This is a genomic window from Arthrobacter gyeryongensis, from assembly GCF_039543785.1.
Classification (GTDB): Bacteria; Actinomycetota; Actinomycetes; order Actinomycetales; family Micrococcaceae; genus Arthrobacter; species Arthrobacter gyeryongensis.
The window spans coordinates 1-218,980 of the sequence record NZ_BAABKK010000001.1 but is presented as its reverse complement, the minus strand read 5'-3'; the positions used below and the strand labels follow the sequence as shown (position 1 = coordinate 218,980).

Below are 218,980 nucleotides of genomic sequence, written 5' to 3'. Positions count from 1 at the left end.
GGCGTCCCGCCCGGACCCGGTATATGTGAGCCCGCGTCCAAGGAAAACCCTTAACAAGTGAGCGGGGGTTTGGGTTATCAAACCCCCGCTCACCTATCACCCGGAATCCCCCAACCCCCGCTCACGTATGGGCGGGAATCCCCCAAACGCCGGCTCACGTATGAGCCGGGTATCCCCAAACCCCCGCTCACCTATGGGCCGGAAATCCCAAACCCCCGCTCACCCTGGAGCCGGGCCGCGGCCCCCTGCCCCACCTGCCGTCGGAAGAAGTGAGCGGGCGTCCGGCCGGGACCCCCTATATGTGAGCCGGCGTCCCGCCAGGACCCCCCCCTATATGTGAGCGAGCGTTGTTTGAGGATTCGGATCCTGGACTCGGATCCGCAAGCCAGCCGAACGTGCTCAGTCATGCTTGGGTTGTGATGATTCCCACGGGAAGCCTGAATAGGCGGCCCTCGAATGCGTTCGTGGATGGCTGTTCACCTAGAATTACATAAGAGATACGAGCCGGATCCCGGCGGCGTGAGAACAAAATACGGATAAGAGCGGCTGCGCATGCGCCAGTGGTCAGCTCACAACAGGAGGAATCCATCATGGCTGAGCACAACGGCGGCAACCGCGGCAACTTCGGCGGTGGCCGTGGCGATCGCGGCCCGTTCCGCGCCAACAACAATTCCGGGGGCGACCCGCGAGGATTCCGTTCCAGGGACAACCGTGACGGCGCTCCCGGCGGTGACCGAGACCGTAAGCCGGCGGGCGATGGTGAGCGCCGTAGCTTTGGTGATCGTGCTCGTCGTGATGGGGATGCGCGCCCGAGCTTTGGTGACCGAGACCGTAAGCCGGCGGGCGATGGTGAGCGCCGTAGCTTTGGTGATCGTGCTCGTCGTGATGGGGATGCGCGCCCGAGCTTTGGTGACCGTGATCGTAAGCCGTTTGGTGATCGTCCGAGCCGCGACGGTGACCGTGATCGTAAGCCGTTTGGCGACCGTGCTCGTCGTGATGGGGATGCGCGCCCGAGCTTTGGTGACCGTGATCGTAAGCCGTTTGGTGATCGTCCGAGCCGCGACGGTGACCGTGATCGTAAGCCGTTTGGTGATCGTCCGAGCCGCGACGGGGATGCGCGCCCGAGCTTCGGCGACCGCGACCGCAAACCCTTCGGTGATCGTCCTCGTCGTGATGGGGATGCGCGCCCGAGCTTCGGCGACCGCGACCGCAAACCCTTCGGTGATCGTCCTCGTCGTGATGGGGATGCGCGCCCGAGCTTTGGTGACCGTGACCGCAAACCTTTCGGCGACCGTGACCGTAAGCCGTTTGGCGACCGTCCTCGTCGTGATGGGGATGCGCGCCCGAGCTTCGGCGACCGCGACCGCAAACCCTTCGGTGACCGCGACCGCAAGCCGTTCGGCGACCGTCCGCGCCGCGAAGGCGACGGAGAGCGCCGTAGCTTTGGCGACCGCCCCGAGCGCGGTCCCCGCAAGTTCGATGGCCCACGTAGCGAGGGACGCAGCTTCGGCGGCGGCTCCTGGGAAGAACGTCCCGCGCGGGTTCCGAACGCGGCGGATCTGCGCAGCGCCAACCGCCCGGACCGCGAACGTTCCCCCGAGATCGACGACGACGTCACGGGCCAGGAGCTCGACCGTGTCACGAAGCACCAGATCAAGACCCTAGAAGGCATGAACGCCGATTGGGTCGCCAAGCACCTGGTCATGGCAGGCCGCCTTATCGATATCGACCCTGAGCTGTCCTTCCAGCACGCCTTGGCCGCTAGCCGCCGTGGTGGCAGGTTGGCCGCTGTCCGTGAAGCCGTGGGCCTGACCGCCTACGCTGCCGGCCACTATGGCGAGGCGCTTCGAGAATTCCGCACGTACCGCCGGATCAGCGGCTCCAACGTCCATTTGCCGCTCATGGCTGACTGCGAACGCGGCCTGGGGAGACCGGACCGTGCGCTGGACGTCGTCCGTTCACCCGAAGCACAGGACCTCGACGCCCCCGGCAAGGTCGAGCTAGCCATTGTGGCTTCCGGTGCCCGGAGCGACCTTGGCCAGTTGGATGCCGCGGTGGCCGAGCTGGAGATCATCCAGCTCGACATCAACCGTGCCTTCTCCTACAGCCCGCGCCTGTTCCGTGCCTACGCAGACGCCCTGACGGCAGTGGGCCGCACGGAAGAAGCCGGCAAGTGGCAGCGCCAGGCAGTCGTGGCTGAAAATGCCCTCGGCGTTGGAGACTTCGAGGACCCGGACATCATCGACCTCGGCGAGGACGATGAAAGCGAAGCTCGCAAGCCTCGTTTCAGGAACATCGAAGAGAGCACGGCGCGAGCCGAAGAAAGCAAGTCCGAGGCGGCGCCCGCACACGCGGAGACGGTCATCGGCTCTGAATCCACCGAACAGGACGACGTGGAACTCGACGACGTCGAGTCTGACTACTTTGAGTCCGACGACGCCGAGTCGGACCGCGATTCCGTCGAGGACACCGAGGACACCGAGGACACCGAGGAAGACGACGAAGACGAGGAAGACGAGGAAGAGGCTTCCGAAGGCGGCGAAGAGACCAAGAATGACTGAGGCCTCGCTGGTTTCGCGTTTCGACGCTGTCCTGTCCGATCTGGACGGAGTCGTGTACGCGGGTCCGCACGCCATTCCGGGCGCTGTGGAGTCCTTGCAGCGGCTTGAATCAGTCGGGGTGCGCCTGGGCTATGTAACCAACAACGCCTCGCGTACTCCGGCGCAGGTCGCCGCGCACCTTCGTGAACTTGGCGCGCCTGCTGAGGATAACCAAGTGGTCAGTTCCTCGCAGGCCGCCGGGGATCTTTTGGCCGGACTCCTGGCTCCGGGTTCGCGGGTAATGATTACCGGCAGTCCGGCGCTGGCCCACGAAATCGAACTCGTGGGCCTCACGCCTGTCCACAGCGCCAAAGAGAACCCTGTGGCTGTGGTCCAGGGCTTCAACCCGGAAATCGCGTGGAAGGATCTGGCCGAGGCGTCTTATGTTGTCGCCGCAGGCGCCCTCTGGGTGGCTACCAACACGGACATGTCCATTCCCCAGGCCCGCGGGATTGCTCCCGGAAACGGCACCCTCGTGGCCGCCGTCGCGTCGGCCACCGGCAAACAGCCGCGGGTAGCCGGCAAGCCGGAGGCCCCACTCTTCCACTCGGCGGCACGGAGGCTCAAGTCGGAGCGTCCGATCGTCGTCGGAGACCGGCTGGACACCGACATCCTTGGCGGCAACCGTGCGGGCTTCGCGACGGCGGCAGTCCTCACCGGCGTCGATACGCCCGAGTCCATCCTGGCTGCACGCAGCTCGGAACGCCCCGGCTACTTGCTTGCTGATCTCACGGAACTCTACGAGCCGTACCCCGAGATCATCGAGGAGAACAGCACGTTCCGCTGCGGAAAGGCAACCGCCGAAGTCCAGGATGGCCTGATCAAGGTCTCCGGGTCCGAGAAGGATCTGGACGCCTGGCGCGCTGCATGCGCAGCCTGGTGGGCGGCCACCCCCGACGCTGCAGAGGCTACATCGCCGCGCCTCGAATGGGCGGAAAACTAGACTGGTCCAATGAGCGAGTTGAACGATCACCCGGAGAGCGCCGCCGAAATGAGTGCCATCGATGTGGACGGCCTCGAACCGCAACGCGTCGAACCGCACGATGCCCCATGGCCGGACGACCCTACCGCGACAGGTGACGGCGCTGTGGATTCCGCCTTGGAGCGGCTGGCGGGCATCTCCACTGTGCCGGTGGCCGAGCACAGCGGCGTCTACGCCGAGATCCATGACTCCTTGATGGCGTCCCTCGACGACGAAGAACGCTGAGCATGGCCAGACTCGACCAGGAACTCGTCAGCCGTGGATTGGCGAGATCGCGGACCCATGCCGCGAAACTCATTGCGGACGGAAAAGTCAGTTCCGAAGGCAGCGTTCTCGCCAAGGCAGCGCAACAGGTCTCCGAAGAGACGGAAATCGATGTTCAAGCCCACGCCGAGGACGTCTACGTCAGCCGCGCCGGACACAAACTCGCCGGGGCACTGGCGGCCTTCCCTTCCGTTCTTGTGAAAGGGAAGCGGTGCCTCGACGCCGGGGCCTCCACCGGTGGCTTCACTGACGTGCTGCTCCGGCAAGGTGCCGCGCACGTCGTGGCGGTCGACGTCGGGCATGACCAGTTGGTGCCGTCCCTGCGGAATGATCCCCGCGTCGCAGTCCATGAGGGCGTCAACGTCCGCTACATGACGCCCGAGCAGATCGGCGGCCCGGCCGCGCTCACCGTGGCAGACCTGTCCTTCATTTCCCTCACCCTGGTTCTGCATCCGCTCGCGGCATGCACCGAACCCGGGGGAGACCTCGTGCTCATGGTGAAGCCGCAATTCGAGGTCGGCAAGGAACGGCTGAGCCGCACCGGCGTGGTCACCTCCGATCATGAACGACGGCGCGCGGTGGCCCAAGTTGCCCAAGCGGCCATGGATGCAGGGCTTGAACTTTGTGGCCTGGCACCGAGTCCCTTGCCGGGCCAGGACGGAAATGTGGAGTACTTCCTGTGGATAAAACGCAGGATGCAGCCGGACTTGCCTAAGATCAAAGAGCGGGACGAGGAAGTTGCTGCACTGATGGAACGACTCTGGCCCACCCACTAGAAAGCAGAACACCATGAGCAGGCGCGTTTTGGTCCTTGCCCACACCGGGCGTGAGGACTCCCTTCGCGCGGCCTGGGATGCCTGCGGGCAACTCCACTACTCAGGCCTGATCCCTGTGATGCAGAAGTCGGAACTGGACGACATCGAACGGTTCTACGGCGTAGTGGATAAGCCAATCGAGATACTCCACGAGGATGTCCGGTTGGAGGATGTCGAACTTGTCATGGTTCTTGGCGGTGACGGCACCATCCTGCGCGCTGCCGAGCTGGTCCGCAACGTCGATGTACCCCTGTTGGGCGTCAACCTCGGGCATGTCGGGTTCCTCGCCGAAAGCGAGCGGGCCGATCTTGCCCAGACCGTCGAATGGATTGCCAGCCGCGAATACACGGTGGAAGAGCGCATGACCATCGATGTCCAGGTGTGGGTCCGGGGCCAGAAGATCTGGCATACCTGGGCCCTCAACGAGGCCGCGATTGAAAAGGCCGACCGGGAGCGCATGATCGAAGTGGTGACCGAAGTGGATGAACGTCCGCTGACGTCTTTCGGCTGCGATGGAGTGGTGCTCGCGACTCCTACGGGTTCCACGGCCTACGCCTTCTCATCCGGCGGGCCCGTGGTGTGGCCTGAGGTTGAAGCCCTGGTGATTGTCCCCATCAGCGCCCACGCCCTCTTCGCCAAACCCCTCGTGGTTTCGCCGCGGTCCAGGCTGGCTGTGGAGATCCTCAGCCGGACTGACGCCCAAGGCGTGCTTTGGTGCGATGGCCGCCGTTCCGTGGACCTCCCGCCCGGCGCGCGGATCGAAGTAACAAGGTCCACCCGGCCTGTGCGGCTTGCCCGCACCCACCAGACCCCGTTTTCAGCGCGGCTCGTGCGGAAGTTTGAGCTCCCCATCCACGGCTGGCGGGGGCCGGCACCCCGTTCGGCTGACATCCACACCGGTCCTACCCCCGTGATCAGGACCTTCAAGCCCAGCCCTTTGCCGGCGCCCCAGGACGTGCGGACAGGCAGAGCGGCCGACCCCACAAAGGAGATGTAAACCATGATCGAGGAACTCCGGATCCGTGATCTCGGCGTCATCACCGACGCCACGTTGCCGTTGGGGCGCGGCCTGAGCGTCGTTACCGGCGAAACCGGTGCCGGTAAGACCATGGTGGTCACCGCCGTGGGCCTCCTCCTGGGAGCGCGGTCGGACGCAGGCGCGGTACGTTCCGGTGCCAAGTCGGCCTCTGCAGAGGCCCGGCTCTTGCTTGATCCGGCGCACGCCGCCGTGGAACGGGCCGTGGAGGCCGGCGGCGACGCGGAAGAGTACGACGGCGGCACCCAGCTCTTGCTGGCCCGCACCGTGGGCGCAGACGGCCGTAGCCGTGCTTTCGTGGGCGGGCGGTCGGCGCCTGTGGGCGTACTGGCGGAACTTGGCGAGAGCCTGGTGGTGGTGCACGGCCAGTCGGACCAGATACGTCTCAAGGGTGCCGTGGCGCAGCGGCACGCACTGGACCGCTTCGCCGGGGCCGAGCTCGCAGCGACGCTCGCCGAATACCAGGAGCTCTACAGCCACTGGAAGTCAAGTCAGGCGGAGCTCGACACCCTCCGCGGCGAGGCCCGGGAAAGGCTGCGTGAGGCGGAATCGCTCGAGGTCGCACTCAACGAAATCGACGACGTCGATCCCCAGCCCGGCGAGGACGAATCCCTCAAGGCCGAGGCAGTGAAGCTGGCGAACGTGGAAGAGCTCCGCATCGCCGCCGCGGCAGCGCATGAAGCCCTGATCTCGGAGGAATTCGGTGAAACAGCTGATGCCACGACGCTGATTGACTCGGCCAAACGGGCATTGGACCAGGTTTCCGAACATGACGAAGCGTTGGCGGGAGCCGCCGCACGCCTCGCCGAGATCGGCTTCCTCATCAATGACATAGCCGGGGAGCTGTCCAGCTACCAAGCGTCCCTGGACTCCGAGGGGCCCGAACGGCTTTCGGAGATCGAGGAGCGGCGCGCAGCACTGGCCAAACTCATCCGGAAGTACGCTCCGAGCATCGACGAGGTCTTGGAATGGGCGGCAGCGTCGAGGACCCGGCTTGACGAACTGCAGGACGACTCGAGCCGGATCGAAGCCCTTGATGCCGAGGTAACCGCCGCGGAGTCAACGCTGCGAAAGCAAGCCGCGCGCATCTCGAAGTCGAGATCAAAGGCGGCCAAGGAGCTCTCCGCGCGCGTAAGTGCGGAGCTCGCGGCGCTTGCGATGGCCGACGCAACCCTGGTGATCGAGGTGGACAGCCAAGGGCAGTTGGGGCCGCACGGCGTCGACGACATCTCCTTCCTCCTGCAACCGCACGCTGGCGCCCCTGCCCGTCCTCTCGGCAAGGGCGCGTCCGGTGGTGAATTGTCCCGCGTCATGCTTGCCATCGAAGTGGTCCTCGCCGCTGTGGACCCAGTGCCGACCTTTGTCTTTGACGAGGTAGATGCCGGAGTGGGCGGGCGTGCCGCCGTCGAGATCGGACGCCGGCTTGCGATGCTGGCCCGCCACGTCCAGGTGCTGGTGGTGACCCACCTGCCGCAGGTGGCTGCGTTCGCCGACCAACACATCCGCGTTACCAAGACCTCCGTCAGGGGAAGCGACGGTAAGACCGCCACGGGCTTCACCTCCAGCGACGTCCAGCTCCTCGATGACGAGGAACGCGTGAAGGAGCTTGCAAGGATGCTGGCAGGCCAGGAAGACTCCGAGTCTGCGCGTGCGCATGCCCAGGAATTGTTGGACGACGCGAAGCTTCTGCCCCAGAAGGCGTAGCCACCCGGGCGCGGTCTGGGACATCGGTCACATGAGCGCCTTCGCCGGTCGGGGAGGCTCCTTCTGCGGTACCTGAGGCCAAGTAGCGGATTCCCGGGCGGCTGAGCTGTTTTGCCGGTCCGGGTGGACATTACTCTTGATCCTTGCCCCATGGCAGGGGACTATTGAGCATTTGGGAAAACGGCTAGCGGATCCTTTGGAGGCGCAATTGATGATAGGCTCGAATTCCGTGGTGCAGCGATCAAATTCCCGTGTAAATTCCCGGTTCCCGGGCTCGTCCAAGACGACCAAACACATCTTTGTCACTGGCGGTGTGGCGTCCTCGCTCGGTAAGGGACTGACGGCTTCGAGCCTCGGCCACCTGCTGCGGGCACGCGGTTTGTCTGTAACTATGCAGAAGCTCGATCCCTATCTCAACGTGGATCCGGGCACGATGAACCCCTTCCAGCACGGCGAAGTCTTCGTCACTGACGACGGCGCCGAAACCGACCTCGACATCGGACACTACGAGCGCTTCCTCGATGAGAACCTTGAGGGTTCGGCCAACGTCACAACGGGCCAGATCTACTCGACAGTCATCGCCAAGGAACGGCGTGGTGAGTACCTCGGCGACACCGTCCAGGTCATCCCGCACATCACGGATGAGATCAAGCGCCGCATGCGCCTCCCCGCTGAGGGCAAGAACGCTCCTGATGTCATCATCACCGAAATCGGCGGCACCGTTGGCGACATCGAGTCGCAGCCTTTCCTCGAGTCCGCACGCCAGGTCCGCCAGGACATCGGCCGGAACAACGTCTTTTTCCTCCACGTCTCCTTGGTGCCGTACATCGGCCCCTCGCAGGAACTGAAGACCAAACCAACACAGCACTCTGTTGCCGCGCTGCGCTCCCTCGGCATCCAGCCGGAAGCGATTGTGATCCGCTCGGACCGCGAAGTGCCTGACGCTATGCGCGAAAAGATCGGCCGCATGTGCGACGTCGACATTGACGCAGTGGTCAACGCAGCCGATGCTCCCAGCATCTACGACATCCCCAAGACGCTGCACTCCCAGGGCCTTGACTCCTACGTCGTCCGAGCCCTGGATCTCCCGTTCAAGGACGTCGACTGGACCAGTTGGGACAAGCTCCTCGAAGCTGTCCACAACCCCAAGCACCACGTAGAAGTTGCCTTGGTGGGCAAGTACATCGACCTCCCGGACGCTTACTTGTCCGTGACAGAGGCCTTGCGTGCCGGTGGTTTTGCGAACGAAACCAAGGTCAAGATCCGCTGGGTCCCGTCCGACGAGTGTGAAACCCTGGAAGGCGCCACCAAGTCCTTGGCCGGCGTCGACGCCATTTGTGTTCCCGGTGGCTTCGGTATCCGTGGCCTGGAGGGCAAGCTCGGCGCACTCAAGTTCGCCCGCGAGACGAAGCTTCCGGTGCTGGGCCTTTGCCTCGGTCTTCAGTGCATGGTCATTGAGTACGCCCGCAACGTGGTCGGCCTCGAGGGTGCGTCCTCCAGCGAGTTCGAACCCGACTCCAAGTACCCGGTCATCGCCACGATGGAAGAGCAGCTCGACATCGTGGACGGCAAGGGCGACCTTGGCGGCACGATGCGCCTGGGCCTTTACGAAGCCAAGTTGGATGAAGGCTCCGTGGTTGCAGAAACCTATGGCGCAACAACCGTCAGCGAGCGTCACCGGCACCGCTACGAGGTCAACAACAAGTACCGCGAGCAGATCGCCTCCGAGGGACTCGTGTTCTCCGGAACGTCTCCCGATGGCAAGCTGGTTGAGTTCGTGGAACTGCCGCGCGACGTACACCCGTACTACGTGGCAACACAAGCCCACCCCGAGCTCAGCTCCCGCCCGACGCGCCCGCACCCGCTGTTTGCCGGCCTCGTGAAGGCTGCGCTGGAGCGTCAGTCAGGCATGGATTCGCTAGCAAAGTCAGCCCGCAAGGTCGCTGCGAAGTAATCGCTCACACGAAATGAAGGACGGCGCGATGCCCGGTATTTCTGAAACCCCCAGCACTTTTCGGAAGGTTTCGGACATGCCGAGCCCGCGCCGTCTTTTGTCGTCCAGCAAGGTCTATGAAGGCCGTATTTGGGACGTCGTCAGTGACGCCTTCGAGCTCGGCGAAGACACCGGCACTTTGGTCCGCGACTACATCGACCACCCCGGGGCTGTAGCGGTACTGCCGATGAATGTCGACGGCGAAATCCTGTTGCTCAAGCAATATCGCCACCCCGTGGGCATGGAGCTGTGGGAGATTCCTGCCGGGCTTCTTGATGTGGCCGGCGAAGACTTCGTAGCCGGCGCAGCCCGGGAGCTCGCAGAAGAGGCAGATCTCACCGCAGCCACGTGGAATGTCCTGGCCGACTTCTTCAATTCTCCGGGATCCTCGAGCGAGGCGATCCGAATCTATCTGGCGCGGGGACTGGGAGACGTGCCCGAGGCCGAACGCCACGTCCGCACGGAGGAGGAATCCGAAATCGAGCTGGTGTGGGTGCCTCTCGATGAAGCTGTTTTGGCAGTGCTGGAAGGCCGCCTGCACAACCCGTCCGCCGTCGTCGGGATCCTCGCCGCCGCAGCTGCCCGCGCTGACGGCTTCAGGAACCTGCGGCCGGCCAATGCCCCCTGGCCCGCCCACCCGAGCCAGCGCTGACCGTGCCCCAGCTCGCGGAGACCAGGGTCCAGACCGCCATTGACCGGGCCGTCACGGACTACCTGCAGCACCTCGGCGTGGAACGCGGCCTCGCAAGCAACACCTTGTCCGCCTACCGCAGGGATCTGTCCCGCTATTCGAACTTCCTGGCAGGGTCCGGTGTCGACAAGCCGGGAAATATCTCCCGCCACAATGTCACCGCCTTTGTCCAGGCTCTGGCGGACGGCTCAGACGGCGGCGCCGCACTCGGCGTCCGTTCGGCGGCACGCACCGTGGTTGCCGTCCGGGGGCTCCACAGGTTTTGGGCCCTGGAGGGGACGACGACGGCGGACCCCGCGAGCGATGTCCACCCGCCAATGCCCGGCAAGCGTCTGCCGAAGGCCATTAGCGTCGGCGAAGTGACCCGCATACTTGAGGCTGCCGGTGCCGATACCGCCACCGGGTTGAGGGACCGCGCGCTCTTGGAGTTCCTCTACTCCACAGGTGCCCGCATCAGCGAAGCGGTGGGCCTTGACGTCGACGATGTCTCCCTCGAGGCGGAGGCCGATGGGCCCGCGATCGTCCGGCTCTTCGGAAAGGGATCCAAGGAGCGCTTGGTGCCGCTAGGGTCCTACGGTGCCCGCGCCGTCGGATCCTATGTGGTCCGCGGAAGGCCTGCGTTGGCCGCCAAAGGAAAAGGCACCCCGGCGCTGTTCCTGAATGCCCGCGGCGGGCGGATCAGCAGGCAAAGCGCCTGGACCATTCTCAAGACTGCGGCCGAGAAGGCCAACATCACCAAGGATGTCTCCCCGCACACCCTGAGGCATTCTTTCGCCACTCATCTGCTTGAGGGCGGCGCCGATGTCCGGGTGGTGCAGGAACTCCTGGGCCATGCCTCGGTGACCACCACACAGGTGTATACCTTGGTCACTGCCGACACCTTGCGCGAGGTGTATGCGGCTGCGCATCCGCGGGCACTCGGCTGACCGGTCCTTAGTGCAGCACGTTGAAGGTCAGCTCTACCGCGTTCAAGAACAGCGCCAGAATGGACATCCCGAGGCCGGCCACGAGCAGAAGGCCCGGGTGCGCCACGCCCACAACCACCCGCCTCAGATCAGGCCGGGAGCGCAGGAATTTCTTTGGCACCCGTGAGCTGGCGGGACTTTGGCTCCAGCCACGCAAACGTCGCAGGAACCAGGCGCAGCGGACGATGAAAGCCATCCACAGGACCGAAATGACAAGCGGGACTGCTGCCACGAGCAAGTTGAAGCCGAGGGCCGTCACTTCGCGTTCGGAATTTCCCACTGCGGCCTGGACAGTCGTGGAGATCGAGGCGCCCATGACCAAGGAGACGCCCCACACGAGGAATGCAGTGGATCAACACCGCCCAGAAACCGGTCCATGCCCACCCGGCGTAGAGCGGATGCCGGACCAGCCAGCCAGGCAGCCAGGCCTCGGAAGCGTCCGCTGCCTGGGCACTCGCCTCGCTCCCCAGGGCATCTGAAGGGCTTGCCGTCGTGGGACCTTCACCCCCATCCACGCTCATGGGCCAACTGTAGCAAGGACACACTTGCGAAGCCCCGCAGAGTTAGGCTTGGTCAATGACCGCAGCCCACGTCACCCTGTGCTTCCTGCTCCGCGACGGCGACGCCGGCCAAGAGGTGCTCCTGGGCCGGAAGAAGACCGGCTTCGGCACAGGGAAGATTGTGGGCGTCGGCGGACATGTGGAGTCCGGAGAGACAGCGGCCGAAGCCGTATGCCGGGAAGTTCAGGAGGAAATCTTCGTCCATGTGGAAGAATCGGACCTCATTCCCGCCGGGACAGTGGATTTCGTCTTCCCCGCCAAGGCTGAGTGGAACATGTTCACCACGGTGTATCTGACCGGGAGATGGACAGGCGAGCCAGCCGAGAGTGACGAAATAGCGCCGCAGTGGTACCGGGTCGAGGGGCTTCCTGTCGAACAGATGTGGGCCGACGCCGAACACTGGCTGCCCGCCATGATTTCCGGTCAACGCATCGCAGTTGAAGTTGTGCTCGCTGATGACAACGAAAGTGTTGCCGAAGTTCACACTGGCGAGTGGCTGGATTCGGGAGCAGCGCGCTAACGTCCGGCGGCAACGAGAACGACGCTGGGCCGGTCCCCAGAATGGACCCATTCTGGTGACCGGCCCGGCGTCGTACTTGGTGAAATTACGGCAGGTGCCGTTCATCCACGCCGTTGTATTCGCTGAGCGGACGGATCAGGGAGTTCGATCCGAGCTGTTCCATGATGTGTGCGGTCCAGCCTGTGATGCGGCTGGCGACGAAGAGCGGGGTGAAGGTGGGGGTGTCGAAGCCCATGAGGTGGTACGTGGGTCCGGCGGGGTAGTCGAGGTTGGGCTTGATGGCCTTGGCCTCGTCCATGGCCTGTTCGAGGCCGTTGTACAGGCCCAGGATCTCGGGCCGGCCGTAGTGGGCGATCATCTTGTCCAGTGCGGCCTTCATGGTGGGCACGCGGGAGTCGCCGTGCTTGTAGACGCGGTGCCCGAATCCCATGACCTTCTTCTTCTGCGCCAGGGCGTGCTCCATCCAGGTCTTCGCCCGGCCGGCTGCCTCATCGAGGGATTCCTCGGTGCGGATGCCGATTTCCTCGAAGGTGTGCATGACGGCCTCGTTGGCGCCACCGTGCAGGGGACCTTTGAGGGCGCCGATCGCGGCGGTGACCGCGGAGTGCAGGTCCGAGAGGGTGGAGGTGACAACGCGTGCCGTGAACGTGGAGGCGTTGAAGGAGTGCTCGGCGTAGAGGATCATCGAGACGTTGAAGGCCTTCACGACTTCTTCCACCGGGTCCTCGCCGAAGGTCATCCACAGGAAATTCGCGGAATATCCGAGGTCGTCCCGCGGTGCCACGGGTTCGATGGCCTGGCCCTCCGCGCGCCGCCGGCGCTGGTCGTAGGCGACCACTGCCGGCATGGCGGCGAACAGGTCAATTGCCTTGGTCATGTTGGCTTCGGGCGTGGATACCTCGGCCAGCGGGTGCCGTGCTCCCAGCACTGAAGCGGCCGTTCGGCAGACATCCATGGGGTGGGCAGTCGTCGGCAGAGTATCGATGACCTGCTTAACTACAGGGTCAAGGGCGCGGCCCGCGCGCTCGCGGGCTGTGAACTCTGCAAGCTCCTCCGACGTGGGCAGTTCACCGTTCCACAGCAGGTAGGCGACTTCCTCGAAGCTGCACTTGGCGGCGAGTTCCTGCACGGGGTAGCCGCGGTACAGCAGCGAGTTGGTGTCAGGGTTGACCTTGGAGATCGCGGTGTAGTCAACCACGACGCCGGCCAGGCCCTTCTTGATCTCAACAGCTACCATGCTGTCCTCCTTCGTTCATCGGCAAGCCCTCCGGACTAGCCGGAGCGCCTGCATCCCTTGGTTGATCCAGTTACCGGCTGAGCCCAGGAACCTGGAAGTTGAAGACGCCCGTGTCGAATTGGTTGTAGGCCTCGTAGTCCACGAGGTCATAGAGGCGGGCACGGGTGAGCATGTTCTCCACCTGCGCCTCCTGCGTTCCTGTGGCCTTGATCGTTTCCAGCGTACGCTCTGCAGCCCCCATGGCAATGCGGAGCAGGGTGACGGGGTAGATCACCATGTTCACGCCGGCGCCCTGGAGTTGTTCGGCGGTGAAGAGCTCGCTTTTGCCGAACTCGGTCATGTTGGCCAGGATCGGCACGTCCACTGCGTCGCGGATGGCTTGGAACTCGGACAGATCCTTCATGGCTTCGGGGAAGATCGCGTCGGCGCCGGCGTCGACGAGTGCTTTGGCGCGTTCCTGGGCGGCCTGGATGCCGTCGACGGCGCGGATGTCGGTCCGGGCCATGATGAGGAAGTTCGCATCGCGGCGGGCGTCGGCCGCGGCGCGGATGCGTTTGGCGGCGGTGTCGGTGTCGACCACGTTCTTGCCGTCCAGGTGCCCGCAGCGTTTGGGGTTGAACTGGTCCTCGATGTGGCAACCGGCGAGCCCGGCGTTTTCGAGTTCCTGGATGGTGCGGGCCACGTTCATCGGTTCGCCGAATCCGGTGTCGGCGTCCACGAGGCACGGGAGTTCGGTCATGCGGGCGATCTGCCCGGCCCGGGTGGCGACCTCGGTGAGGGTGGTGAGTCCGATGTCGGGCAGGCCGAGGTCGTTGGCGAGGACGGCACCGGAGATGTAGACGCCGGGGAAGCCCTTCTCCTCGATCAGGCGTGCCGAGAGCGGGTTGAACGCGCCGGGGAACTGGGCGATGGTGCCCGAGTTCAGGAGTTCCCGGAGCTTGAGGCGCTTCTGTTCCGGGGTGGTGGTGGAGTAGAGCATCTAGAAGAGTCCCTTCGGTGCGGCGGCGAGGTCGATGACGCCGGGTGCGGCGGTGATGTTCAGCTGGTCCAGTTCGCCCGGGCCCAGGTCCGGGAGGGCCTCGGCGGCGGCGAGGAACCGTCCGATCTCGGCCTCTTCCACCAGCCCGGCCGCGAGGGTGCGGAACTTGTTCACGTACTGTTCCCGGGCGAAGGGCCGGGCGCCGAGGGGGTGGGCGTCGGCCACGGCGATCGACTCGGTGATGACGGTGCCGTCGGTGAGGGTGATGACGACGGTGCCGCCGAAGGCCTTTTCCGTGATGTCCAGGGAGTGGTAGCGGCGGGTCCATTCGGGGTCTTCGACGGTGGTGACCTTGTGCCAGAGTTCCACGGTGTCGGGGCGGCCGGCGCGTTCGGGGCTGTAGGAGTCGACGTGGTGCCAGGAGCCGTCCTGCAGGGCGACGGTGAAGATGTAGGGGATGGAGTGGTCCAGGGTTTCCCGGGACGCGGTGGGTGAGTATTTCTGGGGGTCGTTGGCGCCGGAGCCGATCACGTAGTGGGTGTGGTGGCTGGTCTTGATCAGGACGGAGGCCACGTTGGCCGGGTCCGCGGCCTCTGGGTGTTCCTTGTTCAGTTTGCGGGCGAGGTCGATCCAGGCCTGGGCCTGGTATTCGGCGGAGTGTTCTTTGGTGTAAGTGTCCAGGATGGCGCGTTTGGGCTCCCCGGCCTCCGGGAGCGGGACCTCGTAGGAGGCGTCCGGGCCGTCGAGCATCCAGGCGATGACGCCGTCTTCGCCTTCGTAGATCGGCACGGGGGAGGTCTGGCCGCGCATGGACCGGTCCACGGCCTCGACCGCCATTTTCCCGGCGAATGCGGGGGCGTGGGCCTTCCAGGTGGAGATTTCGCCCTTGCGGGACTGCCGGGTGGCGGTGGTGGTGTGCAGGGCCTGGCCGACGGACTGGAAGATCGTCTCGACGTCCAGGCCCAGCAGGGTGCCGATGCCGGCGGCGGCGGAGGGGCCCAGGTGGGCGACGTGGTCGATCTTGTGCTTGTGCAGGCAGATGGCCTTGACCAGGTTCACCTGGATTTCGTAGCCGGTGGCGATGCCGCGGATCAGGTCCCGCCCGCTGGCCCCGGTGTGCTGGGCCACGGCGAGGATCGGCGGGATGTTATCGCCCGGGTGGGAGTAGTCAGCGGCCAGGAACGTGTCGTGGTAGTCGAGTTCGCGCACGGCGACGCCGTTGGCCCAGGCCGCCCACTCGGTCGAGACCCGGTCCGTGATCCCGAACACCGAGGAGCCCTTGCCGTTGGTGGTGGGCGCGTGGGTCAGGGCCTGCGCCCGGGCGGCGATGATCGGGGCCCGGTTCAGGGAGGCAACGGCGACGGAGGCGTTGTCGATGATCCGGTTGATGACCATCTCGGTGACCTCGGGGGTCACCTCGACGGGGTCCGCGGCGACCGTGGCGATCTTGTGCGCCAGCTGCTGCTCGCGGGGAAGGTTTTCTTCGCTCTTGTAGACGCGGACGTGGTTGTTCTTCACCATGGTGTTCCTTCTAGTGAGGGGTGTGGGTGGCTTTGACGTGGGAAAGACTGCGGTGCAGATGGACGGTGGTGGCGGCTTCGGCGAGCCGGGGGTTGCCTGCCGCGATGGCTTCGGCGATCGCGGCGTGCTCGGCCGCGGCCGCTTGGAGGCGTCCGGTGTCATCGGCCGCGAGGCGGCGGACCCGCACGAGGTGCACGCGCAGGGCCCGCATGGCCTGGGCGAGGTAGGAATTGGAGATGGCCGCATCGATCGCCTCGTCCAGCCGTCCCACCAGGGCGTAATAGTCGTGCCGGGAAGGGTCGCTGTCGTTGAGCATCTCCGGTGCCCGGAGCAGCTCGGCGTGGAGTTGCTCGAACACCGGGCGTTCACCGCGCACGGCGGCGAGGGCGGCGGCTTTGCCTTCCAGGGTTTCGCGCAGCTCGAACAGCTCGTCGATGTCCTCCAGCGAGATATCGGTAACGACGACGCCGCGGCCCCCTGCCGCCCTCGTCAGCCCTTCCGCGCTGAGCCGGCCCAGCGCCTCCCGGACCGGCGTGCGGGACACCCCCAGGCGTTCGGACTGCTCCACTTCCGCGAGGACCGTGCCCGGTGCCAGGCGCCACTCAATGATGTCTTCACGCAGGGCCGCATAGGCTCTCTCGCTGGCACGCACGGACCCTCCTTCACTGGGCGGACATCCCCAGTGTATACACAAATGGCGCCAAAGCCTAGCTTTTCTCCGAGAATACCCGGCCGATGATCGACCAATGTATACATCCAGGATGAATTGTGGGCTAACTCCGGTTCCAGCGGTATTCGTTCTCCGGCCGTCCTGGGGTACCGTATCGCGCATTCCGTGTGACCATTCCGGCATCGGCCAAGTACTCGAGATAGCGGCGCACGGTGACCCGGGACATCCCCAGGGCGACAGTTGCCTCGCTTGCGGACACGGCCCGGCCAAGGCTGGCCAGAAGGTCTTTGACGGACTCCAGGCTATGGGCCGAAAGGCCTTTGGGCAGTGGGACTTCGGTGGGCGCGCGGAGACTGGCAAACGCCTGGTCAACATCGCTTTGCGAGGCTCCACTCGCCCGAGCGCCCGACGCCGGTGCGGCGAGTTGCTCGCGGAAGGTGCGGTAGCTGGCGAGTTTGTCTGCGAACGTTGCGAACGTGAAGGGCTTGATGAGGTACTGCACCACTCCGATCGACACCGCGCTACGGACAATGTTCACTTCCCTGACGGCGGTGATGGCGATGATGTCCGCAAGGAGTCCCGAAGCGCGCATTCGGCGGGCAACATCCAGTCCGTGAAGATCCGGCAAGTTCATGTCCAGCAGGACGAGGTCCACCGGCTGTCCCGCAACCGCGAATTCGTTGAGGAGCCGCAGGGCCGACTGTCCGTCCGGGGCCGTTCCCGCAACTGTGAAGCCGTCGATTCGGCCGACGTAGACGCCATGGGCATCGGCGGCGATGGGTTCGTCCTCGACAACGAGGACGCGGATTTCGGTCATTCGGCTCCTTTCCTGGAGTCCGGCGCGGGGAGCACCACGCGAAAGAACGCACCACCCAAGGCGCTCGTGGATTCGCTGATGGACAGCGTACCGCCAAGCCGCTGAACTGCTTGCCGGACCAAGGCCAAGCCCACGCCGCGGGAAGGAGCTCCGGGTTGACCCGCCTGGCCGATGCCGGCGGCTTTGGTGCTGAATCCGTATTGCCAGACGTCGTCCACGATGCCGGGATCGATGCCGTGGCCGGAATCGGCCACCGTGAATGTGGTTCCTCCAGGTCCGGATTCGATGTCCAGTTCAACTTTGCGCGGCGGGGGAGCGGCAGTGGCGGCGTCGAGTGCGTTGTCCAGCAGGTTTCCCAAAATGGTCACGAGGTCCTGGACGGCGAGGCCCTGTAGGCCGTCCCCGCCGGTCACCGTGACAGTCAGCTCCGCTCCGCGTTCGTGCGCCTCGGCGGACTTCCCCATGATGAGCGCACTCAGGACAGGCTCGTCCACCGAGGCCACGAGGTGGTCGGTCAGCTGCTGACTCAGTTCAAGGTCCTTGGTGGCAAAGTCCAAGGCGTCGGTGGTCCGCCCGAGCTCCATGAGGGACACGATGGTGTGCAGCCGGTTGGCGTGTTCGTGGGTCTGGGCCCGCAAGGCGTCGGACAGGGTCTTCATTGTTTCGAGTTCACTGCCGAGGGACTCGATTTCCGTCCTGTCCCGGAGCGTGGCAACGGTCCCGAACACGGCAGGTCGCGGCCGACCCCTCATTCCGGGCGGTCCCACGGCGGGCGCCTGGTTCACCACCAGGATCCGGGACCCCGTGAGGTGGATTTCGTCGTGTGCCGTCCGGCCGGACGCGAAGAGCCCGTGGAGGCTGGGCTCCAGGGGCAGATCCGCAAGGCGAGGTGCGGCTCCCGCGGCGGGATCGACGTCGGACCTTTCCAGTCCCAGCAAATCCGCGGCCTGGTCGTTGTACATGACCACACGGCCGCCCGTGTCGATCAGGACGACGCCTTCGCGGACCGAATGCAGGACCGACTCGTAATACGCGAACAATTGCGCCAATTGCTCCGGTCCCCAGCCCCGGGTGACCGAACGCAGGTACCGGCCCAGCAGCCAGGAGGCCAGTGAGCCTCCAGCGAGCATGGCCAAGGAGAAGGCGATGATCGTGGTGAGCCGGGCTGACACCGCGACGTCCACCGTCCGCACCGTGACACCCGCCGCTACGAGTGCCCGGACTTTCCCGGAGGAATCCTCCACGGGAACGATGGTGCGGACGGAAGGGCCGAGCGTACCGGCGGTGACCTCAGTGAAGGTCTGCCCGTGCAGGGCAGGATCGATGGTGCCGATATAGGGTTTGCCGATTTCGTCGGGGTTCGCATGGGTCCAGCGCGTCCGGTCCGGAGCCATGATGGTGATGAAGTCGGTATGGGCGTTCGCCATGACCACCTGGGCGTATGGCTGCAGGGCGGCGGACGGATTCGGTGTGCCGGCGGCCTGAAGGACGAGGGGATTGGCTGCGATCGCCGCGGCTACGGCCTGCATGCGCTGGCCGGCGTCGTTGTAGGCCCGGTCCCTGGCATCCACGAAGGCCACCGTTCCGACGATCGCGGTGAGCGCCAAGATGAACAGCAGATTTGCCACAAAGAGTCTCCGGGCAATGCTCCAGCGTCGGATTACGTGCTCCTTTCTGCGGGCCATCCTGTGACCAATATGAACGCAACAGTGATACATGTCACGCCGCGCCTAATGATGGGTATCACAGCAGAGCGACGCAGGGACATTTTGCAGGGACCACGGCGCTTTCCAGAGTATCTATAAGGAGCAAAGCCATGACCTCTCAAAGAGGAGAGATTGCACCCGCCAAGGCCGGGCGCAAGGGGCTGGACAAGTCGCATTACCTCTACATCGCCGTGATCGCCGCAGTAGTACTGGGCGCCGTCGTCGGCTTGCTGTTCCCCGAAGTGGGTAAATCCCTCAAGCCTTTGGGTGACGGCTTCATCAAGCTCATCAAGATGATGATCGCCCCCGTCATTTTCTGCACCATCGTCCTGGGCATCGGATCGATCGCCAAGGCTGCCACCGTTGGCAAAGTCGGCGGGCTCGCACTCATCTACTTCCTGGTGATGTCAACGTTCGCTCTCGCCATCGGTTTGGTAGTCGGCAACATCATCCACCCAGGCGAGGGCCTGAAGCTGATCCCGTACAACCCGAACGCGCCTGCTTCCGCGAACAGTACCGCTGACTTCCTGCTGGGCATTATCCCGGGAGACATTCCCGTGCTGCCCACGCTCTTGGTAGCCATCTTGGTGGGTTTTGCGCTGCAGCGCATGGGCTCGCAGGGCCAGCCGGTGCTCAAGGCCATCCAGCACGGACAGGCGCTCGTCTTCCGCATCCTCATCATGATCATGTGGCTGGCCCCGGTCGGTGCTTTCGGCGCCATCGCCGCAGTGGTCGGTGCCACCGGTGTGAAGGCCATCTTCGGCATGCTCACACTGATGGTTGCGTTCTACATCACCTGCGCGCTGTTCATCGTCGTGGTGCTCGGAACCTTGCTGCGGGTGGTTGCGGGTGTCAGCATCTTCCAGCTGATGAAGTACCTGGCCCGCGAGTACCTGCTCATCTTCTCCACCTCATCGTCCGAAGCGGCGCTGCCGAGGCTCATCGCCAAGATGGAGCACCTCGGCGTTTCCAAGCCGGTTGTCGGCGTCACGGTGCCTACTGGCTACTCCTTCAACTTGGATGGAACTGCCATCTACCTGACCATGGCCTCGCTGTTCGTCGCCAACGCCATGGGTATCCCGCTGGACCTGGGTGCCCAGGTATCGCTGCTCGTGTTCATGATCATTGCGTCGAAGGGAGCGGCAGGCGTTTCCGGTGCCGGCCTGGCCACCCTCGCTGCTGGCCTGCAGGCACACCGGCCCGAACTGCTGGGCGGAGTCGGCATGATCGTCGGCATCGACCGTTTCATGTCGGAAGCCCGCGCCCTGACCAACTTCACTGGCAACGCCGTCGCCACGGTGTTGATCGGTACCTGGGTCAAGGAAATCGACCGCAACCAGGTCACCAACGTCCTCTCCGGTGCAACGCCGTTCGACGAGCTGACCATGATCAGCCACCACGCTGAAGCCGAAGTGAAAGAGGCCGTGGCCGCTTAGTGCGGCACGCTGTTTCGAAGCATCCACGCAGGCAAGGCAGGAACCCGTCAGGGGGACCTGCCTTGCTTGCTTTTATTTGGCACCGTGGACCAACCTTCTACCTCAGCTAGAAGGTAAAGGCTCAAACTGCGGGCAATGTCAAGTTCCGCAGAATGCCGTGTCGGGCGCTGTAGCCTAGGTGGGGAGCAGTGCTGGTGCTGGAGACAGCCGCAGGAAATGACCGTCGTGGAGAGAGTGGATAGATACGTGAGCAGCGAACGGGGAACGACTACGCTGGAGGGCACGGATTTCGATCTGGAAGACGCCGTCATGGGGCCTACGGGCCGCCCGCACCGCGACTTCCCCGAGCCCGCGCCACTGGCCTCCCATGGCCCGGCCCGCGTCATCGCCATGGTGAACCAGAAGGGCGGCGTGGGCAAGACCACGTCAACCATCAACCTCGCCGCTGCGCTCGCAGAATACGGCCGGCGCGTCCTCCTTGTTGACTTCGATCCCCAAGGGGCTCTTTCCGCGGGGCTGGGAACGAACCCGCACGAGCTCGACCTCACCGTCTACAACGTCTTGATGGACCGCAAAGTGGACATCCGCGACGCCATCCAAAAGACCGGCGTCGAAGGCATCGACCTCCTGCCGGCGAACATCGACCTCTCCGCCGCGGAGGTCCAGCTGGTAAACGAAGTAGCCCGCGAGCAAGTGCTGGACCGCGCGCTCAAGAGCGTCGAGGACGACTACGACGTTGTTCTCATCGACTGCCAGCCGTCCCTTGGGCTGCTGACGGTCAATGCCTTGACGGCTGCGCACGGCGTCATCATCCCGCTGATCTGCGAATTCTTCGCCCTCCGCGCGGTGGCACTGCTCGTCGAAACGATCGAAAAGGTGCAGGACCGGTTGAACCCGCGCCTGCAGGTGGATGGCGTGCTCGCCACGATGTACGACGCCCGCACCCTGCACAGCCGCGAAGTCATTTCGAGGCTCGTGGAGGCGTTCGGGGACAAAGTCTTCGAGACCGTCATCAAGCGTTCCATCAAGTTCGCCGACGCCACGGTTGCCGCGGAGCCCATCACCAGCTACGCCGGAAACCACATCGGTGCCGACGCCTACCGCCGCCTGGCCAAGGAACTGATTTCGCGCGGCGGCGCACCCTAGCCCGCGTGGCAGAACCGCTCACCCCGGAAGCCCCGCCTTCGGGATGGAAGGCCGGCTTTGAGGTCCGGCTGGCGAACTTTACCGGTCCCTTCGATCTCCTGCTCGGCCTGATCTCCAAACACAAGCTGGACATCACCGAAGTTGCGCTGGCCACCGTCACGGATGAGTTCATCAAGTACATCCGGCGCCTGCAGGAGCTGGGCGAGGACTGGGCTCTGGACGAAGCCAGCGAATTCCTGGTCATCGCCGCAACCCTCCTGGACCTCAAGGCCGCAAGGCTCCTGCCGGCCGGCGAAGTCGAAGATGCCGAGGACATTGCCTTGTTGGAGGCCCGGGATCTCCTCTTCGCCCGCCTGCTGCAGTACAAGGCTTTCAAGCAAGTGGCCGCGATCATGTCCGGCACCCTGGAGTCCGAAGCGCGGCGCTTTCCACGGCAAGTCGCGTTGGAAGGGCATTTCGCGGCGATGCTCCCCGAACTGATTTGGCGCCACACTCCGGAGCAATTCGCCGCGCTTGCGGCCAAGACCCTGGCGCCGAAGGACGACACGCCCGAGGAAGTCGGGCTCGACCACCTTCACGGATCACCCGTCAGCGTCAAGGAACAAGCAGAGATCATCGGGTACCGCTTGCAGCGCGGCCAGCCGCAATCCTTCAGGGCCCTTATTGCCGACGCCGAGTCCACGCTTGTTGTGGTGGCCCGGTTCCTGGCGCTACTCGAGTTGTTCCGCGACCGGGTGGTGGCGTTTGAGCAGCCGGGTCCGCTCGCCGAACTGACCGTCCGCTGGACAGGGCGCCCCGAAGGCTGGAGCAGCGACAGCTTGAGCGATGAGTACGAGCAGATCGACAAGGGAGAGGAACCGCTGTGAGCGAGCAGGAAACGGACGGGGACGGCCTCGCCGAGCTTGAAGCCCTACCTGGTGGCGCCCGCGCGGCCCTCGAAGCTGTGCTAATGGTGATTGACCAACCGGCCACCGCGGAAGAGCTCGCTGCCGGGCTCAACGTGACGGTCGCCGTCGTCGAGGATTTGCTGGAGGGACTGCGGCAGGAGTATAGCGGCTATACTGTTAAAGCCCCGGGCAGGGACGCTGATGACTTGCACACTGATGCAAGTGCCAGCGCTGCACCCCGGGGTTTTGAGTTGCGGAACGTTGCCGGAGGGTGGCGGATCTATTCACGCGCGGATTTTGCTGACGTCGTGGGCAGGTTCGTTCTTGAAGGCCAGACCGCGCGGCTGACGCAGGCAGCCCTTGAAACCATGGCGGTCATCGCGTACCGGCAGCCGGTTTCCAGGGCGCGGGTGTCGGCCATCCGCGGCGTCAATGTCGATTCAGTCGTTCGGACCCTTGTCCAACGCGGGCTGATCGAGGACTCGGGTACCGATCCTGAATCGGGGGCGATCCTTTACCGGACCACCTCGTACTTCCTCGAGCGCATGGGCATTGGCTCGGTGGCGGAACTGCCTAAATTGTCCCCCCACCTTCCGGGGCTGGAGGGCATCGAGGAGTTCTTCGACGCCGAACGCATGTAGTCGCGGGAAACCCGGCGGCAGGCAAGCTAGACAACTCAATATTGCAAGGATCTACAAACGCCCGGCTAGTAGCGGGCAGACACACAGGACAGATATTCTCTGTCCGGCTGGCTTACGTTGAGAAAGAACAAGCCGGCCACCATAACAAAAGGACGGGTCATGACACAGGCGGGACGCCAGGGTTCACCACGTAATAGTTCGGGACGAAACAATTCCGGACGCAACGAGTCGCAAGACTCAGGCCGCAACAACGCAGGCCGCAGCAGTGCCGGCCGCGCAGGAGGCAGCAGCTTTGGTGCCGGCCGGGGTGGCGCGAGCCGTGCCGGTGGCGCCTCTGGAGGCAGCAAGCGCAGCTTCTCCCCGGGCGGAGAACGCCCCTTCAAGCCCACGCGTCCGCGTGAAGAACGCCCCTTCGATCCGGACAACCCCACCTCGGCCGGAGGCTACGAGCGCCGTGAAGAGGCGAGGCCGGCCAAGGCCCCCCGCAAGCCAGGCTCAAACAAGCCCGGCTTCGGCAAGGCTCCGGGCACTCCAGGCGCGTTGAAGCCCAAAGCCAGCAACAAGAAACAGTACGCTTCCCGCGCCTTCGGCAGTGAGCGCTTCGGCCAGAACCTTGGCCCGATCCGCAAGCCCCGCGGCCGCCGCGGCGAGGTGGTCCAGTCCGAGCAGCACGACCCCGATGGCGTACGCCTGCAGAAGGTCATGGCGCAGGCCGGCGTGGCCTCCCGCCGCGTGTGCGAGGAAATGATCGAGGAAGGCCGCGTCGAGGTCAACGGCCAGCTCACCACCGAGCTTGGCATGCGCGTCGACCCCGCCACCGCCGTGATCCACGTGGACGGCATTCGCATCCAGCTCGATGACACCATGCTCTACATGGTGTTCAACAAGCCCAAGGGTGTCGTTTCCACCATGGAAGATCCCGAAGGCCGTCCCTGCATCAGCGATTTCCTCAAGTCCGCCAAGAACAAGGGAGAGCGTCTCTTCCACGTCGGCCGTCTTGACGTCGCCACCGAGGGCCTGCTGCTGCTGACCAACGACGGCGAACTCGCCAACCGCTTGACGCACCCTTCCTATGAGGTGCCCAAGACGTACCTGGTACAGGTCCGTGGTCCGTTCCCGCAGGGCGTCGGCGCGAAGTTGAAGGAAGGCATCGAGCTCGAAGACGGCATCGCGTCCGTCGACTCCTTCAAGCTCGTGGACTCCACTCCGGGCCACGTCCTGATCGAGGTTGTGCTGCACTCCGGCAAGAACCGTATTGTCCGCCGTTTGTTCGAAGCCGTGGGTTTCCCCGTGCTCCGTCTCGTGCGCGTCAAGATCGGTCCCATTGGCCTGGGCGACCAGCGCCAGGGGAGCATCCGCAACCTCGGCAAGCAGGAAGTCGGACACCTCCTGGCCTCCGTAGGACTGTAAGGCATGTCGGCATTCCACTCGCACGGCCGGGGCCACCTTGACGGCCCGGTGGTCGTTTTCGGCACCGGCCTGCTCGGAGCCAGCATCGGTCTCGGCCTGCGTGGCCGGGGTGTCTCCGTGTTCCTTTCGGACCCCTCGCCAACCAACCAGGCCGTAGCCGTGGATATCGGTGCGGGCAGGCCTCTATCCGAGCTTGGCGACCCGCCCCAGCTGGTTGTTGTCGCGGCGCCACCGGACGTGACGGCCGACGTCGTCGAGCGTGCCCTGGGTGAATACCCGCAGGCCGTTGTGGTGGACATTGCCAGCGTCAAGCTGGCAATCCAGGCCGAGCTCCGTGGCCGTGGAGTGGACATGTCCCGTTACGTCGGGACGCACCCGATGGCGGGGCGTGAGAAGTCCGGGCCCGTCGCTGCACGCGGCGAGCTCTTCACGTCCATGCCCTGGGTCCTTTGTCCGTCCGACGAGACAAGCGCCGACGCGCTTCAGGCTGCGCGTTCCCTCGCCGGGGACCTGGGGGCAATAGTCTCCCAGTTCACGGCGGAGGAACATGACGAAGCCGTTGCTTTGGTATCGCATTTGCCTCAGGTGATGTCTTCGCTTCTCGCCAGCCGCTTGCAAGGGACACCGCTTCACGCGCTGTCCCTGGCCGGCAACGGGCTGCGGGACACCACGAGGATTGCCGCCAGCGATCCCACTCTTTGGGTGCAGATCCTTGGCAACAACGCTGCCAAGGTGGTGGCTATCCTCCATGGTGTCCGCGAGGACCTCAACCGTTTGATCGGTACCTTGGAGGATCCCACGGCCCCGGGGGCCCGCCTGGATCTTGCCCAGCTCATCAGCGAGGGCAACGCCGGGCAGGCCCGGATCCCAGGAAAGCATGGCGGACCTCCGCAGGCATATTCATGGCTTACAGTTCTGGTAGACGACCGGCCCGGGCAGATCGCCAGGCTGTTGACGGAGATCGGTGAGATCGGCGTCAACGTTGAAGACCTCCGCTTGGATCACTCGTCCGGGCAGAACGTTGGCATGGTGGAACTTTCCGTTATGCCCAACAAGCACGACCTCCTTGTTGAAGCCTTGACCGACCGTGGATGGCGGGTACTCCAGTAATGAAACGTGAACTTTTCGGCCCGGAGACCGTCGTACGTCCGGGCAAGCCGCTCGTTGTCGCCATCGACGGCCCGTCCGGCTCCGGCAAGTCCAGTGTCAGCAAGGAAGTTGCCCGGCGCTTGAAGCTCGCCTATCTGGACACAGGTGCGATGTATCGTGCTTTGACCTGGTATTGCCTCAAGACCGGCATCGACCTCGCCGACGGTGCCGCCGTAGAGCAGGCCTCAAAGGATCTACCGCTGGAACTCAGCACGACCGCCAACGTCGAATACGTCAGTGTTGCCGGCGTGGACATCACGGAGGAAATCCGCGAGCCGAGGATCTCCTCGTCCGTCAGCGCCGTTGCAACAACCCTGGGTGCCCGCAACGAATTGATTCGTCGCCAGCGCCAGCTGATCGAACAGCACCACCGCCGCATGGTGGTGGAGGGACGGGACATCACCACCGTCGTCGCGCCCAACGCGGAGGTCCGCATGTTGCTGACCGCCAGTGAGGAAGCCCGGCTGCGGCGCCGCGGCCTCCAGCTGGGCGGAACGCAGAGCCAGGAGCAGCTCGCCGCCCAAGTGATCCACCGCGACGCCAAGGATTCCACTGTGGTGAACTTCACTCAAGCGGCCGACGGCGTCGTGACCCTGGATTCCTCGGACCTGGACTTCGAAGAAACGGTCGAAACGGCGCTGAGCATTGTGGGCAAGGTCATCTACGGTGACTGACGCCCGGCTCCCGGCACGCTGGACCATGATGTGGAGCCGGCCTGTTGGCTGGCTGTTGGATCATGCCTTATACCGGACCGCGATCGCGGGGCGCTCCAATGTTCCCAAGTCCGGCCCGGTCATTTTCGCGGGCAACCACATCAGCTTCCTGGATGGGCCGGTGATGTTCGGCGCGGCTCCACGGCCCATGCACATCCTGGTCAAGAAAGAGATGTTCAAGGGTTTTCTGGGAAGAGTTCTTCGTGCCTCGGGGCAGATTTCCATCGACCGTTCGGGCGATCGAGCGGCGCTCCAGCTCGGAAAGCAAGTGCTCGACGCCGGCCGTTGCGTGGGGATTCTCCCCGAAGGAACGCGGGGGAGCGGCACCGCCGGCAACATCAGCAATGGCGTCGCATGGCTCGCGTTGATGTCCGGGGCCACAGTGATTCCCGTGGCCATCCTCGGAACGCGGATCGGAGACGAACATCGCGATTCCATTCCGAGGCTGCGCCGACGCCTGCACGTCAGTTTCGGAGCCCCTTTGAATGTGACCCGCAGAAATGGCGAGTCGGGGCGTGTTTCAATGGACAGGGCGGCTGCGGAGATCCGCGCTGCGCTGGCTGGACACGTCCAGGATGCCGTCAAGACCACCGGCCAGTCCCTTCCGGGGGACTAAATGAACCGGCCCACAGCCAATGCAGCACCGCCAAGAAGAAGTAGCCGGGACGCCGGCAGATCACCACTAAGGAAAGTGCAATGAGCGATACGACTCACAAATCCGGCAACATCGGAGCCGGCGACGACGAATACACGCCCACCGGCACCGACCAGGTGGCTGAAAACCTCGCCGCCCTGGACGACGACGAAGCCGAACTCCGTGCGGCCTCCCTCCGGGCAGGCCTTGAAGACTATGACCTCGACGAGGACGACGCCGCCCTGCTGAGCGGACTCTACGACGACGAAGGCGAAGACGGTCCCCTCAAGCTGGACCCGGTCCTGGCCATCATTGGCCGCCCCAACGTCGGCAAGTCCACGCTGGTGAACCGCATCCTGGGCCGCCGCGAGGCCGTCGTCGAGGACACCCCTGGCGTTACCCGTGACCGTGTCATGTACTCGGCACACTGGAACGGCCGCAACTTCACGCTCGTGGACACCGGTGGCTGGGAGCACGATGCGAGGGGTATTCACGCCCGCGTCGCCGAGCAGGCCGAGATGGCCGTGGAACTGGCTGACGCCGTGCTCTTCGTGGTGGACTCAGCCGTTGGCGCCACTGCCACGGACGAAGGTGTCATGAAGATGCTGCGCAAGTCCAAGAAACCGGTCATCATGGTGGCCAACAAGGTTGACGACTTTGCGCAGGAAGCCGACTCGGCAACGCTTTGGGGCCTTGGCTTCGGCGAGCCGTACCCGGTGTCCGCCCTCCATGGCCGCGGCGTTGCCGACCTCCTGGACCACGTCATGGACACCCTGCCCGAGTTCTCCACGGTGGAAGGCGTCGAGCGCTCCGGCGGTCCCCGCCGCATCGCCCTCATCGGCCGCCCGAACGTCGGCAAGTCCTCCTTGTTGAACAAGCTTGCCGGCTCCGAGCGCGTAGTCGTTGATCCCCTCGCCGGGACCACCCGCGACCCCGTGGACGAATTCATCGAACTGGGCGGCCGCACCTGGCGCTTCGTGGACACGGCAGGCATCCGCCGCCGTCAGCACATGGCCCAGGGCGCGGACTTCTATGCTTCCCTGCGTACGCAGGCCGCGCTCGAAAAGGCGGAGGTCGCCGTCGTGCTCCTGGCCGTTGACGAGGTGCTCAGCGAGCAGGACGTCCGCATCCTGCAGCTCGCCATCGAGTCGGGCCGCGCGCTGGTCCTCGCGTTCAACAAGTGGGACCTGCTCGACGACGAACGTCGCCGCTACCTTGAGCGTGAAATTGAGCAGGATCTGGCACACGTTGAATGGGCCCCGCGGGTCAACATCTCCGCCAAGACCGGCTGGCACAAGGACCGTCTGGTGCCCGCGCTGGACCTCGCCTTGGAGAGCTGGGACAAGCGCATCCCCACCGGACGCCTCAACGCGTTCCTGGGCGAGCTCGTGGCTGCCCACCCGCACCCCGTCCGCGGCGGCAAGCAGCCCCGCATCCTCTTCGGCACCCAGGCATCCAGCCGTCCGCCGAAGTTCGTGCTCTTCACCACCGGCTTCCTGGACCCCGGATACCGCCGGTTCATCACCCGCCGGCTGCGCGAAACCTTTGGCTTCGACGGCACGCCGATCGAGGTCAACATGCGCGTCCGCGAAAAGCGCGGCAAGAAGCGCTAATTGAGACGCGCATCACAGATGACACCCGCCAAGGTGTCATTGAGAACCTCGAACATCGTGTAAGCTTTTTGAGGTGGTTCGGCCGGACTGCTTAGGTGAAAATCTAGGCGGAGAACGGCAGGACTGACGGGCTGTAGCGCAGCTTGGTAGCGCACTTGACTGGGGGTCAAGGGGTCGCAGGTTCAAATCCTGTCAGCCCGACCAAAAAGCCGTGGGAACTCTAGGGTTCCCACGGCTTTTGCGTTTAAGCGTTCATGTTGCCTCGCCAATGCGGCGGATTCTGACACTCCGTGGGATCGACTGCCCTCGGATGTCGGATTCTGCTCAATCTCGGGACCTGACCTCGCCGTCCTGACCTTGTTTGAAGGGCCAGGGCTTTGAAACGACGTGACTCGCCGTGTCGTAAGCGGTTTCCCAAACCAAAGAAGGTCAGGACGGCGCATGCATCGAGGTGCGTGCGATTCTGCTGGATCACCGGTTCTGGCAAGGCCCGCAACCCCGGAATCATGCGGCGAGCACTTTCGAGGAGCGGAGTGATCCAGCAGAATCCGGTGCTGTCCGAGGAAGGCGCACTCATTTCCACGGCCCTGGGCACGGACCCCGACAGATGCAGGAGTTCGGCCATTCCCATCGAGACAGCGCGTTCAAGCGCCGGCTGCTCCTCACGGTTCTGGCCCTCTCCTGTACCTATTTTTCCTGTAAAGGTACTCATTTTGAGGTGTTTGAGCACTCAATTTGCAGCATGAGACAGCCCGGTGGGCAAATCCACGGGTAGCTTGACGCCAAGGACGTTTTCTAGATGGTCCTTTTTGAGGTCTGTGTTTCACCACAGTTTGCACTCGGTTCGCAAAATAGTCAGGTGCAGCACCCGGAGCAAGGAGAACCTTGAGAATGAATTTGCGCACTCTTTTGAAGTCGAACTCAAAATCGACAACGACCAAAGCGGCGGCTGCGACTGTCGCACTGTGTCTCTCGCACCAGCATCTTATGCACAGACGATGCAAGAAAACGACCAAGAAGGCCGCACGGCGGAATCTGCGGCGTCTAAAATTCAAGAAGCAGTCAATGCCGCGGGGCAAAACGATGCTGCCGTGATCACTCCGGAATCTGCGGTAGGCGGCGTGGTTACATCTAGCGTCCGCAGCGGCACAGTGGAGATTACAAAGGATGGATCGGATGCCAGCGCGGTCCTAAACGGTGGGGAGGATGGACTCCCGATCTCGCTTGGATTGCCGACGGCGGAAGATGCGAAAGACGCGAGGGTATCGGCAGACGGGACAACGATTTTCACAGACCCGAACGGTTTGGTTGATGTAGGGGTTCAGACTTTGAATGACGGTGCGGTTCGTGCCCTTACCGTCATCAACAACAGCGAAGCCCCAGTCGAGTACGAGTATCAGATCGATGTCGAGGCGGGCGTGGTTTTGGAGCCTGCTCACGGCGGGGCGATCTTGTTCAAAGGCCGGGACGGCTCGTCGGAGGGTGCGATTCTTCCCGCATGGGCAGTGGATGCCAACGGGTCTCCGGTCAAGACCCACTATGTGATCACAGGCCGCACGGTTACACAGGTCATTGAGCACAAGGCTGAAGGTGTCGCATACCCCGTCGTTGCAGATCCCAAGGTCTACTACGCTTGGTGGCAGCTCTTCACCTGGTCTGAGTGGCGCTGGAACGGGGACTACAGGATGAATCAGCTCTCGATTGCACTATCAGCATGGGGACGCCACGACGTGATCTTCAACGCCGGACAGTTCCTGACGTCCGGATGGAATCTTCTCAGGCAAAAGCACTCCTCGTGGATCTTCACTGATTCGATGCGGCAGCAGTGGGAGTGTCATGTCCTTGGAGGCCTGGCTGAATGGGGGACGTTTGATCTCGAGTATGAACGGCCTTCCAACCCGAATTGGCGGAGCCGGATTGGTTCAGTCTGGCCACTCAGCGCCACCTGCAACTGGTAAATCGGAGGGCTGAATACATGCGGGGCTTACGACCGGCGGCAACGGCGCTAGTTTTGGCTGCTGTGATTCCGTGGTCGCTGGGAGTCTATGCCGTGTTTTTCGAATCAGCGCAGTACACCGGGCAGGGCCTCTTCGACTCTTACGTCGCGTTTCAGGGCGGGTCTAACCTTGGCAACGTCATTTGGTTCGTAGTTTGGAGCGGAACGACCGGCGTGGTTTGTTGGACGCTTGTGCGGAGGATTGCTAGATCGTTCGATGCCAGGAAGGCGGCTCGTTTCGTGTTGTTCGCCTACGTTGTTCCGTCGATGCTCCTCATCTTTCCAGACACGGCCATGGGCTTTGCTGTGTCGCACGTCCGTGCTTTTGCGGATGGTGCAGTTCCACATTCGCCCCTAGCATTGTTTCTCTTCCAAAGTGGAACACTGGGACTCATCCTTGCCGTGGTTCTGTCTGTGATCCATCGGGTATCCGCTGCCAGGAAGCGAGTGCACGCGGATTGAGCCGGAGCGGCCTCAGCCCAGCTCTCGGTGCCGGCAACTTCGGCGAAGAGGGTTATCCAGCAGAATCCGACAGTGTGACCTCGCTGTCCCGACCTTGTTTGAAGGTCAAGAGCTTTGATGTGGTGTGACTCGCCGATCAAAGTTGGGGCCAAGATCAATAAGAAACTTTGATGAGCAGCAGAAGACTTTCAAAAGTCTCGATGCGACTGCATCAAGCAAGTGACCCTCGGGCGTCGCGGATTCGCAGGCACGCATGACCAGTGCGGACGCTTAGGCGCTAGCCTTTGAGGACGGCTTCAAGCTTGTGGACGAAAGCATTATGGACCGTGTCAGATACAGCCACGCTGCATCTATTGATGCCACCCGAATCGCCGTCGTCTACGAAGATTGGCGAAGTGCGCTGGCTGGTCGGGTTTATGACCTGCGCCTCCTCGAAGAGCTGGACTTCGACCGGCGCCAGCCAATTCAAACCGCCATGGGCATCGTGCTTGGAGAGCTTGTTGAACCCATGGATGAAGGACGAGAACGGGACAGTAAGGTTCTGAAGCCGATTAACGCAGAGTACCTGGGAATCCACTGGTTCGGGAGCGTTCCATAGAGAAGCGTCAGCTCGGTCCTTGACACGTGCACATTCAAGAGTTGGCCCTATTCACTGCGGTGAATAGGGCCAACCCACGAAATCGCTTTGCGAGTTCAGAATGTGAGGCGCCTTAGCCGCGCCCTGTCATGCGCCGGATACCTACGAAAAGGATCAGCGTCAGGTAGATCCAGATAGAAGAGAAGACGCTCAGCCCGGTCTGTTGGCTTGCCGTCAAATGCAAGGGTTCGGCGAGAATTGTCGACATTGCACGCGCCGCCAGCCCAGGTAGGGCGCAGACTGTCATCAGGGCGAAGAGCCTCGGCGAGCGAAGATATATGCCCACGAGCAACCATCCCAGGGCGAGGCCCCATAGCGGCAATTGCACGGCTCATGCACCACCTTTCGGATTCTTGGACAGCAGCAATCTATGGCCGACATGTGGCGTCTCAGTGGTCAAACCTAAGAATTAAGTGGTCGACAGTACCGATCTACGTGTTCAATTCCGCGAGATCTCGGGGTTCTTGTCAGGCGTCTAAGTGTGCCCATGTCTCCGTCTACGTGTTGGACCACCCCCGACTATCATTGGACGGTGAGTGAAACCCTGCCCCCTTGCCCCGAATGCGCCAGCGAATACACCTACGAGATGGGCGCCTTGCTGGTTTGCCCCGAGTGCGCCCACGAATGGTCGCCGGTCGCGTCTGATGAAGCGGCATCAGAGTCCACGGAGATTAAGGACGCCGTGGGCAATGTGCTCGCGGACGGGGACACGGTCACTGTAATCAAGGACCTCAAGGTCAAGGGGAGCGCCACGGCCATCAAGGTCGGAACCAAGGTCCGCAACATCCGCCTCGTGAACGGCGTGGGGGACCACGACATCGACTGCAAAGTGGACGGCTTCGGCCCCATGCAGCTCAAGTCCAGCGTGGTCAAGAAGGTCTGACGCGCCCCCAAAGGCAACCCCCAGTCCCAAAGACAACAAAACCCCGCCGTTCCACTGGAGGAGCGGCGGGGTTCGTCGTTTCGCGACTCACCGCACGCGAAACAAACCTCACGCCCCCTGCAGCGCCCCCAACGCCTTCACCAATGGCTCTAGCTCCGGCACCGATTCGGCGGCCGCCAGCGATTCCGCGAGGGTTTCGTCGTGGACCGGACGAGCCGCCAGCAACAGCTTCTGGCCGGCCTCGGTAAGCTCCGTGTAGATGCCGCGCCGGTCGTCGGCGCACAAGATCCTGGTCAGCAGCCCCCGGTCTTCGAGCCGGTTCACTAAGCGGGTCGTGGCGCTGCTGGACAGTGCTGTTGCTCTGGCGAGCTGCTGCATCCGCATGTGCCAGCCGTCCTGCCGGCTCAACGCGTCAAGCACCGTGTACTCGACCACCGAAAGATCCGCAGCGGACTGCAACGCCTTCTCAAGCGCTGCCTCGATGTTGCCGTGCAGCGCGGCGAGAGTCCGCCACCCCTGCGCGCGCACCTCAACGGCGTCGTCCTTGATGCCCATGTCTCCCGAAACTCCTGCCGATTGATGAAGAATCCAGACGCACGCAAAGTAGTTGCTTGCGCAATTACATGGCGTGTGCAACTATGTATGCAGCGTCTGCAACTAATATTCTACGGTTCTCGGCGGCGCACTTCCAGTCTCACGGGAATCCATCCCCACAAAGGAGCAACAACATGCCTGCAGGGTTGATCGCCCTTGCCGTCGGCGGATTCGGCATTGGCCTGACCGAGTTCGTCATCATGGGCCTCTTGCCCGAGATTGCCACCGACTTCGGAGTCAGCGAAGCGGCCGCCGGCTGGTTCATCACCGGCTATGCGCTGAGCGTCGTTGTCGGTGCCCTCCTCGTTACAGCCGCAGTCACTCGTTTGCCCCGCAAGCCTGTCCTGATCGGGCTCCTCGTCCTGTTCATAGCGGGTAACTTCCTGTCCGCCATCGCGGACAGCTACCCGGCAATGCTGATCGGGCGCATTGTCGCCGCACTCTGCCACGGAGCCTTCTTCGGTATCGGCTCAGTGGTGGCGGCAGGCCTTGTCCCGGCCCACAAAAAGGCCGGAGCCATTGCCATCATGTTCACGGGCCTCACCGCCGCCAACGTTCTGGGCGTTCCCTTCGGTACCTTCCTCGGGCAGAACCTCGGCTGGCGCTCCACCTTCTGGGCCATCACCATCATCGGTGTCGTCGCGCTCATCGGCATCGCCCTCATGGTCCCGCGCACCAAGGAAGGCGCCGCCAGCAGCCTCCGCAGCGAGCTTGGAGCGTTCAAGTCCAGCCAAGTGTGGCTGTCGATTATCGTCACAATTCTCGGCTTTGGCGGCATGTTCGGTGCCTTCACCTACATCGCCTTCACGCTGACCCAGGTCTCCGGATTCGATCCCCATGCCGTTCCTTGGCTCCTGGTCCTGTTTGGAGCCGGGTTGTTCGTTGGAAATATCGCCGGCGGCAAAGCGGCCGACAAATCCATCGACAAGACCCTCGTGGTCATCCTCGCGGGCCTCGTGCTGGTGCTCGTGTTCTTCGCACTCACCGCCGGGAGCCCGGTGGCCACCCTGTTCTCACTGGCACTCATGGGCGGCTTCGGCTTCGCTACCGTCCCCGGCCTGCAGATGCGCGTCATGCACTTTGCCACCACCGCGCCCACCCTCGCCTCCGGCGCGAATATCGGCGCCTTCAACCTCGGCAACGCCCTCGGCGCCTGGCTGGGCGGGGTCACCATCACCATGGGCCTGGGCTACACCTCGCCGATCTGGGCCGGGGCCGCCATCACCGTAGCGGCCCTGCTCGTCATGATCGCCGCTGCAGCGGCTGCCCGGCGCGGGGGAGCGGCGCAGTCAGCTTCCGCGCAGCAAGCAGCCCCCGACGTCGTCCGCGAACCTGAGGGGGCGACGGTCGCCTAGGCGAAACGCGGGTCTCTAAGAATCAGTCGTCGCTCGAACCGCGTTTGGCCAGGATCTCGCCGTTGGTCTGGCACGTGGGGCAGTACTGCAGCGAAGTCCCCACGAAGGCAACCTCCCGCACGGTGTCCCCGCAGACCGGGCACGGCCCGCCGGTCCTGCCGTGCACGCGCATCGAGGCCTTCTTGGCCGCCTTCAGCGCATCCGGTTCCTTGCCCGAGAGATCCTTCATGGCACCGCTGAGAATGTCCTGCATCGTGGTGAAGAGACGCTCAACCGCGTCCGGTCCCAACGAAGAAGCAACGGCGACGGGAGACAGCTTGGCTGCGTGGAGTATCTCGTCACTATAGGCATTCCCGATACCCGCGATGAGTTTCTGGTTCTTCAGGACCCCCTTGACCTGCTGCCTCTTCGTGAGAAGCCTGCTGAACTGCTCCAATCCAAAGGCCGGGTCGAGGGGATCCGGGCCGAGCTCGGCAATGCCATGGACTTCCTCGGGCTGACGAACGATGAAGAGGGCCAAGCCCTTCCAGGTGCCCGTGTCGGCAAGGGTGACGTCGTAATCGTGGCCATTGTTCGAAAAGCCCAATTGCGCGGCGAAGTAGCCGGCTGTCGCGGTCGCTTCAGTGTCCGGTTGGTTGTCGGCGAACCATAGCCAGCCGGACTTCGCAAAACTGACCACCAAGTAGATGGGCTCCGCATCGGCGCTCTGGGATACGGCAACCATCTCGAAAACGAGGAATTTCCCCCGTCGGCCGATGGATTCGACGGTCCGCCCGATCAGCGATTCATTGGGAACATCCGCCAGTTTCAGGGCGAACGCCGATGGCAGATGCAACTGCGTGAGGCGCGCCCCGGACAGCTGCTCGTCCAGAAAGTCGCTCAAGGCGGTGATTTCGGGCAGTTCCGGCATGATCGCGTTCCTCCGACGGCGTTGCAGGACTATGCGGCTCGAGTCTGCTCCTAATCATCCCAGACACCTGTGGGGAGGGGGCATGGATGTGCTTATACTTTCAGCGGTGGCCGGATGACCGGGCCGCCGTCGTGGTCCGAAATGTCCCGATGAAAGGCGACTCATGAGCAACATTCCTGCCGATCTTTCCTACACCGCCGAACATGAATGGGTCAGTGCCCCGAATGCAGACGGCGTCGTGCGCGTCGGCATCACGGACTTCGCCCAGGATGCACTCGGCGATGTCGTCTATGCACAGCTGCCCGAGCCCGGCACCACCGTGAAGGGCAACGACGTCGTGGGTGAAGTCGAATCCACGAAGAGCGTGAGCGACATATACGCCCCGGTCAGCGGCGAAATTGTTTCCCGCAACGAGGCTCTCGACACCGACTCTGCCCTGATCAACTCGGATCCCTACGGTGACGGCTGGCTGTTCGAAGTAAAGCTTTCGGAAGCTGACGCCATCGAGACCCTTCTCAGTGCATCAGAGTACGAACAACAGGTAGGCTAAATGGTATCTGGCCCGCCAAGTCGGTTCTCCCCGGAACGCCGGGAGCGACGGCGGCGGGCCAGCGACCTGTTTGGCCCGGGGAACCGGGCAGTTGCGTAACCGGCAGTTTTGTCAACTGCCGGCGGATGAGGAGGATTTCCATGGTTGGCGGCAAGCGGAACCACGCCCGGGACGAGCACGGTGCTGTAGAACAGCCAACCTCGGAGACCACCTCAATCCAGCTCACGCCCGTGCGCCACCACGAGCCGGACTCCCGGCCGCCGCTGGCCGCCGAGGAGCGCGCTGCGGTCCAGGCATTGCCTCCTGGATCGGCTTTGCTGATTGCGCACACCGGACCGAATGCGGGTGCACGGTTCCTTCTGGACTCCGACACCACCACCGCCGGCCGCCACCCGGATGCGGACATCTTCCTGGATGACGTGACGGTTTCGCGCAAGCACGTGGAATTCGTACGCACCCCCGAAGGCTTCGAAGTAGTGGACACCGGAAGCCTCAACGGCACTTACGTCAACCAGGACCGGGTGGACAACGTCCTGCTCAAGAACGGCAGCGAGGTCCAGATCGGGAAGTTCCGCCTCACCTACTACCTGAGCCCTGCCCGCGCAGCAGGCCAAGACTGATTCCGGGTACGCCTGTGGCACTGCCCCAGCCGGAACGGCGAGGACCGCAGGTCCTCAACATCGGGGAGGTCCTCGCCCAACTCAGCGACGACTTTCCCACCATGACGGCGTCCAAGATCCGTTTTCTTGAGGAAAAGGGACTGATCAATCCGAAGCGCACGCCCGCCGGGTACCGGCAGTACGCCGAAAGCGACGTCGAGCGACTGCGTTTCGTGCTGGCCCTCCAGCGTGACCAGTACCTGCCGCTGAAGGTCATCAAGGATTACCTGGACGCGATCGACCGTGGCGAGCGTCCCGAAAACCTCCCGCCGGGCGTGTCGGTTTCTCCCCGGATTGTCTCGGACGAACTTGCGGCTGAGCTGCAGGGCCATGCACGCGCCTTGAGCGAGGAGCAGCTGCGGACGGAATCCGGGGCCAGCGTCCCGCTACTGCATTCCCTCCTCAGTTACGGGCTCATCAGCCACGTCAACGGCAAATTCGACGAACACGCCCTTCAAGTGGCGCGTGCGTGTGTCCAACTTGAAAGCCATGGACTTGAGCCGCGGCACCTCCGTCCCTTCCAGGCCGCGGCCGAGCGTGAATTCGGCTTGGTTGAGCGCGTCGTCGCTCCTCTGACGTCCCGCAAGGATGCGGCATCGCAATCCCGGGCAGCGGAAGCCGCCCGGGAAATCAGCGAACTCTGCCTCAGCCTGCATCGAGCCTTGGTGCAGGACCGTATCTCCCGTATGGACGCATGATGATTGAGGTCGAGATCGTTGGAGTGCGGATTGAACTGCCTTCAAACCAGCCTTTGGTCCTCCTGCGCGAGATGCACGGGGAACGCCATGTCCCCATCTGGATCGGCACGCCCGAAGCCAGTGCCATCGCCCTGGCCCAGCAAGGCGTGGTGCCGCCCCGGCCCATGACCCACGATTTGATGATCGACGTCGTTGAAGCCCTCGGCCACACCATCATCAGCGTGAACATCGTGGCGGTCGAAGACAATATCTTCTATGGCCAGCTCCAGTTCGACGACGGCACTGTGGTGAGTTCCCGCGCTTCCGACGCGTTGGCGCTTGCGTTGCGGGCGAAATGCCGCATCTGGTGTGCGGACGCCGTGATGGATGAAGCCGGCGTCCGGATCACCGAACACGACGAGGGCGAAGACACCGAGCCGGGTCCCGAAGTTGACGAAGAACGCGAATTGCGCCGTTTCCGGGAGTTCCTGGACGACGTGGAGCCCGAGGATTTCGAAGGCTGAAGGCAGCCTAAGGTTAAAGTTGAGGGTGAAAGTTTCGACACGATCTGAAAATGCCCCGGACGTCTTTGACCTGAGGCTCCCGCACGCCTAACGTCGAAGATATCAAGTTCCCGTTGCGTACAGGACCCGCGCAAGTCACACTGAAAGGTGCGGCCGCGTTGAAATTACACGAGTGCATTTTCCCGTTTCGTGTTAGCCGCCGTATGCACCATCCCCAAGGGAACTTCTGACAAGGAGGGTCACGTGAGTCCCAAAGGCGAAGCAGGCGAGCTAAAGCAGGCGTCGACAGGCGTTGCTGTACCCGCAAGCGGTGCCCAGGGTCTGCTCTTCACAGAGGACCTTCCGGTCCTGGATGAAGATGCCGGCTACCGTGGTCCCACCGCGTGCAAGGCGGCAGGGATCACCTACCGCCAGCTGGACTACTGGGCCCGTACAGGACTCGTTGAACCCGCTGTGCGTGGCGCCGCCGGTTCCGGATCGCAGCGGCTCTATGGCTTCCGGGACATCCTGGTTCTTAAAGTCGTCAAGCGCCTCCTGGACACAGGTGTATCCCTCCAGCAGATCCGCACGGCCGTTGAACATTTGCGTGAACGCGGAGTGGAAGACCTGGCGCAAATCACGCTCATGAGCGATGGCGCGAGTGTCTATGAATGTACTTCCGCGGACGAAGTCATTGACCTGGTGCAGGGTGGCCAGGGCGTATTCGGCATCGCGGTAGGGCGCGTGTGGCGCGAAGTCGAGGGGAGCCTTGCTGCGCTGCCGAGCGAGCACGTTGTAGAACAGTCCTTTCCGGACGACGAACTCAGCAAGCGCCGTTCCGCGCGCCGCACGGGCTGAACCGCCGTCGGGATCGCCACGAGCGGCCACTGAAGACCAATGAAGCCGCCTTCCAACAGGAAGGCGGCTTCGTCGCTTCTCTCGAAGAACGCATTTCTCGAAAAGGCAGCTTCTGCCTCGCAGGTTCCCGTCAGCGCTTGCGGCGTTCCCGCGTGCCGTTGTTTGAGGACAGCATGTTCTCCAGGAGCGAGTCAAACAGCTTGGCGGTGTTCTTGGCGGAGTCGCCAGGCCAGTGGTGGACGGCGTGGGCGGCCCCCTGGATTTGCTGCCAGTTCGCCTGCTCCGGAATATGCGGTGCCAGCAAAAGCTCGCCGAACATCGATTCCATCTCTGCGAGCCGGAACGTGTGCTCGGATGAGGCAGGCCGGACCCGGTTTGCAACGATCCCTGCAGGAGCCAGCTGCGGAGCGAACTCCTGGCGGAACAGCTGGATGGCACGCATGGTGCGTTCCGTGCCGGCTACCGAGAAGAGCCCTGGTTCGGCGACAAGGACCACGCGGTCGCTCGCGCTCCAGGCCATGCGGGTGAGGCCGTTGAGGGACGGCGGGCAGTCGACGAGTACGAGCTCGTACTTGTCGGCCGCAGCAAGGACCGTGGTCAGGCGGCGGAGATCGCGGCGCCCAAGATCCGGCCGGTCGTAGATTCCGGTGTAGGCGGATCCGACGGCGACATCAAGGGCCGTCCCTCCACCGTTGCCGCGGGGGTGGTCAACCCAGCCGCTGCTGACGACGTTGTCCAAGAGCCTCGCCTTGCGGGGGTTCTTCAGCATGCGGCCAATGTCGAGCTGGTCACCGGCCTGGACGCCGAGGGCCGTGGTGGCGTCGGCGTGGGGATCCAGGTCCACAACAAGGGTCGGGATCCCTGCGGCCAGTGCGGCCGAGGCCAACCCAGTGGTTACGGATGTCTTGCCCACGCCGCCTTTAAGGCTGCTGATGCTGACTACTTGCACTTGAAAACCCAAAACCTAACGCCGGTTGCCGTGTCGCGGTGCTTGTGTTCCGGCGTTGCCGGAACCCGGGCTCTGCCGCTGCCCTTCAACATCATATGTTGAGTGGCCGCGGATTCCTGCCTTATCGGCCCGGAACGGTTTGGGCCGCCTGTTACTCGATCGCCTTTTAGCACGTGAAACTGCACCGTGCGCGAAGGTACACTGCTCGTGACGAATCCCTGTGTGACTGTCACCACAAAGATTTGTGTTTGGGTATGGAGGTCTTACACACTGTGACCACCGACCGTTACACCCGCAATGATGCAGGAGAAGCATGTTTTCCAAGATTCTGGTGGCTAATCGCGGCGAAATCGCGATCAGGGCCTTCCGCGCTAGCTATGAACTGGGCGCCAAGACCGTAGCGGTCTTCCCGTATGAGGATCGCAACTCGATCCACCGGCAGAAGGCTGATGAGGCCTACCTGATCGGCCAGGAAGGCCATCCGGTCCGTGCTTACCTGGACGTGGACGAAATCGTCCGTGTCGCCAAAGAAGCGGGTGCAGACGCAATCTACCCGGGCTACGGATTCCTGTCCGAGAACCCGGACCTCGCCCGGGCAGCCCAAGACGCAGGCATCACGTTCATAGGCCCGCCGGCGGAGGTGCTGGAGCTCGCCGGGAACAAGGTCGCCGCACTCGAAGCCGCCCGCAAGGCAGGTGTACCCGTCCTGAAGTCGAGCGCGCCGTCCCGCGACATCGACGAACTCATCGCCGCAGCGGACGAGGTCGGATTCCCGATCTTCGCCAAGGCCGTCGCTGGCGGTGGTGGCCGCGGCATGCGCCGGGTGGAGACCCGCGAGGACCTTCCGGAAGCCCTCCAGGCGGCCATGCGCGAGGCGGACGCCGCGTTCGGCGATCCCACCATGTTCCTGGAGCAGGCAGTGCTGCGTCCTCGTCACATCGAGGTCCAGATTCTGGCCGATGGCGAGGGCAATGTCATGCACCTCTTCGAGCGCGACTGCTCCCTGCAGCGCCGCCACCAGAAAGTCGTGGAAATCGCTCCGGCCCCCAACCTGGACGAGTCCATCCGCCAGGCCCTTTACCGGGATGCCGTCGCTTTCGCGAAGGCCCTGAACTACGTCAACGCCGGAACGGTCGAGTTCCTGGTGGACACCGAGGGCGAACGGGCCGGCCAGCACGTCTTCATCGAGATGAACCCGCGCATCCAGGTCGAGCACACGGTCACCGAGGAAATCACTGATGTGGACCTCGTCCAGGCTCAGATGCGCATCGCCTCGGGCGAGACCCTCGCAGACCTCGGCTTGAGCCAGGAGTCCGTATCCATCAAGGGCGCCGCCCTGCAGTGCCGCATCACCACGGAAGATCCCGCCAACGGCTTCCGGCCCGACGTCGGAAAGATCACCGGCTACCGTTCCGCGGGTGGCGCGGGTGTCCGCCTCGACGGCGGCACGGTCTACTCGGGTGCCGAGATCAGCCCACACTTTGACTCCATGCTGGTCAAGCTGACCTGCCGCGGACGCGACTATCCTGCCGCGGTGGCCCGTGCACGGCGCGGCCTGGCTGAGTTCCGGATCCGTGGCGTTTCCACCAATATCTCCTTCCTCCAGGCCGTCCTTGCCGACCCGGACTTCATTGCGGGCAACGTGGCGACCGACTTCATCGACAAGCGCCCCGAGCTGCTGAAGTCCCACGTCTCCGCGGACCGCGGAACCAAACTGCTGACCTGGCTGGCCGATGTGACGGTCAACAAGCCCAACGGCGAACTCAAGGTCCACTCGGACCCCGCAGCCAAGCTCCCGTCGATTGCCGGGATCGTTGCACCGGCTGGCTCGCGCCAGAAGCTGCGGGAGTTGGGTCCCGAAGGCTTTGCGAAGGCCCTGCGCGCGCAGCAGGCCGTGGCCGTCACGGACACCACGTTCCGCGACGCCCACCAGTCGCTCCTCGCAACCCGTGTCCGTACCCGCGACCTCGTCGCGGCCGGCCCCGCGGTTTCCGCCCTGCTGCCCGAACTGCTGTCGGTCGAAGCCTGGGGCGGTGCCACCTACGACGTCGCCCTGCGTTTCCTCGGCGAGGATCCTTGGGACCGGCTGGCCGCCCTGCGCAAGGCCCTTCCCAATGTCTGCCTGCAGATGCTGCTGCGTGGCCGTAACACAGTCGGGTACACGCCCTACCCGGAGGAAGTCACCGAGGCATTCGTCAACGAGGCCGCGGCAACGGGCATCGACATCTTCCGCATCTTCGACGCCCTCAACGACGTCAACCAGATGGCTCCGGCCATCCGCGCAGTGCGGGCCACCGGCACCGCGGTAGCGGAGGTTGCACTCTGCTACACCGGCGATCTCCTCGACCCGAGCGAAAACCTGTACACCCTCGACTACTACCTGGACCTCGCCCAGAAGATCGTCGACGCCGGTGCGCACATCCTCGCCATCAAGGACATGGCCGGCCTGCTCCGCCCAGCGGCCGCAGCCAAGCTTGTCAGCGCCTTGCGTGAACGCTTCGACCTTCCGGTCCACCTGCACACGCACGACACCGCAGGCGGCCAGCTGGCCACCCTGCTGGCGGCCGTGGACGCCGGCGTGGACGCCGTCGACGTCGCATCAGCGTCCCTTGCCGGTACTACAAGCCAGCCATCGGCGTCGGCCCTTGTGGCCGCCTTGGCACATACCCCGCGCGACACCGGGCTCAGCCTGGCCAGCGTCAGCTCCCTGGAGCCCTACTGGGAAGCGGTCCGCCGGGTCTACGCGCCCTTCGAGTCCGGGCTTCCCGGTCCCACCGGTCGGGTCTACCAGCACGAAATTCCCGGCGGCCAGCTGTCCAACCTGCGCCAGCAGGCCATCGCGCTGGGCCTTGGCGAGCGTTTCGAGGCCATTGAGGACATGTACACCGCCGCGGACCGTATCCTGGGCCGCTTGGTCAAGGTGACGCCGTCGTCCAAGGTGGTGGGCGATCTCGCGCTGCACCTCGTGGGAATCCATGCAGATCCCGCGGACTTCAACGAGAACCCGCAGAACTACGACATCCCGGACTCCGTTATCGGCTTCCTGTCGGGTGAATTGGGAGATCCCCCTGGAGGATGGCCGGAGCCGTTCCGCACCAAGGCGCTCCAGGGCCGCAGCATCAAGGTCCGCGACGTCGAACTGAGCGCCGAAGACAGTGCTGCCCTCAAGGGCGATTCCAAGTCCCGCCAGAGGACCCTGAACCGGCTTCTGTTCGAGGGCCCCACCAAGGACTACCTCAAGAGCGTGGACACCTACGGCAACCTGTCGGTGCTCGATACCCGTGACTACCTGTACGGTCTCCAGCTCGGTGCCGAACACGTCATGGAGCTCGAGAAGGGCGTGCGCCTGATCGCTTCCCTGGAAGCAGTTTCGGAGCCCGACGAAAAGGGCATGCGCACCGTCATGTGCAAGCTCAACGGCCAGTCCCGCCCCGTGGTGGTTCGTGACAAGTCCGTTGTGAGCAACGTGAAGGCAGCGGAGAAGGCGGATGCGTCCCAGCCCGGCCAGGTGGCAGCGCCGTTCGCCGGCGCCGTGACCCTGACCGTCAAAGCAGGCGACGCCGTCAAGGCCGGCGATACCGTCGCCACCATCGAGGCGATGAAGATGGAAGCATCCATCACGACGCCGGTAGCCGGCACGGTCTCGCGCGTCGCCATCAACAACGTGGAGCAGGTCCAAGGCGGCGATCTGTTGATCGTGGTCGAATAGCGGCCCGCTCCTCCGCGGAGCACGCAAGAAGGAAGGTCCCGGGCTGTTAGCCCGGGACCTTCCTTTTTGCTTGCCGGATGCGTCCGGGGGAGTGTCAGGACGCCTTGGGCGCCGAATACATTTCCTCGATCACGGCGTCGAAGTCCTTCATGACCTGGGCGCGCTTGACCTTCAACGACGGCGTGAGATGGCCGGAAGCCTCGGTGAAGTCGGACGGCACAATCCGGAACGACTTGATCGCCTCCGCGTGGGAGACGGACTGGTTGGCGTGGCTGATCAGTTCCTGGACGGCAGCCCGGACGAGGGCGTTGTCCGCGGCAGCCGTCGTCGTCGTGGACGCGGGAAGGCCGTGGCGCTCGAGCCAGCCGGGCAGGGCTTCCTCGTCGAGGGTGACCAGCGCGCCGATGAAGGGCCGGTTGTCGCCGATCACAAGGACCTGGGACACCAGGGCGTCCGCACGGATTTGGTCCTCCAGCAGGGCAGGCACGACGTTCTTGCCGCTCGCCGTGACGATGATTTCCTTCTTGCGGCCGGTGATCTTGAGGAAACCTTGTTCGTCCAGTTCGCCGATGTCACCTGTGCGGAACCACCCGTCCACGAACGTTTCCGCGGCGAGGTCATCCCGCTTGAAGTAGCCCCTCATGACGCAGACGCCCTTGGCGAGGATTTCGCCGTCGTCCGCGATCTTGACCGCATTTCCGGGAAGCGGGGCCCCCACCGTGCCGATCTTGATCAGGGACGGGGTGTTGACTGAAATGGGTGCCGTGGTCTCTGTGAGGCCGTAACCCTCGAGGATCTGCAAGCCGATACCGTGGAAGAAATGGCCCAGCCGTTCGCCGAGCGGACCGCCACCGGAGACGGCGTGGCTGACGTGGCCGCCCATGGCAGCGCGAAGCTTCCCGTACACCAAACGGTCGAAGACGGCGTGCTTGAGCCTTAGCACCAGGCCAAGGGATCCCTCCTGCTGCGCCTTGGAGTAGGCGATCGCCGTGTCGACGGCCTTATGGAAGATGGCACCTTTGCCACCGTCCTCCGCCTTGGTGAGCGCCGAGTTGAAGACCTTCTCGAAGACACGTGGAACAGCCAGGATGAAGGACGGCTGGAAGCTTTGCAGGTCTGCAAGCAGGTTCTTGATATCCGGCGTGTGTGCCACTTGGGCGCCGGCGGCGACGGCCAGGACCGAGATGAAACGGGCGAAGACATGGGCGAGAGGGAGGAACATGATGGTCTTGGCGTTCTCGTTGACGACGTCGCCAAGGGAAGCCAAAGCGTTCTCCGAGAGCTCCACGAAGTTGCCGTGAGTGAGTTCGCAACCCTTGGGACGCCCCGTGGTGCCGGAGGTGTAGATGATCGTGGCGACGTCGGCGAGTTCGGCGCTGCTGCGGCGCGCCTCGAGTTCCTCGTCGCTGACACCGCTTCCGGCACTGCGAAGCGCGTCAAGGCCGCCGCCTCCAAGCTGCCAGACATGGGCCACTGAGCCGAGGCCTTCGGCGGTGACCGCCTGGCGGATGACGTCTTCGTGGTGTGCCGACTCGGCGAATGCCGCAACTGCGCCGGAGTCGCCGAGGTTCCAGGCCACTTGTGACGGCGATGACGTTTCATAGATCGGCACCGAAATGCCGCCTGCAAACCAGACGGCGAAGTCCACGAGGGACCATTCGTAGCGGGTCCTGGACATGATGCCCACGCGGTCGCCCACACCGACGCCATTGGCGATGAGGCCTTTGGCCAGGGCCGACACGTCCTGGAGGAAGTCCTTTGCCCGGATGTCCTGCCATTGGCCGGCGCTGTCGAGCTTGGCAAACAGTGCCGGGTTGGATGGCTTGGCGGCCTGGCGAACCACAAGGTCCGTGATGTTGGTTTCGGGGGCAACATTCACCAGGGGCGGAACACTGAATTCACGCACGATAGCTCCTTCGATATCAACAGACCATTGCGGGGCTGCTCTAACTCTATACGGCCAAGTAATGGGTGTGGCGCAATTCACCTTACTCAAGTTACTGATGAGTAACTTTACGTGAAGCGTGGGATTCCACCAATGCAGGCCTGCGGGCGCTTCGTCCGAAGGTCCAACATGTCAGTACATATGCGGCGCTCGGAATAGGATGGCGACATGCCTCTGAATTCATCCAACGACCAGATCCCGGCAAGCGTTCGGAAGATTTCCTGGTCCGGTTCGGCCTCAACCGGCCGGCGCCCCGGCTCCACGCACGGAGGCCCGCGCTGGGAGTCCGTGCCGTGGGCCGCGCGCCGATCCCATCTCGGCCGCAGGGGGCTCGCGATCGGGATCGACATCGGCGGCACGAAGGTGGCAGCGGGAGTCGTGGATCCTTCGGGCCGTGTGATCGAGGAAGCGCGTCGCTCCACGCCGGGCAATGACGCCCGGGCTGTGGAGCAGGTGATCGTCGAGCTTGTCCAGGAGCTGGGTAAAAGCCACCGGATCGCCTCTGTGGGGATCGGCGCCGCCGGTTGGATGGATCTCGATGGCGGCACGGTACTTTTCAGCCCGCATCTCGCCTGGCGTAACGAGCCGCTGCGCGAAAACCTGCAGAGCCTGCTGAGGCGCCCGGTACTCGTCACCAACGACGCCGATGCTGCTGCCTGGGCTGAATGGCGCTTCGGCGCCGGTCTTGGTGAGAGCCGCCTCGTCTGCATTACGCTCGGCACCGGCATCGGTGGTGCCATGGTCATGGACGGACGAGTGGAGCGTGGGCGGTTCGGCGTAGCGGGGGAGTTCGGCCACCAGATCGTGGTGCCCGGCGGGCACCGCTGCGAATGCGGCAACCGCGGCTGCTGGGAGCAATATGCCTCCGGTAACGCGCTCGGCAGGGAAGCGCGGGAGTTGGCCGTCCGGAATTCACCTGTTGCCTATGAATTGCTCAAGGCCGCCGGAGGCTCCGCTGAGAACATCACGGGCGTTACCGTGACGGAGCGGGCAAAAGCCGGAGATTCCGCTTCAAGGGAGCTCTTGGAAGAAGTGGGGCACTGGCTCGGGCTTGGTCTGGCCAACCTGGCTGCTGCGCTCGACCCAGGGACATTCGTCATCGGCGGTGGGCTATGCGACGCCGGTGAGCTTCTCGTGGGCCCTGCGCGGACAGCATTCACCCGGAACCTCACCGGCCGTGGTTTCCGTCCCGCGGCCGCCATCAAGCTCGCTGCGCTGGGACCGCGGGCGGGGATGATCGGCGCTGCCGACCTGTCCCGGGTCAGCGGCAGGGCGCGCGGGTAGTACGGGCCCAGCCGCGAGGGGATGCGCAGTGCGGCAGTCCGCCTAGACGCGGGCGCCGTCGTCGTTCTCGTCTTTTTCCTGGGGCAGCTTCATGATGAGGTACACCACTGAGGCCAGGAAGGTCGCCAGGATCCCCATCACGGCCAGGAGCGGCGCCGAGCGCCAGAACATCGCGGTGAACAGCAGGGCAAGCGGGCCGCCCACGGCTCCGATCCACGCGAGCATGGTCAGCGGTTCGGTACCGGCCAGGCTCGGCGGGTCCTCCGGGACGAAACCGGCCTCGTCCTCGACGTCGTAGTCACGCGGACCGGCCTCCCCGCTGCTTGCGGGTTCTTCTGCGGCGCCCCGTTTAGACAATCCAAGAGGGTCGAAGTCCTGGAAGGAACGTGACGATGAGCGCCCCGGAACGTTGTCCGGACCTGGACCCGGCTCTGTTCCGGAATCGTTGCCGGCCTCCGCCGACGTCGGCGCCTCGTCGAGGGCCGATGAAGGCATCGACTCAAGCCGGGCCACCAAATCGAGCCAGACGGCGTCGTCGTCTTTGTTGGCGCTCTGGTCGGGGGAGTCAGGCCCTGGCCTATTCATGGGGTGAATCCCGGAGCTCGGTGCCGGACTGGCTGGCGGGGGCCGAACTGCTTGTCAGCCCTGTCATCGTTTTCCTCATGAACTCGGCCGAGCCCCGGAAAATCTCCAAGGCATCGTTGTCCAACGTGGCCACGTGGTAACTGTTCTTCAAGGTGGAGAACTCCATCGAAGCCGTGACCCGCTCCTTCAACTGCGCGATGCTCCGATCCGAAACCACGTGGTCGACCGAGGAACGGAAGATGCGCACCGGAGCGGAAATCCGGGGGAGCAGGGCGACGGTGTCCTTGTACATCTTCTTCAACTCATGGGCGGCCGCGACCGGTGTCCTGGGGTAGGCTCCCTCGTCCATGCCGGGTTTCAGGATGTCGTTGGCGATGGCCGGGGTGGATTTCATGACGTGCTTGAGAATGCCGACCACGGCGGCGCGGGGATCATCGATCACCAGTCCCGGATTGACCACGACGGTACCGGCAACGGGCCGGGTAGCCGCGATCCGCAGAGCCAGTGTCCCTCCCATCGACAAGCCGGCGGCGAAGACGAAGTCGCACTCGGCCTGGAGCTCCAGATACGCCTCATCCACTGCATGGTGCCACTCCTGCCAGTGCCGCGTGGCCATGTCCTGCCACGTGGTCCCATGGCCTGGAAGCAGAGGGAGGCGGACAGCGTAGCCTTCGGCCGCCAAGTACTCGGCCCAGGGGCGCATGCTGTGCGGACTGCCCGTGAAGCCGTGGCTCATCACGACGCCGATGCTGGGTCCACTACCGGTGAAGTCGCTGGTGTACGGCGAGGGATCGGGGAGAGTGTTCATGATGACTCCGAGGCTACTCTGTTGGCGGCACTGCTTTCCGTGATGAGTCCATCGTGTCACTGTTCGGGACAATTCTCACTGGAGTATGGTGGCTTCTGAGTGCGGGCCGGGACCGTCCGGACGCCTTGCAGACGCCGCCCCGGAGAGGAACCAAAGTGTTCTATTGGGTCATGAAACGGATCTTTTTGGGTCCGCTTCTCAAATTGCTGTTCCGCCCCTGGGTCAAGGGCCTCGACAATGTCCCCCAGGATGGCGCCGCGATTCTCGCTTCCAACCATTTGTCCTTTTCCGACTCGATCTTCATGCCGGTGATGGTGCCCCGGCGCGTCAGCTTCCTGGCCAAGTCCGAGTACTTCACGGGTACCGGGCTCAAAGGCAGGCTTACGGCCATGTTCTTCCGGCTCACCAACCAGTTGCCGATGGACCGTTCGGGCGGGGCCGCGTCCGAGTTGTCCCTGCAGGCCGGCAGGGACGTCCTGGCCGCCGGCGGCCTGCTGGGCATCTACCCCGAAGGCACCCGCAGCCCCGATGCCAAGCTCTACAGGGGCAAAGTGGGGGTCGCCAAACTTGCACTCCAAACCCGGGTCCCCGTTGTTCCCGTTGCGATGATCGGCACCGAGAAAGTCCAGCCCATCGGGAAGCGTTTGCCCAACATCCGCAGGATCGGAATCATTTTCGGGCAACCTTTGGACTTCAGCCGGTACTACGGCCAAGAAGAAGACCATGCCGTTCAACGCGCCGTGACCGACGAAATCATGTACGAACTCATGCGGCTCTCGGGGCAGGAATACGTGGACGAATACGCTGCCGTCGTCAAGCAGCGGCTGGCCGGGCAGCCTCCGGAGCCGGTGAGCGGAAGCGAAGTGAATCCAGCCGGCGACGGCGACGAGGGCAGGCGCCCGCCCGGCAACAGTTCAGGCCCGGACGGCGACGGCGCAGTGGCCGGGAAAGTGTGACGGCCCGCCAATAAGGGTTACGGAAGCCATGCCCCGAACAGCGGGCAAGGCAACTAGTCTTGGAGAGTGACTGAGCTATCCGCGAACCCCGCACCGTCCATGACCGGCCCCGTGACCAGTTCCCTGGGCAGCCCCCTGACCAGCACCGCGCAAAGCGGCGCGGCAAACTATCCCGGCTTGGACGATTGGCGCCAGCTGCCCATCTCGCAGCAACCCACCTGGACCGATCGGGGCGTCTTCGATGCCTCCGTCAAAGAACTGTCCGTGCTTCCGCCGCTGGTTTTCGCGGGCGAAGTCGATATCCTGCGAGAGCGTTTGGCCGCCGCAGCCCAGGGCAAGGCATTCCTGCTTCAGGGCGGCGACTGCGCAGAGACTTTCGAGGACGCCACAGCTGACAAGATCAGCGCCCGGGTCCGGACCATCCTCCAGATGGCCGTTGTCCTCACCTATGGTGCGGCCATGCCCGTCATCAAGATGGGCCGCATGGCTGGCCAATTCGCCAAGCCCCGGTCCTCGAACGAGGAAACCCGCGACGGCGTGACCTTGCCCGCGTACCGCGGCGACATTGTCAACGGCTACGATTTCACTCCGGAGTCCCGCGCCCACGACGCCAGCCGCATGCTGAAGGCGTACCACACCTCGGCTTCCACGCTGAACCTTATCCGAGCCTTCACGCAAGGCGGCTTCGCCGATCTCCGCCTGGTGCACCTCTGGAACAAGGGCTTCACCGAAAACCCCGCCCATGCCCGCTACGAGTCCTTGGCGAGGGACATCGACCGTGCCATCAAGTTCATGGCGTCCTGCGGTGCCGATTTCGAAGCCCTCAAGCGCGTGGAGTTCTTCGCGAGCCACGAGGCACTCCTGCTCGACTACGAGCGGGCCCTGACGCGCATCGACTCCCGCACGGGACTTCCTTACGACACTTCCGGGCACTTCCTCTGGATCGGTGAGCGCACGCGTGAGCTCGACCATGCGCATGTGGACTTCCTGTCCCGGGTGCGCAATCCGATCGGCGTCAAGCTCGGTCCCGGGACTTCCGGAGACGACGCATTGCGGCTCATTGACAAGCTCGACCCGAACCGCGAGCCCGGCCGCCTGACCTTCATCACCCGTATGGGCTCCAAGAACATCCGCGAGAAGCTGCCCGCCGTCGTCGAGAAGGTCACTGCGTCGGGCGCCCAGGTCCTCTGGGTCACGGACCCTATGCACGGGAACACGGTCACCTCGCCCAACGGGTACAAGACCCGCAACTTCGATGACGTCGTGGACGAAGTCCGCGGGTTCTTCGAGGTCCACCACGCCCTCGGGACGGTACCCGGTGGCCTGCACATGGAAATGACCGGCGACGACGTCGCGGAATGCCTTGGGGGCGCCGATCCCATTGACCAGGATGCATTCCTGGACCGCTACGAGTCTGTGTGCGATCCCCGCCTGAACCACATGCAGTCCCTCGAGATGGCGTTCCTCGTGGCTGGAGCCCTCACCAAGCGGTAGTCCACACGAAGCGGACGTCCAGCAGCACGCCCGAATAGAGGAAAGGCGATCCGGAACATTTCCGGATCGCCTTTCCTGTATGGGCGCGTCCTACACAACGGTCAGGGTGACGACGGAGCCCTCCGGGGCATCGCTGTCCACGGGGTTCTGGTCGCGGACCGTGCCGAAGAAGCCACCCAGGATGTTGTTGATCTTGACCTCGAATCCGAGCGACTCCAGGGCCTTGCGGGCGGCGTCCGCCTGTTTGCCGATGAAGTTGGGGACATGCACCATTTTCGGACCCTTCGAGAGGGTCAACGTGACGGCGTCGCCGCGGATCAAGGTGCCGTTGGCAGGGATCTGGCTGACTACGGCTCCCGCGGGGACCTTTTTGTCGTTGACGGGTTCCGGCGATATTTTTGCGGTCAATCCGGCGTCGCTGATCGCTTTGACGGCGGCCTGCTGGCTCATGCCGCGGACATCCGGTACGGGGAGGGGCTGCGGTCCCTTGGAGACCACCAGTGCCACCGGGGTGCCGTGGCGGACGGCCGTGTCCTGGGCCGGAGACTGGGAGATGACCGTGCCTGAAGGCACTTTGTCGTCAAACTGCTCGGTGATTTTGCCGAGCGACATCCCCGCCGCACCAAGGGCATTCTTTGCCTGGTCAAGCGTCAGGCCGGTCATCGTGGCAAGCGGAAACAATTGCGGACCCTTCGAGACGAAGAGCGACACCCCTTGGAACTTCCGGACTACTTGGCCGGAAGCGGGTTCCGTTCCCACAGCCAAACCCGCGGTCACGTCGTCGTCGAACACGTCTTTTGGTTCGGATTGGAAGCCCGCGGTTCTCAGCAGCTGCTGTGCCTCGGCGACCGTCTTGTTCTTGGTGTCCGGTATGGTTCCGGGCGAACCGGGCCCCATGCCGAAGAACCAGCCCGCCGCAGTGGCAAGGATCGCCAGGACAATCACGACAATCGTCCAGATCACGGCCCGGCGGCGCGGGTTGCCTTCCCGCAAAGAGCGCGACGGCGTGGCCGCGGCCCGGGCGCGGTCCTTTTCTTCCTGGCGCTCCATCCGCTTGATGTCGCGTTTGCTCGGCGGGGCATCGGCCGGATCCAGGGGTTCGCGGTCCTGTGGCACCTGGATGTCGAAAGCTGCGGCACCGGGGGAGAATCCCGACGGCGGAAGCACTGTGGTTGGATTGCGCTGGCTTGAGATAATCTCCGTCGGGCGGCCTATCCGTTCCAGGGGCTCCGTACGTTCGGCGTGGAAAGGGGCGACTATCGCGGTTGCCCCGGCCGCTTCTTGTTGCCCTTCGGGCGTTGCCGCCTTGGCGGCTGGCGGGTTGATATCCAGTTGCGCGTCGCTCAAGGTGGTGCGGATGTGCCGCAGTTCCGACAAGAGCGCAGAGCCGTCCACCGGACGCTCTTCGGGTTCCTTTGCGGTGCACCACTGGACCAGTTCGTCCACATCGGCGGCAAGGCCGGGCACCGCGAGCGACGGCGGAGCGACGGCCGCGTTGACGTGCTGGTAGGCAACCTGGATGGGAACATCGCCCGCATACGGTTGTTCGCCGGTAAGCATTTCGTAGAGCATGATGCCGGTGGAGTAGATGTCGCTCCGGGCGTCCGCGGCTTTGCCGAGGACCAGTTCGGGAGCCAGATATGCGACTGTGCCGATGAGGGCGCCGGTGCTGGTTGTCGCAGTGACCGCCCGGGCCAGGCCGAAGTCGCCCACCTTGATACGGCCGTCGTCGGCGATGAGGACGTTTTCCGGTTTCACGTCGCGGTGGATGAGCCCTGCCGCGTGGGCGGCCGCGAGCCCTTCGATGACGGGGTCGATCAGGGCAAAGGCCAGCCGGGGAGGAAGGGCTGCCTTCTCGTTGAGGACGTCGCGCAGGGTGTGGCCCTTGATGTACTCCATGACGATGTACGCAATGTGGCCGTCCTGTCCCTGGTCGAGGACACCTACGACGTGCGGGTGGGAAAGGCTCGCCGCGGCCCGGGCCTCGCGCTGCAAGCGGTCGAGGAAATTCTGGTCATTCGCCAGGTGGGGATGCAGCACTTTGAGCGCCACGTCGCGGTCGAGCCGCTCGTCGGTGGCGAGATAGACGGTTGACATTCCGCCGTTCGCGAGGCGCGATCGCACCAGGTAGCGCCCGTCCACGAGGGATCCGAGGAGTTGGTCCGAAACTTGTTCCTGCACCCTACGATCCTAGTTGAGCAAAAACACGGGCCCGAATCGCCGTGCGATCCGGGCCCGTGTTCAGCGGCCTGATTTAGCTGAAGTTCTTCTTGAGGGACAGGATCGAGGCGACGTAGGCCTTGGTGTCGTCGTACATCCCGTGCTTGCTCACCGAGTACTGGCCCTGGTAGTAGCCTGCGATGGCCGTGTTCAGATCCTTGCTGGTGTTGACGAGGGCCCGGATGATGGCGACGCCGGCGGTCACGTTGTCATACGGGTCCAGGATGTTGAGCTTGCGTCCCACCAGTTGGGAAGCCCATTCTCCGGAGGAGGGAATCACCTGCATCGTGCCGATGGCGTTGGCGGGAGAGACGGCACGCTGGTTGAAGCCGGATTCCTGGTAGGCGAACGCCATGGCCAAAGACGGGTCCACCCCCATCCGGCGCGCGGTATCGGCTACGATCCCCTTCATCTGGGCGGTGCTGGGTACCGGGGACGCATTGAGCAGGGCCTTGTTCGCGTTGGCTGAACTGACCACCGCCTCCGGGTAGGTGTAGCCCAGGAACGTGTTGGGAACCAAGGGGGCGCTGACCGGAGCCGGGGCCGGAGCCGAGGCTGCAGGAGCACCCGGGATGGCGAGCTTCTGCCCCGGATAAATGATGGTGCTCATCGACAGCTTGTTGGCCGAGAGCAGAGATGACAAGGACACGCCAAGGCGGGACGCAATGCCGCCCAGAGTGTCACCCGACTTGATGGTGTACGAGCCGGTGTTGGCAAGTGCCGGCGCTGCCGGGGCAGCCGGAGCGGAAGCAGGGGCCAATGCCGCTGGAGCCGGGGCCGCCGGAGCCGGTGCGTTCGTTCCCGGGCCAACCTTGATCTTCTGTCCCGGGTAGATGATGGACCGGCCGTTGAGGCCGTTCCAGCTGAAGACGTCTGAGAGCGCCACTCCGTGGCGGGCTGCAATGCCGCTCAGGGTATCCCCGGACACGACTGTATAGCTGGCAGCCGACGACGACGACGCCGGGCTGGGCGCGGGTGCCGGGGCGCTTGGAGCAGCCGCGGAACCGGACAACTTGATCTGCTGTCCCGGGTAGATGATGGTGTTGCCCGAGAGCCCGTTGAGCTGCAGGACGGTGTTGGTGTTCAGCCCGTAGCGGGCAGCGATGCCGCTGATGGTATCGCCCCGGACGATCGTGTACGTGGCCGGAGCCGTCGGTGCCATGGGCTGCATGGCAGTCGGGATGGTCGCGGCAACCGCGGAGGCGGGAATGACGTTTGCGGATACGGCCGCGGCCTGGGCCTGCATGGCCGCGGTCAGCGATGCGGGGATCTTCTGGGTTTGTACCGCTGGAAGCGCTGTTGCCGGTTGGGCGAGCGCCAACGAAGAGAGCATGACGGCGGGCAGCGCCGCTGTGGTGGCCGCAATTATGGGCATGCTCGTTGTCTTCTTGGGCGAGCGGGGCGTCGTCATGGGAGCAATCCTCATCTCAGCAGCGGATGTTGGGAATGCCGCTGTTGCCAGTGTTACTAAAGTTAGTAGTGATGCAAATGTGATCAATGTGAATCTCTCACATTTTTCGATTCCGCACAAGAAATCCCGGCGCATTCGATTCTTGGGCAATTCGGGGACGCAAATTCCGCCCGTGCCGTCCGTCCGGCTAGGCGCAAAGCGCGCGGGCGTGGCAATCTTGATCCGTGAGTAATGTAGAAAGCCTCGTTTCCGAATGGCTGCCGCTGCCCGATGTGGCAGAGCTGCTGAACGTTTCAATCACCAAGGTCCACGGTCTTCTGGATGAGCGTGCAGTGGTGGCTGTGAGAGTGGGCGAACGCAATATCCGTTCGATTCCTGCCCTCTTTATCCAGGATGGTCATGTGGTGGATAGCCTGAAGGGCACCATCGCAGTGCTCGGCGATGCCGGGTACACGGATGAGGAGCTCATCGCGTGGCTTTTCACTCCGGATGAGTCGCTGCGTGGCCGCCCTGTCGACGCGCTCCGTGAAGGGCGCAAAACTGAAATCCGACGCAGGGCCCAATCGCTTGCCTGGTAAGGGACTCCTGCCTTAAATACAGTGGTGGCGATCAGGTTGCTGATCGCCACCACTGTATTTAAGGCAGGTATTTAGACAGCCCTTAACGTGGATTTATCCAAGAGTTCACGCGGCCCGGCTGACGGCGGCTTCGGCCAACTGCCTGAGCGCGGTAAGCGGGAGTTCAGCCAAGGGGAGGCTTTCCAAGGCCTCGAAAGCTTGGTTGCTGAGTTCCTCGATCATGGATTCCGTGGCTTCGAGCGCTCCGCAATCCACGATGATCCGCCGGATCTCGGCTACCTCGGCCTCGCCAAGGTCCTGCCGTCCGAGCATGGTATCTATGTAGCTCGAATCAGTAGCCCCGGCCTGGTTGATGGCGAAGCCCACCAGCACAGTCCGTTTGCCCTCGCGGAGGTCATCTCCTGCAGGCTTTCCTGTCGTCCCGGGGTCTCCGAACACCCCCAGGACGTCGTCGCGGAGCTGGAAAGCTTCACCAAGGGGCAACGCGAAAGCGGAATAGCCTTGCAAGAGTTCTTCGCTGGCACCGGCCAAGGCGCCACCAAGGGCCAAGGGGTGTTCCGTTGAGTACTTCGCCGATTTGAATCGGATGATGGACTGTGCGCGGCGGACGGCACCTGCGCGGTCCCGCACGGGGCCCGCAACCTCCTCCAGGATGTCCAGGTATTGGCCGGCCATGACCTCGGCGCGCATCAGGTTGAAGATCCGCCGCGCAGGCGTTCCTGTTGCAGCCCTGCCACCAATCTCGGTGAACGCTTCCTCGCTGAACGACAGGCAGAGGTCTCCGGTGAGGATCGCGGCCGCATGTCCGAAGCGTTCGCTGTCGAGGGCCCAGCCCTCGCCCTCGTGGAGCTGGCTGAACCGCTTGTGGACGCTTGGACCGCCACGCCGGGTGTCGGAGCGGTCGATGATGTCGTCGTGAATCAGGGCTGCAGCCTGGAAGAGTTCCAAAGCGCAGCCGGCAGTAATGATGTCCGGATGTGCGGACTCGCCTCCGGCACCTCGCCACCCCCAGTAGCACATCAAGGCCCGAAGCCGTTTGCCACCTGTCACGAGGCTCGTGATTGAGCCCATGAGGGGAGCGACATCGGGGGAGATGGTGGCCATGGTTTCTTGTTGCACCCCAAGGAAACCGTTAAGTTTGGCGGCGACATCGGCCACGAAACGGCTCTGTTCCGAAGCCAGGCTCTCCGTGGTCACTTGATTGACCCGGCGGCCACGTTGGCACCGATCGTGAACGTGGATTTACCCGCTGTTTCCACTACCGAGATATTCACGGTTTCATTGTCGCCACGGAGGAAATCCTTTGATTTGATACTTCCCACGGTGCTGCCGGGAACCTCCTTAAAGCCCTGCGCCGTGAGCGCAGAGGTATAAAAGGCCACTACTGCGTCCGATGGGGACGCAATGGTGCCGACCAGGGCCACCGACGCCGGGGAGGAGTTCTTGTCGAAACTGCTGGATTCCACCGCTGCCTTGGGCATCAATGGAATCAGTTGCTGCGGGAATCCCGGAACAAGGGCGCCAACCGTCGCCGAAGCTCCTGCGGCCGCGGTGGACGTGGTGGCCAGCGCCGGACTTGCCGAGGCAGTGGACGACGTTGGCGCAGCCCCTTGGGATGCCGTGCCTGCGGGGGACGACCCGCAAGCCGAGATGGTCAACGCGACGCCCGTGGCCAACAAGGCCAGACTGACGGGTTGAGGCTTTCCAAAGAGCTTCACAGGGATTTCCTCCTGGGGACGACGCCGGATGCTGCCTCCAGTTTAGGGCGCCGGATGCGGCCACCAGTAACCAGTGCCGCGGCATAGGATTTCCTTGTGAGACCACAAGCAGAGAACAACGGGCGGGGCCCCGGACAAGAATCCGCCCCGGATCCCGCTGCTCTGCGGGAACTGAGGCGCACCAGCATCCTCCACGTCGACATGGATGCCTTCTTTGTCTCGGTGGAATTGCGCACCCGGCCTGAACTCAAGGGAAAACCCGTCATTGTCGGCTTCCCGGTGGATCGCTCAGTTGTGCTGTCCGCCTCCTACGAAGCGCGGGCGCTGGGCGTGAAGTCTGCCATGCCCATGGCCAACGCTATGCGAATATGCCCCAACGCTGTCATCATCGAGCCCCGCCACAGCCTCTATTACGAGGTGTCCCGGGAGCTGATGGGCATATTCGAATCGATAACGGACCTCGTGGAGCCCTTGAGTGTCGACGAGGCTTTCCTGGATGTCGGTGGCGCGATCCGGAGGCTTGGTCCGCCCCTCAACATCGGCCATTTGATCCGGCGCCGCGTTGCGTCCGAGCTCGGAATCACTGCGTCCGTGGGAATAGCGGCCAACAAGTTCGTTGCCAAAATTGCTTCTACGCGCTGCAAACCCGACGGACTGCTGCTCATTGAGGAAGGGCAGACCGTAGCCTATCTCCACAGCCTGCCCGTGAACGCCTTATGGGGAGTCGGGGCCAAGACCGCCGATGTCCTCGCCAGGCTGGGGATCCGTACCGTGGCTGACGTTGCGGCCACGCCGCTGTCTTCCTTGAAAAAGGTCCTGGGAGCGTCGGGCGAGCACGTCCACCGATTGTCGATGGGCTTGGATCCGCGGCCGGTCACGCCTACCCGCCTCGAGAAGAGCATTGGTTCCGAGGAGACGTTCGCTGTTGACACCCCGGATGACGCACTCTTGCAGCGCGAGTTGCTAAGGCTCTCCCACCGAACCGCTTCACGGCTGCGGACAGCCGGAATGCTGGCCCGGACCATCGCGTTGAAACTGCGCTATGCGGATTTTTCGACAATCAGCCGCAGTAAGACAATGCATACGCCTGTAGACAGCGCCCAGTTGATCTATCAAGTTGCTAACCAGTTGCTGGCGTCCTTGGGGGAGCGGCCCATGAGCGTGCGTCTTGTAGGAGTCAGGGCTGAGCAGCTCGAACCGGCGGAACACACCTCGCTGCAGTTGAGCTTCGACCGCAGGGACGACAACTGGCGGGCGGCTGAACAGGCGCTTGACCGTGTCACCGAGCGATTCGGCAGCAAGACTGTCCTTCCGGCGACGCTTCTGGAGCCGCATGCGGAGCCCGGCGGGCAGGGTTCTCCCTAGGCTTCGAAGAGCCCTCGCGTGCCCTCCGGCGTGTCTTTCAGAACAGCGGCCAACAAACTATCCTAGAGATACACAGATTTAGACCGTCTGGATAAATTGCCATGTTGCGTCTGTTCCGTGAGACCGTGTTCACAAGACCCGGTCTTCGGGAACCCTTCTTTGGGTTCGTCCGTTCAAGGGAACAGAGGCAACGGCCGCGGCGTATCCAGACGCTGGCCGACTAAAGGAGGTCGCGATGCCCCTCTCGGAGCACGAACAGAAGCTCCTCGAGCAACTCGAGAAGCAACTGCATGAGGACGATCCAAAGTTTGCCAATTCAATGGGCTCTGACCCCATTCGCTCATGGTCGACCAGGCACATCGTTATTGGCGTTCTAGGCACTATCGCCGGGATTCTCTTGTTGTTGGTAGGTGTGTCCTTGCAGAACATCTTCCTTGGCGTGCTGGGCTTCATTGTGATGGGCGCCGGCGTTTACTTTGCCACCCTGAGAAGGGCAGCCGGCGGGAAGTCGAAGAGTGCCAAGCCGGGCAAGTCAAAGAACTCATTCATGAGCAACCTCGAAGAACGCTGGGACGAGCGCCGCCGCGGCGAGGAGAGCTGAACGCTCCACCGAGGGGCTTGTCCTCAACCGGGGTACCGAGTCCTCCACATTGCACCACCAGGCTCCGGCCTGATTGCGAAAAGACCCGAATATCGGGTCTTTTCGCATTTAACGCCACGTTCGCCGCACATCGTGAGCCTGTAAGCGCGGCTCGCGAAGCCGCCGTCGAGCGCTTCCCTAGAGCGCCGCCGCAAAGCGTCCTCCACCACCAACCACCACTGAGATCCACGTGTTTTCAGGCTCCCGCGTTCGAAAGTGGGGCAGAAACACGCCGGATTGCGTTGACTGTGGGGGCTTGTGGAGTAAAGTGGAGCAAGTAAGAGGGTAGTGGCGGCGTGGGGCAGGTACGGGCACCTTTACGGATGGGGGCGGTGGGCCAGTGTTTCTTGGCACGCATTCTCCTCGTCTGGACGAAAAGGGCCGGATCATCCTTCCCGCCAAGTTCCGCGAGGAACTTGCTGACGGCTTGGTGCTCACAAGGGGCCAGGAACGTTGCATCTACGTCTTCAGCCAGCGGGAATTCGAACGTATTCACGAATCCATGCGGGAGGCCCCCATTTCCTCCAAGCAATCGCGTGACTACATCAGGGTTTTCCTGTCCGGAGCCTCTGACGAGGTACCTGACAAGCAGGGGCGCGTGACGATTCCGCCGGCGCTCCGGAGCTACGCAGGTCTTGAGCGGGAATTGGCGGTCATCGGCGCCGGAACCCGTGCGGAGATCTGGGATGCCCAGGCTTGGGATGAATACCTGGCCGAGAAGGAAGCCGCCTTCTCGGAGACCGACGACGACAACCTTCCCGGGTTCATTTAGAAACCGGGACAGGAAGCAGCAATGCTTCTTGGACGGGATCTCCAGCCGCCCATCACATTGTTTTCCTGGCTCACCTTCCCCGGAGCCAGGCGGACGCTGCGATAGGCGCGGATGGGGATCCGGCTCAAGAAGCGACCCGCCCAACTGACAGACGAACGATTCAGCTCTGAGGAGGCCGCATGGAGGAGCAAGACGCGCCAAAACCAACCTCGGAGCGACATGTACCGGTCCTGAAGGACCGGTGCATCAATTTGTTGGCACCAGGTTTTGAGGCCGCCCGCAGCCGTGGCGAGACGCCCGTCGTCATCGACGCCACGTTGGGAATGGGTGGCCACTCCGAAGCGATGCTGCAGCGGTTCCCCGACCTGCACCTTGTTGGCATAGACCGGGACGAAGAGGCCCTGGCCCTCGCCGGTGAGCGCCTGCAGCCCTTCGCGGCCCGCACTGACCTGGTGCATGCCGTCTATGACGAAATCGAAGATGTCCTCGTAGACCTTGGAATCCCGGAAGTACACGGCATCCTCATGGATCTGGGTGTGTCTTCCCTCCAATTGGACGAGCGGGAGCGCGGCTTTGCCTACTCCTACGACGCGCCGCTGGATATGCGGATGGACACCAGCCGCGGCCAGACTGCCGCCGACGTCGTCAACAACTATTCCGAAGAAGACCTGGTACGGATTATCCGCAAGTGGGGCGAAGAGAAGTTCGCCGGCAGGATCGCAAACCGCATCGTCACGGCAAGGGCCGTCAAGCCTTTCGCCACCACCGGGGAGCTCGTCGAGCAGATCCGCGGCGTTGTTCCTGCGGCCGCCGCGAAGTCCGGCGGGCATCCGGCAAAGCGGACTTTCCAGGCCCTGCGGATTGAAGTCAACGAGGAACTCGACGTTCTGGAGAGAGCAGTGCCTGCCGCCCTCTCGGCCTCGGCAATGGGCGGACGGGTAGTGGTGATGTCTTACCACTCACTCGAAGACAAGATCGTGAAATCGGTCTTCCAGTCCCGGTCCAAGTCGTCGGCCCCGCTGGGCTTCCCCGTGGAGCTGGAAGAACATAAACCGGAATTCAAGACCCTTACCAAGGGCACGGAAGTGCCCACACCTGAAGAAATCGCCGAAAACCCGCGTGCGGCATCTGCCCGCCTGCGGGCCGTGGAACGCATCAAAGCGAGGAGAACAGCATGAGCACCGCTGCCGCGAAGATCCTGCCGACCACGGTGGGCAACACCGCGCGTGCCCTGCCCGCCCGGGGACCGGAACGCGACACGACCCGCAAGGCGCGGACACCGCTCTCGCTCGTCCAGAGTGTTCCCGGACGACGACGGACTCCCTTCGTCGTCTTTTGCTTCGGCGTGCTGGCGGCCGCCTTGTTGACTGTCCTGGTGCTCAACATCTCCGTTTCCACGGCCCAATACGACCTTGTGAAGCTCAGGAACGACGCTGCATCCCTGAACAAGCAGAACCAGGATCTGACACAGCAGGTCCAGAACTACCAGGCTCCCCAGAATCTTGCCGCCAAAGCCGCAGAATTGGGCATGGTAGCTTCCACTGCCACGGGCCAGATCGATCTGGACAACCTGACAGTCACAGGAAAGGCCACGCCGGCAACCAAGGGACAGAATCCCGGAGCCGTCATCGCTGCTCCTGCGGTAGCAGGCCAGTCCAGCGTCGCAGTTCCTGCACCCGCCAAGAACGATTCACTGGACAGCCGTAAGCCCAACGGTGCCGCCGACTCCACCGCGGCCAAACCGCAGGCGCCCGCGGTTCCTGCGGCACCCAAGCCGCCGGTTGTGGATCTCCATGGTGGTTCGGTCCCCGCTCCGCAGCAGAAGGTACCCGGGCAGTAGCGTCCAGCCGACCTGATTTCAGGTGACCAGCAAGGCAAGCAGCAAGGAATCGACGTGGTGCAAAAGACCGGCAAATCGAAGAACAAGAGAACGCCGGTGGCGAAGAGGCGCCTGCGCCTCGGCCTCGGAATCATGCTCACGCTGTTGCTGGTGGTCGGGGGCAAACTGTTCCTCGTCCAGGGGCTGGACGTCGGTGGCCTGGCCGAGGCTGCCTACAACAACCGGCTGACCACCACCGTCCTGCCGGCCGAACGCGGCAAGATCATTGACGCCAACGGCACCGTGCTGGCCAGCAGCGTGATCCGTTACAACATTGTGGTGGACCAAACAGTCAACACGAACACATCTGAGTTTTCGCGCTACAACACCCAGACCCAAGCCATCGATAAAATCTCCAGGACCCAAGGGATAGCAGAGCTTTCCAGCGCCCTGGGGATGGACGTCAACCAGGTTACGCAGGCCGTGACCGGCGAGAAGAAATACAACATCGTGGCCAAGGAAGTGAAGCCGGACGTCGAGGACCGGATATCCCAACTCCACATCCCGGGTATCGTCTCGGAGGGCATCAGCAAGCGCGTCTATCCCAACGGCAGCGTCGCCGGTGGCATCATCGGCTTCCTCAAGGACGGCACCACGGGCCAAGCCGGCCTTGAGCAGACCCAAGACGAGCTCCTCCGCGGCAAGGACGGCAAGCGCGTCTTTGAAATCGGCGCCGACGGTCTCCGTATCCCCGTGGCAACCGATCTGCTGACCCCGGCTGTCAACGGCAAAGACGTCAAGCTTACGCTGAACACGGACATCCAGTACTTTGCGCAGCAGGCCATCCAGACCCAGGTCAACCAGCTCAATGCCGAGTGGGGATCAATCGTCGTTGAGGACATCAAGACCGGGAACCTCATTGCGATGGCGGATACGAACGCCCCGGATCCCAACGACCCGGGCAAAGTAGCGGCTGCGGACCGCGGCGTGCGATCGGTGACGGCCGCCTATGAGCCTGGTTCGGTGGAGAAGATGATCACCGCGTCCGCTGCGATCAATGAAGGAAAGTCCAGCCCATTGGACACCGTTACCGTTCCTCCTGCCGTGACCATCGACGGTCAGACGTTCACCGATGCCTTCCTCCACGGAACCGAACAGCGGACCCTCGCCGGTATCCTCGGCTATTCGATGAACACGGGTACCGTGATGATCGGCAGCCGGCTGAGCAAGCAACAGCGCTATGACTATCTCCAGCGCTTCGGCATCGGGGAAGCCCCGGACATTGGTCTTCCCGCCGAAGCCTCAGGAATCCTGGCCAAGCCCGATCAATGGGACGACCGGCAGCAGTACACCGTCCTGTTCGGCCAAGGCGTTTCCCAGTCCACGCTGCAGACCGTCCGGGCATACCAAAGCGTGGCCAACGACGGCGTGATGCTGCAACCCAGGTTGATCGACGGCTACGTCGGCGCCGACGGGGTCGAAGCGAAAGCACCTGCCAAGGACGCCCGGCAAGTCGTTACCAAGGACACCGCGCAGCAAGTGCGGGACATCCTGGAGAGCAACGTGACGATGGGCGAAGTGAAAGATGCTGGCATCGACGGATACCGGGTGGGCGCCAAGACAGGAACCTCCGAGGCGCCCCGCGAAGACGGCCTGCCTGGCTTCGATGGCTTCACGGCCTCCATCATTGGGATGGCGCCCATGGAAAATCCACGGTTCATCGTCGAGGTTGTTGTCCAGAGGCCCAAGGGCAACATCTACGGCATCACGCAAGGACCGATTTTCCGCTCGGTGATGGGCCAGGTCCTGCGCACCTACAACGTCCCGCCGTCCACCGGCACTCCGGCGCGGTTCCCCCAATACGGCAAATAAGGACCAGGACTCCAAATAAGGCCCAGTACGCCAAATAAAGCCAGTACGGCAAGTAGTTCAGTTTCGCCAAGTAAGCTTGTTGGGCATCTGTCCGGCCACATTTAGATCAACCCATGCCGTTTGCGGGAGCCCGAGGGTTCCCGCGCGGCCAGTTTTACGAGTACCAACGGAGAGCACCTTGTCAGAGCAGAATGATGCCGTATCGATCCCTACAGGGAACCCGCCGGCTACGGACAAACCCGGCTTCCGTCCAGCCGTCGTGGCGCCGGTTGCCCTGGAGGCCATCGCATCGTCCCTCGGAATCGCGCTGACCCCGGACTCAGCCGGTACGTCGGTCACTGGTGTGTCCCTCAACTCGCGCACCGTCGAGCCGGGAGACCTGTACTTGGCCTTGCCCGGTGCCACACGCCACGGAGCAGACTTTGTCACCCAAGCGGTGGCGGCCGGCGCTGTGGCCGTCGTGACCGATGAGGACGGCGCCCGTCAATTGGCACTTGAGGACCTTGCCGTTCCGGTGCTGATCGTTGGCGATCCCCGTGCAGCAGTCGGCACCCTCGCTGCCCTCGTTTATCGAAGCCAGCCACTCGATGGGGTTTCGCCCACGCTTTTCGGTGTAACTGGTACGAACGGCAAAACAACGACCACGTATTTCATCAACTCCTTGCTCCGTGCCCTGGGCATGAATCCCGGCCTGATCGGGACGATTGAAATTCTTGCGGGGGGCGAGGCCATCCCGAGTCTGCTGACCACGCCGGAGTCAACGGACGTCCATGCCTTGCTCGCCCTCATGCGTGAACGTGGGTTGGAAGCGGCTTCCATGGAGGTCTCCTCCCATGCTCTTTCGTTCCACAGGGTCGACTCGGTGACGTTCGACGTTGCCGGATTCACCAATCTGACGCAGGACCACCTCGATCTCCACGGAAGCATGGACGAATACTTCCGGACCAAGGCGGAGCTGTTCACGAGAGCGCGCGCACGGCGGGCCGTAGTGACCGTGGACGATCCGTGGGGGCGCTTGCTGGCCGAAGAGGCGGGAATTCCCGTGACCACGCTGTCGGCCACCGCTGGGAGCGAAGCCGACTGGACGGTCGGGTCTTCCAAACCACGCGGACTTGGAACGGACTTCGAATTGCGCCACCACGATGGATCGGTCCTGCGTGTCCATACAGGATTGCCGGGAGATTTCAACGTCGCCAATGCGGCACTGGCCACCATCATGGTGCTCGACTCCGGCATCGACCGGTCGGCACTTCAGGCCGCGCTGGACAGCCACGATCCCTTCACGGTTTCCGTGCCCGGCCGGATGCAGCTGATTTCCGATGCCCCGGCTTCCGTTGTCGATTTCGCGCACAACCCGGACGCGCTGGCGCGGGCCCTGAGCGCCATACGCCCGCAAGCACCCGGATCCCGCGTGATCGTCGTTTTCGGCGCCACAGGACAGCGCGACCAGGGCAAGAGGCCGACCATGGGCGCCATAGCCGCCCGACTCGCCGACGTCGTGATTGTCAGCGACGACGATCCCCATGACGAAGACGCTGCGGCGATCCGTTCGGAAGTCATCGCCGGCGCCCGGGCCGCCCGCGAGTCGGAGGACCTTGACTGCGAGATCGTGGAAGCGTACCCCCGGGACGTCGCGATCCGCCAAGCCGTGGATCTGGCCACGGAGCAGGACACTATCCTGATCGCCGGCCGAGGACATGAGGTCTGGCAGGAAGTGAATGGCGTCAACCTTGCCCTCGACGACCGGGTGGAACTGCGGGCGGCCTTGACAGCCAGGGGATTCAAGGTTTCCACGGACGAGCGGATAGAGTCCTAGACCGAGATGATTGCACTTACTGCGGCGGAGATCGCCGATATTACCAATGGCCGATTGGCAGCGGACCCCGGCATTGTCCCGGCGTCCATCGTTACCGACTCCCGTGAGGCGGCCGCCGGATCGCTGTACGTGGCCAAACCAGGTGAGAACGCTGACGGCCATGCGTACGTGGGCGCCGCTTTCGAGCGCGGGGCTGTCCTGGCGCTGACCGAGCGCGACGTTTCCGACGACGACGGCCGGCCGTACCCCGCCGTCGTCGTCGATGACGCCGTGATCGCGATGGGTGCCCTGGCCGCAGAGTCCGTTCGCCGCATCCGTGCCGCACGTACGGCCCAGGGGGAGCCCTTCACTGTCATCGGGATCACAGGCTCGGCGGGCAAGACAACTACCAAGGACTTGCTCGCGGGCATTCTTTCCCGGGCCGGCGCCACAGTTGCACCGCAGGGTTCATACAACGGTGAAGTCGGCGTGCCGCTCACCGTGTTCGGAGCCGATGCGGGCACGCGTTACCTCGTGATCGAAATGGGCGCCACCGGGGTCGGCCACATCAAATACCTCGCCGAGATGGTCCAACCGGACATCGGCGTCGTTCTTTGCGTCGGCACCGCCCACGCCGGCGAGTTCGGTGGGGTGGAGAACATAGCCAAGGCCAAGGGCGAACTCGTCGAAGCGCTGGGGCAGGACGGAACCGCCGTCATCAACCTCGACGACGCGCGCGTCGCGGCGATGGTCTCCCGCACCCAGGCCAAAGTGCTCGGAACCACCGCTACGGGCATTTCCGGCTCCCAGGTCGAAGCCAGGAACGCCGATATCGATGAAGACGGCCACCCGGAGTTCGAACTCATCCTTCCCGACGGCGGGGTCCCCCATCACGTCCACAGCAAGCTCATCGGTGCGCACCACGTCACCAACCTGCTTGCCGCCGCGGCCGCCGCGTTCGCGGCAGGCCTCCCTGCAGCCGGGATCGCCGATTCGCTGAGCGAGCAGTCCCCGGCCAGCCGGTGGAGAATGGAACGCACCGAGCGGGCCGACGGCGTCACCATCATCAACGACGCGTACAACGCGAATCCGGAATCCATGCGTGCAGCTTTGCGCACCCTCGCCGACCTCGGCCAGAGACGCCGCACCTGGGCGGTGCTGGGCGCGATGCTGGAACTCGGCGAAGATTCCATCCGCGAACACACCATAGTGGGGACGCAAGTGGTTCGCTTGAACATTTCCAGGCTCGTGGTGGTTGGCCGCGAAGCCCGGGCGCTGTACATTTCCGCGATCCAGGAAGGCTCCTGGGGCGACGAGTGCATTTTCGCCGAAACGGCCGACGAGGCCTACGAACTGCTGCAGGCCGAGCTCAAACCAGGCGACTTGGTGCTTTTCAAGTCCTCGAACGGGGTCGGCTTAAGGCATTTGGGGGATCGGATAGCATTACCTCCACAGGCCGGTACGAGTGCGAACACCGCGGCTGCAACTGCCGCCAATGAAGGGAACGAGCTGCTGTGATTGCACTGTTGATCGGCGCAGGCGTCGCCCTCCTGGTGGCCTTGGTGGGAACGCCACTCTTCATCCGGTTCCTCGTCACCAAGGGATACGGCCAGTTCATCCGCGACGACGGACCCACCTCGCACCACACCAAGCGTGGTACTCCCACCATGGGCGGGACGGTCGTGGTGGCCGCCGTGCTCATCAGCTACGGGTTGACCCACCTGATCATGTGGATGATGAACCCGCGATCACCGGGCCCGTCAGCTTCGGGCTTGCTCTTGTTGTTCCTGATGGTCGGCATGGGATTCGTTGGCTTCCTTGACGATTTCATCAAGATTTCCAAGCAACGCAGCCTCGGACTCAATGCCAAGGCCAAACTGATCCTTCAAGCCTTTGTTGGCATTGTCTTCGCAGTGCTCGCGCTGAACTTCCCCGACTCGCAGGGGATCACGCCGGCCTCCACCCATATTTCCCTTGTGCGGGACATTCCCTGGCTGAACCTGGCCTTCGGGGGAACCGTCCTCGGAGCCATCCTGTTTGTCATCTGGTCGAACCTGATCGTCACTGCGGCAACCAACGGCGTCAACCTGACGGACGGACTGGACGGCCTTGCCGCCGGCGCCTCCATCATGGTCTTCGGGGCGTACACACTCATGGGAATCTGGCAGAACAACCAGGCGTGCGGTTCACCCCGCGAGGCGGGCAGCGGGTGCTATTCGGTCCGCGACCCGCTCGATCTGGCGCTCCTGGCGGCTATTTGCAGTGCCGCGCTGGTGGGCTTCCTCTGGTGGAACACGTCTCCGGCGAAGATCTTCATGGGAGACACCGGTTCCCTGGCGATCGGCGGGGCGGTGGCAGGCTTTGCGATCCTCTCCCGCACCGAACTTCTTTTGGGCATCATCGGCGGGCTTTTCGTCCTCATCACGCTGTCGGTCATCATCCAGGTGGGCTACTTCAAGGTCACCAAGGGTAAGCGGGTCTTCAAAATGGCGCCCCTTCAGCATCATTTCGAACTCAAGGGCTGGGCGGAGATCACGGTGGTTGTCCGATTCTGGATTCTTTGTGGCTTGTTCGTGGCCGCAGGCCTTGGGATTTTCTATGCTGAATGGGTGGTGCTGCTGTGAGCGCAAGTCCTCAAACCAAGCCTTCTACCAACGACCGGCTCGAGAACCTCGTCAGCTGGGATTCCGACTGGAAGGGCCTGCGCGTCGTCGTGACTGGCATCGGCGTCTCCGGTTTCGCGGCCGCCGATACCTTGATCGAACTCGGTGCCCGGGTGGTGGTTGTTGACGCTGCCACGAGCGCTAAAGCCCTAGCACAGGCGGACACCTTGAAGATCGTCGGCGCAGCCGATGTCCTCCTCGGCCAGGACGCCGTCAAAACGCTGCCCCGCGTGGACGGTGAAAAGCCCGAACTCGTCGTGACGTCGCCGGGCTGGCGGCCGGATCAGTCCCTCCTGGCAGCTGCCAAAAGGGCCCACGTACCGGTGTGGGGCGACGTCGAGCTCGCCTGGCGGGTGCGTGAACGCAAGGGCCGCAAGACGGCGGACTGGCTCACGATCACGGGTACCAACGGCAAAACCACGACGGTGGGCATGACCGAAGCCATGCTGCAGGCAGCAGGGCTCAAGGCAATCGCCGTGGGGAATGTAGGCACCCCCATCCTGGACGCACTCCGTGACCCTGTGGAGTACGACGCTTTAGCGGTTGAGCTTTCCAGCTTCCAATTGCACTGGATCGAATCGCTCTCCCCGGTGGCGAGCGTCTGCCTCAACGTCGCCGAGGACCACGTCGACTGGCACGGCTCCTACGAGTCCTACCTCGCGGACAAGGCAAAGATCTTCGAGAACACCCAGAAGGCGTGCATCTACAACGCCGAGCAGATCGAGACCGAACGCATGGTGGAAAACGCCGACGTGGTGGAGGGTTGCCGGGCGATCGGTTTCACCACCTTGACGCCGGCCATCAGCATGCTCGGCGTGGTCGAGGGCTTGCTCGTGGACCGTGCGTTCATCGAAGAACGCAAGAGTTCTGCAGAGGAACTCGCGTCGCTGGCGGACCTGGGCACGGCTGCGCCGCGGCACATGGTTGCGAACGCACTGGCCGCCGCCGCACTGGTGCGCGCGTACGGCGTCGAACCGGCCGCAGTGCGTGAGGGGCTCAGGAACTATCTCCCCGGAGACCACCGTATCCAGCCTGTGGCCAAGCAGAACGGCGTCCTCTGGGTCAACGACTCCAAGGCGACCAATCCGCACGCTGCTTCTGCGGCCTTGTCGGCGTTCGATCGTGTCGTCTGGATCGCCGGCGGCCTGTCCAAGGGCGTCAACTACGACGACTTGGTCAAAAACAACGCGCGCAGGCTCAAAGCGGTGGTGCTGATCGGCTCCGACACCGCGGACCTGGAAGCCTCCCTCAAGCGACACGCAGCGGATGTGCCCGTAATCGGGCAGCCCAAGGGCGACACTGAAATGGTGCAGTCCGCCGATTCAGCTGGTACCGCCGCGGAACCGTCTCCGATCTTCGGCGACACCGTGATGGCCCATGCTGTCGAGTCGGCAGCAAGTATCGCCGAGCCCGGCGATACCGTGCTGATGGCCCCGGCGGCTGCCTCCATGGACCAGTTCTCTTCCTACGCTCACCGTGGCGATGCTTTCATCCGGGCAGTGCGCGAGCTTGTGGAAGGCCAGGCACAGACCACCGAGGAGTAACAATGGTCAGCACGCCCACGCGCAGCGGGCCCGGGCGGACCCGGGGCGGCAAGGCAGACCCCGCCGGACGCGCGGCAGGCGTGGCGCGGGCCTCGCTGCCGTCCCGCATCCGCTCGGGCATTTCCGGGTTTTGGTCGACCCTCGAGGGAAGCGGTAAATCGAGCGGCGGGTCAACGTACTACTTGATTCTTGGAGCTTCGCTTGCCCTGACGGCCATCGGGATCATCATGGTCCTGTCGGCGTCGAGCGTCGAAGCGATTGCGGCCGGCGAATCCCCGTACTCCATCGCCACCAAGCAAGGCATGTTCGCCGCGATCGGCATCGTCGCGATGCTGGTGCTTTCGCGGGTCAACGTCCTGTGGCTTAAGCGATTCGCATGGCCCTCGATCATCCTTGCCGGCGCCTTGCTGGTGCTGGTCCTGGTCATCGGCAAACGTGTTCTAGGCAACCAGAACTGGATCGAGATCGGCGGCTTCACGTTCCAGCCATCGGAGTACGCCAAGTTCGCGCTGGTGCTCTGGATGGCCACGGTTCTTTCCGTCAAGGCAAAACTCCTTGACAAATGGACGCACGCGCTGATCCCTGTCGTTCCGGTCTCCGCCGCCATCATCACCTTGATTGTCCTGGGACATGACCTCGGCACCTCGCTGGTGGTCATGCTCATCATGGCTGCGGGATTGTTTTTCGGCGGCGTCAACCTGAAGCTTTTCGCTGCGGCCGGTGGTGTTGCCGCAGCTGCCGCCCTGATCCTGGCGTTTACGAGTGGAAACCGAATGTGCCGGATCACCTCGTGGATGGGGCAGAGCTGCGCAGGGGCAAGCGACATCGGATTCCAAAGCGAACAGGGGCTCAGCGCCCTTGCTTCGGGAGGTTGGCTTGGTGTTGGGCTTGGCCAGAGCCGGCAAAAATACCAGTGGATTCCCGAAGCCCACAACGACTTCATCTTCGCTGTCATCGGGGAAGAACTCGGGCTTGTGGGGACGATCGTGGTCCTGGTGCTTTTTGCCTTGCTCGCCGTTGCCATCTACCGGGTCGTCAGCCACCAGGAAGACTTGTTCGCCCGGGTGCTCGGCGGATCGATCATGGCGTGGATGCTTGGACAGGCCGCGATCAACATGGCGATGGTGGCAGGCCTGCTCCCCGTGATCGGCGTGCCGCTGCCTTTCATTTCCTATGGGGGTTCAGCGTTGGTGATGTCGCTATGCGGCGTGGGCGTAGTGTTGTCTTTGGCCCGCGCCCAAATGGCTCCTGCCAGCCGCTCCAAGCCGCGCTGGCGATTTGCAAAAACTGCACGAAAGCGTACATAGCACTCCATGAATTCCCAGCCCAAGCCCCTCTCCGTGGTCCTCGCCGGCGGCGGGACCGCCGGACACATCAGCCCCTTGCTTGCCATTGCCGATGCCATCAAGTCGCTGCGGCCCGATGCCAGGATCCTTGCCGTCGGCACACCCAACGGCATGGAAACGCGCCTCGTTCCGGCTGCCGGCTACGAGTTGGCCACCATCGACCGGGTTCCGTTTCCCCGGAAGCCCTCCGCGGATCTGCTCAAACTTCCCGGCAGGCTCGCGGCCGCCGTCAAGCAAGCCGGGCGCATTCTCGACGACGCGCAGGCCGACGTCCTCCTCGGCGTCGGCGGCTATGTCTGCACTCCTATGTACCTCGCGGCGTGGCGTCGCAGGATCCCCATCGTCATCCACGAGGCCAACACGCGCGCCGGGCTTGCGAACCGGGTAGGAGCGATGTTCACCAAACATGTGGGCGTGGCCTTCCCCGAGACCCGGCTACGGCACGCCCGCCACGTGGGGATGCCCATGCGCAAGGCCATCGCCGGTTTGGACCGGGCGGCTTGGCGAGCGGACGCCAGGCAGTCGCTCGGTCTGGACGCCGGACAGCCCGCACTCATCGTGACGGGCGGTTCCTCCGGCGCCCAGAGCATCAACCGCACCATTGCCGGAGCCGTCGCCGCGTTGTCGGAAGCCGGTATCCAGACACTGCACATCACCGGCCGCGGCAAGGCAATGACGAACGACGACGGCGCCCCATTGGCTGCCGACGGCTACCACCAGGTGGAATACGTGGACGGCATGGAGGACGTCTACGCGGCCGCAGACGTCCTCCTTGCCCGATCCGGCGCGGCAACCGTCAGCGAGGTGGCCGCCGTCGGGCTCCCTGCGGTCTTCGTTCCGCTGCCCATCGGAAACGGCGAGCAGGCAATGAACGCCTCCGCGCTGGTCAAAGCCGGGGCGGCGCTTTTGGTCGATGACCGGGCCCTCACCGCGGAATGGCTCAAGGCCGAGTTGATTCCGTTGCTCACGGATCAAGCCCGCCTTGAGGAAATGGCCAGCAAGGCAAAGGAACTTGGCATCAGAAATGCTGATCGGCGGATGGCCGATCTCGTCTTGGAAGCGGTAACCGAATGACCCAGCCCCTCGCAGACATCGATTCCCTCGGCAGGGTCCATTTCATCGGCATCGGCGGCGTGGGCATGTCCGCCGTCGCACGCATCATGGTGGCCAGGGGCGTTCCGGTGAGCGGTTCCGACGCCAAGGACCTTCCCGTCATGCACGACCTCCGGTCCGCGGGGGCCCGGATCGCAGTCGGCTACGCCGCGGAAAACCTTCGCGACGCGCAGACCGTCGTCGCGGGTTCGGCCATCAGGGCGGACAATCCGGAGCTGGAAGCGGCCCGGGCGGCCGGCCTTCCGGTGCTCCACCGCTCGGAGGCCCTCGCGGCGACCATGGGCGCAGACCGTGTGGTGACCGTGGCCGGCACGCATGGCAAGTCCACCACCACCTCAATGGTTGCCGTGTTGCTCAAGGAAGCGGGCCTCGATCCGTCCTTCGCCATCGGGGCCAACGTGCCCGCCCTCGGTGTCAACGCAGCGCACGGCACCTCGGATATCTTCGTCGCCGAAGCCGATGAATCGGACGGTTCCTTCCTCAACTACCGGCCCCTCATCGCCGTCGTCACCAACGTCGAGGCCGACCACCTCGACTACTACGGCACGCCTGAGGCTGTCTACGCCTCTTTCGACAGCTTCGCGGCACTCCTGCCCGCCAACGGCCTTCTGTTCGCCTGCGCGGACGACGACGGCGCCCGGGGACTAGCGGAACGGACCCGTGCTGCGGGCAATACCCGGGTGCTGAGCTACGGGACCGCGGAGGACGCGGATATCCGCCTGCACGATGGGGGACCCGGCGATGTCCTGGTTTCTATCGACGGGCAGGAATACCGCCTTGACCTTCAAGTGCCCGGGCGGCACAACGCGTTGAACGCGGCGGCCGCGTTCGGCGTCGCAGTCGAGCTCGGCGTGGCGCCCCAGGCTGCCGCGGCCGCCCTCGGCCATTTCACCGGAGCATCGCGGCGATTCGAGTTCAAAGGACAGGGGAGGGGCGTGCGTGTCTACGACGACTACGCCCACCACCCCACGGAAGTCCGGGCCGCCTTGTCCGCTGCCCGCTCTGTGGCAGGCGGAAACAAGGTGCACGTGCTCTTCCAGCCCCATCTGTTTTCGCGCACCCGCGAGTTCGCGGAACAGTTCGCAGAAGCGCTTGGCGAGGCGGATACGGCCCTCGTGCTGGACATCTACCCTGCCCGCGAGGATCCCATTCCAGGAGTCACGAGTACCTTGATCACGGGGCGCCTCAAGAGCGGCAGGCTCGTAGCCGGCGGACAGGAAGCGCTGGACGCGGTTCTTTCCGCGGCCGGCGAGGGTGACATCGTCCTGACTGTGGGAGCGGGCGACGTGACGGCCTACGGGCCCCGGATCGTGGAGCTGTTGGGTGGCTGACACCCGGAAGCCGACTTTCAAGCCGCAGGCAGGCACCCGGCCCGGAGTCGTCAGTGCTGAACGCAGCCTCGACGATCCCGTCGGAGGCCCTTCGGGGTCCGCCGGCGGCAAGGACAACAATGTGGTGGCCTTTCCGGAGCCCAAGGGACGCAAGCGGCGGCGGACGGTGATCACGGCCTTGGCCATTATTGTGGCCCTTGTCGCCGGAATAATCGTTGCGGCCATCTACTCGCCGGTGTTCGCCGTGCGCACAGTGACGGTCGACGGCACCAAGCTGCTCCAGGCGGGGAGCGTCCAGAAGGCCCTGGAACCGGTGAAGGGGAAACCCCTTCCACAAATCAGCGACGCCGAGATTGCCGCGCTGCTCAAGCCCCTCGTCCAGGTGCGCTCCGTCAGTACCGAAGCCCGCCCGCCGTCGGAACTCTTGGTCCACGTCGTCGAACGGGTACCCGTGGCCCTGGTCAAGAGCGGCGACAACTATTCACTGGTTGACGTCGACGGCGTCCAGCTCGGATCAACCGCCGATACCGCATCGGTTGCCTTGCCCCTCATCGATGGGCAAGGAGCCAACCAGAATCTCTTCAGGGCGATCACTGCAGTTCTTGCCACCCTGCCGGAGGATGTCCTTGCCAAGATGGCCAGCGCGTCGGCTTCGTCGCCGGACGCCGTCGAGCTCAAGCTCACGGACGGCAAGATCGTTGTGTGGGGGAATGCGGACGAGAAGGAGCTGAAGGCGCGCGTCCTCCAGGCGTTGCTTAAGGCTCCCGCCAATCCAAAAGTTCCGGTGAATGTCTACGATGTCAGCGTACCAAGGCACCCGTTCACCAAATAGGCCATTTCAGGAAGTAACCTCACTGACGCACAGGGCTATTTTTCGGACTTTCACACGACACGCGGAGGCGGTCATTGAATGTCGGATTCATAGCCCATACCGTCACTTAAGAGTTACTTGACATAACTATAACCTTCAACTAGAGGGTTAAGGTCCAAGAATTCAAGTTGGACTCGATCTGTTTCGCTATAGGACACAAGCAAGGGGCACGAAACGTGGCAGCACCGCAGAATTACTTGGCCGTCATCAAGGTCGTCGGCATCGGCGGCGGTGGCGTGAATGCAGTTAACCGAATGATCGAAGTCGGCCTCCGCGGCGTCGAGTTCATCGCCATCAACACCGATGCCCAGGCTCTCCTCATGAGCGACGCCGACGTCAAGCTTGACGTCGGACGCGAGCTCACACGCGGTCTGGGAGCCGGCGCCAACCCCGACGTCGGACGCCAGGCCGCCGAGGACCACGCCGATGAGATCGAAGAGGTTATCCGCGGAGCCGACATGGTCTTCGTCACCGCAGGCGAAGGCGGCGGCACCGGAACCGGCGGCGCCCCCGTCGTGGCCCGGATCGCCCGTTCGCTCGGCGCCCTGACCATCGGTGTCGTCACGCGGCCCTTCACCTTCGAAGGCCGCAGGCGCGCCGGTTCGGCCGAAGCCGGAATCGACGCCCTGCGCGACGAAGTCGATACCCTCATCGTCATTCCCAACGACCGCCTCCTGTCCATCAGCGACCGTAACGTCTCCGTCCTGGACGCTTTCCGTTCCGCTGACCAAGTACTCCTGTCCGGTGTCCAGGGCATCACGGACCTCATCACCACCCCGGGCCTGATCAACCTCGACTTCGCCGACGTCAAGTCGGTCATGCAGGGCGCAGGCTCCGCGCTGATGGGTATCGGCTCCGCGCGCGGCGAGGACCGCGCTGTCAAGGCCGCGGAACTCGCCATCGCTTCTCCGCTTCTGGAAGCCTCGATCGACGGCGCCCACGGCGTCCTGCTTTCCATCCAGGGCGGCTCGGACCTCGGCCTGTTCGAAATCAACGAAGCCGCGAGGCTCGTGCAGGAAGTGGCCCACCCCGAAGCCAACATCATCTTCGGTGCCGTCATCGACGACGCCTTGGGCGACGAAGCACGCGTCACGGTTATCGCCGCTGGTTTTGACGACGTCAAGGCCACATCACCGTCAATGAACCAGTCTGCTGCCCAGCAGCCCGGTCAGCACCAGGCCCCCGCGGCCCCGGATCGTCCTGCGCCCTCAGCTGCACCGGCCTATTCCGCGCCGCAGCACGTTTCCGCCGGCGTCGGCGCTTCCGGCTTGAGCAACTGGGGCCAGCAGCGCCCTTCGGCGTTGCCGGCTGACTCGGGCTTCGACGTCGACCTCCCGGCCGTCGTCGAACCGGACCTTTCGGGAAGCCGCACCGACGACCTCGATGTTCCGGACTTCCTGAAGTAGCAGGTCTGTTCAAACCCACCCAGGAGAGTTAGCCCGTAGTGTTTTGGTGGCGAAAAGAAGTGCGGCCCGGAATTTCGGTTGCCTTCTCCGATGACGATGCGGGCAACCTTGCACTGCACGTGGCGGACAATCCTGACGATGTCATGGCGCGCCGGGTCCGGCTGGAAGCGGCAGCGGGGCTCGGCGAACGCCATTTCCAATACATGAACCAGGTCCATGGAAAAGCCGTCGAATTCATCTCCGTGCACGGAGACGGACCAACGGCCGACGCCATGGTGTCCCGGGGACAGCCTCTTGCGGTCATGGTGGCCGATTGTGTCCCCGTCGTGCTATTGGGCGACGTCGAGGACGAATCCGATCCGGTTCTTGCTGTGGTCCACGCCGGCCGGCCCGGGGTTGCCGCGGACATCGTTTCGGCCACTGTGGTGAATATGCGAAGCCGCGGTGCGGCGACCATCAGCGCCTGGGTGGGCCCTTCCATCTGCGGTGCATGCTACGAAGTTCCCGAACAATTGCGGACGGACGTAGTTGCCGCGGTCCCGGAAACCTGGTCCACAACCTCCTGGGGTACGCCCGCACTGGATCTGCCCGCCGGTGTGCGCGCCCAGCTGGAGGCCGTCGGCGTCACGGTCGAGTACTCGGGGGAGTGCACGCTGGAGACTGCTCGGCTTTACTCGTATAGGCGCAATCAGCAAACGGGCCGATTTGCAGGTTTGGTGTGGACCCATGAGTGAGAATTTCCCGACGGCGGAAAGCGCCGCGGGCGATCCACGGACCGCCGAGCTGCGCGAACGGCTCGCCGCGGTCCGCCAACGGATTTCGGCGGCAACCGCGGCGGCCGGGCGAAGCGAAGAGCCGCAACTGATAGTCGTCAGCAAGTTCCATCCCGCAGCGGACGTAGCCCGGCTGGCGGGACTTGGCGTGACCGACGTCGGAGAAAACCGCGACCAGGAAGCGGCCGCGAAGTCTTCCGAGCTGGCCGGACTCCCGGTGCGTTGGCACTTCATCGGCCAATTGCAAAGCAACAAGGCCAAATCCGTAGCGAAATACGCATTTTCCGTGCAATCGATCGACCGTCCGCAACTCGCCGAGGCCCTTGCCAAGGTTGTCGCCCGCCAGCAATCCGAGTCCGGCAGAGAGGACCTTGACTGCTACATCCAGGTCAGCCTTGAGGACGACGGCGGCGCCCACCGCGGCGGTGCCGCTCAGTCCGACGTCGAGCGCCTCGCCGAATCCATCGCTACAGCCGCCGGGCTGCGCCTGGCCGGAGTGATGGCCGTCGCGCCGCTCGGCGCGCCCCCGGAGGAAGCGTTCGAGAAACTCGCCGCCATTTCACGGGATTTGCGGAGGCTGCATCCGGACGCCGTGGGGATATCCGCCGGGATGAGCCAGGACCTCGAAGCCGCCGTTCAATTTGGTGCGACACACCTGCGAATTGGCTCGGATATTCTCGGTTCGCGTCCGCGGGTGGGGTAGCGTCAAAGTATTGGAAGCGACGGGCCGGGATTTCAGCGATGTCAAGTCATGGGCGGCCCGCCTACTGCAGACACGATAGGAGTCCAGCATGGCTGGCGCATTGCGCAAGACAATGGTTTATCTTGGGCTCGCCGATGGCGATGAACACTACGAGTCTGAGCAGCACATGCAGCACGCGGACGAGGACCGGTCTGTTGACCACAATCGTGAAGAGCGCCGCGCCCCTGCACCTGTACGTGAAGTAGTTCGTGAAGTCCCCCCTGTCGCCGAAGAGGAATACCGCGCACCCGTGACACCTATCAAGCGTGCGGCATCTAGCCGCGAAGACGCCTCCGGACTGAGGCAGATCACCACCGTCCATCCCCGTTCCTACAATGACGCCAAGATCATCGGCGAAAGTTTCCGGGACGGCATCCCCGTGATCATGAACGTCACCGACATGGGCGAGGGAGATGCCAAGCGCCTCGTCGATTTTTCCGCCGGGTTGGTCTTCGGACTCCATGGCAGCATTGAGCGCGTCACCAGCAAGGTTTTCCTGTTGTCGCCGTCGTACGTCGAGGTTCTTGGCGACGACAAGAAGGTCAGCGAAGCCCAAGCAACGTTCTTCAACCAGAGCTAGCACGGTCATCACCGAATGCCAGGCAGAGCGATCTGCCTGGCATCTGTGTTGCAATAGAGGGACTGACCGAGAAAAGTAGCGAACTAGGAGATCTGAGCTAACCCGTGGGCATAGTTTTCGGCCTTTTGTACATTGCATTGCTGCTGTTCCTGGTCACCCTCATCGTCAGGCTCGTTTTCGATCTGGTGCAGATGTTTGCGCGGCAGTGGCGCCCCCGTGGCGGAGCCCTCGTGGCCGCGCACGTGGTCTATTCGGTGACTGATCCGCCCTTGAAACGGATCCGCCGGCTGATCCCGCCACTGCAGCTTGGCGGGGTGTCCCTTGACCTGGCATTCCTCATCGTGTTTATTGTCGTCAGCATCGCGATGGGATTCGTCTACACGCTGGCGTAGCTTTTCCGCAGGCCATTTTCCGTCAATCTGTTTCGTCGGCGAGTGGGCTGCAATCTCCGACCCAACACGATGGTGTTGAATTGGGGGAATCAGATGATATTTAGGTACCGTAGTTTTGAACGGCCGGAAGGCCTACTGACTAACTAGACCAACGAGGTGACCAGATGGCTTTGACGCCAGAAGACGTTGTCAACAAGCGCTTTCAGCCGACCAAGTTCCGCGAAGGCTACGACCAGGACGAGGTCGACGACTTTCTCGACGAAATCGTCGTCGAGCTGAGGCGTTTGAACCAAGAGAACGACGAGCTGCGCAAGAAGCTCGGCGAAGCTGGCAACCCAGTGGCCGCCAGCGCGGCATCGGCACCCGTGGTCGAGAAGGTGCCCGCACCCGTGAAGGCCGACAAGGACGCACACGCCAAGGCGGAAGCCGAAGCGAAGGCCGAGGCTGAGAAGAAGAAGGAGCCGGCTGTTGCCGCCGCTCCGGTTCCGGCCGCACCTTCGGCCGGCTCTCCCTCCGCCGAGTCCGCAGCCGGTCTGCTGGCCATGGCTCAGCAGATGCACGACAAGCACGTGGCCGATGGCGAGCAGCAGAAGGAAAAGATCATTGCCGAGGCACAGATCGAAGCTTCCAGCCTCGTCAACGACGCGCAGGACAAGTCCCGCAAGATCCTCGGCGCCCTAGAGCAGCAGCGCAGCGTTCTCGAACGCAAGGTGGAGCAGCTCCGCGGCTTCGAGCGCGACTACCGCTCCCGCCTGAAGGCCTACATTGAAGGCCAGCTGCGTGACCTGGATGCCCGCGGCTCAGTTGCGGCTCCTGAGGTCGGCGAAGCCGCCGCAGAGGTCTAGCAAGTATTCTGAAAGCCGGTGGCTGGGGATTCCTCGGCCACCGGCTTTCGCCTGTTAAGGCGCAGAAGCCACAGTTACCGAATGAAAGTACTATGAGCGACGAACAAATTGACGGCACCACGGAGCCGGTCCGCATCAAAGCCCACACGTGGCGTCCCGCACTGCTTTGGGTCTTTGCAGGCTTCGCCGTGTTCGCTTACGCCTTCGATCAACTGACCAAACTCTGGGTCACCAGCACCATGATCGAAGGCGAGCGGATCCCCGTCCTTCCTCCGCTCCTGCACTGGTACTACATCCGAAACTCGGGCGCTGCGTTCTCCATCGGTGAAAACGTCACCTGGGTCTTCACGATCGTCATGGCGGCCGTTTCAGTGGTGATCCTTTTCCAAGTGCGTCGATTGGGGTCTGTCTGGTGGTCCCTGGCACTCGGCTTGCTGCTTGGTGGTGCGCTCGGAAACCTCACGGACCGCCTTTTCCGCGAGCCTTCTTTCGCCATGGGCCACGTCGTGGACTTCATCCAGTTGCCCAACTTCGCTATTTTCAACATCGCCGACTCTGCGGTGGTTTCCAGCGTCGTGATTATCTGCCTGTTGACTTTGCGGGGAATCGGGCTCGATGGCTCCCGCCACCACTCCACCGGTTCGGCGCCGGAAAAGTCCGGCACGCCGGAGGGTGAGGATCCGGGCGATGTCTGAGCAATTCGTGGTGCCTGATGAGTTGGGCGGGGCCAGGGCCGACGCAGCCTTGGCGAAACTGATGGATATCTCCCGCTCCGCAGCCGCCTTGCTGATCGCCGAGGGCAACGTCACCATCTCGGCAACTACGCTGGGCAAATCGGCAAAACTCGTTGCCGGGTCCGTGCTGGAAGTCACCGTTCCGGAACGCCGGGATCCCTTGGAAGTCGTGGAGGAAGTCGTGGAAGGCCTGAATATCCTGTTGGACGATGACGACTTTGTCGTCATCGACAAGCCTGTTGGCGTGGCGGCGCACCCGTCCCCAGGTTGGGTCGGCCCTACCGTGGTGGGCGGCCTCGCCGGTGCGGGATACCGGATCTCAACGTCCGGCGCGCCTGAACGTGCCGGCATCGTCCATCGTCTCGACGTCGGAACCTCCGGCGTCATGGTCGTGGCCAAGAGCGAACAGGCTTACACGGTGCTCAAGCGGGCCTTCAAGGAACGCACGGTGGAGAAGGTGTACCACGCAGTGGTCCAGGGCCTGCCGGATCCACTGGAGGGCACCATAGACGCGCCCATCGGGCGCCACCCGGGGCATGATTGGCGTTTCGCGGTGATCGAGGATGGCCGTCCCTCCGTGACGCATTACGAAGTCCTCGAGGCCTATGGCAAGGCGACCCTCGTGGAAATTCACCTTGAGACAGGCAGGACACACCAGATCCGGGTTCATTTTTCGGCCCTCAGGCACCCTTGCGCGGGCGATCTGACCTATGGGGCGGACCCGCGTTTGGCTGCCAACCTGGGTCTTACCCGGCAGTGGCTGCACGCGCGGCGGCTTGGCTTCAACCACCCCCGGACCGGCGAATGGGTGGAAGTCACCAGCGAGTATCCGGCGGATCTGCAATACGCGCTGGAGCTCCTTGAAAGCGGTAATGCGTAGGCGGATCCTCGCCTCCAGCGCGCCACTCCAACTGCGCGGGCCCTGCCGGTAGACTGTCGTGGTGACTTCCAGCAATGACTCGTTCGTCCATCTGCACACCCACACCGAATACTCCATGCTGGATGGTGCGGCACGTCTCACTGAGTTGTTCGACGAGACCGAGCGGCTGGGCATGCCTGCGCTGGCCACCACGGACCACGGATACCTGTTCGGTGCCTTCGATTTCTGGAAGAAGGCCACGGACAAAGGCATCAAGCCGATCATCGGCGTCGAAGCCTATGTCACGCCGGGCACGGCGCGCGGCGACAAAGAGCGCGTTCGCTGGGGCGACGAGGGCCAGCGCAAGGACGACGTTTCCGGTGGTGGTTCCTACACCCACATGACGTTGTTGAGCTACAACAACGTCGGCATGCGCAATCTGTTCCGGGCATCCTCGATTGCTTCGCTCGACTCGGTGTTCGGCAAATGGCCCCGCCTTGACCGGGAGTTGCTGAACACCTATTCCGAAGGCCTGATCGCCACCACCGGATGCCCTTCCGGTGAAGTCCAGACCCGCCTTCGGCTCGGGCAGTACCGGGAGGCGCTGGCCGCGGCTTCCGAGTTCCGCGACATCTTCGGTGCGGAAAACTACTTCTGCGAACTGATGGACCATGGCCTGGACATCGAACGGCGGGTCACCGGCGACCTGCTGCGTTTGGCCAAGGAACTAAAACTTCCGCTCGTGGCCACCAATGACCTCCACTACACGCATGAGCATGACGCGAAGGCACACGAGGCCCTCTTGGCGATCCAGTCGGGCTCCACGCTGCTCGAGCCCACCTATGACAACGGCGGCTCGCGGTTTGCGTTCTCCGGCAGCGGCTACTACTTGAAGTCACCGCAGGAGATGCGCGAGTTGTTCCGCGACCATCCCGAAGCCTGCGACAACACCTTGTTGATCGCAGAGCGCTGCGAAGTGTCCTTCAATACGGGCGCGAACTACATGCCGCGGTTCCCTTGTCCTCCCGGCGAGGACGAGACATCCTGGCTCGTCAAGGAAGTAGCCACGGGGCTCGACTACCGCTACCCGAACGGCGTCCCGGACAAGGTACGGAAGCAAGCCGACTATGAGCTTGAGGTCATCACGTCCATGGGCTTCCCGGGATACTTCCTGGTGGTGGCCGACTTCATCAACTGGGCCAAGAACAACGGAATCAGGGTGGGCCCGGGCCGTGGTTCGGGTGCGGGCTCCATGGTGGCGTATGCCATGCGCATCACCGACCTCGACCCGCTGGAACACGGCCTGATCTTCGAGCGCTTCCTCAACCCGGACCGCGTGTCCATGCCCGACTTCGACGTCGACTTCGATGATCGTCGCCGTTCCGAGGTCATCGACTACGTCACCCGGAAGTACGGCGACGAGCGCGTGGCCATGATTGTCACCTACGGCACCATCAAGACCAAGCAGGCGCTCAAGGACTCCTCCCGTGTGCTCGGCTACCCGTTCAGCATGGGTGAACAGCTCACCAAGGCGTTGCCGCCGGCCGTGATGGCCAAGGACATCCCGCTGGCGGACATCCAGAACCCCGAGGCCAAGCGCTATGGCGAGGCCGGAGACTTCCGCCAGCTCATCAGCACGGACCCGGAGGCCGCCAAGGTCTTCGAGACCGCGCTGGGCATCGAGGGGCTGAAGCGGCAGTGGGGCGTACATGCCGCGGGTGTCATCATGTCTTCGGACCCCATCATCGACGTCATTCCTGTCATGCGACGCATCCAGGACGGCCAGGTCATCACGCAGTTCGATTACCCGACGTCCGAAGGCCTTGGCCTGATCAAGATGGACTTCCTGGGCTTGAGGAACCTGACGATCATTTCCGACGCCCTGGAAAACATCAAGATGAACCGAGGCGTCGACCTCGATCTCGAGCACCTGTCGTTGGACGATCCGGCGTCGTACGAGTTGCTGGCGCGCGGCGACACTTTGGGAGTCTTCCAGCTCGACGGCGGGCCCATGCGGTCGCTGCTCAAGCTCATGAAGCCTGACAACTTCGAAGACATCTCCGCCGTGTTGGCGCTGTACCGGCCAGGTCCCATGGGCGCCAACGCCCACACGGATTACGCCCTGCGTAAGAACAAGATCCAGGAAGTCATCCCGATCCACCCGGAGCTCGAGGAACCGCTCTCCGAAATCCTCGGCGGAACGTATGGCCTGATCGTCTACCAGGAGCAGGTCATGGCCGTGGCCCAGAAGCTGGCCGGCTACTCACTTGGTCAAGCCGATATCCTCCGGCGCGCCATGGGCAAGAAGAAGAAATCCGAACTGGACAAGCAGTTTGCCGGCTTCTCCCAAGGCATGCAGGACAACGGCTATTCCATGGACGCCGTCAAGACCTTGTGGGACATCCTGCTCCCGTTCTCCGACTACGCCTTCAACAAGGCGCACTCCGCCGCGTACGGGGTCATTTCCTACTGGACCGCGTACCTGAAGGCCCACTTCGCTCCCGAATACATGGCCGCCCTGCTCACTTCCGTGGGCGACGACAAGGACAAATCGGCCATCTACCTCAATGAATGCCGGCGCATGGGCATTACGGTCCTGCCGCCGGACGTCAACGAGTCAAGCCTCAACTTCACCCCTGTCGGAACCGACATCCGCTTCGGAATGGGGGCTATCCGCAACGTCGGCGTCAACGTCGTGGAAGCCATGGTGGCGGCCCGGGCGAGCGAGGGCGCCTACACCTCCTTCAAGGACTTCCTCATGAAGGTTCCGGCGGTGGTCTGCAACAAGCGCACCATCGAGTCCCTCATCAAGGCCGGTGCATTCGACTCCCTCGGCCATCACCGCCGTGCGCTGGCGATGGTCCACGAAGAAGCGATCGATTCGGTCATCACGCTCAAACGCAATGAGGCGATCGGCCAGTTCGATCTCTTCGCCGGATTCGAGGACCAGGAGCCGCAAGCCTCCCTGAGCACGGAGATCCCGGACCTGCCGGAATGGGAGAAGAAAGACAAGCTCGCCTTCGAGCGGGACATGCTCGGACTCTATGTCTCGGACCACCCCCTGCAAGGGCTTGAGGGCGTGTTGAGCCAGCATGCCGAGCAATCGATCACTTCGATCCTGGGAGAAGACGGACCGCACGACGGCGCCATCGTCACCATTGCGGGCATGATCACCTCGCTCAGCCGCAGGATTGCCAAGGCAAGCGGCAACGCCTACGCGCGGGCGGAGATCGAAGACCTGGGCGGTTCCATCGAAGTCATGTTCTTCGGCCAGGTCTACGGCCCCATCGCCTCGGTCCTCGCGGAGGACCTGATCGTGGTGGTCAAGGGCCGCCTGCAGCGGCGCGACGACGGTGCGGTCACCTTGAACTGCATGGAGCTCTCGGTCCCGGACCTGAGCGAAAGCACCAACGGTCCCCTCGTCATCACGATGCCCACCTACAAGGCAACCGAGGCCGTCGTCACTGATCTTCGCGATGTTTTGACCACCCACCGGGGAAACTCCGAGGTCCGGCTCCACCTGCAAGGTGACTCGAAGGTCGAGGTCATGGGACTGCCGGTGCACATGCGCGTGAATCCCACCCCGTCGCTTTTCGGTGATCTCAAGGTACTTCTCGGCCCGACCTGCCTGGACAGTTGATGAGCCCAGCTTCCTGAACAGCCAGCCGGTGACGTTAGATCTCCTGCCTTAACTAGATCTCATAATCGATCGGGACCGGCTGGCCGTAGGAGCCCGAGTGGTACAGCAGGGGAGTATCGTCCTCGCCGACCAGCCCGTCGACAACCTCCACCACCACGATCGCGTTGTTTTCGAAGGACAGGCGCATCTGGATCTTGCCGATCAGCCAACCGGCCACGTTCTTGAGGATGGGGACATCGAAGGGCCCCGGCTCCCAATGATCGCCCTCAAACCTTTCCTGGGTACGGGCGAAGCGGTCTGCGAGGGCCTGGTTCTCGAGGCCGAGCATGTGCAGGCCGATATACGTCGAATTCGCCACTGCCGGCCAGGAACTGGAACTACGGGACATGTTGAACGTGAAGCGGGGCGGCTCTGCAGACAGCGAAGCCACGGACGTCGCCGTGAAGCCGAAAGGCTTGCCGTTGAGGTCGGCAGTGATGATGGCCACCCCCGCGGCATGCCGGCGGAACATTTGCTTGAATGTTGCTTCAAAAGCCGGATTGTCCGAAGCCACTTTGCCGATCTCCTGCGTGAGCTAGTGGTAATAACGCTGATGGATTCAGCGTATTCCGCTGCCCGCCGGCACGCTTGCTTCTTGGGCGTCCAGAAACGTTTGTTAATGTTTGTGTCATGACCAAGCCAACATCGAACCTTCTCGACTCCGGCCCCGCGAGGGACACGGACCCGGACACAGGCACGAACACGCGGGATCGCAAATGGTGGCTTTGGCTCGCGGTGCCCGCCGCCTCGGGCGTTGGGCTGGGTCTCGCGTGGTGGCTGTTGGCTCCGGGCGGTCTCAACGTGATCTCCGGAAATCCTGCCCTCGCCGATCCGACAGCCCCGGCGGGTCGGCTTCCGAGGGACTTGGTCCTGGCCGGGCTTCTGCTTCTTTCCGGCTGTTTCACAGCAGTCCTGCTCGACAGCAAGGTCCGGAGGCCCGGGCACGGTATCCGCACGTTCCTTGCAGTCCTGGGTGGCGCGGCAGGGGCCCTGGTGGCTTGGCAGGTGGGTCTGCTGGCCGCGCAGTGGTGGGGTGCCGCCCCAAGCGGAAGTGACGGCTTCTCCTTGCGGTCGTTGACGGCACTTTTGCTGTGGCCAGGGTCGACGGCCCTTGTCACATTCCTCCTGACTCTTTTCGGCTTGATGGGAAAGCAGCCGGAGGCACCGCCGCTTGCCCCGTAAAATGGTCTGGTGACCATTAATCCGGAGACTCCTGCCGAAACCGCCCAGCCCCTGGACTTCCGCCGCATTGACTTGCGCGGACGGTCCCTGACCTTGGCGGAACTGCGGGCCGTGGTGCCCCGGGCGAAGCATCAGACCATGGCTGACGCTGAGCAAAAAGTGCTGGACATCATTGCGGCCGTCCGTTCCCGCGGCTTCGAGGCGCTTGGGGAGTTCGCGCTGGCGTTCGACGGCGTGGAGCAGTCCCACCCGCGCGTGCCGGCCGCCGCCCTTGCTGAAGCCCTTGAGAACCTGGATCCGTCGGTCCGCGCGGCGCTGGAGGAATCCATCAGCCGTGCCCGGCGCTTTGCTGACGGCCAACGGCCCGCGAACGTCGATGTGGAACTGGGGGACGGCGCCGTCGTCAGCCAGAATTGGGTGCCGGTGGGCCGCGTGGGGCTGTATGTTCCCGGCGGCCTGGCCGTCTACCCTTCCTCAGTGATCATGAACGTCGTTCCGGCGCTGGCTGCCGGGGTCGCCTCGATCGCCTTGGCGTCTCCGCCCCAGAAGGACTTCGGAGGCTTGCCCCACCCCACCATCCTGGCCGCGGCCGCTTTGCTCGGCATCAACGAGGTGTATGCCATCGGAGGGGCCCAGGCGATTGTTTCCTTTGCCTACGGTATCCCCGGGGCTGCCGACGATCAGCCCATCGAGCCCGTGGACGTCGTGACCGGTCCCGGAAACATCTTCGTCGCCACCGCCAAGCGGCTTGTGAAAGGCGTCGTGGGGATCGACTCCGAGGCCGGCACTACCGAGATCGCCATCCTGGCTGATGCTTCCGCCCGTCCGGAGCTCGTGGCTGCGGACCTCATCAGCCAGGCCGAGCACGACCCCAAGGCGGCGTCTGTCCTGATCACCGATTCCGAGGAACTCGCCTCCGCGGTGCAGCGGGAACTCGCGGTGCAGGCAGGAACCACGAAGCACGGTGAGCGAGTCACCACGGCATTGTCGGGCCCACAGTCAGGCGTGGTGCTGGTGGACGATATCGAGCAGGGGATTGCGGTCTGCGATGCGTACGCGGCAGAACATTTGGAAATCATGACGGCGGACGCGGCCGTGGTGGCCGCAAGGATCCGCAACGCCGGCGCGATTTTCGTAGGGGACTACAGCCCGGTCAGCCTCGGAGACTACTGTGCAGGCTCCAACCACGTTTTGCCCACGAGCGGTACAGCGGCCTTCTCTTCCGGACTGAACGTGACAACATTCCTTCGTGCCGTCCAGGTGATCAACTACGACAAGGCTGCCTTGGAACAGGTCAGCAAACACATCGTGAGCCTCGCCGACGCCGAAGACCTTCCCGGCCACGGCGACGCCGTCAAGATTCGTTTCGCGGGGCCCTAAACCACTACATGTATGGGTAACAACCACTACATATAGTAATTACAGTCTTGTCATTAGGCCTTATGTAGCCGTAAACTGGTGCCGGAAGTCAAACTTCCGGCACCATTTGCGTCCCCGGCCGATGCCGCCGTGGGGACAGGGGGCCGGAACCAAGCAGGGGAGGCCCAGCGTGTATTGTCCGTTCTGCCGAAACCCCGACTCACGCGTTGTGGACAGTCGGATGGCCGACGACGGCTCAGCCATCCGCCGTCGGCGCCAGTGCCCCGAGTGCGGACGCCGGTTCACCACCGTGGAGACCACAAGCCTTTCCGTCATAAAACGCTCCGGCGTGGGAGAGCCCTTCAGCCGGATCAAGATCATCAACGGCGTTCGGAAGGCCTGCCAGGGACGTCCCGTGACTGAAGACGACCTCGCGATGCTGGCCCAGGAAGTCGAGGAAAATATCCGCTCTTCCGGCGCGGCTGAAATCGACGCCCACGAGGTCGGCCTGGCCATCCTGGGACCACTCCAGAAACTCGACGAAGTCGCCTACTTGCGATTTGCCAGCGTTTACCAGGCCTTCGAATCGCTTGAGGACTTCGAATCGGCCATTTCGCTGCTCCGCCACGAAGCCGAAAGCGCAGCAGCCGGGAATGCGGCGAAAATCGCCAAGGGCAAGAGCTCCGAGAAGAGCCCCATCTAGCTCCGGTGGTGGCAGCGGAGGGGAAGCCGCAGCCACCACCGGCATCACTTCTACCGTCCGCCCGAGCAGTTGACAAACGACGGCGTACCCCTCTGCGGCCGCCCTTAGGCAATCGCAGAGGGGCACGCCGTCGTCCATCCGGAAGGCTGCCTACTACTTGGCCAGCTTGTGGTGGAGGGCGACGTCAAGCGCGGCCCCCACGATTCCGGCGTCGTTCTTCAGTTCTGCGGTGACGATGCGGGTCCGCAGATTCAGGTGGGGGAAGTATTCGTCCGAACGCTTCGAAATACCGCCACCGATGATGAAGAGTTCCGGGGAGAACAGGAACTCGACGTGGGAGAGATAGCGCTGCAGCAGCACGCTGTACTCTTCCCAGCTCAAGCCGTCGCGTTCACGGGCCACGGCGGATGCCTTCGTTTCGGCGTCGTGGCCGTCCACTTCGAGGTGGCCGAGCTCGGCGTTGGGCACCAGGTGCCCGTTGAAGATGAAGGCTGAGCCGATGCCTGTCCCGAGTGTGATGACCAGGACCGTGCCGTCGACGCCTTCGCCTGCGCCGTAGCGGGCTTCAGCGAGTCCGGCTGCGTCGGCGTCGTTGATGACCTCGACGGGACGGTCCAGTCGCTTGGTGAGCAGCGAATCAATGTCGGTGTCGAGCCAGGACTTGTCCACGTTGGCGGCAGAGCGGACCACGCCGTGCTGGATGATTCCGGGGAAGGTGACTCCCACGGGCGAACCCTTGGCGGGGGCATCCTCGCGGGCCGACAATTCCTCGACGATCTGTGCGATAACTTCGGCGACGGCTTCGGGAGTGGCAGGCTGCGGCGTCGGGATACGAAGGCGGTCCCCGAGCAGCTTGCCCTTCTTGAGATCGACGATGCCGCCCTTGATGCCGGTGCCACCGACGTCGATGCCGATCAGCGGGCCGTTCTTGTGGATCTTCTCATCCTTCTTGGTCAATGCGTTTCCGTTCATGGCAGGAGGGGTGGGCATGTCGCAGCACGAACGGCTGCAGGTGACCTTCCGGCGAGCTTAAGGAAGAGTCAGGATTTCGGCGCCGGTCTCGGTGACCAACAGGGTGTGTTCGAATTGCGCGGTCCGCTTGTGGTCGCGGGTGACTACGGTCCATTCATCGGGCCACATGTCCCACTCGATCGTTCCGAGGGTGAGCATGGGTTCAATCGTAAAGACCATGCCGGCTTCGATGACCGTGTTGTAGGCCGGCGCGGCGTCGTAGTGGGGGATGATCAGGCCCGTGTGGAAAGCCTCGCCGACGCCGTGGCCGGTGAAGTCGCGGACCACGCCGTAACCGAAGCGTTTCGCGTACGACTGGATGGCGCGGCCGATCACGTTGATTTCGCGGCCAGGCGCTACGGCCTTGATGGCCCGGTTGAGCGACTCCCGGGTGCGTTCAACGAGAAATCGCGACTCGTCGTCGACGTCTCCCACCAGGAAGGTGTAGTTCGTGTCGCCGTGGACGCCGTTGATGTAGGCCGTGATGTCGATGTTCAGGATGTCGCCGTCCTGGACGACGGTGCTGTCCGGAATGCCATGGCAGATGACCTCGTTGAGCGAGGAGCACAGGGACTTGGGGAAGCCCCGGTAGCCAAGAGTAGACGGGTAGGCGTTGTGGTCCAGGATGAACTCGTGGCCGATCCGGTCCAACTGGTCGGTCGTGACCCCCGGCTCGATGTGCTTGCCGACCTCGACGATCGCCTGGGCCGCGATTTTGCTGGCGATGCGGATCTTCTCGATGGTTTCCGCCGATTTGACCTCTGAACCGGTGAACTTCGCCGGTCCAGGCTTGCCGACGTACTCCGGGCGCGGGATGGACGCCGGTACCGGCAGCTGTGGGCTGACGGTTCCACGGGTGAGCGTGCCGATGGGTGCGGTCAGAGCGGGAGAAGGCATAGATTGATCATATAAGGGACGCACGAGACGCAAGTAACTAAGTAGCTAAATATCGGCCCGCACGCAGGGCAACCGGCCCCGCCGAGCTTACGGCGGGATTCGCAAAGGAGAAACCGTGGCGGAGTTCTGGTACAACGTTCAGACACACCAAATCGAAGAGGACGCGTTGTCCGACTGGTCCCAGTTGATCGGTCCTTACAAGACCCGCGAGGAAGCCGAGCATGCCCTCGAAAAGGTCAAGGCCCGCAACGAAGCCTGGGACAAAGACGAAGAGGACTAGCTCCGACGAGGGCCGCTCTGGTCCTAGAAGGAGTGTTCCGGGCCCGGGAACTGGCCGGACCTGACGTCGTCGGCGTACGCCTTCGCCGCTTCGCTCAGGGTGGTGCGCAGATCCGCATATTGCTTGACGAACTTGGCCATCTTGCCGCCGCGCAGTCCAGCCATGTCCTGCCACACCAGGACCTGTCCCGTGGTCGCGTTGCCTGCGCCGATTCCGATAGTCGGCACGTCAATGGCTGCATCGACGGCGGCCGCGGTTTCCGCGGGAACCATCTCCATGAGTACACAGAACGCTCCGGCATTTGCGAGGGCAACGGCGTCTTCGACGAGGCGTGCAGCGTCATCTCCCCGGCCCTGGACGCGGTAGCCGCCCAGTGAGTGTTCGCTCTGGGGCGTGAAGCCGATGTGCGCCATGACGGGAATGCCTGCCTGGACCATGGCCCGCACAGTTCCCGCATAGAACGCGCCGCCTTCGATCTTGACGGCGTGTGCCAGGCCTTCCTTCAGGAAGCGCACGCCTGTTGCCACTGCCTGCTCCGGAGACACTTCGTAGCTGCCGAAGGGAAGATCGGCCACAACCAAGGCACGCTTGGCGGATCGGGCCACTGCGCGGCACAAGGGGAGGAGTTCGTCGACGGTCACCGGGAGGCTGGTTTCGTTCCCGAAGACGTTGTTGGAGGCCGAATCGCCGATCAGCAACACCTCGATGCCGGCCTGGTCGAAAATTTCGGCCGTGTATTGCTCGTAGGCGGTCAACATAGCAAAGCGCTCACCCTTTGCCTTGGCCTGTTGCAGGTGATGGGTGCGGATCCGGGCGGCGGGCTTCGGCGTTGAAGCAACCGCTGAAGCCCCGGAACCTGCAGCGGCAGGTCCGGTTCCGTAAGGCGCAGGAACTTCGGCGGGCATGCTGGAATCGGAACTGTTGCTTGGGGCCATGAATAGAGCGTATGCGGTACCGGCCGTCCTAGCCACCGGCGCATGAGGAGCCTCACATTTGTAAACGCTGTGTTACGCGGTCCGGGGGTGCAGCCAATCCGGGCCAATGCTTAGTAGAGTGAATGCTGAGTTGTCGTCGGCTTCGAACCCCGAACCCGCGGCATGGACGTTGACCCGGAAATGAGGCCCCATGGACCGCCAGCAAGAGTTCGTTCTGCGAACTATCGAAGAGCGTGATGTGCGCTTCGTACGCTTGTGGTTTACCGACGTCGTCGGTTCCCTGAAATCGGTGGCACTTGCGCCGGCAGAAGTGGAAGGCGCCTTCGAAGAAGGCCTGGGTTTCGATGGCTCGGCGATCGAGGGCCTCGCCAGGGTGTTCGAATCCGACATGCTGGCCCAGCCGGACCCCTCCACGTTCCAGATCCTCCCGTGGCGCGGTGAAACCGAGCAGACCTCCAGGATGTTCTGCGACATCCTGACCCCCGACGGCGAGCCGTCGGCCGCCGATCCGCGCAACGTGCTCAAGCGCACCCTCGCCAAGGCCGCTGACATGGGTTTCACTTGCTACACCCATCCTGAAATCGAGTTCTACCTCCTTAAGTCCCAGGACCTCGACGCCAACGGCGTTCCTGTTCCGGTTGACGAGGGCGGCTACTTCGATCACGTGCCCGGCGGCGTGGCACAGGACTTCCGTCGCACGGCCGTCACCATGCTTGAATCCGTGGGGATCTCCGTGGAGTTCAGCCACCACGAAGGCGGACCCGGCCAGAACGAGATTGATCTCCGGTACGCGGACGCGCTCCAGACGGCTGACAACATCATGACCTTCCGCACGGTCATCAAGGAAGTGGCCCTGCAGCAGGGCACCTACGCCACGTTCATGCCAAAGCCCTTCACCGACCACCCGGGTTCAGGCATGCACACGCACTTCTCGCTGTTCGAGGGCGACACCAATGCCTTCTACGAGGCCGGCGCGGAATTCCAGTTGTCCAAGACCGCGCGCCAGTTCATTGCCGGTATCCTGCACCACGCGCCGGAATTCACCGCAGTCACCAACCAGTTCGTCAATTCGTACAAGCGCCTCTGGGGCGGCGGCGAAGCGCCGAGCTATCTGAGCTGGGGCCACAACAACCGCTCCGCCCTGGTTCGTGTGCCGCTCTACAAGCCGGGCAAGGGCCAGTCCGCGCGGATCGAATACCGCGGGATTGACTCCGCCACCAACCCGTACCTCGCCTACGCCGTGTTGCTGGGTGCCGGGCTCAAGGGCATCGAGGAGGGTTACGACCTTCCGGCCGCCGCGGAAGACGATGTTTGGTCGCTGACCACGGCCGAGCGCAAGGCGATGGGTCACACTCCGCTGCCGGCAAGCCTCCACGATGCCATCCGCGCCATGGAGGATTCGGAACTCGTAGCGGACATACTCGGCGAACAGGTCTTTGACCACTTCCTGCGCAACAAGCGTGCGGAATGGCAGGACTACCGGCTCCAAGTCACGCCTTACGAGCTCAAGCGCAATCTCGGCATTCTCTAGGTTGTGAGTGTGAGCCTGGCCCGCCGGCTCATCTCGGCCGGTTTCAGCGATCTCGAAAAGGGTGAACGGTTCCTTGCCGCGCGTGAACTCGACGGCATCGACCAGGAGACGATCTTTGCCGGCCTGCACCTGAGCGCCAACCCGGACACCGCGCTCCAGTCGCTCGTCCGTTTGATTGAGAAGCATCCCTCACTCAGGCAGCTCGCGGGGGAGCACCCGGATCGCAGCGAGCCCCTTTACCGCTTGCTGGGGGCCTCCGAGGCCTTGGGGGAGTTCCTGATCAGGCATCCGGAACACCTGGACGTCTTTGATGTTCGCGTCAGCCCGGAGCCCTTGTCCGCCGACCCACGTGAGCTTCGGACGAAGCTGCTCCGCTCGGTCAAGGCTGATCCCAACTCTCCCCGGCCCGTTGCCGCGATGACGGGGGCCAGTGCCTACGCCGCCCTCCGGACGGCTTACCGGCGCGGGCTGACCGAACTGGCCATTAAGGATCTCTGCGCCGCCAGCCCCCAGGACTTCATGCCCGCCGTCGGCGCCGAACTGGCCGACCTCGCCGGTGCGGCGATAGAAGCAGCCCTGGCGGTTGCCAGGGCCGAAGCCGCGGCGGCTTTCGATGCCGACGATATTGCAGGCGTCGGGCTGGCCGTCATCGGCATGGGCAAATGCGGTGCCCGCGAGCTGAATTACATTTCCGACGTCGACGTCATCTACGTGATCGAGGCGCCGAACCTCGAGGACGCCGAGGCCGCAACAATCGGCACGGCCTTGGCCGCCGGGATATCCCGTGCCATTTCGTCCACGGGGACCGAACCCGGGCTGTGGGAGGTTGACGCGAACTTGCGGCCCGAGGGCAAATCGGGTCCCCTCGTCAGGACGTTGCCCTCGCACTTGAGCTACTACGCGAAGTGGGCTGAAAGCTGGGAGTTCCAGGCACTCCTCAAGGCGCGGACCATCGCGGGAGACACGGACCTGGGTTTGCGTTACGAGCAGGCCGTCCAACCGCTTGTGTGGGCTTCGGCCGGCCGGGAAGGATTCGTGGAATCGGTGCAGGCGATGCGCCGCAGGGTCACGAACAACATCGCTCCGGCGGAAGAACAGCGCCAGATCAAACTCGGTCCCGGTGGCCTGCGCGATGTCGAGTTCACGGTGCAGCTCCTGCAGCTCGTCCACGGAAAGTCCGATGAAACGCTCCGTTGCCGGGACACGACGTCGGCGATATCCGCGCTGTCCGCGGGTGGCTACATTGGCCGGGTGGACGCCGCTGCCTTCGACGCCGCCTACCGCTATTTGCGGGTTCTTGAGCACCGCATCCAGTTGTTCCAGATGCGCCGTACCCACCTCATGCCTACGAGCCAGGAGTCCTTGCGCTTCCTCGCGAAGGCCGTCCTGGGGCCCTTTTCAACGGGCAGGCCGCATCCGGACGCCCTGATCGAAACCTGGCAGAAGACCAAGCGGTCCGTTCGCGAACTGCACGATCGGATCTTCTACCGGCCGCTACTCAACACTGCCGCGAAGCTGAGCACCGAAGACGCCCGGCTCACTCCGGAGGCCGCCCAAGGCCGGCTCGCAGCACTCGGCTACCGCGACCCGCAGGGCGCCATGCGCCACATCGAGGCCCTCACGGCAGGGGTCAGCCGCCGCGCCGCGCTGCAGCGGCAACTGCTTCCCATCCTTCTCGGCTGGCTCGCCGAAGGTGTAGACCCCGATACCGGACTGCTCGCCTTCCGCCGCGTCAGCGAAGCCCTCGGAACGACCCATTGGTATCTCGGGATGCTCCGGGACTCGCAAGCGGCGGCCGAGCGGCTTTGCCACGTGCTCTCCAACTCGCGGTTGATCGCCGATCTCCTGGAGGTTTCCCCGGAATCCGTTGCGTGGCTTGGTGCCGACAAGGAACTCATGCCGCTTAGCTTCGACGCGCAGTGGCAGGAAATCCAGTCCAAGATGTCGCGCCACGCCGATCCCGCGAACGCGATGCGGCTCATCCGGCTCATCCGGCGCCGGGAAATCCTCCGGATCGCCATCGCAGACAGCTCAGGCCTCCTGGAACAAGACGCAGTGGGCGCGGCATTGGCCGATGCCGACCGAGCCGCGGTTCTGGGCGCCTTGCACGTCGCCGAGGCCATCATGGCTTCCGATGGGCCCCTCAAGACGCAGGTGCTGGTGGTCGCCATGGGCAGGCAAGGCGGACGCGAGATCGGCTACGGCTCCGACGCCGACGTCATGTACGTCCATCGCGCTCTTCCCGGGGCGAGTGAATCCGAAGCCCAGCAACAAGCACTTGCCATCGTGGGGCACATTTCCACCTTGCTGACCCAACCCCTCAAACCGGCCATCCAGGCGGAGCGGGTCCTTAGTGTCGACGCCGATCTGCGTCCCGAGGGGAAGAACGGGGCCATGGTCCGTTCCCTCGAGTCATATGCGGAATACTACCGGCGATGGTCCCTCATCTGGGAAGCGCAAGCGCTGTTGCGGGCACAACCAATGGCCGGAAACGACGAATTGGCCGCGGAATTCCTCCGGCTCATCAACCCGATCCGTTACCCGGAATCGCTCGCCGAGACCGATCTGCGGGAGATCCGACGCGTCAAGGCACGGGTTGAGTCAGAACGGCTCCCGAGAGGCGCCGATCCGGCCAGGCACGTAAAGCTCGGACGGGGCGGACTCAGCGACGTCGAATGGCTGGTGCAGCTGCTCCAGCTCCAACACGCAGGGAAGCATCCGCAACTCCGGACCACTTCCACCCTGCAGGCCCTCGATGCGATTGAGTCGTTGGGCTTGATCGCCAAGGGTGACATCGCGTTGCTTCGCGAAGCCTGGCGGCTCGCGAGCCGTATCCGCTCGGCGAACGTGATCTGCACCGGGCGTGCTTCCGATGTCCTCCCTGCCTCCCGCAGGGACCTGGAGGCCGTTGCCAGATGGTGTGGTTACCCTCCAGGGCAAGCCGCCGCGTTCGAAGAAGACTATCTGCGCCTGAGCCGGCGGACCCGGGCCGTGTTTGAGAAGGACTTCTACGGCCAGTGAGCTCCTGCTTGAGCCGCCCCGCGGAGTGCGGGGACGGCTAAGCTCGAAGGATGCTGGAAACCGTGTGGCTCATTCCCTTGAAGGATCTCGACGACGATGCCCGCGCCATCACACTCGGCGATGTCGCCGACATGGAATTGGCCGCGGGGCAGGACGACTTCGTCGGGGACCCGTTCAAGATGATGCTCATGGGCCTCGAAGACGAAAGCCGCCTGCCGTACGTGATCGAAGCGGCCGGTGCCGCCGTCGGTGTCTTCACCTTGCAGGCCGGTGCCGCAACCCTGGCTGGATGGGACGACGACGATTCCGCGTGGCTCTTGCGTGGGTTCCTGATCGACCAGACGCGCCAGGGGAGGGGCCTGGGCTCCCTGTCGGCTGCCGCTGCTGCCCGGGAAGCGCAGAAGCTGACAGCGAGGCTGGGTGGTGGGCAGGCCGGCGTCGTGCTCTCCGTCAACGAACGCAATCCCGCAGCCAAGGCTGCGTACGCAAAAGCGGGTTTTGTCGAGACAGGCCGGTACTTGGGTGGTTCGGCCGGTCCGCAATGGACGATGTACCGGGGTTTCGGCGACTAGGCCCTATCTAGGACTCAACGAGAGTCAGGATTGTTTCCGGGCGCACGCCGTCGAATTTCATCGCTTCGGCAGCAGCTTCGGACTCCAGCATTCGCTGGAACGTCTCCATGTCCGGGACTTCGACGATCAAACCAACACGGTTGGTTTTTTCCGGGTCGACGAACGTTCGAACAGTGAAGCCCGCGGGTCCGAAGAGTTCTTCCCGTTTGGGTGAGCTGAGCCAGTGCTCAACGTCGTCGACCTCATGGAAGATCATCAAGGTTGTCATCGTATGCCTCCGCTTTGAGTAGTTGCGTCAGGAGCCGGAAGGGATGAGGACTCTCTTGAGCATCCTGATCACGCTGAACGTACCACGACGTCCACTCCGGCGATAGGTTTCCGTGATCGCGGATTGGAATAATAAGCATGCTTACAGTAAGGTTGCTGAGGTTTGCACAGCGATAAAGGCAATCATCAGAATGTTTACGACTGAAACGGAAGGTACATCATGAATGTCATCCTCGGAATCGTCGCGGTCATCGCGATCCTTTTCTTTATCATTGGCGGAACTGTCAAGGCCCTGGGATTCCTTCTTTGGATCGCCCCGATACTGATCGTCTTGGCGATTATCGTCTTCCTCTTTAGGTTGATTAGCGGGCGCCGGCGGGTGTAGGGAAAATTGGGGGTCCGGGCCCGGCGATCCGGGGCCTTTACCAAGGACGGCTGTGTCTTAGCGGACACAGCCGTTCTTGTTTTTGCGGGCCCGAGTCCGGGGACGTTAAAAGGAAAAGGGCCACAGTTCACAAAATGAACTGTGGCCCTTCATGCCTCGTGCGGTGTTGCTAGACGCCGTAGTAAAGCTCGAACTCGTAGGGGTTCGGGCGCAGCGACAGCGGACGGATCTCGTACTCGTACTTGTACTCGATCCAGGTGTCGATCAGGTCCTGGGTGAAGACGCCGCCGGCCTGCAGGAACTCGTTGTCCTCGCGCAGTGCCTCGAGGGCTTCCTCAAGGGAGCCCGGAGCCTTGGGGATGTCCTTGGCTTCCTCGGCGGGCAGTTCGTACAGGTCCTTGTCGATCGGAGCCGGGGGCTCGATGCGGTTGCGGATGCCGTCGATGCCAGCCATGAGCTGGGCGGAGAACGCCAGGTACGGGTTGGACGCGGCGTCCGGAGCGCGGAACTCGATGCGCTTGGCCTTCGGGTTGGAGCCCGTGATCGGGATACGGATACCGGCGGAGCGGTTGCCCTGCGAGTACACCATGTTGACCGGAGCTTCGAAACCCTTGACCAGGCGGCGGTAGGAGTTGACCGTCGGGTTGGTGAAGGCGAGCACAGCAGAGGAGTGCTTCAGCAGGCCGCCGATGTACCAGCGTGCGGTGTCGGACAGGCCGGCGTAACCCTTCTCGTCGTAGAACAGCGGGTCGCCGTTGCTCCAGAGGGACTGGTGGCAGTGCATGCCTGAGCCGTTGTCACCGAAAATCGGCTTCGGCATGAAGGTTACGGACTTGCCGTATTCCCACGCGGTGTTCTTGATGACGTACTTGAACTTCTGCAGGTCGTCGGCAGCGTGCACCAGGGTGGTGAACTTGTAGTTGATCTCAGCCTGGCCTGCGGCGCCGACCTCGTGGTGCGAGCGCTCGACTTCGAGGCCTGCTTCGTCCAGGGCGAGGCACATGGCGTCGCGGAGGTCAGCCTGGTGGTCAACCGGGGATACCGGGAAGTAACCGCCCTTGAAGGGGGTCTTGTAACCGAGGTTTCCGCCTTCTTCTTCGCGGCTAGTGTTCCAAGGGGCTTCAATCGAGTCGACCTTGTAGAAGGAACCTTGGGGGGAGGATTCGAACTGGACGTTGTCGAAGACGTAGAACTCAGCTTCGGGAGCAAAGAATGCCGTGTCCGCAATGCCGGTGGAGGCCAGGTACGCTTCGGCCTTTTCGGCAACGCCGCGAGGGTCGCGGTGGTACGGGTCTCCCGTGCGCGGGTTCACGATGGAGAAGTTCAGTGCAAGGGTCTTCTCGATGCGGAAGGCGTCGATGAAGGCCGTGGTGACGTCCGGGATGAGCTGCATGTCGGACTCGGCGATGCCCTGGAAACCGCGGATGGAAGATCCGTCAAAGAGCTGGCCGTTGACAAAGAAGTCAGCGTCAACGCTCTTGGCCGGCACATTGAAGTGCTGCTGGACGCCCGGAAGATCGGTGAAGCGGATATCGACGAATTTAACATCTTCGTCTTTGATGAACTTGAGGACTTCGTCCGCAGTCTTGAACATCTATGCTCCTAACGCATAACAGGTAACAGGCCCCTCGGGCCGTCTGGTCCAGCGCAAACCGAAAGCAGGGAAACAAAAAAGTATCCCTGATGCGGCGGCTAGCAACTTCTCCAACCATAGGGAAATGGGATTTCCCCGGAGTGTCGGTATTGTTTCGAGCAGGTTACAGAACTGCCTGCCGTGTAAACGCTACTGGTCTACTGCAGTGCCAGTCTATGTCTTACGCCTGTGTGTCTGTTTCCTTGTGAACACAGCTGACATCCCATCGGCGAAACCTCTCGCCGTCGGGCGTGCGATGGTGAAGCCGTAAGCTTGAAGCGTGGTTGATCGTAAAGATATTGGTTCATGGCTCACAGGGCCGGACACGTCCGGAATCTCCAAGTACCCGGGAGCACGGCTCGGCCTGCCGGAGTCCGGCCCCGGCTCGATGGCCCGGGCCGGCCGTCGCATCCTGGCAATCTGCATTGACTGGGTCATTGCCCTGGTGATCAGCAACTTTGCCTTCGGCGGCAACCAGTGGGCGACGCTTGCTGTGTTTGCCGTGGAGCAGATCCTTCTCATCGGCACGCTGGGCTATAGCATCGGACACCGGGTTGCCGGCATCCACGTAATACGGCTCGGGGGAGCACAGGCAGGACCCCTGGCTGCATTGGTCAGGACGATCCTCTTGTGCCTGGTGATTCCCGCGGTTGTTTTCGATCCCGACCAGCGCGGACTCCATGACAGGGCCATGAACACAATCCTCATCCGGATGTAACTTTCTACGCAGACAAAAAGCCGCCCGCTCCCGGAGATTCCAGGAACGGGCGGCTTTCGTGTTGGTTAGCGTCCGCGTGCGGCCTTGCGGTCAGGCCGTGCCTTGTAGGGGTCGATGCCCTTGGGGATCGGCAGGCGGTTGCCTAGCGAAGAGATCCGCTTGCTGACAGCACCGACCTCAACCTTGGTGAGCTCGTTCTTGTATTTGTTCATGGTCTTTGCGATCTGGCTGATGGGCACCTGGCCTTCGCCACGGCCGCTTTCGATCACGTGAATGGTGACGTTCGGCAGGATACGTGCGAGCTTCTTGCGCTCGGCGTCAACCAAGGGCTTGACGCGGTGCGACGGTCCTTCGCTGACCAGCACGACGCCGGGACGGCCGATGGCGCGGAAGACTGCGTCCTGGGTGCGCGGGTTGACGGCGACCGGCTGATCCTCGGTGATCCAGCCGCGGCGCAGCGTCCCCAAAGCCGCACCGGAAGCTCCGGGCTGGTTCTCAATCTGCGCGAAGGCCGCACGTTCCGCGCGGCGCGACAGGATGAAGACAGCGGCCAGCAGGCCCAAGGGGATGCCGATGATCAGGCCTGTGACCCAGTTGTTCAGGAGGAGCCCGACGACGAGGCTGACAGCTATGACGCCAAGGAACGCCAGAAGCATGAGCCACACGACGATGGGGTCATTGCGGCGGGTCATCTTGAAGACCTCGCCGATCTGCTTCAGCTGGCTCGGCTTCTTGGCCTTGGCTTCCTTGGGCTTGCGGGAAAACAAGCCGCGTTTGGGAGCGTCGGCAGCCGATGTTGTCGAGTTGCTGGGATCAGGGGATTTCGCCATAGTGCCTTAATTCTACGTGATTTATGCCAAAGGACCGGACGCCGGATTTGTCCGGGGTCCGGTCCTTTGACCGTGCTTTAGCCGACGTGCTATGCGTGGTGTGCGAGGAGGGTGCGGGCTTCCTGGCGGGTGGTGCCGGAGTCCTGGATGCCTTCGGCGATGTGGGCGAGGTGGGCGGGGATTTCGCGGCCTTTTTTGCGCATCGCGGTGGCCCAGAGGCGTCCGGCGCGGTAGGAGGAGCGGACCAGGGGGCCGGACATGACGCCGAGGAAGCCGATTTCCTCGGCTTCGGTGGCGAGGTCGACGAATTCCTGGGGTTTGACCCAGCGGTCCACGGGCAGGTGCCGTTCGGAGGGGCGCAGGTACTGGGTGATGGTGATCAGGTCGCAGCCCGCGGCGTGCAGGTCGGCCAGGGCTTCGGAGATCTCTTCGCGGGTTTCGCCCATGCCCAGGATCAGGTTGGATTTGGTGACCATCCCGTGGGCCCGGCCCTGGGTGATGACGTCCAGGGAGCGGTCGTAGCGGAACGCGGGGCGGATGCGCTTGAAGATCCGGGGCACGGTTTCGACGTTGTGCGCGAAGACCTCGGGGGCGGAGTCGCAGATCGCTTGGATGTGTTCGGGTTTGCCGGAGAAGTCGGGGATGAGCAGTTCGACGCCGGTGCCGGGGTTCAGTTCGTGGATCTTGCGGACGGTTTCGGCGTAGAGCCAGACGCCTTCGTCTTCCAGGTCATCGCGGGCGACGCCGGTGACGGTGGCGTAGCGCAGGGCCATGGCCTTGACGGAGCGGGCGACCTTGGTGGGTTCGAACATGTCCACGGGGGAGGGTTTGCCGGTGTCGATCTGGCAGAAGTCGCAGCGGCGGGTGCATTCGGAGCCGCCGATCAGGAAGGTCGCTTCCTTGTCTTCCCAGCACTCGAAGATGTTCGGGCAGCCGGCTTCCTCGCAGACGGTGTGCAGGCCTTCTTTTTTCACGAGGTTCTTCAGGCCCACGAATTCAGGGCCCATCTGGACCTTGGCCTTGATCCACTCGGGCTTGCGTTCGACCGGGACGGCTTTGTTGCGCTGTTCAACGCGCAGCAGCTTACGGCCTTCAGGTGCCAGGGTCACTGGAGTGCTCCTTCGGGGCTGGATACGAGTGCTTCTTCGTGCTTGCGGAACTCTTCGATGAAGCGCTCGGCAATGTCGGCCGGGTTGATGGTCTTGCCGGTCTCAATGGACATGGTGGTGACGCTGGCGTCGGTGATGCCGCACGCGATGATCTGCGCGTAGGGAGCGAGATCGTTGCTGCAGTTGATGGCCACGCCGTGCATGGTGACGCCGTCGAGGACACGGATGCCGATTGCCGCAATCTTGCGGTCCGGGCCCTTGTGGTCGGCGAGGACCCAGACTCCGGCCCGGCCCTTGACCCGCGTGGCTTTGATCCCGTAGTCCTCCATGATCGCGATCATGACGGCTTCGAGCCGCTCCACGTAGTCACGGATCCCGGCGCGGTTCTTCAGCTTGAGGATGGGGTAGGCAATGAGCTGTCCCGGTCCGTGCCAGGTCAATTTGCCGCCACGGTCCACCGGCACCACGGGCGTTCCGTCAAACGGGCGCTCGTGGTCCTCCGTGAGCTTGCCGGCCGTGTACACCGCGGCATGTTCAAGGAGCAGGACGGTGCTCGGTTTCTCGCCGGCAACAACCTTGTTGTGGAGTTCGCGCTGGATATCCCAGCCCTGCATGTAGTCAACGAAATCCGGGGCAAGACCCAGCTGTGAAAACTCAAGAGTCATGGGGACAAGCTTAGACCCCGCTGGACGCACGCCATGATTTTGTGGCCAAGCTCTCAGTCGTACTCGGCCTGCTTGCGGGGCCGCGGCCCCCTGGCCTGTGGATAACTTCTGCGGCAATCCGCGATTTCCGGTATTTGTTGAGGCATTGAGACTTTTTCGCCCGGCGAGAGTGGTCGGGACCATAAAGGGGACATGCCTTCCCAGAGGATCGAACCTTCCGAACCTTTAATCCCAGGCTTTGTTCCGGTCCGTGAACTGGGGCGCGGCGGGAGCGCCACGGTGTGGCTCGCAGCGGAGCAGCGGTCGCAGAGCAATTTCGCCGTGAAATGCCTTGGCCGGAGCCCGGCGACGGTGGATCCAGGGGAGGACAGGTCATCCGTGCTCCGCGAGGTACGGCTTCTGTCCAGGCTGGACCATGAGCACCTCGTCAACGTCCACGGCGTCGTCGAGTTGGCAGGGTCCTTCGACGGCGGCTTGGGCGTGGTCATGGACTACGCCCCCGGAGGATCCCTCGGGCAGTTGGTGTCCAGCAGGGGGCGTCTTGGCGTGGGTGAGACGGTGACTATCCTGACGCCGCTCGCGCAAGCGTTGGCCTATCTGCATCGCCAAGGCATGACACATTCCGATGTTTCGCCCGGCAATGTGCTCTTCACTGCCCAAGGGAAACCGCTCCTGTCGGACATGGGCATTTCCCGCGTGGTGGGGGACGCCTCCGGGGTCCCGGAGTCCGGAACTCCCGGATTCGTGGATCCCGATCCGGTTGTCCGGGGGAGCGTAGAACTCCAGCCGCAGCGGGATACCTACGCCCTCGCTGCCCTTGGCTGGTATTGCCTCACCGGTTCCGCTCCGGACACTGCGGCACGCCGGCCGCCCCTGACACTACTGGTACCCGCGGTCCCCACCGCCCTGGCCGTTGCCATCGAGGCCGGGCTTCATCCGGATGGACAACAGCGGCCGTCCGCGGCCGAATTGGGTGTCGCGGTCTACCGGAGCGCCGCGCCGGAAGCCGTGGACCTTTCGGCTTCGGTGCATGCGGCAGTTATTCCGGAACTGATGACCCGGCGTCGGGCTTCCGGTTCTCGCTCAAAGCAAGCCCGCATCGCGGCGCTTTTCAGCTTCCGCCGTCCGGGAGTGGGACGCAGACACAGGCGGGCGGTTGCGCCGCTTTCCGTACGACGGCGGGCGGCGTCCGTTGTGCTCGCCGTCGGGATAATGGTGGGCTCCGGATCAGTAGCCGCGGTGTGGTTGGCCGGCGCAGCGTGGTGGACTGGCGATCGGGGACCGGGAGCCGGGGCCCCCGCTTCGGCGCCTGAGACCGTCCACGATGAAGTCCCAGCGGCGGCTGAGGTTCCTGCGGGGGCATGGGGCCGGATCCGATCCCCAAAGCCAGAGGAAGCCATCAGGGGACTTTCGGCGATCCGGGACACGGCGTTGAGTTCCGGCAAGTTCGAACTCCTGGACCACGTCAATGTGCAGGGCTCGGCGGCCGCCGCCTCGGATGGGAAGCTCAGGGACGAATTGATCGGCGCCAGCTTGGTTCTCGCCGGCTTTTCCACGACCTTGACCGGCGTGAGCATGGAGAGCCCTTCCGGCCCGCACCGGGCAACAGTTAGTGTCACGGTGGAAACGTCCGCCTATGAAGAACGGGACGCCTCAGGGAAGGTAGTCGGAGCGCGTCCCCGCGGAGCACCACAGGAACTCAGGGTGGTTCTCCTGCGTAGCGGGGACGCGTGGAGGATCACGGAGATCCTGGCCAAGCTGTCTTAGGCGATCACTTGCCGCCGCTTGCCACCCATCGGGCGGCGTCCACCAGCGCGGGGTGCTGCCAGGCAAAGCCTGAGTCCATCAGCCGTGCCGGCTCCATGCGCTGGTTGGCAAGGACAAGTTCCTCTGCCAGATGGCTGCCGAGGGCAAGACGCAGCGCGGGGGCAGGTACACGTAGGAACGCCGGCCTGTGCAGGGCCGCCGCCAGTTGAGCGACGATGGCGTTGACGTCGGCGCTTTCCGGGGCGCACACATTGACGGGACCTTCGAGCGAAGAGTTGAGCAGGTATTCGAAGGCTGACACTACGTCCACGAGGGAAATCCACGGCCAATATTGCCGGCCGTTTCCGAGCGGTCCGCCCACGCCCATCTTCAACAACGGAAGGAGCGGCCCCAACGCTCCGCCGTCAGGGCTGAGGACCACGCCGGTACGCGGCGTCACCACTCTTACGCCGGCAGGTGCCGTGTGGGCGGCGGCCTCCCAATCGACGCATAGGCCGGCCAGCATGCCTTTGCCTGGTCCCGAGTCCTCCCGGAGCAGGCCGGCGCGGGATGAGCCGTAGTAGCCGGAGGCCGACTGGCTCAGGAACGTTCCGGGCGGAGTTCCCAGCCGTCCCATGGCCGCCGCGAGCGTTTTTGTTGTCCGCAAGCGTGAGTCGATGATGTCCCGCACGCGTGCTTTGGTCCAGCGGCGCTCCCCGATGCCTGCCCCGGAGAGGTTGACCACCGCGTCCATACCGTCGAGTACCGCCTCATCCAATTGGCCCGCGGCCGGATCCCAATATGCCTCGCCGGCTCCCGCGGGCGCACGGCGGACGAGCCGGACGACGTCGTGCCCACTGCCGAGGAGATGCGCGGAGAGCGCGGTTCCGATGAATCCTGAAGCACCCGAGATCACGATTCGCATGCCCCATCTCATCATGGCAAGCATCACTTCGGCATTACGGCAGGCCTCGAAGGGCTCGCTTCTCCGTTGACTATGATCGAACAATGACCTCCTCCAGCTACTTCCGTTTCCCGCATTTGCACGGTGATTTGATCACTTTCGTGGCCGAAGACGACGTTTGGATTGCGCCCGTGGCCGGAGGCCGCGCGTGGCGGATTTCGGCCCAGCAGCTCCCTGCACGCAATCCCCGCTTCACCCCGGACGGCAAGCGGCTCGTCTGGACGACGATCGTCGGGACCGCTCCGGAGGTGGTGACAGCAGAGGTCGACGGCGGCGGGTACCGGCAGTTGAGCTACTTCGGCCACAGCACCACCCGCGTCAAGGGATTCACCTCCACAGGCGACATTGTGGTCACCACGGCTTTCGAACAGGCTGAGGGGCGGCACACGCATGCGTACGCCTTGCCATTCGATGGCCGCCCCGCCGTCGAGCTTCCCTTCGGCCCGGTCGAATCGGTGGCGTTCGGCCCGGAAGTGGGGGACGAGCGTCCCGTTGTCCTTGCGAGCGTGCTTTCCCGCGAGCCTGCCTGGTGGAAGAGGTACCGCGGCGGTACCGCCGGAAAACTGTGGATCGACGCCGACGGGAGCGGCGAGTTCGCCCGCTTGCTTCCCGGGCTCGACGGGAACCTCGCGGACCCGCTGTGGGTAAGCGGACGGATCGCCTTCCTCTCAGACCACGAGGGATACGGAAATCTCTATTCAGTGCAGCCGGACGGTTCGGATCTGCGCCGGCATACCGATCACGAGGACTTCTACGTCCGGCACGCTGCCAGCGACGGCAAGCGGGTCATCTTTGAATCGGCGGGCGAGTTGTGGATCCTGCCGACGCTCGAGGCCGATGCCGCGGCCACGCGCTTGGACATCTCGCTGGGCTCGGCATCCCCGTCGCGCCGCCCATCACCCCTCAAAGCCGCCGCCCACTTGGGCGACGTCTTCCCCAACTCCGCAGGTTCGGCCAGCGCGGTGGAATCCCACGGAACCATCCACTGGCTGCGCCACAAAGACGGACCGTCCCGCGTGGTGGAAGCAACCCCGGGCGTGCGGGCAAGGCTTCCCCGCCCCCTTGTTGACGGGCGTATCGCCTATGTAGCGGACCACGACGGCGTCGATTCCCTGTACATCAAGAGGATTGCCCCGCGTTTTTCGCGGCCTGCCGTCGAGGCGCCAGTCCAGGACGCTGGACCCGCGCCACGCGAAGCCGAAGAAGACGGCGCCGGACAATTGCCCCGCCCGGTCCCGGCATCGGCCATTGCGGGACAGCCCGCGACGTCCGCGGTTCGGCTGCCGGAACCGCACGCGGAGCCCGCTACGGCGTCCGCGGACGCCGAGGCTGTCCCGGTCAACTCCGCGGGCGGCGGAGCCGAGGAGTCACGGCTCGACTTCCTGAGGATCGATTTCCCCAAGGCAGCCCGTCCAAGCGCCCTCGAAGCCAGCCCCGACGGCCGGTGGCTTGCCGTGGGTACCGCATTCGGGGACGTCTACCTGGCCGACACTGCCAGCGGCACCTTGTCGCTGCTTGTCAGCGTAGGGGACGGCAGCATCGAGGGCCTCGCATGGTCGCCGGACTCACAATGGCTCGTATGGTCCGAGCCGGTGACGTCCTTCGGGTCGCGGAGCAAGTTGCGCATGGTCAGCACCGCCAACCCGGAAGACATCGTGGAGGTCACCGATGGCCGTTTCTGCGACGAATCGCCGGCCTTCACTCCCGATGGCAAATTCCTGGCGTTCCTCTCGAACCGCAGCTTCGATCCCGTCTACGACGGCCATGCCTTCGACTTGTCTTTCCCGAGCCCCATCAAGCCGTACCTCGTGGCGCTGGCTGCAGCCACTCCTTCGCCTTTCGGCCCGGTAGTGGACCTGCTGGACGAGGACGAAGCGGACGCTGTACCCGAAGGGAAGAACGCAGGGAAGAACGGCGCGAAGGATGGTCCGGGGAATGGCGCCGGGACCGACGTCGAGGTCCGCGTGGACCGTGAAGGGCTGCCGTTGCGTGTCATCGGCGTCCCCGTGCCGCAGGGCAACTACTCGGCGCTTTCGGCCTCCAACGGCGCACTGCTGTGGCTCGACACCCCGCTCTCGGGTGTCACGGGAGATGGCCGTGGCACGGTGCAGGACAAGGCACCTGCTCCGGCGCTGGTCCGCTACGAGCTTTCGAGGCAAAAGCAGGTCACGCTCGCGTCCGCGGTTGAGCGCTACCGATTGTCCGGAGACGGCAAGAAACTGGTCTTCGTCAACGACAAGAAGGTTGTCGCCGTACCGTCCGACGCCAAGGTTGAGGAAGAATCGGGCGAGCTGGTCAAGGTTGAGCTGAACCGGATCCGGGTGGTCATGGATCCGTTGGCCGTGTGGGGACAGGCATTCGACGAAGCGTGGCGACTGCAGCGGGACTTCTTCTGGACCGAAGACATGGCCGGCCAGGACTGGGATTCGGTACATGGACGGTACCGTCCCGTCGTCGAACGCCTGGGCTCGCACGACGACCTGGTGGACCTTCTGTGGGAACTGCACGGTGAGCTCGGCACCTCCCACGCTTACGTGCGTCCGGCGGCGGTGGGCGAACCCGGGAGCAACGGACAGGGAAGGCTCGGTGCCGACCTCAAGCTCACGGAGGCTGGCTGGGAGATCACGCGCATCCTCGCAGGAGACACTTCCGACCCGCTGGCCAACTCGCCGCTGACTCGGCCGGGAGCCGACGCGAAAGTGGGCGACGTTGTCCTGGCGATCGACGGCGTCGGGCTCTCCGCGGACCGTACTCCGGCCAAACAGCTGGTGGGCGCAGCGGGCCGGACGGTGGAACTCACGATCTTGAATGGCCGTGGGCATGGAGAGGCGGCAGGCCAGCAGCGGAGGATCGCCGTGGTTCCGGTGAAGGATGAGGAACGCTTGCGGTACCAGGAATGGGTGCACGCCAACAGGCGAACCGTGCGCGAGGCCTCGGACGGAAAGTTCGGCTACCTGCATGTCCCGGACATGATGGCCAACGGCTGGGCGCAGCTTCACCGGGACCTCGATACCGAGACCGCGCTGGACGGGTTGATTGTCGATGTGCGGCGGAACCGTGGCGGCCACACCTCGCAGCTCGTGGCGGAACTGATCGGACGCAAGGTCACCGGCTGGAGCATGCCCCGCGGCGAAAAGCCGCGTACATACCCGCATCACGCCCCGCGCGGCCCTGTCATTATCCTGACCGACGAATTCGCGGGTTCCGACGGCGACATCATCACCCAGGTGTCCAAACTCCGCGGCATCGGCCCGGTCATCGGCACCCGGACCTGGGGCGGCGTCGTCGGCATCGACAACCGTTTTTCCCTGGCTGACGGCACCGGCGTGACCCAGCCGCGCTATGCCACGTGGTTCTCCGGCGGCATCGGCTGGAGTGTGGAGAACTTCGGGGTTGAGCCTGACATCGAAGTGGTGTTCCCGCCCCACGCCTATGCGGCCGGCACCGATCCCCAGTTGGAGTACGGGATCGGCGCGCTCAAGGAAATGGTCCAGGAACTACCCACGGACCGGCCGCCGCTGCGTGAAGGCTACAGCAAGGTCCGCCCCGCTGCGTTGCCCGCGAGGCCGCAGAAGGGCTAGCTCAAGGCCTGCAAAACGAAGTCCCCGCCCTTCCGGAAGGAAAGGCGGGGACTCGCTTTTTGGACAGGTTTCGGACGTGTTGCCGCTAGGAAGCGAGCGTGGCATCCAGCGTGATCGGAGTTGCCCGGAGTGCCTGGGATACCGGGCAGTTGACCTTGGCGTCCTCGGCGAGGCGCTGGAATTCTTCTTCGGAGACACCGGGGATGCGTGCGCTCACGGTCAAGTGGATGCCCGTGATGCCCTCGCCCGGCTGGAAGGTGACGTCGGCCTTGGTGTTGACCTCTTCCGGCGTGAAGCCTGCACCCGCCACGCCGTTGCTGAATGCCATCGAGAAGCATGCCGAGTGTGCTGCGGCAATCAGTTCTTCGGGGCTGGTCTTGCCTTCCGCGGACTCCGCGCGGGCCTTCCAAGTGACGTTGAAGGTCCCCAGTCCTGAGCTGTCCAGCGTGGTGTTGCCGGCGCCTTCGATCAGGTTGCCGTTCCATACGGTGTGTGCGGTGCGTGTTGTAGCCATGTCCACTCCTCAGCGTCGTTGCGAATTGGCATCCGGATACCGGATGCCGCCGGGTTCAATCCTAGGGATTCGACGGCGGCGGCGCACCGCTTGTCCGCTCTCAGAGGATTGTGACTGCCGCTGTTTGAGAAGCGACGGTTTAAGCGGCAACGGCCGCCGGACGAATGTCCAGGCGGCCGCGCTGTTTGCTCAGGTCAGCGTGTATTCGCCGGTCACTGCCAGATCGTGGCGATGGCGATGTTGAGCAATCCCAGGCCTCCGACGCCGTGGGCCAGGCCCGTCGAGACCGGTTCGCCCTTCTTGACCTTGCGCGAGCCGATGACGGCGAGCACGGCCACTGCGAGACCGATCGCGAACTTGATGCCGAGCTTGAAGTAGTTAGGGTCGGCATTGGGCAGCATGGGCAGGATTCCCATCATCGCAATACCCGTGATCAGCTGCACGAAGGCACCATCGCGCTGGCGCGGGTGGACAGTCGGCTGCTTCATGGTGGCGATCCAGTAGCCGACGATCATGGCTGCGCCGACGATGTGCAAGAACAGCAGGACGTTGAAGAGGATAGTCATGGCTCCAGCTTATCCAGAATCTTCTACGAGCCGTAGCAAAGCCACGGGGCAATATCCGGGCATGAAAAACGGGAAGGTCCCGGCGGTTTCCCGTCGGGACCTTCCCGTCACGCGATAACTGGAATCAGAGGCCCAGGTCCGCTTCGAAGGAACCTTCCTCAAGGCGGGCCCTGAGGGTCTGCAGGAAGCGGCCGGCGTCGGCACCGTCAACCAGGCGGTGATCGTACGTGAGGGAGAGGTACATCATGGAGCGGATGGCGATCGAGTCGTCACCGTTCTCGTCGGCAACGACAACCGGACGCTTGACGATCGCGCCGGTGCCCAGGATGCCCACCTGGGGCTGGTTGATGATCGGCGTGTCGAACAACGCTCCGACAGACCCGATGTTGGTGATGCTGAAGGTACCGCCGGACAGCTCGTCCGGACCGATCTTCCCTTGGCGGGTACGGCCGGCGACGTCGGCGATCTTGCTGGCCAGGCCGGCAAGGTTCAGGTTGCCGGCGTCGGAAATGACCGGGACCAGCAGGCCCTTGTCGGTGTCCACCGCAATCGCGAGGTGTTCCGCGTTGTGGTAGGTGATTTCCTGCTTGGCTTCGTCGTACGCGGCGTTCAGCTTGGGGTGCTGCTTCAAGGCTTCGGCCACGGCCTTGGCGATGAACGGCAGGAACGTCAGCTTGACGCCGTTCTGGGCCTCGAAGGAGCCCTTGGCCTTGAGGCGGAGCTTGGCGATCTTGGTCATGTCGACCTCGTGCACCTGGGTCAACTGCGTCGAGGTTTCGAGGGACTCGCGCATGCGGCGGGCGATGACCTGGCGGATGCGCGGAGCCTTCTCGACGGTACCGCGGAGCGAGGAGGCCGCCACCGGGGCAGCAGCAGGCTTGCCGGGGGCTGCAGGAGCAGCGGACGCCGGGGCCGAAATCGATGCTGCCTGCGCAGCCGTTTTCATTGCGTCGGCCGCGGCAAGCACGTCCTGCTTCCGGATACGGCCGCCGACGCCGGTGCCCGTCACGGTGGTGATGTCGACACCGCTCTGGTTGGCCAGCTTGCGGACGAGGGGGGTGACGTAGCCGGACTCGCTCGAAGACGATGCGGGTGCGGCAACCGGTGCCGGAGCAGCCGGTGCGGGAGCTGCCGGTGCCGGGGCCGCCGGAGCGGGTGCGGCTTCAACGACGGGTGCCGGTGCAGCGGGGGCCGCTGCCACGGGTGCAGGTGCTGCTGCGGGTGCCGGCGCTGCTGCGGCGGGGGCGCCCGAGCCGATGACGGCAAGAACGGAACCGACTTCAGCAGTGTCGTCCTCGTTGACGCGGATCTCGAGCAAAGTGCCTGCCACGGGGGAGGGGATCTCGGTGTCGACCTTGTCCGTGGAGACCTCAAGGAGCGGTTCGTCCACCTCGACGGTGTCGCCGACGGCCTTGAGCCAGCGGGTGACGGTGCCTTCGGTGACGCTTTCCCCCAGGGCGGGGAGAGTCACGTCGTGACCCGATGCCTCGCCGGACGCTGCGGCGGGGGCTGCGGCTTCTTCGGCTGCGGGAGCCGGTGCTGCTTCAGGTGCTGGTGCTGCTTCAGGTGCGGGGGCTGCCGGTGCTTCTTCCGCAGGTGCGGCGGCGGGCGCTGCAGCGCCGTTGCTGCCGCTGCCGATCCGAACCAGGGGAGCGCCGACTTCGGCGGTCTCGTCTTCAGCTACGAGAATTTCTTCGATGATGCCGGCAATAGGAGACGGGATTTCGGTGTCTACTTTGTCGGTGGAAACTTCGAGCAGGGGCTCGTCGACTTCCACTCGGTCACCAACCTGCTTGAGCCAGCGAGTGACGGTGCCTTCGGTGACGCTTTCACCAAGGGCGGGCAAGTTAACGGATTCAGACATGTCGTCCCCGTTCTCCTTATTGATCTTTAGTGCGGATGAGTGTTGCCTGCTGGGGTCCTGCGCCCGCAGTTCGTGCGGGCGCAGGACCGGGTGTCTTGCGTAAAGACTTAGCCGTGGAGCGGCTTTCCTGCCAGCGCGAGGTGGACTTCGCCCAGGGTCTCGTTCTGCGTCGGGTGTGCGTGGATGAACTGTGCCACGTCCTCCGGGTGTGCTTCCCAGTTGACGATCAGCTGTGCTTCGCCGATCTGCTCGCCCATGCGGGAACCGATCATGTGGATACCGACCACGGGGCCGTCCTTCTGGCGGACGACCTTGACGATGCCGCCGGTGCCCAGGATGGAACTCTTGCCGTTGCCGGCCAGGTTGTATTCCTGGGTCTGGACCTGGTCCTCGCCGAACTTCTCCTTGGCGCCCTTTTCGGTGTAGCCAACGGTTGCGATTTCAGGTTCGCAGAAGGTGACCTTCGGGACGTTCACGTCTTCGACGACTACCGGGTTCAGGCCCGCGATCTCTTCCGCGACGAAGATGCCCTGCTGGTACCCGCGGTGGGCCAACTGGACGCCGGGGACGATGTCACCGACGGCGTAGACGTTGCCGACGCCGGTGTGCAGGCGCTCGTTGGTGATAACGAAGCCGCGGTCGAGGGTGATACCCGCTTCTTCGTAGCCAAGGTTGGCAGTGACGGGGCCACGCCCCACGGCAACCAGGAGGAGATCGGCTTCGAAGGTCTGGCCGTCAACCAAGGTGACCTTCACTCCGTTGTCGTCCTGCTCGACGCCCTGGAAGAAGACGCCGGTGCTGAACTTGATGCCGCGCTTCTTGAAGGCGCGCTCAAGGTTCTTCACGATGGCAGTGTCTTCGTTGGGAACGAGGGAGGGGAGGCCTTCAACGATCGTGACGTCGACGCCGAAGGACTTCCACACGGAAGCGAATTCGACGCCGATGACGCCGCCGCCGAGGACGATGACGCTCTTGGGGATGTAGTCCATGGTCAGCGCTTCATCGGACGTGATGACGCGGCCGCCGATTTCCAGGCCGGGCAGTGACCGGGAGTAGGAACCCGTGGCCAGGACGATGTTCTTGCCCTTGTAGGCTGTGCCGTTCACGACGACGGTGTCGGTGCCCTGCAGCTTGCCTTCGCCTTCGATGACCGTGATGCCCCTGGACTTGATGAGTCCCTGCAGGCCCTTGTACTTGCCGGCGACGATTCCGTCCTTGTAGGCGTTCACGGCCGTGATGTCGATGCTGTCCAACGTGACGTTGACGCCGTACTTGGCGGAATCGCGTGCGTGGTCGGCCAGTTCCGCCGAGTGCAGCAGGGCCTTGGTGGGGATACACCCGTTGTGCAGGCAGGTGCCGCCGAGCTTTCCCTTCTCGACGAGGCCAACGGTGAAACCAAGCTGAACGGCACGCAGAGCCGTGGCGTAGCCGCCGCTGCCGCCACCGAGTACCAGGATGTCGAATTCTTGCGCAGTTGCCTGATCGGCCACTAGGACGCTCCCTCGCGTGAGCGATGACACGCGACTACGCGTCATCTGGTCTTGGAACTTGTACTGCCGCGATTATGCCAGCACCGAAGTTCTCTTGCATTTGTGACTACCGTGGTTCACCTTAGCGAACCACTTATCCATGCTCCACCCTGCCGAGGCATTTGTGGGGCGCTTGTGGCCAGACTCACGTCGGGCCGTGGGGCCGGTCATGGACCGGCCCCACTTGGGGACGTGTTTAGGCCGTGGCCAGCACGTCTTCGACGTAGGCGAGCAGCGTCCGGACAGTGCAGCCGGTGCCTTGCTTGGGCGTGTAGCCGTAGGGGCTGCCGTTGTTGAAGGACGGGCCGGCGATGTCGACGTGCGCCCAGGGGATCTGCTTGCCCTCGGCGTCCTTCCCGACGAACTCGCGCAGGAACACGGCCGCGGTCATCATTCCACCGTGGCGTTCGCCGATGTTGGCGATGTCCGCCACTTGCGAGTCGAGGCTGGCCCGCAGTTCTTCCGGCAGCGGCATCGGCCAGACGAGCTCGCCCGCGCGGTCTGCCGCGGACTTGAGAGCGCCCGTGACGGCGTCGGAACCCATGACACCGGCGGTCCGGTTGCCGAGGGCGATCAGCTGGGCGCCCGTCAGCGTCGCGACGTCGATGATGGCGTCAGGCTGCTCGAGGCTGGCCGCGACGATTCCATCCGCCATGACCAGGCGTCCCTCGGCGTCGGTGTTGAGGACCTCGACCGTCTTGCCGCCGTACACGGTGAGGACGTCAGCCGGGCGCTGTGCAGCGCCAGAGGGCATGTTCTCGGCGATGCAGAGCCACGCGGTCACCTTGACGGGCAACCCAAGCCCCGCGACGGCCAGGACAGTATTAAGTACGACGGCGGCGCCCGCCATGTCGCTCTTCATGTCGCCCATGCCGAGGGCAGGCTTGATGGAAATGCCGCCCGTGTCAAAGGTGATGCCCTTGCCGACAAGCGCGATCTTCTTGGTGGCCTTGGCCGGGGCGTACTCCACCTTGACGAGGCGCGGCTGGCGGGTTGAACCCTTGCCAACGCCCAGGATTCCACCGAAACCGTCCTTTTCGAGGCGTTTCTCGTCCCACACGGTGACCTTGACAGGCAGTCCCTTGGAGAGTTCCTTGGCAGCTTCGGCAAAGGACTCCGGGTAAAGGTGGCTCGGAGGCTGGTTGACGAGGGTGCGGGTGGCGTTGACCGCGCGTCCCACGAGAAGTGCACGATCGAGCGCGGGCTGGACGTCCTTGCCGTCAAACGCCGTGTGGATCAGGACCTTGCCGACCGGATCCTTGAGGCCGTCCTTGCTGGAGCGGTGCTCTGTATAGGAATAGGAACCCAGCACGGCGCCTTCGGCGACGGCCGCGACGTCGGCGAGGGACGCCGTCGGGAGGGCCAGTGTCACGGAGGACAAACCGGCCAGTTGGCGGACGGCGGATCCTGCAGTCCGGCGCAGGGTTTCCTCGGCGAGGAGGGCGTCGCCGGCGACCTTGCCGACACCTGCCAGGACGAGGACGCCCGAACCGGTCTCCGGAAGACCCGGCAGACGGTGTACCTGATCGGTTGCTCCTGTGATGCCGAGGAGGCCCAATGAAGCGGCGAGGGTTTCCGCGGCCTTCGCCCCCAGCGGGTTCCCGAGCAGTACCGGCCCGTCTTCCCCCTGACCAACGGCTATCACGAGTGCGTCGCTCGGCGCCTTCTTCAGGTCCTTGGCAATAGTGCCAAGGGTGATGTCTGTAGTCTTCACCACGAGGATTTGTCCTCATCTCTCTCTGCATGGCTTGGCCGGGCTGCATGTTAGGCGCCCGGCCCTGGTACCCCTCGGTTGTCCGCTTGTGACAACGTCGGTGGTTGCTTGGGTCCGCACACGGCGGCACGTCTCGATCGTAGTCTGTCTGTTGCGCGGGAAAGCAATTAAATGAGAGTTGCGGCACATTGGCCGACAGGAATGCGCGGCCGGTCCGGTGCGTTGTACCAATACATGGAGCATGGCCGGCCGCCGAGGCGTCTGCTGCGGCGTGCAGCCGCCTGCTCCTCCAAGAATTTGAAACTGCGAAAGGAACATGCCGTGTTTGAACGGATTTCCGGCTCACTCCTTGACCCTGAGTCGCTCTATGCGAGCAACATCGAGCTCTTCCACAGCCCGGATATCAGGGGCCTCAACATGCTGATGGGCTTCACCGGATTCGCTGATGCCGGTCACGTGGTCCAGCAGATCAACCGGGAACTACTGGATACGCTCGAAGTCGAAACCGTGGCTGTGTTCGACGCCGACCAGCTCATTGACTACCGCACGCGCCGTCCCCACATCAGCTTTGTCGAAGACCATCTGGAGGACTACAAAGCCCCTCAACTGGCGCTTTACAAGCTCAATGACGGCTTGGGCGAGCCGTTCCTCCTGCTTGCCGGTTTTGAACCGGATCTCCAATGGGAGCGTTTCGCGCGCGCCGTCGTCGGGATTGTGGAAAAACTGGACGTCAACCTGGTGACCTGGATCCACTCCATTCCCATGCCCGTTCCGCACACCCGGCCGGTTGGTGTCACGGTGCACGGTAACCGCCCGGAACTCATCGAGGGCATTTCCACGTGGAAGCCGACTGTCGAGGTTCCTGCGGCCGTCGGCCACATCCTCGAGTTGCGGCTGGTCGAGGCCGGGCGGAAAGTGGCCGGGTACGTCATCCACGTCCCGCACTACCTCGCCGATGCCGAGTACCCGCCGGCAGCGGTCGCAGGACTTGAATACCTCGGTGCGGCCACGTCCCTGATGCTGCCAACCGACCGGCTTCGCGAGGCCGGCAGGGAAGTGGGCAGGCAGATCGCCGAACAGGTGGAAGCATCCGAGGACGTCCAGCAGGTGGTTTCCAAGCTGGAGTCCCGCTATGACGACAAGGCCGAGGGAACAGTCCGCCGTTCCCTGCTCGCCGACGAGAATGACGAACTGCCCAACGCCGAGGACCTGGGCGCGGCGGTTGAGGCGTATCTCGCACGCAAAGATGCGCGTCCATAAAGCAGCTTTAATGCGGCCCCGGGCATAATGGAAGGGTGAACGCACCCCGCGCCTGGCTCATTTGGACGATTGGGGTGCTTGCCTACCTTGTGGCGGTCGCCCAGCGCACATCCTTCGGTGTGTCCGGACTGGAGGCCACCGAACGGTTCCATGCCAGCGCGGCGGCCATTTCCTTCTTCACGGTGCTTCAACTGCTGGTTTACGCCGGCCTCCAGATACCGGTCGGGCTCCTGGTTGACCGCTTCGGCTCGCGCGCCATGATCGCCAGCGGTGCCGTGCTCATGGGCCTCGGCCAACTCCAGTTGGCTTATGCCGACGCTGTTCCGGCAGGGGTGCTCGGCCGGGTCCTCGTCGGCGCAGGCGACGCCATGACCTTCGTCTCAGTGATCCGGCTCGTGCCGATCTGGTTCGCTCCGGCAAGGGTTCCGCTCGTCACCCAGCTGACGGGAATGTCGGGCCAGCTCGGCCAGCTCATCAGTGTGGTGCCGTTCGCCCTGGTCCTTCATTCGGCGGGCTGGAATACGGCCTTCCTAGGGTTGAGCTCGTTGTCGGCGCTCGCCGTCGTCCTTGTTCTCGCCTTGCTCAGGGATGTTCCGCCGGGTCACCCGCCGCGGGAGAGCGCCCAAGGGCTGCGCGCCACAGGCGTGACCCTGGCCCGTGCCTGGAAGCAGCCCGGGACGCGCCTGGGACTCTGGTGCCACTTCACTGTCCAGTTCAGCGGCAACGTCTTCGCCATGTCCTGGGGCTACCCGTTCCTGGTTTCGGCGCAGGGCCTGAACCCGGGCACCGTGTCCGCCCTCATGGGGCTCTTCGTCGTCACCAGCATTCTCGTGGGGCCGTTGTTTGGAACCTTCGTGGCCAGGCACCCCATGCGGCGCTCGGCCATGGTCCTCCTGATTACGGCGGCTACCGCGCTCGCCTGGGCTGCAGTCCTGTTGTTGCCTACCAGGGCGCCCCTGTGGTTGCTTGCCTTGTTGGTGGTTGCCCTTGCCATCGGCGGCCCCGGGTCCATGATCGGCTTTGATTTTGCCCGGACATTCAATCCTTCCCACAGGATCGGCACCGCCACCGGTATCGTCAACGTGGGAGGCTTCGTTGCGGCGCTCCTGACGATCTACCTGGTGGGGCTCATCCTCGACCTTCTCCACACCAGCGGTTTCTCGGGCGGGGAGCTCTATGGCCTGGCCCCCTTCCGCATCGCATTGAGCGTGCAGTTCCTGTTCCTGCTCGTGGGTACGGTCCTGATCCTCATGACCCGTCGCAAAGTGCGCCGCCAAATGGCGGCCCAAGGCGTACACGTCCCGCCGCTCCTCGTGTCGCTGGCCAACCAGCGCCGACGCCGCGTGGAATTGCGCCGCGAACGGCTAGCGAAGCAGCGGAGCTCCACGCCGTAGCCTGCTCTCACGGTGTTCCTCCACAGGCGCTGGCGGATGCCTTTGTCCACATACGGCAATTGAGGCCTGCCGTCGCCCGCGATTGATGCCAATGCTGGATTCATGACAGCAGACAACCGTGTGACCATTTCCCGTCCCGAGGACATCCTCGGATTCATTCCGCACGCCTTGGGACTCTGGCCGAAGGAGAGCCTCGTTGCCGTCACGCTGCGTGGGCAGACACTTGGCGCCACACTCCGTGTGGACCTTCCGCCCGAGAGGTCCGAACGCGTGCTTGCCGCGTACTCACGGAGGATCGGTGAGTACCTGGAAGCGGACCATGACGCCGATGGCGTGCTTTTGGCATTCTTCAGCGACAACGGTTGGGACGATGGCGGCGCCCTGGCACACGGCCTGCCGCTGCTGGAAGCCTTGGAACCCGTCCTGGCCCACGGTGGATTGGCATTGCGGGATGCCTGGTTCATAGGTTCCGATCACTGGCGAAGCGCATTCTGCACCGACCTGGAGTGCTGTCCTCTTCCCGGGCGTCCCGTGGACCAGATCCTGGACAGCCGGCTCAACGCGGAAATGGTGTTCAGGGGCAGCAGCGTCAGGGAATCGCCTGGGTTGTTGGAGCCCGCGGACCAGCCTGTCCTCGATCCGGAGTTCATGGGGGCGGAAGACGCCATGCTAGGGGAGTTGCTCCTGCGGTGGCGGCGCAGGAAGTCGTTCGAAGAAATGCTGGACGCGTGGACGGGGGTCCTCGACTCCTGCCGTCCGGACGAATTCGACGGCGAGGCAGCGGTGTTCCTCCGGGCGAGCCTGAGGGTTCCTGCCTGGCGCGACGCGGTAGTGGTCCTGGCCGCTGCCGGGAAAGCTGTAGCCTGCGGTGGCGCGGAAGCCTTCGGCTTCTTTGAACATGAGGACGATGACGCGGATTCCTTAGCCATTCCGCCCGGGCTCTGTCCCGCGGCACCAACAGCGGGCACGGCACCAGTGGCCGGCAAGTCCACTGAGGCCGCGGATCTCAGCGTCATGCGCTACGGAGACGTGCTCCTGGGCCTCTACCCGGAGAACCCCGACTGGAAGCGGTTGACGAGCCTGGACCAAGTTCTGGCGGTGCTCTCCCGGCACGGCGGTGGGGAGGCGCGCGCCGCAACGCTCACGATCCGCGGGTGGATTCAGTGGTGCCGGGGGAGCGGTTCGTTCGCCCACGAACTCCTTTCGCAGGCTGACGCTGAACAACAGGGCTATCGGCTCGCCGAACTACTCGCCGAGCTGGTGACGCGCGGAACGCTCTGCGGCTGGGCCAAAAGCAAGTCGTCCGCGTGGCGGAAGTTCGGTGGGGCGGCCGCATGACCCCCAGGCCCTGAGGTGGCTCCAGGAGTGTGTCATTGAGGGAATTCCGTGCGGCACGTAATTGTCTGCGCGGTAGCGGATATCGACCCCCGGAACTCAAAACCGTGAGACAATGGTTGCCGAGACCCGGTTGGGTCCGTGTTTCAAGTGCCGTAAACGTCCCCTGAACTCTAGGGAACATTAAGGCGCCGTCGGGAGTTTTACCTAAAGACTCTGCAGTCGGCGATGGCACTTGATGTTGATCACGGACTTGACAGGGTCATAGTGGTGTTGCCCCCATGGTGATTCCACAGACCGCCGCTAGAAAGGTTTTCTGTGACCCCGTCTTCCGCCGAGAAGGAACCCGCCGCCCTGGCCGAACTGTCCGCCGAAGAAAAGAAGGCGGCTACAGCTGCGAAGCGTGCGGCAACGCGTGCTGCCAATGCTTCGACTGCAGGTGCAGAGAAGCCGGCACCCAAGAAGCGCGGGCCCAAGCCCGGCGCCAAGGCCGCTGCCGAAGCAGCCAACAAGTCCAGCGGCGCCGACGAGGACTCCGAAGAAGCCGAGGATTTTGACGCCGTCGTTCCCGACGAAGCAGAGCTCACGGAGGAAGTCGAGGAAGGCGAGGAGGGCAAGAAGCCTGCCACGACCGGTTCCGGCTTTGTCTACTCGGATGCCGACGACGACGATGCGCCTGTCCAGCAGGTCATGTCAGCCGGCGCGACGGCCGACCCCGTCAAGGACTATCTGAAGCAGATCGGCAAGGTTGCCCTGCTGAATGCTGAGCAGGAAGTCGACCTTGCACTCCGCATTGAAGCCGGCCTGTTCGCCGAAGAGAAGATCAACGCCGACGACGGCTCCATGGACCCGAAGCTCAAGCGTGAGCTCGAGTTCATCATCCACGACGGCAAGAGGGCCAAGAACCACCTCCTCGAGGCCAACCTGCGGCTCGTGGTCTCGTTGGCCAAGCGCTACACCGGCCGCGGCATGCTGTTCCTGGACCTTATCCAGGAAGGCAACCTGGGCTTGATCCGTGCAGTGGAGAAGTTCGACTACACCAAGGGCTTCAAGTTCTCCACCTACGCCACCTGGTGGATCCGCCAGGCCATTACCCGCGCCATGGCTGACCAGGCCCGCACCATCCGCATCCCGGTGCACATGGTGGAAGTCATCAACAAGCTGGCACGTGTCCAGCGCCAGATGCTTCAGGACCTTGGACGCGAACCTACGCCTGAGGAACTGGCGCTCGAACTGGACATGACTCCCGAGAAGGTTGTTGAAGTCCAGAAGTACGGCCGCGAGCCCATCTCGCTGCACACGCCGCTTGGCGAAGACGGCGATTCCGAATTCGGCGACCTCATCGAGGACTCCGAAGCGGTTGTGCCGGCGGACGCTGTGAGCTTCACACTCCTCCAGGAGCAGTTGCACTCCGTGCTCGATACCCTGTCCGAGCGTGAAGCAGGCGTCGTCGCGATGCGTTTCGGCCTCACCGATGGCCAGCCGAAGACTTTAGACGAAATCGGCAAGGTCTATGGAGTCACCCGCGAACGCATCCGTCAGATCGAATCGAAGACGATGTCCAAGCTGCGCCACCCCTCGCGGTCGCAGGTTTTGCGCGACTACCTTGACTAAAGCAACGGACACCCTGCCTTAACCGGCACAGCCCGTCAAGAAGTGGACGCCCGGATTCCCGGGGGTCCATTTCTTGCATCTAGGGGCTGTTCCGTTCGAGTGCCCGGCCAATGATGCGGGTGCCTTCCGGGAAAGCGGAGGGGTTGGGTCCTGCGTAGTTGAGCCGGATGAACGGTCCCGCCGGTTCGGCCGGGAACCATTCCGTACCGACCGCGATCATCACCCCAGCACTCTCGCAGTCGCGGGTCAACTTTTCGAGGTCCGTCCCGTCGGGCAGGCGCGCCCAAAGGTTCAGTCCTCCCTTGGGGATGAGGCTGAGATGGGCCTGGGGGGCGTGCTCGCGCAGGCTTGAGACCAGCAGGTCGCGGCGTGACTGGAGCTGATGGCGGAGGCTTCGCAGATGCGTCTGCCAGGCCGGCTGGGTGACGACATCGAGGGCCGCAGCCTGCAGCAATCCGCTGACGTACATCGACTCGGCCGCGCGGTCCGCGAGGATGCGTTCCCGGGCGGGGCCGCGCGCGATGACGGCGGCGACGCGGATGGCGGGTGAAACGCTCTTCGTAAGGGAGCGTAAGTAAACCACGTGGCCGGAGTCGTCACGTGCGGCGAGGGGTACCGGCGTCGACGTGATGCCGAAATCGTGCGCCCAGTCGTCCTCGACGAGGAACGCGCCATACTCCCGGACGACGTCCAGGACTTCTTCGCCCCGCCGGGTGGACCATTGCGCTCCAGTGGGGTTGGCGTAGTTCGGTTGGGCGTAGAACAGCCGCGCGCCCGTCTCCTCAAAGGCCCTGGCAAGTTCCTCAGGGTCCGGCCCGTCGGCTCCGCTGGGGACCGGGACGATGCGGACTCCGGCTTGCGTCGCGGCCAGGATGGCTCCCCAGTAGCTCGGAGATTCCATGAGCAGCGGCTGCCCGTGGCCGACCAATGCAGTGAAGATCGAGCTGAGGCCGCCTTGGCTTCCGGGCAGCACGATGACGTCGCTCGGTGTTGGCGGGGTGAGCCCTGCCGGGGTCGCGGTGCCGAGTTCGTGCGCGAACCAGGACTGCAACTCGGGAAGGCCGGCCGCCGGAGGCCGGGACAAGGCAGCGTCGCCGCGTGCCACACGGGCGAGAGCGGCCCGCACGAGCCGTTCCGGCAGGAGTTCCCGGTCCGGGTATCCGGAGTGGAAGGCGATAGTGGCGTTCGAGGTGTCGCGCATCGTAGTGGAGGCGGAACGGGGAGGCGTCTGCGGTGCACGCAGTGCTGCGGTTTGCCAGCCGTAATCCGAGGGGCGTGCTGTCCGGGCGGCCCGCACGAAGGTACCGACGCCGGGCCGGCTCTCGATCAAGCCCTGCGACGTGAGTGCTTGCAAGGCTTTCTGCACCGTCACGGGGCTGGCCTGGTACTCGGCAACGAGTGACCGGGTGGATGGCAGCCGGGACCCCGGCGCAGCCCCGGCGATCCATTCGCGCAGTCGCGCCGCAATCCTGGAACTGCTATCGTTGTTCATGAGAGACAATAGTAGCGCTACTACAATTATCCGGCCAGCGATACCGTCCCGTCCCGCAACAGGCCTGGGGTGGGGCCTCCTCGGAGTAGCGGCGTTCTCGTTCACTGTTCCCTTCACCCGGGTGGCGGTTGGTGGGCTGTCGCCCCTGTTCATCGGCTCCGGCCGTGCCGTCGTCGCGGCGATACTCGCGGCATTCGCCCTCACCCTCACCAGGCAGCGGCTGCCTCGAGTCAGGCAATGGGCGCGCTTGGCCGTGGTCGCCGCCGGGATTGTTGTCGGTTTCCCCTTGCTCACCTCGTTCGCGCTCACGACGGCTCCGGCCAACCACGGTGCCGTCGTCATCGCCCTGCTGCCGGCAGCAACGGCAACCGCCGCAGTGCTCCGCGGACGCGAACATCCGCCTGTCGCCTTCTGGCTGGTCACAATCGTAGGCGCCGCAGCGGCCATCGCATTCGCATTCGCGCAGTCCGGTGGGTTCGAGCAATTGGACTGGGCGGATGTGCTGCTCCTCGGAGCTGTCATTGCTGCGGCAATCGGCTACGCGGAAGGCGGCCTGCTCGCCCGCGAACTCGGCGCATGGCAGACCGTATCGTGGGCGCTCGTCCTGGCTTTGCCGTTGATGGCCGGCCTGTCAGCGCTCTCCATGGCCCAGCAGCCGCCGTCGGCCTCACCGGTCCAGTGGGCAGCTTTTGCCTACCTCGGAGTCATCAGCATGTTCTTCGGCTTCTTCGCCTGGTACCGGGGTCTCGCCTTTGGACCCATGGCCAAAGTCAGCCAGGTACAACTCATCCAGCCCGTACTGAGCATTTGCTGGGCAGGGCTGTTGCTGGGCGAATCCCTGGGCTGGACCACGATTGTCGGTGGGCTGGCCGTCATCGTTTGCGCCGGCGTCGCCGTCCGGGTCCGGCTCAATCCGCCGCGCCCGGAACAGAATCCCTGAAGACCGACACAACAGATCGCCCGTCCCCGATAGGAAGAATAGAACCATGTACATCCCAGCGCATTTCGCGGCCGGTCCCGACGTCATCCGCGACCTCCTGACACGGCCAAGCGCCGCGAATCTGGTCACCATGACGTCGCAGGGCCTCCTCGCGACTTTCCTGCCGCTCATCTACGATCCCTCGGCCGGTGAACACGGCGCGCTCCAGGGACACCTCGCCCGAACCAATTCCCAATGGTCCGAGCCCGCCATCGGAGAATCACTAGTGATCGTCCAGGGCGCGGACGCGTACATCTCGCCCTCCTGGTACGCATCGAAAGCAGAGCATGGGCGCGTCGTCCCTACGTGGAACTACTCCACCGCGCACGTTTACGGCAAGCTTGCCGTCCATGAGGATCCCGCGTGGCTTGGGAACCACGTCAGGCAGCTGACCAACCTCAACGAAGCCGATTCCGAGCGGCCGTGGTCCGTGGACGACGCTCCGGAGCGCTACGTCTCCGGCCAGTTGCGTGCGATCGTTGGCATCGAGCTGGTCATCACCCGTATCGAGGCGAAGGCCAAACTGAGCCAGAACCGGCCCGACAAGGACATCGACGGGGTGGTGGCCGGGCTTGATGCCCAAGGGCACAGTGAGATTGCTGCCGACGTCGCCCGGGCCAGGCTGGGAAGTTAACGCAACGGCCCCCTCCGTTCGGAGGGGGCCGTTGTCTCTGTGAAATTATGTCAGCCGGGCGGCCGCTGGGGCCGGCCATATAGGCTAGTCGGCGAGGACGGGTTCCTTCTCCTGAAGGCGACCGGTCTCGTCATGCCAGTCCGAAGTCATCGGCCGCAGCGTGGCCTCTACTGCACGTGCGTGGTGGCCGCAGAAGAGCAGCTCACCGCCGGAGGACTCGAGTACAACGCGGACATATGCCTGGGCCCCGCAACGGTCGCACCGGTCGAGTGCATTGAGTGTGCGGTCTGCAACTGCTGTTGTCATGTTCGGCCTCCTTAGTAGTTCTGTGTATCCATATAACCAGCATTCGAAGCAAAACCATGGCAAGGATGGGTCACGTTCGCTGTCCGCGTATCACATGTGCGTAACACCGGGAAGTGGCGTCCAGCACGATTGGGAGTGGCAGCTCTCGTCCGGGCTCCGGGCCAGCTAGCCTAGGAGGAGTGTTTTTTGCCTCTGTTACACCCCCGAAGGAGCGCCCCGCCCGTGGCACCGAGTTCTGAATACAACGCCCGGCACCTTTCAGTTTTGGAAGGCCTGGAGGCGGTCCGCAAACGTCCGGGCATGTACATCGGCTCCACCGACTCGCGCGGGCTCATGCACTGCCTGTGGGAGATCATCGACAACTCCGTGGACGAAGCCCTGGCGGGCTTCGGGCATGACATCCAGATCATCCTGCACGCGGACAATTCCGTGGAAATCCACGACGACGGCCGCGGCATCCCGGTGGACCTCGAACCCAAGACGGGGCTCACCGGCGTCGAAGTCGTCTTCACCAAACTTCACGCAGGCGGAAAGTTCGGTGGCGGCTCCTACACGGCGTCCGGCGGCTTGCACGGCGTTGGCGCGTCCGTAGTGAACGCGCTCTCTGCCCGCCTTGACGTACAGGTGGACCGCGGCGGCAAGACGTACCAGATGTCCTTCCGCCGGGGCGAGCCCGGCCGATTCAAGGACATCGGCTCGAAGCCCAGCCCGACGTCGGTCTTCGAACCGTTCGTCGAGAACTCGGTGCTCGACGTCGTCGGCAAGGCCAAGCGGGGTGTGACCGGTACACGCATCCGCTACTGGGCAGACCGGCAGATCTTCACTCCGGACGCGAAGTTCTCCCTCGAGGATCTTGCGGCGCGCGCCCGCCAAACGTCATTCCTGGTTCCGGGCCTCAAGCTCACGGTGCGCGATGAGCGACGGCTCCCCGGTACCCCCGGCGAAAACGGGCCGCACCAAGAGGTTTTCCATCACGACGGCGGCATTTCCGAATTCGTCGACTTCCTCGCCGCGGATTCGGGCGTCACTGATATTTGGCGGCTCCACGGTGCGGGCAAGTTCAAGGAAACCGTTCCGGTCCTTGACGAAAACGGGCACAGCAAAATCGCGGAAGTGGAGCGGGACTGTGAAGTGGACATCGCGCTGCGCTGGGGAATCGGCTACGAAACCACCATGCGGAGCTTCGTCAACATCATCGCCACGCCCAAGGGCGGCACGCACCAGGCAGGCTTCGAGCAGGCGCTCCTGAAGACCTTCCGCAAGGCCGTCGAAACGAACGCGCGCAAGCTCAAAGCGGGCAACGACAAGGTTGAGAAGGACGACATCCTTGCCGGCCTCACGGCAGTGCTGACGGTCCGCTTGGCAGAGCCGCAATTTGAGGGCCAGACCAAGGAAATCCTGGGCACTTCGGCTGTCAGGGCAATTGTTGCCAAGGTGGTCGAGGACGAGATCACCGCGCGCCTGAACTCGGCGAACCGCAACGACAAGGCCCAGTCCGCCCTGCTGCTCGAGAAGATCGTCAGCGAAATGAAGTCCCGCATCTCGGCCCGCGTCCACAAGGAAACGCAGCGCAGGAAGAATGCGCTGGAAACGTCGTCGATGCCCACCAAGCTGGCAGATTGCCGCACGGACGACGTCGGACGTTCCGAACTGTTCATCGTGGAAGGTGACTCCGCCCTTGGCACCGCCAAGCTGGCGCGGTCCTCGGACTTCCAAGCGCTGTTGCCGATCCGTGGCAAGATCCTCAATGTGCAGAAGGCATCGGTGGGGGACATGCTCTCCAACGCGGAGTGCGCAGCCCTCATCCAGGTAGTGGGTGCCGGTTCGGGCCGGAGCTTCGACATCGACGCCGCCCGGTACGGCAAGGTGATCCTGATGACCGATGCAGACGTCGACGGCGCGCACATCCGTACGCTGCTGCTCACGTTGTTCTTCCGATACATGCGTCCGATGATCGACGAGGGCCGGGTATACGCGGCAGTACCGCCGCTGCACCGGGTGGAAGTCATCAACGCGGGCCAGAAGGCCAACGAGATGATCTACACCTACTCCGAGGCCGAACTGCACGTCCTGCTGGCCAGGCTCGCCAAGGAAGGCAAGCGCTACAAGGAACCGATCCAGCGCTACAAGGGCCTCGGTGAAATGGACGCAGAGCAGCTCGCCGAGACCACCATGGATCCGCGCCACCGAACCCTCCGCAAGGTGGGCATCGAGAACGCGAAGATGGCGGAAGACACGTTTGACCTGCTGATGGGATCGGACGTCGCCCCGCGCAAGGACTTCATTATCGCCGGCGCTGCGGACCTGGACCGGGAACGCATCGACGCCTGATCCGGCGGGCCCTATCCAACGCCGCTCAGCCCAGCAAACCCGGCACGATCAGCAGGCCTGTCGGCACCGCGAGCAACATGGCCGACGCCGCAAGCACCAAAGTGCGCTGGGCTGCCGGAAGCGGCGGCTTGGGTGAGAGCAGCCGGCTGACGCGCGACGCCGTCGTACGCGGTGAATCGGCGCCGCCGGTGCCGCTCAGCGAGCCGCCTTCGGGGGAAGCGTCCTGCCCGCCTGTTCCGGGAGGCGCGAATTGCTCCACGGGACCGGCGGAGCCACTCGCCACGATCGCAATCGCCTTAATGAGCGTCCCCTTGCTCTCGGTGCGCAGGGCCACGTCGTCGGCGAGCATTTCGATCAGGGAGTTGACCGCAACCTGGGCGAGTCGCGTCGTGGGGAACCAGGGCAGCGCCTGGCGCCACGCCGCGAAGGCCCACAAAAGAAGGTCGTGGCGCTGGGAGAGATGGGCATTTTCGTGGATGAGGACCGCCCTCAGCTCGGCAGGCTCCAGGGCGGCCATGAGGCCGTCGGACAGGACAGTCACTGACCTTGCGCCGCCGGGCAAGCAGTATGCAACGGGGGAGTCGTGGTTGATGACCACGGTGCCAGGGCCGTCCTCGGACGGTGAGGCCAGAAGTGCGAGGAGTTCGCGGTGCCTGCGCCGCTGCCGTTCGATCTTGACGTAGGTGAGCAGCAGGGTGAACACGAGATGTGCGCTCAGCAGCGCCGCGGCGGACAAAGCGAACAAGTGCCAGAAGCCCAGTGCTGTGGTGGGCTCGTTGTGAAGCACCATGCCGGCCAAGGAGCGCACGCCTGCAATGAGGTTGTCGCCGATGGGCTCAAGCCCGTAGACGAACATGGCCCCGATCATGGAGAGGCCACCGGCGAGTGCGATGGCTTGCCAGAGGACCATGGCCATGAAGGGCGCGCGTGAAGGCCACTCGGCGCGCGAAAGGAGGACAGGAACCGGCCAGGCCAGCACCAAAGCAAGGACCGCCAGAAAATATGAGGTCCAGAACATGGGTGGTTAGTTTTTGCCGAGCAGCTTGCGCAGCGTGGCGGCTTCACTCTCGCTCACGGAACCGATGAACCGCGCCAGCACGGCTTCGCGGTCCGGGGCGGAACCCAAGGCCTCATGCATGAGGTCCGCCGTGTGGTCCGCGCGGCTCGAAACAGCCTGGTAGCGGTGCGGGCGGGTGCCGCGTTCGCGCTCCACGAGGCCCTTCTTCTCGAGGCGGGACAAGACCGTCAGCACTGTGGTGACTGCGAGGTCTTTGCCCTGGTGTCCTGCAATACCGTCCGTGGCTGCGGAATCCTGCGCCAGCAGATCACGAAGTTTGTTGGCTGTCGCAGCCTCCTGGCCCGCCCAAAGGAGATCCATGACCGCCCGTTCCAGTTCGCCAAGACTTGCCATCAACGCATCCCTACTTTCCGCACTTCCCTGTCCGCCGAATGGGCCTGGGGAAGTGCGATCATCCAACATTCCATCCCCAATCTACCGCTTTTTGAGCGGCGATTCTACGTGAGGTAGAACATGCGGCGCGGCGTGTCCTTGCGGCACTGTGACGCCACTGGAAGAGTGGTGAGCACATCGCAGGGGAGTGTTCTACACTGTGTAGAAGAATTGGTTTCTACGCAACGTAGAAAATGGACGCCGCAAGCGGGCGTCGGGACAATAAGGACAGCCATGGACGCCTTGGAAATCGCACGCTGGCAATTTGGAATCACCACGGTCTACCACTTCATGATGGTGCCGCTGACCATCGGGCTGGGGCTTGTGGTGGCCGTCATCCAGACCCTTTGGTACCGCACGGGCAAGGTTGAATACCTGCGGATGACCAAGTTCTGGGGCAAGCTCTTCCTCATCAACTTCATCATGGGTGTAGCCACGGGCATCGTGCAGGAATTCCAATTCGGCATGGCCTGGAGCGAATACAGCCGATTCGTCGGCGACGTGTTCGGTGCGCCCCTGGCCCTGGAAGCGCTCCTGGCCTTCTTCGTGGAATCGACCTTCCTGGGACTCTGGATCTTCGGCTGGAAGCAACTCAAGCGCGGCATCCACCTCGCTTGCCTCTGGATCGCCGTGATCGGCTCGGTCTTCTCGGCCTACTTCATCATCGTGGCCAACTCCTGGATGCAGCACCCCGTCGGCGTCACGATGGTCAACGGGCGTCCCGTCATGACCGACGCCTGGGCAGTCTTCACCAACAACACCGCCATGGTGGCCGTGCCCCACACGCTCTTCGGCGCGCTGGCCGTCGCCGGTGCTTTCCTTCTGGGCATCGCCTGGTACCACCTCTGGCGCCGCCGCCACGATGGCATTGACACCATCGGAGCCGACGGCCGGGCCATCGCGGGCGAAGCCGACATCCCCGGCCGGGACAAGGCCGACTACAAGGTTTGGATCACCTCCCTTCGGATCGGCGCCGTCGTCGCCATGATCTCCTTCGCAGGCACTGCGTTCACGGGTGATTTGCAAGGCAAGCTGATGTTCGAACAACAGCCCATGAAGATGGCCGCGGCCGAGGCCGCCTGCCACGACGGCACCGGCTTCTCGGTGCTGAGCATCGGCAACGTCGGTTCCAAGAACTGCAACGACATCGTGGCGGTGATCGAGGTCCCCGGTATCCTCTCCTTCTTGGCCAAGGGCGATTTCAACACGGAAGTGAAGGGCGTCAACAGCCTCCTCGACGAGTACAAGGCCAAGTACGGCACGCACCTGCCGAACAATCCCCTGTACGGCGATCGGGCGGGCCAGGAAGTCCAGTACGTACCGGTCATGGAAGTGACCTACTGGGGCTTCCGCATGATGATCGGCTTCGGCGGGATCGCTGCCTTTGCCGCATTGCTGGCCTTGTGGGTCACGCGCAAGGGCATGGTCCCGCAATCCCGCTGGATCATGCGCCTGGCGGTCTTCGGCATCCTCGCTCCCTTCGGCGCCAACGCCGCCGGCTGGATCTTCACCGAAATGGGCCGGCAGCCGTTCGTCGTCGCGCCCAATCCGGACGCCAGCGGCGTCGACCAGGTGTTCATGTTCACGGCCGCGGCCGTCTCACCAGGTGTCTCCGCCGCCGAGCTCATCACCTCGCTCGTCGTGTTGGCGTCCATCTACGCCGTCCTGCTAGTCGTGGAAATCCGGCTGCTGGTCAAATACGCCCGTGGCGGAGTGGTGTCCGCGATGCCGGAGCTCGCAGAAGCCCGCCACGGCGAAAAGAAACAAAAGAAGGACGACGACGGCGGGACGCCGGGCGCCCCGGGCCAGCCCGGTGACAGCGACGACGTCCTGGCATTCGCCTACTAGGAAGCAAAGGGATCTTTCGAATGGAACTGTTGCCTACCGTTTGGTTCGTGGCCATCGCCGTGCTGTGGACGGGTTACCTCTTCCTGGAGGGCTTCGACCTCGGCGTCGGAATGCTCATGAAGCTCTTCGCCCGGAACAACACCGACCGCCGGGTACTGCTGAACACCGTCGGCCCGGTGTGGGACGGGAACGAAGTGTGGCTGCTGACCGCGGCCGGTGCCACCTTCGCCGCCTTCCCGCTGTGGTACGCCTCGCTGTTTTCGGCGCTCTACCTGCCGCTGCTCATTGTCCTGGTGGCCCTGATCTTCCGGGCTGTGGCCTTCGAGTACCGGGGCAAAGTGGACAGCGCCCGCTGGAGGACCGTCTGGGACTGGGCCATTGCCTTGGGCTCGTTCACGGCCGCGTTCGGCATCGGCGCCGCGCTGGCGCTGACCACCACAGGGCTGCCGATTGACTCGAATGGCGACCGCCAGGGCGGGCCCTTTGCCTGGTTCAGCGGATACGCCGTGCTGGGCGGATTCGCCGTGGTCGCGTTCGCCCTGGTGCACGCCCTCGCGTTCCTGGCCCTGAAGACCGACGGGGAAGTGCGCCACCGCGCGCGCCGCTGGTTTGTGCGGCTCGCCCCGCTCGCATTGCTGCCGCTGCTGGCATGGATGGTGTCCCTGCAGCTGCTCAGCGGCAAGCCGTTGACGTGGATCCTGGTGATCCTAGGAGTCCTGGCTGCGGCGGGAGCCTGGGTCCTCGCCCGCAAGGGAGCTGAGGGCAAGGCCTTCGGAGCCCTGGGTGCGTCCCTCGTGTGCGCCACCGCTTCCATCTTCGGTGCGGCGTTCCCCGTGGTCATTCCGTCCACCTTGAACCCCGCCTTCAACCTCACCATTTCCAACGCATCGTCGTCCGCGTACACCTTGGGGCTGATGAGTATCGTGGCTGCCGTCGGGTTGCCCTTGGTCATCGCCTACCAGGCGTGGACCTACTGGGTGTTCCGCCGCCGCGTGAGCGCAGCACATATTCCCGCCGCACATGGTTTCCTGCCGGCCATCGCGGCAAAGGTCCTGGTCGGCCTGCCGGCACCTGGCGGATCAGCTGCCAAACACACACCCCACGACGCCGGCGAGTAACGGATGAAGCCCCAGCTACCCGCAGGACCCGCCACCCGATCCGCCTTGTACTTCCTTGGCCTGCTGTCCGCACTCAAGGCTTTGTCCCTGGTCCTGATTGCACAGGCCATCGCGGGGATGTTGTCCGGACTTGCTGCGGGCAACATGGGGTGGCGCGAAGGAGTCCTCTGGGGTGCCGCCGGAGCGGTCCTGCGGTCCCTGACGGTCTGGGGCCAGGGAGTCGCGGCGCGCCGCGCGGCCCTCGGGGTCAAGGAGGAGCTGCGGTCCAGGCTGCTGGGGCGCGCCCTCGGCGCCGGAGCTGCGGGACGGGTCGGCGAAGTGAACGACGGCGGGCTCGCAGTGCTCGCGACACGCGGACTTGACGCACTGGACAACTACTACACCCAGTTCCTGCCCGCCTTGGTCAATTGCGCCGCGTTGCCCCTGCTCCTCGGCGCGCGGATCCTCTTCGCGGACTGGGTCAGTGCCGTGGTTGTGGTGCTGACCTTGCCGCTGGTCCCGTTGTTCATGGTGCTGATCGGCCGCCACACCGAGGACCGGGTCCACGAAGCCCAATCCACGCTGCGGAGGCTCTCGGGGCACATCCTGGAGCTGGCCAAGGGACTTCCCGTGCTAGTGGGACTGGGCCGCGCCGGTGAACAGCGTGCAGCCCTTGAGGACCTCTCCGAGGAATACCGCTCGCGCACGATGGGAACACTGCGGACTGCCTTCTTGTCGGCCCTCGCCCTGGAGCTGATAGCCACCATCTCCGTCGCCGTGGTCGCTGTCTTCATCGGCGTGCGACTCGTGGCGGGCGACATGGGCCTGGAAGCCGGCCTGCTGGCCCTCATCCTCGCCCCCGATTGCTATCTTCCCCTGCGCGAGCTAGGTACGGCCCACCACGCCAGCGACGACGGGCGTGAGGCTTTGGCCGCCGCCAACGCCGTGCTGGAGTCGCCGTCGGGCCGTCCGCTGAATGGATCTTCCAGCACCGAAGTTTCCGGCGGCGTCGCGGTCACCGGACTGACGGTGACGTACGCGGGAAGGGTGGCTGCCGCCGTCGGGCCTATCGACTTCAAGGCACCAGCCGGACAGATCACCGCCCTTGACGGCCGCAGCGGTTCGGGCAAGAGCACCATTCTGGGTGTCCTGGCCGGGACGATCGGCGACGGGCTGCTGGCAACCATTAAAGGATCGGTTACCGGACTGGATGCCGGCGCGGTGGCATGGGTACCGCAGCATCCCGTCATGGTCGCCGGTACGGTGCTGGACGAGGTCGTCCTCTACCTGAACGGTGGGAACCAGGACGTTGCGTCCATGGATCCCGGGACCACGCCGGACGCGGACATCGCGAGGGCCATGCGTTGCCTGGAGCAGTCTGCCGCGGAGCACCTTGCGTCCAAACATCCTGCCGAGTTGAGCCCTGGAGAGCTGCGGCGTGTGGCTGTGGCGCGCGGCCTGGCGCGGCTCAACGCGGGAGCCACGGTCCTGCTGCTTGACGAACCCACCGCCCACCTCGACGTCGCGTCCGCGGACGCGATCCGTTCGGCCATCGCGGAGCTGCGTGGTGCGGCGACTGTCATCCTGGTAGCCCACGACGCCGCGGCCCGGAAACTGGCGGACAACGTCGTGAAGGTCGACGGCGGGAAGGCCGACGACGGGGAGGTCACCGGCGGAACAGCGCAGGAGCATGCCGGTCCCGTGGGCCTGGAATCCAGTGAATCAGCGCAGGCTCCGGTCCGGCGGGATACGAATCCCGGAACCACACCGGACGGAGCCCCCACCGCCATCTCCACGCTGAAGGCGCTCGCGCGCATCCTGGCCCCCGTCCGTTACAAGTTCGCCGGTGCCGTGCTGCTCGCGGCGCTCGCCGCCTTGTTCGCCGTGGCGTTGTCCGGGCTGTCCGGCTGGCTCATCATCCGGGCCAGCGAACAACCACCCATCCTGTACTTGCTCGGAGCGATCGTGGGCGTCCGGTTCTTCGGGATTGGCCGGGCGGTGCTGAGGTACTCCGAACGGCTGGTCGTCCACGACACGGTCTTTGCCGCCATGACGAGGCTCCGGGGCGCGCTCTGGGCGACTCTCAGCGCCCGGGCCCTGTCCTTGCGGCGGCTCCTGCAAGGCGGCAATGTCCTCGGTGCGGTGGTGGACGACGTCGATACGCTGCGGGACGCTCTGCCGCGCGTCGTTCTTCCCCCGCTGTCAGCACTCGCCGTCGCGGTGTCCGCAGTGGTCGCCTCGGCGCTGCTGGTTCCCGCCACCGTACCGGCGGTTGTCGGCAGCGCCGTGGTTGGGCTGGTCCTGGCTCCGGTCCTTGCCCTCGTAGCGGACCGCAACGCGGCACGCGCCGAGCAGCAACTGCGCTCGCTTGTGCTGCACGACGTTGCCGCGGCCCTCGACGCGCGCGCGGAGCTCAGCGCCAACGGCGTCGCCGGAGCAGTCCTGTCGTCCGTGACCCGGAAGGACAACGCAGCCACGGCGGCCGCACAGCGTTCCGCGTGGGCTGACGGAATCGGCCAAGGGTTGACCGTGCTTGCCTGCACACTGGGAGCCCTGGGGGCTGGGATTTTGGCAGCACCTTCAGTGCAGGCCGGAACTGTCGCTCCAGCTGTGCTGGCCGTCGTCGTCCTTGTCCAGCTCGCCCTCGCGGAGCCCTACGGGGCGCTGGTGTCCGCCGTGCGGCAGGGTCCGGCATTGGCCGCAGTGTTGCGGCGGATCGTGCAGTCCGGCGCCTTCGATACGCCGGAATCCGACTGCGGTGTGCTGACGTTGCCGGAGCGACCCGGCGGCTCTGCGGGACTACAGCTGGATCACCTCGAAGCGTCATGGCCAGGCGGCCCGTCCGTGTTCAGCGGGCTCAGCGCCGAAGCGGTCCCCGGACGCTGGCTCGCGGTCACCGGGCCCTCCGGCTCGGGGAAATCCACGCTGCTCTCCGTGCTGCTGGGCTTCCTGCCCGCATCATCCGGGAGGGCCTACGTCAGTGGGAGGGCTGCTTGGTGTCCCCAAGAGGCCCATCTTTTCGACTCCACGGTTCGCGGCAATTTGCTGCTCGCCCGCCCGGCAAGCCGCAAGCCTTCCGAAGCGGACATGTACAACGCCCTGGGCGCCGTCGGGCTTTCCCGCGTGGTGTCCGGGCTTCCCGGTGGTCTCGATAGCCGCATTGGCCCCTCGGGTTCGTTCCTGAGCGGCGGCGAACGCCAACGGCTCGCTATGGCCCGCACGCTCCTCACCGGCGCAGCTGTCCTGCTCCTGGACGAGCCGACCGCCCATCTCGACGCCGAGTCCGGACGCCTCATGATGGCGGAGCTGCGATTCGGGCTGAAGGACGTCACGGTGGTCCTGGTGACCCACAACCCGGCCGACATCGCCGGGGGAGATTCCCGGCTGGATCTCGGATCGCCGTCGGCGCTCCCGGAGCTGGTGCGAGGGAACTAGCCCGAAGTTACGTTTGTCCGAGCCGCCCGAAGATCGAGTCCACAGACTCGACGATATTGTCCACGAGTTTCCGTGCGTCGTCCTCCCTGATGAGCGGGGTCGATTGGCCTGCCCACAGGGACATCAGGCCCGGGATTCCCTGTGCCGCCGCGGCGGGCCGGAACTTGCCGGTCAGCCAGTTCTGGATCGGGAATGGGGCATGCTTGGCAGGATCGGCGAGCTCCGCGATGATCCTATTGGGGATGCCGCGAGCCAAGCGGCCGCTGAGGGCACGGGTCAGGACCGTGTGGGCGGCGCCCGGTCCGCGCATCGCGGCCAGGTGCGCCGGACTAATGGCTGACTGCCGCGTGGCCAGGAAGGCCGAACCGATCTGGACGGCGTCCGCGCCCAGCGCCAACGCGGCAGCGACTCCACGGCCATCCGAGATACCGCCTGCGGCGATGACCGGAACCGGGACGGCATCCACCACCTGGGGTACCAGGGCCATGGTCCCGACGAGCGAGTCCTCCGGGGCGCGCAGGAAGGAAACCCGGTGTCCGCCGGCCTCCATCCCCGTGGCAACGATGGCGTCAACGCCGCCGGAGGCCAGGGCCACGGCTTCGTCAACAGTGGTTGCCGTACCCGCCACCACGATGCCGTTCCTGTGGGCCTCCTCGATGACGGCCCCGGACGGAACACCGAACACGAAGCTCAGCACGGCCGGCCGGGCCTCGATGGCCGCTTGGATCTGTTCCTGCAGATCGGGCAGGTAGGCGTCCGGTTGCGCGGGTGGTTCCACGCCCACCAGCTCGAAATACGGCCGGAGGATGTCCACGTAGGCAGCGAACTGCCGGGCGTCCGGGCGCGGAGGATCTTCGCCCTCGATGGGGAGCCAAAGATTCAGCGCGAAAGGTTTCGCGGTTGCCTCCCTGAGTTCGCGGGCCGTGGCGTCAATCCGCTCCGCATCGTAGCCGTAGAGGCCGTAGGAACCCAGCCCGCCGGCCTCGCTGACCGTGGCCGCCAGCTCCACCGATGACAGTCCACCGAACGGTCCGAGGACGATGGGCAAGTCAATGTTGAAGAGGCGGGTTGCCCGCGTTTCTTTCCACGACATCTCAGCCGCCTAGCCGTCCACGTCGTGCAGGTGATGGACGACGTCGTGCAGGAAGTACTGGGCAAACGTCAGCACGGTGAACGTCGAGCCGTTGCTGCGCACCCCTGTGCGGGGCCACTCATCTTCGTGGACAGCGGCGAAGGAGTTGGCAATCTGGGTGCCCTCGGCGGCCAGCTGCGCAGCCACTTCCGCGGGGTCCGCATTGGCATAGTCGCCGTCGATCGCGGCTTTGTCCTGGTCCCAATTGGCGAAGTGGGCATCGTCCTCCCGCAGCATCAAGTTCAGGCGCTGGTCGAAGAGGCTGAAGACATCCCGCACGTGGCAGGCATACTCCAGGGGCGACCACGTGTGTTCATCCGGGCGCGCGGAGGCGTCTTCCCGGCGCAGAACGGACCGCCAACGCGGCAGCATGTTCAGGACTGTCCCCGGGACGGTGGACGGGGTCACAGTGGCGGCGTCGAAGCCGCATTCGGGACAGGGCGTCGACAGGACCCAGGTCCAGTCCTTGTCATCGGGAATGATCGGCATGGCAGTAGTCTAGGGCTCGAATTCCTGATCCGGTCACACCGCCCGTAGAGCGGCCCGTTCCAGCCCTGATCAGCCCGATCAGGAGTAAAGTTAGGTGCTGGGGAAGCCTGGAAAGTGAAACTGCCATGCTAAAGGATCTAAACGTCGCCGGCGTGCTCCCTGCCAGCGATATCGCCCGCGCACGCGACTTCTACCGCGACAAGCTCGGCCTCGAACCGGATAACCCTGAGGCCACAGACAACCTGATGTACAAGTGCGCCAACGGCACAGCCTTCCTGCTCTACGAGACGCCCAACGCCGGGACGGCGAAGAACACCCAGCTGGGATTCCAGAGCACGGACCTGGACCAGGACATGGCCGACCTCAGGGAACGCGGAGTCGTCTTCGAAGACTACGACTTCCCGGGCCTGAAGACTGAAAACGGCGTAGCCACCATGCCGAGCGGAGAACGGGGAGCCTGGTTCCTCGATTCGGAAGGAAACATCCTCAGTATCGCCACGATGTAGCCCAGCGCAGCCGGGACGTAGCCTTCAACGGTTACGTCGCGTCAATTTTCCCCGGCGTTTCCTTCTTCCCAGGCCATGCTCGCACCGATGGCATCCACGGGCTGGGAGAGGGGAACGCCGGAGCCGTCACGGCGGCCGTGTTCTTGCGGGAGGGCACGGGCAACGCCGGCGCTGGATGACGCCTTCGCCGGACCATGGCCCGCCCACCCGAGCAGGAGCGTGTCTTCACCCTTGAGGAAACGGTGCGCCCGCACGCCTCCCGTGGCCCGGCCCTTGGCCGGGTACTCCTCGAACGGGGTGATCTTCGCCGTGCCCGGAGCGGTTCCCGGCAGCGCACCGTTGCTGCCCGCAATCGTCACGACGACGGCGGCAGGGTCGTTGGCGCGCACCGTGCCGAAGTGGATGACTTCGTCTCCGTCTCCAAGCTTGATGCCCGCCATGCCGCCCGCGGTACGGCCCTGCGGCCGAACGGCAGAGGCGCTGAAACGCAGGAGCTGCGCAAGCCGGGTCACGAAGACGAGGTCGACGCCGTCGTCAGGCGCGGGCTCCACGCCCACCACGGTGTCCTTGTCCTTGAGGGCAATGATTTCCCAGTCCTCGCGGTTCAACGGGTAGTCAGGCTGGACACGCTTGACCACGCCCTGTGCCGTTCCGATGGCCAACACGGCATCCAGCGGGACGAACGCCACGAGGGTTTCGCCCTTCAGCAGGGTGATGAAGTCCTTTGCCGCGACGCCCCCGGCAAGATTGGGCAGGCCGGACATGGGCGGCAGCGCCGGCATGTCCATGACCTGTACCCGGAGCATGCGGCCCTGTGAGGTGACCGCGCCGATTTCGCCGCGCGCGGTCGTCTTGACCACGGAGCGGTAGACATCATGCTTGCTCCGCGGGCCTGCTTCGGCCAGCGGCTCCTGGTTGGAGGTCCGTGCGATCTGGCCCGAGGCGCTGAGGATTGCCCAGCAAGGGTCATCGGGGATTTCGAGCGGGAGTGCGGCGGCCTTGCCCTTGCCGGCCGGGACAGCTGCTGCGAGCGCCGCGGCGACGGTGGGGGATACTGCCTCGGACTCGAGGAGAACCGTGCGTCGCGGGGTGCCGTACTTCTCGGCCACTTCGGCCAATTCCCCGGACACCAGTCCGCGCAGGAGCACGTCGGACGCCAGGATCGCTTCGAGTTCGGCGATCTCCCGGCGCAGTTCTTCCTGCTCTTTTTCGAGTTCGATGCGCGAATACTTGGTCAGTTGGCGCAGGCGGAGTTCCAGGATGTAGTTGGCCTGGATCTCGGACAGGTCGTAGATGGACATCAGCCGTTCGCGCGCCGCCGATGCCTCGTCCGAGGAGCGGATGATCTGGATGACCTCGTCGATATCGACGATCGCGATCAAGAGGCCCTCCACCAGGTGGAGACGGTCCTTCTTCTTTCCCAGGCGGAAGGCCGTGCGACGGCGTACGACCGATATGCGGTGGCCGACGTAGACCTGCAGGAGCTGGAGCAAGCCCAAGGTCTGCGGCTGCCCATCCACCAGGGTCACATTGTTGATGCCGAAGGAGTCTTCCATCGGGGTGAAGCGGTAGAGCTGCTGCAGCACGGCGTTGGGGTTGAAGCCGTTCTTGATCTCGATCACGAGCCGTAGTCCGTGCTTGCGGTCAGTGAGGTCCATGACATCGCTGATGCCCGTCAGCTTTTTGGCGTTGACGGCATCCTTGATCTTCTCGATGACCTTTTCCGGACCCACCATGTAGGGGAGTTCGGTCACCACCAGGCCGGTGCGGCGCGCGGTCAGCTGCTCGATCTCCACCTTTGCGCGGGTCTTGAACGAACCGCGTCCCGTGGCATAGGCATCACGGATGCCGTCCAGACCAACGATCCTGCCGCCTGTGGGCAAGTCAGGGCCGGGCACGAAGCGCATGACATCTTCCAGCGTGGCGTCCGGATTGGCGATGAGGTGCCGGGCGGCCGCGATGACTTCCACGAGGTTGTGGGGAGCCATGTTGGTGGCCATGCCGACTGCAATGCCCGTGGTGCCGTTGACGAGCAAATTAGGGAAGGCCGAGGGCAGGACGTCCGGCTGGGTCAGCTGGTTGTCGTAGTTGGGGACGAAGTCCACCACGTCTTCGTCGAGGTTCTCGGTCATCGTCATCGCAGCCGCGGCGAGCCGGGCTTCCGTGTAACGCGGTGCTGCCGGGCCGTCGTCGAGCGAACCGAAGTTGCCGTGCCCGTCAATCAGGGGCAGGCGCAGCGAGAAGTCCTGTGCCATGCGCACCATGGCGTCATAGATGGCGGTATCACCGTGGGGGTGCAGCTTTCCCATGACTTCGCCCACCACGCGGGCGCTCTTCACATGCCCGCGGTCCGGGCGCAGGCCCATGTCGCTCATCATGTACAGGATGCGTCGCTGGACGGGTTTGAGGCCGTCGCGCGCATCGGGGAGAGCGCGCGAATAGATCACCGAATACGCGTACTCCAGGAAGGAGCCTTCCATCTCGGAAGTGACGTCGATATCGATGATGTTCTCGGTGAAGTCCCCGTCGACGGCGGCCGAGGCCGCGTTTGCGCGGGAGGGACTTTGGCTGCGTGCCATGGAGTCGGTGGATCCTTAAACGTGTACTGCGGAAGACTTAGCTAGGCTAAGCCTATGGTGGATCAGCCCGGCGCCGGCGTATATCCGGAATATTGGGAGGCCGATGTCGTGCTTCGCGACGGCGGAACAGCCCACTTGAGACCTATTTCACCCGGGGATGCTGACGCCCTCCAGGCTTTCCACGCCGCGCAGTCCGAGACTTCGATTTACATGCGGTTCTTCTCTTTCAAGCCGAGACTCTCCAGCAAGGAACTACACCGCTTCACCGAAGTGGACCACAAGGACCGGGTGGCGTTCGTCATCACTATCGGCGGAGAGATCGTGGGCGTCGGCCGCTACGACCGGCTCGAGGACCCCACGGAGGCCGAAGTGGCCTTCAATATTTCCGATGCCCAGCAGGGCCGGGGGATCGGTTCCATCCTGCTCGAACACTTGGCCGCGGCTGCCCGGGAGAACGGCATCCGCCGCTTCACGGCCGAGGTCCTGCCGGAGAACCGCAAAATGCTCCGGGTCTTTGCAGATGCCGGCTACGAGCTCGCGCGCAAATTCGACGACGGCGTCGTGAGTGTTGAATTCAACATCGACCCCACCGAAAAGTCCTTGGCCGTCATGGAATCGCGGGAACACCGCGCGGAGGCCCGCAGCGTACGGGACTTGCTGGCGCCGTCGTCGATCGCGGTGGTGGGCGCCAGCCGCCGGTGGGGGACCGTAGGGCACCAGTTTCTTGAGCACATCCTGGACGGTGGCTTCACCGGCGCGGTCTATGCGGTCAACCCCGAGGCATTCGAGGTGGCCGGCATGAAGTCCTTCGCCCGGATCGCCGACGTCCCCGGGCCGGTGCAGCTCGCCATCATCGCGGTTCCCTACGAGGAAGTGCCGAAAGTCGTGGATGAGTGCGGGGCGGCCGGTGTCAAGGGCCTGGTGGTCGCCACAGCCGGCTACGCGGACGACGGCGAGCGGGGGCTGCGGAAGCAGCGCGAGCTGGTGCGCCAGGCCAGGTCCTATGGGATGCGCGTGATAGGCCCCGAGTCGTTGGGGATCGTGAACACGAATCCGGAGGTTTCGCTCAACGCGTCGATGGCCCCGAGCCTTCCGCGACGCGGGGGATTGGGGCTGTTTTCGCAGTCCGCGGCCATCGGGGTGTCCGTCTACGCTGCGGCGAGCCGCAGGGGCCTGGGCCTTTCCTCGTTCCTGTCCGCCGGCAACCGCGCCGATATCTCCGGAAACGACGTCATGCAGTTCTGGGAAGACGATCCCGATACCGTCGCCGTCGGGCTCTACCTGGAGTCAATCGGCAATCCCCGCAAGTTCTCCCGACTCGCCCGCCGCTTGTCGCGCAGCAAACCGGTCATCGTTGCCAAATCGGATGTCACCGGGCTGCGCCTTCCGCCGGGGCATGTCGTCAGGACCACGCTGGCCCCTGTGGCGGCCCTGGACGCGATGATGCGCCAAGCCGGCGTCATCGCCGTCGAAACCATCGAACAGCTCATGGATGTGGCGCAAATCGTTTCCAGCCAGCCCTTGCCCAAGGGCCCGGCGCTCGCCGTCTACAGCAATTCCGCGGCCTTCGGGAAGGTCGTGGCGGACAATGCGGCGCCCCAGGGACTCGTCGTCGACAGGATCGTCACCGACGTGGACCTGGACGCGGGGATGTCCGCATCGCGGGAAGGGCTGCGGCGCAGCCTCCGGAAGAACCTCGCCGACGATTCCGTGCATGCGGTGGTGGCGGCCATGGTGCCGTCCCGCAGCCTCACAATGGAAGCGATCGCAGGAGTGCTCGCCGAATGCGCGGCAGAGGCCGGCAAGCCCGTCGTGGCTGCTTTCACCGGGATCCTCGACACTTCCGTGCAGCTGGATGGGTTGCTCGCCCCAAACGGGGAGTCCGGACCCGCACTTCCTTGCTACTCCAGCGCGGGCAGCGCGGTGGCGGCCTTGGCGGCCGTGGTCCGTTACGCGAAGTGGCTGGACCGGGACCAAGGCATGTTCACCGAGCCTCCTGGTTGCGACCGCGAGGGTACCCGCGAACACATCGAGCGGCTCCTGTCTTCCGTCCCGGGCGAGCAATTGGTACGGCTCGACGACGGCGAAGCGGCCGCGCTGCTGTCCCGCTACGGCATCCCGGTGGTGCCCTCAGCTGTGTTCGAGAGCGACGACGAAGCGGTAGCCGCTGCCGAAAGACTCGGCTGGCCGGTGGTACTCAAGACGACGGATCCCGCCCTCCGGCACCGCCTGGACCTGGGAGGCGTGCGGCTGGACATCGAGGATCCAGACTCGCTGCGGCGCAACATCGCGCAGATGCGTCGCGCCCTCGAACCCTACGGTTCAGCGGCGATAGAGGTGCAGGCCATGGTTTCCGTGGGACAGGCCTGCACGTTCCGGGCCATCGAGGATCCGCTCTTGGGGCCCGTGGTCTCTTTTGGTTTGGCGGGAGATGCCGTGAACCTCCTGGACGATTGGGCGCACCGCGTGCCCCCCCTGTCCTCCACCGATCTCCACGACTTCATCAGGGCGCCCCGGGCTTCCCTGAAACTGTTTGGCTACCAAGGGCTGCCTGCGGTGGACGTGGCGGCCCTCGAAGGCCTGGGAGCACGGCTGGTCCGACTCAAGGACGAACACCCGGGGATTGCCCTGGTGGAGTTCAATCCCGTCCTGGCCGGGACCCGGGGCGTCAAAATCCTTGCCGCCGAAGTCTGGATTGGCAACGCCGCACAGCGCACGGACAGTGCCCGCCGTGCGATGCTCGGCTGAGCTGGCAGTTGCCCGTCGGAAGGCCGGACGGTTATGAAGTCCCCAGCCGATCTGTGAAAATGGGGGAATGAGCTCGAAGTCCCCGACGCCTCCGTCCGGTCCGGCTACCACCGGGCACCATGCAGCACACAACCACAGCTCGCAGGGGCAGAGCCTGGACCAAGCACTTCAACGGGCGGGTTTCTATCCTGTCCTTGTTGCCGATGTTGTGGCCGACGCCTTGGACGGGCGCGACTGCCTTTCGCACCTGGTGCATTTGGAAACGCATTTCGACCGTGCCGAGGTCCGGCGGCACATCACGGTCCTGGTCCTCACCGAGGACATGCTGGTGATCACCCACGTCGACGACCAGCAGCTTGACGAAGCCGGCGAGCAGATCGTCGCCCAGATTTCGACCGAGTCCGTGCCCGTGGCGCAAATCCGCTCGGTGGTCCTGAGCTACATGTATGCGCAGCCGCAGAACTACACTCCAAGCGACCCCGTCAGGGAACTGACCCTGTCCATTGCCTGGTCAGGAGGCCAGCGCCTGGATGTGGGACCCGCGAGCTGCGGCGATCCCCAGTGCGAAGCCGACCATGGTTACACGGGCACCATCTCGCAGGAGGACATCGTGCTGCGGATCAGCTCCGAGGCCGACGGACCCAGGGCTGTCCAGGACGCGAAGGTCTTCGCCCGCGCGTTGCGGGCTGTGAACACAGGCGCTCCCGGGCCCTCGGTCCACCCCGGTACCATCTCCGCTCCGCGACTGCGCTCGGGCGTCTTCGGCAACAGGCTGAGCCGAGGGCACCAGCGCTGATGGCGACGTCGGAACCCGTCGCCCAGGAAACCGTCCGCGTTTCCAGCGCCGTCCCTGAGCTTCCCGGCGCGCCCCTGTATGGCAGCAAGTCGATCGCCGAGGTCTTCACCAGCGCCGCGGCGAGCATGGGCCTGCCCGGCTTTGAAAACAAGCTTCACTTGCCTTCAACGCAACGCGTGTGCGTTGTTCTCGCTGATGGCCTGGGGCGCAATCTCCTGAAGCAGAAGGCCGCCCATACTCCGTTTCTGAGGTCAATTGCGAACTCGGGACAGGGGGCCGTCCCGGTGTGGCTTGATTCGGCTTTTCCTTCCACCACGGCATCGTCCTTGGCCAGCCTTGGAACCGGCCGCACGCCCGGTGAACACGGCATGGTGGGCTATGACGTCCTGGATCCTGACCAGGACAAGGTAGTCAACCTGCTCGGCAATTGGGACGCTGGAGTCGATCCCCTGCGCTGGCAGCCGTTCCCGACAATTTTCGAACGCGTGGCTGCTGACGCCGACGTCGTCACAGTGAGCCTGCCCCAGTTCGGCGCGTCGCCGATGACCCGTGCGGCGCTCCGGGGAAGCCGGTTCGTGGGCGGCACCTCGCTCCACGCCCGGACCGCAGCGGCGGGTGAGGAGATGGCCGCGGGAACCGCCTCGCTCATGTACTTCTACGTCAACGAGCTGGACAAAGCCGGGCACCGCTACGGCTGCGAGTCCGATCGCTGGGAGCACCAGCTTGAAGAAATCGATTCAACGGTCAAAAGGCTCTCTGCCTCATTGCCCGCCGGGACAACCATCCTGCTCACCGGCGACCATGGAATGCTCGACGTTCCCGAGTCGCAGCGCATCGACTACTCCGCCGATCCTGCCCTTATCGCCGGGGTCCGGCACACGGCAGGGGAGCCGCGCATGGTCCACCTGTACCTCGAGCCCGACGCCGGAGAGCATCACCGGAAAGCCCTGTTGGATGCCTGGCGCGCCCGCTTCGGCGACCGGATCTGGGCCTTCACCCGCGAGCAGGCCCTTGACGCCGGACTCTTCGGTGTTTTCCGACCGGAGGTTTCCCCCCGGATCGGGGACGTCATGATCGCCGCCCGGGACACTTTGGCGCTCTATGACGTCCGCCGCGTCCGTCCGACTGCCTTAGAGGTAGTGGGGCAGCATGGTTCGCTGACCAGGGCCGAGCGCGAAGTTCCGCTGCTTTGTTTCCAAGCCGGAGGTCCCAAGGGCCGCCGTGGCTGAGCTTATCTTCTTCTCGGGGACCATGGACTGCGGCAAGTCCACCCTTGCTTTGCAGATGGACTACAACCACCGTGCACGCGGCCGGGGCGGTGTCCGCTTCAGTTGCAACGACCGCGCCGGCGGTTCCGTCATCTCCAGCCGGCTCGGGCTCCAGACGGACGCCGTCGAAGTCGTTGACACCACCGATTTCTGGGACGAAGTGGTCCGGCGCCGGACCACGGGCCTAAAAGTGGACTACCTGATCTGTGACGAAGCCCAGTTCTACTCGCCAGGGCAAGTGGAACAGCTGGCGCGCGTGGTTGATGAGATGGGCGTAGACGTGTTCGCCTTCGGAATCACATCGGACTTCCGCACGCGGCTGTTCCCCGGATCCCAGCGTTTCGTAGAGCTCGCGGACAGGGTCCAGGTCCTGCAGGTCGAAGCGCTCTGTTGGTGCGGACGCCGGGCAACACACAATGCGCGGACCGTGGACGGCATCATGGTGGTCGAAGGCGAGCAGGTCGTAGTGGGAGACGTTGCCAGGGAGGCCGGCCAGGCGGAGGCTATCCCGGAGCAAGTCGACGTGTCGCACCCGGTCGTCGGATACGAGACCCTATGCCGCAGGCACTACATGCGCAGGGTCACGGCCCACGGAGCCAACCTGATGGCGAGCCGGGATCAGTTGCTGCCGTTCGACGTCGACGCTTGCCTTTGGCACGGCGTCAGCTGAAGCCGCAACGAACTGAAAGCCGCCTAGTCTCCGCGCGTCCCGAAGACGATTTCATCCCAGCTGGGAATACTGGAGCGCTTGGGCCGTGACGGCTGGCGTTCGGCCGCCCCCGCGTCGGAAGCTTCCTCATCTTTCTGCCCGTCACGGCTGGCCCGCGGCTCTTCGCGTTCCCTCCGGGGAGCCCCGCCGAGCAGTTCGTCCAAGCCCGCCCGCGGTGACGCTGCCCCAGGGGTTCGTCCCTCGTCCTGCCCGGTCTGCCCGTCGTCGTCGTTCCTGCCGCGCAGCATGGTCACGGGGCGCAGGGCGCCGGGGATCACCGTGATTTCCCGGGTATCCGTGCTGACGCCGTCGTGAAGATGGAGGGAGTCGTCGTCCTTGTCCTCATGCTTCGGGGCGAGGCTCAGCCGCGACAGCATGGATGCACGCGCGTCACGGCGGCTGGGGGCGGGTTCGGCTTCAAGCTGCTCGTCCGTGTCTGGGTCGGCCGGCTCGTTGTCAGCTGTTTCGCTGTCCGCAAGTCCGTCTTCGACATCGCCCGGCCGCGGATGCGCAGCCGGGACGCCGCTGCTTAGAAGCAGCGCCAAAGCGTCGTCGCTGTCTTCGTCAAGTCCCAGCCTCTGTCCGCGACGTGAGCGCAGCATGTCAAGGAGCCCATCGGCTTCCTTGGTGGCAGCGGCTGCGGCCGCACGGGCGGCGGTCCCGGCGTCGGCCTCAAAGTCAAAGGGCCGGTCGGAGACGGCCGCGAGTCGCCGGGCCGGTACAGGCCCATCGAGGGGTTCGAGTTCGCTGAGCTGCTGGGCCCAGCGGTTGGCATTCTGGATGGATTTGCGGGCGGGATGGAAGGTCCACATGGCAGGTGGCTCTTCGCCGATGCTTTCCAGGCTGGCCGGCTTGGTTTCGAAGCGCGCGACGACGGTCCACGTGCCATCGATCCGGCGCCAGGAATCCCATTCCACAGTAGAGGAATCGATCCCGTGGGCCCTGAGCCGGTGTGCAACCATTTCGCCCAGGCTCGCGGGTTCGTCGCCGAACGCCGCGCGGTAGGTGTCCTGACCGGGGGCCGGGGCAGCGACTTCGACTTTGCGGGCTTGCTGGGCGATGTACTCGCGCTCGGCAAGTACCGGACCCTCATAACGTTGCACGTTGGCGAGCGGCAGCCCTGACAGCTCCGCCACCTCAGAGGCCGTAGCGCCGCTGCGGATGCGCGACTGAATGTCACGCGGGGACATGGCGACGGGCGTGATGGAAGCACGTGCGGCCACCTGGGCAGGTGTCCGGCTCGCTGCAACCCGCAACGCCTCATCAATCGGAAGCTGGAACATCTCGCCGCCGGTACCGCTCAACAGAAGATGTCCGCCGTCGTCGTGGACGCCAACCAGCCGTAGATCCCGCATAAAATCCTCCACCATGGCCTATCTGACATTCGAAACTCTGCCACCCGGTACGGCCTTTTCCTACTAGGACAAAGGGCGCGCCGCGATATTCCGCGATTTCCCGCGTTCCCTGCGACGGCGATCGGAACCGGGGTATGGACATTCGAGTCTTCCGGGAGGACAATCTGCCCGATATCGGGCACAAAAATGCGGCCCGCTGCGTTACATCCTTAGACCGGAGCAGGTTCCGGTCGACCGGACCGCAAGCCCTGCGTGACGTACAAGGGAGAACGAAGAAGGGACCATGGCAACGGACTACGATGCCCCTCGGAAGACCGAAGAAGACACCGAGGACTCGATCGAGGAACTCAAGTCGCATCGCACCGAGAAACAGTCATCATCGGCTGTTGACATCGATGAGACTGACCTTGCGGACGCCTACGAGCTCCCCGGGGCGGACTTGTCTGGCGAAGAGCTGCTGGTCCGCGTCCTGCCTCCGCAGCCGGACGAATTTACTTGCTTCAATTGCTTCCTCGTCAAACACCGGTCCCAGATTGCGCGGGAGAAGGACGGGCACCTTTACTGCAAGGAATGCGAAAGCTAGCCTCGGGAGGCCTGCTTGGACAGCGCTGCCAGAAGTTCTTCGGGGCGGCGCGTGGACGTGAGCCAGTACGGGGTGCGGTCCGCCGGGTCGGTGATTTCAATGCGCACCACGGGATCTATCCAGCCGCGGAGGCAAAGGAACGCGAGTCCGTGGAGGCGGGTTCCGCGCTCCGCGGTGGCCTCGTCCTTGCGGTAAGCGGTGACGGCGCCGACAAACTCGCGCTGGATGGTGGCGCGTCCCACCTGGACGGTGTCCCGGTCCACCACGATCGCTGGAGTGGACAACACCAGCATGGTGGTCATAATCGCGAAGAGGACCAGTGCGGCGATAATCCCCGCGGTGATGCTGATCGGTGCAAACATCAGGATGCCCGCGGCGGACAAGCCGACCACCACAATCCAGATCCAGGGGGAAGGCCAGAGCTTTTCCGTGAACAGGACGCCCGTTCCACTCGAGGAATGGTGCGGCACGGGTACGGAAGCAGTCGATTCAGGCATGCCACCAGCTTATCGGGACTGTGACCCCGGGAATTAACGCTCCCTGGCCCTGTGACTGGCCTGTGACCGACGTGCGACCGACATGCGGCCGCAACCGGGGAAGCTGTCCGTGGGCGATAGAATATGTGACTGTGAGCCACGAGACAGCAGTAGCCAACCCAGCAGACACCTCCGCCGAATACGGTGCGCCGACCCTTCAGGTCCAACTGAAAATGCTCGACGCCGGTTTGGAAGCACCGTCATACGCCCACCCTGGCGACGCCGGCGCTGACTTGCGGGCCCGTGCGGACGTATCGCTCGCTCCGGGAGAGCGGAAGCTTGTTCCCACGGGCGTCTCGATCGCGCTGCCGAACGGCTTTGTCGCACTGATCCACCCCCGATCAGGGCTGGCAACCAAGCATGGACTCACCGTGGTCAACGCTCCCGGGACAGTTGATGCCGGCTACCGAGGTGAAATTTCCGTGACGCTTTTGAATACCGACCAAAACCACGCAATCGAACTCAAGCGCGGCGATAGAATTGCTCAAATGGTGATCCAGCGCGTCGAGTATGCGCAGTTCGTTTCCGTGGAGGAGTTGTCCGACACCTCGCGCGGCGCCGGCGGCTTTGGATCTACCGGAGGCTTCGCGCCGGCCGTGAGCTAGCAACAACCCTCGACAATCGGCGCTGCATGGAGCTGATTGCCATGCTGCCCGCGAGTTGACGGGCAGTCTGCGGTTTACTGGGGGATAGACCACTACTAAGGAGACAACCCGATGCTTTTTGGGCGCGGAAAGAAGTCCAAGGCTGAGCAGCCGAAAGACAACGGTACTGAGCAGGCCAATGCCGCGACGACGCGGCAGGACTCCGGCCCGGTAGCCGGCGGAGCCGCCAAGGGCGACTTCCGCTTGTCCAAGGGGCCATTGGATGCCAGCGAAATTGATAGCCAGGACGGCTATGTGGATCTTGGCGCCCTGCTGATCGAGCCTTCCGAAGGCCTTCAATTGCGCCTCGAAGTAGAAGAGGCAACCCAGCGGGTAGTGGCGGTCACCATGGACCTGGACGGCTCGAGCCTCCAGCTCCAGGCGTTTGCCGCTCCACGTTCCGAAGGGCTCTGGGACGAGATCCGCGAGCAAATCGGCCAGTCCGTGTCCAGCCAAGGAGGCGAAGTCGAGGAGATCGTCGGCACCTTCGGCACCGAACTCGTCGCCAAGCTTCCTGCCGAATCCGCCGACGGCGGACGTGGCTTCCGGGCTGCCCGGTTCATGGGAGTCGATGGACCCCGCTGGTTCCTTCGTGGCGTCATCGGGGGCAACGCCGCATTGGATAAGAAGGCGGCCGAAGGACTGGAGAACCTCTTCCGCAAGGTTGTGGTCATTCGCGGAGACAACCCCATGCCGCCCCGTGAGCTGCTTCAGCTGAAGCTGCCCAAGGACGCTGTAGCCTCCGGGCAGCACGAGGCTCCCCACGAAGCGCCAGAGCTTCAGCAACCCGAGCGCGGCCCGGAGATCACCCAGATTGGCTGATAAAGCGGCGCGTCCCGCTGCCGCCCATGGCGGTCCGGCGTCCGTGCCCCTCACTGAACTCCCCGTCCGGGGACGGGTCGACTGCACGGGATTCATCGAGTCGGTGACCTACCAGCCCGCCAACGAACAAGCGCACTTCTCGGCGATCGTCGTCGACCGGATTGCGCACAGGGGCGACACAGGTCCGTTGACCCGACTCCGCGTCATCTGGCTCGGGCGCCGCAAAGTGCCCGGTATCGAACCTGGGACTGTCCTGCGGCTCGAAGGCATGGTCACGCCGCGGGACGGGATGCCCACCATGTTCAATCCGCGCTATGAAATCCTCTCCCGGCAGGAGCACCAATGAGCGTCGCCAACGGATCCGGCCCCCACGAAAAACCAGCGCAGGAAAATCCCGGCTCGGAGGAGTCCCTGCAGGGCACACAGGGGCCGAGCATCGCGGACATCGCCGCCGGGTACGCCGAAAAGGCCGGACTCCAACGCAACAGCCACGGGCACGTGGACATCCTCAAATCCGCCGGGGGTGTTCAGGGGATAGCCGAGAGCACCGTGCCCGGCCTCGTCTTCCTGATCGCTTTCATGGTCACACGCGACCTTCCGGCGTCCCTGATTGCCTCCCTCGCGGCTGCAGCCGTCTTCACCGTGGTCCGGCTGGTCCAGCGGCGCCCGCTGACCCAGGCGCTTGCCGGGATCGCCGGCGTCGCCATCTCCGCTTGGCTCGCGAACACCACTGGCAAGGCCGAGGATTTCTACGTTCTGGGTTTCTACACGAATATCGCCTACATCGTGGGAATGGTGCTGTCGATCCTGCTCAAGTGGCCCATCGCCGGCCTGCTGTTCGGATTCGTCCGCAACGAGGGCTTCGAATGGCGGAAGAACCCGGAGCGCCTGCGGGCATACGCCATCGGCACGTGGGTGGTCATTGCCGTGCTGGCACTGCGTCTTGTGGTCCAGGTTCCGCTGTATTTCATGGGCGAACCGGGTCTGGCCGCCCTCGCCACCATGAGGCTGATCATGGGGGCTCCGCTATACATCCTGGGTCTCTGGATTGCCTGGCTCCTGACCCGGCCGCTGCCGGGCCAGAAGCCGAACCGCGATCCTCAGCCGTCGAAACCGTCGTCGTCGGACTGATCCGAAAACTCTTCCTCGACGTCAGCTGAACCGTGGTCCGCGGCGCTCGGGGACAGCAAGGCCCTGAGGCCGTCTTCGGCCACAATGGTCGTGACGAAGAACAGTTCGTCGCCGCCGTCGATCACGTCGTCGCGGCTCGGCGTGATGGGAGCATGGTCCCGGAGGATCGCCACCAGGGTGGCGTCGTCGGGCCATTCGATGCCGCCCACGGTGCTGCCGATGATGTGCGAGTCGTGGGGAACCGTGAATTCGACCAGCGAGGACACACCGGTCTGCAAGGTCAGCAAGCGGACGAGGTCACCGATTTCCACGGCCTCCTCGACGAGCGCCGTCATGAGCTGCGGGGTATTGACTGCGACGTCGACGCCCCAGGAATCGTTGAACATCCAGTCGTTCTTGGGATTGTTGACCCGTCCCACCGTGCGGCCCACGCCGAATTCGGTCTTGGCCAGCAAGGACACCACAAGGTTGACTTTGTCGTCGCCGGTCGCGGACACGACGACGTCGGCCCCTTCCAGTTTCGCTTCCTGCAGCGTGCTCAATTCGCACGCATCGCCCACCAGCCAGCGCGCGCCCCGGAGGCCGCTGCGCCCGATGACCTCGGGCTTGAGGTCGATCAGCATGATCTCGTGTTTGTGGGCAAGCAATTCACGCGCGATGGATGAACCGACGCTGCCTGCGCCGACAATAACGACTTTCACTCATACTCCTTGACGGGTGCGCTGGAAAGGATGCGCGCCACCTCGGCGCTGCGGTCCAGGTTTAACATGGCGTGCACTGTGTCGCCCTCCTGGTACGCCGTTCCGGCCTGGGGCAGGACGCCTTCGCCAAAACGGGTAAGGAATGCGACACGGATTCCGGACGCTGCTTCGATGGCGGTCAAGGGGTGCCCGATCCAGCCTTGGTCAAGGTCCACTTCGGACAAAACCAGCCGGCCGGAGGGTTCACGGTAGTCTCCTGCCAAGTGCTGCTCGGGCAGGATCCGGCGCAGGACCTGGTCCGCGCTCCAACGCACGGCGGCCACTGTGGGGATGCCAAGGCGCTGGTAGATTTCGGCGCGGCCGGGATCGTAGATGCGGGCAACAACATGCGAAACATGGAAAGTCTCACGGGCTACCCGGGTAGCGAGGATATTCGAATTGTCACCGCTGGAGACGGCGGCGAAGGCGTACGCCTCCTCGCAACCTGCCTGCTTGAGGGTGTCCCGGTCGAAGCCGACGCCCGTGACTTTCCTGCCGGTGAATCCGCTGCGCAAGCGGCGGAAGGCACGGTCGTCCTGGTCGATGATTGCCACCGAATGGCCGGCGTCTTCCAAGGTGTGCGCCAAAGTTGCGCCAACTCGTCCGCAACCCATGATCACAAAGTGAGCCACGGTTTCTCCTTCACTCTTATGCTTGCCGCTCGCTAAGACTCTACCGGGGCAAGTCGCGGAAGCCAGTCCGCCGTCATGACATCGCGTTCGATTCAGAGTAGCTTTGCGGAGTGCTGACAATTCTCAACGCCGCGAAGCGGGTGTTGGTGGGGCGGCCGTTCCGGAACGACCGCCTGGCCCACACCCTGCTTCCCAAGCGCATTGCGCTGCCGATTTTCGCTTCGGATGCCCTGTCCTCCGTGGCGTACGCCCCAGACGAAATCCTGCTGACCCTGGCCCTCGCGGGCGTGAGCGCCGTGGCCATTTCGCCGCTCGTAGGCCTCGCGGTCATGGTGGTCTTGCTCACGGTTGTTGCCTCGTACCGGCAGAACGTCCACGCCTACCCTTCAGGTGGCGGCGACTACGAAATCGCCAACGTCAATCTGGGGAAGTTCGCGGGCCTGACGGTCGCTGCCGCTTTGTTGGTGGACTACGTACTCACCGTCGCCGTGTCGATGTCCTCCGCGGCGGCGTACCTGACCACGGCGATCCCCTCGCTGCATGGGCAGCAGGCGCTCATCGCCACAGTCGGCGTCGTTGTCCTGGCACTCGTGAACCTGCGCGGAATCAAGGAAGCGGGCAGTGTCTTCGCGGTTCCCACCTACATCTTCATGTTCTCCATCCTGGGCATGACGGCTGTCGGTATCTTCCAGGCGGCCACAGGCCAACTCGGCCAGGCTCCCTCGGCAGCCTTCACGATCGTCCCGCAAGAGGGATTCGACCAGGGACTCGTGGGCCTGGCAGGGGCGTTCCTGCTCCTCAGGGCGTTCTCCTCCGGCGCAGCCGCCCTGACCGGTGTGGAGGCCATCAGCAACGGCGTGCCGAACTTCAAGAAGCCCAAAAGCAAGAACGCGGCCACCACGCTGATGCTGCTCGGAGTCATCGCCTCGGCCATGCTCGCCGGCATCATCTACCTTGCCAATGCCACCAAGGTCCACATCGTGCTGGATCCGGCCAAGGAATTCCTCCTGCATGGCCAACCGCTCCCGGACGACTACATCCAGAACCCCGCCATCAGCCAGATTGCACAGACGATCTTCGGCCCCGGGTCCATCCCGTTCTACGTTGTTGTCGCCGCCACAGGCGTCATCCTCGTCTTCGCCTCCAACACGGCATTCAACGGATTCCCGGTCCTGGGGTCGATCCTCGCCCAGGACGGCTACCTTCCCCGCCAGCTTCGGACCCGCGGAGACCGCCTGGCCTTCAGCAACGGCGTCCTCGCCCTTGCTGCCGGGGCCTTGGTCCTCATCATTTCCTTCAACGCCGATGTCACCAAGCTCATCCAGCTATACATCGTCGGTGTCTTCATTTCCTTCACAATGAGCCAGCTGGGCATGGTGCGTCACTGGGGCAGGGAACTCAAACTTGCGCAGGACAAGGCCGTCCGCCTCAGGATCGTGAAGTCCCGCACCATCAACGGGCTCGGCTTCGCCATGACGGCGCTGGTGCTGACCATCGTGCTGATCACAAAGTTCGAGCAGGGCGCCTGGATCGCCCTTCTGGCGATGTTCGTCCTGTTCCTCATCATGTGGAGCATCCGCGCCCATTACGACAATGTGGCCAAGGAACTTGCCGTTGACGAGGATTCTTCCCCGCGTGCATTGCCTACCCGGGTCCATGCCGTGCTGTTGGTGTCCCACGTCCGCAAACCGGTGCTGCGCGCCCTCGCCTACGCCCGGGCATCGAGGCCGTCCCGGCTGGACGCGATCATCGTCGACATCGACCATGAGGAAACGGCGCACACTGTCGAGGCCTGGGACAAGCTGGACATCCCGGTCCCGTTGACTGTCTTGGCGAGCCCGTACAGGGAAACCGTCACGCCTATCCTGGACTACGTCAAGAACATGCGCCGCGATTCCCCGCGCGACCTGATCGTCGTCTACATCCCGGAGTACGTCGTCGGGAAGTGGTGGGAACAGCTCGTCCACAACCAGACCGCCTTGCGCATCAAGGCCCGGCTCCACTTTGAGCCCGGCGTCATGGTGGCCAGCGTCCCATGGCAATTGAAGTCCTCCGAAGAAGCAAAGGCATTGCAGGATACCTGATGACCCACCCCAGCAACACCGAATCCAGCTCGCCCACGGCCCAGGACGGAGCTGCCACGGAGCTGGTGGTGGACGTCGGCCCCATCGCCCATGGCGGCCACTTTGTCGCACGGCACGAAGGCCGGGTCATTTTTGTCCGGCACGGCATCCCGGGGGAGAAGGTCCGGGTCAGGCTGACCGACTCGGGGGAGTCTTCGCGGTTCTGGCGTGCCGACGTCGTCGATGTCTTGGAAGCATCAGATGACCGGACACGCCATTTCTGGCCGCTCGCCGACTCACTTGCCGCTTGGCGCAAGGGCGGTCCGCCCGTGGGCGGCGCCGAGCTCGGGCACGTAACACTGGAACGGCAGCGTCTTCTCAAAGCCGAAGTCCTCGCCGAGCAGCTCAAGCGGCTCGCCGGGCTCGAACTCAATGTCGAAGTCGAGCCGGCCGCCGCCGGCGACCCGCGCTCCAACAGCGTCGCAGGTTCCGACGGCGAGACAGGGCTCGGCTGGCGGACCCGTGCCAGCTTCGCCGTCACCCCCGGTGGCCGTCTGGGGATGCACGCCCACCGCTCCGACGTCGTGATTCCGGTTCACGAGATGCCCTTGGCGCTGCCCGGCATCAACGATTTGCGGCTCTGGGACATCGATCTGCGGGGGATTTCGCGGGTCGAAGTGGCCGCGCCTGCCAACGGATCACGTCCGCTCGTCCTTCTCGCCCCGGAAGCGGGTACCGACGCCCGGCGCCTCAACCGGATCCTGGGCCAGCTCCCGCATGAGGTCTCAGTGGCAAGCTTCGACCCCGTCGGCGGAGACGTCCTGCAGCTTCGCGGCAGGACGTGGGTCCAGGAATCGGCTGCCGGTCACCAATACCGCGTGACGGGAGAAGGGTTCTGGCAGATCCATAAGGATGCGCCCGCGACCCTGGTGGGGGCAGTGACGCGATTCCTGCACGACGGCGGTTACCTCCTTCCAGGATCGGCCGTCGCCGATCTTTACGCGGGAGCCGGATTGTTTACGGCGCCCTTGGCGGATGCCGTGGGGATCACCGGTTCGGTATTGTCCGTCGAAGGATCGCCCGGGACCAGCCGGGATGCCCGCAAGAATCTGCACGGCGAGACCCAGGTGGAAATAGTCCAGGGCAGGGTGGAACGTGTCCTCCGGCAGCGTCTGCGAAGCTTCGATGCTTTGGTGATCGACCCGCCGCGGGCCGGTGCGGGCAAAGCGGTGGTCAGCCAGCTCATCGAGTCGGGGCCGCGGGCAATCGCCTATGTGTCGTGTGATCCGGCGTCCTTCGCGCGTGATCTGGGGTACTTCCGGAACGGCGGATGGCGTCTTGAATCCCTCCGGGCCTTCGACCTGTATCCGCACACACATCACCTTGAGACCGTTGCGTTGCTGGTGCCGGCGGCGTAGCCGCCACTACGATGGTGGAGAAGTCCTACGTCGCGCTTCACTTCTCCAGCCGGCCGCACGATGCTCAGATTAGGCTTGCCTAACTAGCTAGCGGTCAACCACGCGACAAAGATGAAAGCTGTTGCGAGAGGAGTCCTGCCATGAGCACTGTGGACAGCTTCGGTTCCAAAGGCGTACTGAATGTAGCCGGCACCGATTATGAAATTTTCCGGTTGAACTCCGTTGAGGGCGCAGACCGCCTTCCGTTCAGCCTTAAGGTATTGCTTGAAAACCTCCTGCGGACGGAAGATGGCGCCAATATCACGGCCGACCACGTCCGCGCCCTGGCTGGCTGGGATCCAAATGCCCAGCCGGACACCGAGATCCAGTTCACCCCGGCCCGGGTCATCATGCAGGACTTCACCGGGGTTCCCTGCGTGGTTGACCTTGCCACCATGCGTGAAGCCATCAAGGACCTCGGCGGCGACCCCAAGCGCGTCAACCCGCTGGCTCCAGCTGAGATGGTCATCGACCACTCCGTGCAGATCGACGCCTTCGGCAACTCCGGCGCCCTTGAGCGCAACATGGAGATCGAATACCAGCGCAACGGCGAGCGTTACCAGTTCCTGCGCTGGGGCCAGACTGCTTTCGACGACTTCAAGGTTGTTCCCCCGGGAACCGGCATCGTCCACCAGGTCAACATCGAATACCTGGCACGCACCGTCATGACCCGCGAAGTTGACGGCGTCCTGCGCGCCTACCCTGACACCTGCGTCGGTACGGACTCCCACACCACCATGGTCAACGGACTGGGCGTACTGGGCTGGGGCGTGGGCGGCATCGAAGCCGAGGCTGCGATGCTGGGCCAGCCCGTCTCCATGCTCATCCCGCGCGTCGTCGGCTTCAAGCTCACGGGTTCCATCCCCGCGGGCGCTACCGCCACGGACGTCGTCCTGACCATCACCGAGCAGTTGCGCAACCACGGTGTGGTCGGCAAGTTCGTGGAGTTCTACGGCGAAGGCGTTGCGGCTGTGCCGCTGGCCAACCGCGCCACCATCGGCAACATGAGCCCGGAGTTCGGTTCCACGGCAGCGATGTTCCCGATCGACGACGTCACGCTCGACTACCTGCGCCTCACCGGCCGCTCCGATCAGAACGTCGCCTTGGTCGAGGCCTACGCTAAGGAACAGGGCCTCTGGCACGATCCCTCGCACGAGATCAAGTTCTCCGAGTACCTCGAGCTCGACCTGTCCACGGTTGTTCCCTCCATCTCGGGTCCGAAGCGTCCTCAGGACCGGATCATCCTCACGGAGTCCAAGGCCCAGTTCCGCGAGGACCTGCGCAACTACGTGAAGGAAGACCTGGCCGACGGAAGCCTCGACGAAGCGATCGACGAGAGCTTCCCGGCCTCCGATTCGCCGTCGTTCACGGCCTCAACGACGCACCTGGCCGACGTAGCGCCGCACGCACACGGCCCGAAGTCCAACGGTCGTCCGTCGAACAAGGTGAGCGTCACAACAGCTGACGGCCGCGAATTCGAACTGGACCACGGTGCAGTTTCGATCGCTTCGATCACCTCCTGCACCAACACGTCCAACCCTTCCGTGATGCTGGCTGCCGCGCTGCTCGCCCGTAACGCCGTCGACAAGGGCCTCGCCTCCAAGCCGTGGGTCAAGACCTCGGTCGCTCCCGGCTCCAAGGTTGTCACCGACTACTACGAGAAGTCCGGCCTGACTCCCTACCTGGAGAAGCTCGGCTTCTACATCGTGGGCTACGGCTGCGCGACGTGCATCGGCAACTCCGGACCGCTCGACGCCGAAATCTCGGAGGCCGTCCAGGCAAACGACCTTTCCGTTACGGCTGTCCTCTCCGGCAACCGCAACTTCGAAGGCCGCATCAACCCGGACGTCAAGATGAACTACCTGGCCTCGCCGCCGTTGGTCATCGCCTACGCCCTGGCCGGAACCATGGACTTCGACTTCGACGCTGATGCGCTGGGCCAGGACCAGGACGGCAACGACGTCTTCTTGAAGGACATCTGGCCGAACCCTGTCGAGGTCCAGAAAGTCATCGATTCCTCGATCGACAAGGAAATGTTCGCCCGCGGTTACGAGGGCGTCTTCGACGGCGACGACCGCTGGAAGGCGCTCGAGACCCCGGCCGGCGACACCTTCGCCTGGGACGCCAAGTCCACGTATGTGCGGAAGCCCCCGTACTTCGAAGGCATGAAGGCGCAGCCGGAACCGGTAACGGACATCGCCGGCGCCCGCGTGCTGCTGAAGCTCGGCGATTCCGTCACCACCGACCACATCTCCCCGGCCGGTTCCTTCAAGTCGGACACCCCGGCAGGCCAGTACCTTCTGGCCAACGGTGTGGAGCGCAAGGACTTCAACTCCTACGGTTCACGCCGTGGCAACCACGAGGTCATGATCCGCGGAACGTTCGCGAACATCCGCATCAAGAACCAGTTGCTCGCTGACTTCAACGACGGTGCGGGCGTCGAGGGTGGGTTCACCCGCGACTTCACCCAGGCGGACGGCCCCCAGGCCTACGTCTACGACGCTGCCCAGAACTACCAGGCAGCAGGCACCCCGCTGGTGGTCCTTGCAGGCAAGGAGTACGGCTCCGGCTCGTCCCGTGACTGGGCTGCCAAGGGAACCGCGCTTCTGGGCGTGAAAGCTGTCGTCGCCGAAAGCTACGAGCGCATCCACCGCTCCAACCTCATCGGCATGGGCGTCCTCCCGCTGCAGTACCCGGCGGGCGAGTCCGCTGCGTCCCTGGGCCTTGTTGGCACGGAAACGTTCTCCGTCGAGGGCGTCACCGAGCTGAACAACGGCACGACGCCGAGGACGCTCAAGGTCACCGCAACGGCAGAGGACGGCACCACCAAGTCCTTCGATGCCGTGCTGCGCATCGATACCCCGGGCGAAGCGGACTACTACCGCAACGGCGGCATCCTGCAGTACGTTTTGCGCCAAATCTCGGCACACTAGCGAGAACTCCGCCTGAGCCACAAGGCAACAGCTACAGCCCCGGCTGGTCATCGACCGGCCGGGGCTGTAGCCTTTCCTGCGGCTTGGTGCCGGCCAAGGCGTTAGAGTTGTATAGCACGTCAATCACCTTAAGGAGGGGCCGTTGGGACTTTTGGAGACAATCCGGAACCCGCAGGACCTGAGCAAGCTCACCAGTGAGCAGTTGGAGCAGCTTGCAGGCGAGATCAGGACTTTCCTCATCACCAACGTCGCCCAAACGGGTGGTCACCTCGGACCGAACCTTGGCGTGGTGGAACTCACCATGGCCATCCATAAAGTCTTCGATTCGCCGCGCGACAGCATCGTTTTCGATACAGGCCATCAGTCTTATGTCCACAAATTGCTGACCGGCAGGCAGGATTTCAGCACCCTCCGGCAGCAAGGGGGAATGTCCGGCTACCCCGATCGCGCAGAGTCCGAGCACGACATCGTGGAAAGCTCCCACGCGTCCTCCTCCTTGTCCTGGGCCGACGGTATCTCCCGGGCCCGCCAGTTGACCGGCGAGGGCGATCGCTGCGTTGTCGCCGTCGTCGGAGACGGTGCGCTGACGGGCGGTATGGCGTGGGAGGCGATCAACAACATCGCCGCCGACAAGCGACGCCGCGTGGTGATCGTCGTCAACGACAACGGACGCTCCTATGCACCCACAGTCGGCGGGGTGGCAGACTACCTCGCTTCACTTCGCCCCACGATCGACTCCCTCCGGGCAGCCCCCACCTACGAAGTGGTGTTGGACTGGTGGAAGAAGAAACTTCAGAGTGGTGGACCCATCGGCCAGTTCACCTATAAGAGCCTGCATGCCATGAAGAAGGGCATCAAGGATTGGTGGGCTCCGCAAGGCATGTTCGAAGACCTCGGCATGAAGTACATCGGCCCTGTCGACGGCCATAACATGCGGGCCCTTGAGCATGCGCTCACTACTGCCCGCAATTACGGCGGCCCCGTGATCGTCCACGCGATGACCGAAAAGGGGCATGGTTACGCACCTGCCCTCGCCAACGAGGCGGACCAGTTCCACGCCGTCGGGATCATCGATCCCGAAACCGGCGAACCCACCGAAGCCGGTGGAGCCCGCTCCTGGACCTCGGTGTTCGCCGAGGAAATCGCGGACATCGCCGATGAGCGCGACGACATCGTAGGCATCACCGGGGCCATGCTGATCCCCGTCGGATTGCACAAGTTCGCGGAAAGGCACCCGGAACGGGTGATCGACGTCGGGATCGCCGAACAGCACGCCCTCACCTCGGCCGCAGGCATGGCCTTTGGCGGACTGCACCCCGTCGTTGCCGTTTACGCGACGTTCCTGAACCGCGCCTTCGACCAGCTCCTCATGGACGTTGCCCTGCACAAAGCCGGGGTGACGGTCGTGTTGGACCGTGCCGGCGTGACGGGCCCGGACGGTGCCAGCCACCACGGCATGTGGGACATGGCGATGGTCCAGATCGTTCCGGGGCTGCACCTCGCGGCTCCGCGGGATGCCAGCCGCCTGCGGGAAGAACTCCGCGAAGCTGTTGCCATCGCGGACGCGCCCAGTGTGGTGCGTTTCTCCAAGGGCAGCGTGGGAAGTGAGATCGAAGCGATCGAACGGCTTTCCGACGGCGTCGACGTGCTGGCGCGCCGCCCCGAAGGCTCCACCGAGAACGATGTCCTGATTATCAGCGTCGGTGCCATGTCCGAGCTCGCCCTCGATGTCGCGTCCCGTCTCGGCTCCCAGGGCATCAGTTCCACCGTGGTGGATCCGCGGTGGGTCCTGCCCGTACGCAAGTCCATCATTGCCCTCGCCGCCCGGCACCGATTGGTGATCTGCATCGAAGACGGCGTCCGTGCTGGCGGCGTCGGCTCCCGGATCCGCCAGGAGATGCGCGCGGCCGGTGTGGACACGGCCCTCAACGAGGTGGGGCTTCCGGTCGAATTCCTCGACCATGGAACCCGGAGCCAGGTCCTTGAGCGGGTGGGGCTTACCGCCCAACAGATAACGCACGACGTCGTCGCGCAGGTCCTGGGGACAAAGGTGCCTTTCGCGCGGCCCTTGCCAGGACAAGAGCATCCGACGACGGGCAGTCTCCCCAAGCTGTGAACGGCTGTTCCCAGCGGAATCAAACACACAGGCACCCTTCGACGGCACAGGTCCAAAACAGCACCTGCGCGGAGTGGTCCAGAAAAGGACAGGCATGAGCGGCATCATCCGCACCTATAAGCGCGACGACGAAGCGGTCCTGCATTTCCGGGAGGCTTGGTACGACGAGGAATTCAAGCAGCTCGTGATCAACCGCGGGGTTGTGGGACACCAGAGCAGCACGGACGAAACCGACGTCGAGGAGGAATCCGCCGTCGAAGGGCTCATGACGGCCTTTGCCGCGCAATGCGAAGAGGACGGCTATGCGGAGATTCCCGAGACTGAGCAGTTTTGGGTGGTCGCGCAGATCGCGCTGAAGACGAAGGACGGCACCGACCGGGACCGCTACCTTGAACGCAAGGCCAAGGCCGCGCTGACGAGCGAACTGGCCTGGCGCGGCCTAGGTACCGTGGAACGATCCGATATCAACGACTCGAAGCTCAACATTTTCTGCCTGTGCCCGGACGTCAACAAGGCCGTCAACGCCATCAAGGTGTGCATCCGGGGAGAAGACCTCGACTTCACCAAGCTGAGCATCGCGGCTGCACCCCATGCCGAACCCACCGCGTTCAAAGTTAAACACTCGCCGAAAACCGGTCCGGGCTTTACCCTCTAAGGACTACCTCACCGCTTCGAAGGGACAAACATCGTGCCTAAGAGCAACTGGCCCGGACACACTCCGCTGCCGAAGGGCTTGTCCGCTCCGGCACGAAGGGCACTCGCCCACGAGGGTCTGGAAACCTTGGAGCAGCTCGCCGAATTCGGAGAGGGACGGGTCGCGGCCCTGCACGGCATGGGCCCCAAGGTCATGGCCCAGTTGCACGACGCGATGGAAGAGGCAGGAATCGCGTTCGGATCCTGAGCGGCGGACTGGCCCCTGCGGGCGTTGTAGGGTGAAACCATGACTGAATATCGCCGTCTTGGAAATTCCGGATTGACCGTCTCAGTAGTCGGTTTGGGGTGCAACAATCTCGGGCGGGCCAATACGGCCACGGAATCGCAGGAGGGTGCCAATGCGGTGGTGCATGCCGCCTTGGATGCCGGCGTGACCCTTTTCGATGTTGCGGACGTCTACGGCCGGGAGCCCGGCCTCAGTGAGACCATGCTGGGCGTCGCCCTGAAAGGTCGCAGGGACGACGCCGTCGTGGCCACGAAATTCGGTATGGACATGCACGGCGCCAACGGCAACGATTTCGGCGCCCGGGGATCGAGACGTTACATCATCCAGGCCGCCGAGGCATCGTTGCGCCGCCTCGGCACCGACTGGATTGATTTGTACCAGTACCACACGCCGGATCCACTCACCCCGGTTGACGAGACCCTCGCCGCCCTCGATGACCTCGTGACAAGCGGCAAGGTCCGGTATCTCGGTCATTCCAACCGTGCAGGCTGGCAGATCGCCGAAGCGGAATACGTCGCCCGGATGCAAGGCGGTGCGCGGTTCATTTCGACGCAGAACCATTACAACTTGCTGGACCGTCGCGCGGAACTTGAAGTACTGCCGGCCGCCCAGGCTTTCGGGCTCGGTGTGCTGCCGTATTTCCCCTTGGCGAACGGCCTCCTGACGGGCAAGTATGCTCCAGGCAACGCCCCGGAAGGATCGCGCCTCAGCCACACGCGGACCAACATGGTGAACGACGCCGACTGGGTCCAGCTGGGCCGGTTCAGCCAATTCGCCAAAGAGCGGGACCTGAACGAATTGCAGCTGGCCTTCTCCTGGCTGGCCGCCCAGCCCGCAGTCAGCAGCGTGATTGCGGGAGCCACCCGCCCTGAACAAATCGCCGAGAACGCGAAAGCGGTACGCTGGGTGCCCACGGCAGAAGAACGCGCCGAAATGGACGACATTTTCCCGCGCACGCCCAAGGTCGCCCTCTTCTAAGGAGCGTCCATGAGCGGGGAGCATGCAGCGGTTGCAGGCCAGCGCGAGCCCGTGAGCTTGCTCGTGGACTGCGACACGGGAATCGACGATGCCCTCGCCCTGGCCTATCTCTGCAGCCAGCCGCATGTGGAGCTGGTAGCCGTGAGCAGCACTCCGGGCAACGTCGCGGCGGAGCAAGTGGCACGCAACAACCTGTCCCTGCTCGAGTTGTGCGGCCGCCCCGACGTGCCCGTTGCCATCGGTGCCCGGGCACCGCTGCGGATCCCGCTGACCACGACGCCGGAAACCCACGGGTCCCAAGGTGTCGGCTACGCCGAGCTGCCGGAACCGCACGGACAAGTGCATGACGTCGACGCCGTCGCGCTCTGGGTCGAAGCGGCCCGGTCACGGCCGGGGGAGCTGACCGCCCTGCTGACGGCGCCGCTCACCAACTTCGCCCTCGCCCTGCGGGCCGAGCCGCGGCTACCGGAGCTGCTGCGCGGCGTCGTGATCATGGGTGGCAGCTACTACTACCAGGGCAACACGACGCCGACGGCCGAGTGGAACACCCACGTTGATCCGCACGCAGCGGCCGAGGTGTTTGCTGCCTTCTCCGGACTTCCTGAGGAACGCCTGCCGGTGGTGTGCGCCCTGGAGACCACGGAACGGATAGAACTGACACCCGAACACGTGGCCGCCTTGGCTTCCGAGGCAGGCTGCACCGAGCCGGAACTCGTCCTTCCGGAACAGCCGGAAGGGCGGCGCAGCACCGCTTCGAATGAACTCGTGCGGCACCTCAGCGATATGCTGCGCTTTTATTTCGAGTTCCATCGCCGTTACAACCAAGGCTATGTGGCGCACATCCACGACTACTTCGCGGCGTCCGTCGCCGCCGGCACCGCCCGGTACAGTACACGCACGGCAACAGTGCACGTCGAGACAGCGGCCCCCAGGCTCATCGGGACCACCGTAGCGGACTTTCGCGGACTGTGGGGCGAGCCTTCCAACGCGCGCATCGTCTCGGAGAACCACCCAAGGGAGGCGTTTGCCGAATTGGTGAGCTCATTGGGTGGCCTTGCCCGGAGGCTCCAGGACCCTAGCGGGCGGGAACGCTAGCCCGCGTTCGGTTTCGACGCGATCCCGGGTGCCAGGAAGCGTTTGCCGTTGACCCTCTCCGAGGCGCCCACCCGGTCCAAGTAGGGTGTGATCCCGCCCAGGAACATCGGCCAGCCGGCGCCGAGGATGACGCAGAGGTCAATGTCTTCCGGCCCTGCCACCACGCCTTCTGACAGCATGAGGCCGATTTCCTCGGCCAAGGCGTCCTGCGTGCGACGCAGGACTTCCTCGGCCGTGGACGGAGTGGTGCCGAAGGACATGAGCGCCAACGTCTCCGCCGGAATGACCGGCTTTCCCTCAGGACCCGGGGCCCAGAGTGACTTCACGCCGTTGTCCACCAACTTCTGCAGGTTCTGGGAGACCGCAAAACGCTCGCCGAAGGCAGCGTGCAGCGATTCCTGGACGTGCTGGGCGACCGGAAGGCCCACCATTGCGCTGAGGGTGAAAGGACTCATCGGCAGGCCCATGGGGCGCAGCGCCGAGTCGGCGACTTCCGCCGGCGTCCCTTCGTCGAACGCGGCAATGACTTCGCCCATGAGCCGCAGCAGGATTCGGTTGACGACGAAAGCGGCGGCATCCTTGACGAGCACGGCTGTCTTCTTCAAGCCCTTGGCGAGCTCGAACGCGGTGGCCAGCACGGCGTCGTCGGTCTTCGGAGCACGTACGATCTCCAGGAGCGGCATGACCGCAACCGGGTTGAAGAAGTGGAAACCGACCAGGCGCTCCGGGTGCTGGAGATCTTCGGCCATCGCGGTCACGGACAGCGAGGACGTGTTGGTGGCGAGGATGCATTCGGGGGAGACGATGGCCTCCACTTCGGCGAAGACCTGCTTCTTGACATTGAGTTCTTCGAAGACAGCTTCGATGACGAAGTCGGCATCGGCGAATGAGTCTTTGGAGACAGAGCCGCTGACGAGGGCTTTGGTCCTGTTGGCTGCGTCGGAGCTTATCCGCTTCTTGCCGAGCAGCTTGTCCACCTCCGCATGGACGTAGGCGACTCCCTTGTCCACGCGCTCCTGGTCGATGTCCGTCAGGACGACCGGCACTTTGAGCTGCCGTGCGAACAGCAGGGCGAGCTGGCTCGCCATCAGCCCGGCACCGACGACGCCGATCTTCGTCACCGGACGCGCGAGCTTGCGGTCGGGCGCGCCGGCAGGACGTTTGGACCGCTTCTGCACGAGGTCCAGGAAGGCGTAAACGGTGGAACGGAACTCGTCAGTTTGCATCAATCCTGCGAGCGTCTCGCATTCCAGGGCTGCGGATTCGCCTTTGCTCATGGTGCGGTTGGCCTCGAGGATCTCCAGCACCTTGGCCGGAGCCGGTGATGCGTTTGAGGTCTTGGCTTCTACGAACGCCCGGCCCGCTGCCACGGCGCCGGCCCAGCGTTCGGCAACTGCGGGATCCGCCGGATCCACGGAGTTGCTCCGTTCGGGGACGACCTCGCCTGCGATCACCTTCGCGGCCCAGGCAATGGACTGCTCCACGAAATCCGCGGGTTCGAAGATGGCGTCGGCAATGCCGAGCTGGAAAGCCTGGGGGCCGGTGAGCGTGCGGTTGTTGCTCAGCGGGTTCTCGATCATGACCTTGAGGGCGTTTTCCGGGCCGATGAGTCGCGGCAGGATGTAGACGCCGCCCCAACCGGGGACGAGCCCGATGAAGGCTTCGGGCAAAGCGAGGGCGCCAGCGCCGGTCGAAACCGTGCGGTAGGTGGACTGGAGGGCGATTTCGAGGCCGCCACCGAGCGCGAGGCCATTGATGAAGGCGAAGCTGGGAACGCCCAGATCGGCGAGCGTCGCGTAGACGTCGTGGCCCAGCTGCGCCATCCACAGGCCGTGTTCGCGCTCTTCGAGCTGTTTGACCGCTGAGAGGTCCGCTCCGGCCACCAGGAAGTACGGCTTGCCCGTGACGCCGACGCCGACGATCTCGCCGCGCGCAGCGCGATCCTTGAGCCCTTCAAGTGCCGTCCCGAGCTCCACGAGGGTATTGGGTCCGAGGGTGGTGGGCTTGGTGTGGTCCAGCCCGTTGTCGAGGGTGATCAGGGCGAACGTTCCGGCGTTGCCGGGGAGTTCGAGGTCCTGGACATAGGAGTGGGTCACGGTCTCGTCCGGGAACAGTCCGGCCAGTTTCTGGAATTCGGCGGCGCTCATGCTGCGGCTCCCTTGCTCTCGGTTTCGACGGAGGTCTCTGTTGCGCTGCTGTAACTGTTGTAATCCACGTGACGCGGGTTCTCCCAGATTACTGTGGCACCCATTCCCAGGCCGATGCACATGGTCGTTATGCCGTACCGGACGGACGTGTCTTCTTCGAACTGGCGCGCCAATTGGTTCATGAGCCGCACGCCGGACGATGCGAGGGGATGCCCGACGGCGATTGCCCCGCCGTAGCGGTTGACGCGCGGGTCGTCGTCGGCGATTCCGAAGTGGTCCAGGAAGCTCAGGACCTGAACGGCGAAGGCTTCGTTGATCTCGAAAAGGCCGATGTCTTCGATGCCGAGTCCGGCGTTCTTGAGGGCCTTCTCGGTGGCCGGGACAGGTCCGATGCCCATGACTTCGGGTTCGACGCCGGCGAAGGCATAGGAGACGAGGCGCATCTTCACGGACAGGCCGAGCTCCTCGGCAGCCTCCGCGGAGGCCAGTACTGCCGCTGTCGCGCCGTCGTTCAAGCCGGCGGCATTGCCTGCGGTGACCCGGCCGTGTGCCCTGAACGGCGTGCGCAGCTCCGCCAGGTCATCCACGGTGGTCCCGGGGCGTGGCGGCTCGTCGACGGTATTCACTGTCCAGCCTTGTCCAGGCTTCATTGTGGCGACCGGGACCAAGTCGGGCTGGATCTGGCCCTTGCCGTAGGCGGCGGCTAGCTTTGCCTGGGAGGCCGCAGCATAGGTGTCGGTTCGCTCTTTGGTGATCGACGGGAAGCGATCGTGCAGGTTCTCCGCGGTGTTGCCCATGTTCAGGGCGGCTGGATCAACGATCCGCTCGGACATGAACCTGGGGTTGGGATCCGCTCCGGCACCCATGGGGTGGTTGCCCATGTGTTCCACACCGCCGGCAATCACGACGTCGTACGCGCCGAAACCGATGCCGCTCGCCGTCGTCGTGACCGCGGTCATTGCTCCGGCGCACATGCGGTCGATCGCAAAGCCGGGGACGCTGCGGGGGAGGCCGGCCAGGAGGGCCGCGGTGCGGCCGATCGTCAGGCCCTGGTCGCCGGTCTGGGTCGTGGCGGCGATGGCGACTTCGTCAACGCGTTCCGCGGGCAGGCCCGGGTTACGCCGCATCAGTTCGCGGATGCACTTGACCACGAGGTCATCGGCGCGGGTGCCCGCATAGATGCCTTTTTCGCCCGCTTTGCCGAATGGCGTCCGGACGCCGTCCACGAAGACGACGTCGCGGACTGCCCGCGGCTTGGCGCTGTTCCGGGTTTGGATCATGTGGGGCTCCTCGTTGAGACATGGATGCCGGACAGCCCTCACACAGGAAGCCGGTGTCATTGACCGCCATGTTACTCGCCAGTAACTTAGCGCGCAAGGAGATCCCCGCTCACATATAGAGGGTTTCCGGCGGACGCTCGCTCACATATGGAGGGTTTCCGGCGGACCCTCGCTCACATCATCGAGCGAGGGTCGGGCCGAAAGGGCTTGTTTGTGAGCGAGGGTCGGGCCGAAAGGGCTTGTTTGTGAGCGAGGGTCACACGGGGAGTGCGGGAACCATGGTCTAGGGGGCCGGGGTCCGTTCCTTGGACGCCGGGTTCCGGGGCTCTTTGGGCTCCTTGGGCGGCAACGGCTGCGGATTCAGTGACGCCTCGGTGAGGATCGGCGCCGTGATGGCAATTTGCCACTCGCGGGCGCCGAGAGCGCGCAGTTCTTCCGACACGGACTCCACAGTGATGTCCGACGGCGGCCGCCACAGCACGCGCCTCATGTAATCGGGAGTGAGCAGGTTCTCCACGGGAAGCTTGAGCCCATCGGCCGCCTCCTGAAGCCGGGGCCGGGCAGTCCCAAGGCGGGCCGCGGCTTCGGGATCGCGGTCTGTCCAGACGCGTGGTGGCGGGGGAGCGTTGGTTGGAAGGTGAAGCGGTGGAAGGTCCTCGGTGCTCCTCGCGCCGGCAATGCAGCGCAGCCAGCGCGGTGCTTCGCGCTGTGCGGCCCGCCCGTGGAAGCCCTTGGTGGCCAGGAGCTGCGGAACGGTCGTGGGCATCGCCTTGGCTGCGGCGACCAAGGCAGAGTCGGGAATGAGTCGGCTGGGAGCAACATCCCGTTTCCGCGCGAGCTGATCCCGTTCGTACCAAAGCTCGCGCACGGCAGCCAACTGACGGCGGTCACGGATCTGGTGCAGTCCGGAGGTTTTTCGCCACGGGTCCACCCGCGCGGCTGGAAGGCCCGCTCCGAGGATGCCGGCGAATTCTTGTTCGGCAAATTCCAGCTTGCCATCCGCTTCCAGGAGTTCGATGAGTTCTTCCCGCAATTCGGCGAGCACCTCGACGTCGAGGGCGGCGTACCGCAGCCAGGGTTCCGGGAGGGGGCGGGTGGACCAGTCGGCGGCCGAGTGTTCCTTGGCGAGGCCGAAGCCCAGGAGTTGCTCGATGACGGCTGCCAGACCTACGCGGGGCAGTCCGGCAAGGCGTGCGGCGAGTTCCGTGTCGAAGAGCTTGTCGGGCCACATGCCAAGCTCGGCCAGGCACGGAAGATCCTGCGTCGCGGCGTGCAGGATCCATTCGACACCGCGCAGCGCCTCGTTGACGATCTTCAGGTCATCGAAAGGCTCGGGGTCGATCAGCCAGGTGCCTGCGCCGTCGCGCCGGATCTGCACCAGGAAGGCACGCTGCCCGTAGCGGAAGCCGGAGGCGCGCTCGGCGTCGACCCCGGCGGGGCCGGATCCTGCGGCAATGGCGGCGGCGCACCGCTCCAGGCCGGACAGGGTGTCGATGACAAGCGGCACGCCCTCGCGCGGGGCATCCAGGTCGATGATCTCGGGTATCCGGCCTTCGAAGCCGTCTACCGTGATGTGTGGCGTGGGATCAGCAGCCGGAGCGCCGGCTGTGGTGGGTTCCAGATTTTCAGGGGTCATGGTGCCTTCAGTTTACCGACTCTGTGCTCGGCCGGTCCGGCCGGGGATTACAGCGGACGTTCACGGCCTTCATGTGAGCCGCCTATTAGGCAAGGGAGTGACGCCGGGCGGCAGGGGAGGCAGACCCGCGAACGTGCAGACCATGTCGCACCATGCCTCCAGGTGGGCCTGGACATCTGAAGACGCAGGTGTCCATGAGGCACGGAGTTCGATGTCGATGGTTTCCGGTCTATCGGCCAGAGTCCCGAAGCTTTCGGACAGGATGCGCGTGGCCGTTCCGCCCGCTGCACGGTACTGTGCTGAATGGCTCTCAAGCGCGTCCACGAGCCATGTCCACGCAACCGAACCGAGCATGGCGTCGTTGCCCATGTCGGCTTCCAGCTGGGCCCGGATATAGGTGACGATCCGGAATTCCCCGTCCCATACAGCCGAGCCGTCGGGATCGTGGAGCAAGATGAACCTGCCTGTTGCAAGCTCATCGTCTTCGTCATCGGCCGCGCCGGGGGATCCGGGGTTGTTCTCGCTGGAAAATGCCATGGCTGCAGGGCCATGGACTGGAGTCCGGCCGGGACGGGTCGACCGGCTGAAGACCTCCGCCCCTAAAGCCACCGCGTATGGCGCCAAGCGAGAGGGCGCCGGGATTTCCGCGAGCCGCAGCTCGCTCCGGCACTTTGCTTTTCGTAGCGTTCCCAACGCATGCAAGAAATCCGCGGGAACCTGTGCGAGTGCGTTCACCTTCGCAGATTATGTGTCCGGGGCGGCGAAACCTTGAAGCCACGCCGCCCCATCCCGTGCCCTATGCGGACGCCAGTTCGCGCTTGATTGCGGCAACGAAGGAATCGATGTCCTCTTCGGTGGTGTCGAAGGAACACATCCAGCGCACCTCACGGTTCGCTTCGTTCCAGTCGTAGAACTTGAACGAGGAGCGGAGGCGATCGGCGACGCCGGCGGGCAGGACCGCGAAGACGCCGTTGGACTCCGTGGCCTGCGTAGGCTCCACGCCCTCGATCGAGTCGACCGCCGCACGCAACCGCGAGGCCATGGCATTTGCGTGTTCCGCTGAGCGAAGCCACAGCCCGGACTCCAGAAGTGCGATGAACTGGGCCGAAATGAAGCGCATCTTGGAGGCCAGCTGCATGTTCATCTTGCGCAGGAACTTCAGCCCGTGGGCGGCTTCCGGATTCAGGGCGACCACTACTTCGCCGAACAGCAACCCGTTCTTGGTGCCGCCGAACGACAAAATGTCCACGCCGGCGTCGCGGGTGAACGTCCGCAACGGCACGCCAAGGTGGGCGGCGGCATTGGCGAGCCGGGCGCCGTCCATGTGCAGCTTCATGCCCTTGGCGTGGATGTGGTCGGCAATCGCCCGGATTTCCTCCGGGGTGTAGCACGTGCCGAGTTCCGTTGTCTGCGTGATGGAGACGGCCAGGGGTTGCGCGCGGTGCTCGTCGCCCCAGCCCCAGGCTTCGCGGTCGATCAATTCCGGAGTCAGCTTGCCGTCCGACGTCGGGACCTGGAGCAGCTTGATGCCGCCGATCCGCTCCGGCGCGCCGTTCTCGTCCATGTTGATATGGGCGGTCGATGCGCAGATGACCGCACCCCAGCGCGGCAGCAGGGACTGCAGGGACAACACGTTCGCACCGGTCCCGTTGAAGACGGGGAAGCATTCGATGCCTGCGCCGAAGTGCTGCTCCATGACTTCCTGGAGCCGTTCCGTGTACTGGTCCTCCCCGTAAGAGACCTGGTGGCCGCCGTTGGCTGCGGCAAGGGCCGCCAGGATTTCAGGGTGGACGCCGGAGTAGTTGTCCGAGGCGAAACCGCGGACTGAGGGATCGTGGAGGCGCCCAACGGCTTCTGTGTCGAGGGCAGCCGGGAATTCTTCTGTAGTGCTCGTCACTTGTTCATTCACGCTTTCAGTCTATTTGGCCAGGAGGAGGCGCTGTCCGTTCAGTTCCGCTGCCGGCTTGTCGAAGAGCCCGACGGCGGCCGCCGCCAAGTCCTCGACGTCCGTGTATCCGGGGAACTTCCGCTCCGGGTGTTCCCGCCGCATCGCCGCGTCCAAGAGCGACTTGACCACAAAGACGACGGCCGCGCTGTGCTGCTCCGTGGGTTCGTCCTTATTGCCTGATTGATCACGGCGGAACCCGTCAGCCACGGCCAGGGTCCAGGTCTCCGCGGCAGCCTTGGCCGCCGCGTAGGTCGCGGCCCCGGCGGTAGGTGCGGCGACCGCCGTCGAACTCACCATGGCGAAACGACCCGCGGGGGAGGAGGCGAGATCCTTGTAGAAGACCCGGGAAACGTTTCTCAGGGTGGTGACGGCGCTTTGCTCAAGGGCGGCCCAGTCTTCATCCGGCTGGTCTTCGATTCCCTTGGCGCCGCGCCACCCGCCCACCAGGTGGATGACGCCGTCGACCCCTTCGGTGCTCCCGTGGATCTCCGAGGCGAGTTCGCGCACGGACTCCAGCCGGGAGAGATCGCATACCAGAGGAGTGACGTCGTCGCCCGCTTCGGCCGCTGCGGCCTTGATGCGGGCCTCGTTCGAGCCGATAGTGAACACCCGGTGCCCGGCCAGCGCGAAGGCGCGGGCCACGGCGATGCCGGAAGAGTTGCTGCCGCCTGTGACGACGACAGTCAGCGGTCCGCCGGTCATGAGGCCGCGGCCTGCCCGGTGATACCGGTGGTTGATTCGATGATCGGACGCATTTTCTTCTCCAGTGCTTCGTAGAACATGGACAGGGGGAATTCGTCGTCGAGGACCTGGTCGGTGAGGCCGCGGGGCGGCCCGTCGAGCGGCAGTGCCTCTGGGCCCTTCGCCCAGACCGAAGCCGGGTGCGGAGTGACCGTACCGGAAATGAGCTTATACGCTGCGAGCCAGTGGGCGGCCTTGGGGCGGTCGATGGAGCGCCAGTACAGTTCCTCGATCCGGGCACCGAGCTCGACGACGACGTCGGCGGCCTCGTCCCAGTCGATGCTGAGCTTGCTGTCGGTCCAGTGCAGGACGTGGTGCTGGTGCATCCAGGCGAAGAGGAGCTGGCCGCCCAGGCCGTCGTAGTTGCGGACCCGGTTGCCCGTGATCGCGAAGCGGAAGATGCGGTCGAAGATGACGGCGTACTGCACGAGCTTCGCGTGGCGCCGGGCGTCGGAGGACGCGTCCTCGTCCTTCTCGATCCTGACGGATTCGCGGAAAGCCGTCAGGTCGCAGCGGAGCTCTTCGAGCGAGTAGAGGAAGAACGGCATCCGCTGCTTGATCATGAACGGATCGAAGGGAAGGTCGCCGCGCATATGGGTGCGGTCATGGATCAGGTCCCACATGACGAACGTCCGCTGCGTGAGTTCCTGGTCATCCAACAGCTCGGCGGCATCCGCGGGCAGCTCAAGGGAAGTTGTTGCGGCAGCCGCCTTGAGAACGCGACGGAAGCGGGCGGCCTCGCGGTCGGCGAAGATGGCGCCCCACGTGAAGGCAGGCGTTTCCCGCACTGCGACGGTCTCGGGAAAGAGCACGGCCGAATTGGTGTCGTACCCGGGGGTGAAGTCCAGGAAACGGATGGGAACGAACAGCTTGTTGGAATAGTCGCCGGCCTCCAATGCGCCGATGAACTCGGGCCAGATCACCTCGATCAGGACCGCTTCCACAAGACGGCTCGTGCTGCCGTTCTGGGTGTACATGGGGAAAACCACGAGATGCTGGAGTCCGTCCTCGCGGTGTTCCTGCGGTTGGAAGGCCAGCAGCGAGTCGAGGAAGTCCGGGACTCCGAAGCCGGCGTCGGCCCAGCGGCCGAAATCCGTGACCAGGAGTTCGAGATAGGCAGCGTCATGCGGGAACGCAGGAGCCAGGCTCGTGATGGCCTCCATGATGGTGGCCGTGTATGCCCGGGCAGCCTCATGGTGGAGGGAATCCTGGATGGAGCCATCCTGGCTCTGGAACGCCTGGAGGGCGGTGGCTGCGGCCTTCAGGGAGATCCAGTCCCGGTTGTCCGAGGTGATGCGCGGACGGGTGGTGGTAACGGTGGTGGTCATCGTCGACGGTGCCTTTCCTCAAGAATCAATGTTCTGAGGCGAGCGTAGCAAGCGGCCAGAGTCGCTAATTCAAAAGTGGCCCGAGCATAAGAAACTCTTTCGCAAGTGGTTCCGGCAACCCCCGGAAGATCCAGCCCGGGGAGGGCTGGCCTTGGGGGCTGCCGGTAGCTTGGCGTTTGCGTGGCGAGCCGGGGCTCGCATTATCGCCCGGACTACTGCCCGGCAGGGGTCTCGACAAGCTTGAGCGAAACGGAGTTTATGCAATACCGCTGGTCAGTAGGTGTGCCGTAGCCCTCACCCTCGAAAACGTGTCCCAAGTGTGAATCGCAATTGGCGCAGCGGACCTCCACCCGTTCCATTCCCAAAGTACGGTCGTGGATGTACCGGACTGTGCCCTCCGCGAGTGGTGCCCAGAAGGACGGCCAGCCGCAATGGGAATCGAATTTCTCGTTGCTGGTGAAAAGCTCAGCGCCGCACGCCCGGCATTGGTAGACGCCTGCCGTATGGGTGTCCCAGTACTCACCCGTGTACGGGCGTTCCGTTCCGGCCTGGCGAAGGACCCTGAACTCCTCCGGGCTAAGTTCCTCGCGCCACTCCGCGTCCGTCTTCTCCACGCATTGCCCGTCCTTCCGGACATCCTGGTGGGGAACCCCGGCCAAGGGGTCCGCGGCTTGGAAGTATTTCCTGTTGTCTGCAGTGCTCATGTTCTGTCAACGCTCACGAGTCGCCGATAAATCCCGAGCCCGCATAGAGATGCAGCACGGGCAGCCCCAATTGGTCCTGGGCCTTGTTCGCCCAGTCCGTATGGAACGTATCGGCTATCGCGTGCGGGCGGGTGACGACGACGGCCTGCGCGGCATTGAGTGCCTTGACCTTGGACACCAAGCCGGCCACGGCACCGCCGTCGACTATTTCACCTGTCACCCCGCCACCCAGCCCATCCAGGGCCCCGAGCGACGCCGACAAGGTCTCGGCAGCCTGGGCCCGCTCCGACTGTGGATCCGGCGCCTCCGCGAGGAGGTCCCGGAATGCCTTGGCTATTTCAAGCAAGGAGAGATTCTCAAGGAAGTCCACCAACAAGTGCCGCTCCGTGTTCGCGGGCACCAACACCACCAGGGGCGAGTCACCGCCGTCGACCAGTTTGGCAATATTGACGCGGTCGTCGGGGCCGAGAGGCTCTTCGGTAAGGATGACGATTGGTTCACTCATGGCTACAGCGTAGACCTGAGCCGCTCCTTGGGGCATGGTTTCGTGCGGCAATTCTGTTCTCGCCGCGGCGTCGACTCCCGCGACGAAACGCCACAGACGGCGCTGTTCGGAACACCGCCCCGCAACCGGGAGAATGGTCACATGGCATCCACGACCCGAGCTGCGCCAACCGTCGAGAACGGCGCAAAAATGTCCGCCCGCGCCAAATGGACCGTTGCGGGGATCGTTGCAGGAAGCAGCATTGCCGGCTTGCTGGGCGCAGGGTCTTCGGCGCTCGCCGCCTATTTCGCCAGGCGCGTCATCACCCCCTCGGCGCGCGAGGCCGACCAGGAGGTATTGGCGGTGGTGCGCGGTGACAACGGGCTCCAGGTCATCCTCGCGGCTACCCCGGACACCACCATCGACGGAGTGTTCAGCCTCTTCTTCGCGGGCGGGACAGGGGCCGCGCGGATCGGAAGGATCGTGTCCTATTCGCCCGCAGAGCGGACGGTGCAGCGCGAAGTCGAGGAAGTCTACAGCGGGGATCTGGCAACGGCCCGGCGCGGATGGTGGAGCGGTGCCGTCTACGACTCCCCGGCGGCGCTTGGCCTGGATTCGCAAGACATACAGATCGACGTCGAGGGTGGCCAGGCGCCTGCCTGGCTGGTTCCGTCAGCCGCAGGGAAGCCCGCGAAGGTGTGGGCCATCATGGTCCATGGCCGTGGTGCCACCCGCCTCGAAGGCTTGCGCGCAGTGCGCGTCGCGCACGATCTCGGACTCGACAGCTTGCTGGTTTCCTACCGGAACGACGGCCTCGCTCCCTCTGCCCCGGACGGGCGTTACGGCCTGGGCTCCACGGAATGGCACGACGTCGACGCCGCCATTGAGTACGCACTCGCCCACGGCGCCCACGAAGTGGTCTTGTTCGGATGGTCTATGGGCGGCGCGATCTGCCTGCAGACGGCCGATCTTTCGCACAACAGGCACGTGATCAGGGCCATGGTCCTGGACGCGCCGGTGATCAACTGGGTCAATGTCCTGGCACACCACGCGCAGATCAACAGGATCCCCTACGCCGTGGGCCGTTACGGGCAGTTGATGTTGGGGCACCCGTTGGGCCGGCGCCTCACCGGCCTGGCCGCGCCCGTGGACTTGAAGGCAATGGACTGGGATGCCCGAGCCGTCGAACTGCGGACCCCGACGCTGGTGCTCCACAGCGTGGATGATGAGTACGTCCCCTACGAACCCTCGGCCAGCCTCGCCGAAAAGAATCCGGACATGGTCACCTTTGAGCCTTTCGAGGGCGCGCGCCACACGAAGGAGTGGAACGTGGATCCCCGGAAATGGGAACGGCTGGTCCGCTCATGGCTCGCTCCGCACCTCACGCCCCGCGGCGGGCCGGTGTCGGATTGAGATCGGGCCGGATGCTGCTTGAGAGTACCTGCGCTGCTCCCGGAGTTTCCTAAGGGTTGCCGATCGGGGCAGTCCGGGCGCCGGTCAGCCGGATAAGGTCTGCGGGATCCAGCTCAATGTCCAGGCCGCGGCGTCCACCGGAAACCAGGACCGTGCCGAAGGCCAACGCCGATTCGTCGAGCACAGTGGGCGATGGCTGGCGTTGGCCCAGCGGGGAAATCCCGCCCAGGACATAGCCGGTGCGTCGCTCGGCCATTTTGGGATCGGCCATGGTGGCCTTCTTGGATCCGAGAGCCGCTGCGATTGCCTTGAGGTCGAGGGTGCCACTCACCGGGACGATGCCCACCGCGAGCTTGCCTTCAATGTCCACCATCAAAGTCTTGAAGACCCTGCCGGGCTCGATACCCAGGACCTCGGCAGCCTCAAGCCCGTAGCTCGTGGCCGAAGGATCATGCGCATAGGGGTGCAGGGTGAAAGGAACGCCGGCCGCAGCCAGTACGGCTGTGGCCGGCGTTCCCTGTGAAGCCTGTTTCTTGGCCATTCGCGGGGTATCCCGGATCAGGACAACAAGCGGTCCGCCGCGGCGACTTTGCGCTTGATCCGCCCCAGCATGGCCGTCATGCCGCGCATGCGCAGCGGAGTGATTGCCCGCGTAAGGCCCAGCAGTTCCGGCATGTCATCCGGAACAGCCAGGATCTCCGCGGCGGTCAGCCCGTCCAGGCCTTCGTGCAAAACGCCCGCGAAACCGCGCGTGGTGGGCGCCTCCGGCGGTGCCTTGAAGAACAAGCGGTAGGCGACGCCGTCGGGCTTCTTTTCCTGCTCAATGGTCAGGAACAGCGGCGACTGGCACTCCACCACCTGCTCCAGGAGTTCGGGGTGGTCCAGCAGCCGTTCCGGCAAGGCAGGGAGCCCGCGCGAGAAATCAAGCAACAGCTGAAGACGGTCGGGCTCCGTCAATGCCTGGAAGTCATCGACAATTTCCGCCAGTGCGGAGGGCAAAGTATTAGTACTCATCACTTCCAGCTTACGCAAGTCCGGGCCGGTCTGGCCCCTGTTGCTTCACAATGGCCTAGCCAATTTGGCAGGCCGATCGGGCAAGGCACAGGGATTCCGGACTACTTTCCGGCGAGGACGGGAACGGATCCCCGCTCAGCGCCCTTGACGATCGGGACGCGCACTGCATTGCCCCACTCCGTCCAGGAACCGTCGTAGTTGCGGACCGTTTCGAAACCAAGCAGGTATTTCAGGGCGAACCAGGTGTGGCTGGAACGTTCGCCGATACGGCAGTAGGCCACGACGTCGTCGCCTTCCGTGAGGCCCGCTTCCCCGAGATAGAGGTCCTCAAGTTCGGTCCGGTTACGGTACGTGCCATCTTCGGCAGCCGCGCGTGCCCACGGGATGGAAGCTGCGGTGGGGATGTGGCCCCCGCGCAGGGCGCCCTCTTCGGGGTAAGCCGGCATGTGGGTGCGCTGGCCGGTGTATTCCTCGGGGGAGCGGACGTCGATCAGCGGCTTGCCGAAGTGCGCCAGCACGTCATCCTTGAAGGCACGGATCGGGGCGTCGTTCCGTTCGATCACCGGGTAGTCGCCCGGGGCGGGCTGGGGGACGTCGGTGGTGACTTCGCGGCCCTCGGCGATCCACTTGTCGCGGCCGCCGTCCAGGAGCCGGACGTCTTCGTGGCCGAAGAGGGTGAAAACCCAGAGGGCGTAAGCGGCCCACCAGTTTGATTTGTCGCCGTAGATCACCACGGTGGTGTCCCGCGAGATGCCCTTGGCGGCAGCCAGCGCCGCGAACGCTTCACCGTCGACGTAATCGCGGGTGACTTCATCGTTCAGGTCCGTGTGCCAGTCGATCTTGACTGCGCCCGGAATGTGTCCGGTCTCGTACAGGAGGACGTCTTCGTCGGATTCGACAACAACCAGCTTGCCGTCGCCGAGCGCGCCGCCTTCCAGGGCTGCGGCAAGCCACTCGGTGGACACCAGACGTTCGGGGTGGGCGTAGGCGGCGAACTTCTCGTTCTGTTCAACGGGGTAGGACATTGGTATGGCCTTTCACTGACACTTTCACTGACACCGGGCGGCGCCGGGCGATAAGACGTGCCCGGCATTAATCCCACAGTATCGAGGGCCGGGGACTAAAGCTCCTCCCCGTTCATATGGTGAAATATGGCCTTCATCACGTGTCCGCCCGGGGCGTGGCATTGCCGGTATTCTTGCTGGGGACTTACGACACGAAGAACGGACCGCATTGGTACAGATCGAACAGCTCGCCGCGCGCACGCCGGCGGTCTCAGCGGATGAGATTCTCAAGGGTTTCTACCCTTCGCCACGGTTCGGAGAGGTGTCGTTCAAGAGCTACCGGCCTGATCCGAACCAGCCCAGCCAAGCGGCAGCGGTCAAGTCCCTTGAAGCGTTTGGGGCGACAGTGGGGGCCGGCGACGGAGACGGCCTGTTCAAGCGCCTTTTCAGCAAGAAGGTCAACAGCAGGGCCGGCATCTACCTCGACGGCGGATTCGGCGTCGGAAAGACCCACCTCCTGGCTTCACTGTGGCACTCGGCTCCGGGACCGAAAGCCTTCGGGACGTTCGTGGAGTACACCAACCTGGTGGGCGCCCTGTCCTTCCGGAAGACCGTGGAGGCTTTGAGTAGCTACAAGCTTGTCTGCATTGACGAATTTGAGCTCGACGATCCGGGCGACACGGTGCTCATGTCCCGCCTCATGCGTGAATTGTCCGACGCCGGTGTGAAGCTTGCTGCCACGTCCAACACTCTGCCTGGTTCACTGGGCGACGGCCGCTTTGCCGCCGTCGACTTCCAGCGCGAGATCCAGGTCCTTGCGGACCAGTTCGACGTAGTCAGGATCGACGGAGAAGACTTCAGGCACCGCGGCCTGCCCGCCGCTCCGGCACCGTTGAAGACCGAAGACCTCAAGAGGCAGATGCATGCCGAGTTCGATGGCCAGACCGTGGCCATGGACGATTTCCGCGGCCTGATCGACCACCTTGCCGGTGTGCACCCCAGCCGGTATCGCAAGCTGATCGCAGGAATCGACGCCGTTGTGTGGCGCGACGTCGAAACCATCACGGAGCAGGCCGTTGCCCTTCGCTTCGTGGTGCTCGCCGACCGTTTGTACGACAAGGACGTCCCGATCCTTGCCAGCGGCGTGCCCTTCGACAAGCTCTTCACCGAGGAAATGATGACCGGCGGGTACATGAAGAAGTACTTCCGCGCCGTGTCCCGTCTGACCGCCTTGGCGCGCGAGGGCCAGAACCACGAGCCCTCCTAGCGGACCCTGCTGCCCTACTTTAGGCAGGCCCCACCCTACTTTTGGGGTTCCCGCGTCTTGAGGACCCAACGCACCAGGATTCCGGCGGCAAGTGCCCAGAACGCGGCTCCGATCCCGGCGAAGCTGAGGCCGGAGGCTGCAATCAGGAACGTCACGGAGGCTCCCATGCGTTCTTCGGCAATAGCCAGGGCCGAGGCGATGGCAGAGGCCAGGGTGCCCAGCAGCGCCAAGCCCGCGACGGCTTCCAGGAGCCCTGGCGGTGCCGCCGCCACGACGGTCACCAGCGCGGCGGAGAAGGCTGCCAGCACGAGGTAGGCCAGGCCTGACGTAAAGGCCGCGATCCAGCGCCGGCCCCTGTCTTCACCTGCTTCTTCTCCTGCAGCCAGCGCAGCGCTCAACGCGGCGAGGTTGATCGCATGTCCGCCAAAGGGAGACCCCAGCGCAGTCCCTGCCCCTGTCACCAGCATCGACTGGCGCCACGGGACGGTGTACCCGAAGGACTTCAGCACGGCCACCCCCGGAATGTTCTGGGAAGCCATGGTGACAATGAACAACGGCAGGGCGATGCCGGCCACCGTGCTGAGGGTGAAAGCTGGAGTGGTCCAATGCAACTCGGGCAACAGCCGGTTCACAGGGATATCCACGCCGTTGACCACGATGTAGATTCCGATGACTGCGAGAGCCACCAACAGTGCGGCAGGTACCGACCAGCGGGGCGCCAGCTTCATCATGACCAGCCAGCAGAGGATGACCGGAGCCACCAATTGGGGAGCGGTGCCCAAGGCTTTGAACGGGGCAAGGCAGAGGGACAAGAGCACTCCGGCCAGCATCGCCTGGGCGAGGGCCGTGGGAATCTTCGCCATCAGCTTGCCAAGCGCCGGAATGAGCCCGGTCAAGGCGATCAGTACACCGGCGATGAGGAAGGAGCCGACCGCGGCCGGCCACCCGCCGTCGGGCACTCCGGTTCCTGCGAGCAAAGCCGCACCGGGCGTCGACCATGCAAGCGTGACAGGCAAGCGCGACCGCCAGGAAAGCCAGAGAACGCCGAGCCCGAAGGTGAGGGTGAGGGCCAGGAGCCCGCTGGCGGCCTGTTCCTGGGTGGCCCCGACCGCCCGGAGGCCTGCGAGTACCACCGCGAAGGATGAAGTGAATCCGACCAGCGCGGTCACAATTCCAGCCACAAGCGGACGGGAGAGCTGCCGGGAAGCGGAGGCCGGACGTGACTGTCCGGTATGGAGGGATGACGCTGGCATAGTCCATCACGTTACCGGAGCCGTGGCCCGCCTGCCGAGGCAGCCACGGTTAAACGCCAAGGGCACCGGCGGCGCCTCGCGGCGGGACCGGTGCCCCGTTGACGTAACTGTATTCGGGAGCTCTGGCCGGTTGGACCGGCTACGGAGCCTCATTGGCGGAGGGAGCTGTCCAGGCCGTAGCCCTTACAGCAAACCGTCGAGGTTGCCCACGAACTCGGAAGCGGCTCTCTGAACCGCATCTAGTCGTCGATAAAATCGGCGGCTTATTCGATGCCGTCCTTGATGGCTTCTTCCTTGCCACCAACGAGGTCCTGAACTTTGCCCTTCAGATCGTCAAATAATCCCACGGGCACCTCCCTTCAATCACGGAGCCAGTTCGCTCCTCCGTTTTCGATCCTAACCCGAGACCTTGGAGGTGCCAAGGAAAAATTTGACTGGGATGTCAAACGAATTTTCGAGGGGGTCACAGCTGCTTGTCGGGAGAAAGCTCATGGTGGCGCGGACTGTCCGGATTCATGAGCGAATGCTTGCGGCCGTAGCCGAAGTAGATGACCAGTCCAATGATCAGCCACACGACAAAGCGAAGCCAGGTTTCCCAATGCAACTGGGTCATGAGGAAGGCCGATGCCAGCATGCCGAACGCGGGAACCAGCGGCATGAATGGCGGCCGGAAGGTACGCGGCGCGTCCGGCTTCTTGTACCGGAAGATGATGACCGAGAGGCAGACGACGACGAAGGCGGCCAGGATGCCGATGTTGGTCAGGTCAGCAACGGCCTTGATGGGGAACACGCCCGCCAGGAAAGCTGACGTAATGCCGGCGATCCAGGTGACGCGCTGCGGGGTGCCATGGCGGTCCGTCTTGGCAAACCAGCCTGGTAGCAGACCGTCGCGGCTCATGGAGAACCAGACACGGGTGACGCCGAGCAGGAAGGTCAACATCACGGTGAGGATCGACAGCACGGCGAACACCGAGATGATGGTGGCGATGACGGGCAGGCCCACACTGCTGAAGGCGGACGCGAAACCGGCCGTCGGGTTGATGTCCTTGTAGTTCTGCATGCCGGTGAGCACCAGGGTCGCCGCAACGTAGAGAAGCATCGCGATGACAAGGGAGAGCACGATTGCCTTGGGCATGTGCTTCTTGCCGTCCTTGGCTTCCTCTGCCGCGGTGCTCATGGCGTCGTAGCCGAACACCGCGAAGAATACGGTGGCCGAACCGGCCACCACCGGGCCGAAGCCGCTGGGCATGAACGGATTGTAGTTGTTCGTGTTGATGTAGAAGATGCCCAGGCCGATGATGAACAGGATCAGGACCACCTTGATGGCCACCGCCACGAGTTCGAAGCGGCCGAAGGCTTTGGTTCCACGCGACAGGATCCAGGTGACCAGCAGGCAGACCAGGATGGCCGGCAGGTTGATGATGCCGCCATGTCCTTCGTCCGCTGTCGAGGTCATCCACGCCGGCATGTGGACGCCGATCCCGGAAAGGAACGCGTCGAAGTAGCCGGAAATGCCGATCGCGACGACGGCGACGATTGCGATGTACTCCAGCAGGAGGTCCCAGCCGATGAACCAGCCGATGACTTCGCCAAGGGCAACGTAGCCATAGGTATAGGCGGATCCGGCGCGGGGGATCATGCCGGCGAATTCGGCGTAGGAAAGTGCCGCGGCCGCTGAGGCAAGGCCCGCGACCAGGAACGAGATCAGCACTGCGGGGCCGACACCCGGGGTGTCCGCGCTTCCATGCGCCACGAGCCCGGCCAGGGAGAAGATCCCGACGCCGATGATGCCGCCGACGCCGATGGCTGTCAGTTGCCAGAGGCCCAGGCTTTTGAAGAGCCCGCTGTGCTTGCTTTCCTCCTCGATGTCGTCAATGGGTTTCTTCCTCATGATCGAACGAACGACTGTTTGTTGATTCACCGTGCTCCTGCGTGTGGGCGTGGACGAATTGGGTCTGAAGAAAGTATGCGATACGAATCACATTGGATAAAGTGATTTTTGCTGAGTGGTATTGATCGGTTTTGCTGATCTTTCGGGTAAGTGGCATGGGGGTAGGCGCGGGTGGTGGGCGCCTGCGGGCACAAAAAAAGCAGCTCCGGGGGAGCTGCTCGGGCGGTGTCACTGCTTTTGACCAGCGGCGCCGGCCAGATGTCGAGGAAATGGAGCGGACGACGAGATTCGAACTCGCGACATCCACCTTGGCAAGGTGGTGCTCTACCAGCTGAGCTACGTCCGCACATGATGCAATCCGGCGGAGCCGGACTTTCATCAACAAGCAAGTTGCCTTGCCTTGGTGGGCGATACTGGGATCGAACCAGTGACCTCTTCCGTGTCAGGGAAGCGCGCTACCGCTGCGCCAATCGCCCGGATCGGCATAAGCCGGCCGGCCCGTTGCCGGGACCTTAAAATACGAGAGCGGACGACGAGATTCGAACTCGCGACATCCACCTTGGCAAGGTGGTGCTCTACCAGCTGAGCTACGTCCGCACATGATGGAATCCGGCCGTGCCGGACTTTCATCAACAAGCAAGTTGCCTTGCCTTGGTGGGCGATACTGGGATCGAACCAGTGACCTCTTCCGTGTCAGGGAAGCGCGCTACCGCTGCGCCAATCGCCCAAATGCAATCCGGCCTGGACCGGAAACCAAGGTTTTCACCGAGGTGGGTACGGGATTCGAACCCGTGTATACGGCTTTGCAGGCCGCTGCCTCGCCTCTCGGCCAACCCACCGTGTAAGCACGATTCCTGGGGTTCCAAGAAGTCAATGCCGTGACAGTGTCCTGCGAGCGGACGACGAGATTCGAACTCGCGACATCCACCTTGGCAAGGTGGTGCTCTACCAGCTGAGCTACGTCCGCATAGTCTTCTTCGGCGGCCTGCCCGCAGGGGGCATTCCGTCGCTTTCCGACGAGTAAAAACTCTATAGGAGGTTCCGGGAAACTCCAAATCGATCTGCCGGAATCGTACGCAATGGGTGTAAGTTCCTTGAATTGGCGGGGATTTTTCGAGTTACACAGTTGTGATTCGTGGGCATTTTCCTGGTTGTTGCCCGGTCGGTTGGCCCGACGTTTTCCAGATTTTTGAATTCCGGCCGTGGTCGGTTAGTCTTCTTGTGCACGGGCGATTGGCGCAGTGGTAGCGCGCTTCGTTCACACCGAAGAGGTCACTGGTTCGAACCCAGTATCGCCCACCAAAGAAACTGCAGGTCAGAGGCACTTTCCAGCCTTCCTGATCTGCACCGTGCAAGATACGTGCATTAGGCTCCGGCTGCGGTAGTTCAAAGAACGCCGACACGGGAGCACTCTCCAGTTCATCGAGGACTTCAAAACCAAGTTCGCCGGCCAGCGCGTCCAATTTGTCGGCATGTTCGGTAACGCGGACGGCCCCACCGGGAAGGTCTGGCGAGTCACCACCGGTGGCGTCTGGATCACCTTTGCGGACGTTCGCCCGGAACTGCTCCACCCGGAAGACCTTCTCTTGATTCGCTGAGGGATATGGCACCTGGAGTTATGGGGCGGTAACGTCTGGGCTACTTCAATCCACTTGCGGTGCCAGAGGGGGGCTAGACGTGCCGAATTGCCGGACATGTGGTGCACGGACCCGCGGCAGCACGTACTGCTCGGCCCTTTGCGCCATCTGGATCCCAGCGCATGAAACAACACACAGCGCCTACGGTGCGGCAATTGTCGAGCTTTCGGCAATAGAGAGGCGCGCTTCCTTACCAATCGAGGATTTCCTGGCCTCAGTCACAATCGAAACATTGGTGTAAATACCTTCATTCAAACAAAAGAAAAGAGCGGGAACGCCATGCTCGACGTTCCCGCTCTCGATGCCTTTGCTTAGTGGCCGGTGGTGGCCTTGATTCCGTACAGCGCCCCGGCGATGTAGGCGCGTTGCTGCCGCGTCGCTGTCAGTTCCCCGGAGTCGATCATGGCCAAGATGTCTTCGATCTGCTCGGCGGATTTGCCTGCTATTGATGGCGGGAGAGGTTGGGAAGCGTCTTCCCGGGCACGGCTGGGGCTCATGGTCACATTGTCTCGCACGTAACGGTCGTCACGTGTACAGAGTTTGAGAGAATAGGCCGAACGGAACGACTTGAATAGGAAAAAGCCCAACCCGGGTCGGGGGACTCGAGTGGGGCGTTTCGACTCTCTGGCAACCGCTGTGCCGGCAGACTGGGCTCAATAGGCCATATGGTTGTCTGTCTGTGAACCTAGGCGGTTTGGCACAGATAGGCTTTCTCCGTGAAACGCATCTCTCCCTACTTTTGGCCGGCAGTCTTCGTTCTCGGGGCGGTAGTGGGGGCTATTGTGACCTGCGTCGTCCGATTCCTCACAGGTCCAGGGAAGGCGATACCAACGCTTCAGATGGGGGCCGTCAGCATTGCCGGGCTCGCGTTCGCCGTTGCGATCCTGACCTTCTGTTTCAACTGGAGGAAGAGCAAAACGGACCTCTTCATCTCCATGCACGAAAAGCTGATTGACCCCGCGGTCCAGAATGGGCGCAAGGTCATTTCGGACAAGGTCAAGGGAATAGGAACCATTCACCATCTCACGACAACAGAGTTTGAGAGCGCCAACCGGGCATTGGCGCTCTACGACACGCTGGCCATGTACGCCCGTAGGCGGTACATCATCAAGCGCGACTTCATCGGAACGTGGGGGTTGGCGATGCACCGGCGCGCCCCACAGATCCGCGCGTTCATCGCCTATCGAGCGTCCATGGATGGTTATATGTCCTGGAAGCACCTTTCCTCGATGCTGGACGTACTCGACAAAAACCCGCCGAAGGACAACTAGCCCACCGGGCCTCTCGTTGCGGCGCCGGACCATTGACCCCAGGGTGCGTTGAACAGTCGGACTTGGAGCTTGCCGCCCCCTAGGATCAACTCATGGACGCACAGAGGCGGAAGCTGTTCCGGCGCATATTCTTCGACCTGAAATCAATCTGGCTCCACGGGCCACAACCAACGTCGCTGCAAATAGGCGAGATCAATCCCGAGGAATTCAACACGTGGTCGTCGGTTGCGCTTGCCTGGGGCTGGACGGCCAGAGTGGCCCGCTCGTGTGAAGCGGCTATTCGCTTGTCAGATGACGGATTCGACGAGGAGGCGATCCCACTACTCCGTTCTGCCACGGAGCACGCGATGTGGTTGTGGTGGATCAGTAAAGACGGCGGCAAAGTCGTGGAAACCCTTCAACGGAAGCAAGCCGCAAGCCTTCAAACCCTAATGAAAGCCCAGGAGATCGGATGGGCACTGGACTCTCCAACTCTGGCCACTATTGAAGAAATCATCTCGCAGGCTTCGGAGCGACACAAAGAACTCGACAACTTTGGCCGCCTCTCGCATCTCGCAAAGAGGTACCCGGAAGATCTCGGAAACCTGTATCAGGGATGGCTAATCGAAACGCAGGTTTCGCATCCCACCATCCAGAGCAGCAGCGGGTACTTTGAGGCAATTCCGGATAGCCATCCCGACGGACCCGGCTTCAGGCTGACGCGCAAGTCCAGCTCGCAGCAGAACAACGTTGCTGCCAAGTCGGTCATTGCCTTCCATGTTGCGCTGACCGCATTTTCTGTGGTGGCAAGTTTGGATAATTATTACTCGCCCAAGCTGAAAAAGATTGAGGATCAGGTCAGTCAGATATGACTATCAGCCCGCCCGACGCCAAGTGATCTTCACCGGAACGACAACGCGCTGCCCGTTGTGTGGCGCGGTATCCGAGATCATTAACGGCAGCATGTCGGCGCCGGGCCGCGGTGATGAGCCGCGCTACTTCATGTACGGAGCCCATTCCTTGACTATCTGGTTTACGGGCCACAGGTCGTTATTGGCGTTCGTGAAGTCGGCTTCACAAGCGGCACTGCTCACGTCCTTGCAGTCCGAATCCGCCGGATTCGCGCCCAACCGGGCCAGTGCTGCATTCGTTCGTTCCACAAGCGGCTGAATCTCCGGTGACGCCGACGACAAGGCCGTAAGGTCCTGGGCCCGCGCTCATGGCATCCGAGGCTAAGTTAGACACCACGGCGGCACACCTCACGGGCCGGGAGCCTAGCTTTTCCAGCCCCGTGCAGGACTGAACGGCCGAGGTTCACGCTTTGCGGACGGGCAGCGGAAACACTGGGGTTGCGAGTTACCCGTTGGCTAGCGCCAGATGACCTTGATGCCGCTGTACGGCGTCCACGTGATGGACCCGTGTTCAAAGTCCTGCCTGATCTCGTTCCCCAACCAGGCGCCAGATTCATCGCTTGTGGGGTAGCCGAGGCGACCCCATGACCAGCCGAGGCCTTCGTAGGTGGACTTGATGGCGCCTTTGACGTAGTGCGCCCCGGTGGCGGCGCTCCAGAAGTACACACCTTTCTGGAACCACTGGTAGCAACCGCTGTTGGGGGCAGTGCATTGCTCGTCTCCGGTGGGGTAGCCGATGCCGCCGTAGTATCCGGCCCGGAGCCAGCCCCAGCCGATGGCCCCGTGAATCATGGATGCACCGGTGGCTAGGGACCAGACGATCTGGCCATTGTCGAAGTATTGGACGCAGCCCCCGTCGGTGTAGCCGTAGCCGCACATCTCCTCGAGGTGCGGGTATCCAAGCGTGCCCCACGCCCAGCCGAGCTGAGCAAACTTGGCCTCGATAGCGCCGTGGACCCAGCTCCCGAAATAGCCAGGGGACGTTGCCGACCATACGATTCCACCTTGGAACCACTGGTAGCAGCCGCCGCCCGGGCCCATGCAGTTGATGTCCCCGAGCGGGTAGCCCATTGGTCCCCACGCCCAGTTCTTCTGCTCGTACAGTGCTTGAAAACCGTCGGTACGAACGGTGGCCGCGGCCGTCGTCGGCGACCACCAGGTGATTCCCTTCTCGAACCACTGATAACAGCCGCCGTGAGGGGCCGTGCACACTTCCTCGCCGAGCGGAAGGCCTAGGGCCGCATATCCGCCGTCGGCAAAGTATTTCGCGCCCGTCGGGGTGGTTCTAAGTACCCCCTGAGCGCTGGGGTTTGAGTTATCCAAGGTTGGCTGCCAGAAGGCCGTCCCATTCTGGAAGTCTTGCGTGCAGAGGAGGTTCGACGGGCAGCTTTGGTTAGCGATCGGTGGGCCGTAGGAGGTAGCGATCGCTTGGCTGTACCACTTTGCGAATGGACCGGCGACTACGAAACCACTTGGGGCGGGGATTGGCGGCGTGGTTGCGCCTGCCGGCAATTGTGTCGGTGCCGTTGTCTCTGGGAGAGACGTCGCAGCGAGCGCGGGCGCAGTCACACCGCCACAGATAACAGCACCAGCGGCTAACGCGGACAGGAGGATCCGAGCGATCCTCCGACCGCGGAATTTGGTAGCACGCATGCGTAGTCCTTCCCCAGTAACGCCCCTCCGACGGGTGGCACTAGGGGAGAATATCCTGCGCGAGCAATCGGTGGAGTAGACACGCTCTAGCCGCCGCTTTGGTGACTTCACCTCCAGACGCGCACTCTCCGTAAATCCTGCGCCTCAGATGCACCTATCTTGCCGCTCTGGGGATTAGCATTACCGAAGGCCCGCCCTGGGCCGATTCGCAGAATTGGGGAGACGACGAATGAGCAATCCGGCTGGCTGGTATCCGGACCCGTCTAATGCGCCTCAGACGCGGTATTGGGACGGCGATTCATGGAGCAACGACGTTCGACCTTTCGGGCCGCCAGATGCCGTGCAGGCGGCGCCAGAGGCACCACGGAAACGGCGAGGCAATGGCTGGATCATCGCGGGATGCCTAATCGCTTTCGTGGGCATCTTCCTTGGCTTTATTGCCGCAAGCACGACAAACGTTGACACTTACGGGCACACCACACAGGGCGGTCCAACTATCGCCACGTTCCTTGTCATTGGCCTAGGGCTGGCCCTGGTCGTTGTTGGATTCTGCATAAGGCTTTTTGCCGCAGTCGAGAAACGCTAGTACACGAAACAGCGCGGGCGAATAGTCCGCCGTAAGCAATACGATCAGCACGCGGCCGGACTTTCGCCGGCCTGAAGCGGCGACTACCTAAGATTGGGACAATTCAGCATGGGCAGACTCTTTGACGGTCCTTGGCCGATCATCATCATTTTTCTTATCGTCATCGGCGGCGTAGTCGCCCTGGTGATGTCCCTCACGAACAAGTCAAGGAAGGTCGACCAAGCCTTCCTTGGGGCCGTAGTCCCGCCACAGGGCTCAGCAACCGGAGTCTACGGCCCTGGCGGAAGCGCCGGGTTGCAGCCGCACCTGTACATGCAAGGCATGAGTCACCGTTCCACCGCTACAACCTTCGGTGTCATCGGGTTGTTCGTCCTAGGTATCGTCTTTGGGCCGTTGGCGCTCGTACAGGCGAACAAAGCGGAGGCTCTCGGGGTCAAGGCAACAGCCGGCAAGGTGCTGGGTTGGATCAGCGTGGCCTTCGCCATACTGTGGCTGCTTTTCATCGTCGGCCGCATATTCTGACCTAGAACGCCGACCTTTACTATTGCCGCAGCGGTCCAATCGAAAATGGGGGTACGTACCTTGGAGTTCAGTAAGTCGGCGGGCGTGTTCCTCTCCGGCATCATCTTTATCGTCGGTGGCTCCGTCCTGTCCTGGGCCTTCAGCTACTTCGCAGGCGTGTTGGTTTCGCGCAATTCCGACCCCCAGCTATTTGTGATCTTGGCGTATTGTGCACTTGGCTTGGTACTTCTGGGGTTCATTCAACTGGTGGTGGCGGCGTATCGCGCCCTCGTGAAGATTGATGCGCTACACGTGCCAGCGCCGAGGGCCGCTGAGTCTGAGTGGCATAGGTAGCGGACACTGCAGGGATTCCATGTCCAACGACGGGGCACCGCGCCCGCGGCCAACGCGATCCAACTGACCAAGACGGCAAGAGGGGCAGAAACGAGCGCATGAACGAGACAGCGGATGCTTCGGCAAACCTCATCGGGTCTCTTGCCGGGGCGATATTTGGAGCTGCAATCGGCGGCTCCGAGGGTGCGATCATCGGAGCGATTGCAGCGCCCGCGGTGGAAGAAACGGGACGACACATATTAGCTAGTGTTTTGAGCTTCAGGGAACGGAAACGAATCGATACCGCGCTGAATTCCGCGGGGCAACAGGTTCGAAGTCTCTACGCCGAAGGATACAAACTGCGGGCGGATGACTTCTGGCAGGCGCGCGGAGGCTTTCCCCCGCCTGCCCAAGAGGTCCTGGAAGCGGTGCTCTTGGCAGCAAAACGAGACCCTGAGGAGCGGAAGGCCACCTACATGGGGCGCATGTTTGCCCACATTGCCTTCGACGACGGGATTTCTCCATCTGCAGCACACTGGGCAGTTACGACCGCCGAGGCCCTCTCCTGGTCTCAATTTCAGCTTCTAGCGGTCGTTGCTCGGGCTGAACAACTGGATGTAAACGGGATAGTCGTTGGAAAATCAGGGGAAAATTGGGACAGCTACGCTCTTCACTGTGACCTCAGAGAGCTGGGTATCGACAACAGACATCTGATATTTGGCGGCGAGGAAAAAACTTGGAACAAGATCTCGCTACCGTCCTCCGCCTTGCAGACCTTCCACTTCGGAAGCGGAGGAACCTTGCTGCACGGGCTGCTCGGGCTTGAAGGCATTCCTATCGATGACCTCGTGGATGTTGTAACGCGTTTGCGAGCCCCCATCTCAGGTTGAAATGGGGGGGGTACGGAGCCGGGGACCAGGGATCTGACGAAGGGTTTCGGGAAGGGATTCCAAACAGGAAAAGCCCCCCACCTCGTAGAGCGTGCTGGGGGATAGGTGCCCGCCAGTGACCGTGGGAACAGCAGACCCTTACGACCGGACTGCGCAAACTCGGCTATGTGGGCCTTGAGCATCTCCATTAGGTGTGGCGGAACAGCCACGTCGCGGATTCCCGCGTCTGACTTCGGCTTGCCCACGATGACATTGCCGTCAGCTCTGACGACTCCCCGGCGGACGTGCAGCACGCCGTTCTTTGCGTCGACATCGTCGCGGCGAAGTTCAACGAGTTCACCGAACCGGAGGCCGCACCATGCGGTCAAGAGGGTCAAGGTCTTGTATTTCGCCGGCATGGCCTGGACCAGTGACGTGATCTCCGTCAAGCTTGCCAGCCTAATCTTGTGCGCGCGCTTGGAGGTGCCGGCACCCTGGATGTGGCATGGGTTGGCCGGGATCAGTTCGTCCTCGACGGCGGTGGCGAGGACGGTCCGCAGGAGGCCGTAGGCGTGAGCTTTGGACCTTGGGGCCGAACTTAAGCTTGAGTGCCATTCTCGTACCAGCGGGGCAGTGATGGCCACCAGTTTGATGTCGGCGAACTTCGGCAGAATCTTGGCATCAAGCAGTGACCGGTAATGTGCGCGGGTGCGTGGCTTTAGTTCTCGCTCGGTGATCCCTTTTTCGGCGAAGGGGCCAAAAGCGCCGTTCTGTTTGTTTACTGCCTGGGCTGTTCCCCAAGCTCCGTTGCTAATCTCGCGGCGTCGGTCGGACAGCCACGCCTCAGCATCCTCCTTGGTGTCAAACGTGTGTGGCGCTAGGTGCTTCACGGTGTATGGCCCGACATAATGAGTTTGGTAACGCTTGGATGGGAGCTTTCGGATAGCTCCGAAGCCTCGCCTTGAGGTGGCCATGATTCTCCGTTCGTGCAACATACGTGCAATAACGGTGTAATTCAGTGTCCTCTTGTGTACTTCTATGGCAGGCGCTACTGTTTCGCATATTCGCTGATCAGGGCCGGTTTTGCCGATACCAACCAGTATCACCAGTACCTAGGCAACACTGGTTCGAACCCAGTATCGCCCACCAAGAAGAGGTCCTGTGCGAAACATTGTTCATGTTTCGCACAGGACCTCTTGTCGTTGCTCGAGAGTTCCTGGCTCAAGCCGATACTCAAGCCGATTGAGGCCCGCTCACGCGGGAGGCACTGCCCTGACCACCCGGTTCCTTCCGAGGGACTTGGCTTCGTAGAGGGCCGCATCGGCGGCGGCGATCATCGCCGCGAGGTCGACTGCGCCGAATTGGGTTGAGGTGACTCCGTAACTCACCGTCGGAAGGTGGATGTCGACGAGGTTTTTGCTTGCCGCCAAAGAGCGATTGATGTCGCCCGCGATGCTTTCAGCCCGCTCCTGGCTGGCTCCCGGCAAGAGCAAGATGAATTCTTCGCCCCCGTATCGTCCGACCAGGTCGGTGGATCGTACGGACTCGGAGCACGCAGCAGCGAATGCCTGAAGGGCGGCGTCACCGGCGGCATGACCAAACTCGTCGTTGATCGCTTTGAAATGGTCCAGGTCGGCCAGGATCAAGGAGGCGACGGAGCTTGTGGCGTGCAGTCGCTCGAGTTCCTTGGTAGCCAGGTCCATGAACGTGCCACGGTTGAGGAGCCCCGTCAGGTTGTCGCGTGCAGCACGTTCGCTGAGCCGGTTGATCAACTGATCGTTGCTCAGGGCTGTCATGCTGAAAGAGACGGCAACCAGGAGTATCAGCGTGACCAGGCTGGCCATTGAGGGGCCGAAATACAGGCGGAAGTTCGGTCCACTTGGACCTTCGACGAGGTACACGGACAGGCGGCAGAAATAGTAGGCGGCAAGGAATCCCGCGGCCAGGGCCATCGACTTGTGCACGTGGGAGTAGCTGGAATCCAGCAGCCATAGATCGCGGGACGCCAGCGCGATGCCCACCGTCATGAATCCCAGATAGACCAGGCCCCCGGACCAGGTGTTGTAACCGGGGCTTTCCAAAACGGAGGCGAGGGCCGTGACGCCGCAGGCCGCTGCAAATTGCCATCTCGGCGGCGGCAACATCCTGAGGGACCGGGCGCCGGTCCACACACTGAACGCTCCGCCCACCAAGAGGACGTTTCCCGAGGGGTTCGCCCAGATTTGGTACGGCGTGCCGTTGAGCAGGAAAGCAAGGTTCCCTGCAAGGAAGAACAGGAGGGCGATGCACCACCACCCGTTGTAGGACGACCGTGTGCGCCTGAACGATGCGTAGAACAAGAGGAGCAGCGTAAGAGCGACCACGCCAAGGGCGACTCGCAGTGTTGTTATATCGAGGACCAAGATTCGCTCCCGTAGCCGAGGACGTGACCAATTATGGCACCGGGAGTCGGAGAACCCCGTGCGCCATGCGTGAGGGGCACATTAATTACCGGGTGAGGTCCCGTCGGGAGCCACCAGAGCTCCGCATCTTCTTGTCAGCGGTGTGTGAAAGAGTTTTCCCATGACAGATCCACTGCTTGCCCATGCCACCGAATACGGCCGGATGTATGCCCGGTCCACGTCCGAGACCTTCTCGGTCCCTTCCATCACCACGGTGATCGGCCAGCAGGCCCACTCCCTGGACGGCTGGTTCGGCTACATGGGTGCCAGCAGCCTGGCGAAAGACCCTGAGCTCCCACAGCACCTTTCCAGTCCTGCCAAGATGAGGCAGGCCGTCAACAAGGCAGCAAAGGCTGCGGAGGTGTACCGGGACGATGCCGCACGCCGTGGCGACCGCGTGCATAACTACTGCGAGCAAGTGGCCCTCCGCGCTCTCGGACGTCCGCACCGCGTGAAGGAAACGCGCGACGAGCTCGCTTCACATGGCGAGGAGGCCTTCGCGGCCCGTTTCGATGAGTGGTGGGAGCTGTACCGGGTGGAGCCCATTGCGCCGGAGATCACTGTGTGGAACGCCAGCGTTGGCTATGCCGGAACCCTGGACCTCGTCGCCAAAATCAACGGCAGGGTTTGCCTGATCGACTACAAGACCAAAGGCACCACCCGCGATGGAACAGTGAAACCCCTCGACGACAAGGTGGTGATGCAACTGGTTGCGGGCATGAAGGCCGAAGAAAGTCTTGTGGATCCAGTGGCAGGGGAGTGGGAGCCGTGGAAATACGGTGAAAACCCTGTCCTGCTCGCGGTGGCTATCGGCGAGACCGAGGTGCGTCCCCAGCGCGCCAACCCGGACGTCCTCAAGCACCACTGGTGGAAGTTCTGCGCCTTGAAACGGGTGTGGGAGATGTCTGCCGATGTGGCCGCGGCCGGAACGGCGCTGCTCCCTGTAGCTCCGCCGTCGTACCCTGCCGCCGCGGCGCCCGCGGCCTCAACTAAACTGGCCTAGGCCCCTTTTGCCGGGACCCAAGCTTCGCCGATCGTGAGGAAAGACAGCACATGGCCATTTTGAGTATCCGTATCATCGGCGACCCCGTGCTCCGCACGGTTGCTGATCCAGTCACGGAATTCGGGCCAGAGCTCGCCAAACTCGTGTCGGACATGACCGAGACCATGGAAGACGTGGACGGTGCCGGGCTCGCCGCGCCGCAGATCGGCGTCAGCCAGCGGGTCTTCACTTACCGGATCGGGGGTGTGGAAGGCCACATCATCAACCCCGTGCTCGAGAGCAGCGATGACTTCCAACCTGACGAGGTAGAAGGCTGCCTCTCCATTCCCGGACTCGCGTTCCCGGTTCGCCGCCGCAGGACCACCCGCGCCACCGGCGTGGACCTGAACGGCAACCCCGTGTCCGTTGAGGCGGAGGGCATGCTCGCCCGCTGCTTCCAGCACGAGACCGACCATTTGGACGGGATCCTGTTCACGGACCGACTGGAGGGTGAGGACCGGAAAACCGCCCTCCGTGCCATCCGCGCAGCGAACTACCACTCCGTGACTGAACGGACCACCGCCAAGAGGGCCAACACTGTGGGCTCGAGCTTCGGCAGCTTCGGAGCCGCCGAATGAGGGTGCTTTTCGCCGGCACCCCGGCTGTCGCAGTCCCTTCCCTTGACGCGCTGATCGAGGCCGGTTTTGAGATCGCGGCGGTGCTTACCAGGCCGGACGCCCCAACCGGCCGCAAACGGATCCTGACGCCGTCGCCTGTGGCAGCACGTGCAGCTGAACTCGGCATCGACATCATCCACGCCTCGAAAGTGGACGCCGGGACCACCGAGCGGATCGCTTCGTACGAGCCTGACGTCGCAGCGATCGTCGCCTATGGGGGCCTCGTCCCCAAGGCCGCGCTCGGAGTACCGCGCCACGGCTGGATCAACCTCCACTTCTCCCTCCTCCCTGCCTGGCGCGGCGCCGCACCGGTCCAACGTTCAGTCATCGCCGGCGACGACATCACCGGAGCTGCTACCTTCCTCCTCGAGGAAGGACTCGACACCGGACCGGTCTTCGGGACGTTGACGGAAACCGTACGCCCTGAAGACACGGCCGGCGACTTGCTGGAGCGGCTCTCGCGGAGCGGAGCGATCCTGCTCACCCAGACCCTCTCCGCCGTTGAGTCCGGCAAAGCGGCCCCCCAGCCCCAGCAAGGCGACGTCTCGCTCGCGCCCAAACTGACGCTCGACGACGGCCGGCTCGAGTGGACGCAACCGGCCCTCGCCATCAACCGCAGGTCCCGTGGGGTCACGCCCGAACCGGGAGCATGGACCATGCTCGACGGACAGCGCGTCAAGCTGGAGCCTGTAGCTTTGCGCCCGGACATCCGGGACCTTGCACCCGGCGAGGTCCGGGTTGACGGCAAAAACGTCCTGGTCGGGACCGGATCACATGCAGTTCAGCTCAGGGGGATCCAGCCTGCGGGCAAGAAGATGATGCCGTCGGCCGATTGGGCCCGTGGTTTGGCAACACCAGAAAGCGTGGAATTCGAATGAATGAGTCCGGCCGGCGCGGCCCCAACAACAGTGGGAACAGGGACGGCGGGGGCCACGGCAACCGCGGTCCCCGCGGCGAAAGCAACCGCGACGCCCAAGGCCGCGAACGCAACAGGGGCCCGCAACGCGGTTTCTCCACCAACGCACCGTCCCAGCGGACCCGGCGCGCGGATCCGGCACGATTGGTGGCGTTCGAAGTCCTGCGCGCAGTCGCTTCGGAAGACGCGTACGCAAACCTCGTGCTGCCTTCACGGATCCGACATCACCACCTCGACAAGCGCGACGCCGGATTCGCCACCGAGCTGAGCTACGGGGCACTGCGCGGCCAGGGGATGTACGACGCCGTCCTGGCCGAGTGTGTCGACCGGCCCCTCGCCCAGCTGGATCCGGCAGTCCTGGATGCGTTGCGACTTGGTGCCCACCAATTGCTCGCGATGCGCGTTCCTGCCCACGCCGCACTCGACCAGACTGTCGGGCTGGCCCGCGCGGTCATCGGAGCAGGCCCGTCGTCGCTCATCAACGCGGTGCTCCGGAAAGTGACCGCAAGGACGCTTCCGGAGTGGCTGGACCACCTGCTGGAAAACGAGACCGACGAGACCAGGATCGCTTCCGTACGCCACGCGCACCCGGAATGGATTGTGAGGGCGCTGCGCCAATCGCTCGTCATGCACGGCCGTCCCGCGAGCGAAATCAACGAGCTGCTCGAAGCCGACAACGCGGCCCCTGTGGTGAACCTGGTGGCGTTGCCCGGCATCGGCAACCTTGATGAAGCACTTGAAAGCGGGGCTACTCCCGGCGAACTCGTCATCGACTCGGCGCTGTCCAGCGGCGGCGACCTCGGGCGCATGTCCTCCATCCGCGAAGGCACTACACGCGTCCAGGACGTCGGATCCCAGTTGGTAGCCCGCGCCGTCGCGGCCGTGGACCTCGGACGGGGCGCCAAGGAAGGCGAGAAGTGGCTGGACCTTTGCGCCGGCCCCGGTGGCAAGGCCGCGCTGCTGGCCGCCCTCGCCCGCCAGGAAGGTGCGAGCCTCTTGGCCAATGAACCCGCAGAACACCGGGCGAAGCTGGTCAGCCAAGCCCTCTCGGCGGTTCCGGCGGACGCCTGGAGCGTGCGGGTAGGCGATGGCCGCGACGTCGGCAAGGAACAACCGGAAACCTTCGACCGGGTTCTGGTCGACGTTCCCTGCAGCGGCCTTGGCGCGCTGCGCCGCCGCCCCGAATCACGGTGGCGCCGGACGCCCAAGGACCTTGCCGATCTCGGTCCGTTGCAGCGTGAATTGCTCAACTCGGCCATCGACGCCGTCAAACCGGGCGGAGTGGTGGCGTACGTGACGTGCTCCCCGCACCCAGCCGAAACCACCGCCGTCGTCAGCGATGTCCTGCGCAAGCGGGAAGACCTGGAGCAGATCGACGCCGGTGCGGCCTTGGACTCGGTCAGCCTGACCGGCAACCTCGGCGCCGGGCACGAGTTGACAGCACAATTGTGGCCGCACGTGCATCAAACCGATGCGATGTTCCTGGCGCTTATCCGGAAGAAGCCGTAACCTTCGGCGCCTTTCCCCGGCTGAAAGTCCCGCGTGCCTAAGCTGGAGAATTGCCAACACCACCAGACCGCCACCAACACTGAGGGAACTGCCTTGACTGAGTGCTGTATCAACCCGAGCATCCTGTCCGCGGACTTCGTGAACCTGGAAGCCGAGCTGAAGAGAATCAGCAACGCCGACGCCGTCCACGTCGATGTCATGGACAACCACTTTGTCCCGAACCTGACGCTCGGCCTGCCGGTCGTGGAGCGGATCCAGGCTGTGAGCCCGGTCCCGCTGGACGCCCACCTGATGATCGCCGACGCCGACCGCTGGGCGCCGGCCTACGCCGATGCCGGTGTGGCTTCCGTGACCTTCCACGCGGAAGCGGCGATGGCTCCCATCAAGCTCGCCCGTGAGCTCCGTGCCCGCGGTGCCAAGGCTGGTATGGCCCTTCGTCCGGCCACGCCCGTGGAACCCTACCTGGACATGCTTAGCGAGCTGGACATGCTCCTTATCATGACCGTGGAGCCTGGCTTCGGCGGGCAGTCCTTCCTCGACGTTACGCTGCCAAAGATCCGGCGGGCGCGGGCGGCGATCGAGGGTTCAGGTATCGGCGTCGCAATCCAGGTCGATGGCGGCGTCACGGAAGAGACCATTGTCCGGGCAGCAGAAGCCGGCGCGAATGTGTTCGTTGCCGGATCCGCCGTCTACGGCCATGCGGACCCCGCTGCGGCTATTGAGCGGCTGCGCGCCGCCGGCCTCGCGGCAATGTGACAACAATGACGCAATTGCCTGCATATTGGTCAGGGAATACATCGGCCATTGCTCCAGTTGTGTCAGAATAGCAATACACATACGTGCTCCGGGGTCGGTGTAATTCCGAACCGGCGGTTATAGTCCGCGACCCGCGAGCCATCGCGTTTCCTTCACGGGAATCACGACGGCGGACGGTTGAACTGGTGGAATTCCAGTACCGACAGTTAAAGTCTGGATGGGAGAAGCACGTACAGTCATGCTTGGGCGTTGCGTGCGCCCGGCATTGCGCTGTCGTACACCCCCGGAGCCATCGCGGCATTCGAGGGAAGGAACGACATGGACTTTCTGCGATGGCTCTTCGAAGCACAGATTCCCGTAGGTGGATCTGTCCTTGTTCTTCGCGAAGTGCTAGGCAATATTTTCGGGCTCGCCAGCGCCCTGGGCGGCATGCGCCGCAAAGTCTGGGCATGGCCCATCGGGATCGCAGGAAACATGCTCCTGTTGACGGTCTTTCTTGGCAACGTTTTCGGTGCCGCCTCGCCGGCAACCCTGTGGGGCCAGGCCGGACGTCAGATCATGTTCATCAGCGTCGCCGCCTACGGCTGGTACCGCTGGCGGCAGGGCCTCCAAGCAGGGACCCACGGCCGCGCCATCGTGCCCGGCTGGGCAAGCCCCAAAGTGCGGATCGGAATGGTGGCCTCCATGATTGCGGGAACCGCTGCCCTGACTCCCGTCTTCGATTCCATGGGTTCGTACCCTCCTGTATGGGCAGACGCCTGGACCTTCATGGGTTCACTCCTGGCGACGTATGGCATGGCACGAGGATGGACCGAATTCTGGCTGATCTGGGTTGCCGTGGACATTGTCGGAGTTCCGCTGCTATTCAGCGCGGGCTATTTTGCCAGCGCTTTCATGTACCTCTTTTACGGGTTCTTCACACTTGCCGGATTCTTTGTCTGGTGGCGTGCGGACCGACGTGAAGGCCAACCGCTCAGGCCAACGCCCGAGCCGGAAACCGTGGGAGCCCTCACATGAACGACGCCTCGAAGCTGGATTTCCCGGAGGCTGAGTCTGCCGCCATGGAGACCGCATTGCACGTGGCCCTCCGGGGACACCGTGGCGCCAATCCCTTGGTGGGAGCGGTTGTGCTCGGGCCCAACGGGGAGCAACTCATCACGGGCTACCACCGCGGCGCCGGCACGCCCCACGCCGAGGCGGACGCGATCGCGAAAGCGCAGGCAAGGGGCCTCGACCTCGCCGGAACAACCATGGTGGTGACCTTGGAGCCCTGCAACCACATAGGCCGCACGGGACCGTGCTCCCAGGCGATCATTGACGCCGGCATATCGCGCGTGGTGTACGCCGTCGACGACCCCCACGACCCGGCCGCAGGAGGTGCCGGCAGACTTCGCGCTGCCGGCGTGGACGTGCGGTCCGGGCTGGACGCCGCCGAGGCCTGGAAACTGAACCGCGAGTGGTTCAATGCGGTGGAGGCGAGGCGCCCGTTCGTCACGCTTCACATTGCGCAGACCCTCGACAGCAGGATCGCGGCTACCGACGGGACCAGCCAATGGATCTCCAGTCCGGAATCGCTCGCCGACAACCACGGACTGCGCCGCCTGATTGACGCCATCCTGGTGGGCACCGAAACCGTCCTGGTGGACAACCCGCGGCTGACGGCGCGGGAGCCTGATGGCGAAGTATCGCAAAGCCAGCCACTCCGGGCCGTCATGGGGCTGCGGGATGTCCCTTCGGATGCCGCTGTCCGGGGGAGCGACGGAAAGTTCATCCACCTGCCAACCCGCGATCCTGCCGAAGCTTTGGAGTTGCTGTTCGCCGAAGGCGTCCGGCACGTCATGGTGGAGGGCGGCTCCCGCATCCTGAGCGCCTTCCTCGCCGCGGGTCTCGTGGATGAATTGATCGTCTATCTTGCGCCCACCCTGCTGGGCTCCGGTACACCTGCCCTGACGGATCTCGGCATCTCCACCCTCGCCGACGCCCAGCGCTGGAACTGGGACGACGCCGGTGGCGGTGCGGTCCATGCGCTGGGTCGCGACCTCAGGCTGCATTTGAGGTCCGGACCATCGGACGGAAACAAACCGGCTTGGACGAAGTCCCATACCGAACACCACGAACCATTTCCGGGCAAGGACGCCTCGGAGACAACCACAGGAGGACATTGATGTTTACCGGAATCGTTGCTGAACAAGGCACGGTCCTGTCCGTCGAGCACGACGGCGAGGCCAGCGCCACGCTGCGCCTCATGGCACCCAGCACCACGGAGGGGCTTGGCTTGGGCGGCTCCATCGCCGTTAACGGCGTGTGCCTCACCGCGACGGACATCGACGGCCGGGAGTTCAGCGTCGACGTCATGGGCGAAACCCTCGTCCGAACCACTATCGGCGAACTGACTGCGGGCGACACCGTGAACCTCGAGCGTTGTGTCCAGGCGGGCGGACGCCTGGACGGCCACGTTGTCCAAGGCCACGTCGACGGCGTCGGGCACCTTCTGGAGCGCGAGTCGCTGGGCAACTGGGACCGCCTCCGCTTCGCAGTGCCGGCCCCGCTGGCGCGCTACATCGCCGAAAAAGGGTCGATCGCCGTCGACGGCGTTTCACTCACCGTAACCGCCGTCAGCCCGGCCGAAGAAGAGAACCCCTGGTTTGAAGTGGGACTCATTCCCACCACGCTGGACGAAACCGGGCTCGGGGCCAAGGCCACAGGCGGACGCGTCAACCTCGAGGTGGACGTCCTCGCGAAATACACCGAGCGCCTGCTCTCCTTCCGTTCGCCGGCAACTGCCGCTGGGGCTGCCCAGTGAGCGCCGCACACAACGGCAGCACCACAGTGGTGCGCCAGGGGCTGGACCCCGTTGAAAAGGCACTGCAGGCAATGGCAGCCGGCCGTCCCGTCATTGTTGTGGACAATGAAGACCGCGAAAATGAAGGCGACATCATCTTTGCCGCCGAACACGCGACGCCTGCCCTCATGGGCTGGACCATCCGTTACAGCTCGGGAGTCATTTGCGTTCCCCTCGAGGGTTCGCGGGCCGATGCCCTGGCGCTGCCGCCCATGGTCCTGGTCAATGAAGACGCCAAGGGCACTGCCTACACGGTGTCCTGCGATGCCGCTTTGGGCGTCAGCACCGGTATTTCCGCCACGGACAGGGCCTTGACAGCCCGGATTCTGGCTGATTCGAGCAGCACGCCGTCCTCGATCACCCGGCCCGGGCATATTTTTCCGCTCCGGGCCGTTAATGGGGGAGTGCGTGAACGTCCGGGACACACGGAAGCGGCAGTTGATCTCTGCAGGCTTGCGGGGCTCGCCCCGGTGGGCGTGATCGCCGAGTTGGTACATGACGATGGTGAAATGATGCGCCTGGACAGCCTCCGGGAGTTCGCTGCCGAGCACGGATGTCCTCTGATTTCGATCGAGGATCTCGTGGCTTATGTTGTAGCGTCGGAGGCTGAGGACCAGGTTGCAATTCCGGCAGGAAACGAGGAGCAGCGATGACCACAGCGACAACGCACGACGGCGGCTCGACCGCGCGCGCAGTGCATCCCGTGAGCGGCGGCCCGATTGTCCAGCTACCCACCGCTTTCGGTGAGTTCGTGGCACAGGCGTGGACTGACCTTGCAACCGGGGCGGAGCACCTGGCGGTGAGTTCCCCGAAGGTCCCGCTCGCAGGGAAGGCCCCGTTGGTGCGCCTTCACTCGGAGTGCCTCACGGGCGACGTTTTCGGTTCGTACCGCTGCGATTGCGGCGAACAGCTGGCCTACGCCCTTGAGCTGATCCGCGAAGAGGGCGGCACCCTGCTCTACCTGCGCGGACAGGAAGGCCGCGGCATAGGCCTTGCAAACAAGATCAAGGCCTACGCACTTCAAGAGGCCGGATTCGACACGGTCGAGGCCAATGAGCAGCTCGGGCTGCCGGTGGACGCCCGTTGCTACAAAGCCGCAGCCCAGATCCTTGCCGAGATGGGCCTTCACGAAATCCGGCTCCTGAGCAACAACCCGGACAAGCAGAACCGGCTTGCCGCGGCTGGCGTGAAGGTTGTCGAGATGGTGCCCACCGAGGTTCCGTCCCGTGAAGAAAACCTGCGCTACCTTCAGACCAAGAAGGACCGCATGGACCACCGCCTGACCCTCGGTGACACTGAGCCGGCGGGTACCCATGCAGCTGCCGGCACTTTTGACCTCGAACAAGACTGAACTGCACTCACAAGACTGAACGGATTACCACACACCCATGAGCGGACACGGCGCCCCTACCATCGACCTCACCACCCTCAACACGGAGGAAACCCACCAGCTGAAACTCGCCATCGTTGCTGCCAGCTGGCATACCCAGATCATGGACGGGCTCCTCGACGGGGCGCTGCGTGCCGCAAAGGAAGCCGGCATCGCCGAGCCCACCGTGCTGCGCGTCCCTGGATCCTTTGAACTTCCCGTCGCAGCGGCAAGGCTCGCCCCGCATTTCGACGCCGTCGTCGCCCTCGGCGTCGTCATCCGCGGAGGCACGCCGCACTTTGAGTACGTGTGCCAGGCGGCGACGTCGGGACTCACTGAAGTCAGCGTCCGCACCGGCGTGCCGGTGGGCTTCGGCGTGCTCACGTGCGACACCGAGCAGCAGGGCCTGGACCGCGCCGGACTGGAAGGCTCGTCCGAGGACAAGGGACACGAAGCCGTGACCGCCGCGCTCTCCACCGCTCTGACCCTCAAGCAGTACACCTAGCAAATCGACGAAAGGGATGTGGGCGTGCTGGCGCACATTGTGCGTTCGCTCACATCCCTTCCGTCATGCAATGACCCGACGGGCGGTCACCGGCCCCGAGCAAGTAGGCTGTATGGCGTGAAGAATTTCGAGACGCTGTTCGCAGAACTGAGCGAAAAGGCAGCGACCCGCCCGGCAGGCTCCCGCACCGTCGCCGAATTGGACTCCGGAATCCACGGCATCGGCAAGAAAGTCGTGGAGGAAGCAGCCGAAGTCTGGATGGCTGCAGAGTACGAATCCGATGAAGCCGCGGCCGAGGAAATCTCCCAGTTGCTCTACCACCTGCAGGTCCTGATGCTCGCCAAGGGTCTGAGCCTGGAAGACGTTTACAAGCATCTCTAGCCACGTCCGCTCTGGTCAGGACCTGAAGAGGTCCTGGCAGTGCCCCAGCGTGGCCCCAGCGCTCACTGCACGTCCCTCTGCGGACAGTGCCGTGGGCACAATGCCTGAAACATCCCCTTCCACTCCCCAAGAAAGTCCCAAATGCTGCGAGTAGCCGTCCCCAACAAGGGGTCCTTGTCCGAAGCCGCCTCCGCGATGCTGACCGAGGCGGGATACCGCCAGCGCCGCGATACCCGCGAACTCGTCATGGTCGATCCCGACAACGACATTGAGTTCTTCTTCCTCCGCCCCCGGGACATCGCCGTGTATGTGGGCCAAGGAACGCTCGACGTCGGCATCACCGGCCGCGACCTCCTGCTGGACGCGCAGGTCGAAGCAGAAGAGCTGCTTCCCCTTGGCTTCGCCGCGTCCACCTTCCGTTTCGCCGGCCCCGTCGGCGACTTCTCCGGCGTCGAGCAGCTTGAAGGCAAGCGCCTCGCCACGAGCTACGACGGCCTCCTGCGCGACTACCTCGCCGAGCGCGGCGTCAAAGCCAAGGTGGTCCGCCTCGACGGCGCCGTTGAGTCTTCCGTGCGTCTCGGCGTCGCTGACGCGATCGCCGACGTCGTCGAAACCGGAAACACGCTCAAAGCCGCCGGAATGGAGATCTTCGGCGAGCCCATCCTCAAGTCCGAAGCTGTCCTGATCCGCCGCACCGGCGAGGGTGGTGCCGCAAACGGCACCGCGAAGGAGATCGAGGTCCTGATCCGGCGCCTGCAGGGCGTGCTCGTCGCCCGCCAGTACGTCCTCATGGACTACGACATCCGCAAGGACCTCGTGGAAGAAGCCGCCACCCTCACCCCGGGTCTCGAATCGCCGACGGTGTCGCCGCTGCGCGACTCGGACTGGGTTGCCGTCCGCTCCATGGTTCCGAAAAAGGAAACCAACCGGATCATGGATGAGCTGTACGACCTCGGCGCCCGCGCCATCCTGGTCAGCAGCATCCACGCCTGCCGCATCTGACACGAGACAATCCAGGAGTAGCAATGGCTGTAGCAGTTCGGGTCATCCCTTGCCTCGATGTCGATGCCGGCCGTGTGGTCAAGGGCATCAACTTCGAGGGTCTTCGCGACGCCGGAGACCCCGTCGAGCTGGCGCACCGCTATGACAACGCCGGGGCGGACGAACTCACGTTCCTTGACGTCACGGCGTCATCCGGCAACCGGGAAACGACGTTCGACGTCGTTCGACGCACCGCCGAGGAAGTCTTCATCCCGCTGACCGTCGGCGGTGGCGTCCGCGGCGTGGCCGAAGTGGACAAGCTCCTGCGTTTCGGCGCGGACAAGGCCTCCATCAACACTGCCGCCGTCGCGCGCCCGGACGTCATCGACGAGATCACCCGCCACTTCGGCTCCCAGGTGCTCGTCCTTTCGGTAGATGCGCGGCGGACGAGGCCCGGATCCGAACCCACGGCTTCCGGCTTCGAGGTGACCACCCATGGCGGACGCCAGGGAACCGGAATCGACGCCATAGCGTGGGCCAAGGAAGCCGCGGAACGCGGCGTGGGGGAGATCCTCCTCAATTCGATTGACGCCGACGGTACCAAGGACGGCTTCGACCTCGAACTCATCCGCCTGGTCCGCGCGGCCGTCCACATCCCGATCATCGCTTCCGGGGGCGCTGGAGAACCGGCGCATTTCCCGCCCGCAGTGGAAGCAGGCGCCGACGCTGTTCTGGCCGCCTCGGTGTTCCACTTCGGTCCGGATGACATGATCGCCCAGGTCAAGGCAGCGATCCGCGAAGCGGGCTTCCTGGTCCGCTAGTAGTTCCCAACCCAACTAGTCCCCACCGCCCCCCTCGCCTCGCAAGTCCCCACCGGCTCCCAGCCTTCGCAAGCTCAGGCAGGGACCCTCGCCGGTGGGGCCCCACGGCCAGGGAACCCTGGCGGCGTGGGCCCACGCAGTTGTTGTCGTTATGAAGGCTCATAACGACAACAACTGCGAGCCAGTTGGGTTAACGCGGCCTGGGGTAAAGCGCGGGTCAGAGGCCGACTTCGGCTGACTGGAGGAGAGCGACGGCGTCCGGCTGGCCCTCAAAGGTGACCAGCGCGTGATGCGTGCGGCCGTGGGCGTGCATCAGGAGTTCACCGGGATCGCCCACGATGGCAACCGATACGGGAGCCCGCTTGGCAACATGGCGGGGACCCGTGGGGCGGACCAACACGATCCCGAGGTCCACGCCGCGGTAGAGAATGGCGGCGCGCTTGATCAATTCATCCCACAAGGCGTCCGAGTATTCCTCGTCCAGGGCCCGGGGCGCCCAGCGGTCTCCGGCGCGGCGGATGTCTTCCGTGTGAACAAAGTATTCAATGAGGTTGGAGGACTCGTCGAGGGCCTTGATCTTGAGGGGAGACAAAGCCGGCGGCCCCGCACGGAAGGTATTCACCAAATCGGCGTAATCTTCCGTGGTTTTCAGCTTGGACGCCAGTTTGGCCGTGGCTTTGTCCGAGGCCCTGGCCATGCTCTTGATGAGCAAGCCGATTCCGACAGCCGCTTTACGCTCCCGCAAGTACAAGTGCGCCGCGAGGTCCCTTGTCAGCCAGCCTTCGCAGAGCGTGGGGGAGTCAGGTCCGGCCGCCAGGAGTGTTTCGGCCAGTACTTCGCGGGAGGGATCGACGAAATGCATCACTTGTGAAACTAGCACGAGACGCGCTCTGTTGCGCAGTGGAACCGCCGCTGAATTTCGGCTCCACACGAGGCACTAGACTTGATCTGATGTCTGAGCAGTCAACACCCCCAGCCACGCCCGCTGCCCCGTTAGCCGCGGAGCCCGCCGTCGTGCCCGCAAGTCCGCTCCCGCACGAGCTGGCCGCCGCGCTGAAGCGCGATTCCGCCGGCCTGGTGGCGGCGATCATCCAGCAGTTCGACACCGATGAAGTGCTGATGCTCGGCTGGATGGACGACGAGGCGTTGCACCGGACCCTGACCACTGGACGCGTGACATTCTTCTCCCGTTCCCGCCAGGAATACTGGCGCAAGGGCGACACCTCCGGGCACGTCCAGTTCGTGAAATCGGTGGCCTTGGATTGCGACGGCGACGCCCTCCTGGTCCGCGTCGACCAGGTAGGCGCGGCCTGCCACACCGGCACCCGCACATGCTTCGATGACCGGAGCCTCGCCGCCGTGACCGGCGCGCGGGACTAGGCCACCACACACCATCCACTGAGGCAAGCACACAAGAAGAGGCGGAGAACACAAACCATGCAGGACCTTGGAATCATCAGCCCGGGCCTGGAGGAGTTCCGCGAACTCGCCGCACATAGCCGGGTCATCCCGGTCCGGCTCAGGGTACTGGCCGACGCGGAGACTCCCATCGGGCTCTACCGCAAGCTGGCCCACGGCCAGCCGGGTACTTTCCTCCTGGAGTCGGCAGCCGTCGGCGGCGCATGGTCACGCTATTCCTTCATTGGTTCACGTTCGCGTGCCACCCTGACCAGCAAGGACGGCCAGGCCCACTGGATCGGCGAGCCTCCCGTCGGCGTGCCGGTAGACGGCAGCCCGGTCGACGCAGTCCGCGACACCATTGCGGCCCTGCAAACCGACCGCTTCCCGGACCTTCCTCCCTTCACCTCCGGACTTGTCGGCTTCCTCGGATGGGAAACCGTCCGGCACTGGGAGAAACTGACCAGCCCCCCGGAGGACGACCTCCACCTGCCGGAACTGGCACTGAACCTCGTGACCGACATGGCTGTCCACGACAACATGGACGGCACCGTCCTGTTGATTGCCAACGCGATCAATTTCGACAACAGTTCCGAACGCGTCGACGAAGCCTGGCACGACGCCGTCGCCCGGGTGAAGCGACTGCTGGACCAGATCAGCACCCCCGTGAAGCAGCCCGTATCCGTGTTGCAGTCTGAAGCCCTGGACTTCGGGTCCAGCGTGCAGGAACGCTGGGACGAACAGGAGTACCTCAACGCGATCGATCGCGGCAAGGAAGCGATCGTCGACGGCGAGGTCTTCCAAGTGGTCATTTCGCGGCGCTTCGAAATGGAATGCGCCGCGGACCCGCTCGATGTCTACCGCGTGCTGCGCAACACCAACCCGAGCCCGTACATGTACCTCTTCAGCTTCGAAGATCCCGATGGCCGGGAATACACGATTGTCGGATCCTCTCCCGAGGCCCTCGTGACGGTCACGGGCAATGAGGTCATCACCCACCCGATTGCCGGTTCGCGGCCCCGCGGCAAGACCGTTGAAGCCGACAAGGCCCTGGCTACCGAGCTGCTCGCGGACCAGAAGGAACGCGCCGAACACCTCATGCTCGTGGACTTGTCCCGGAACGACCTGTCCAAGGTCTGCGTGGCAGGAACCGTGGACGTCACCCAGTTCATGGAGGTGGAACGCTTCAGCCACATCATGCACCTCGTGTCCACGGTGGTCGGAGAGCTGGCCCCCGGAGCTAAGGCATACGACGTGCTCAAGGCGACTTTCCCCGCCGGCACGCTGTCCGGTGCCCCCAAGCCGCGCGCACTGCGTCTCCTGGACGAACTCGAACCGCACAGGCGTGGCATCTACGGCGGCGTCGTGGGTTACCTGGACTTTGCAGGCGATATGGACATGGCGATCGCCATCCGCTCGGCACTCTTGCGTGAAGGGCGGGCGTACGTCCAGGCCGGCGGCGGCATCGTGGCCGATTCCCACAAGCCTTCCGAAGCGCTCGAGACCGTGAACAAGGCAGCGGCTCCGTTGCGGGCAGTGCACACCGCCGGTTCGCTCCACAACATTTCCCCGGACGCGGTTTCCGCGGAGACAGTCGTCGACGGGAACCCCACCCCGTGAGCGCTACCCGGCCTCAGGCGGCCACCGCAAAGCCTCCCGTGTGGGCACGGAAGGGCAACGTCGTCCTCGCCATGGCAATTCTTGCCCTCGCCGTTTTCGGGACCACCACCCAGACTTGGATCAACGTCCGGCTCGATCCCTCTGCCGCGGCGAATGCCGACCTCCACGTTCAGGGGAGCAAGGCCGCGACCGCGGTGACCGCACTCGCCCTCGTCGCCCTTGCCGGGGGACTGGCATCGTCCATCGCGGGCAAGGTTTCACGCTGGATCATTGCAACGATCGTCGTGCTTGCCTCGGCAGGCATCCTTATTGCCGCGGTGACGGTCCTGGCAAATCCCCTCGGTGCGGCGCAGGGAACCATTGCCGCCACCACCGGCATTTCGGGTGGGCAGGCGGCTGCGTCGGCCACCGTGTTCCCCGTGCTCGCGGTCGTGGCTGCCGGCCTGCTCGCTTTGTGTGGTGGTTTGCTGCCGCTCGCCGGCCGGCACTGGAAGGCGCGCACCAAGTACGACGTCGCCAGCCGGGCAGCCCTCGCGGGTTCCGGACCCGTCGACGAGATCGATAGCTGGGACAGCCTCTCGCGCGGAGAAGACCCCACGTAAGACCCGACTGTCCGGACGTCGGACGATGTCCCGGGTGCGGTCAATAAATGGCAGAATGTAAGCAGTATTCATCCTGAGGAGATTTTCACATGAGCAAAACCACAGTGTCCGCGAGCAACGCCCCTGTGACCGCTGCGAGCCACAGCGACGCCATCGGCCACGGCAACAGCCCGGCCGCGTGGACCTGCGTGATTGTCATGCTGGTAGGGGCCTTGGTGTCCTCCATCGCCTTTGTTATCGCCAGCACCCCCATTTTCATCGCCGGCATCGTCGTGATGGTGGCCGGCCTGATTGCCGGCTGGGCCATGCGCAAGGCCGGTTACGGCGTCGACGGCAGCAAGCTGAAGAACGCCGGCCACTGACCGTGACCGTTCTTGATGACATCATCGTCGGTGTCAGGGAGGACATGGAGGCCCGCCGCCGCCTTGTCGGCCTTGACGAGCTGAAAGAACGCGCAACGGCCACCGCTCCTGCACTGAACGCGTGGGCTGCCTTGGGCGGTCCGTCGGCCAGTCGCGACGAACTGAAGGTCATCGCGGAAATCAAGCGCCGCAGCCCCTCCAAGGGCGATCTCGCGAGCATCGTCGACCCCGCTGCGCTTGCGGTGCAATACGCCGACGGCGGCGCCTCCGTGATCAGCGTCCTCACCGAACAGAGGCGCTTCAACGGTTCCCTGGCGGACCTCGACGCGGTGCGTGCCGCCGTCGACATTCCGTTGCTGCGCAAGGACTTCACCGTTGACGAGTACCAGATCTGGGAGGCCCGTGCGCATGGCGCGGACCTCATCCTGCTGATCGTCGCCGTGCTTTCCGATGCACAGCTACGGGAATTCAGCGCGTTGAGCCATGAGCTCGGCATGAACGTCTTGGTGGAAACCCACACGCCCGAGGAAATCGAGCGTGCGGCCGCAGCCCAGGCACGGATCATCGGAGTGAACGTCCGCAACCTCAAGACGCTCGACGTCGACCGCTCCCTGTTTGCCTCGCTCGCCGGAAGCATTCCTGCGGGGGCGGTTGTCGTGGCAGAGTCCGGCGTGCGGAACGCCGACGACGTCGCGCATTATGCCCGGAACGGTGCCCACGCCATCCTCGTGGGCGAAGCACTGGTGAGCGACTCCACCCCGCGCGAGCGGATCAGCGAATTCAAGGCGGCCGGAGCTGCCGCCATCGCCGTCAGGACATGAGACAGGCCTGATTCGCGGCGTGGACCCGGACAGCAGCAGACATCGCGGCTGGTAGCTGTCCTGCGGCCCTGGAAAAACCCAACTACCAACTGAACAGGACGGTGAGACTGATGGTGGACGCATCAACAGCCAACTCGCAAGAGAATGTGGCCGACGCATTCCTACAAGGTGGAGCCTCGCTCCGCAACGCCGCAGGGCCGTACTTCGGCTCGTACGGTGGACGCTGGATGCCCGAGTCCCTCATCGCCGCCCTGGACGAAGTCGAGGACACATTTGAGAAAGCCAAGGCCGATCCTGAGTTCCTTGCCCAGCTGAAGGACCTCAACAAGAACTACTCGGGCCGTCCGTCGCTGCTCACGGAAGCCAAGCGTTTCTCCCAGCACGCCGGCGGGGCCCGCATCTTCCTCAAGCGCGAAGACCTGAACCACACCGGATCCCACAAGATCAACAACGTCCTCGGCCAGGCTTTGCTCGCGAAGCGCATGGGCAAGACCCGCGTCATCGCTGAGACCGGCGCCGGCCAGCACGGAGTTGCCAGCGCCACCGCCGCGGCCCTGCTCGGACTGGAATGCGTCGTCTACATGGGCGCCGAGGATTGCCGCCGCCAGGCACTCAACGTGGCCCGTATGCAGCTCCTGGGCGCCACCGTGGTTCCCGTGACCAACGGATCCCAGACGCTCAAGGACGCCATCAACGACGCCCTCCGCGACTGGGTTTCCAATGTGGACAACACCCACTACTTGCTGGGCACCGCGGCGGGCGCGCACCCGTTCCCGGCGATGGTGCGCTTCTTCCACGAGGTCATCGGCGAGGAAGCGCGCGCGCAGATCCTGGAACAGACCGGCAAACTTCCGGACGCCGTGTGTGCCTGCATCGGTGGCGGTTCCAATGCCATCGGCATCTTCCACAGCTTCCTGGATGACGCTTCGGTGAAGATCTACGGCTTTGAAGCCGGCGGCGACGGCGTCGAAACCGGCCGCCACGCGGCCGCCATCACCCTCGGACGCCCCGGCGTGCTGCACGGTGCCCGGTCCTACCTCATGCAGGACGAAGACGGCCAGACCATCGAGTCCCACTCGATTTCCGCAGGCCTGGACTACCCGAGCGTCGGTCCTGAGCACTCCTACCTCGCGGACATCGGCCGCGTGACGTACGAGCCCATCACGGACACCGAGGCCATGGACGCGTTCCGCCTGCTCTGCCGGACTGAAGGCATCATCCCCGCCATCGAGTCCTCGCACGCCCTGGCCGGCGCCATCAAGGTGGGCAAGCAGCTCACCGAAGGCAAGGAAAACCCGGCCGACACGGTCATCATCGTGAACCTGTCCGGTCGCGGTGACAAGGACGTGGAAACGGCTGCCGAATGGTTCCACATGTTGGATGAAAACGGCAACGTCAAGGGCACCACCCTCTCCACGCGCAAGCCCAAGGGGCCGTCCGAACGCAGCAACCTTGAGATCAGCATTGACGAAGCAAACGGGGGCCAGAACTGATGACTGAGCAGATGAGCAGCAAGTCTGCGGCCGCGATCGACCGCGCGAAGGCACAAGGCCGGGCCGCGTTGATCGGATACCTGCCGGCAGGTTACCCGGACGTTCAGTCAAGCATCGACGCCGGCATCGCCATGGCGCGCAACGGCGCGGACCTCATTGAAATCGGCATCCCGTATTCGGACCCCGTCATGGACGGCGCTGTCATCCAGGCCGCGACCACAGAGGCCATCGCCAACGGCTTCCGCGTCGCCAGCGTCTTCGACGTCGTAGCGGGCATCACCGCAGCTACCGACGCCGCCGTGCTGGTCATGACCTACTGGAACCCGGTGATGCGCATGGGCGTCGACGAGTTCTCACGCCGGCTCGCCGAGGCAGGGGGAGCCGGACTCATCACACCGGACCTCATTCCGGACGAGGCAGCCGAATGGTTTGAAGCTTCGGACAAATACGGACTCGACCGGGTCTTCCTCGTGGCCCCGTCGTCCACTCCCGAACGCCTGGCCATGACGGTGGAGGCAAGCCGCGGTTTCGTCTACGCCGTCTCCATCATGGGTGTCACCGGAGCCCGGCAGTCAGTCAGCAGCGCCGCGGAGAAGGTTGTGGCCGATACGCATGCAGCCGGTGCCGAACGGGTTTGTGTCGGGCTCGGGGTCTCCACCGCGGACCATGTCCGCGAGATTGCCGCTTACGCGGACGGCGTGATCGTCGGTACCGCGCTGGTTGCGGCAATCCGCGACGGCGGCGTCGACGCCGTCGCGCAACTCACCAAGAACCTCAGCGCCGGCCTCGGCCGTGCAACAGCGCAGGCCTAGAAAAGGAAAAGCGTAGACAATGCAGAGTCTCCTCCACGTCGCGGCAATGGCTCCCATGAGCATTCCGAGCCCCTCATGGTCCGGATTTGATATTCCGCTGCCGTGGGGGACTCTCCGCATCCATGCGTACGCCCTGTGCATTCTCCTGGGCATCATCCTGGGCCTGTGGCTCACCGCCGTGCGCTGGAAGCGCCGCGGTACTCCCGAAGGCAGCCTGTGGGACATTGCCATCTGGGCGATCCCGTTCGGCATTGTCGGCGGCCGCCTTTACCATGTGATCTCCTCGCCGGACGCCTACTTCGGCCCGGGCTTCAACGGCACGGGCGATCTCTCCCTGATCCCGCAGATCTGGCGGGGTGGCCTGGGCATCTGGGGTGCCGTGGTTCTCGGCGTTGTCGGCGCCTGGATCGGCTGCCGCCGTTCCGGCGTCAAGCTCACTGCCTTCCTGGACGCCGCAGCCCCCGGGCTCCTTCTGGCGCAAGCGATCGGGCGTTGGGGAAACTGGTTCAACCAGGAACTCTTCGGCGGACCCACCACCTTGCCGTGGGGCCTCCAAATCGACCCCAACAGCCCCAATTTTCCGGCCGGGATGCCTAGCGACACCCTTTTCCACCCGACGTTCCTTTACGAATCCCTCTGGAACATCATCGGCGTCGTGGCCCTTCTCGTCCTGGACCGCCGCTTCCACTTCCGCCGGGGCAGTCTCTTCTGGCTGTACGCCATCTACTACACGCTGGGCCGCGTCTGGATCGAAGCTCTGCGGATTGACGACGCCGAGCAGATCAATCTGTTCGGCATAACCACGAGGCTCAACGTATGGACCAGCATCTTCGTCTTCGTCGCAGCGCTCATCATCTTCATAGTCCTGAGCCTGCGTGGCCGGCCGGAGCCGGACACTGCGTACCTTCCCGGCAGGGAACCGGCTGCGGTGACCGCCGAAGAGGACGAGCCCGCCACGGTTGACCCAAGTGCCGGGGACGATGAGTCGACTGCTGCTGAGGCGAACAGCACAATTGTGACCGATACGAAGGCCCATGATACGGACGGATCTGTCTCGGATACCGGTGCTCATGGTAATCTCCGGAATAACCAAAGCGATCTGGGCCATACTGCTGAGCCTACGGAAACGGCCGAGGAGTCACATGCCGGCGTCACGTCGGATTCCGGCTCCGCGTCCACCGGAACCACCGCCAGCAGAGCCCCCGGATCCGGGCCGGAAGCTGGCAGCACCAAGTAGCCAGCGCTACGGCACAGGGGAACCGGGCTACCGCCCAGAGGCCCCCGGCCACAGCGTCGTGGCACACTTGGCAGTCGCCCGGCAGCACACAGAGGCTCCGCGGTCAAGCTTGGGTCAGGGACATGCGTAACTGTTCGTTGCGTCTTGCCCGCTGACCTACAATTTCAAGTAACTAGCGCTTTGTTATGCCCGTCACACGGCAGGCAAGGTGGGGCCAACGTTGTCCCTTCCATTCGCACGATCTCGAGGAAGGACGTCTTCAATGACCCATCTTCATAACCCAAGCTGGTCCGAATCAGTCGAACCGCAGGGGGCCATCTCGCCCTTCAAGCGTTTCGCTGCGCTCCCGGAAGCCCAGGGACTCTACAACCCCGAGCAGGAGAAGGACGCTTGTGGCCTGGCCATTATTGCCACGCTGCGTGGTGAACCCGGCTACGACATCGTGGAAGCGGCGCTGACTGCGCTGCGCAACCTTGAACACCGGGGCGCCGTGGGCGCCGACGAAGGCACGGGCGACGGCGCCGGGCTCCTCATGCAGGTTCCGGACGAATTCTTCCGGGCCGTCACTGAGTTCGAGCTCCCCGCACCCGGCCAATACGTGGTGGGTACCGCGTTCCTGCCGGCTGAAACCCGCGAGGCCGAGACCGCGAAGGCCGGCATCGAGGCTCTTGCACTAGATGAAGGCCTGACAGTTCTTGGCTGGCGTGAAGTGCCGGTAGTCGGGGATCTGGTCGGCGCCATGGCCCGTGCCTGCATGCCTTACTTCGCGCAGCCTTTCCTTGCTTCCGCCACGGGCGAGGTGCTCGACCGGAACGAACTGGACTCCCGCGCGTGGCGTGTCCGCAAGCGTGCCCAGAACAAGTTCGGCGTGTACTTCCCGTCCCTGTCCTCGCGCACCATCGTGTACAAGGGCATGTTGACCACTGCCCAGCTGGAGCCGTTCTACCCCGATCTCTCGGACAAGCGCTTCAAGACCAAGCTGGCAATCGTGCACTCGCGCTTCTCCACGAACACGTTCCCGTCGTGGCCGCTCGCCCAGCCCTTCCGCACCATCGCCCATAACGGTGAAATCAATACCGTCAAGGGCAACCGGAACTGGATGCGGGCGCGCCAGTCCCAACTCGCGAACCCGCTGCTGGGCGATTCCCCGGAGGAGTTGTACCCCATCTGCACGCCGGGTGCCTCGGACTCCGCGTCCTTCGATGAGGTTGCCGAACTGCTCTGGCTTTCCGGACGACCTATCACGCACTCGATCATGATGATGATCCCCGAGGCGTGGGAAAACCACGCCACGATGGATCCGGCCCGCCGCGCCTTCTACGAGTACCACTCGCTGCTCATGGAGCCGTGGGACGGTCCCGCGGCAGTGTCCTTCACAGACGGCAACCTTGTTGGTGCGACCCTTGACCGCAACGGACTGCGTCCGGGCCGTTACTGGATCACTGAAGACGGCCTGATCATCTTCGCCTCCGAAGTCGGCGTGATCGAGGTCGAGCCTGCCAAGGTAGTCAAGAAGGGCCGTGTTTCGCCGGGCAAGATGTTCCTGGTGGATACCGAAGCCGGCCGCATCATCGACGACGCCGAGGTCAAGGCCGAGGTGGCCGCGGCCAACCCTTGGGCTGAATGGGTCAAGGACAACCTGATCGACCTCAACGAGCTTCCCGAGCGCGAGCACGTGCTGCACACGGCTGCGTCCGTGAACATCCGCCAGCGGACGTTCGGCTACACCACCGAGGAATTGAAGATCCTCCTCGGGCCGATGGCCCGGACCGGGGCCGAACCGCTCGGCGCCATGGGCTCCGACACCCCGGTTGCCGTGCTGTCCAAGCGCCCGCGTTTGCTCTTTGACTACTTTGTGCAGTCTTTCGCCCAGGTGACCAACCCGCCCCTGGACGCGATCCGCGAAGAGCTCGTTACCTCGCTGAAGTGCGCCATCGGTCCCAACGGCAACCTTCTCGACGTCGGGCAGGTCCGCCAGCCACAGATCTCCCTGCCGTTCCCGGTGATCAACAACGACCAGCTCGCGAAGATCGCCAACATCGAAAACGCCGACGGCGACAAGGTCGCCATGAAGGTCCGCGGCCTGTACCGTCCGGAGGGCGGCGAAGCAGCACTCCGCAGCCGGCTGACCGAAATCTGCGAGCAGGTTTCCGGCGCGATCAACCGCGGCGTGCAGTACATCGTGCTGTCCGACCGCGACTCCAACGCACAATGGGCCCCGATCCCGTCGCTGTTGCTCGTCAGTGCCGTACACCACCACTTGCTCCGCAGCGCCAACCGCACCAAGACCGCCCTGGTGGTCGAGGCCGGCGACGTCCGCGAAACGCACCACGTGGCTGTGCTGGTGGGATTCGGCGCTTCCGCCGTGAACCCTTACCTGGCCATGGAATCCGTGGAGCAGCTCATCAGCACCGGCGAAGTGGTTGGCGTGACTGCCGAAGACGGCGTCTACAACCTCATCAAGGGCCTCGGCAAGGGTGTCCTGAAGATCATGTCCAAGATGGGCATTTCCACGGTGGCCTCCTACACCGGCGCGCAGACGTTCGAAGCACTCGGCCTGTCCCAGGACCTCGTGGACGAATTCTTCTCCGGCACACACTCCCAGTTGGGTGGCGTCGGCCTGGACGTCATCGCCGCCGAAGTTTCGGCGCGCCACCAGATGGCCTACCCGGAAGGCGGCATCGAGCTGCCGCACCGTCCGCTCCTTGGCGGCGGCGAATACCAGTGGCGCCGCGACGGCGAACCGCACCTGTTCAACCCGGAGACTGTCTTCCGCCTGCAGCACGCCACGCGTGAACGCCGCTACGACATCTTCAAGTCCTACACCAAGGGAATCGACGACCAGTCCGAGAACCTCATGACCCTCCGTGGGCTCTTGAAGTTCAAGGACACCCTGCGCCCTGCCGTGCCGCTTGAGGAAGTCGAGCCGGTTTCCAGCATCGTGAAGCGCTTCTCCACCGGAGCGATGAGCTATGGCTCCATCTCCAAGGAAGCGCACGAGACCCTCGCAATCGCGATGAACCGGTTGGGCGCCAAGTCCAACACCGGTGAAGGCGGCGAAGACGTGGACCGCCTGCTCGACCCGGAGCGCCGCTCCGCGATCAAGCAGATCGCCTCCGGCCGTTTCGGCGTGACCAGCCTGTACCTGACCAACGCCGAGGACATCCAGATCAAGATGGCCCAAGGCGCCAAGCCCGGTGAGGGCGGCCAGCTGATGGCGCAGAAGGTCTACCCCTGGGTAGCCCGGACCCGCCACTCAACCCCCGGCGTCGGGCTCATTTCCCCGCCCCCGCACCACGACATCTACTCGATCGAGGATCTCGCGCAGCTGATCTACGACGCCAAGCGGGCCAACCCCTCGGCGCGTGTGCACGTAAAGCTGGTGTCCGAAGTCGGGATCGGCACTGTGGCGTCCGGCGTCACGAAGGCGAAGGCCGACGTCGTGCTCGTCTCAGGGCACGATGGCGGAACCGGCGCCTCGCCGCTGAACTCGCTCAAGCATGCGGGTGTTCCCTGGGAGCTCGGCCTCGCCGAGACCCAGCAGACGCTCATGCTCAACGGGCTCCGCGACCGCGTCGTGGTCCAGGTGGACGGCCAGCTCAAGACGGGCCGCGACGTCGTCATCGCTGCGCTGCTGGGTGCCGAGGAGTACGGCTTCGCAACCGCGCCCCTCGTGGTGTCCGGCTGCATCATGATGCGCGTCTGCCACCTCGATACCTGCCCGGTCGGCGTCGCAACCCAGAACCCGGAGCTTCGCTCGCGCTTCACAGGCAAGCCCGAATTCGTGGTCAACTTCTTCGAATTCCTTGCCGAGGAAGTCCGTGAGCTGCTCGCCGAACTCGGTTTCCGCAGCCTCGAAGAGGCCATCGGCCACGCTGAAGTCCTGGACACCCGCGAAGCCGTGGACCACTGGAAGGCCGATGGCCTGGACCTCGACCCGATCCTGCACGGACTCGAGTTCGACGACGACGTTCCCCTGCGGAACCTCACCGGCCAGAACCACGAGCTGGACAAGCACTTCGACCAGCGCCTCATCGGCATGGCTGCGGAAGCCTTGAGCGACCGCACGCCGGTGAAGATCGCCGTCGACGTCATCAACACGGACCGTTCTGTCGGCACCATGCTGGGGCACGTCGTCACCAAGACGTTCGGCATCGATGTGCTCGCCACCGACACCATCGACATCACGCTGAAGGGCACCGCCGGGCAGTCGCTGGGAGCCTTCCTTCCTGCCGGCATCACCCTGCGCATGTTCGGGGACTCCAACGACTACGTCGGCAAGGGCCTCTCCGGTGGACGGATCATCGTCCGCCCGGACCGCACCAACGTTTTCCAGGCAGAACGCAACGTCATCGCCGGCAACGTGATCGGCTACGGCGCCACGAGCGGCGAAATGTTCCTGCGCGGCCAGGTGGGCGAACGCTTCATGGTTCGCAACTCGGGGGCCACCGCCGTCGTCGAAGGCATCGGTGACCATGGCTGCGAGTACATGACCGGCGGCCAGACGCTGATCATCGGCCGCACCGGCCGCAACTTCGGTGCCGGCATGTCCGGTGGTACGGCCTACGTGCTGGACCTCCAGCCCGCCCGGGTCAACAAGCAGGCCTTGGATTCCGGCGAACTGCAGTTGCTTGAGCTTGACGACGAGGACCGCACCATCGTCCACGGCCTCCTGGTCAAGCACCTGGAAGAAACCGAATCCGTCCTCGCAGGCCGCTTGCTCGAGAACTTCGATGACACAGCCGCCCGCATCACCAAAGTTCTGCCGCGCGACTACGCCGCAGTCCTGCAAACCCGTCTCGACGCTATCGAAGAGGGCCTTGATCCCGATGGCGAAGAAGTATGGTCTCGAATCCTGGAGGTAACCGGTGGCTGATCCACGCGGATTTCTGAAAGTCCGGCAGCGCGAGACGCAGCCACGCCGTCCTGTTCCCGTCCGCATCATGGACTGGAAAGAAGTTTATGAAGCCCAGGAAAAAGGCGTGCTCAAGAGCCAGGCAGGCCGCTGCATGGACTGCGGCGTTCCTTTCTGCCACCAGGGCTGCCCGCTCGGGAACCTCATTCCGGAATGGAACGACCTCACTTGGCGCGGCAAGGGCGAGGAAGCGATCGAGCGCCTGCACGCGACCAACAACTTCCCGGAGTTCACGGGCCGGCTGTGTCCTGCGCCCTGCGAAGCATCCTGTGTTTTGGGCATCAACCAGCCAGCCGTGACCATCAAGCAAGTTGAAGTTTCGATCATCGACGACGCCTTCGAAAACGGCTGGGTCCAACCGCTTCCGCCGGCGCGCCTCTCAGGCAAGACGGTCGCCGTCGTCGGCTCCGGCCCTGCGGGGCTTGCAGTGGCGCAGCAGCTGACGCGGGTCGGACACACCGTGGCCGTCTACGAGCGCGACGACAAGATCGGGGGACTGCTGCGCTATGGCATCCCCGACTTCAAGATGGAGAAGGAACAGGTCGACCGCCGCGTCGAGCAGATGAAGGCCGAGGGCACCCGCTTCCGCACGGGTGTGGCGGTCGGAAGCGACGTGACGTGGGAGCAATTGCGCCGCCGTTACGACTCCGTGGTGATCGCCACGGGTGCCACCGTTCCGCGCGACCTTCCCATCCCCGGCCGCGAACTCGAAGGCATCCACTTCGCCATGGATTACCTGGTGCCAGCGAACCGCGTGGTTGCCGGCGAAACCGTGGAGGGCCAGATCGATGCCAAGGGCAAGCACGTGATCATCCTCGGTGGCGGCGACACCGGCGCCGACTGCCTCGGCACGGCACACCGCCACGGCGCCGCGTCCGTGACTACCCTCGCGATCGGCAAGCAGCCGCCACTTGAGCGGGCCTCGCACCAGCCATGGCCGACGTTCCCCACCTTGTTCGAGGTTGCCAGCGCACATGAAGAGGGCGGCGAACGCACCTACCTCGCCTCGACCGTCGAGTTTGTCGGCGAAAACGGCAAGCTCACAGGGGTCAAGGTCGCCGAGACCGAGTTCGTGGACGGCAAGCGCCTCCCGAAGGCCGGCACGGAACGCATACTTCCGGCCGATCTTGTCTTCCTGTCGCTCGGCTTTACGGGTGCGGAACCTGCCGGTATCACCGAACAGGTCAGCGCAGAATTCGACGGCCGCGGCAACGTGGCCCGAGATGGGTACTACATGACCAACACCGAGGGTGTTTTCGTGGCGGGCGATGCCGGCCGCGGGCAGTCCTTGATTGTCTGGGCGATCGCCGAAGGCCGCGCCTGCGCTGCCGCCGTCGACAAGTACCTCATGGGCAGCACCATCCTTCCCGCGCCGGTGGCTCCCACCGACCGGGCTATAGCGGTCCTCTAAGGACCGGCGCACGACGCTTTCCCAACTCCAACTGCAGCACACTACTAGGGTAGGTATATGAGACGCGCAAAAATCGTGGCAACGTTCGGACCGGCAATTTCCAGCTTTGACAACACTCTCGCGGTGCTGGAAGCCGGCGTCGACGTCGCCCGCATGAACATGAGCCACGGCGACTACTCGGTACACGACAACACGTACGAGAACGTCCGCAAGGCTTCCGCCCAGCTCCACAAGCCCGTTGCCATCATGGCCGACTTGCAGGGCCCGAAGATCCGCTTGGGTCGATTTGTCGACGGCCCCCACGAACTCGCGGTCGGTGACACTTTCACCATCACCACCGAGGACGTCCCGGGCACCAAGGAAATCTGCTCCACGACGCTCAAGAGCCTGACCGAAGACGTCAACGTCGGCGACGCACTGCTGATCGACGACGGCAAGGTTGCACTGCGCGCCATCGAGGTTGACGACGTCAAGGTGGTCGCCACGGTGACCGTCGGTGGCTGGGTCTCCAACAACAAGGGCATCAACCTGCCCGGCGTTGCCGTCAACGTCCCCGCACTGAGCGAAAAAGATGAGGACGATCTCCGCTGGGCCATGAGGCGCGGTGTCGACATGGTGGCTCTGTCCTTCGTCCGCGATGCGTCCGACATCAAGCGCGTGCACGAAATCATGGACGAAGAAGGCCGCCGCGTGCCGGTGATCGCCAAGATCGAGAAGCCGCAGGCAGTGGAGCAGCTCCACGAAATCATCGACGCGTTCGACGCCATCATGGTTGCCCGTGGAGACCTCGGCGTGGAACTCCCGCTTGAGGAAGTTCCGATCGTCCAGAAGCGCGCTATCGAACTGGCGCGCCGCTGGGCCAAGCCGGTCATCGTGGCCACACAGGTCCTTGAATCGATGATCGATAACCCGCGCCCGACCCGTGCCGAGGCTTCGGACTGCGCCAACGCAGTGCTCGACGGCGCCGACGCAGTCATGCTCTCCGGCGAGACCAGCGTGGGCAAGTTCCCGATCGAGACGGTCAAGACCATGGCCCGGATCATCGAGTCCACCGAAGAGCACGGTCTTGAGCGCGTTCCTCCGCTGGGTACCAAGCCCAAGACCCGCGGTGGCGCCATCACGCGTGCCGCCGTCGAAATCGCCGACCAGCTGGACGCAAAGTACATCTGTACTTTTACCCAGTCCGGCGACTCGGCGCGCCGCCTGTCCCGCCTGCGGCCCGTCAAGCCGGTTTTCGCCTTCACCCCGGTGGAGCACGTTTGGAACCAGTTGGCGCTGACCTGGGGCATCCAGCCCGTCCTGGTTCCCATGGTGGGTCACACTGACGCCATGACGGCCCAGGTGGACCGCAGCCTCCTCGAGATGAAGATCGTGGAGAACGGCGACCTCGTGGTCATAGCTGCCGGTTCGCCTCCCGGACAGGCTGGTTCCACGAACTCGCTCAAGGTCCACAAGGTGGGCGACCTCGCGGACACTTCCCGCTTGGAAGAGGCCGCAGCCCGCAAGGAAAAGGTCGGACCGTGGCCGGAAAAGAAGAAGGCCAAGTCGAAGGCCTGATCTCTTCGGATCAGCTTTAGGATCAAGCAGGGGAGGTTCCGCCGTTTGGCGGGGCCTCCTTTGTTTTGTTTTGGTTCCGGGTCCGGGTGGTTGGTGGCCGGGGGTGCTGGGGCTGTTCGGGGGCGAGCCGGGGACGACGAAGGGCGCCGCTATCCCATTGGAAGCGGCGCCCTTCGCGGGGGAGTGCTAGTTGACCTGGTTGATGATGGTCTCGGCGACCTCGCGCATGCTGAGGCGACGGTCCATGGAGGTCTTCTGGATCCACCGGAAGGCTTCCGGCTCCGTGAGTCCCATCTTCGTGGTCAAGAGGCTCTTGGCGCGCTCCACAAGCTTGCGCGTGGCGAACTGCTCCTGAAGGTCGGTCACCTCGTTCTCAAGGGCCCTGATCTCCTCATGGCGGGAAAGCGCAATTTCTATAGCAGGGATCAAGTCAGCCGGTGTGAATGGCTTGACGACGTAAGCCATGGCCCCGGCGTCGCGGGCGCGCTCCACGAGTTCCTTCTGGCTGAACGCCGTCAGGAGGACTACGGGGGCGATCCTCGCCTTGACGATCTTCTCCGCTGCTGAGATGCCGTCCATGACAGGCATCTTGACGTCCATGAGGACCAGGTCCGGCTTCAGTTCCTCGGCCAGCTGGACAGCCTTCTCACCGTTGTCGGCCTCACCGACAACGTCGTAGCCTTCGCCCTTCAAGATCTCGATGATGTCCAGTCGGATGAGGGTTTCATCTTCTGCGACAACTACTCGGCGTGCCGGCTGGGATGCGGGCTTGGACTCCGTCTGTTCTGACACGGGATCTCCTTCAAGACGTACGGCGGGTTCTCAACCATCTTAGTTGCACCCGGTCCCTGCGTATGATTTATTGCTCCGCCGAGCCGGTTCTGGAAATTAGCCTATCTGCATGTAGAGTAGTTTCGCGCACTGCAACAGGGAGCGTTGAGTTCTGTGAAGAGCCAGACGTCGGTTAGTCTTGTTTCGGTGTTTCCGCGCCCGAGTGGCGGAATTGGCAGACGCGCCGCACTCAAAATGCGGTATCGAAAGGTGTGTGGGTTCGAGTCCCACCTCGGGCACAGTGTTTCCGCAGGTCAGGGGCCTATTTGGCCCCTGAGTGTTGACAAAGCTTGACTTATCGAAGTGGTTGGGTGTAGGCGATCGCACGGTGGCTGGCCCCGTTTGCCTCGTGTGGAACTTTGTGTCGGGAATTTTCACATTTGAAGGGCCTGTCGCGAAGGAATCTCTGTTACATGCACGCATTTGCCCAAGCCTGGAACGGTGGGGGTTGAATTTGTGCGAACAGTGCCTGCACAAAAATTTGGAGCCACAACGTCGCTCTTTTCGACCGTCTTGAGAACCAGGGTTAGCGTGAATGGCATGCGGAACGGACTGTCCGCCACGGGTGGTCCCTTGCTGTCCTGGAGCACCAGATCCGGTTGAAGCTTGAAGACGGCAAGGGTCCGGCCCTGAACAATCTGGAGGCACCCCTTCCTGATGGGTTGCTGATCTTGTGCGCTGAGGGAGATGAGGGCGACATGGAAGAGGCCATGACACCCTCCGGCAGAAGGCAATCACTTGTTCCTCAGTCCCGGTAACAAGACGTCTCCCCCTCCGGTCGAGTTGGGTACGGACATTTAGGACCGGAATCGTCACCGGGCGATGACGCACTCGGCCGCCCGCGCTTGTACAGTATTGAGCGTGAGAGCGCAGCTTCCTAAGACACCTGCCAACATGAACGCCGCCCAAGAAGGCGAAGCGGCGCTCATGAAAGAACTACGGAAGATGAACATCTACACGTTCAAATGGCCCCAGGATATGGATTCAGGGATCGATCTAGTTGGCTTCGCCACTCTATTCGATGAAAAGGAGCCAAATGCCACCGGTGCCGCAACCGCCTTCGTGGCAGGTTTTCAATCCAAGGGAACCGATGACCATTTTACAGTGGAGAATCGACGTTCTGTTCCCATCGGCTTGCACCGGGACTACTGGTCGACCGCCGGCCTGCCTGTGTTCGTCACAAAGGTGAGCAACGACGGCGCAGCTCTTCTTGTGGAAGACGCTTCGTCATTCTTGCTTGAGAATGACACGGAGCGACAAAGTATTCCCACCACAGTTTCGATTGCGTCGGCTGAAGCGGACATTCGACTGAGAATG

At 63.9% G+C, this 218,980-nt stretch carries 194 protein-coding genes, 9 tRNA genes, 1 pseudogene and 1 riboswitch; of the genes and pseudogenes, 133 read left to right on the top strand and 71 right to left on the bottom strand.

Features of this window, described 5'->3' with window-relative positions; all coding sequences use genetic code 11:
* Positions 1 to 569 precede the first annotated feature (569 nt).
* Complete coding sequence (locus ABEA18_RS01015) at positions 570 to 1,649, bottom strand: hypothetical protein (RefSeq protein ID WP_345447040.1); 1,080 nt, start codon at positions 1,647 to 1,649, stop codon at positions 570 to 572.
* 21 nt (positions 1,650 to 1,670) lie between these two features.
* Between ABEA18_RS01015 and ABEA18_RS01010 the strand changes: the two genes are divergently transcribed.
* From ABEA18_RS01010 to xerD, 9 genes are all read left to right on the top strand, one after another.
* Entirely contained in the window at positions 1,671 to 2,561 is an 891-nt protein-coding gene (locus ABEA18_RS01010) for a hypothetical protein (RefSeq protein ID WP_345447038.1), read from the top strand.
* Complete coding sequence (locus ABEA18_RS01005) at positions 2,554 to 3,543, top strand: HAD-IIA family hydrolase (protein WP_345447036.1); 990 nt, start codon at positions 2,554 to 2,556, stop codon at positions 3,541 to 3,543. Before ABEA18_RS01010 ends, ABEA18_RS01005 begins: the two co-directional genes overlap by 8 nt.
* Before the next feature lie 9 nt (positions 3,544 to 3,552).
* Entirely contained in the window at positions 3,553 to 3,807 is a 255-nt protein-coding gene (locus ABEA18_RS01000; protein WP_345447033.1) for a hypothetical protein, read from the top strand.
* Between the two features lie 2 nt (positions 3,808 to 3,809).
* The gene (locus ABEA18_RS00995; RefSeq protein WP_345447030.1) at positions 3,810 to 4,622 is read left to right on the top strand and encodes a TlyA family RNA methyltransferase; all 813 of its coding nucleotides are present in this window, start codon (positions 3,810 to 3,812) and stop codon (positions 4,620 to 4,622) included.
* A gap of 13 nt (positions 4,623 to 4,635) precedes the next feature.
* Complete coding sequence (locus ABEA18_RS00990; protein WP_345447026.1) at positions 4,636 to 5,658, top strand: NAD kinase; 1,023 nt, start codon at positions 4,636 to 4,638, stop codon at positions 5,656 to 5,658.
* Between the two features lie 3 nt (positions 5,659 to 5,661).
* Positions 5,662 to 7,401, top strand: a complete 1,740-nt coding sequence (gene recN / locus ABEA18_RS00985) for a DNA repair protein RecN (protein ID WP_345447023.1) — start codon at positions 5,662 to 5,664, stop codon at positions 7,399 to 7,401.
* A 211-nt stretch (positions 7,402 to 7,612) separates the two neighbouring features.
* A complete protein-coding gene (gene pyrG / locus ABEA18_RS00980) occupies positions 7,613 to 9,355 on the top strand; it encodes a CTP synthase (protein WP_345447020.1) in 1,743 nt (580 codons plus the stop codon).
* Between the two features lie 28 nt (positions 9,356 to 9,383).
* Entirely contained in the window at positions 9,384 to 10,046 is a 663-nt protein-coding gene (locus ABEA18_RS00975) for an NUDIX domain-containing protein (protein WP_345447017.1), read from the top strand.
* Positions 10,019 to 11,011: a site-specific tyrosine recombinase XerD gene (gene xerD / locus ABEA18_RS00970; protein ID WP_425550459.1), complete on the top strand. Its 993-nt coding sequence runs from the start codon at positions 10,019 to 10,021 to the stop codon at positions 11,009 to 11,011. Before ABEA18_RS00975 ends, xerD begins: the two co-directional genes overlap by 28 nt.
* A gap of 7 nt (positions 11,012 to 11,018) precedes the next feature.
* On the opposite strand, the gene ABEA18_RS00965 is transcribed toward xerD, so the two are convergent.
* Positions 11,019 to 11,387 (bottom strand): hypothetical protein, encoded by a 369-nt coding sequence (locus ABEA18_RS00965; protein WP_345447011.1) that lies wholly within the window; start codon positions 11,385 to 11,387, stop codon positions 11,019 to 11,021.
* A gap of 239 nt (positions 11,388 to 11,626) precedes the next feature.
* Here ABEA18_RS00965 and ABEA18_RS00960 point away from each other — a divergent pair, with 239 nt between their 5' ends.
* Positions 11,627 to 12,130, top strand: coding sequence for an 8-oxo-dGTP diphosphatase (locus ABEA18_RS00960; RefSeq protein ID WP_345447009.1), 504 nt, complete (start codon positions 11,627 to 11,629; stop codon positions 12,128 to 12,130).
* An 85-nt stretch (positions 12,131 to 12,215) separates the two neighbouring features.
* On the opposite strand, the gene ABEA18_RS00955 is transcribed toward ABEA18_RS00960, so the two are convergent.
* The 6 genes from ABEA18_RS00955 to ABEA18_RS00930 all read right to left on the bottom strand — a co-directional run bounded on the left by ABEA18_RS00955 (position 12,216) and on the right by ABEA18_RS00930 (position 19,039).
* On the bottom strand, positions 12,216 to 13,367 hold the full coding sequence (locus ABEA18_RS00955) for a bifunctional 2-methylcitrate synthase/citrate synthase (RefSeq protein ID WP_345447007.1): 1,152 nt from the start codon (positions 13,365 to 13,367) through the stop codon (positions 12,216 to 12,218).
* A 70-nt stretch (positions 13,368 to 13,437) separates the two neighbouring features.
* On the bottom strand, positions 13,438 to 14,346 hold the full coding sequence (gene prpB / locus ABEA18_RS00950) for a methylisocitrate lyase (RefSeq protein WP_345447005.1): 909 nt from the start codon (positions 14,344 to 14,346) through the stop codon (positions 13,438 to 13,440).
* Positions 14,347 to 15,867: an MmgE/PrpD family protein gene (locus ABEA18_RS00945; protein WP_345447002.1), complete on the bottom strand. Its 1,521-nt coding sequence runs from the start codon at positions 15,865 to 15,867 to the stop codon at positions 14,347 to 14,349.
* A 10-nt stretch (positions 15,868 to 15,877) separates the two neighbouring features.
* Positions 15,878 to 16,519, bottom strand: a complete 642-nt coding sequence (locus ABEA18_RS00940) for a GntR family transcriptional regulator (protein WP_345446999.1) — start codon at positions 16,517 to 16,519, stop codon at positions 15,878 to 15,880.
* Between the two features lie 121 nt (positions 16,520 to 16,640).
* Complete coding sequence (locus ABEA18_RS00935; protein WP_345446996.1) at positions 16,641 to 17,354, bottom strand: response regulator; 714 nt, start codon at positions 17,352 to 17,354, stop codon at positions 16,641 to 16,643.
* A complete protein-coding gene (locus tag ABEA18_RS00930; RefSeq protein WP_345446994.1) occupies positions 17,351 to 19,039 on the bottom strand; it encodes a sensor histidine kinase in 1,689 nt (562 codons plus the stop codon). Before ABEA18_RS00930 ends, ABEA18_RS00935 begins: the two co-directional genes overlap by 4 nt.
* A 131-nt stretch (positions 19,040 to 19,170) precedes the next feature.
* On the opposite strand from ABEA18_RS00930, the gene ABEA18_RS00925 reads away from it, so the two are divergent.
* From ABEA18_RS00925 to ABEA18_RS00870, 12 genes are all read left to right on the top strand, one after another.
* Positions 19,171 to 20,496, top strand: a complete 1,326-nt coding sequence (locus tag ABEA18_RS00925) for a cation:dicarboxylate symporter family transporter (protein ID WP_345446991.1) — start codon at positions 19,171 to 19,173, stop codon at positions 20,494 to 20,496.
* A gap of 246 nt (positions 20,497 to 20,742) precedes the next feature.
* The gene (locus tag ABEA18_RS00920; protein WP_345446988.1) at positions 20,743 to 21,642 is read left to right on the top strand and encodes a ParA family protein; all 900 of its coding nucleotides are present in this window, start codon (positions 20,743 to 20,745) and stop codon (positions 21,640 to 21,642) included.
* A 5-nt stretch (positions 21,643 to 21,647) separates the two neighbouring features.
* Entirely contained in the window at positions 21,648 to 22,508 is an 861-nt protein-coding gene (locus ABEA18_RS00915; RefSeq protein WP_345446985.1) for a segregation and condensation protein A, read from the top strand.
* Positions 22,505 to 23,170 carry an SMC-Scp complex subunit ScpB gene (scpB, locus tag ABEA18_RS00910; RefSeq protein WP_345446982.1) on the top strand — a complete coding sequence of 222 codons (666 nt, stop codon included), beginning with the start codon at positions 22,505 to 22,507 and terminating at the stop codon, positions 23,168 to 23,170. Before ABEA18_RS00915 ends, scpB begins: the two co-directional genes overlap by 4 nt.
* 159 nt (positions 23,171 to 23,329) lie before the next feature.
* A complete protein-coding gene (locus ABEA18_RS00905; protein WP_345446979.1) occupies positions 23,330 to 24,580 on the top strand; it encodes a pseudouridine synthase in 1,251 nt (416 codons plus the stop codon).
* A gap of 3 nt (positions 24,581 to 24,583) precedes the next feature.
* Positions 24,584 to 25,690, top strand: coding sequence for a prephenate dehydrogenase (locus ABEA18_RS00900; RefSeq protein ID WP_345446977.1), 1,107 nt, complete (start codon positions 24,584 to 24,586; stop codon positions 25,688 to 25,690).
* The gene (gene cmk / locus ABEA18_RS00895; protein WP_345446975.1) at positions 25,690 to 26,403 is read left to right on the top strand and encodes a (d)CMP kinase; all 714 of its coding nucleotides are present in this window, start codon (positions 25,690 to 25,692) and stop codon (positions 26,401 to 26,403) included. The genes ABEA18_RS00900 and cmk overlap by 1 nt, the downstream gene beginning before the upstream one ends.
* Positions 26,396 to 27,058 (top strand): lysophospholipid acyltransferase family protein, encoded by a 663-nt coding sequence (locus ABEA18_RS00890; RefSeq protein WP_425550455.1) that lies wholly within the window; start codon positions 26,396 to 26,398, stop codon positions 27,056 to 27,058. The genes cmk and ABEA18_RS00890 overlap by 8 nt, the downstream gene beginning before the upstream one ends.
* Before the next feature lie 80 nt (positions 27,059 to 27,138).
* Complete coding sequence (gene der / locus ABEA18_RS00885; RefSeq protein ID WP_078105603.1) at positions 27,139 to 28,689, top strand: ribosome biogenesis GTPase Der; 1,551 nt, start codon at positions 27,139 to 27,141, stop codon at positions 28,687 to 28,689.
* A 127-nt stretch (positions 28,690 to 28,816) separates the two neighbouring features.
* Positions 28,817 to 28,893, top strand: a tRNA-Pro gene (locus ABEA18_RS00880).
* 794 nt (positions 28,894 to 29,687) lie between these two features.
* Positions 29,688 to 30,647: a hypothetical protein gene (locus ABEA18_RS00875; protein ID WP_345446971.1), complete on the top strand. Its 960-nt coding sequence runs from the start codon at positions 29,688 to 29,690 to the stop codon at positions 30,645 to 30,647.
* 804 nt (positions 30,648 to 31,451) lie between these two features.
* On the top strand, positions 31,452 to 31,745 hold the full coding sequence (locus ABEA18_RS00870; protein WP_345446968.1) for a hypothetical protein: 294 nt from the start codon (positions 31,452 to 31,454) through the stop codon (positions 31,743 to 31,745).
* 112 nt (positions 31,746 to 31,857) lie between these two features.
* Here ABEA18_RS00870 and ABEA18_RS00865 read toward each other — a convergent pair whose 3' ends face one another.
* Entirely contained in the window at positions 31,858 to 32,112 is a 255-nt protein-coding gene (locus ABEA18_RS00865) for a hypothetical protein (protein ID WP_345446965.1), read from the bottom strand.
* A 204-nt stretch (positions 32,113 to 32,316) separates the two neighbouring features.
* Between ABEA18_RS00865 and ABEA18_RS00860 the strand changes: the two genes are divergently transcribed.
* Positions 32,317 to 32,667, top strand: a complete 351-nt coding sequence (locus ABEA18_RS00860) for a zinc ribbon domain-containing protein YjdM (RefSeq protein WP_059389164.1) — start codon at positions 32,317 to 32,319, stop codon at positions 32,665 to 32,667.
* Between the two features lie 108 nt (positions 32,668 to 32,775).
* Here ABEA18_RS00860 and ABEA18_RS00855 read toward each other — a convergent pair whose 3' ends face one another.
* Positions 32,776 to 33,222 (bottom strand): MarR family winged helix-turn-helix transcriptional regulator, encoded by a 447-nt coding sequence (locus ABEA18_RS00855; RefSeq protein WP_306963677.1) that lies wholly within the window; start codon positions 33,220 to 33,222, stop codon positions 32,776 to 32,778.
* Between the two features lie 173 nt (positions 33,223 to 33,395).
* On the opposite strand from ABEA18_RS00855, the gene ABEA18_RS00850 reads away from it, so the two are divergent.
* Positions 33,396 to 34,616 (top strand): MFS transporter, encoded by a 1,221-nt coding sequence (locus tag ABEA18_RS00850; protein WP_345446955.1) that lies wholly within the window; start codon positions 33,396 to 33,398, stop codon positions 34,614 to 34,616.
* Positions 34,617 to 34,638: 22 nt separating this feature from the next.
* Here the strand turns inward: ABEA18_RS00850 and ABEA18_RS00845 are convergent, their stop codons facing one another.
* Positions 34,639 to 35,526: a DNA-formamidopyrimidine glycosylase family protein gene (locus ABEA18_RS00845; protein WP_345446952.1), complete on the bottom strand. Its 888-nt coding sequence runs from the start codon at positions 35,524 to 35,526 to the stop codon at positions 34,639 to 34,641.
* Positions 35,527 to 35,689: 163 nt separating this feature from the next.
* On the opposite strand from ABEA18_RS00845, the gene gcvH reads away from it, so the two are divergent.
* The 5 genes from gcvH (at position 35,690) to ABEA18_RS00820 (ending at position 38,773) form a co-directional block, all read left to right on the top strand.
* Complete coding sequence (gene gcvH, locus ABEA18_RS00840) at positions 35,690 to 36,076, top strand: glycine cleavage system protein GcvH (protein ID WP_078105597.1); 387 nt, start codon at positions 35,690 to 35,692, stop codon at positions 36,074 to 36,076.
* 140 nt (positions 36,077 to 36,216) lie between these two features.
* Positions 36,217 to 36,696, top strand: a complete 480-nt coding sequence (locus ABEA18_RS00835; protein ID WP_345446947.1) for an FHA domain-containing protein — start codon at positions 36,217 to 36,219, stop codon at positions 36,694 to 36,696.
* A 20-nt stretch (positions 36,697 to 36,716) separates the two neighbouring features.
* On the top strand, positions 36,717 to 37,433 hold the full coding sequence (gene ftsR, locus ABEA18_RS00830; protein WP_345447054.1) for a transcriptional regulator FtsR: 717 nt from the start codon (positions 36,717 to 36,719) through the stop codon (positions 37,431 to 37,433).
* Positions 37,433 to 37,936 carry a bifunctional nuclease family protein gene (locus tag ABEA18_RS00825; protein WP_234753890.1) on the top strand — a complete coding sequence of 168 codons (504 nt, stop codon included), beginning with the start codon at positions 37,433 to 37,435 and terminating at the stop codon, positions 37,934 to 37,936. Before ftsR ends, ABEA18_RS00825 begins: the two co-directional genes overlap by 1 nt.
* 243 nt (positions 37,937 to 38,179) lie before the next feature.
* The gene (locus ABEA18_RS00820) at positions 38,180 to 38,773 is read left to right on the top strand and encodes a MerR family transcriptional regulator (protein WP_236816845.1); all 594 of its coding nucleotides are present in this window, start codon (positions 38,180 to 38,182) and stop codon (positions 38,771 to 38,773) included.
* 130 nt (positions 38,774 to 38,903) lie between these two features.
* Here the strand turns inward: ABEA18_RS00820 and ABEA18_RS00815 are convergent, their stop codons facing one another.
* The gene (locus ABEA18_RS00815; protein ID WP_345446941.1) at positions 38,904 to 39,722 is read right to left on the bottom strand and encodes a ParA family protein; all 819 of its coding nucleotides are present in this window, start codon (positions 39,720 to 39,722) and stop codon (positions 38,904 to 38,906) included.
* A gap of 313 nt (positions 39,723 to 40,035) precedes the next feature.
* On the opposite strand from ABEA18_RS00815, the gene ABEA18_RS00810 reads away from it, so the two are divergent.
* Entirely contained in the window at positions 40,036 to 43,431 is a 3,396-nt protein-coding gene (locus tag ABEA18_RS00810; protein WP_345446938.1) for a pyruvate carboxylase, read from the top strand.
* A 94-nt stretch (positions 43,432 to 43,525) separates the two neighbouring features.
* Here ABEA18_RS00810 and ABEA18_RS00805 read toward each other — a convergent pair whose 3' ends face one another.
* Entirely contained in the window at positions 43,526 to 45,337 is a 1,812-nt protein-coding gene (locus tag ABEA18_RS00805; RefSeq protein WP_345446935.1) for an AMP-dependent synthetase/ligase, read from the bottom strand.
* A 207-nt stretch (positions 45,338 to 45,544) separates the two neighbouring features.
* Here ABEA18_RS00805 and ABEA18_RS00800 point away from each other — a divergent pair, with 207 nt between their 5' ends.
* Positions 45,545 to 46,660, top strand: coding sequence for an ROK family glucokinase (locus ABEA18_RS00800; RefSeq protein ID WP_345446931.1), 1,116 nt, complete (start codon positions 45,545 to 45,547; stop codon positions 46,658 to 46,660).
* Between the two features lie 42 nt (positions 46,661 to 46,702).
* Here the strand turns inward: ABEA18_RS00800 and ABEA18_RS00795 are convergent, their stop codons facing one another.
* Both ABEA18_RS00795 and ABEA18_RS00790 read right to left on the bottom strand, forming a co-directional pair.
* Positions 46,703 to 47,245, bottom strand: coding sequence for a hypothetical protein (locus tag ABEA18_RS00795; protein WP_345446928.1), 543 nt, complete (start codon positions 47,243 to 47,245; stop codon positions 46,703 to 46,705).
* Complete coding sequence (locus ABEA18_RS00790; RefSeq protein ID WP_345446925.1) at positions 47,238 to 48,053, bottom strand: alpha/beta hydrolase; 816 nt, start codon at positions 48,051 to 48,053, stop codon at positions 47,238 to 47,240. The genes ABEA18_RS00795 and ABEA18_RS00790 overlap by 8 nt, the downstream gene beginning before the upstream one ends.
* Before the next feature lie 155 nt (positions 48,054 to 48,208).
* Between ABEA18_RS00790 and ABEA18_RS00785 the strand changes: the two genes are divergently transcribed.
* The gene (locus ABEA18_RS00785; RefSeq protein ID WP_345446922.1) at positions 48,209 to 49,009 is read left to right on the top strand and encodes a lysophospholipid acyltransferase family protein; all 801 of its coding nucleotides are present in this window, start codon (positions 48,209 to 48,211) and stop codon (positions 49,007 to 49,009) included.
* 66 nt (positions 49,010 to 49,075) lie between these two features.
* Complete coding sequence (locus tag ABEA18_RS00780) at positions 49,076 to 50,503, top strand: class II 3-deoxy-7-phosphoheptulonate synthase (RefSeq protein WP_425550454.1); 1,428 nt, start codon at positions 49,076 to 49,078, stop codon at positions 50,501 to 50,503.
* A 90-nt stretch (positions 50,504 to 50,593) separates the two neighbouring features.
* Here ABEA18_RS00780 and pknB read toward each other — a convergent pair whose 3' ends face one another.
* Both pknB and ABEA18_RS00770 read right to left on the bottom strand, forming a co-directional pair.
* Complete coding sequence (gene pknB, locus ABEA18_RS00775; RefSeq protein ID WP_345446919.1) at positions 50,594 to 52,684, bottom strand: Stk1 family PASTA domain-containing Ser/Thr kinase; 2,091 nt, start codon at positions 52,682 to 52,684, stop codon at positions 50,594 to 50,596.
* Between the two features lie 73 nt (positions 52,685 to 52,757).
* The gene (locus tag ABEA18_RS00770) at positions 52,758 to 54,134 is read right to left on the bottom strand and encodes a lytic transglycosylase (RefSeq protein ID WP_345446916.1); all 1,377 of its coding nucleotides are present in this window, start codon (positions 54,132 to 54,134) and stop codon (positions 52,758 to 52,760) included.
* A 224-nt stretch (positions 54,135 to 54,358) separates the two neighbouring features.
* On the opposite strand from ABEA18_RS00770, the gene ABEA18_RS00765 reads away from it, so the two are divergent.
* Complete coding sequence (locus tag ABEA18_RS00765; RefSeq protein WP_236816870.1) at positions 54,359 to 54,712, top strand: Rv2175c family DNA-binding protein; 354 nt, start codon at positions 54,359 to 54,361, stop codon at positions 54,710 to 54,712.
* A 105-nt stretch (positions 54,713 to 54,817) separates the two neighbouring features.
* On the opposite strand, the gene ABEA18_RS00760 is transcribed toward ABEA18_RS00765, so the two are convergent.
* Together ABEA18_RS00760 and ABEA18_RS00755 are read right to left on the bottom strand one after the other, a co-directional pair.
* The gene (locus ABEA18_RS00760; RefSeq protein ID WP_425550458.1) at positions 54,818 to 55,816 is read right to left on the bottom strand and encodes a polyprenyl synthetase family protein; all 999 of its coding nucleotides are present in this window, start codon (positions 55,814 to 55,816) and stop codon (positions 54,818 to 54,820) included.
* 89 nt (positions 55,817 to 55,905) lie between these two features.
* Positions 55,906 to 56,094 carry a hypothetical protein gene (locus ABEA18_RS00755; RefSeq protein WP_308193892.1) on the bottom strand — a complete coding sequence of 63 codons (189 nt, stop codon included), beginning with the start codon at positions 56,092 to 56,094 and terminating at the stop codon, positions 55,906 to 55,908.
* 22 nt (positions 56,095 to 56,116) lie between these two features.
* On the opposite strand from ABEA18_RS00755, the gene ABEA18_RS00750 reads away from it, so the two are divergent.
* The 24 genes from ABEA18_RS00750 to dnaE all read left to right on the top strand — a co-directional run bounded on the left by ABEA18_RS00750 (position 56,117) and on the right by dnaE (position 83,532).
* Positions 56,117 to 56,410 (top strand): hypothetical protein, encoded by a 294-nt coding sequence (locus ABEA18_RS00750; protein WP_345446910.1) that lies wholly within the window; start codon positions 56,117 to 56,119, stop codon positions 56,408 to 56,410.
* A gap of 182 nt (positions 56,411 to 56,592) precedes the next feature.
* A complete protein-coding gene (gene dinB / locus ABEA18_RS00745; RefSeq protein WP_345447049.1) occupies positions 56,593 to 57,795 on the top strand; it encodes a DNA polymerase IV in 1,203 nt (400 codons plus the stop codon).
* Between the two features lie 235 nt (positions 57,796 to 58,030).
* Positions 58,031 to 58,396, top strand: a complete 366-nt coding sequence (locus tag ABEA18_RS00740; RefSeq protein ID WP_059389148.1) for a DUF3040 domain-containing protein — start codon at positions 58,031 to 58,033, stop codon at positions 58,394 to 58,396.
* A 379-nt stretch (positions 58,397 to 58,775) separates the two neighbouring features.
* A complete protein-coding gene (gene mraZ / locus ABEA18_RS00735; protein WP_059389147.1) occupies positions 58,776 to 59,207 on the top strand; it encodes a division/cell wall cluster transcriptional repressor MraZ in 432 nt (143 codons plus the stop codon).
* Positions 59,208 to 59,386: 179 nt separating this feature from the next.
* The gene (gene rsmH / locus ABEA18_RS00730) at positions 59,387 to 60,385 is read left to right on the top strand and encodes a 16S rRNA (cytosine(1402)-N(4))-methyltransferase RsmH (RefSeq protein ID WP_345446905.1); all 999 of its coding nucleotides are present in this window, start codon (positions 59,387 to 59,389) and stop codon (positions 60,383 to 60,385) included.
* Positions 60,382 to 61,047 (top strand): cell division protein FtsL, encoded by a 666-nt coding sequence (ftsL, locus tag ABEA18_RS00725; protein WP_345446902.1) that lies wholly within the window; start codon positions 60,382 to 60,384, stop codon positions 61,045 to 61,047. Before rsmH ends, ftsL begins: the two co-directional genes overlap by 4 nt.
* Positions 61,048 to 61,101: 54 nt before the next feature.
* A complete protein-coding gene (locus ABEA18_RS00720) occupies positions 61,102 to 62,898 on the top strand; it encodes a peptidoglycan D,D-transpeptidase FtsI family protein (RefSeq protein ID WP_345446899.1) in 1,797 nt (598 codons plus the stop codon).
* A gap of 178 nt (positions 62,899 to 63,076) precedes the next feature.
* Positions 63,077 to 64,714, top strand: coding sequence for a UDP-N-acetylmuramoyl-L-alanyl-D-glutamate--2,6-diaminopimelate ligase (locus ABEA18_RS00715; RefSeq protein WP_425550453.1), 1,638 nt, complete (start codon positions 63,077 to 63,079; stop codon positions 64,712 to 64,714).
* A 6-nt stretch (positions 64,715 to 64,720) separates the two neighbouring features.
* The gene (locus ABEA18_RS00710; protein WP_345446896.1) at positions 64,721 to 66,211 is read left to right on the top strand and encodes a UDP-N-acetylmuramoyl-tripeptide--D-alanyl-D-alanine ligase; all 1,491 of its coding nucleotides are present in this window, start codon (positions 64,721 to 64,723) and stop codon (positions 66,209 to 66,211) included.
* Positions 66,208 to 67,317, top strand: a complete 1,110-nt coding sequence (mraY, locus tag ABEA18_RS00705; RefSeq protein WP_345446893.1) for a phospho-N-acetylmuramoyl-pentapeptide-transferase — start codon at positions 66,208 to 66,210, stop codon at positions 67,315 to 67,317. The genes ABEA18_RS00710 and mraY overlap by 4 nt, the downstream gene beginning before the upstream one ends.
* Positions 67,299 to 68,900 carry a UDP-N-acetylmuramoyl-L-alanine--D-glutamate ligase gene (gene murD / locus ABEA18_RS00700; protein WP_345446890.1) on the top strand — a complete coding sequence of 534 codons (1,602 nt, stop codon included), beginning with the start codon at positions 67,299 to 67,301 and terminating at the stop codon, positions 68,898 to 68,900. The genes mraY and murD overlap by 19 nt, the downstream gene beginning before the upstream one ends.
* A 2-nt stretch (positions 68,901 to 68,902) precedes the next feature.
* Positions 68,903 to 70,207: a putative lipid II flippase FtsW gene (ftsW, locus tag ABEA18_RS00695; protein ID WP_345446887.1), complete on the top strand. Its 1,305-nt coding sequence runs from the start codon at positions 68,903 to 68,905 to the stop codon at positions 70,205 to 70,207.
* Positions 70,208 to 70,213: 6 nt separating this feature from the next.
* Positions 70,214 to 71,320 carry an undecaprenyldiphospho-muramoylpentapeptide beta-N-acetylglucosaminyltransferase gene (gene murG, locus ABEA18_RS00690; RefSeq protein ID WP_345446884.1) on the top strand — a complete coding sequence of 369 codons (1,107 nt, stop codon included), beginning with the start codon at positions 70,214 to 70,216 and terminating at the stop codon, positions 71,318 to 71,320.
* On the top strand, positions 71,317 to 72,690 hold the full coding sequence (gene murC, locus ABEA18_RS00685) for a UDP-N-acetylmuramate--L-alanine ligase (protein WP_345446881.1): 1,374 nt from the start codon (positions 71,317 to 71,319) through the stop codon (positions 72,688 to 72,690). The genes murG and murC overlap by 4 nt, the downstream gene beginning before the upstream one ends.
* Entirely contained in the window at positions 72,683 to 73,522 is an 840-nt protein-coding gene (locus ABEA18_RS00680; RefSeq protein WP_345446878.1) for a cell division protein FtsQ/DivIB, read from the top strand. Before murC ends, ABEA18_RS00680 begins: the two co-directional genes overlap by 8 nt.
* 215 nt (positions 73,523 to 73,737) lie before the next feature.
* Positions 73,738 to 74,967 carry a cell division protein FtsZ gene (ftsZ, locus tag ABEA18_RS00675; protein WP_236816900.1) on the top strand — a complete coding sequence of 410 codons (1,230 nt, stop codon included), beginning with the start codon at positions 73,738 to 73,740 and terminating at the stop codon, positions 74,965 to 74,967.
* A 38-nt stretch (positions 74,968 to 75,005) separates the two neighbouring features.
* Positions 75,006 to 75,701, top strand: coding sequence for a purine nucleoside phosphorylase YfiH/LACC1 family protein (locus ABEA18_RS00670; protein ID WP_345446872.1), 696 nt, complete (start codon positions 75,006 to 75,008; stop codon positions 75,699 to 75,701).
* Complete coding sequence (locus ABEA18_RS00665; RefSeq protein WP_345446869.1) at positions 75,694 to 76,443, top strand: YggS family pyridoxal phosphate-dependent enzyme; 750 nt, start codon at positions 75,694 to 75,696, stop codon at positions 76,441 to 76,443. The genes ABEA18_RS00670 and ABEA18_RS00665 overlap by 8 nt, the downstream gene beginning before the upstream one ends.
* Before the next feature lie 88 nt (positions 76,444 to 76,531).
* Positions 76,532 to 77,062, top strand: a complete 531-nt coding sequence (locus ABEA18_RS00660) for a cell division protein SepF (protein ID WP_345446866.1) — start codon at positions 76,532 to 76,534, stop codon at positions 77,060 to 77,062.
* Between the two features lie 104 nt (positions 77,063 to 77,166).
* Positions 77,167 to 77,454, top strand: coding sequence for a YggT family protein (locus ABEA18_RS00655; protein ID WP_345446863.1), 288 nt, complete (start codon positions 77,167 to 77,169; stop codon positions 77,452 to 77,454).
* Positions 77,455 to 77,618: 164 nt separating this feature from the next.
* Positions 77,619 to 78,299, top strand: a complete 681-nt coding sequence (locus ABEA18_RS00650) for a DivIVA domain-containing protein (RefSeq protein WP_236816909.1) — start codon at positions 77,619 to 77,621, stop codon at positions 78,297 to 78,299.
* Between the two features lie 92 nt (positions 78,300 to 78,391).
* A complete protein-coding gene (lspA, locus tag ABEA18_RS00645) occupies positions 78,392 to 78,994 on the top strand; it encodes a signal peptidase II (protein WP_345446858.1) in 603 nt (200 codons plus the stop codon).
* Complete coding sequence (locus ABEA18_RS00640) at positions 78,987 to 79,913, top strand: RluA family pseudouridine synthase (RefSeq protein ID WP_345446855.1); 927 nt, start codon at positions 78,987 to 78,989, stop codon at positions 79,911 to 79,913. The genes lspA and ABEA18_RS00640 overlap by 8 nt, the downstream gene beginning before the upstream one ends.
* A 61-nt stretch (positions 79,914 to 79,974) precedes the next feature.
* Positions 79,975 to 83,532 (top strand): DNA polymerase III subunit alpha, encoded by a 3,558-nt coding sequence (dnaE, locus tag ABEA18_RS00635; protein WP_345446852.1) that lies wholly within the window; start codon positions 79,975 to 79,977, stop codon positions 83,530 to 83,532.
* 52 nt (positions 83,533 to 83,584) lie between these two features.
* Here the strand turns inward: dnaE and ABEA18_RS00630 are convergent, their stop codons facing one another.
* Positions 83,585 to 84,043, bottom strand: coding sequence for a flavin reductase family protein (locus ABEA18_RS00630; protein ID WP_425550457.1), 459 nt, complete (start codon positions 84,041 to 84,043; stop codon positions 83,585 to 83,587).
* Between the two features lie 158 nt (positions 84,044 to 84,201).
* Here ABEA18_RS00630 and ABEA18_RS00625 point away from each other — a divergent pair, with 158 nt between their 5' ends.
* The 3 genes from ABEA18_RS00625 (at position 84,202) to nrdR (ending at position 86,815) form a co-directional block, all read left to right on the top strand.
* The gene (locus ABEA18_RS00625; protein WP_345446848.1) at positions 84,202 to 84,753 is read left to right on the top strand and encodes a hypothetical protein; all 552 of its coding nucleotides are present in this window, start codon (positions 84,202 to 84,204) and stop codon (positions 84,751 to 84,753) included.
* A gap of 9 nt (positions 84,754 to 84,762) precedes the next feature.
* Complete coding sequence (gene hisD / locus ABEA18_RS00620) at positions 84,763 to 86,133, top strand: histidinol dehydrogenase (RefSeq protein WP_345446845.1); 1,371 nt, start codon at positions 84,763 to 84,765, stop codon at positions 86,131 to 86,133.
* A gap of 169 nt (positions 86,134 to 86,302) precedes the next feature.
* Complete coding sequence (nrdR, locus tag ABEA18_RS00615; protein ID WP_345446843.1) at positions 86,303 to 86,815, top strand: transcriptional regulator NrdR; 513 nt, start codon at positions 86,303 to 86,305, stop codon at positions 86,813 to 86,815.
* A gap of 153 nt (positions 86,816 to 86,968) precedes the next feature.
* Here the strand turns inward: nrdR and ppgK are convergent, their stop codons facing one another.
* Together ppgK and map are read right to left on the bottom strand one after the other, a co-directional pair.
* Positions 86,969 to 87,772 carry a polyphosphate--glucose phosphotransferase gene (ppgK, locus tag ABEA18_RS00610; protein WP_272909619.1) on the bottom strand — a complete coding sequence of 268 codons (804 nt, stop codon included), beginning with the start codon at positions 87,770 to 87,772 and terminating at the stop codon, positions 86,969 to 86,971.
* Positions 87,773 to 87,844: 72 nt separating this feature from the next.
* Complete coding sequence (map, locus tag ABEA18_RS00605) at positions 87,845 to 88,723, bottom strand: type I methionyl aminopeptidase (RefSeq protein WP_345446840.1); 879 nt, start codon at positions 88,721 to 88,723, stop codon at positions 87,845 to 87,847.
* 115 nt (positions 88,724 to 88,838) lie between these two features.
* Between map and ABEA18_RS00600 the strand changes: the two genes are divergently transcribed.
* Positions 88,839 to 89,003 carry an SPOR domain-containing protein gene (locus ABEA18_RS00600; RefSeq protein WP_345446838.1) on the top strand — a complete coding sequence of 55 codons (165 nt, stop codon included), beginning with the start codon at positions 88,839 to 88,841 and terminating at the stop codon, positions 89,001 to 89,003.
* A 23-nt stretch (positions 89,004 to 89,026) separates the two neighbouring features.
* Here the strand turns inward: ABEA18_RS00600 and panB are convergent, their stop codons facing one another.
* Positions 89,027 to 89,938 carry a 3-methyl-2-oxobutanoate hydroxymethyltransferase gene (gene panB, locus ABEA18_RS00595; RefSeq protein WP_345446836.1) on the bottom strand — a complete coding sequence of 304 codons (912 nt, stop codon included), beginning with the start codon at positions 89,936 to 89,938 and terminating at the stop codon, positions 89,027 to 89,029.
* 190 nt (positions 89,939 to 90,128) lie between these two features.
* On the opposite strand from panB, the gene ABEA18_RS00590 reads away from it, so the two are divergent.
* Genes ABEA18_RS00590 through ABEA18_RS00580 form a run of 3 tightly spaced genes read left to right on the top strand, consistent with a single transcriptional unit; the run spans position 90,129 to position 95,062 of the window.
* Positions 90,129 to 91,469, top strand: coding sequence for a glutamine synthetase family protein (locus ABEA18_RS00590; RefSeq protein WP_234753871.1), 1,341 nt, complete (start codon positions 90,129 to 90,131; stop codon positions 91,467 to 91,469).
* 9 nt (positions 91,470 to 91,478) lie between these two features.
* The gene (locus tag ABEA18_RS00585) at positions 91,479 to 94,490 is read left to right on the top strand and encodes a bifunctional [glutamine synthetase] adenylyltransferase/[glutamine synthetase]-adenylyl-L-tyrosine phosphorylase (protein ID WP_345446832.1); all 3,012 of its coding nucleotides are present in this window, start codon (positions 91,479 to 91,481) and stop codon (positions 94,488 to 94,490) included.
* A gap of 50 nt (positions 94,491 to 94,540) precedes the next feature.
* Positions 94,541 to 95,062, top strand: a complete 522-nt coding sequence (locus tag ABEA18_RS00580; RefSeq protein ID WP_345446829.1) for a GNAT family N-acetyltransferase — start codon at positions 94,541 to 94,543, stop codon at positions 95,060 to 95,062.
* A gap of 7 nt (positions 95,063 to 95,069) precedes the next feature.
* On the opposite strand, the gene ABEA18_RS00575 is transcribed toward ABEA18_RS00580, so the two are convergent.
* The gene (locus ABEA18_RS00575) at positions 95,070 to 95,330 is read right to left on the bottom strand and encodes a hypothetical protein (protein WP_345446826.1); all 261 of its coding nucleotides are present in this window, start codon (positions 95,328 to 95,330) and stop codon (positions 95,070 to 95,072) included.
* 219 nt (positions 95,331 to 95,549) lie between these two features.
* On the opposite strand from ABEA18_RS00575, the gene ABEA18_RS00570 reads away from it, so the two are divergent.
* Positions 95,550 to 95,714 carry a DUF2207 domain-containing protein gene (locus ABEA18_RS00570; protein WP_148667595.1) on the top strand — a complete coding sequence of 55 codons (165 nt, stop codon included), beginning with the start codon at positions 95,550 to 95,552 and terminating at the stop codon, positions 95,712 to 95,714.
* Between the two features lie 169 nt (positions 95,715 to 95,883).
* On the opposite strand, the gene glnA is transcribed toward ABEA18_RS00570, so the two are convergent.
* Positions 95,884 to 97,308, bottom strand: coding sequence for a type I glutamate--ammonia ligase (gene glnA / locus ABEA18_RS00565; RefSeq protein ID WP_234753877.1), 1,425 nt, complete (start codon positions 97,306 to 97,308; stop codon positions 95,884 to 95,886).
* A gap of 319 nt (positions 97,309 to 97,627) precedes the next feature.
* On the opposite strand from glnA, the gene ABEA18_RS00560 reads away from it, so the two are divergent.
* Complete coding sequence (locus tag ABEA18_RS00560; protein ID WP_345446823.1) at positions 97,628 to 98,065, top strand: RDD family protein; 438 nt, start codon at positions 97,628 to 97,630, stop codon at positions 98,063 to 98,065.
* A gap of 65 nt (positions 98,066 to 98,130) precedes the next feature.
* Here ABEA18_RS00560 and ABEA18_RS00555 read toward each other — a convergent pair whose 3' ends face one another.
* The 3 genes from ABEA18_RS00555 to lipB form a co-directional block, all read right to left on the bottom strand.
* Positions 98,131 to 98,895, bottom strand: coding sequence for a DUF4191 domain-containing protein (locus tag ABEA18_RS00555; protein ID WP_236816957.1), 765 nt, complete (start codon positions 98,893 to 98,895; stop codon positions 98,131 to 98,133).
* An 89-nt stretch (positions 98,896 to 98,984) separates the two neighbouring features.
* Complete coding sequence (lipA, locus tag ABEA18_RS00550) at positions 98,985 to 100,004, bottom strand: lipoyl synthase (protein WP_345446818.1); 1,020 nt, start codon at positions 100,002 to 100,004, stop codon at positions 98,985 to 98,987.
* Entirely contained in the window at positions 100,001 to 100,669 is a 669-nt protein-coding gene (gene lipB / locus ABEA18_RS00545) for a lipoyl(octanoyl) transferase LipB (RefSeq protein ID WP_345446815.1), read from the bottom strand. Before lipB ends, lipA begins: the two co-directional genes overlap by 4 nt.
* A gap of 192 nt (positions 100,670 to 100,861) precedes the next feature.
* Between lipB and ABEA18_RS00540 the strand changes: the two genes are divergently transcribed.
* A complete protein-coding gene (locus ABEA18_RS00540) occupies positions 100,862 to 102,436 on the top strand; it encodes a serine/threonine-protein kinase (RefSeq protein WP_345446813.1) in 1,575 nt (524 codons plus the stop codon).
* Positions 102,437 to 102,440: 4 nt separating this feature from the next.
* On the opposite strand, the gene ABEA18_RS00535 is transcribed toward ABEA18_RS00540, so the two are convergent.
* Entirely contained in the window at positions 102,441 to 103,340 is a 900-nt protein-coding gene (locus ABEA18_RS00535) for a TIGR01777 family oxidoreductase (RefSeq protein WP_345446811.1), read from the bottom strand.
* A gap of 83 nt (positions 103,341 to 103,423) precedes the next feature.
* Between ABEA18_RS00535 and ABEA18_RS00530 the strand changes: the two genes are divergently transcribed.
* Entirely contained in the window at positions 103,424 to 106,960 is a 3,537-nt protein-coding gene (locus tag ABEA18_RS00530; RefSeq protein ID WP_345446808.1) for a S41 family peptidase, read from the top strand.
* 85 nt (positions 106,961 to 107,045) lie between these two features.
* Here ABEA18_RS00530 and ABEA18_RS00525 read toward each other — a convergent pair whose 3' ends face one another.
* The 5 genes from ABEA18_RS00525 to ABEA18_RS00505 form a co-directional block, all read right to left on the bottom strand.
* Complete coding sequence (locus tag ABEA18_RS00525) at positions 107,046 to 107,474, bottom strand: OsmC family protein (RefSeq protein ID WP_184739048.1); 429 nt, start codon at positions 107,472 to 107,474, stop codon at positions 107,046 to 107,048.
* 212 nt (positions 107,475 to 107,686) lie between these two features.
* The gene (locus ABEA18_RS00520) at positions 107,687 to 108,040 is read right to left on the bottom strand and encodes a hypothetical protein (RefSeq protein WP_059389121.1); all 354 of its coding nucleotides are present in this window, start codon (positions 108,038 to 108,040) and stop codon (positions 107,687 to 107,689) included.
* 124 nt (positions 108,041 to 108,164) lie between these two features.
* Positions 108,165 to 109,904 (bottom strand): 2-oxoglutarate dehydrogenase, E2 component, dihydrolipoamide succinyltransferase, encoded by a 1,740-nt coding sequence (gene sucB / locus ABEA18_RS00515; RefSeq protein WP_345446803.1) that lies wholly within the window; start codon positions 109,902 to 109,904, stop codon positions 108,165 to 108,167.
* A 107-nt stretch (positions 109,905 to 110,011) separates the two neighbouring features.
* Positions 110,012 to 111,394, bottom strand: a complete 1,383-nt coding sequence (gene lpdA / locus ABEA18_RS00510; protein ID WP_345446800.1) for a dihydrolipoyl dehydrogenase — start codon at positions 111,392 to 111,394, stop codon at positions 110,012 to 110,014.
* Between the two features lie 235 nt (positions 111,395 to 111,629).
* Positions 111,630 to 113,150, bottom strand: a complete 1,521-nt coding sequence (locus ABEA18_RS00505) for a leucyl aminopeptidase (protein ID WP_345446797.1) — start codon at positions 113,148 to 113,150, stop codon at positions 111,630 to 111,632.
* A gap of 318 nt (positions 113,151 to 113,468) precedes the next feature.
* Between ABEA18_RS00505 and ABEA18_RS00500 the strand changes: the two genes are divergently transcribed.
* The 4 genes from ABEA18_RS00500 (at position 113,469) to ABEA18_RS00485 (ending at position 118,750) form a co-directional block, all read left to right on the top strand.
* Complete coding sequence (locus ABEA18_RS00500; RefSeq protein ID WP_236816974.1) at positions 113,469 to 114,407, top strand: proteasome assembly chaperone family protein; 939 nt, start codon at positions 113,469 to 113,471, stop codon at positions 114,405 to 114,407.
* A 35-nt stretch (positions 114,408 to 114,442) separates the two neighbouring features.
* Positions 114,443 to 115,801 (top strand): MFS transporter, encoded by a 1,359-nt coding sequence (locus ABEA18_RS00495; RefSeq protein WP_345446791.1) that lies wholly within the window; start codon positions 114,443 to 114,445, stop codon positions 115,799 to 115,801.
* Between the two features lie 102 nt (positions 115,802 to 115,903).
* Positions 115,904 to 117,139, top strand: coding sequence for a DUF4192 domain-containing protein (locus ABEA18_RS00490; RefSeq protein WP_345446788.1), 1,236 nt, complete (start codon positions 115,904 to 115,906; stop codon positions 117,137 to 117,139).
* A 315-nt stretch (positions 117,140 to 117,454) separates the two neighbouring features.
* Entirely contained in the window at positions 117,455 to 118,750 is a 1,296-nt protein-coding gene (locus ABEA18_RS00485) for an RNA polymerase sigma factor (protein ID WP_345446785.1), read from the top strand.
* A gap of 79 nt (positions 118,751 to 118,829) precedes the next feature.
* On the opposite strand, the gene ABEA18_RS00480 is transcribed toward ABEA18_RS00485, so the two are convergent.
* Positions 118,830 to 120,242 carry an aminotransferase-like domain-containing protein gene (locus tag ABEA18_RS00480; protein WP_345446782.1) on the bottom strand — a complete coding sequence of 471 codons (1,413 nt, stop codon included), beginning with the start codon at positions 120,240 to 120,242 and terminating at the stop codon, positions 118,830 to 118,832.
* On the opposite strand from ABEA18_RS00480, the gene ABEA18_RS00475 reads away from it, so the two are divergent.
* Together ABEA18_RS00475 and ABEA18_RS00470 are read left to right on the top strand one after the other, a co-directional pair.
* Positions 120,241 to 121,182: a DMT family transporter gene (locus tag ABEA18_RS00475; RefSeq protein WP_345446779.1), complete on the top strand. Its 942-nt coding sequence runs from the start codon at positions 120,241 to 120,243 to the stop codon at positions 121,180 to 121,182. The two genes, ABEA18_RS00480 and ABEA18_RS00475, sit on opposite strands and share 2 nt — an antisense overlap.
* Before the next feature lie 46 nt (positions 121,183 to 121,228).
* The gene (locus tag ABEA18_RS00470) at positions 121,229 to 121,855 is read left to right on the top strand and encodes an FMN-binding negative transcriptional regulator (protein ID WP_345446775.1); all 627 of its coding nucleotides are present in this window, start codon (positions 121,229 to 121,231) and stop codon (positions 121,853 to 121,855) included.
* Between the two features lie 84 nt (positions 121,856 to 121,939).
* On the opposite strand, the gene ABEA18_RS00465 is transcribed toward ABEA18_RS00470, so the two are convergent.
* Positions 121,940 to 122,161, bottom strand: a complete 222-nt coding sequence (locus ABEA18_RS00465) for a DUF7455 domain-containing protein (protein ID WP_078105523.1) — start codon at positions 122,159 to 122,161, stop codon at positions 121,940 to 121,942.
* Between the two features lie 222 nt (positions 122,162 to 122,383).
* On the opposite strand from ABEA18_RS00465, the gene ABEA18_RS00460 reads away from it, so the two are divergent.
* Complete coding sequence (locus tag ABEA18_RS00460) at positions 122,384 to 124,492, top strand: DNA gyrase/topoisomerase IV subunit B (protein WP_345446768.1); 2,109 nt, start codon at positions 122,384 to 122,386, stop codon at positions 124,490 to 124,492.
* Positions 124,493 to 124,517: 25 nt separating this feature from the next.
* On the opposite strand, the gene ABEA18_RS00455 is transcribed toward ABEA18_RS00460, so the two are convergent.
* On the bottom strand, positions 124,518 to 125,510 hold the full coding sequence (locus ABEA18_RS00455) for a M56 family metallopeptidase (protein ID WP_345446765.1): 993 nt from the start codon (positions 125,508 to 125,510) through the stop codon (positions 124,518 to 124,520).
* A 6-nt stretch (positions 125,511 to 125,516) separates the two neighbouring features.
* Positions 125,517 to 125,903 (bottom strand): BlaI/MecI/CopY family transcriptional regulator, encoded by a 387-nt coding sequence (locus tag ABEA18_RS00450; RefSeq protein WP_078105520.1) that lies wholly within the window; start codon positions 125,901 to 125,903, stop codon positions 125,517 to 125,519.
* Positions 125,904 to 126,176: 273 nt separating this feature from the next.
* On the opposite strand from ABEA18_RS00450, the gene ABEA18_RS00445 reads away from it, so the two are divergent.
* The 3 genes from ABEA18_RS00445 to cydD are packed head-to-tail and all read left to right on the top strand — an operon-like array spanning position 126,177 to position 132,322.
* Entirely contained in the window at positions 126,177 to 127,790 is a 1,614-nt protein-coding gene (locus ABEA18_RS00445; RefSeq protein ID WP_345446762.1) for a cytochrome ubiquinol oxidase subunit I, read from the top strand.
* 20 nt (positions 127,791 to 127,810) lie between these two features.
* Positions 127,811 to 128,908 carry a cytochrome d ubiquinol oxidase subunit II gene (gene cydB / locus ABEA18_RS00440; RefSeq protein ID WP_345446759.1) on the top strand — a complete coding sequence of 366 codons (1,098 nt, stop codon included), beginning with the start codon at positions 127,811 to 127,813 and terminating at the stop codon, positions 128,906 to 128,908.
* Positions 128,909 to 128,911: 3 nt separating this feature from the next.
* Positions 128,912 to 132,322 carry a thiol reductant ABC exporter subunit CydD gene (cydD, locus tag ABEA18_RS00435; protein WP_345446756.1) on the top strand — a complete coding sequence of 1,137 codons (3,411 nt, stop codon included), beginning with the start codon at positions 128,912 to 128,914 and terminating at the stop codon, positions 132,320 to 132,322.
* Positions 132,323 to 132,329: 7 nt separating this feature from the next.
* Here cydD and ABEA18_RS00430 read toward each other — a convergent pair whose 3' ends face one another.
* Positions 132,330 to 133,415 carry an NAD(P)H-dependent flavin oxidoreductase gene (locus ABEA18_RS00430; protein WP_345446753.1) on the bottom strand — a complete coding sequence of 362 codons (1,086 nt, stop codon included), beginning with the start codon at positions 133,413 to 133,415 and terminating at the stop codon, positions 132,330 to 132,332.
* Between the two features lie 9 nt (positions 133,416 to 133,424).
* Positions 133,425 to 133,943, bottom strand: coding sequence for a DinB family protein (locus tag ABEA18_RS00425; RefSeq protein WP_345446750.1), 519 nt, complete (start codon positions 133,941 to 133,943; stop codon positions 133,425 to 133,427).
* Positions 133,944 to 134,068: 125 nt separating this feature from the next.
* Here ABEA18_RS00425 and ABEA18_RS00420 point away from each other — a divergent pair, with 125 nt between their 5' ends.
* A complete protein-coding gene (locus ABEA18_RS00420; protein ID WP_345446747.1) occupies positions 134,069 to 134,449 on the top strand; it encodes a VOC family protein in 381 nt (126 codons plus the stop codon).
* 41 nt (positions 134,450 to 134,490) lie between these two features.
* Here the strand turns inward: ABEA18_RS00420 and ABEA18_RS00415 are convergent, their stop codons facing one another.
* Positions 134,491 to 137,028, bottom strand: a complete 2,538-nt coding sequence (locus tag ABEA18_RS00415; RefSeq protein WP_345446744.1) for a DNA gyrase/topoisomerase IV subunit A — start codon at positions 137,026 to 137,028, stop codon at positions 134,491 to 134,493.
* 54 nt (positions 137,029 to 137,082) lie between these two features.
* On the opposite strand from ABEA18_RS00415, the gene ABEA18_RS00410 reads away from it, so the two are divergent.
* The 4 genes from ABEA18_RS00410 to ABEA18_RS00395 all read left to right on the top strand — a co-directional run bounded on the left by ABEA18_RS00410 (position 137,083) and on the right by ABEA18_RS00395 (position 142,510).
* Positions 137,083 to 139,776, top strand: a complete 2,694-nt coding sequence (locus ABEA18_RS00410; protein ID WP_345446741.1) for a bifunctional acetate--CoA ligase family protein/GNAT family N-acetyltransferase — start codon at positions 137,083 to 137,085, stop codon at positions 139,774 to 139,776.
* A gap of 67 nt (positions 139,777 to 139,843) precedes the next feature.
* Positions 139,844 to 140,572 (top strand): DUF5998 family protein, encoded by a 729-nt coding sequence (locus tag ABEA18_RS00405; RefSeq protein WP_345446738.1) that lies wholly within the window; start codon positions 139,844 to 139,846, stop codon positions 140,570 to 140,572.
* Positions 140,572 to 141,801 (top strand): alkaline phosphatase family protein, encoded by a 1,230-nt coding sequence (locus ABEA18_RS00400; RefSeq protein ID WP_345446735.1) that lies wholly within the window; start codon positions 140,572 to 140,574, stop codon positions 141,799 to 141,801. The genes ABEA18_RS00405 and ABEA18_RS00400 overlap by 1 nt, the downstream gene beginning before the upstream one ends.
* Positions 141,794 to 142,510: a thymidine kinase gene (locus ABEA18_RS00395; RefSeq protein ID WP_345446732.1), complete on the top strand. Its 717-nt coding sequence runs from the start codon at positions 141,794 to 141,796 to the stop codon at positions 142,508 to 142,510. The genes ABEA18_RS00400 and ABEA18_RS00395 overlap by 8 nt, the downstream gene beginning before the upstream one ends.
* Positions 142,511 to 142,533: 23 nt before the next feature.
* Here the strand turns inward: ABEA18_RS00395 and sepH are convergent, their stop codons facing one another.
* Entirely contained in the window at positions 142,534 to 143,904 is a 1,371-nt protein-coding gene (sepH, locus tag ABEA18_RS00390) for a septation protein SepH (RefSeq protein WP_345446729.1), read from the bottom strand.
* Positions 143,905 to 144,187: 283 nt separating this feature from the next.
* On the opposite strand from sepH, the gene ABEA18_RS00385 reads away from it, so the two are divergent.
* Positions 144,188 to 144,487 carry a DUF4193 domain-containing protein gene (locus ABEA18_RS00385; protein ID WP_059389107.1) on the top strand — a complete coding sequence of 100 codons (300 nt, stop codon included), beginning with the start codon at positions 144,188 to 144,190 and terminating at the stop codon, positions 144,485 to 144,487.
* Here ABEA18_RS00385 and ABEA18_RS00380 read toward each other — a convergent pair.
* The gene (locus ABEA18_RS00380; RefSeq protein WP_345446725.1) at positions 144,484 to 144,984 is read right to left on the bottom strand and encodes a DUF3093 domain-containing protein; all 501 of its coding nucleotides are present in this window, start codon (positions 144,982 to 144,984) and stop codon (positions 144,484 to 144,486) included. The two genes, ABEA18_RS00385 and ABEA18_RS00380, sit on opposite strands and share 4 nt — an antisense overlap.
* Positions 144,985 to 145,115: 131 nt before the next feature.
* Between ABEA18_RS00380 and dut the strand changes: the two genes are divergently transcribed.
* The 4 genes from dut (at position 145,116) to ABEA18_RS00360 (ending at position 147,620) form a co-directional block, all read left to right on the top strand.
* The gene (gene dut / locus ABEA18_RS00375) at positions 145,116 to 145,628 is read left to right on the top strand and encodes a dUTP diphosphatase (protein ID WP_345446722.1); all 513 of its coding nucleotides are present in this window, start codon (positions 145,116 to 145,118) and stop codon (positions 145,626 to 145,628) included.
* A gap of 111 nt (positions 145,629 to 145,739) precedes the next feature.
* A complete protein-coding gene (locus tag ABEA18_RS00370; protein WP_345446719.1) occupies positions 145,740 to 146,489 on the top strand; it encodes a DUF3710 domain-containing protein in 750 nt (249 codons plus the stop codon).
* A complete protein-coding gene (locus tag ABEA18_RS00365; protein ID WP_345446716.1) occupies positions 146,482 to 146,835 on the top strand; it encodes a hypothetical protein in 354 nt (117 codons plus the stop codon). The genes ABEA18_RS00370 and ABEA18_RS00365 overlap by 8 nt, the downstream gene beginning before the upstream one ends.
* Positions 146,832 to 147,620 (top strand): DUF3159 domain-containing protein, encoded by a 789-nt coding sequence (locus ABEA18_RS00360; protein ID WP_345446713.1) that lies wholly within the window; start codon positions 146,832 to 146,834, stop codon positions 147,618 to 147,620. The genes ABEA18_RS00365 and ABEA18_RS00360 overlap by 4 nt, the downstream gene beginning before the upstream one ends.
* On the opposite strand, the gene ABEA18_RS00355 is transcribed toward ABEA18_RS00360, so the two are convergent.
* Together ABEA18_RS00355 and ABEA18_RS00350 are read right to left on the bottom strand one after the other, a co-directional pair.
* Positions 147,590 to 148,321, bottom strand: coding sequence for a potassium channel family protein (locus ABEA18_RS00355; protein WP_236817048.1), 732 nt, complete (start codon positions 148,319 to 148,321; stop codon positions 147,590 to 147,592). The two genes, ABEA18_RS00360 and ABEA18_RS00355, sit on opposite strands and share 31 nt — an antisense overlap.
* Entirely contained in the window at positions 148,318 to 148,992 is a 675-nt protein-coding gene (locus ABEA18_RS00350) for a potassium channel family protein (RefSeq protein ID WP_345446703.1), read from the bottom strand. Before ABEA18_RS00350 ends, ABEA18_RS00355 begins: the two co-directional genes overlap by 4 nt.
* A gap of 110 nt (positions 148,993 to 149,102) precedes the next feature.
* Between ABEA18_RS00350 and ABEA18_RS00345 the strand changes: the two genes are divergently transcribed.
* The 8 genes from ABEA18_RS00345 (at position 149,103) to ABEA18_RS00310 (ending at position 160,574) form a co-directional block, all read left to right on the top strand.
* A complete protein-coding gene (locus tag ABEA18_RS00345; protein ID WP_345446700.1) occupies positions 149,103 to 151,076 on the top strand; it encodes an APC family permease in 1,974 nt (657 codons plus the stop codon).
* Positions 151,076 to 152,473 (top strand): class I SAM-dependent RNA methyltransferase, encoded by a 1,398-nt coding sequence (locus tag ABEA18_RS00340; RefSeq protein WP_345446697.1) that lies wholly within the window; start codon positions 151,076 to 151,078, stop codon positions 152,471 to 152,473. Before ABEA18_RS00345 ends, ABEA18_RS00340 begins: the two co-directional genes overlap by 1 nt.
* A 140-nt stretch (positions 152,474 to 152,613) precedes the next feature.
* Positions 152,614 to 155,445, top strand: a complete 2,832-nt coding sequence (locus ABEA18_RS00335; RefSeq protein ID WP_345446694.1) for an aconitate hydratase — start codon at positions 152,614 to 152,616, stop codon at positions 155,443 to 155,445.
* A gap of 142 nt (positions 155,446 to 155,587) precedes the next feature.
* A complete protein-coding gene (gene dxs / locus ABEA18_RS00330; RefSeq protein WP_345446691.1) occupies positions 155,588 to 157,561 on the top strand; it encodes a 1-deoxy-D-xylulose-5-phosphate synthase in 1,974 nt (657 codons plus the stop codon).
* A 94-nt stretch (positions 157,562 to 157,655) separates the two neighbouring features.
* On the top strand, positions 157,656 to 158,216 hold the full coding sequence (locus ABEA18_RS00325) for a hypothetical protein (protein ID WP_345446688.1): 561 nt from the start codon (positions 157,656 to 157,658) through the stop codon (positions 158,214 to 158,216).
* Positions 158,217 to 158,249: 33 nt separating this feature from the next.
* Positions 158,250 to 158,462: a helix-hairpin-helix domain-containing protein gene (locus tag ABEA18_RS00320; RefSeq protein WP_345446685.1), complete on the top strand. Its 213-nt coding sequence runs from the start codon at positions 158,250 to 158,252 to the stop codon at positions 158,460 to 158,462.
* 39 nt (positions 158,463 to 158,501) lie between these two features.
* Positions 158,502 to 159,479: an aldo/keto reductase gene (locus tag ABEA18_RS00315; protein ID WP_345446682.1), complete on the top strand. Its 978-nt coding sequence runs from the start codon at positions 158,502 to 158,504 to the stop codon at positions 159,477 to 159,479.
* A gap of 9 nt (positions 159,480 to 159,488) precedes the next feature.
* Complete coding sequence (locus ABEA18_RS00310; protein ID WP_345446679.1) at positions 159,489 to 160,574, top strand: nucleoside hydrolase; 1,086 nt, start codon at positions 159,489 to 159,491, stop codon at positions 160,572 to 160,574.
* Here the strand turns inward: ABEA18_RS00310 and ABEA18_RS00305 are convergent.
* The 9 genes from ABEA18_RS00305 to ABEA18_RS00265 form a co-directional block, all read right to left on the bottom strand.
* The gene (locus ABEA18_RS00305; protein WP_345446676.1) at positions 160,571 to 162,721 is read right to left on the bottom strand and encodes a 3-hydroxyacyl-CoA dehydrogenase NAD-binding domain-containing protein; all 2,151 of its coding nucleotides are present in this window, start codon (positions 162,719 to 162,721) and stop codon (positions 160,571 to 160,573) included. The two genes, ABEA18_RS00310 and ABEA18_RS00305, sit on opposite strands and share 4 nt — an antisense overlap.
* Positions 162,718 to 164,001, bottom strand: a complete 1,284-nt coding sequence (locus tag ABEA18_RS00300; protein WP_345446673.1) for a thiolase family protein — start codon at positions 163,999 to 164,001, stop codon at positions 162,718 to 162,720. The genes ABEA18_RS00305 and ABEA18_RS00300 overlap by 4 nt, the downstream gene beginning before the upstream one ends.
* Before the next feature lie 283 nt (positions 164,002 to 164,284).
* Positions 164,285 to 165,637: an HRDC domain-containing protein gene (locus tag ABEA18_RS00295; protein WP_345446671.1), complete on the bottom strand. Its 1,353-nt coding sequence runs from the start codon at positions 165,635 to 165,637 to the stop codon at positions 164,285 to 164,287.
* A gap of 69 nt (positions 165,638 to 165,706) precedes the next feature.
* Positions 165,707 to 166,372: a DUF3000 domain-containing protein gene (locus tag ABEA18_RS00290; protein ID WP_345446668.1), complete on the bottom strand. Its 666-nt coding sequence runs from the start codon at positions 166,370 to 166,372 to the stop codon at positions 165,707 to 165,709.
* Positions 166,373 to 166,433: 61 nt separating this feature from the next.
* Positions 166,434 to 167,546 (bottom strand): threonine aldolase family protein, encoded by a 1,113-nt coding sequence (locus ABEA18_RS00285; protein ID WP_425550452.1) that lies wholly within the window; start codon positions 167,544 to 167,546, stop codon positions 166,434 to 166,436.
* Positions 167,547 to 167,555: 9 nt separating this feature from the next.
* The gene (locus tag ABEA18_RS00280) at positions 167,556 to 168,287 is read right to left on the bottom strand and encodes an SDR family oxidoreductase (RefSeq protein WP_345446665.1); all 732 of its coding nucleotides are present in this window, start codon (positions 168,285 to 168,287) and stop codon (positions 167,556 to 167,558) included.
* Positions 168,284 to 169,654, bottom strand: coding sequence for a DUF6421 family protein (locus ABEA18_RS00275; protein ID WP_345446662.1), 1,371 nt, complete (start codon positions 169,652 to 169,654; stop codon positions 168,284 to 168,286). Before ABEA18_RS00275 ends, ABEA18_RS00280 begins: the two co-directional genes overlap by 4 nt.
* Positions 169,655 to 169,866: 212 nt before the next feature.
* On the bottom strand, positions 169,867 to 170,358 hold the full coding sequence (gene msrB, locus ABEA18_RS00270; RefSeq protein WP_345446659.1) for a peptide-methionine (R)-S-oxide reductase MsrB: 492 nt from the start codon (positions 170,356 to 170,358) through the stop codon (positions 169,867 to 169,869).
* Positions 170,359 to 170,371: 13 nt separating this feature from the next.
* A complete protein-coding gene (locus tag ABEA18_RS00265) occupies positions 170,372 to 170,863 on the bottom strand; it encodes a hypothetical protein (protein ID WP_345446655.1) in 492 nt (163 codons plus the stop codon).
* Between the two features lie 141 nt (positions 170,864 to 171,004).
* Here ABEA18_RS00265 and ABEA18_RS00260 point away from each other — a divergent pair, with 141 nt between their 5' ends.
* Positions 171,005 to 172,255: an alpha/beta hydrolase family protein gene (locus tag ABEA18_RS00260; protein WP_345446653.1), complete on the top strand. Its 1,251-nt coding sequence runs from the start codon at positions 171,005 to 171,007 to the stop codon at positions 172,253 to 172,255.
* Between the two features lie 49 nt (positions 172,256 to 172,304).
* Here ABEA18_RS00260 and ybaK read toward each other — a convergent pair whose 3' ends face one another.
* The 3 genes from ybaK to ABEA18_RS00245 form a co-directional block, all read right to left on the bottom strand.
* The gene (ybaK, locus tag ABEA18_RS00255; protein WP_345446650.1) at positions 172,305 to 172,796 is read right to left on the bottom strand and encodes a Cys-tRNA(Pro) deacylase; all 492 of its coding nucleotides are present in this window, start codon (positions 172,794 to 172,796) and stop codon (positions 172,305 to 172,307) included.
* A gap of 17 nt (positions 172,797 to 172,813) precedes the next feature.
* Positions 172,814 to 173,269, bottom strand: a complete 456-nt coding sequence (locus tag ABEA18_RS00250; protein WP_345446647.1) for a SufE family protein — start codon at positions 173,267 to 173,269, stop codon at positions 172,814 to 172,816.
* Positions 173,270 to 173,370: 101 nt separating this feature from the next.
* Entirely contained in the window at positions 173,371 to 174,294 is a 924-nt protein-coding gene (locus ABEA18_RS00245; RefSeq protein WP_345446644.1) for a sulfurtransferase, read from the bottom strand.
* 208 nt (positions 174,295 to 174,502) lie between these two features.
* On the opposite strand from ABEA18_RS00245, the gene zapE reads away from it, so the two are divergent.
* Positions 174,503 to 175,540 carry a cell division protein ZapE gene (gene zapE, locus ABEA18_RS00240; RefSeq protein WP_345446642.1) on the top strand — a complete coding sequence of 346 codons (1,038 nt, stop codon included), beginning with the start codon at positions 174,503 to 174,505 and terminating at the stop codon, positions 175,538 to 175,540.
* 35 nt (positions 175,541 to 175,575) lie between these two features.
* Here the strand turns inward: zapE and ABEA18_RS00235 are convergent, their stop codons facing one another.
* The 8 genes from ABEA18_RS00235 to ABEA18_RS00195 all read right to left on the bottom strand — a co-directional run bounded on the left by ABEA18_RS00235 (position 175,576) and on the right by ABEA18_RS00195 (position 179,651).
* Positions 175,576 to 176,793, bottom strand: coding sequence for a benzoate/H(+) symporter BenE family transporter (locus ABEA18_RS00235; protein ID WP_345446640.1), 1,218 nt, complete (start codon positions 176,791 to 176,793; stop codon positions 175,576 to 175,578).
* A 463-nt stretch (positions 176,794 to 177,256) separates the two neighbouring features.
* A complete protein-coding gene (locus tag ABEA18_RS00225) occupies positions 177,257 to 178,684 on the bottom strand; it encodes an amino acid permease (RefSeq protein ID WP_425550451.1) in 1,428 nt (475 codons plus the stop codon).
* Between the two features lie 270 nt (positions 178,685 to 178,954).
* Positions 178,955 to 179,030, bottom strand: a tRNA-Gly gene (locus tag ABEA18_RS00220).
* 55 nt (positions 179,031 to 179,085) lie between these two features.
* Positions 179,086 to 179,160 (bottom strand) — tRNA-Val (locus ABEA18_RS00215).
* Between the two features lie 48 nt (positions 179,161 to 179,208).
* Positions 179,209 to 179,281: transfer RNA gene (locus ABEA18_RS00210), tRNA-Gly, on the bottom strand.
* 55 nt (positions 179,282 to 179,336) lie between these two features.
* Positions 179,337 to 179,411: transfer RNA gene (locus ABEA18_RS00205), tRNA-Val, on the bottom strand.
* 41 nt (positions 179,412 to 179,452) lie between these two features.
* Positions 179,453 to 179,523: transfer RNA gene (locus tag ABEA18_RS00200), tRNA-Cys, on the bottom strand.
* 55 nt (positions 179,524 to 179,578) lie between these two features.
* Positions 179,579 to 179,651 (bottom strand) — tRNA-Gly (locus tag ABEA18_RS00195).
* A 260-nt stretch (positions 179,652 to 179,911) separates the two neighbouring features.
* On the opposite strand from ABEA18_RS00195, the gene ABEA18_RS00190 reads away from it, so the two are divergent.
* Positions 179,912 to 179,986, top strand: a tRNA-Val gene (locus ABEA18_RS00190).
* Between the two features lie 170 nt (positions 179,987 to 180,156).
* Positions 180,157 to 180,282, top strand: coding sequence for a hypothetical protein (locus tag ABEA18_RS00185; protein WP_345446635.1), 126 nt, complete (start codon positions 180,157 to 180,159; stop codon positions 180,280 to 180,282).
* Positions 180,283 to 180,632: 350 nt separating this feature from the next.
* On the opposite strand, the gene ABEA18_RS00180 is transcribed toward ABEA18_RS00185, so the two are convergent.
* Positions 180,633 to 180,818, bottom strand: coding sequence for a hypothetical protein (locus tag ABEA18_RS00180; RefSeq protein ID WP_345446632.1), 186 nt, complete (start codon positions 180,816 to 180,818; stop codon positions 180,633 to 180,635).
* Between the two features lie 219 nt (positions 180,819 to 181,037).
* On the opposite strand from ABEA18_RS00180, the gene ABEA18_RS00175 reads away from it, so the two are divergent.
* Together ABEA18_RS00175 and ABEA18_RS00170 are read left to right on the top strand one after the other, a co-directional pair.
* Entirely contained in the window at positions 181,038 to 181,592 is a 555-nt protein-coding gene (locus ABEA18_RS00175; protein ID WP_345446629.1) for a hypothetical protein, read from the top strand.
* A gap of 92 nt (positions 181,593 to 181,684) precedes the next feature.
* On the top strand, positions 181,685 to 182,443 hold the full coding sequence (locus ABEA18_RS00170) for a DUF5677 domain-containing protein (protein ID WP_345446626.1): 759 nt from the start codon (positions 181,685 to 181,687) through the stop codon (positions 182,441 to 182,443).
* 495 nt (positions 182,444 to 182,938) lie between these two features.
* Here the strand turns inward: ABEA18_RS00170 and ABEA18_RS00165 are convergent, their stop codons facing one another.
* Positions 182,939 to 183,805, bottom strand: coding sequence for an LGFP repeat-containing protein (locus ABEA18_RS00165; protein ID WP_345446623.1), 867 nt, complete (start codon positions 183,803 to 183,805; stop codon positions 182,939 to 182,941).
* A 559-nt stretch (positions 183,806 to 184,364) separates the two neighbouring features.
* Between ABEA18_RS00165 and ABEA18_RS24570 the strand changes: the two genes are divergently transcribed.
* The 3 genes from ABEA18_RS24570 to ABEA18_RS00155 all read left to right on the top strand — a co-directional run bounded on the left by ABEA18_RS24570 (position 184,365) and on the right by ABEA18_RS00155 (position 186,445).
* Positions 184,365 to 184,721: a DUF2510 domain-containing protein gene (locus ABEA18_RS24570; protein WP_425550450.1), complete on the top strand. Its 357-nt coding sequence runs from the start codon at positions 184,365 to 184,367 to the stop codon at positions 184,719 to 184,721.
* 108 nt (positions 184,722 to 184,829) lie between these two features.
* On the top strand, positions 184,830 to 185,243 hold the full coding sequence (locus ABEA18_RS00160; RefSeq protein ID WP_345446620.1) for a hypothetical protein: 414 nt from the start codon (positions 184,830 to 184,832) through the stop codon (positions 185,241 to 185,243).
* Positions 185,244 to 185,674: 431 nt separating this feature from the next.
* The gene (locus ABEA18_RS00155) at positions 185,675 to 186,445 is read left to right on the top strand and encodes a hypothetical protein (RefSeq protein WP_345446617.1); all 771 of its coding nucleotides are present in this window, start codon (positions 185,675 to 185,677) and stop codon (positions 186,443 to 186,445) included.
* Between the two features lie 590 nt (positions 186,446 to 187,035).
* Here ABEA18_RS00155 and ABEA18_RS24565 read toward each other — a convergent pair.
* Positions 187,036 to 187,398 (bottom strand): annotated as a pseudogene (locus ABEA18_RS24565) (tyrosine-type recombinase/integrase); the annotation flags it as partial.
* Positions 187,399 to 187,677: 279 nt separating this feature from the next.
* Positions 187,678 to 188,826 carry a GGDEF domain-containing protein gene (locus ABEA18_RS00150; protein WP_345446614.1) on the bottom strand — a complete coding sequence of 383 codons (1,149 nt, stop codon included), beginning with the start codon at positions 188,824 to 188,826 and terminating at the stop codon, positions 187,678 to 187,680.
* Between the two features lie 160 nt (positions 188,827 to 188,986).
* Between ABEA18_RS00150 and ABEA18_RS00145 the strand changes: the two genes are divergently transcribed.
* The 14 genes from ABEA18_RS00145 to hisF all read left to right on the top strand — a co-directional run bounded on the left by ABEA18_RS00145 (position 188,987) and on the right by hisF (position 200,604).
* Positions 188,987 to 189,868 carry a cytochrome gene (locus ABEA18_RS00145; protein WP_345446611.1) on the top strand — a complete coding sequence of 294 codons (882 nt, stop codon included), beginning with the start codon at positions 188,987 to 188,989 and terminating at the stop codon, positions 189,866 to 189,868.
* Positions 189,869 to 189,918: 50 nt separating this feature from the next.
* Positions 189,919 to 190,485 (top strand): peptide deformylase, encoded by a 567-nt coding sequence (gene def, locus ABEA18_RS00140; protein ID WP_345446608.1) that lies wholly within the window; start codon positions 189,919 to 189,921, stop codon positions 190,483 to 190,485.
* Positions 190,482 to 191,402, top strand: a complete 921-nt coding sequence (gene fmt, locus ABEA18_RS00135) for a methionyl-tRNA formyltransferase (protein ID WP_345446605.1) — start codon at positions 190,482 to 190,484, stop codon at positions 191,400 to 191,402. Before def ends, fmt begins: the two co-directional genes overlap by 4 nt.
* Positions 191,399 to 192,949 (top strand): RsmB/NOP family class I SAM-dependent RNA methyltransferase, encoded by a 1,551-nt coding sequence (locus tag ABEA18_RS00130; protein WP_345446603.1) that lies wholly within the window; start codon positions 191,399 to 191,401, stop codon positions 192,947 to 192,949. Before fmt ends, ABEA18_RS00130 begins: the two co-directional genes overlap by 4 nt.
* A 93-nt stretch (positions 192,950 to 193,042) precedes the next feature.
* Entirely contained in the window at positions 193,043 to 193,705 is a 663-nt protein-coding gene (gene rpe, locus ABEA18_RS00125) for a ribulose-phosphate 3-epimerase (RefSeq protein WP_345446601.1), read from the top strand.
* Between the two features lie 79 nt (positions 193,706 to 193,784).
* A riboswitch (FMN riboswitch) is annotated at positions 193,785 to 193,939 on the top strand.
* An 84-nt stretch (positions 193,940 to 194,023) separates the two neighbouring features.
* Positions 194,024 to 194,722 (top strand): nicotinamide riboside transporter PnuC, encoded by a 699-nt coding sequence (gene pnuC / locus ABEA18_RS00120; protein WP_345446598.1) that lies wholly within the window; start codon positions 194,024 to 194,026, stop codon positions 194,720 to 194,722.
* Positions 194,719 to 195,870 (top strand): bifunctional diaminohydroxyphosphoribosylaminopyrimidine deaminase/5-amino-6-(5-phosphoribosylamino)uracil reductase RibD, encoded by a 1,152-nt coding sequence (gene ribD / locus ABEA18_RS00115; protein ID WP_345446595.1) that lies wholly within the window; start codon positions 194,719 to 194,721, stop codon positions 195,868 to 195,870. Before pnuC ends, ribD begins: the two co-directional genes overlap by 4 nt.
* The gene (locus ABEA18_RS00110; RefSeq protein WP_345446592.1) at positions 195,870 to 196,508 is read left to right on the top strand and encodes a riboflavin synthase; all 639 of its coding nucleotides are present in this window, start codon (positions 195,870 to 195,872) and stop codon (positions 196,506 to 196,508) included. Before ribD ends, ABEA18_RS00110 begins: the two co-directional genes overlap by 1 nt.
* A 71-nt stretch (positions 196,509 to 196,579) precedes the next feature.
* Entirely contained in the window at positions 196,580 to 197,200 is a 621-nt protein-coding gene (gene ribB / locus ABEA18_RS00105; RefSeq protein WP_425550456.1) for a 3,4-dihydroxy-2-butanone-4-phosphate synthase, read from the top strand.
* Positions 197,197 to 197,898: a GTP cyclohydrolase II gene (gene ribA, locus ABEA18_RS00100; protein ID WP_345446586.1), complete on the top strand. Its 702-nt coding sequence runs from the start codon at positions 197,197 to 197,199 to the stop codon at positions 197,896 to 197,898. The genes ribB and ribA overlap by 4 nt, the downstream gene beginning before the upstream one ends.
* A 37-nt stretch (positions 197,899 to 197,935) precedes the next feature.
* Positions 197,936 to 198,421 (top strand): 6,7-dimethyl-8-ribityllumazine synthase, encoded by a 486-nt coding sequence (gene ribH, locus ABEA18_RS00095; RefSeq protein ID WP_345446583.1) that lies wholly within the window; start codon positions 197,936 to 197,938, stop codon positions 198,419 to 198,421.
* A 117-nt stretch (positions 198,422 to 198,538) separates the two neighbouring features.
* A complete protein-coding gene (locus tag ABEA18_RS00090) occupies positions 198,539 to 198,802 on the top strand; it encodes a phosphoribosyl-ATP diphosphatase (RefSeq protein ID WP_018778638.1) in 264 nt (87 codons plus the stop codon).
* A 141-nt stretch (positions 198,803 to 198,943) separates the two neighbouring features.
* Positions 198,944 to 199,804, top strand: a complete 861-nt coding sequence (gene hisG, locus ABEA18_RS00085) for an ATP phosphoribosyltransferase (RefSeq protein WP_345446579.1) — start codon at positions 198,944 to 198,946, stop codon at positions 199,802 to 199,804.
* 23 nt (positions 199,805 to 199,827) lie between these two features.
* Positions 199,828 to 200,604 (top strand): imidazole glycerol phosphate synthase subunit HisF, encoded by a 777-nt coding sequence (gene hisF, locus ABEA18_RS00080; RefSeq protein ID WP_345446576.1) that lies wholly within the window; start codon positions 199,828 to 199,830, stop codon positions 200,602 to 200,604.
* 217 nt (positions 200,605 to 200,821) lie between these two features.
* Here hisF and ABEA18_RS00075 read toward each other — a convergent pair whose 3' ends face one another.
* A complete protein-coding gene (locus tag ABEA18_RS00075; RefSeq protein ID WP_345447042.1) occupies positions 200,822 to 201,466 on the bottom strand; it encodes a TIGR03085 family metal-binding protein in 645 nt (214 codons plus the stop codon).
* A gap of 89 nt (positions 201,467 to 201,555) precedes the next feature.
* Between ABEA18_RS00075 and hisI the strand changes: the two genes are divergently transcribed.
* From hisI to pyk, 11 genes are all read left to right on the top strand, one after another.
* Positions 201,556 to 201,984 carry a phosphoribosyl-AMP cyclohydrolase gene (gene hisI / locus ABEA18_RS00070; RefSeq protein WP_345446573.1) on the top strand — a complete coding sequence of 143 codons (429 nt, stop codon included), beginning with the start codon at positions 201,556 to 201,558 and terminating at the stop codon, positions 201,982 to 201,984.
* Positions 201,985 to 202,041: 57 nt separating this feature from the next.
* A complete protein-coding gene (locus ABEA18_RS00065; RefSeq protein WP_345446570.1) occupies positions 202,042 to 203,622 on the top strand; it encodes an anthranilate synthase component I in 1,581 nt (526 codons plus the stop codon).
* Positions 203,619 to 204,224, top strand: a complete 606-nt coding sequence (locus ABEA18_RS00060; protein ID WP_345446567.1) for a Trp biosynthesis-associated membrane protein — start codon at positions 203,619 to 203,621, stop codon at positions 204,222 to 204,224. The genes ABEA18_RS00065 and ABEA18_RS00060 overlap by 4 nt, the downstream gene beginning before the upstream one ends.
* 89 nt (positions 204,225 to 204,313) lie before the next feature.
* The gene (locus tag ABEA18_RS00055) at positions 204,314 to 204,586 is read left to right on the top strand and encodes an HGxxPAAW family protein (RefSeq protein WP_345446564.1); all 273 of its coding nucleotides are present in this window, start codon (positions 204,314 to 204,316) and stop codon (positions 204,584 to 204,586) included.
* Positions 204,587 to 204,588: 2 nt separating this feature from the next.
* Positions 204,589 to 205,407, top strand: coding sequence for an indole-3-glycerol phosphate synthase TrpC (trpC, locus tag ABEA18_RS00050; protein WP_345446561.1), 819 nt, complete (start codon positions 204,589 to 204,591; stop codon positions 205,405 to 205,407).
* A gap of 110 nt (positions 205,408 to 205,517) precedes the next feature.
* Positions 205,518 to 206,900, top strand: coding sequence for a tryptophan synthase subunit beta (gene trpB, locus ABEA18_RS00045; RefSeq protein ID WP_345446558.1), 1,383 nt, complete (start codon positions 205,518 to 205,520; stop codon positions 206,898 to 206,900).
* The gene (gene trpA, locus ABEA18_RS00040; protein WP_284990675.1) at positions 206,900 to 207,712 is read left to right on the top strand and encodes a tryptophan synthase subunit alpha; all 813 of its coding nucleotides are present in this window, start codon (positions 206,900 to 206,902) and stop codon (positions 207,710 to 207,712) included. The genes trpB and trpA overlap by 1 nt, the downstream gene beginning before the upstream one ends.
* 19 nt (positions 207,713 to 207,731) lie before the next feature.
* Complete coding sequence (lgt, locus tag ABEA18_RS00035) at positions 207,732 to 208,949, top strand: prolipoprotein diacylglyceryl transferase (protein WP_345446552.1); 1,218 nt, start codon at positions 207,732 to 207,734, stop codon at positions 208,947 to 208,949.
* A gap of 262 nt (positions 208,950 to 209,211) precedes the next feature.
* Positions 209,212 to 213,825, top strand: a complete 4,614-nt coding sequence (gene gltB, locus ABEA18_RS00030; RefSeq protein ID WP_345446549.1) for a glutamate synthase large subunit — start codon at positions 209,212 to 209,214, stop codon at positions 213,823 to 213,825.
* Positions 213,818 to 215,275, top strand: a complete 1,458-nt coding sequence (locus ABEA18_RS00025) for a glutamate synthase subunit beta (protein ID WP_345446546.1) — start codon at positions 213,818 to 213,820, stop codon at positions 215,273 to 215,275. The genes gltB and ABEA18_RS00025 overlap by 8 nt, the downstream gene beginning before the upstream one ends.
* A 57-nt stretch (positions 215,276 to 215,332) precedes the next feature.
* The gene (pyk, locus tag ABEA18_RS00020) at positions 215,333 to 216,832 is read left to right on the top strand and encodes a pyruvate kinase (RefSeq protein WP_345446543.1); all 1,500 of its coding nucleotides are present in this window, start codon (positions 215,333 to 215,335) and stop codon (positions 216,830 to 216,832) included.
* 186 nt (positions 216,833 to 217,018) lie between these two features.
* On the opposite strand, the gene ABEA18_RS00015 is transcribed toward pyk, so the two are convergent.
* Positions 217,019 to 217,624, bottom strand: a complete 606-nt coding sequence (locus ABEA18_RS00015) for an ANTAR domain-containing response regulator (RefSeq protein WP_269993486.1) — start codon at positions 217,622 to 217,624, stop codon at positions 217,019 to 217,021.
* 196 nt (positions 217,625 to 217,820) lie between these two features.
* On the opposite strand from ABEA18_RS00015, the gene ABEA18_RS00010 reads away from it, so the two are divergent.
* Positions 217,821 to 217,902, top strand: a tRNA-Leu gene (locus ABEA18_RS00010).
* Positions 217,903 to 218,524: 622 nt separating this feature from the next.
* Positions 218,525 to 218,980 (top strand): DUF4365 domain-containing protein (locus ABEA18_RS00005; RefSeq protein WP_345446536.1); only part of this gene is annotated, 456 nt, incomplete at its 3' end.

Excerpts from the sequence above, each read along its gene's own strand:
- ABEA18_RS01010 (WP_345447038.1), top strand. The coding sequence starts at position 1,671 with ATGAACGCCGATTGGGTCGCCAAGCACCTGGTCATGGCAGGCCGCCTT.
- ABEA18_RS01005 (WP_345447036.1), top strand. The coding sequence starts at position 2,554 with ATGACTGAGGCCTCGCTGGTTTCGCGTTTCGACGCTGTCCTGTCCGAT.
- ABEA18_RS01000 (WP_345447033.1), top strand. The coding sequence starts at position 3,553 with ATGAGCGAGTTGAACGATCACCCGGAGAGCGCCGCCGAAATGAGTGCC.
- ABEA18_RS00995 (WP_345447030.1), top strand. The coding sequence starts at position 3,810 with ATGGCCAGACTCGACCAGGAACTCGTCAGCCGTGGATTGGCGAGATCG.
- ABEA18_RS00990 (WP_345447026.1), top strand. The coding sequence starts at position 4,636 with ATGAGCAGGCGCGTTTTGGTCCTTGCCCACACCGGGCGTGAGGACTCC.
- recN (WP_345447023.1), top strand. The coding sequence starts at position 5,662 with ATGATCGAGGAACTCCGGATCCGTGATCTCGGCGTCATCACCGACGCC.
- pyrG (WP_345447020.1), top strand. The coding sequence starts at position 7,613 with ATGATAGGCTCGAATTCCGTGGTGCAGCGATCAAATTCCCGTGTAAAT.
- ABEA18_RS00975 (WP_345447017.1), top strand. The coding sequence starts at position 9,384 with ATGCCCGGTATTTCTGAAACCCCCAGCACTTTTCGGAAGGTTTCGGAC.
- ABEA18_RS00960 (WP_345447009.1), top strand. The coding sequence starts at position 11,627 with ATGACCGCAGCCCACGTCACCCTGTGCTTCCTGCTCCGCGACGGCGAC.
- ABEA18_RS00955 (WP_345447007.1), bottom strand. The coding sequence starts at position 13,367 with ATGGTAGCTGTTGAGATCAAGAAGGGCCTGGCCGGCGTCGTGGTTGAC.
- prpB (WP_345447005.1), bottom strand. The coding sequence starts at position 14,346 with ATGCTCTACTCCACCACCACCCCGGAACAGAAGCGCCTCAAGCTCCGG.
- ABEA18_RS00945 (WP_345447002.1), bottom strand. The coding sequence starts at position 15,867 with ATGGTGAAGAACAACCACGTCCGCGTCTACAAGAGCGAAGAAAACCTT.
- ABEA18_RS00935 (WP_345446996.1), bottom strand. The coding sequence starts at position 17,354 with ATGACCGAAATCCGCGTCCTCGTTGTCGAGGACGAACCCATCGCCGCC.
- ABEA18_RS00930 (WP_345446994.1), bottom strand. The coding sequence starts at position 19,039 with ATGGCCCGCAGAAAGGAGCACGTAATCCGACGCTGGAGCATTGCCCGG.
- ABEA18_RS00925 (WP_345446991.1), top strand. The coding sequence starts at position 19,171 with ATGACCTCTCAAAGAGGAGAGATTGCACCCGCCAAGGCCGGGCGCAAG.
- ABEA18_RS00905 (WP_345446979.1), top strand. The coding sequence starts at position 23,330 with ATGACACAGGCGGGACGCCAGGGTTCACCACGTAATAGTTCGGGACGA.
- ABEA18_RS00900 (WP_345446977.1), top strand. The coding sequence starts at position 24,584 with ATGTCGGCATTCCACTCGCACGGCCGGGGCCACCTTGACGGCCCGGTG.
- cmk (WP_345446975.1), top strand. The coding sequence starts at position 25,690 with ATGAAACGTGAACTTTTCGGCCCGGAGACCGTCGTACGTCCGGGCAAG.
- der (WP_078105603.1), top strand. The coding sequence starts at position 27,139 with ATGAGCGATACGACTCACAAATCCGGCAACATCGGAGCCGGCGACGAC.
- ABEA18_RS00875 (WP_345446971.1), top strand. The coding sequence starts at position 29,688 with ATGCAAGAAAACGACCAAGAAGGCCGCACGGCGGAATCTGCGGCGTCT.
- ABEA18_RS00855 (WP_306963677.1), bottom strand. The coding sequence starts at position 33,222 with ATGGGCATCAAGGACGACGCCGTTGAGGTGCGCGCGCAGGGGTGGCGG.
- ABEA18_RS00850 (WP_345446955.1), top strand. The coding sequence starts at position 33,396 with ATGCCTGCAGGGTTGATCGCCCTTGCCGTCGGCGGATTCGGCATTGGC.
- ABEA18_RS00845 (WP_345446952.1), bottom strand. The coding sequence starts at position 35,526 with ATGCCGGAACTGCCCGAAATCACCGCCTTGAGCGACTTTCTGGACGAG.
- gcvH (WP_078105597.1), top strand. The coding sequence starts at position 35,690 with ATGAGCAACATTCCTGCCGATCTTTCCTACACCGCCGAACATGAATGG.
- ABEA18_RS00835 (WP_345446947.1), top strand. The coding sequence starts at position 36,217 with ATGGTTGGCGGCAAGCGGAACCACGCCCGGGACGAGCACGGTGCTGTA.
- ABEA18_RS00825 (WP_234753890.1), top strand. The coding sequence starts at position 37,433 with ATGATTGAGGTCGAGATCGTTGGAGTGCGGATTGAACTGCCTTCAAAC.
- ABEA18_RS00810 (WP_345446938.1), top strand. The coding sequence starts at position 40,036 with ATGTTTTCCAAGATTCTGGTGGCTAATCGCGGCGAAATCGCGATCAGG.
- ABEA18_RS00800 (WP_345446931.1), top strand. The coding sequence starts at position 45,545 with ATGCCTCTGAATTCATCCAACGACCAGATCCCGGCAAGCGTTCGGAAG.
- ABEA18_RS00795 (WP_345446928.1), bottom strand. The coding sequence starts at position 47,245 with ATGAATAGGCCAGGGCCTGACTCCCCCGACCAGAGCGCCAACAAAGAC.
- ABEA18_RS00790 (WP_345446925.1), bottom strand. The coding sequence starts at position 48,053 with ATGAACACTCTCCCCGATCCCTCGCCGTACACCAGCGACTTCACCGGT.
- ABEA18_RS00770 (WP_345446916.1), bottom strand. The coding sequence starts at position 54,134 with ATGACGACGCCCCGCTCGCCCAAGAAGACAACGAGCATGCCCATAATT.
- ABEA18_RS00760 (WP_425550458.1), bottom strand. The coding sequence starts at position 55,816 with ATGGCCACCATCTCCCCCGATGTCGCTCCCCTCATGGGCTCAATCACG.
- ABEA18_RS00750 (WP_345446910.1), top strand. The coding sequence starts at position 56,117 with ATGGTGCCGACCAGGGCCACCGACGCCGGGGAGGAGTTCTTGTCGAAA.
- ABEA18_RS00740 (WP_059389148.1), top strand. The coding sequence starts at position 58,031 with ATGCCCCTCTCGGAGCACGAACAGAAGCTCCTCGAGCAACTCGAGAAG.
- rsmH (WP_345446905.1), top strand. The coding sequence starts at position 59,387 with ATGGAGGAGCAAGACGCGCCAAAACCAACCTCGGAGCGACATGTACCG.
- ftsL (WP_345446902.1), top strand. The coding sequence starts at position 60,382 with ATGAGCACCGCTGCCGCGAAGATCCTGCCGACCACGGTGGGCAACACC.
- ABEA18_RS00710 (WP_345446896.1), top strand. The coding sequence starts at position 64,721 with ATGATTGCACTTACTGCGGCGGAGATCGCCGATATTACCAATGGCCGA.
- murD (WP_345446890.1), top strand. The coding sequence starts at position 67,299 with ATGGGTGGTGCTGCTGTGAGCGCAAGTCCTCAAACCAAGCCTTCTACC.
- ftsW (WP_345446887.1), top strand. The coding sequence starts at position 68,903 with ATGGTCAGCACGCCCACGCGCAGCGGGCCCGGGCGGACCCGGGGCGGC.
- murG (WP_345446884.1), top strand. The coding sequence starts at position 70,214 with ATGAATTCCCAGCCCAAGCCCCTCTCCGTGGTCCTCGCCGGCGGCGGG.
- murC (WP_345446881.1), top strand. The coding sequence starts at position 71,317 with ATGACCCAGCCCCTCGCAGACATCGATTCCCTCGGCAGGGTCCATTTC.
- ABEA18_RS00665 (WP_345446869.1), top strand. The coding sequence starts at position 75,694 with ATGAGTGAGAATTTCCCGACGGCGGAAAGCGCCGCGGGCGATCCACGG.
- ABEA18_RS00660 (WP_345446866.1), top strand. The coding sequence starts at position 76,532 with ATGGCTGGCGCATTGCGCAAGACAATGGTTTATCTTGGGCTCGCCGAT.
- ABEA18_RS00650 (WP_236816909.1), top strand. The coding sequence starts at position 77,619 with ATGGCTTTGACGCCAGAAGACGTTGTCAACAAGCGCTTTCAGCCGACC.
- lspA (WP_345446858.1), top strand. The coding sequence starts at position 78,392 with ATGAGCGACGAACAAATTGACGGCACCACGGAGCCGGTCCGCATCAAA.
- ABEA18_RS00640 (WP_345446855.1), top strand. The coding sequence starts at position 78,987 with ATGTCTGAGCAATTCGTGGTGCCTGATGAGTTGGGCGGGGCCAGGGCC.
- ABEA18_RS00630 (WP_425550457.1), bottom strand. The coding sequence starts at position 84,043 with ATGTTCCGCCGGCATGCCGCGGGGGTGGCCATCATCACTGCCGACCTC.
- ABEA18_RS00625 (WP_345446848.1), top strand. The coding sequence starts at position 84,202 with ATGACCAAGCCAACATCGAACCTTCTCGACTCCGGCCCCGCGAGGGAC.
- map (WP_345446840.1), bottom strand. The coding sequence starts at position 88,723 with ATGCCTTCTCCCGCTCTGACCGCACCCATCGGCACGCTCACCCGTGGA.
- panB (WP_345446836.1), bottom strand. The coding sequence starts at position 89,938 with ATGGCCCCAAGCAACAGTTCCGATTCCAGCATGCCCGCCGAAGTTCCT.
- ABEA18_RS00590 (WP_234753871.1), top strand. The coding sequence starts at position 90,129 with ATGGACCGCCAGCAAGAGTTCGTTCTGCGAACTATCGAAGAGCGTGAT.
- ABEA18_RS00580 (WP_345446829.1), top strand. The coding sequence starts at position 94,541 with ATGCTGGAAACCGTGTGGCTCATTCCCTTGAAGGATCTCGACGACGAT.
- ABEA18_RS00575 (WP_345446826.1), bottom strand. The coding sequence starts at position 95,330 with ATGACAACCTTGATGATCTTCCATGAGGTCGACGACGTTGAGCACTGG.
- ABEA18_RS00570 (WP_148667595.1), top strand. The coding sequence starts at position 95,550 with ATGAATGTCATCCTCGGAATCGTCGCGGTCATCGCGATCCTTTTCTTT.
- glnA (WP_234753877.1), bottom strand. The coding sequence starts at position 97,308 with ATGTTCAAGACTGCGGACGAAGTCCTCAAGTTCATCAAAGACGAAGAT.
- ABEA18_RS00555 (WP_236816957.1), bottom strand. The coding sequence starts at position 98,895 with ATGGCGAAATCCCCTGATCCCAGCAACTCGACAACATCGGCTGCCGAC.
- lipB (WP_345446815.1), bottom strand. The coding sequence starts at position 100,669 with ATGACTCTTGAGTTTTCACAGCTGGGTCTTGCCCCGGATTTCGTTGAC.
- ABEA18_RS00540 (WP_345446813.1), top strand. The coding sequence starts at position 100,862 with ATGCCTTCCCAGAGGATCGAACCTTCCGAACCTTTAATCCCAGGCTTT.
- ABEA18_RS00535 (WP_345446811.1), bottom strand. The coding sequence starts at position 103,340 with ATGCGAATCGTGATCTCGGGTGCTTCAGGATTCATCGGAACCGCGCTC.
- ABEA18_RS00530 (WP_345446808.1), top strand. The coding sequence starts at position 103,424 with ATGACCTCCTCCAGCTACTTCCGTTTCCCGCATTTGCACGGTGATTTG.
- ABEA18_RS00525 (WP_184739048.1), bottom strand. The coding sequence starts at position 107,474 with ATGGCTACAACACGCACCGCACACACCGTATGGAACGGCAACCTGATC.
- ABEA18_RS00520 (WP_059389121.1), bottom strand. The coding sequence starts at position 108,040 with ATGACTATCCTCTTCAACGTCCTGCTGTTCTTGCACATCGTCGGCGCA.
- sucB (WP_345446803.1), bottom strand. The coding sequence starts at position 109,904 with ATGTCTGAATCCGTTAACTTGCCCGCCCTTGGTGAAAGCGTCACCGAA.
- ABEA18_RS00490 (WP_345446788.1), top strand. The coding sequence starts at position 115,904 with ATGACAGCAGACAACCGTGTGACCATTTCCCGTCCCGAGGACATCCTC.
- ABEA18_RS00475 (WP_345446779.1), top strand. The coding sequence starts at position 120,241 with ATGAGAGACAATAGTAGCGCTACTACAATTATCCGGCCAGCGATACCG.
- ABEA18_RS00480 (WP_345446782.1), bottom strand. The coding sequence starts at position 120,242 with ATGAACAACGATAGCAGTTCCAGGATTGCGGCGCGACTGCGCGAATGG.
- ABEA18_RS00470 (WP_345446775.1), top strand. The coding sequence starts at position 121,229 with ATGTACATCCCAGCGCATTTCGCGGCCGGTCCCGACGTCATCCGCGAC.
- ABEA18_RS00465 (WP_078105523.1), bottom strand. The coding sequence starts at position 122,161 with ATGACAACAGCAGTTGCAGACCGCACACTCAATGCACTCGACCGGTGC.
- ABEA18_RS00455 (WP_345446765.1), bottom strand. The coding sequence starts at position 125,510 with ATGTTCTGGACCTCATATTTTCTGGCGGTCCTTGCTTTGGTGCTGGCC.
- ABEA18_RS00450 (WP_078105520.1), bottom strand. The coding sequence starts at position 125,903 with ATGGCAAGTCTTGGCGAACTGGAACGGGCGGTCATGGATCTCCTTTGG.
- ABEA18_RS00445 (WP_345446762.1), top strand. The coding sequence starts at position 126,177 with ATGGACGCCTTGGAAATCGCACGCTGGCAATTTGGAATCACCACGGTC.
- cydB (WP_345446759.1), top strand. The coding sequence starts at position 127,811 with ATGGAACTGTTGCCTACCGTTTGGTTCGTGGCCATCGCCGTGCTGTGG.
- cydD (WP_345446756.1), top strand. The coding sequence starts at position 128,912 with ATGAAGCCCCAGCTACCCGCAGGACCCGCCACCCGATCCGCCTTGTAC.
- ABEA18_RS00430 (WP_345446753.1), bottom strand. The coding sequence starts at position 133,415 with ATGTCGTGGAAAGAAACGCGGGCAACCCGCCTCTTCAACATTGACTTG.
- ABEA18_RS00425 (WP_345446750.1), bottom strand. The coding sequence starts at position 133,943 with ATGCCGATCATTCCCGATGACAAGGACTGGACCTGGGTCCTGTCGACG.
- ABEA18_RS00420 (WP_345446747.1), top strand. The coding sequence starts at position 134,069 with ATGCTAAAGGATCTAAACGTCGCCGGCGTGCTCCCTGCCAGCGATATC.
- ABEA18_RS00415 (WP_345446744.1), bottom strand. The coding sequence starts at position 137,028 with ATGGCACGCAGCCAAAGTCCCTCCCGCGCAAACGCGGCCTCGGCCGCC.
- ABEA18_RS00410 (WP_345446741.1), top strand. The coding sequence starts at position 137,083 with ATGGTGGATCAGCCCGGCGCCGGCGTATATCCGGAATATTGGGAGGCC.
- ABEA18_RS00405 (WP_345446738.1), top strand. The coding sequence starts at position 139,844 with ATGAGCTCGAAGTCCCCGACGCCTCCGTCCGGTCCGGCTACCACCGGG.
- ABEA18_RS00400 (WP_345446735.1), top strand. The coding sequence starts at position 140,572 with ATGGCGACGTCGGAACCCGTCGCCCAGGAAACCGTCCGCGTTTCCAGC.
- sepH (WP_345446729.1), bottom strand. The coding sequence starts at position 143,904 with ATGCGGGATCTACGGCTGGTTGGCGTCCACGACGACGGCGGACATCTT.
- ABEA18_RS00385 (WP_059389107.1), top strand. The coding sequence starts at position 144,188 with ATGGCAACGGACTACGATGCCCCTCGGAAGACCGAAGAAGACACCGAG.
- ABEA18_RS00380 (WP_345446725.1), bottom strand. The coding sequence starts at position 144,984 with ATGCCTGAATCGACTGCTTCCGTACCCGTGCCGCACCATTCCTCGAGT.
- ABEA18_RS00370 (WP_345446719.1), top strand. The coding sequence starts at position 145,740 with ATGCTTTTTGGGCGCGGAAAGAAGTCCAAGGCTGAGCAGCCGAAAGAC.
- ABEA18_RS00360 (WP_345446713.1), top strand. The coding sequence starts at position 146,832 with ATGAGCGTCGCCAACGGATCCGGCCCCCACGAAAAACCAGCGCAGGAA.
- ABEA18_RS00340 (WP_345446697.1), top strand. The coding sequence starts at position 151,076 with ATGACCCACCCCAGCAACACCGAATCCAGCTCGCCCACGGCCCAGGAC.
- ABEA18_RS00335 (WP_345446694.1), top strand. The coding sequence starts at position 152,614 with ATGAGCACTGTGGACAGCTTCGGTTCCAAAGGCGTACTGAATGTAGCC.
- ABEA18_RS00325 (WP_345446688.1), top strand. The coding sequence starts at position 157,656 with ATGAGCGGCATCATCCGCACCTATAAGCGCGACGACGAAGCGGTCCTG.
- ABEA18_RS00315 (WP_345446682.1), top strand. The coding sequence starts at position 158,502 with ATGACTGAATATCGCCGTCTTGGAAATTCCGGATTGACCGTCTCAGTA.
- ABEA18_RS00310 (WP_345446679.1), top strand. The coding sequence starts at position 159,489 with ATGAGCGGGGAGCATGCAGCGGTTGCAGGCCAGCGCGAGCCCGTGAGC.
- ABEA18_RS00305 (WP_345446676.1), bottom strand. The coding sequence starts at position 162,721 with ATGAGCGCCGCCGAATTCCAGAAACTGGCCGGACTGTTCCCGGACGAG.
- ABEA18_RS00300 (WP_345446673.1), bottom strand. The coding sequence starts at position 164,001 with ATGATCCAAACCCGGAACAGCGCCAAGCCGCGGGCAGTCCGCGACGTC.
- ABEA18_RS00295 (WP_345446671.1), bottom strand. The coding sequence starts at position 165,637 with ATGACCCCTGAAAATCTGGAACCCACCACAGCCGGCGCTCCGGCTGCT.
- ABEA18_RS00280 (WP_345446665.1), bottom strand. The coding sequence starts at position 168,287 with ATGACCGGCGGACCGCTGACTGTCGTCGTCACAGGCGGCAGCAACTCT.
- ABEA18_RS00275 (WP_345446662.1), bottom strand. The coding sequence starts at position 169,654 with ATGACCACCACCGTTACCACCACCCGTCCGCGCATCACCTCGGACAAC.
- msrB (WP_345446659.1), bottom strand. The coding sequence starts at position 170,358 with ATGAGCACTGCAGACAACAGGAAATACTTCCAAGCCGCGGACCCCTTG.
- ABEA18_RS00265 (WP_345446655.1), bottom strand. The coding sequence starts at position 170,863 with ATGAGTGAACCAATCGTCATCCTTACCGAAGAGCCTCTCGGCCCCGAC.
- ABEA18_RS00260 (WP_345446653.1), top strand. The coding sequence starts at position 171,005 with ATGGCATCCACGACCCGAGCTGCGCCAACCGTCGAGAACGGCGCAAAA.
- ybaK (WP_345446650.1), bottom strand. The coding sequence starts at position 172,796 with ATGGCCAAGAAACAGGCTTCACAGGGAACGCCGGCCACAGCCGTACTG.
- ABEA18_RS00250 (WP_345446647.1), bottom strand. The coding sequence starts at position 173,269 with ATGAGTACTAATACTTTGCCCTCCGCACTGGCGGAAATTGTCGATGAC.
- ABEA18_RS00245 (WP_345446644.1), bottom strand. The coding sequence starts at position 174,294 with ATGTCCTACCCCGTTGAACAGAACGAGAAGTTCGCCGCCTACGCCCAC.
- ABEA18_RS00235 (WP_345446640.1), bottom strand. The coding sequence starts at position 176,793 with ATGCCAGCGTCATCCCTCCATACCGGACAGTCACGTCCGGCCTCCGCT.
- ABEA18_RS00225 (WP_425550451.1), bottom strand. The coding sequence starts at position 178,684 with ATGAGGAAGAAACCCATTGACGACATCGAGGAGGAAAGCAAGCACAGC.
- ABEA18_RS00185 (WP_345446635.1), top strand. The coding sequence starts at position 180,157 with ATGTTCGGTAACGCGGACGGCCCCACCGGGAAGGTCTGGCGAGTCACC.
- ABEA18_RS00180 (WP_345446632.1), bottom strand. The coding sequence starts at position 180,818 with ATGAGCCCCAGCCGTGCCCGGGAAGACGCTTCCCAACCTCTCCCGCCA.
- ABEA18_RS00170 (WP_345446626.1), top strand. The coding sequence starts at position 181,685 with ATGGACGCACAGAGGCGGAAGCTGTTCCGGCGCATATTCTTCGACCTG.
- ABEA18_RS24570 (WP_425550450.1), top strand. The coding sequence starts at position 184,365 with ATGAGCAATCCGGCTGGCTGGTATCCGGACCCGTCTAATGCGCCTCAG.
- ABEA18_RS00160 (WP_345446620.1), top strand. The coding sequence starts at position 184,830 with ATGGGCAGACTCTTTGACGGTCCTTGGCCGATCATCATCATTTTTCTT.
- ABEA18_RS00155 (WP_345446617.1), top strand. The coding sequence starts at position 185,675 with ATGAACGAGACAGCGGATGCTTCGGCAAACCTCATCGGGTCTCTTGCC.
- ABEA18_RS00145 (WP_345446611.1), top strand. The coding sequence starts at position 188,987 with ATGACAGATCCACTGCTTGCCCATGCCACCGAATACGGCCGGATGTAT.
- def (WP_345446608.1), top strand. The coding sequence starts at position 189,919 with ATGGCCATTTTGAGTATCCGTATCATCGGCGACCCCGTGCTCCGCACG.
- fmt (WP_345446605.1), top strand. The coding sequence starts at position 190,482 with ATGAGGGTGCTTTTCGCCGGCACCCCGGCTGTCGCAGTCCCTTCCCTT.
- ABEA18_RS00130 (WP_345446603.1), top strand. The coding sequence starts at position 191,399 with ATGAATGAGTCCGGCCGGCGCGGCCCCAACAACAGTGGGAACAGGGAC.
- pnuC (WP_345446598.1), top strand. The coding sequence starts at position 194,024 with ATGGACTTTCTGCGATGGCTCTTCGAAGCACAGATTCCCGTAGGTGGA.
- ribD (WP_345446595.1), top strand. The coding sequence starts at position 194,719 with ATGAACGACGCCTCGAAGCTGGATTTCCCGGAGGCTGAGTCTGCCGCC.
- ABEA18_RS00110 (WP_345446592.1), top strand. The coding sequence starts at position 195,870 with ATGTTTACCGGAATCGTTGCTGAACAAGGCACGGTCCTGTCCGTCGAG.
- ribB (WP_425550456.1), top strand. The coding sequence starts at position 196,580 with ATGGCAGCCGGCCGTCCCGTCATTGTTGTGGACAATGAAGACCGCGAA.
- ribA (WP_345446586.1), top strand. The coding sequence starts at position 197,197 with ATGACCACAGCGACAACGCACGACGGCGGCTCGACCGCGCGCGCAGTG.
- ribH (WP_345446583.1), top strand. The coding sequence starts at position 197,936 with ATGAGCGGACACGGCGCCCCTACCATCGACCTCACCACCCTCAACACG.
- hisG (WP_345446579.1), top strand. The coding sequence starts at position 198,944 with ATGCTGCGAGTAGCCGTCCCCAACAAGGGGTCCTTGTCCGAAGCCGCC.
- hisF (WP_345446576.1), top strand. The coding sequence starts at position 199,828 with ATGGCTGTAGCAGTTCGGGTCATCCCTTGCCTCGATGTCGATGCCGGC.
- ABEA18_RS00075 (WP_345447042.1), bottom strand. The coding sequence starts at position 201,466 with ATGCATTTCGTCGATCCCTCCCGCGAAGTACTGGCCGAAACACTCCTG.
- hisI (WP_345446573.1), top strand. The coding sequence starts at position 201,556 with ATGTCTGAGCAGTCAACACCCCCAGCCACGCCCGCTGCCCCGTTAGCC.
- ABEA18_RS00065 (WP_345446570.1), top strand. The coding sequence starts at position 202,042 with ATGCAGGACCTTGGAATCATCAGCCCGGGCCTGGAGGAGTTCCGCGAA.
- ABEA18_RS00055 (WP_345446564.1), top strand. The coding sequence starts at position 204,314 with ATGAGCAAAACCACAGTGTCCGCGAGCAACGCCCCTGTGACCGCTGCG.
- trpB (WP_345446558.1), top strand. The coding sequence starts at position 205,518 with ATGGTGGACGCATCAACAGCCAACTCGCAAGAGAATGTGGCCGACGCA.
- trpA (WP_284990675.1), top strand. The coding sequence starts at position 206,900 with ATGACTGAGCAGATGAGCAGCAAGTCTGCGGCCGCGATCGACCGCGCG.
- lgt (WP_345446552.1), top strand. The coding sequence starts at position 207,732 with ATGCAGAGTCTCCTCCACGTCGCGGCAATGGCTCCCATGAGCATTCCG.
- gltB (WP_345446549.1), top strand. The coding sequence starts at position 209,212 with ATGACCCATCTTCATAACCCAAGCTGGTCCGAATCAGTCGAACCGCAG.
- pyk (WP_345446543.1), top strand. The coding sequence starts at position 215,333 with ATGAGACGCGCAAAAATCGTGGCAACGTTCGGACCGGCAATTTCCAGC.